Raw genomic sequence first — 224,093 nt, 5'->3', positions numbered from 1 at the left:
CGCGAAGGCCGGTGTCTTCCTGCAAAAGCGTTCGAACGCATCGATGAGTTCGTCTTCGCTCCGGTCTGCTGCAAGAGAGAAGGGCGCCTTCAACGTCGCGTGGAAACCGTAGCGTCGCGGCTCCGCGGTAAGGTTGACCAGTTCTTCGACATCGAATCCCTCGGCCTTCGTCGCCGGCAGAAGTTCTCCGCTGAACGGATCGCGGCCGAGCCAGCGCGCCGCCGCCAGCGTCAGCGGGTCGCGTTCGGGCGGTGTGAAATAGAGCGCGTAACGCAAAGACTGATTCCTTCGGATTGCTACTGCAGCGAGAGTAAACCGTGCGCCGTGGCATTTGCGAGGCACCGATGCCGGATGCACAGCAATTGCGAGGTGGCGAGCCTCATGAAGTCGACCGCCTGCCGATGAGACGCGAACGCAGGGCATTCGAGATCGAATCGAAGATGAAGACGACGATGAGGATGAGCAGGACCATGTAGCCGACGTTCTCCCAGTCCTGATTGGTCCGCATCGCCTCCCAGAGCTTCAGGCCGATACCGCCGGCACCGACGGCGCCGATGATCGTGGCTGACCGGGTGTTAGACTCCCAGAAGTAAAGCGCCTGGGAGGCGAAGACCGGCAGAACCTGCGGCAGCACTCCGAAGCGTTGAACAGCCAAGGGGCCTGCACCGACGGACTTCACACCTTCGCGCTGCTTGTCGTCGATGTTTTCGAGCGCTTCTGCGTAGAGTTTTCCGAGCGTTCCCGTATCGGTGAAGAAGATCGCGGAAATCCCCGCAAGCGGTCCGGGACCGAATGCACGCGTAAAGAACAGCGCCCAGATGAACATGTCGACCGAGCGCTGGAAATCGAAGAATCGCTTGGCTGCGTGGTTGACGATGCCGTTGCGCGTGATGTTGCGGGCGGCAACGAACGAGAGCGGAAAGGCAACGATCGTTGCGAAGAGAGTCCCGACAAAGGCCATGACAATTGTCTGCAGCAGCTTGGTCCAGACATCGAGATGCTGCCAGGAGGGATTGTAGAGGAAATTCTCCAGAGCGAGCGAGATGTTGCTGCGGTTCGGGTCGAGGCGCTCTCCGAACAGCAGCAGTTGGAAGACTTCTCCCGCCGATTTGCCGAAGAAAGGCGAGTCGATATCGAAGAAGAAGTTTTCCCATCCGAGAAAGCGCTTGTGGATCTTAACCGCATCGTCGCGAATTTCCGCCCAGCCCGAGAAACCGAAGGCGAGAACGATCTTTTCGCCAGGCGTGCGCTGCGTCGCCCAAGCGGGCAAGTCGCGATCAGCTCTCACACCGCCGTTGCTGCTGAGCGTGATGTCAAGCTTTTCATTTCCGCGATGGACCTCGACATGTTCTGGCACGACGTCGATCCAGTCGGTCGAGTTCATGGACACGACCGCATGGGTAACCACCTCTTCGGTACGTGTTTCTGTTCGAGCCTCGGCAATCTCCTGCTGCTTGCCTGCATTGCTTGGAGCGACGAAGCTGAATGAAGATTTCGGCTTGGCTTGCATCGCCGTCGCCGGAATTTCCACCGTGCGCGTAATCGTTTCGCGCTCAGCCTCGAGCCACTCGGGCTGGGGGTTGGGGCCGATCGGATCGTAGCGCGAGAACTCGATCTGCATTGTCCCGTCCGCACGGAGCACTATGTCCGGCCGGACCTCATAGGATATCCAGTCGGCGAGATAGGTGGTGGCGATACCCCAGTTGGCGGTGCCGAGCACCTGACCGATGGCGAAGAACCACCAGCAGAACACGAAGTAGAGGGCGATGGCTCCTCCGATCACTGCGAAGCGGAAACGTGACCAGAAAGACGGCAAGAGGAATTGTGGATGACGAGCAGCGACGGCTTCGAGTTCGGAGACATTCATCGTTTTCACGGTTTGCTCCTATATCACTGCCTGGAAGGCCTGATCGCCGACGAGCCTGCGGCGCAGCCAGGCCGACAGCTGGTCGACTGCAATAATCGTCGCGAAGAGCAGGAGAACGATTGCCAGTGTCTTCGCCTCGTGACCGCGGCTGATCGAAAGACGCAGCTGTTCCCCGATGCCGCCGCCGCCGACGGCGCCGATGATCGTGGAGGCGCGCACGTTGATTTCGAAGCGCAGCAGGAAGTAGCTGACGAAGTTCGGCATGACCTGTGGCACCATGCCGAACCAGGCGCGTTCCAGCCACGATGCACCGACCGCCCTCAGCCCCTCGTCCGGTTTCATGTCCGCGTTCTCGATCACTTCGAAGAAGAGCTTGCCGAGCGCGCCGACCGTGTGGATCGAAACCGCGATGATCGCCGGAATCGGACCGAGCGAGAGGATAGCCAGGAAGAAGCCGGCGAGAACGATCTCGGGAAAGGCGCGCAGCAGTTCCATGAAACGGCGCACGGGAACGCGGGCCCAAGCATTGGGCGTCATGTTCTTTGCCGCAAGAAACGACAACAGGAAGCCGAAGCCGAACCCGATGATCGTCGACAGCAACGCGATATTCAGCGTTTCCGTCATCTTGTAGACGTACTCGGGTATGTAGAGGCTGTCGGTGACGTAGAAACGGCCTTCAGGATAGTCGTATTTGAGGCTCCCGTCGAAATAGGGGGAGGGCAGGTCGAGGAGTGCGCGCCAGACTTCGACGCCGTCGCGAGGCATCAGGTCGCCGACGAAATCGAAGAGATGCGGCAGCCGGTCGAAGAACTTGCCCGAATTGGTTTCGTTGGCAAACCAAAGTGAACCGGTAAGCGCCAGGGAAAGCACCGTTAGCGAGAGCATCGTGTAGAAACGACGGCCTCTGGCAAGATCTCGCCAATGGTTCTCGATGAGCGCGCCCTTCTCGCTGAGCGCGGGTTTGTAGGTGAAGGAACTCATGGCAGGCGGTCCGCTTTTGATCACGTCGTCGCGGCGGCGACGTGCATTCAACAAGAGCCGCCGGATGCCCACGCACCCGGCGGCCTTTTCGGCATCAGGATGTCAGCCGCCGATGGTTGCCTTGCGGGCGTCAATGATCGGCTTGTAGAAGTCGACATTGACCTCCGCATAGCCCTTGAATTCGCCGCCTTCGATTGCGGCGAAGCAGGCCGGATCGGACTCCGGAAGCTTGGCGAAGAAGTTCTTCACCTTCGCCTTCATGCCATCCTCCATGGAGGTGCGCACAACGATCGGAGCGTTCGGGATCAGCGGCGATTTCCAGAGCTCGACGAGATCGTCCATGTTCAGGATACCCTTGTCGACCATCTTGCGCAGGTTGCCGGAGGTGTACCCGTCCTTGAACTCGCCGACGCCCGAGCCGTAGGTCGTGCCGGCGTCGAAGGTGCCTTTCAGGACTTCGAGGACGAGATTTTCATGGCCGCCGCCGAACCCGGTCGAAGCGACGTATTCCTTGACCGGCGCGCCGAGGACCTCGGGCAAGGTAACGGAGGGAACGAGGTAGCCGGAGGTGGAGTCCGGATCAGCAAAACCGAGCTTCTTGCCCTTGATGTCTTCGACCTTGGTCATGCCCGAATCCTTGCGGGCGACCATGATCGAATAATAGCCCATCGAACCGTCGGTCTGAACCGTGGTGAAGATCGGCTCGACGGCGTCGGCATTCGCGAGGTACGTCTTTGCATAGCCGGAAGCGCCGAGTTCGGCGAAGTCGAGCGTCCCACCCAGCAGTCCCTGAATGACACCGTCATAGTCTGCCGCCGGGAACAGCGCGACCTTCTCAACGCCGATGGCAGCGGGCAACTTGTCGACGAGGCACTGGAAATTGCGCAGGCGGTCGGCTTCGTTTTCGCCACCGAGGATACCGATTCGGAATTCCTTGAGGTCTTCCGCAGCAGCTGCACCGGCCATGGCGACGAGCGCGACGGCGGCAAGAAGGGTCTTCTTCAACATGGGTCTCTCCTGTTTCTCCGGTACTCGGATAGGGTGGTGGAAGTAACTCTTGTGCGGACGATCTGGGACCGCTCAGGCATCGGCGGCGGCAAGGGGGCGAAATCCTGCAGCCGGCAGGACATCGGTCATCGCCTTCGGACGCTTGATCTCGATGCTCGTCGACGTCACGCCCTCGTCGACACCGCTGCCGTCCCGGTTCGAACCATAGATCTGCCGTATGGTGTCCGCCGTCAGAGCCTCCGGCCGGCCGTCGAAGACCACCGATCCGTGTGCCATGCCGACGATCCTGTCGCAGTACGTACGGGCCGTATCGAGCGTATGCAGGTTCGTGATGACCGTAATGCCTTCCCGGACATTGATGTCGCGCAACGCGTCCATGACGATCTTGGCGTTCAGGGGGTCCAGCGAGGCGATCGGTTCGTCGGCGAGCACCATCTTCGGTCTTTGCATCAAAGCTCGCGCTATCGCGACGCGCTGCTGCTGGCCGCCGGAAAGCGTGCCGGCCGGCTGCAGTGCCGTCTGCTCGATGCCGAGCCTTTCGAGGGCGGCAATCGCCATGATCCGTTCCTCGCGTGTGAAATAGTTGAGAATGCTCAGCGCGGTGGAACGGTGGTTCAGCCGACCGAGCAGAACGTTGGTCAGGACGTCCAGCCGAGGCACAAGGTTGAACTGCTGGAAGATCATCGCACAGTCGCGCTGCCAGTTGCGCAGTGTCCGCCCCCGCAGTGACGAGACTTCCGCGTCACCGAAGTGGATGGACCCGGAGGAGGGGTCGACGAGGCGGTTGATCATCCGCAGCAGCGTCGATTTGCCGGCGCCCGAGCGACCGATTACCCCCACCATCTGTCCCTGCGGGATATCGAGACTGACGGCATTGACCGCAACATTATCCCCGAAGCGGCGGGTGAGGTTCTTCAGCTCAAATCTCATCTTGGCGCTTCCGATCTTCTGTGCGTGTGATTGGTAAAGCCTGTATCGGACGGGGATGAAGTGCGGATGTCAGATTTGTGTAGGTATTGTAAAATCTGATATCCTTTTGAAGGAACTTACGATTTCCCGTATTTTGCGACGAAGGCAGCACCATCCAGCCGCCGGAAATCCTCAAGAGCGATGTGCAGCCGGTCATGGCTCCAGTCCCACCAGGCGAGCGCTTCCATTCTGGTGGCGACATCTGCCGGAAAGCGCTCGCGGATGAGCCGGGCGGGAACGCCGCCGACGATCGCGTAGGGAGCAACGGACTTGGAGACGACGGCTCCAGCACCGATCACGGCACCGTTTCCGACGTGAACACCCGGAAGGATCGTCGCCCCATGTCCGATCCATACGTCATGGCCAATCACGACACGGTTCTCGCGGCGCCATGCGAAGAAATCGTCGTCATTCTCCGCACCGTCGAAATAGGATGTCGCCCGGTAGGTGAAGTGATGCAGTGTCGCCCGCCACGTCGGGTGATTGGGTGCGTTGATGCGCACTGCCGCGGCGATGTTGACGAACTTTCCGATGGTAGTGCACCAGGCGGAACTATCCTGCATCATGTAGGAATAATCGCCGAGTTCCACCTCATCGAGGCGGCAGCGCTCGGCGATCTCGGTATAGCCTCCGAGTACCGAGTTCACGACATGTGCGGTCTCGTGAACAAGCGGATCGTGCCCGAGCTTCTTGCTCATGCGGCTGCCTTTCTCGGCGAGAACGCGGTCACGTCGAGAATGCGGTCGGCCACCTCCTCGCGCACCTCCTCGTCATGGAAGATCCCGAGCAGGGCGACGCCGTCCGCCTTCTTCTGGCGGATCATGTCCACCACCACTGCCCGGTTCGTGGCATCGAGCGAGGCCGTCGGTTCATCGAGAAGGAGGATGCGATGATCGGTGATGAAGCCGCGGGCGATGTTCACGCGCTGCTGCTCGCCGCCGGAGAAGGTCGCAGGCGGCAGTTGCCAGAGGTCCTGCGGCAGATTGAGCCGTTCCAGCAGTTCGCCGGCACGGATGCGCGCGGTATCCACCCCGGTGCCGCGAACGACCAGGGGTTCGGCGACGACGTCGATTGCGGCGACACGTGGGACGGTCCGCAAGAACTGGCTCACATAGCCCACCGTGGTGCGGCGGATGTCCATGATCATGCGCGGATCGGCGGTCGCTATGTCGACAATGTGACCGCGGTGCTGCACGAGCACCTGTCCGGCATCCACGGCATAGTTGCCATAGAGCATCTTGAGGATCGAGCTCTTGCCGATGCCTGAAGGGCCGCCGAGGACGACGCATTCGGCTTCGGCAATCGAGAAGGAGACGTTCGCGACGACCGGCAGGCGGATGCCGTCGCGCAGGTGCATGGTGAAGCTCTTCGAGACTTCGGAGACGACGAGGGGCGTTGCCATGGCGCTTTCCGTTCAGACTTGCAGGATCGAGGAGACGAGCAATTGCGTGTAGGGCTCGCGGGGGTCATCGAGCACACGATCAGTGAGGCCCTGTTCGATCACCATGCCATCCTTCATCACCATCATGCGGTGGGAGAGGAGCCTCGCGACCGCCAGGTCGTGCGTGACGACAATCGCCGAAAGGCCAAGATCGTTGACGAGGCCGCGGACGAGGTCGAGAAGGCGCGCCTGCACCGAGACATCGAGGCCGCCTGTCGGTTCGTCCATGAAGACGAGGCGTGGGGCGGTGACAAGATTGCGGGCGATCTGCAGGCGCTGACGCATCCCGCCGGAAAAGGCGCGCGGCTGGTCGTCTATGCGGTCGTTGCTGATCTCGACGCGCTCGAGCCACGAACCGGCGGTTTCGCGAATGTTGCCGTAGTGTCGATTGCCGATCGCCATCAGCCGCTCGCTGACGTTGGCTCCGGCAGACACAGTCATGCGCAACCCATCGGCTGGGTTCTGGTGGACGAAGCCCCAGTCCGTGCGCATGAGGAAGCGCCGCTCGGCTTCGCTCATGTGGTACAGGTCGCGATAGCTGCCGTCGCGTGTATGGTACTCCACGGTGCCGGTGGTCGGCATCAGCCGTGTCGAAAGGCAGTTGAGGAGGGTGGTCTTGCCTGAACCGGACTCCCCGACGATTGCCAACACTTCCCCGGGCCAGAGGTCGAAGGCCACGTTGCTGCAACCGATCCGGTTGCCGTAGAATTTCGAGACGTCGCGGACTTTCAGGAGCGGTGTATCGGTCATTCCGCGGCCTCCTTCTGCGTGGCGAGCAAGCGTCCGACATGACCCTGTTCACGCCGTTCCTCGCAGTGATCGGTGTCCGAGCAAACGAACATGCGCCCGCCCCGGTCGTCGAGCACCACCTCATCGAGATAGACGCCTTCTGCGCCACAGAGTGCGCACGGCTGATGGAATTTCTGGATCTCGAATGGGTGATCCTCGAAGTCGAGACTCACCACCTCGGTGTAAGGCGGTACTGCATAGATGCGCTTTTCGCGTCCGGCGCCGAAGAGCTGGAGGGCGTCCGACATGTGCATCTTCGGATTGTCGAACTTGGGCGTCGGGGAGGGATCCATGACGTAGCGGCCGTTGACCTTCACCGGGTAGGCGTAGGTCGTCGCGATATGGCCGTTCCTGGCGATGTCTTCGTAGAGTTTCACGTGCATGAGCCCGTATTCCTCAAGCGCATGCATCTTGCGGGTCTCGGTCTCGCGCGGTTCGAGGAAGCGCAACGGTTCCGGGATCGGCACCTGGTAGACGAGCACCTGGTTCTCGTTGAGCGGCTTTTCCGGGATGCGGTGGCGTGTCTGGATAATGGTCGCCTCGTGCGTATGCGTGGTGACCGCGACATTGGCGACCTTCTGGAAGAAGGCACGAATCGACACTGCATTGGTGGTGTCGTCGGCGCCCTGGTCGATTACCTTGAGCACGTCGTTTGCGCCGATGATCGAGGCCGTGACCTGCACGCCCCCAGTCCCCCAACCGTAGGGCATCGGCATTTCACGCGACGCAAACGGGACCTGGTAGCCGGGGATCGCGATCGCCTTCAGGATCGCCCGCCGGATCATCCGCTTCGTCTGTTCGTCGAGATACGCGAAATTGTATTGGGCGAGCTCTGGAACGGCGCTCATTCCGCAGCCTCCTTGTCGGTGAAACGATTGGACCGGCCGGCCTCGTATTCTGCCCGCATGCGACGCACGAGTTCGAGTTCGGCCTGGAAGTCGACATAGTGCGGCAGCTTCAGATGTTCGACGAAGCCGGTCGCCTGGACGTTGTCGGAGTGTGAGATCACGAATTCCTCGTCCTGTGCCGGGGCGACGATGTCTTCGCCGAATTCGTCCGCGCGCAGGGCGCGGTCGACGAGAGACATGGCCATCGCCTTGCGTTCGCTGTGGCCGAACACGAGTCCGTATCCGCGTGTGAACTGCGGCGGTGCTTTCGCCGATCCCTTGAACTGGTTGATCATTTGACACTCGGTCACTTGAATGCGTCCGAGCGAGACGGCAAAGCCGAGCTCGGGAATGTCGATCTCCACCTCGACTTCGCCGATGCGAATCTCGCCGGCGAAGGGATGAGTCCGGCCGTAGCCACGCTGGGTGGAATAGCCGAGGGCAAGCAGGAAACCCTCGTCGCCACGGGCAAGTGCCTGAAGGCGCAGGTCACGCGGCATCGGAAAATCGATCGGCTCGCGGGTGATGTCGCCCGTCACGTGGTCCTCGGGCATGTCGCCGTCGGGCTCGACCAGCCCTTCTTCCGCCAGGATCTCCGAGACCCGCATTATTCTTTCGGACTCGCTTTCCTTGAGGGCCGGCTCTTCAACCGCCTCATCCCCCATCAGATCCGGATCGAGAAGGCGATGCGTGTAATCGAACGTCGGGCCCAGGAGTTGCCCGCCCGGAAGATCCTTGTACGTCGCAGAGATGCGGCGCTCGATCTTCATGTCCGCAGTGTCTATGGCAACCGAGTAGCCGTAGCGGGGCAACGTCGTGCGATAGGCGCGCAGAAGGAAGATCGCTTCGATGAGATCACCGCGCGATTGCTTGATGGCGAGCGCAGCGAGCGCGCGGTCGTAGAGCGAGGCTTCCGCCATGACACGATCGACGGCAAGGCCAAGCTGCTCGCTGATCTGGTCGATCGTGACCGACGGAAGGTCGCGGGTTCCGCGACGCCGGTCTGCCAGCAGGCGATGGGCATTCGCGATCGCGGTTTCTCCACCTTTGACGGCGACATACATTCGTCAGATCTCCCCGGTGCTGATGTTGCAGGTTCTCGGCAGGCAGAGAAACTGTCGCCCGGCCGTCAGGACGACATCGATCCCGCGCGGAAAGAGCGCTCGGTTGTCGGCCCATTGCCGGAGAAACATGTCTGGAAGGCCGACGGGTGCGATCTCCACGCTCTCGCGGATACCCGGCCCCGTCAGGGTAAGCCGAGGGCCTCTCTCGAGACCGGCGATTTCGATAATCACAGTCGTCGACCGGTCCGGATATTCCTGGCTGCCGAGCGCAAAGAGGCCGAAGGATGCGACAGGCGAGCCTGCCCCGAAGAAGGCGAAGCGTGCTTCCGATTTCTCGCGCGTTACCGGTGCACCCGTGTGAAAGCCGATCCACTCGGCGATCAGCGATTTCGCCATACTGGCGGAAAGCCAGACGGGCGTGTCGTTGTCGCAGAGTGCGAGCGCTATGGCGCCCGCCGCCGAACCCAAGGGGGCGGGTGGCTCGACGGGCGGAACGATGGTCTTTGTCGTTCCCGGCCTGGCCATGCCATCCATCAACATGCGAAACGTGCTTTGCGCATCGTGGACCGGGTCGATGTAGCCACCGGTCAGCGCTTCTGTTCTGAGAGTCATCAGTCCTCTCCTCTCACCATCGTGAAGAAATCGACGCGCGTGGCCGCGGTTTCCTCGGTCTTGCGCCGGTCTTCCGCAGCGATGCGGGCGGCGATCGGCGACAGCAGGTGCGCCTCCACGAAGTCACGCGTATCGGCCTGTTGCCAGAGGGCGTCGAAGATGGCCGCAAGTCTCGCCTTTTCGCGATCGGTGCCGAGCGAATGGCCGAAGCCGACGATGCCGTTTGCCAATCGTACCGTCGCACGGCTGACCGTCGCCTCTCCGAGGTTAAAGGGCGAGCCGCCGCCGCCGATGCGGCCCCGAACCATGACAAGTCCGGTCTCCGGTCCCCGCAGCATCTGGACGCTCGGTTGCAGCGAAAGCGCCGCCCAGGCGGCAGTCAGTTCTGCGCGGCTTGCACGGCTGAGCAGGTCGATTGCATGCTTGCGATCGCCACTTGCCTCGCCCCCTACACTTTGTTTGTTGACATCCATTGTCAGGCTCCAAAATGTCTATTAATATAGACAACCATACAACTGAGATTATGGATATCCAACGAGCGTGACAAGCGTGTGACATGACGGATTTGAAACGAGTGGAAAGACAGGCGGGCGTCGCGCTCTGGCGTCAGATTGCCGACAGAATTCGAGAGGCCATTTCGCGGGGAGAATTCGACGAAACCGGCATGGTGCCGCCGGAGATGGTGCTTGCCGGCCAGTTCGGCGTCAATCGCCATACGGTGCGCAGCGCCCTTGCATCGCTGGCGCAGGAGGGCATCGTGCAGGCGGTGCAGGGGCGCGGAACCCTGATCGTTCGCAAGGAACGTTTCAATTTTCCGATCTCGCGTAGGACTCGGTTCACGGAGGGTATAGGCGATCAGGCGCGCGATCTGCAGGGATTACTGCTGTCGTCGGAAATAGAGCCGGCTGACCCGGAGGTTGCCCGTTGGCTCGCGCTCGAGGCGGGGACGCCGGTTATCCGGCTGGAGGCGCTGCGCAAAGCCGACGGCCGCGCAGTATCGCGCTCGACCGCCTGGTTTCCCGCCGAGCGCTTCAAGGGTATCGGCGAGGTCTTCGCCCGCAGCGGTTCGATCACGGAAGCACTCGCGGCGCTGGGGCTGGGCGACTATTTGCGCTCCGTTACCGAGATTTCCGCGACCCATGCCGAAGCCGCCGACATTGCGGCTCTCGAGCTCACGCCGGGAGCGATCCTGCTTGTGACGAGGGCCGTCAATACGGATCTTTCGGGAGTCCCGATACAGTACGCGGTCACCCGGTTTCCGGCTGACCGTGTCCAGTTCACGATCGCAACTTGACCGGCGAAGCGGCGCCTCAGTGGGCGCCGGACATGTCGCCGAGCACTTCCTTGCTGGCGACGGTCGAGTCCGGATTGAGCTTGTAGACCATCGGCACGCCGGTCGCCAAGTTGAGCTTGAGGATCTGCTCTTTGGAGAGACGGTCGAGGACCATGACGAGCGCACGCAACGAGTTGCCGTGGGCTGCGACCAGGACTTTTCCGCCGCGCAGCACGCGCGGAAGGATGTCGGTCATGTAGTAAGGCCAGACGCGGGCGCCGGTGTCGCGAAGGCTCTCGCCGCCCGGAGGCGGCACGTCGTAGGACCGTCGCCAGACATGGACCTGTTCCTCGCCCCACTTAGCGCGGGCGTCGTCCTTGTTGAGACCTGAGAGGTCGCCGTAGTCGCGTTCGTTCAGCGCTTCGTCCCGAATGGTCTCGAGGCTGGGCTGGCCGATCTTGTTCAGGATGATTTCGCAAGTCTTCTGCGCCCGCGACAATGCGGAGGTGAACGCGATGTCGAACTTGATCCCGTAATCGGCGAGAGCCTGCCCCCCGGCTTCAGCCTCCTGGACGCCGAGTTCGGTCAGCCCCGGATCGCGCCAGCCGGTGAACAGGTTCTTGAGATTCCATTCGCTCTGGCCGTGACGAACCAGCACGAGAGTACCGCTCATGGGAAAATCCTCCGCAGGAAATATCTAGATGGACGAAGAAAGCCCGAGAACATCGAGCATGGAATAGAGGCCGGGCTTCTTGTCACGCGCCCAGAGCGCCGCCCTCAGCGCACCGCGCGCGAAAAGTGAACGATCGCCGGCGCTGTGGGAGAGCGTTATCGTCTCGCCCTCGCCGGCGAAGAGCACGGAGTGCTCGCCGATCACCGAGCCGCCCCGCAGTGTCGCAAAGCCGATGCTGCCATCCTCGCGCGGCCCCGTATGGCCATCGCGCACACGGACGGAATGAGTTGCAAGGTCTATACCGCGCCCTTCGGCGGCCGCCCGTCCGAGCAGAAGCGCCGTCCCGGACGGCGCGTCTACCTTGCGCTTGTGATGCATTTCCAGCACCTCGATATCCCAGCCCGCCGCGTCGAGCGCCTGTGCTGCCTGTTTCACCAGGACGGAGAGCAGATTGACCCCGAGGCTCATGTTCCCGGACTTGACGATGCGTGCGTGGCGCGCTGCCGCCGCGATTTTCGCATCGTCCTCCGCCGTGCAGCCGGTCGTGCCGACGACATGGACGATCCGCGCTTGCGCGGCGAGGCCGGCATATTCGACGCTGGCCGCTGGCGACGTGAAATCGATCACGCCATCGGCATGGACGAAGGCGGCGAGTGGATCGTCGCTCACCGGGACTCCGATGGACCCGAGCCCGGCCAGTTCCCCGGCGTCCTTGCCGATCGCCGGCGAGCCGGGACGCTCGACGGCGGCGTGAAGCACGGCACCTTCCGTCTCCTGGATGAGGCGCAGCACCGTCTGGCCCATGCGGCCACCGGCTCCGACGACGACGAGTTTCATGGCAGCACTCATGGGTGGTCCGACCTCAGAAGAATTCGTTGTTGCTGCTGCCCGGCTGCAGCTGGTTCAGCCGAGCGTAGAGCCCGTTGGGACGCTGTGCAAGCGACTGGTGGGTCCCTTCCTCGGCGATCGTCCCGCCCTGCATTACGATGATCTTGTCAGCCTTGATGATCGTCGAAAGCCGGTGGGCGATGACGATGACCGTGCGTCCGGTCATTGCCTCGTCCAGAGCCTTCTGGACGGCCGCTTCCGATTCTGTGTCGAGCGCCGATGTTGCCTCGTCGAGCAGCAGGATCGGTGCGTTGCGAACCAGCGCGCGGGCGATCGACAGCCGCTGTCGCTGACCGCCGGAAAGTGTGACGCCGTTTTCCCCGACAGGGGTGTCGTAACCCATTGGCTGAGCCATGATGAAGTCGTGGGCGTAGGCGAGGCGGGCGGCTTCCTCGATCTCCGCATCCGTCGCTTCAGGCCGGCCGTAGCGGATGTTGTCGCGGATCGTCCCTTCGAAGAGATAGGGCTGCTGCGATACGTAGGCGATGTGCCCGCGCAGCGATGCCTTGGTCACCGAAGCGATGTTCTGGCCGTCGATCAGAATCTCACCCTCTGCGGGATCGTAGAACCGCGGAACGAGCGTAATGACGGTCGACTTGCCCGCACCGGACGGGCCGACGAGCGCCGTCGTCCTTCCGCCTTCGGCGACGAAGTTGATGCCCTTCAGCACCGGCTCGTTGTTGCCGTAGGCGAACTTGACGTTACGAAATTCGATACGTGCCTCGCCGACCTTGAGTTCGGTTGCGTCCCGCTTGTCGCGTTGCGGGCTCTCCATGTCGAGGATTTCGTAGATCATCCGAGCATTGACGACGGCGCGCTCCATCTGCACCTGCAGCTTGGCGAGCCGCTTCGCCGGTTCGTAGGCCATCAGCAGCGCCGCGATGAAGGAGAAGAAGGCGCCGGGCAGCACGCCGCCATAGATCGAGCGGAACGCCGCATAGGCAAGTACGCTGGAAATGGCGACCCCCGCAAAGGTTTCCGTGAGCGGTGACGTTCGTTCGCTGAGCCGGGCGATGCGGTTCGCGCGGCGCTCGGCCGCGGCGATCGTGCCCTGGACCTTGCGGTCCAGCTCTTCTTCCATCGTGAAGGCCTTGACGATCGCGATGCCCTGGATCGTCTCCTGCATGGCGCCCAGCACGTGGCTGTTGAAGATGATCGACTCGCGCGTCGCCGCGCGCAGCCGCTTGGAGAGGTAGCGCAGCGCGTAGAGCAGGGGGGGCGCCACGACGAAGACGATCAATGTCAGCAGCCAGTCCTTGGCGAACATGACGCCGATCAGCGCAATCAGGGTGAGCAGGTCGCGCGCAGTCGACGTGACCGTAAGATTGAGGACATCACGGATGCCGTTGATGTTCTGGCTGATCTGCGCCGCAAGATGAGCCGAGCGGGACTCGCTAAAAAAGCCGAGTGACAGGGTCATCAGGTGCGAAAAAAGACGCCGCTGATAGCGGGCAACGATGTTGTTGCCGATCTTTGAAAGAGTGACCGCCTGCCCATAGCTTGCGAGGCCGCGCAGCATGAAGGCGCCGAGAATGGCGCCGCAGATGAGCCAGACGATGTCCGCTCTCTGGTTGGCGAACGCTTCGTTCACCACCGTCTCCATGATCCATGCGGTGAACGCGGTCGTGAGCGCCACTACCGCAAGGCAGAGGACGGCGAAGATGTAGCCCTTGACGTGATCGCGGCCGTTCTCGGCGATGATACGCTTCAGAACGGTTGTGATGCTGCTCGAGCTGACGGGCGTCTTGTGTGTCCTGCTGGCTTCCAAATAAAGGCATTCCCCGTGGAACTGCGCGTCCGGACCCGCGGACGCTGTGGCCTAGGCGCTCTATAGCCAGTCGCAACCCCGTTGGCCACAAAAAAGCGGACGCCCGCTTTGATCGTCAGCGGCGCCAGCGCCTGCCGTCGGTCGCCAAGCCGAAATTTGCAGGCGTGCGTGCGAAATTTGCGAGGCCTGACAGCGCGGCGAGCGGGTGAGTGACGACGAAGGTCGGGATCGTGCGCATCAGCCCGGTGTGCGGGGCCTTGTCTTCGAAGGCGGTGCGGAATTCCGGACGTTTGAGCGCCGGCAGTATTTTCTGGGGAATGCCACCGGCAAGGAACACGCCGCCCCGGGCCATGAAGATGAGGGCGAGATCCCCGGCAAGCCGACCCAGGTAAGTGACGAAGAGCGAGAGGGTCTCGGCAGCCTGTACGTCGCTGCCGGCCAGTCCGTGTGTCGAGACGTCGGCCGGGTCTGTCCATCGCGGCTTCACGCCATCGGCCGCACAGATCGCGTCATAGATGTTGACGACGCCACGACCGCAGAGGAGCATCTCTCCTGAGATGCGACCGTCGATCCGCGCCAGGTGCGGGAATATCTGGAAATCGCGGTCGCTGCGCGGGCCCACGTCCACGTGCCCACCTTCACCCGGGATCGGAAACCAGGTGTGCTGCGCATGCAGCAGTCCGGCCACGCCGAGACCCGTGCCGGGCCCCAGCACGACACGCGAGGCGATAGGACTTGCGGAGAGCGGGCCGATCGGCTCGCGATTCTCGTCGGAGAGTGAAGCGACGGCGAGCGCCTGCGCTTCGAAGTCGTTGACGATCAGCACGTCCTCGAACCCCATCTCTTCGATCATCGTCCTCGGACGGACGACCCAGTCGCAATTGGTCAGCGGGATCTCGTCGTCATTGATCGGGCCGGCGATCGCGAGGATCGCTGAGCGCGGCTGGATCGAGGTCCTGTCGAGCACGCCTTGCTGGATCGCTTCTTCGATCGTCGGGAAGGCGGCCGTGTGGACGATCGGAAACTGCCGAGGTTCGGCATAGGTGTCGATGAGGATCGAAAAGCGCGCATTGGTCCCCCCGATGTCGCCGATCAGGATGGGGAAAGTAAGCTGCTCGTTTTCGATGATCTTGGGCATAGGCCGGCTCCTGCGATCCAAATCGGGCGCTGCGTCAGTTTTTCTTTGCGCTCATCAATATCTCGGCGGTCGCGAGATTCAACGCCATCGGAATGTCGTAGACGGTGGCAAGCCGCATCAGTGCCTTCACATCCACGTCGTGTGGCATTGCGGTCAACGGATCGACGAAGAAAATGAGTATCTGCACCTCGCCGGTGGCGATCATCGCACCGATCTGCTGGTCGCCACCGAGAGGTCCGCTCTTCATGCGCGCGACGTCGAGTTCCGGACACGCCTCGGCCACTCTTCCGCCGGTGGTACCTGTCGCCACGATGCGGAACCTGGAAAGCGTCCGCGCATGGCGGCGTGCGAACTCGGCGAGTTCGTCCTTCTTCTGGTCATGCGCGATGAGGGCGATGCATTGGCGCTCGGGCATTGGTCGGTCCGGTTGGATTTAAATCGATTTGAGAGCCTTCTATAGCACGATTGCCGCCTTGAAAAGGTGGCGCCGGCCTGCCCGAGAAGACGTCACTGGCCGAGGGGGCGAGGCAGCGGAATCGGAACCTCTGCCGGAACGATGTCTGCCGGATCGCCCGCCACCATTGCGGCGGGTGTGTTCGCTACGGGTGCCGAGGCATAAGCGGCTACCGGAGTGGCGCCGCCGCTGTATGTCACCTCGCCTTCACTCGGGACAGAAGGGGCCTTCAGCACTGCGACGCAGGATTTCGGCAGGTCGGAAATACCGATCTCCCGCGGCTTCGGCGCGGGCTTCTTCGGATCCGTCTTCGGTTTCGCCCAGGGCTCGGGAGTAAACCACCAGGCAAGGGACTTGTCGCAGCCGTCTCCGGGCGGAGGTGCCGCCTGGGACTTGCATCCGCTCGCGCCGACCGGGCACTTGATGCGCACATGAAAATGCGCGTCGTGACCGTAGATCGGCCGCACCTTGCCGAGCAGCGAGCGATCACCGGTCCAGGTGTCGCAGAGCTTCTTCTTGATTGCGGGATTGACGAAGACGCGTTCGACTTGCGGATAGCTCGCCGCCAGCATGACGAGGCGCGCATGGGATGGCGTCCAAAGCCGGGAATCGACGGTCAGAAATTTGTCCTTGCGCAGCATGGAGGTGAAGGGAAGGTCTTCACGCTCCTGCGCGCTGAGCCGGCGGTCAGGCATTGGGGTGAGCCAGATATCGGCGTCGAGACCGATCTGGTGAGAGGCGTGGCCATTCATCATCGGCCCACCGCGCGGCTGCGAGACGTCCCCGACGAGCAGACCCGGCCAGCCGACCTTGGGCGCATCGTGCGCGAGCTGTTCAAGCAGCGAAATCATCAGCGGGTGCCCCCAGCGACGGTTTCGCGAGAGCCGCATGGCCTGCCATGTGGGGCCGTCGGTGGGAAGCGCAACAGCGCCGGAAATGCACCCCTTCGAATAGAACCCGTAAGGCGCCGGTGCTGCCCGGCTCGGAAGCTCGATGCCGCCGAAGATCTGCTTGGCCGGTACCTGCTCGGAGGCCTTTCCACTTTCCGGAAGCGTAAGAAGCGGTGCGGCTATCGCGATCACCGCCAGTCGGATCAGCCTCATTCTCGTCTGCAATCTCATGTCCTCAATCCGCCGAGAGCCAGTGTTGGCCGCCGCAGGTGATTTGCCGTCAAGTGTAGCGTGGATTCGGAGTTTGGTGAATCCGTGACCTGCCGCACTCTCTGCCGCCACGATTATCCGAGGCCTGTCTTTTGCCGCTGTTTTGCTTATGGTGGCTGAAACTCTAGAAAATTAAGGGGTGATTTGGCATGCGGTTGGCTCTTGTCGGAACGGGCATCCTCGCTCTCGTATCGGCGTTATTCGCCGCGCCGGAAGGCGTGACTGCCGAGGAGCTTGAATGGCGCCACGCGATCTCGGTGATCGAGCCGCCGAAATACGCGAAGGATTTCCCACACTTCTCCTACGTCAATCCCGACGCGCCGAAGGGCGGCGATCTCAATCTCTCCGCATCGGGTACGTTCGACAGCTTCAATCCGGTGCTCGACAAAGGGGAACTGGCTGCGGGGCTGGCGCCGCGTCTGTCGCTCGTCACGGAAACCCTGCTTAAACCTTCGATGGACGAAGTCGATGCAGTTTACGGGCTTCTTGCCGAGGCTGTCGCCTTTCCGGACGACTACTCCTTCGTGAAGTTCCGATTGCGCCCGGAGGCGAAATGGGCGGATGGCGTCCCCGTCACACCCGAGGACGTCGTCTTCAGCTTTGACAAGTTCAAGGAACTCAATCCGCTCTACACAAACTACTATCGCCACGTGCTGAAGGCGGAAAAAACGGGCGAGCGGGAAATCACCTTCACTTTCGACGAGAAGAACAACCGCGAGCTGCCGGTCATCATCGGTGAACTCGATATCGTTCCGAAGCACTGGTGGGAGGCCAAGGGGGCTGATGGCAAGCCTCGAGACATAGCCAAGACCACCCTCGAGCCGATCATGGGGTCCGGCCCATACCGCATCGCTGCTTTTTCGCCCGGTGCAAGAATCCGCTACGAGCTTCGCGACGACTATTGGGGCAAGGACCTCAACGTCAACATCGGCTACGACAATTTCCGCAGCCAGACCTACACCTACTTCGCGGATCTCGATGTCGAGTTCGAGGCCTTCCGTTCGGGTACCGTGGATTTCTGGGCTGAGAACTCAGCAATGCGTTGGGCGAGAGCCTACGATTTCCCGGCCGTTGCCGATGGGCGCGTCAAGCGGGAGGTGCTGGATAACGAATACAAGACTTCCGGCATTCTGATGGGCTTCATACCGAACATGCGTCGGGACAAATTCAAGGATATTCGCGTTCGCAAGGCGCTTAACTACGCCTTTGACTTCGAGGATTTGAATCGGACGGTCTTCTTCGGCCAGTACCAGCGGATCGATAGTTATTTCTACGGTTCGGAACTCGCGTCGAAAGGGCTGCCGGACGGCAAGGAGCTGGAAATCCTGCAGTCGCTCAAGGACGATGTGCCACCCGAGGTGTTTTCGACGGGATACAGCAATCCGGTCGGCGGAGATTCGGCGAAGCTGAGAGAAAATCTGCGCAAGGCGATCGGCCTTCTGAAGGAAGCGGGTTACGAGCTGCGCAACGGGCGGATGGTCCTCGCCTCTACCGGTGTTCCGCTCTCCTTCGAAATCCTGTTGAACGGGCCGACGATTGAAAAGGTCGCCCTGCCTTTTGCGGATAATCTGAGGAAGATCGGCGTGGAAGTGTCTGTTCGAACCGTCGACGCTTCGCAGTACACCAATCGTGTCCGCAGCTTCGACTACGATATGATCTATCTGGGCTGGGCGCAAAGTCTCAACCCTGGCAATGAGCAGAGCGAATATTGGGGGTCGAAGTCCGTCGACGTGCCCGGTTCCCGGAACTACGCAGGGATCAGCAATCCTGCGATTGACAAGCTCGTTGATGAGATCGCGTTCGTGAAGGACCGGAAGACGCTGGTTGCGACGGTGAAGGCGCTCGACCGGCTTCTGTTGACGGGAAACTATGTCGTGCCTTCCTACACCATGCGATCGTCCAGAATCGCCTACTGGGACAAGTTCGGGCGCCCGGAACCGCTCCCGGCCTATGGCATCGGCTTTCCCCAGATCTGGTGGGCCAAAGGTGCGGCGCAATGACGGGCAGGGCTTGCGCCGTTCCCCTGACCGGCTAGGAATGGATAGTGCGAATCGCCACTCGCCGAGTGAGGCCGTGGCGGGAAAGGACCAACGAGTTGATCGCAGGGCATGAGACGGATTTTGGCGTGAGAAGCCTCCGCCCGACCGGAGCATCGGTTCGATGAGCGGCTATATCCTGCGGCGCCTGCTTCTGATGATCCCGACCATCGTCGGTATCATGGGCATTTCCTTCCTGGTCATACAGTTCGCGCCCGGCGGGCCCGTCGAGCAGGTGATCGCACAACTGACGGGCCAGGGGGACAGCGCCGACCAGCGTCTGACGGGTGGCGGCGATCTCGCAGGCCAGCAGCAGTTCGGGGCCGACGAAACGAGTTCGAAATATCGCGGTGCGCAGGGTCTCGATCCCGAGCTCATTGCCAAGCTGGAGAAGCAGTTCGGTTTCGACAAGCCGCCGCTCACGCGCTTCGCCGAGATGATGTGGAACTATATTCGCTTCGATTTCGGTGAAAGTTTCTTCCGAAACACGTCTGTCGTCGACCTGATTGTCGAGAAGATGCCCGTCTCGATTTCTCTCGGTGTATGGATCCTGCTCATTTCCTACGCGATCTCGATCCCGCTCGGGATCAAGAAGGCGGTGGAGGACGGCTCGCCCTTCGATGTCTGGACGTCCGGGGTCATCGTCATCGGCTACGCGGTTCCGAGCTTTCTTTTCGGTATCCTGCTGATCGTGCTTTTTGCCGGCGGTTCCTTCTTCGACTGGTTTCCGCTGCGCGGACTCGTCTCGGACAATTTCGCCGAGCTTTCCTGGTGGGAGAAGATCGTCGACTATTTCTGGCACCTGACGCTGCCGCTGATTGCACTCTCGCTTTCGGCCTTCGCCACCACGACCCTGCTCACCAAGAATTCGTTCATCGACGAGATCAAGAAGCAGTACGTGATCACGGCACGGGCCAAGGGGCTCTCCGAGCGACAGGTGCTCTACGGCCACGTCTTCCGCAACGCCATGCTGATCGTTATCGCAGGCATTCCGGGCGCCTTCATCTCCGCCTTCTTCACCGGCTCTCTGCTGATCGAGAATATCTTCTCGCTCGATGGCCTCGGCCGTATGGGCTATCTGTCGGTGGTCAATCGCGACTATCCGATCGTCTTTGCCACGCTCTACATCTTCTCGCTGATGGGCCTTTTTGTCGGCCTCGTCTCGGACCTGATCTATACCTGGATCGATCCGCGCATCGATTTCGAACGGAGGGACGTCTGAGATGTCCGTTTCCGAACCGATCGCGGTCAAGGGTACCGTGGGGCCGGGCAGGAAGCCCTGGCTTTCTCCGACCAACCGCAGGCGCCTCGAAAATTTCAAGGCCAACCGGCGGGGCTTCTGGTCCTTCTGGATCTTCATGATCCTCTTCGTGCTCAGCCTCTTTGCCGAGTTCATCGCCAACGACCGCCCCCTCGTCGCGTTCTACAAAGGGGAACTCCTGCTTCCGGTTCTCATCGACTACCCGGAGGAGAAGTTCGGCGGCTTCCTGGCTGTCACCGATTACCGTTCACCCTTCGTCGCCGACGAGATCAATGCCAACGGCTGGATGGTCTGGCCACCGATCCGCTACTCCTATCGCACCGTCAATTCGGAAATTCCCCATTCGGCTCCGACGCCGCCGTTTTGGCTGATGAGCAAGGAGGAGCGCTGCAAAGGCTATCCGCTGGGCGCCGATGATCCGGGTTGCGTACTCGGGAACCTCAACTGGCTGGGCACCGACGATCAGGCCCGGGACGTCACCGCCCGCATGATCTATGGGTTCCGCATTTCGGTGCTGTTCGGTCTCGCGCTCACCCTCTGTTCGGCAGTCATCGGCGTCACCGCCGGTGCCGTGCAAGGGTATTTCGGCGGCTGGACGGACCTCCTGATGCAGCGCTTCATCGAGATCTGGTCGTCCATGCCGGTGCTCTACATCCTGCTCATCATCGCGGCGATCCTGCCGCCCGGCTTTTTCGTCCTGCTCGGCATCATGCTGCTCTTCTCGTGGGTGAGCTTCGTCGGGATCGTCCGCGCCGAGTTCTTGCGGGCCCGCAACTTCGAATATGTGAACGCTGCCCGCGCGCTAGGGGTGGGCAACTGGACGATCATGTTCCGCCACCTTCTTCCCAATGCGATGGTTGCGACGCTGACTTTCCTCCCGTTCATTCTGTCTGGCTCCATCACCACGCTCACCTCGCTCGATTTCCTCGGCTTCGGCATGCCGCCCGGCTCTCCGTCGCTCGGTGAACTCATCGCGCAGGGCAAGCGCAATCTGCAGGCGCCGTGGCTCGGCCTCACCGCCTTCTTCACCATGTCGATCATGCTTTCGCTGCTGATCTTCGTGGGCGAGGCCGTGCGTGATGCCTTCGATCCGAGAAAGGTCTTCAAATGACGGAGGCGCTTCTCTCGGTCCGGGACCTTTCGGTCGCCTTCCGCCAGGGCGACGGAGAGACGCTCGCGGTCGATCGCGTGAGCTTCGACGTCCGGCCGGGCGAGGTCGTCGCCTTGGTCGGCGAGTCGGGATCCGGCAAATCCGTAACGGCGAACTCTGTCCTGCGACTTTTGCCTTACCCGGCGGCAAGCCATCCGTCGGGCGAGATCCTCTTCGAGGGTCGTGACCTGCTGAAGCTTCCAGAGACTGATCTTCGTCGTGTGCGTGGCAACGATGTCACGATGATCTTCCAGGAGCCGATGACTTCGCTCAATCCGCTCCACACCATAGAGAAGCAAATCGGCGAAATACTCGCCCTGCATCAGGCGACGAGCGGATCGGCGGCGCGCGACCGGACGCTGGAATTGTTGCGTCAGGTCGGCATTCGTGATCCGGAGAAGCGACTTGCCGCCTATCCGCACGAGCTTTCGGGCGGGCAGCGCCAGCGCGTGATGATCGCCATGGCGCTCGCCAACCGTCCGAAGCTGCTGATCGCCGACGAGCCGACGACCGCGCTCGACGTTACCGTTCAGGCACAGATCCTCGAGCTCCTGCGCTCGCTGAAGGCGACCCACGGCATGTCGATGCTGTTCATCACCCATGACCTCGGCATTGTCCGCAAGTTCGCCGATCGCGTCTGCGTCATGACCGGAGGGCGTATTGTCGAAAGCGGCCCCGTTGAAGAAATCTTCTCGAACCCGCAGCATGCCTATACGCGTCATCTCCTCGCCTCCGAGCCGCGCGGCGAGCCACCGCCGACCGATCCCGGCAAGCCGATCGTGATGGAAGGCAAGGACATTCGTGTCTGGTTTCCGATCAAGGCGGGTTTCCTGCGCAAGGTCGTCGATCACGTCAAGGCGGTGGATGGTGTCGACATGGTGCTACGGGCCGGGCAGACGCTCGGCGTGGTCGGCGAATCCGGTTCCGGCAAGACGACGCTCGGACTGGCGCTCGCGCGCATGATTTCCTCGACGGGGCGCATCGGCTTCATCGGCCAGGAAATCGATGGCTATTCGCACAAGGACATGCGTCCGCTGCGCAACCGCCTGCAGATCGTCTTCCAGGATCCCTATGGTTCCCTGAGCCCCCGCATGTCGGTCGGCGAGATCATTGCCGAGGGACTGAAGGTTCACGAACGCGATCTTTCTGCGGATGAGCGCGATGCAAGGGTCTGCTGGGCACTCGAGGAAGTGGGGCTCGACACCGCGACCCGGTGGCGCTACCCGCACGAGTTCTCCGGCGGCCAGCGTCAACGCATAGCGATCGCCCGCGCCATGGTGCTGAAGCCGCGTTTCGTCATGCTCGACGAACCGACCTCTGCGCTCGACATGAGCGTACAGGCGCAAGTGGTCGACCTCTTGCGTGACCTGCAGAAGCGCCACGACCTCGCCTACCTCTTCATCAGTCACGATCTGCGCGTCGTGAAGGCGCTTGCAAACGACGTCATCGTCATGCGCGCAGGGCAGGTGGTGGAGCAGGGGCCGGCCGCGGACATCTTCGGCGCGCCAAAAAACGAATACACACGGGCTCTGCTCGCCGCGGCCTTCAATCTCGAGGCGGTCAGGACCGCCGCAATCAGTGAGTAGCAGGATAAGGTATCCCATGGCCGAGAAGAGCCCCGTCGTCATTGATCTTAAGTTCGGCCGTGCCAGCGTCATGGCTGCGCTCACGAACGCCTTCGCCGGCCGCGAAGTCATCGATATGGCGCTGCCCGAAAATGCCGGTCGCGATCTGAGCGGCATTCCCTATGCGGTGGTCTGGAAGCCGGACCCGCAGCTCTTCGTTCGCGCAGGCGGCCTGAAAGTGATCTTCTCCGGTGGAGCCGGTGTGGATCACATTCTCTCGGCCTATGACTTGCCGGACTTGCCCGTTGTGCGCTTCGTGGATCGCAGCCTGACCGACCGCATGAGCGAATGGGTCGTGCTGCAGGCGCTCGCCCATCTGCGCCGCGTTCCGGCCTATGCGATGCAGCAGCGAGCGCGGGTCTGGCGCGAAATCGATCCGCAGCCGGAGGCGCGCGATCTGACCGTCGGCGTCATGGGGCTCGGCGTTCTCGGCCAGGACGCTGTCCGGAAACTCAAGGTCATGGGCTTCAACGTCATCGGCTGGTCGCGAACCGCGAAGATGATCGATGGTGTCGAGACCTTCGATGCCGACGGCCTCGATGCATTCCTCGACCGGACCGACATCCTTGTCGGCCTGTTGCCGCTCACGCCCGATACGCGGGGCATTTACGAGGCGCGTCTGTTTGCCCGGCTGCGTCAGGGCGGTGCGCTCGGCAAGCCGGTCTTCATCAATGCCGGGCGGGGCGGCAGCCAGGTCGAGGCTGATGTTATTGCCGCGCTTGAAAACGGTGTCCTCGGGGGAGCCTCGCTCGACGTATTCGAACAGGAGCCGCTTTCCACGGAAAGCCCGCTGTGGGGCATGGAAAACGTGATTGTAACGCCGCACGCGGCCGCCGCCTCCGACGTCAAGGCCCTGTTTGCTCATGTCGAGGAACAGATCGAGCGGTTCGAATCGGGCATGCCGCTCCAGCATGTCGTTGACCGCAAGGCGGGCTACTGACCTCGGCCATGTGTTTGCGGGGAATATTGGCCCCGGCCGCGTAATGGCGGGCAGGCATAAGTCTCCGTTCTGCTATGGACTTTGGTAGAGGTTTTTTCGATAAGGTTGCGTCGGAAGCAGTCGACCCTCTGGCCGGCTCGTGAACTGGCGGCCTGACCCGGCCGTTTCTGGCAGGGCGGACATCCGATGACCAAGACCGATATCGCAACCCGTGTGTACAACCACACCTGGAAGCTCGATCCCATTGTCCGAAGCCTGATCGACACCGACTTCTACAAGCTTCTGATGCTGCAGATGATCTGGAAACGGTATCCGGACGTCGACGCCACCTTCAGCCTGATCAACCGGACGACGACCGTACGTCTCGCCGACGAGATCGACGAGGGAGAACTGCGCGAGCAACTCGATTATGCCCGCTCGCTGCGCCTCACGAAGAAGGAGGCGATCTGGCTCGCCGGCAACACGTTCTACGGCAAGTCGCAGATATTCGAGCCGGAGTTTCTGAGCTGGTTTGCCGACTTTCAACTCCCGGAATACGAGCTGTCCAAGAAGAACGGCCAGTACGTTTTGCACTTCCATGGACGCTGGAAGGAGACCACGATGTGGGAGATTCCGGCGCTTTCGATCATCAATGAGCTGCGCTCGCGTGCCGTCATGAAGTCGCTGGGTCTCTTTACGCTCGACGTACTCTATGCCCGTGCCAAGGCCAAGATGTGGGCGAAGGTTGAACGCTTGCGTGACCTCCCGGGATTGAGAATCTCCGATTTCGGTACGCGCCGCCGGCATAGTTTCCTCTGGCAACGCTGGTGCGTCGAAGCCCTGAAGGAGGGGATCGGCCCCGCCTTCACCGGCACCAGCAATGTCCTGCTCGCGATGGACTCCGACCTCGAGGCGGTCGGCACCAACGCCCACGAATTGCCCATGGTCCTGGCGGCGCTGGCACGGAACGACGCCGAACTCGCAGCCGCTCCCTATCAGGTGCTGCGCGACTGGAAGCAGCTCTACGGCGGCAACTTGCTGATCGTGCTGCCGGATACGTTCGGCACAGCGGCCTTCCTGCGTGATGCGCCCGACTGGGTTGCCGACTGGACCGGGTTTCGCCCTGACAGCGCACCGCCCATCGAGGGTGGCGAGGAAATCATCGAGTGGTGGCGGAAGATGGGCCGCGATCCACGCCAGAAGCTCTTGATCTTTTCGGATGCGCTCGACGTCGACGCGATCATCGACACGTACCGGCACTTCGAGGGCAGGGTCCGGATGAGCTTCGGCTGGGGGACCAATCTCACCAACGACTTTGCAGGCTGTGCGCCGCGCGAGATCGAGAGCCTGAAACCCATCTCGCTCGTCTGCAAGGTGAGCGAGGCCAACGGCCGACCGGCCGTCAAACTCTCCGACAATCCACGCAAGGCGACTGGCGATTCCGCGGAGATCGAACGGTACCTGAAATTCTTCGGCGGCGTGGGTCGGGTCGAACAGCCTGTCGTCGTCTGATCGCCGCCTTGCCAAGCGGATCGAGGCGCCTGTAAGCTGCCGGCGAGGAGCTTGCAAAACGGGAGGATCGGCCGATGGACATGAGCGGAACGGAACGTATCGAGGCGCCGATCGGCGCCGTCTGGCAGGCCCTGAACGACCCCGGAATTCTCCGGCAGGCCATCCCCGGCTGCGAGAGCCTCGACAAGACGAGCGATACCGACATGTCGGCGAAGGTCGTTTTGAAGATCGGTCCAATCAAGGCGAAGTTCGAGGGGGCTGTTGCACTTTCGAACCTTGACCCGCCACGCTCCTATACGATCAGCGGCGAGGGGAAAGGCGGAATCGCGGGCTTTGCCAAGGGCGGCGCCGACGTCGCGCTTGCGGCGGATGGAGAGGCGGTCACCATACTGACCTACAACGTCAAGGCGGAAGTCGGTGGCAAGATTGCCCAGCTCGGCAGCCGGCTCATCGACTCGACCGCCAAGAAGCTGGCAGGCGAGTTCTTCTCCCGCTTCTCCGAGCTTGTCGGCGGTCCGGCTACACAGGACCAGGCCTTGCCGTCCGCTTGAGAATGTCGAGGAAGAGATAAGGGGAAAATGGCGGGCCGCGACCGATAGTGATGATCACTACGTTCACGCTATAGCCCTACGATAGAATACAACACTGTCGCATCAACCTGCGCGACAGAGTAAAGCCACCTCTCACCTCTCACCTCTCACCTCGAACGCGGACGTTCAACCGCACGCGCGTACACGAAATTCGTGACAGGCCCCAAGAACCCGCTATTGCCCGCTGCTTGATCCGCATGTGCCGCAGGGAATCTAGCGCGAGGGTGTCTACGTAACTCTGGGGTATTCAGTGAATCAAAAGAGATAGCCCAGCATATCGATTGGACCCAATGGCCAGCTTTCGCCACGAACCGGCTTGACGAGGAAGCAATACGAGAGATCTCGCTCGATCAGACTGAAGCTTTCTACTTCTTCCACAGCTAGCCACTTTGTCATCGCCGAGCCCACGTGTTGAAAGCCATTCGCGATGTAGAGTGCGTCAACATCTCCCATCAAAACAAGAAAGTCGACATTGGACACGGCCGCCAGATTTTCGATCTGCTTCAGAAGGTTGCTGGCCAAACCGACGCCGCGATGCGTCGGCGTGACGCATAGGTCGACAATCCCGAAGATCCTGATGATCTTTCCCCCCGCCCTAATAACACGGTGATCAACACCTGCCTGGCCGATGACGGTTTCGCCGTCAAACGCCAGATAACGGAAGTGCGGTAGTTGCTTAAAATAGGTTCTACCGTCGAAGGTGTCGGGGAAATTTTCGTCCAGCAGTGCCACAATCTGCTTCGCGGTGGGCGCGTCGATCTCGTATTCTGGTACACGTTTCACACGGTAATCTCTTTTCATTTTCCTACCCACTCAAAGCCTCCAGAATGTCTTTGGCTATCACAGCCGAGGCTGTGCTCATTCCAGGTTCAACAAGCGAGACGCTATCTATGGTCTCGTTCACCAAAATGTCCCGAATAGTCGTCTTCAACGTTTGCACGGACCAACCTCCCGCAAGAGGGCTGGATACGTCAGGAATGATAGATGGATCGATAATATCAAGGTCTATCGAGAGATGGGTGTAGTGCTTCGCCCTTGTCGCTTTTGGGGCAGATGAATAGTCAGCGACAGAAGCCACACCAAACCCTCGCTCCAAAATCTGGTTGATCGGCACCGGGTCATCCCGGCAGCCTATCAAAACCGCTTCGTCGATAGTACCATTCGCGAGAAGCTTCAGCAGAAAGTTAGAATGAGCGACATTGCCGGCCCCGACATTGTCCATTGATCCATACAGGTCATGGTGCGCATCAATATGGATATACCTCATCTGAAGATCGGCCGGTGCCGAGCGGCGCACCGCTTCCAAGAGTGCCCACGCGACCCGGTGATCACCGCCGAGCGCTCCCAGACGCTTGCCTGCATCGCAGGCCAAGGTGTGAGTCCGATGCAGGTATTCAAGGCACTTTTCGGTCGGGTTCATGAATGGGAAGATTCCTAGGAGAGGAATAATGGATCCGTTCGATCCATCCAGCACGCTCGCGAGCCCCGTTGCTGTCGAATGTCGGATGTTCGTCAAATGGCAGAGCGGAAGCCCGATCCAGATTGTATTGATCGGCAACGGCCCTTCCAACCAATTCAACAAGGGGAATGCGGCAGCGTGAACTGGAAACTGGGTCTCGTAAAACGCTCTTGCTGCATGCGGAAAAGTCTCTCGGCCGATTCCAAAGGAAAGCACTCCCGTTCTGATCAACGCCTCGACACTTTCCGGGCACACTCCAGCCTGCCGCAGATCGTTGATCGAGCACCACTCGTGCGAGAGAAAAGCCAGAGGTTTCAGTACGCCCGGAAGAGGTTTGGAAGGCTTTCCAGCGAGCTTAAATTCTTCCGCGGATAGCCTCTCCATATCTGCACCCAACCGCACCTTAAACACGGTTATCCCCTTGCGACGAGATGATTGAACGGTACAAACTGGATTTCGCATCCAAATCAAAATGGCTTCCACGCGCGGCGATCGCGCCATCTGTAAGTAGAAGCACATACGAGCATCTTTCGAGCACATGTTTGTCGTGCGACGCCACCACGACGGCCCCTCGTCGGGCCGCTGCCCTCAAGGAATCAGCAACCGCTACGCTATTCGTGAAGTCCAACGCACTGGTAGGTTCATCGACCAACAGGATGGAAGACTCCCGGAAGAACGCTCTTGCGAGTGAAAGTCGTTGGGCTTCGCCTCCTGACAATCCAGACCGCTCCATATCAACATGATCGTCGAATCTGTCTACGAAGGCGGCTGCGGATGCTGCCGTCGCGGCCTCGCGCAGGTCGTCACTGTTTTGATCATCACGTTCGACCAGGGTAATGTTCTGTCTAAAATTCACAGGGAATAGCGCGGCGGATTGAGGCACATATGTGACTTTCTGCCGAAACTCGTCTTCTGGAAACGAGCAGATAGTGGTTCCGAAATAGGATATCTCGCCGCCGCTCGGTTCAGCTAATCTCCCCAAAGCCCGTAAGAGCGTCGATTTGCCACTTCCGGATTCGCCGGCCAGACCAATCATCTGACCGTGGGCAACGCTGAAGGACAGCCCGTTGAGGATGGGCTTTGTGGCGGCGTCGCTCACTCCCTCGCACTCCAGTCCCGATACTTCGATGACTGGCGTCTCCGGAGAGTTGGCTCGGGAGACCGACAGCCCAGAGGTTTGCGGTTGATCATTGGGTTCATGAGAGTGACGCAGAAATGAGGACAGACGTTCTATTGACACCATACCCTTCGTAATTGCCTTCGCCGATCCGCTTATGTTCTCCAAGGGGCTCATGATCATCGCGAAATACGCCAACACGGCAAGGAATTGCCCCAACGTAATTTCTACATAGGCTGGACCTTGTTGGAGCAGCGACGGCAGGCACAATAGCCAAACCAGAAGAAGTCCGCAGAGGTTTACAGTTGACGTGATGAAGGTGAAGGTCGTCGATCTCAGGTGCGCTCTATTCGCAAGCTCGGTGACATCCCGGCTTTTCCGAGTGATTAGCTCGTTCGCCCACCGCTGGGCGCGGAAGGACACGATGGTTTCATAGCCGCTAAGGGCCGAGTTGATGAAGCCGATCATACGATCAAATTTGGGCGAGGCCGCAGCAAAGTAAGTTCTGACCCGGTGCCCGTTCAAATAGAAGGCAATTGAAAACACCGCGGAGATCGCGATGATGATAATGCCCAAGACGTCGTTTATAGAGAATACGACGATACATAGAGTAAAGATCATGATAGATGACGCGATGATATCAAGGATGGCAAATCCAAATAGATCCCACAGGGATTCTATGTCCCGGCTAAACAATGATAACGTTTTGCCGCGATCTTCGTTTAGGATCGCCGAGTGATTGGCTCCTCTGTGGAAAATCCTCTCAGTTAGACTCGTCCGAAGATAATGTGAGATAGTCTCGCTACGAGAAGCTGCTACGTAGTTTGAAATCGCCTTCAATCCGGATGACGCGAGCTGGATCAATAGATATACAATGACTAGCAGAAGCACATCCGCTTGTGATCCATTATATCCCTGAGTTAATCCGTCGATAATCTTGCCGAAAAGCAATGGTGCAAGCGCCGAGAGGATCGTCGACGCGATCACCAGCGACAATGTTACTGAATAGGGTAGCCAAAATTCGCGACCGATAAGGGCAAGCAGGCTAAGCTTCCAAACAAGCTCGACATGAGTATGTTTCATTCAGATCAGCCAACCTGAGAATGCGAGGCGGGCGTAATCAGACGCCACGGTTTCGTCCGCACGGGGAATTCCATGGTTTGTTTCCGGCGAAGGAACAAACATTACGGCCCGATTTGGACTGGCCGGAATGATCGACCTTTTTCCAAGATAGTCGAAAACCAGACCGGCTTGCTGCGTCTCTTTCCCTGCGTCACCGAAGTAAAGTAGCAGGGTGATCTGGTACCGTGACACGCCGGGATCGTGATCCGTGTGCGAGTCCAGAAAACAAGACGGCGTGTATGCGGTTAGAGAAAAATTGGTGTGGCTCCATTCGCCAATCAAGTCGTTGATTAGCGGATTCCATCCTTCGATCACGGCCGCCGTGATTTTCCCGATAAGGCCAGACTCGTCATTTTCTTCATGAAGCGAGTGATACAGATAGCTGAATTCAGAACTGGCACTGTTCGCGTGCTCGTCCAGCAGGGAGCGAATTTTGGCGATTCTAGACGGTGGTTGGAGCGGCAACACTCTTGCCCCCCCAGGCCCCTTGACCCTCGTACGCCAACCGTTCCCGCCGTTCCATGACTGCAAAACCAGCTCGTTGAGTGCGCGAAAGGTGTCATCGGGAAGGAAATCGTCACGTGAGACAAAGCCGCTCGTATCGAGCGAGGTTCGAACGCTATCGGCACTAGGCAACATCAACTTTGCTCCTTTGTTCGGTCAAAAGAACAGCTTCCAATACGTGTGCATAGCGTGGTGCCTTCAATCTCATCGACTGCAGCACAGAATCCACCGAACGGCGCAGGATGAGGTTCTTCGAAAAGCATATGGACGCGTCCCTATAGCGGACGCTGTGCCACCAGTTTTCCGGAATCCAGACTAGTTCGCCGGGGCATTGCTCAAAGGTCGTGAATGGTGGGTGACCTCCAATCGCATGGAGATCAGGCGCCCAAAAAGACCACTCCTTGCGACCGGAATACAGGAGGTTCCAGCTCGCAGTACCGAACATGTCCTGGTGAGCATTCACCGGCACGGACTTCGGTCCGATGATTGCCCACGCGAAACGAGGAATTTGGGGAAAGTCATAAAGATCGAAAATGGATGACCGATCAGCATGACCATCGACAATATATCTCGTAACGTCATCGATGACGCCTTGGAGGCGCGCGGAATGGTTATCGTCTTCGCGGATCGGCCAGTGAACCACGGTGCCGCTCAGTGCTTCTTCAGCTGGCGCGGCAGACCGGTTTTGCCACCATGTCGCCAACGCGTAGAGTTGCGATCGTCTGACAGTGCAGCCTCTGCCGTCAGTCACGTCGACATGGGCATCGCCAAACTCGCAAAAGAAGTCCGATGCGCTGCGGTAAGGCAGCATGTCACAGATTGGAAGACTGAGGCAGGCAGGTCTCGTGTCGTCAAAGTCTACCTTGGCCATATTATTCGGGCGCGCCCGAGCGCACCGCTCCCTTGGTTGCGATTACCCAGCCTAGCAGCGCTGTGCCTCGGTCGCCTCGCCTGCGGGCATTCTGAAAATGCTGCATGCTGTACTCGAACCTACCGGCCTCAATGGCATCCCTAAATGTCTTGATGTCTACGGTGTTGTATAGCAGCGCGTAGTGGCCTCTCGAATACACATTGAGACTACCATCGTGCTCTATCACTTGCAGGTTCGATGGGTCTCTTATCTCAAACCAAGCTGCTTCATCGGGAAGGGGAGAGGCGTTAATCGGCGAGATTTCAATAAGATAGTTGTTGCTGCGATTGCGGGCCCGCGCGTGCTCAAGCAGATTTGCGAAACCGATTTCCTCAGCCTTTACCCACACGTTCGCGACCGCGTCCGGGTTGGGCCTGCTGCTAAAATCTCTGTAATAGTCGTCGGCTGACTCATCTACATGAGTAAAGAGATCCAGTGCGCCAACGGCGGACGCCAGCTGGTGTTTGCAGCTGTTTCGCGTCAAAGCCAATGAGACCACGATGCTGACACCGTGCGGGCTCCGTCCGACGTGATAGTAATCCGCAGGAAGAAAGAAGCATCCGCCAACCGGCATCGGGTAGGTCTGCGATCCGTTCATCGAGACCGATTTTAGTGGCCGCGCCACGTCTCCGTTGTAAGATGCGAGATAGTCCTCGCGTGGCCACAAAATCATCTCTTTTGCGCTTGGGCCGAGATTGAAGTGGAATACCCGGTCCGTTGCATCGTCAATATGCACGCCGAACGCTGTCTCGTCATATTTGCCGATAATCAGATGGTGCTCGATCGAAATCCCGTCTGGCTCAAACCGTTGACCGAAATCGCCGATGAACCGTCTCGACGCCTCGCCGAGTTCATGCGAGAGGAGTGCAGCAAAATTAACGAAGATCAAGAAAGGTTCGCCGGCCGTGATTTCTTCCCATGCGACGCTGGCCAAAGTCGGAAAGCGACTGACGTCGACGATGAATTCCTTTGCCTCAAACGGTCCCAGTTGACGTCCATTCCGATATATTCGGCATCTTTTACTAATCTTTGAATTGGGCTCGTTGGCGAGCCTATCGAGGCATTCCTTCACCATGGCTTCAGTGTAGGGGTGGCTTACGACCTTCTCGCCATACGGTCGGCGGAATCGCCCGGTGGCGTCGTAAAACTGATCAAATAGCGTTGTCATTGGGATGCCTCCAAAGTGCCCGTCTCAATGAGAAACTTTAGTAGTAGGAGCTTTGCACTGATTACCTCCTCCCCCCCGGGTAAGGCCGCGAGGAAGCAACCAACGTTCAATGTGTTGGCCTGCAGAAGTGAGCTGAAGGATGTGGGGACCAGAACCCCTTCGAAAATATGGTGATAACCGCGAGAATAGATGATGGAGTTCTGCCTTAGCGGAACCACTTCGACACCAGCCAGTTTGGATCGTCTCAGGATTGTCCCTTTGGAGACGCCGGACATATCAAACGGTCTTCGTGCACGCGAGTATCGGAGAAAGTTGTTAGACGAATTTCGCAGCCCACTGAGACGTGAAAGGTCCTCAAGAGTAATGAGCCTCAGGTCGGCTTTCTTGGATTCAGGCATTGCATCGAAAGAAGCGCCAAGGCTCTGCGCTTCTCTCGCAACAGCTTTCCCGTCACTAACAATATCTACGACGATGGCGGCGGTGGTCGATAAAGTATTATTCAGGCCCACATGATATCGTTCCGAGGGTAGAACGAACGCCTCACCCGTTTTGAAGAAGAATTGTTCCGGTGCCGCTTCAATTGAGGTCGGGTCTATGATGTTCCGAACTTTGCCAAATTGTTCCAGGATGTCCTGGTTGCGCCAGATGGCCATTCCCTTGTCGCCGGGTCCCAAATTGAAGAGGATTGTGCGATGGCTTGCGTCGTCGATGTGGACGCCGAATGGTGTAGATCCGTATGCACCAATAAAGAGCGTCACATCATAAGTGATCTGCTGACCGCTATAGATCCTAGCGATTTGATGAGCGTGTCCGCTGCTTACTTCTTGAAGCCGATCTGACCATTGGAGAGAACCATTAATGATGAGACCGGCGCTTTCACCAAGCTCAGGCCTCTCTCCACCGAAGGCGTCGGCGATCGATCGCTCAATAGTGTTGTATGCAAGGTCGTAACGTAGGAATTTCTCCGCGACGCTATAGTCTTCTCGACCGCCGACGTAGCCCCGGAAGTAATTGAGTTTCGAAGGACCAGTGTCGGTCCTCGCTCCATATAAAGCATCGGCGATATGCTCAAAGGAGAGCGGAAACGCGTCGAGGCCTCGAACCAAATGAGGGCCGAGAAACTCGTGAGAATCTTGGTACAATTCCCTCCACATTCCCGCTCTCCTTCCGATCAGACGGTCCGAGGACCGATGTCGCGACGCGGGCCGGCGTCAAAGCCGGTATAGTCGTCCCTGTCGCCGGAGATTTCCTTCAAGGCATCCAGAAATGCCTTGTCAACCTGGGGCGAGAGCTTCTTCTGTTCGGTTTGGATGGGAGGCTCTTTCAACTGGACATCGGACATTTTTCGTTCCTTCTTGGTTTTTCAGAGAACATCCATGAGCATGGATGTCATTAGACTACGCTTCGTTGCGCAACCACAGGCGTATGCCCGCCACAAAACGCTCGTGCAGGTATGTGGCATAACTTTGACGTTCATCAAGCTTGATCGCACGTTTTGCGTGTACATAACGTAACCCGCTGTTAACTCATGCGAAAAATGTCGCTTTCTCTGGCTCAGGGCGAGTGCCAGTCGCCACCAAGCGTAAATGCACTTACCGGAAAGGCATGGCTCTCCGGTATGCTGGTTCGGATCGATCGAGGTCGAGGTCAGCAACGGTGCGCCACAGCTCATCGTCACTGGCTGACGGTCGTGTCCTGCGGTTGGATGGTCGCGTCTTGTGCTCGCTCCTCCGCGAACGCCTGCTTTCCTTTCTCGACCCATAGCGAGCGTGCCTTTTCACCCTGATCGCTTTGGAGCTTTTCGGTCATCCAGATGAGCGCGCCGAGAATGACGGTGCGGTCGTCGTTCGTCAGGTCCACGATGCCCGCCTTGACGACGAGACCGCCGAGTTCGATTAGGTGCCGTGTACGCTTGCGGCGCTCGACCTGCCAGGTGCGCATGTCATGCCGCGCCTTCTGTGCCTGACGGCGGTTGCGCGCCACCCGGTTGCGTCTGAGTGCCGCTGTTGTCGCGATCAGTTGCCGGAGCAGGTCGCCGTGATTTGCTCCGAAACCACGCCGAGCCGCGCCGTGCCCAAGCCTCCCGTTTTACCGCGTCCTTCGTCTCTGCGATGGCGACCAGCGCGCCAACCAGTTCCTCGGGGTTGAGCGTATCGGCCCCGGTCGCGATCACCAGTTCGCCAAGCTGCTGCACCTTGCGTGCTTTGAGGTCTTTCGCCTTGTCTTCCAGCGCCTTCAGCTCCGCATCGAAGTCCCGTGGCTTGCGCAATGTCGCCTCCATCGTCATCGTTCATTGTCGATGTCGCGATGATAGTTGAGCACCTCGCGGAAGGCTTCCATGTTACCGGGACGGGCTGGCACGGCTTGGTCCATCCCGAGATTTTTTCGAGGGAGGGCGCGCTTATACGTCGTTCCGACGTGCGCTTTTCCGTGGCTATGTTCAGATCGCGATGGCGATCTATCATCTTCACGTCAAGGTCATTTCCCGCAAGGCCGGCTCCAGCGCGGTGGCGTCTGCCGCCTACCGCTCGGGGCTACGGCTGCACGACGAGCGCCTCGACCGTGCCCATGATTTCTCCGGCAAGCGCGGCGTCGTCCATTCCGAAGTGCTGTTGCCGGAGAACGCGCCCGAACACTGGAGTGACCGCGAGCGGCTGTGGAACGATGTCGAGGCGTTCGAAGCGCGCAAGGATGCGCAGCTTGCCCGCGAGGTGGAGTTCGCCATTCCGCGGGAACTGTCGCGGGCGCAGGGCATCGAGCTCGCCCGCGACTTTGTGCAATCCGAATTCGTCGATCAGGGCATGATCGCTGACCTCAATGTGCATTGGGATTTCGGCGAGGACGGAAGCCCCAAGCCCCACGCGCATGTGATGCTGACGATGCGTTCCGTGGACGAGAGCGGTTTCGGGCCAAAGGTGCGCGACTGGAACCGCACGGAGATGGTCGAGCGCTGGCGCGAACGCTGGGCGGATCTTGCCAACGAGCGGCTTGCCGAACTCGACATCGACGCCCGGATCGACCACCGCAGCCTTGAAGCACAGGGCATCGACCTGGAGCCGCAAACACAGATCGGCGCACCGGCACAGCGCATCGAGGGGGAGGGGCGAGACGCCGCCGCCAGTGTCAACGACACTGTCATCGACACCGTTGCGGATCGGGCCGAACTGCACCGGGTGATCGCCCGCAACAATGGCGCGCGCATCATCGCCGATCCTTCCATCGCCCTCGACGCGATCACCCACCAGCAATCGACGTTCACGCGCCGGGACATGGCGAGGTTCGCGCACCGCCATAGCGACGGCATCGAGCAGTTCAACAGGGTCATGGCGGCAATGGGCAATGCGCCCGATCTGGTCGAATTGGGAAAGGATTCTTCCGGCAACGACCGTTTCACCACCGTCGACATGATCGAGACGGAACAGCGCCTGCACCGCGCAGCGGAGATGATGGCGGAGCGCGCACGGCACGGTGTGGAGGACAGGGACCGGGACGCCGCCTTGCATCGCGCCGGACAGCATGGCCTTGTCCTGTCCTGCGAGCAGGCGGATGGGCTGGCGCATGTCACGGACGGACGCGATCTTGGCATCGTCGTCGGCTATGCCGGAACGGGAAAGAGCGCCATGCTCGGAGTTGCCCGCGAGGCATGGGAGGCGGCGGGCTACGAGGTTCGCGGTGCCGCCCTGTCCGGGATCGCGGCGGAGAACCTGGAAAGCGGATCGGGTATTTCCTCGCGCACCATCGCCAGCATGGAACACGGCTGGGGACAGGGCCGCGACATGCTCACGTCCCGGCAAATTCTGGTCATCGACGAGGCGGGCATGGTCGGCACGCGCCAGTTGGAGCGCGTGCTCTCCCATGCCGCGGAAGCTGGCGCAAAGGTGGTGCTGGTCGGCGATCCGCAGCAATTGCAGGCGATCGAGGCGGGTGCCGCCTTCCGGTCGATCCACGAACACCATGGCGGCGTGGAAATCGGCGAGGTGCGCCGCCAGCACGAGGACTGGCAACGCGACGCCACCCGCGATCTGGCAACCGGCAGGACCGGTGAAGCGATCCACGCCTATGAGCGCCACGGCATGGTACATGAGGTGCAGACGCGTGAGCAGGCTCGTGACGAACTGATAGACCGCTGGGATCGCGAACGGCTGGCAGAGCCGGACCAGAGCCGTATCATCCTCACCCATACCAATGCGGAGGTGCGGGAACTCAACGAGGCAGCGCGGGAGCGGATGCGGGAAGCCGGCGATCTCGGCGAGGATGTACGTGTTACGGTCGGGCGGAGTGACGGACAGCGGAACGACCGTTCCTTTGCCGCCGGGGATCGTGTCATGTTCCTGCAGAACGAACGCGGGCTTGGCGTGAAGAACGGCACGCTCGGCAGCATCGAACAGGTCAGCGAGATAGCCATGAGCGTCCGCACCGATGACGGGCGCACTGTCTCCTTCGACTTGAAGGACTACGACCGCATCGACCACGGCTATGCGGCGACCATCCACAAGGCGCAGGGCATGACCGTGGATCGCACCCATGTGCTGGCGACACCGGGAATGGATGCCCATTCGAGCTATGTCGCCCTGTCGCGTCACCGTGACGGAATGGACCTGCATTACGGCCGCGACGATTTCTCCAGTCAGGACCGGCTTCTCCGTGCCCTGTCGCGCGACCGCGCCAAGGACATGGCGTCCGATTACGATCAGATCGATCCGGCCCGGGACTACGCCGAGCGGCGCGGCATCATCTTCCGCGCCCGCGTCGCCGAGATCATCCACGGGCTTGTCCCGAAACGGCTACGCGATGCCGTCGACAATCTGCTGGACGGTCTGCGCTCGCCCGCCGACGCCGTGCCCGGCGCCGCCGCCGCTAAGCAGCCGGAAAGAGGAAGTGCAGGGGAGGTATCGGCAGAGAGGCCGGCCGGGGGAGACGCGGAGGACGCCCTGCGCCGAGCCCGCACGCGGGCGCTTGTGCGTCATGCCCGCGCGGTGGACGCGATCCTCACCGCACAGGGACAGGGCGAAGCCTTAACCCCGGAGCAGGTGCGGGAACTGCACGACGCCCGCAAGAGCTTCGATGCCGTGCGACCCCACGGCTGGCAGGATGCCGAAGCCGCCTATGGCAAGGACGCGGACCTTGCCCGCGAAGCGGGGACAGGCAAGGTCAACCGCGCCATTCGCGCGCTCCAGCTCGAAACTGAAATTCGTACCGACCCGCAGCGCCGGGCCGACCGCTTCGTGGAACGCTGGCAGAAGCTCGACCACGCCAGCCAGCGCCAGTACAGGGAAGGCGACATGTCCGGCTATCGCGCGAGCCGCGCGGCGATGGGCGACATGGCGAACAGCCTTCAACGTGACCCGCAACTTGAATCCATTCTCGCCAACCGCAAGCGGGAGCTCGGTATCAGCGGCGATTTCGGGTCAGGCCGCAGCCTCGGACGGGAACTCGCCTTGTATCACGGGCTCGGAAGAGGACGGGGGCTCGGGCTTTGATCCATGGTGGCGATTGACGCTTCAGCAGCGCCGCACTCACCTCGGGCGACGGGATCAGGCATCACCTGCTGTCAGCTGCGGCGGCGTGATCACCTCAACGACTTCCTGCACACGGATGAGGTCGTCGAGCTGACCGTGGAGATCGTCGAGAGCGAGACGAGAGCTTGAGATGTCACCGACACCGTCTCCAGGCGGACAAGGTTCACATCCGGCAGTAGATCGCGCCTGTCCTCTTCGACGAGCAATTCCTTGCGGAATGCCTCGATATCCGTTCGGTCCCTATCCTGTGTTTCATAAAAGCGGCGGCGGCCGGAATGGGACCGAGGACAGTCATGGCGGAGAAATGCCACGAGCAGTCATGTCGAGAGAAGACGCGGGGTGATGAAGTGAAAGGCTTCGTGAAAAATTGGATGCCAGTTGTGATCCAGCGGCGAACCTGAAGGGTGCCAGAAAAACGAGAATGTAAGACCATGATCATCTTCGACAGCATGACGCCACCTGTCCGGTGAATCGTATGAATGCCACACGAAGAAATGCCAGACGGCACGGTCTGGTCCTATCTCGCTGCTTCCTAAGGGCCTCATCGCCGACCGAGCGTCCAGTCCGCTCTCCTCGCGAAGTTCACGCTCGGCAGTATGTCGCGGATGCGTCCCAATACTGTCCACCGTGTTGGGGTAATATCGAACACCATACCCGAACTGATCATTCGGCCGCACCGGCGGTCAATCCAATGCGGCCGGCTTTTCACCCGCGTTCTGGCTGCGGCAACTACCGCGTCACCTCGGCAGCACCGAAGCCCGGCGGTTGGCGGAGCGACATGGAGAAGCGCCTATAACTCTCCGGCGAATAGCGCAGCGCCAACGCCACCATCGCCAATGATCCGACCGTCATGATCAGCCAGACACGGCTGAGATCGGACAGTGAATCGCGCACCGCGCCCGCGAATAGCGGGACGAAGCTCGCGAGGATATAACCTCCCCCTTGAACGAAGGAGGTGAAGTTCCCGGCCATCGTCGCGTCATCAATATGATCGATCGCCACGATGATCGACAATGGAAACAAAATGCCGATGCCAATTCCGAGCAAAGCCATCGCCCCGTAAGCGAGTTCCACCGGCCAGACATAGAGCACCACAAAGCCCAAAGCGGTGACCAGAAGGGAAAATACCAACGGGCCACGTCGATCCGGAAAATGATGGATGAATGCGGCCACTGCGAGAGCCGTCACCGCTTCGATCACGGTAAGCACGGAAAGAAGCAGGCCCGCTTTACTGCGTTCCACTCCTTGCTCGAGATAAAAGGGCGGTATCCAGGCCATGGCCAGCATGAAGGCGCCGGTGCCTACCCCGAAAAACACCATCAGCGACCAGCACCGGGCGCTGCGCCAGAATGGCGGCGAACGATCGCCACCCAGAGAGGAGCGCGCGGTCCTTTCACTGGCAGCGTGAGGGGAAGCCACCCCCCACAAAAATACGGCGATGATTGCAGGCGCACTCCATACGGCAAGCGTGCCGGTCCAGCCTATTACATCGCTAATTCCTGCTGCCGTCCCAGCCGCGATCGATGCGCCGACAACGATACCTGTCGAGTAAAGCCCGATCACCCGACTTGTGGACGCTGCAAAGTTGCGCTTGGCGAACCCCGGCATAAGCGATTGGACGAGGGCGATGCCAATGCCGGCGCCGACGGCGGTGGCAAGCAGCCCCGAGCCGGAGGGAAGCCAGTAGCGTGCAAGGCTGGAGAGGGCGACAATAACGACACCGAGCGCTATCCCACCGCGCTCGCCGAGTACAGCACGCATCTGGCGGACATAGACAGCGCCGACGCCCATCAAAAAGACAGGGATCATCGTCAGCAACCCAACCACGGTCGAGTTGATGCCCGTATCTCCCATCATCTGAGATACGAGCGGGCCAATGGCAGCAACCGCGGGGCGCAGGTTGATCGAAACCAAAAAGATCGCGATCACGAGCAAGACTGGTGACGCCTTCTTTAGCGGATCGGACATATGTCAGGACTCCTTTTCTTTCTGCGCCGGGGCGGCAAGCGCCGCGTAATCCGGCATTTTGATAAGTTCGGTGCCTCGCCTGCTGATGTCTGGAACGAAGACTTCCTCGTTCCAGTCGGCAGGTTGCACGGGTCGCAGCGCGATAGACACGGCGCCGGCAGTGCAGCCGAGCGTGGCGGTCAGGGTTTGAGTAAGCGACCGGGCTAGCGCCACCTTGTTCGCATCCGTCAGCGCGGTGTCGAAGAATTTGATGATGACATGGGGCACGGCTCAGACCCTTTCGGTTTCCAATCGTTCCGAATGAGGCGGCTGCCAGGCAGGGGCATGTCGCCGGATGCCCTGGACGAGCTCATCTACACCGTCCGGCTTCAGCAGTTCGTAGTGATCTGGCGCGAGCGGGACGATCATTGCGGTGTGCTCGGACGCGCCGGTCACAAGTTCCAGGAAGGAGACATTGTCGCCGCGCGCCTTGAACAACCGGACGGGCGCCCGAAGTACGTCTTGCCTGACCTGCAGGCCATATTCGGGGGTATAGGTCTGGGCTACCAGTCGCGTGATCCTGGTGATGACGCCAACATCGAGCTCGGGCTTTTCGGCGGCGATAAAATCTACGAACGTCTTTTCGTCGCGCACGACCGCTATCACCGGCGCGACACGCTCAGCGGCGATCGACTGAGCAAAGACGGAATAGAGGATGGTCAGGAACGAGGGATCACGGAATAGGCTTTCCAGATCACCGCGAATAGGATCGCCTGTCGGCAGTTGGGGCGAGCCGGGCGCGATGAGGATCACTTCTGCGACCTTTTCACCCGCCTGTTCAAGATGCCAGGCTGTTTCGTAGGCGACGCGAGCGCCGAAGGAATAGCCCCAGAGCGTATAGGGTCCTTCCGGCTGGAGCTCACGGATCAACAAGGCGTCGCGCAGGGACATCTCATGGATCGAGTGGCAGATGCTCTCGCCGGCGTTGACGCCGAGTGCCTGGATGCCAATGAAGGGACGCTCGGTCCCGAGCGCGTTCGCCAAGTGTCGCAAGTTCATCGGATAGCCACCCAGTCCTGGCCAGCAGAAAATGGGCTGGCCGCTGCCCTTCTTCAGCGTGATGGCACGCGAAACCGTTTTACGCCCCTCTCCATCCAGCCGTCGGGCGAGATCGGCGATCGTCGAGTCTTCAAACAGCACCTGGACCGGCAAGTCGACGCCAAGGGCCTCGTTGATGCCGAGCACCAGTTGTACCGCCTGAAGCGAATCTCCGCCGATTTCGAAAAAATCGTCGTGCACGGAAAGCTCTTCGACGCCGAGCTCCTTGCTCCAGATGGCAGCCAGCCTCTTTTCGGTCTCATTCCGCGGCACCACCACTTCACGCTCGGCCTCGCCATCCTGGAACTCAGGAAGAGCTTTGAGAGCGTTCACATCGACCTTGCCCGAAGCGCTATAGGGCATGTCGGCAATCAGCGCGACCTTACTCGGGATCATGTAGTCGGGCATCACCGCCTGCAGATCCTTGCGGATGAGTTCAGCCGGCCCCTGCATGTGAACGGTATCCTCGTGCATCCCCTCATGGGTCCGCTGGGCGGCGCTGATTTTTCCGAAGACCGCCGTATAGCAGGCTTCCGCCTTCACCCCCCTTTCGGCAAGGATGTCGCGAAGCCGCACAGCCGCGGCGAGGTCGTTGCCGGATTTCGAACTGTATCCCGACGACATGGCGCCGATACCGAGGTCGTTGTGCTGTATTCTCTGCAACGCTCGCCCGAGATCGATATAGGCGTTCCAACTGTCCGCGTTGCGGCTGACCATCGAAATCATTCCGCTGGCCCGCTCGTAAACGCGCTGGTTGATGGCAATAACATGCCTCGGTTCGAGGATATGCCGGGAGAACGGAACGAGGGCGCCACCACGATAGGCATATTGGCCCTGGGTCAGTCCCGGGATCCGGTCGCCGTGGGCCTGAAGGTAGAAATCCACCGGGATCTGCGTCTTGCGCTCCGCGTTGGCTACGATCTCGTAGGCCCCAAGGTAGATGTGGTCTTCTGCACAATCGAGGTTTCGCATCATGCCGGGATCGAAATGACCTTCGCCAACGCCAAGGCCGTAGGCAGGCAGAATATGATCCAGCAAGCCGAGAATATGGCCGGTTTCAAACTCCAGCACCTCTCGGATGTTGTTTTTGTACACGGGCTCGATCGCCGGGACCTTGCCGACGAAATGGAGACGCATGCGCTGCTCTCCAGCCGCGTTCAACGACGCTATACGAACAAGCTCGTGTTTGACCGGATGATAATAGTAGTATCCAGCCCCCACGCCCGCGATATCTGACAGCTCCAGATAGACCTGCGTTGCGTAAAGCGCGCCGGGCGACGCATAGGCCAGTTTCGGCAGCAGCCGTTCTGGGCTTGAAAACTGCCCGAGATATCGAAGCAGGTGACCGAGGGTCTGTTCGTCGAGATCGCCAAGCCCGCATGTACGGACGGCCTCCTGTTCCGGCAGGGAAAGCAGCGCCAGAAGCTCGCGAGCGCTGGTCTCACCGCCGTCAAAAAACCGGTAGGTCTTGCGCGCGAATGCAAGTGCCCGCTGAGCAGGCGTGGCCTCGGCGCCCGCGAGTTGGAGCGTCGGACGACCCTTAAGCTCGCTGATGCGGCGCAAACCGCCATCGGAAAGCTGGGCCCGGACCTGCAGGCGGCTCTTCTTGCTGCGGTGATGGGAGCCGGCGCTGCCTTGGTCCATCAGTTGCGCCTCGCGCGGATTAAGCTCTATGCCGGCTGCGAGCACCGGCTGTTGCGTACGTGGATGCGGCCTGATGAAAACGCCTGCGGACTTGACCCAGTCGTGATTCTCGATCGCAACCCTGATTTCGTCGAGTTCGATACGGTAGCCGCGAAACTTCACCTGATTGTCGGAGCGGCCGTGAAATACCAGCACACCTTGCTCGTTCCTGTGGACGAGATCACCGGTCCTGTAGAGACGCACCGGGATGCCCTTTGATTTGTCAAACCAGTGAACGAAGCGCTGGGCGGTAAGATCATCCTGCTGGTGATATCCTTCGGCCAGTTGCGGTCCGCCGATATAGAGTTCACCGACTTCACCGTCTGGCACCTCCGCCAGTACATCGTTCAAAACGTGGCAAGTCGTATTTGCAACGGGATGGCCGATCGGGATCATGTCCGGGCCGTCATCGAGGGTGATCGGATCTACGGTGTAGGCGGTGGCATTTATGGTGCACTCGGTCGGCCCGTAGAGATTGACCAGTCGGCAACCAGGACGCGCCTCGAAAATGCGCGCTGATAGCTTTCGGGTCAGGGCTTCACCACCGCTGAAAAGGCTGGTCAGCGTCGAGCAAGAACCAAATTCGGGTAAGTCGACGAGGGCCTGCAGGAGTGTCGGAACCCCTTGCAGCATCGTGACGCCGTGGCTGCGGATCCGTTCGACAATTGCCGGCGGATCCCGATAGATACCCGGGCGTCCCATCACGACCTGTGCTCCGCAGCATACCGCCAGCAATTCCCACTGGGCAGCATCGAAGCTTGCAGGCGTCTTTTGAAGGATGATTTCTCCGGGGCGCACACGCTGCTCGTCCTGCAACCAGGCGAGTTGATTGAGGATCGCAGCTTGCGAGATGCCGACACCCTTCGGCGCGCCCGTCGTACCGGACGTGTAGATCATGTAAGCCGGATCAGTGCTTCGCGCGTCTGGCGGATTGACGTCGTCCGCCCTTTCACCGGAGTCAACCGCCGGCAGATCGTCGAGTGGGATCGTGGTGACGCCCGGCAGGATCATGTCGGCAAGCTTGCCGCGCAGCTTTTCCTCCGTCACGATCACCCGGACTCCGGCATCGCGGATCATGTAAGTCAGTCGATCGACAGGGTAATCCGTTCCGAGCGGGAGGTAAGCTCCACCGGAAAAGAGAATGCCCCAGAGGCCGACCATCATGTCCGTGGACGGCTCCACGAAGAGGCCGACCGGGGCTCCCCTCTCTACCCCAGCGCGCTTCAGTTCGTTTCCCAGCCTGGCGGCATTTTTGACCAGATCGCGGTAGCGCAAAGCGTTCGTGTCGTCGCAGACGGCGATGTCGTCGCTTCTGTAGCGTTGCTGGAGCAGCAGTAGATCGACCAGGGAAGTGGGAGACCGTCGGGCAAACGAGCGGATCGTTTCATATTCCTGAGGCTGAGGTCGAGTGGAAAGGCTCTGAGACGTAGGCATTGGCGGCTCCTGACAGTAGTTATGGAACGATTGTTACAGATACCATGCAGCGGCAGCGGGCGATCGGAGTGCGATCACGCCTGAGTGGTCATTGAAGTTAGCGAAGGCCGGCTATGGAGAGTTGGGCGACTGGTCGCGAGGCGACGCTCAGCCGCTTTCGTGGAGCATTCCTCGGCCCGGAATCGGATCGGAAATGCCGCAACTGCGCAATGCGTGCCAGTAAAGCACCGCATTATTGGCAAGCACGGGTTTGCCGATCCAGGTTTCGGCCATCTGGGCAAACGCGGCCATAGGCACGTTCGTGCCGACCTGTACGATGGCCTCGACCTCGCGATGGTTCACCGCGAGCACGGCGTCACGCAGGTCTGCCAAGGTGACGTCAGAGATATTTGACGGAGTACGACCGCCTAGCCCGTGAGAGGCGATGACGTCGATGCCGCTGTCGGTAAAAAAGCGTGAGACCGGTTTGTCGCCGAGTTCCAGATAGGGCGAGATCAAGCCCACGCGGCGCAAGCCGCCCAGCGCATTCAGCGCGGCCGGGATGGCGTCGGCACTCATGATGATCTTGGCATCGCCGCCGAAAGCACTTAGCTCCCGATGCAGGGTTTCGTGTGCCTCCTGTCCTTCCCAGTACCCGTCTGGCGATACGGCTGCGATTATGGCGCCGAGGCCGCAATGACGAAGGCTGCGAATTGCGTCGGGGGTAGCGCGGCGAATGTCCTGGATTACCTTGTTAAATCCCGCCTCGTCGGCAAGCGAGTCATCCTCGATGACGATTCGGGCAATGTGGTTCGTCACATCGAACGGGCGCATATCGTCCATTTCCGGCTGTGCCGAGGTATTGGTGGAAGGAATGGCGATCCCGATCCGCAGGCGTTTTCCTAAGAGGTTGCTCATGCTCGTCTCCTGGCGACTCCACAAGATTGTTCTGATCGGGTGCTCCACCCCGACGCAGCTTGCTTCAAAGTGCATTGCTTTGGGACGTGAAACCCCTTTTGGGTAAACACGCGCAAAGGTTGATTTTCTGAGGCGTCAACTTGATGTTGCGTTGCGTTTATGGAATGCTCATTCAATAACTGTCAATAGGGTTCCTCTCACATCGCGGATAAATATTTCTGTCATCAATGTGGTGGATAATAGTAGAGAATCTCGTATGGCGTCCGACGCCGCGTAACAGCAATTTATTGATCTGCGCGCCTGCCGAATAGTTGCGTATTTCCATCGCGTGGAACGCAGACGTATGCGATATAATATCCATCATACGTTCTAAAAGAGCATGAATACTGTGGCTGTTTTTGGCGACTAGTTTACAAGCGCATGACGTTTTCAATGAAGATGGAGGCCGCTTTACAATCTTTCGCTGGCGGCGTCGTAATTTTTTCGCCTTTCATCCGACAATAATCAACTTCAGGTAGCGCCTCCCCGATAAGGGAGGAAGCGACAGCTATTGACACCGAGGCGTGCCGGATTATGGTACGCTCATTCTAAAATGAGATGACGCCGTGGCCCGCCCGCGAGAATTCGACGAGAACCGTGTACTGGACGCCGTGATGGAGGCATTCTGGCGCAATGGCTATGAAGGCACGTCGGCGCAGATCCTCGTCGACGCCACCGGGCTTGGCCGTGGTAGTCTCTATGCTGCCTATGCCAACAAAGATGGCCTTTTCGAACAGGCGCTCCTGCGATACCGGAAGCGTGCACAAGGCTATGTCGACCGACTCAGGGCAGGTGGCTCGCCGACGCAACGGCTTCGCTGTCTAATGATGGAAATCGTCGATGCTGATCTGACCGGACCGGAAAAGCGCGGTTGTCTTGCTACCAACAGCGCGGTTGAAATGGCCGGACGTGACCCGCGCGTAGCCGACCTCGTCCGTCAGAACTTCGCCATTCTGACGCGGGGAATTGAAGAGACGATCCGGCGGGGCCAATCAGCCCGAGAATTTCGGTCCGACACGGATGCCGCGGACTTGGCGCTTTTCCTGCTCAATGCGATTCAGGGCCTGCGTGTGCTGGCTAGAACCAGCCGGCCGCAGGATCGTGACAGGCTAATTGCCGTCATCGACCGGACGCTGGCGGCGCTGGGCTAGCGGTCAAGCTTTGTGTCCAATTATGGAATAATCATTACAGAAACTTTGAAACGGAGTATCTGATGGCACAAGACATCACCAATCAAACGCCGCGGACGGTCGCGGTTCTCGGCACTGGCATCATCGGCGCCGCTGTCGCGCGGAACCTGGTCCGCAAAGGTTTCAACGTTCGTGCCTGGAACAGGACCGCGGCCAAAGCGGAGGCGCTTGCGGCTGACGGTGTCGAACCCTACGGCGATATCGTAGAGGCTGTGCAGGGGGCGGCGATCCTCGTCACCGTCATGAAGGACGGTCCTGCCGTGAGTGAGGCGATCGTGAAGGCGACGGCGGGCCTCGCGAGGGGCACAATCTGGCTCCAGCTCAGCACGGTCGGCGTCCAGGCGATCGATTCCCTCGCCGGTTTCGCCGCCGAGAACGGGTTGATCTTCTACGACGCACCGGTGCAGGGAACCCGCCAGCCGGCCGAGCAGGGAAAGCTCGTCATCCTTGCGTCAGGACCGGAAAGCGAGCGCGACACCGCGCAGTCCATTTTTGACGCCATCGGGCAGCGCACACTTTGGGTATCCGATGTCCCGGGGGCCAGCAGCCGGCTCAAGCTGGCTCTCAATGCCTATGTCTTCGCACTCACCCACGGGACGGCGGAAACGCTTGCGATTGCCCGCGCGCTCGGCGTCGACCCAGCCCTCGTGATCGAGGCCCTGACAGGCGGTCCGCTTGACAGCGGCTATTTCCAGGCCAAGGGCGCAGCGATGCTGAAGGGAGATTTCAGCACCAGCTTCTCAGTCGACAACGGGGTGAAGGACGCAAGGTTGGTCGTCGATGCTCTGGCCGGAACAGGCATACGCGCCGACCTCGCCGAAGCGGGCCTTGGCCGTTTCCGGCGTGCGGCCCGAGCCGGCCATGGTGACAAGGACATTGCCGCCTCCTTCCTCGCTTGAAGAATTCTGAGCTGACGTCGGCAGCCTCGCGGGCCGTTCCGGTGACGGGTCGCGCCTGGGAAAGCCCGTAGGCTGCGTCGTCGACACCACGCGTGCGGATGACGGCGCGCGCCAGGTGGTCAGCGGGGCATCGCTCCGCTGGCCAATGCCTATTCGTCAGAACAGGTGGCGCCCGTAGCTCCTCGGATTGCTGTTCTGGGCGTCATGGGCGCTGGTGCTTTTGCTACGAAGGAGGGCCGACGGGCTATGGACTGTATCGCCAGCTTTCCGGTCTCGGCCATGAATGCATTGTGGTGGCGCCATCGCCGGTTCCGACCCGTCCAGGAGTCCAGGTCAAGACAGACCGCCGTGATGCAGTGGCGCTTGCCGCGCCGGGTGATGTTGAGAACTACGTCTACACCATAGCTCTCATTTTAGGGCGGACGCCTTTGACGTGATGATCCGCCTCCCTCACTCTGGTCTTGGCTGCGAGATGTGGCCCACCACATATAGTTGCACTGTCGCCGTAGCAACAGGTACCGCCCGCCAAAGGCAGAATTGCAGTTCCTGCCAAGTGGTCGGATCGAATGCGGCAATTGCCGCCAGCGCGCCAGCTTTCAACGAGGAACGCGCGTTGGCGACGGCCATTTCGCGCTGTTCGGCCAGATTGGAATAGGGTGGGATCGCCTTGATGTTTCGCGTAGCATATCGAGCGGCGCTGAGGTCGGCTGCAAGCAGCGCCTGCCAGACTTGCCAAGTCTTTATCGATGGCCAGCCGAAATCCCGTGTCAGGGCGGCAAAGCCAGGGCTTCCAAGAAAGCTGTCGATCCCTTCCGGCTCGTCCCAGAGATAGAAGGGCGCATAGAGGTTTTCAGTGCTGGCGAAGCCGACATCCTGTTTCTTCGCTGAGAGATAGGCCTTGAAGCGTAGACGCGGAAAACCGTCGAGCAGTGGTCCTTTCTCGCGGATGCGCCGATCGATGATCTCCATGTCGTAATCGGCCGGCAGGGTGAAACTGTATTGCATCGCGATCATCGCTGAAAACCTTCCTGCTCGACGGGGCCGAGCCATTCGACCGCCTTGCCTTTCATCACGGGCTGAACGCTGAGATAGCTGAAGGGACTGACGGGGGCCGCGCCGTGCCAATGGCGCTCGCCGGGTGCGAACCAGACGGCGTCGCCGGTGCGGATTTCGACCGGTTCGCCGCCCTCGCGCTGGACGAGGCCAACGCCGTCGAGAACGAAGAGAAGCTGGCCGCGCGGATGGCTATGCCAATGGGAGACGACACCCGGCGGAACAAAGGCGCGCATCGCCGTCATCTCGCCCTCCGTGCGGCTCGACAACAGCATCTGGACGAGAAACGCACCGCTTGCGACGCCTTCGGGCGCAGCCGTGATCCCTTCGCCGGCGCGAAAGAGGCGCATGGTCGCAGGGCAGCCCTCCTGCATGTCAAAGGCACTGCTCATCACGCGCACTCCCCGATGGGTGCCGCGGCGGAAACACCCGAGGCAAAAGACCAGTCCTCGACGGTCGAATTGACGATGGCGACCATGACGTCTTCCGGTCGGACACCTGGTGACGCCGCCAGGTTTTCGACCAGCCTGCGGTAGAAGCGCGCTCTGGTCTCAGTCGAGCGCGCCTTGCCGGTCGTGATGTGGAAGAAGATGTAATCGTCCGAACGCGGACCGCCGCCATAGGTCCGGTCAAAGATCAGTTCGCTCGGCTGGTGCTGATGGATCGCGACGAAGCGATCCTTTTCGGGCACTTCGAAACAATCGACAAGTGCCCGATCCAGGCTATCTGAAACAGCGGCGAGATAGTCTGCCGATTTGCCGGTCAGCAGGGAAATTCGTGTGAATGGCATGTCTGTGCTCCATCAAAGGCAATTGACAGGCACAGTATGACGCGGCACGATTATCCCGATAATCAGATTATTCAGGACAGAATGTTCTGTTTTTCGGGATAGAAGGCATGAGGGTGACCAATCTCGACATGTGCGCCCTGCGCAGTTTCGTGACCGGCATCGAAGCCGGCTCTTTCGCACAGGCCGCCGATCGACTGGGCCGCTCGACGTCTGCAATCAGCGCCCAGTTGAAGAAACTGGAAGATCAGACGGGGACAGAACTGGTGCGCAGATCAGGGCGTGGACTGGCGCTGACGGATGGTGGCGAGGTGCTTCTATCCTACGCCCGCCGGCTTCTGAACCTCAATGATGAGGCGGTCAGCGCCGTTCAAAGCCCGGACCTCGAGGGGTGGGTCCGGCTCGGCATTCAGGAGGATTTCGGTGAAACCGTCTTGCCGCAGGTGCTCGGTCGTTTTGCGCGCGCCCATCCAAAAGTTCGGATTGAAGGCCGCATTGGTCGAAATAACGAATTGAGGGAGAAGATCGCTTCGGGTCAACTTGATCTGGCTCTTGCTTGGGACGATTGCACTGCAACGGATGCTGAAAGGATCGCCTCGCTGCCGCTTTGCTGGCTTGGCCCTGCGGAAGAGGAGCCGCTCTGGCAGGCGGCCGGAGGCGAGCCGCTGCCACTTGTCGCACTGGAAGCGCCGTGCCTGCTTCGCAATCTCGCCTGCAATTGCCTCGATCAGGAAGGTGTTGCGTGGCGTATTGCCTTCGTGAGCCCAAGTCTAGGTGGGTTGTGGGCGGCAACGGCGGCAGGTCTCGGCATCGCACTTCGCACCCCGTTCGGCCTACCAGCTAGCGTGCGCGTGGTGGAATCCGTTGCTTATGGGCTGCCACCACTCCCGACGCTCGGCCTCACCCTCTTGCGCTCCGGCAAACCGGACAATCAGGTCAGCACACACCTCGCCGCGATCATTCGGCAGGCGTTGCAAGATAGGTTACCGGATGCATGGATGCCGCAAGCGTGACATACGCACGTTCAATTGCGTCGCGTAAAGATAAAAAATGTGCATTTTCAATGAAACAGGAAGAGGTGGCTTGCCGCGACAAATGTGGCGAATCCGGTTGTAGCGCTTACTTTAAACTCCGATTGTGAAACATTTCCAATGTTTGTTCACACTGCCGCAAATGGCTGCTTACCGGCCGTTCTGGTCGTTCGCGCAGTCTGCACCTGACGACCGCCTTTGAGATTCGTTCTCTACGAAGCGTACGACCGTCTTGCGGGCGCGAATCGACCGAACCATGTGTCGCTTACTGGCTGCGAAGAGGATGAGCTGAAACGCGTCCTCAACCATGGGCTCGGCAAGGCCGGGGCTCGGGCTTTGATCCATGGCTGCGGCGCAACTCAGTTTTCTACGTTCCTGCTCCTTCGAGACCATCGAGGTGCGCAGTGCAGATTGCGGCGGCGGTTTTCTGCAGCAGCGTCACACGCTCGACCAACCAGGCCAGTTCCTCGCCGGTGATTTCGAAGCGGTGGGAATAGCGGGCATCGACATAGGCCCGGTCGAGGCGGGAAAAGCACTGCTGAGCAAAACGGTTGTCTCCGGGCCAGACCGCGGCCAGCATGGGTGCTGCCCGCTCCGCATGCGTGCGCAGGTAGGCGAGCCGATGGGATTTCGGGCTGTGGCGCGTCAGGACGTGCAAGGTGCCATGATAGAGCCGTTCGACGGTCTGATGCAGGTCGAAGGCTGCTTCCCTGTGGTAGCCGCGTCCCATCGCCTCTTTCGCGAGTTCGAAGCGACATGTGGCAATCGGAAACCAATGTTCGAATTGCCGGCGCGCTTCGGCTTTGACGGCTTCTGGGTCCAGTGGCTTCGGTATGACGAGCGGAAAGCCCGACGTCTCGTAGAGCATGATGCCGTCGCGGACGATGTCCACGAAGAAGGGCCGTCCATGGGCGAGCTGGTCGTTGAGGTCCATGATCGAATGAACGATGAAGTCGACCGGCGTTTTGAGATGTCCGGTGACTGTCCGTTCCCGCAAGATGCGCTCTGTGGCCCGGTTCCAGAAACGTGAATCGGCAAAGGTCTTCGTGCTGACGACGACGAGAAGGTCAAAACCGCAATGATCGTTGCTCTTGCGGTCCTCGCCCCGATCGCCGCACGCGTGAGGGCCGAAGAGGATGAGCTTGAGGATGCGGCCGCCCTTCCTCTTCTCCGACAGCTTGCCCCTTTGCGCGTCCTCGAATTCTTCGAGGAGAATTCGTGCGACCCGAGCCAGTTCACGGCGCTCGTTCTCGGGGAGATGACCGAGCCGTTCGGCCAGCGTCAGATCCACGGCAGCCCCCGGAGCGAGCGCGCGGTGGAAGGCTTTGCTGCCCTGTTCTCAGGTGGGGAGCTCACGGCCGAAGCCGCCGGTCCCCCGATCGGGCAGTTCATGGCGCAACGCCATCGGCGCCATGCCGCCCTATGCGCGCGAGGTCATCAAGCGCCGATCGGACCTGCGGCCAGGGAAACTCGGAGCCGTCTTCCAGTACCTTGCCTTCACGCAGCACGGCGTCGAGCTTGGCCGCTATACCGGCCACCGATGTCGCGGGTGTAGCGGCCATGGCGTCGAGCAGGTCCGACGCCCGGTCGGCAGCTTCCCGCTCGGCCCGCACCGTGGCGGAATAGCCGATATCCCGGTCGGCCCTGTCCCATTGCGACTCCCGAGCCGCGAACTCCGCCTCGGCATTGGCACAGGCTGCCGCCTCCTCGGGCGCGAGACGGAGCACCTCACGGATCGCCTCGCGGGAATACGCAGCCACAGGTTCGCCGTCGGATAACCGGATGACTGCGAAAGGAAAGCCAACGGTCTCCACGAGTTGCCGTTCGAGACGTTGCTGCTCACGGCAAAGACGTTCGGTGAGACGGTGGGCATCCTGCCATTGACGCCAGACCGTAAGGACGGGGTCGGGTGATGCTTCTCCCGTAACCTTGTCGCCGGCGAAGGCGCCGGAGCCCCATGCTCCGATTGCGATGGAGGTTCCCGCCAGCACCTTCCTGCGGGTGACGAAAGGCAAAGTCGTGCTATTGTCAGAATCAGCCATGATCTGAGCTCCAAACAGCTTAGTTGTGGTCAGGCCGGGCGGGATGGCGCAAAACATCGCGCCCGGCTGCAAGCATTGCTGCCCGCAATGTTTGTTAAATTAGGAACCATTTGTCATTTTGTCAAACAATAGGACGAATATTTGCCTCCGAGTAAAATTTCAGCTGCTCAATGCAGGGGAGCAAGAGCCATGTTGGGCATGAGCCAAAGTCAGTTGGCTGATGCAGCGAAGGTATCCAGGCCTACTGTCGTTGATTTCGAACGGGGTGTCCGTTTGCCTCACCCCAACAACCTCGAAGCGATCCGTGCGGTGTTAGAAGCTGCGGGAATAGAGTTCATCCCGGAGAACGGTGGCGGACCAGGCGTCCGACTGGCAAAGAAGACCACGTGCTAGAGCCTATCCATTTTTCGCCGCTTCTACGCGGCAGTACGACGGCAGCTAAGCGCCTCTTGCAAAAGGATATTTTCCTGTTCTGACTGGTCCGGTGACGCCTAGATGACCAGCAGGAGGCCGCGCCGCCATGCCCGCGCCAGATCGTATTGTCCGCCTGAAGACCGTGCTCTCCCGCACGGGCCTGTCCCGCTCCACGATCTATCGCAAGATCGCTGAAGGCACGTTTCCCGCCCAGATCAAGATCAGCGTCAACGGCGCGGGATGGCATGAATCCGAAATCAATCGGTGGATCGAAAACCCGGTTGGCTGGCGGCCTCGCAAGGAGGTCCCATTCTCCAATGGCGACTGATCCCGGAGACAGCGACCGTTGCCCCACGGCGTCGGAGCAGCTTGAGGAACTCCTGGGCCATCCTTGGCCCTTCCCCGGCAGGTCGCCCAAACATGACCTCAGCACATGGAAGGTCACCGACGACTGGCCTGATCCCGTTCCCGTCGCTGAGGCCGAGATCGAGGTCTTCGAACGATGGTTCGGCGATCTGTTCGATGGACTCTTTGGCTCATCCGATCCTTGATGCATCCGGCAATGTGCCGTATATAATCTTGCCAAGGAGATAAGCCATGCCCAGACCCGCAAGTGAAATCGAAACCGCCCGCCTTGAGGCGCGCGTTCCCGTCCACATCTATGAGCAGATGCAGCGCGCGGCCAAGCTGCGCGGCATGACACTGACCGGCTATCTCATCGCCACGGCGGGCGAGGATGCCCGCCGCACGGTCGAGGAAGCCGACGTGCTTCGTCTGGCGACGGAGGATCAGGTGCGCTTTGCAAAGGCACTGATTGATTCGCCCGCGCCCAACGCCCGTCTGGCCCGCGCAGCGAAGCGTCATGCCGACCTGATCGCCCCCCGGTGAGTGCAAGGTTCGCGATAGAGGCGCTGACCAAGGCCCACCAGCGCAAGACGTTCTCGTGCGGCAACGAGCGGATAGACCGCTATTTCCGCGAGGCCGTCACGCAGGACATCAAGCGCCGATATGCGACCTGTTTCGTCGCCCGAGACCTTGAGGCCGACCGGGTCGCGGGCTTCTACACGCTCTCATCGAGCAACATTCCGCTGACGGCCGTGCCCGAACCGCTGGCAAGCCGATTGCCGCGCTACCCGACCGTCCCGGCCGTGATGATCGGCTGGCTTGGACGAGACAAGTCCTATGCCGGGCTCGGGCTCGGCGAGGCGCTGCTGTTCGACGCCATCAGGACGGTCGCCGAAGCTCCGATAGGCGCTCACGCAATATTCGCCGATGCCATCGACGCGAAGGCCGCCGCCTTCTACGCGGCCTTTGGATTCACGCCGCTGACTGATCGGCCACATACGCTGTATCTGCCCGTTGCGACGGCACAGCGCCTTTTGTCGGGAGAAACCCCATGACAACTTCCAACGACGGCAAATCTCAGCCTCGGGCGATGCAGCGCGCCGCGCTCTATCTCCGCGTCTCGACCGCGCGGCAGGCCGAGCATGATGTCTCTATTCCCGACCAGAAGCGGCAGGGCGAAGCCTATTGCGAGGCGAGGGGACTGGAACTGGTCGAGACCTTCATCGAACCCGGCGCCTCTGCGACCAACGACCGCCGTCCCGAGTTCCAGCGTATGATAGAGGCGGGAACATCGAAGCCCGCTGCGTTCGATGTCGTCGTGGTCCATTCGTTCAGCCGGTTCTTCCGCGATCACTTCGAGCTTGAGTTCTATGTCCGCAAGCTGGCGAAGAACGGCGTGAAGCTGGTCTCCATCACGCAGGAGATGGGGGATGACCCCATGCACGTCATGATGAGGCAGATCATGGCGCTGTTCGATGAATACCAGTCGAAGGAGAACGCCAAGCACGTTATGCGCGCCTTGAAGGAGAACGCCCGGCAAGGCTTCTGGAATGGCGCGCTGCCGCCGATCGGCTATCGTGTGGTTGCCGCCGAACAGCGGGGGAGCAAGACCAAGAAGAAGCTGGAGATCGATCCGCTACACGCTGGCACCGTGCGGCTGATCTACCGTCTTGCACTGGAAGGCGACGGAACGACCGGGCAGATGGGCGTGAAGAACATCGTGTCCTATCTCAACAAGCGCCGCATGTTCACCCGCGACGGCGGGCGATGGGGTATCGGGCAGGTTCACCGCATCCTCACCCGGCGCACCTATATGGGCGAGCACGAGTTCAACAAACGCACCAAGACCAAGCAACTAAAGCCCGTCAGCGAAGTCGTTACGGTCCCGGTCCCTCCGATCATCGACCAGGAGACCTTTGATGCCGTGCAGAACCTGCTCAAAGCCCGCAACCCGAAAGTCATGCCCGCGCGCGTCGTCAGTGGCCCGACCATGCTGACGGGGCTCATCTATTGCGCCAAGTGCGGCGGGGCCATGACCATACGCACCGGCAAGGGCGGGCGCTATCGCTACTATGCCTGCTCGACCAAGGCGCGGCAGGGGCCGACTGCCTGCGAGGGGATGACCGTGCCGATGGAAAAACTGGACGACCTGGTTGCCGACCACCTTGAGAAGCAGTTGCTGCGGCCCGAACGGCTGGAGACGATCCTTGCCGCCGTGCTTGACCGCCGAGAAGAACATGCCGAACGTCGCCGCGAGCATATCGCCGAACTGAACAAACGCTCTACCGAATCGGAACTGCGCCTCAAGCGCCTCTATGATGCCATCGAGGGAGGCGTCGCCGATCTGGACGACCCCGCGCTGAAAGATCGTATCGACGGCCTCAAGGCCATTCGCGACCAGGCAAAGGCTGATGCTGAGAGGGCACAGGCCATGCTCCAGAACTCGGGCCAGAAGGCCGTAACACCGCAGATGCTGCAGAAATTCGCCGCGACCGCCCGCCAGCGTATCCGGCTTGAAAGCGGAGGCTATCGCCGCGATCACCTGCGCGCACTGGCGCAGCGCGTCGAGGTCGCAGAAGGCGAGGTCCGTATCACGGGATCGAAGTCCCGGCTGCTTCAGACGCTGGTATCGGGAGGTGGCGTAAACTCCGTGCCCACTCAGGGACTGACATGGCGGACAGGGAGGGATTCGAACCCTCGGTACGCTTTCACGTACACACGCGTTCCAGGCGTGCGCCTTAAACCACTCGGCCACCTGTCCGTTTGACAGCCAGTATGCCGAAGAAGGCAATGCGGCCGGTCGGGCGCGATATATACCGAGGATTCGTCCGGGATCAACCTGAATCTGACAGAATTTTGACTTGCCCTTCCGAAACCTTATGTAATCATCGCAGTGCGCCCTAAAGTGTCGCGGTACGGACGCGCGGACCGGCGGAGAAGAGATTGATACGTTTTTTGTTCCGCTTCCTGAGCCTGGTCGCGCTCTGCATCGCCGTTGTGGCGGGTATCCTGGACTCGATCGCCTCCGTCTCCGCGTCGGAGGTGATGGTTACGCCGCTCGGTATCGCCTGGCTCGAGTTGAGCCCCTATACGCTGAGTGTCGTCAGCGACACGGTACAGCGCGAGTGGGGACCCAATGCCTGGGGCTTTGCCATACGCTGGCTTCTGCCGCTCCCGGCTTTCGCAGTCTTTCTCGCCCTCTCGCTGATGCTGTGGATGATCGGATACAAGAGGCGGTCGCCCGCGGGGCGTTTTGCCGCCTGAGCCACAGCGCTGTTCGCGGGCGCAGAATGGAGATTCAGATGTTCCTGATCGACATGTTCAACAAGAAGATGACGATGCCGACGCCGGAAGCAGCCTTGCCCGGTCGGTCGTCGCCCATTCCGACGGCAACGACCCATTTCGTCAATGGTCGACCTCTGAAGGGGCCCTACCCGGACGGCATGGCGACCATCTATCTCGGCATGGGTTGTTTCTGGGGGGCGGAGCGCCTCTTCTGGCAAACGCCGGGCGTGTGGGTGACGGCCGCGGGCTACCAGGGTGGCTTCACGCCCAACCCGACCTATCAGGAAACAGTGACGGGACTGACCGGCCATGCCGAGGTGGTCAAGGTTGTCTACGATCCCGATGCAGTTCCGCTCGAAAATCTTCTCAAGATCTTCTTCGAAAATCACGATCCCACCCAGGGCATGCGGCAGGGAAACGACATTGGAACTACCTATCGTTCGGTGATCTTTGTCGAGGCCGTCGAAGGCTTCGAGCGTGCGCAGAGGATGCGTGACGGGTTTCAGCAGGCGCTGATCGCGGCGGGCCGCAAGAACACCGTTACTACAATGGTCGCGCTTGCTCCCGAGTTTTACTACGCCGAAGACTACCATCAGCAGTATCTCGCCAAGAACCCAGGGGGCTATTGCGGCCTGAAGGGGATCGGTGTGACCTGTCCCGCCGCGTAGCAGGTGGCGTCACCGCTTTGATCTGGTTTGATTTTTCGCGTCCGTGGCGCCCGTCGCACGGCGCGTCGACGAATCTTTACCAACTGAAAAAAACCGGATGAATTTTTCCAAAAGCCATGCAAGGATGCTGGCCAGCCGGGACCCATTGGGCGGGTCGGTGGTTCCGCAGTCGTGGGTGTCGAAGCGCTTGCGGGAGGACCCAATATGTTAATTAGAAAGAAAGAATAGGGCTAAGCAATGAAGAAAACCCTTTTGAGTCTGATTGCCTTGGCGGGCATGTCGGCAACAGCGCTTGCAGCAGATGTCAAGCCGGCGCTGGTCTATGGTACGGGCGGCAAGTTCGACAAGTCTTTCAACGAGGCAGCTTATGCCGGCGCGGAAAAGTTCAAGGCCGAGACCGGCATTGACTACCGTGATTTTGAGCCGACGGGCGATACCCAGGGCGAACAGGCGATCCGCAACTTCGCTTCGAAGGGCTACAACCCCGTCGTTGCCGTCTCCTTCGCCTGGACTTCGGCGATCGAAAAGGTTGCTGCCGAGTTTCCCGATACGAAGTTCGTGATCGTCGACTCCGTCGTCGATCTGCCGAACGTTCGCTCGGTAGTCTACAAGGAAGAAGAAGGGTCTTACCTCGTCGGCATTCTGGCGGGTATGGCCTCCAAGACCGGCAAGGTCGGCTTCGTCGGCGGCATGGATATCCCGCTGATCCGCAAGTTCGAATGCGGATACGAGCAGGGGGCCCGCGCGGCCAACCCGTCCATTGAGGTCCTGCAGAACATGACCGGCACGACCGGTGCCGCGTGGAACGATCCGGTGCGTGGCGGTGAACTCACCAAGAACCAGATCGACCAGGGTGCGGACGTGATCTACGCGGCTGCGGGGGCGACGGGTCTCGGCGTGCTGCAGACGGCGGCGGACAACGGCAAGCTGTCGATCGGCGTCGATTCGAACCAGAACCACCTGCACCCGGGTTCGGTGCTGACCTCGATGGTTAAGCGCGTCGACCTCGCCGTCTACAACGCCTATGCCGATGCCAAGGCTGACAAGTTCGCCGCCGGCACCCAGGCCCTCGGCGTCAAGGAAGACGGCGTTGCCTACGCCTTGGATGACAACAACGCCAAGCTCGTCACCGAAGACATGAAGGCGGCTGTCGAGAAGGCGAAGGCCGACATCATCGCCGGAACCGTCAAGGTTCACGATTACATGTCGGACAATTCCTGCCCGAAGTGATCTGAACTGCGGGCGCAGGGCGGTCTCTTCGACCGCACTGCGCCCTTACTATGTCTAGGGGACCCGGAATGAACGCAACGAGTCAGGCGCCTGCGATCGAACTGATCGGAATCGACAAGAAGTTCGGCGCGGTGCATGCCAACAAGAATATCAACCTGACGGTTGCCAAGGGGTCGATCCACGGCATCATCGGCGAAAATGGCGCTGGCAAATCGACACTGATGTCGATTCTTTATGGCTTCTATCAGGCCGACAGCGGCGCGATCCACGTCAATGGAAGACCTGTCGCCATCCGTGATAGTCAGTCCGCGATCGCTGCCGGCATCGGCATGGTGCATCAGCATTTCATGCTGGTCGAGAATTTTACGGTCCTCGAGAACTTGATGCTCGGTGCGGAAGGGGGCGCGCTTCTCGGCAAGGGAACGGAGGCCGCGCGGGCTGCCTTGAAGAAGCTGGAAGAGGATTACGAGCTCGAAGTGGATCCGGACGCTGTCATCGAGGAATTGCCGGTCGGATTGCAGCAGCGCGTGGAAATCCTGAAAGCCATGTACCGCGGCGCCGAGATTCTGATCCTGGACGAGCCGACGGGCGTGTTGACGCCCTCCGAAGCCGACCACCTTTTCAAGATTCTCGGAGTGCTGCGCGATCAGGGAAAGACGGTCGTTCTCATCACGCACAAGCTGCGCGAGATCATGGCGATCACCGATACGGTTTCGGTCATGCGGCGTGGAGAAATGGTCGCGACCCGCAAGACGTCGGAAACGACGGTCGAGGAGCTCGCCGAACTGATGGTCGGCCGCCGCGTGCTCCTGCATGTCGAAAAGGGAGCCGCCAGGCCCGGCGAGGTATTCCTCTCGGTCAGAAACCTGACTGTCAAGGACGGCCGCGGCGTCACCATGGTTGATGACGTTTCCTTCGACGTCCGCGCCGGCGAGATCGTGGGCATCGCGGGTGTCGCAGGCAACGGACAGAGCGAGCTTCTTGAAGCTATAACCGGAATTCGCAAACCGGCCTCCGGCGAGATACTGATCAACGGCGAGCCGGTCACCGGCTTCGATCCGGCACGACTGCGCGGTCTCGGACTGGCCCATATTCCCGAGGACCGTCACCACATGGGCCTCGTACTTCCGTTCGAGGAGAGCCTGAACGCCATCCTCGGCTACCATCACGACGAGCGCTATGGCAAAGGCCTGTTCCTGGATCCCGACGCTGTGCGCCGTGCCGCTCTCGACGAGATCGAGAAATACGACATCCGGCCGCCGAACCCGCGACTGAAGACCGCCAATTTCTCCGGCGGCAACCAGCAGAAGATCGTCGTCGCTCGTGAGATCGAGCGCGACCCCAAACTGCTGATCGTCGGACAGCCGACGCGCGGCGTCGACATCGGCGCCATCGAGTTCATTCATCGTCGTATCGTCGAAACGCGCGATGCCGGCAAGGCCGTGCTGCTGGTCTCGGTGGAACTCGACGAAATCCGTTCGCTCTCCGACCGTATTCTGGTGATGTTCGCCGGCAAGATCGTCGGCGAGAAGACGCCGGATACCGGCGAACAGACGCTCGGCCTGATGATGGCCGGTATTGCCGCTTGAGGTTGAGATGAGCACCGCTTCCGTACCCCTTCCGAACTGGATCAACTACGCGCTGCTGCCGCTGATCAACCTCATTCTCGCCTTTCTGGTCTCCGGTCTCGTCGTCTGGATAATCGGTGAAAATCCCTACGATGCACTGGTTCTGATGCTGCAGGGTGCACTCGGCCGCGGCGAGGGTATCGGTTTTACCCTGTTTTACGCCACCAACTTCATCTTCACGGGCCTTTCCGTCGCGGTCGCCTATCATGCCGGCCTCTTCAACATCGGGTCGGAAGGTCAGGCCTATGTCGGTGGACTTGGTGCAGCTCTTGCGGCGCTTGCGCTCGATCGCTACGTGCCCTGGTATGTGACGATGCCGTTCGCAGTGGTCGCAGCCGCCGTCTTCGGCGCCGCCTGGGCCTTCATTCCTGCCTGGTTGCAGGCCAAGCGTGGCAGCCATATCGTCATCACCACGATCATGTTCAACTTCATCGGCGCGGCGCTGATGGTCTATCTGCTGGTCAACGTGCTGATCGTGCCCGGCAAGATGGCACCGGAAACGAGAACCTTTCTCCCGGGCGGACAGCTGCCGAAGCTTGACTGGCTGATGGCTCTGTTCGGGCTGAAGCTCGGTCCGGCGCCTTTCAACGTCTCGTTCCTGATTGCACTGGTGATGGGCGCGGTGGTCTGGGTGCTGATCTGGCGCACCAAGTTCGGCTACGAGATGCGAACCCTCGGAATCAGCCGATCAGCCGCCGCCTATGCCGGCATTCCGTACGTGAAGATCGTCGTCATCACCATGCTGATTTCCGGAGGCCTTGCAGGCATGATGGCGCTCAATCCGGTCATGGGGGCGTCGGCCCGTCTGCAGGTCGAATTTGTCGGCGGCGCCGGCTTCGTCGGGATCGCAGTTTCGCTGATGGGGCGCAACCATCCGGTCGGCATCGTGCTTGCAGCTATCCTGTTCGGTATTCTCTATCAGGGAGGAGCCGAACTCTCCTTCGATATGCCGAACATTACCCGCGACATGATCGTTGTCATCCAGGGTCTGGTAATCCTGTTTGCCGGTGCGCTCGAATACATGTTCCGGCCGGCGATCGTTCGCATCTATCAGCAACTGGCGAGAAGTTGAGGGCTGCTGTCATGGATTACTTCGATATTCTCGTCAGCATTCTCGGCTCGACAGTCCGTCTCTCCATCCCGCTGATCTTCACGGCCCTCGCCGGACTGTTCTCCGAACGCGCAGGCGTGTTCGACATCGGGCTCGAAGGCAAGATGCTCGCCGCGGCATTTGCCTCCGCGACAGCTGCCTATGCAACCGGTTCACCCTGGGTCGGCCTCGCTTGCGGGATCGCCGTATCGCTTGCCTTCTCGCTGGTGCATGGTTTTGCGTCGATAACCAATCGAGGCAACCAGATCGTCTCGGGCGTTGCGATCAACTTCGCGGCCGCCGGCCTGACTGCCGTCCTCGGCCAGGCCTGGTTCCGCCAGGGTGGTCGAACACCCGGCCTGCCCGCCGACGCCCGCTTCGGCCCGATCACGCTTCCGGGCGCCGATGCGCTCCGCGAGGTACCGTTCGCAGGGCCGCTCTATGCGAATGTGATTTCCGGTAACAACCTGCTCACCTATCTCGCCTTCCTGGCGGTTCCGCTCTCCTGGTGGGTACTCTACCGCACGCGCTTCGGTCTGCGTCTGCGCGCCGTCGGCGAGAACCCGGGCGCGGTTGACACGGCCGGTATTTCGGTGACGTGGCTGCGTTACCGTGCCGTGCTCGTTGCCGGCTTCCTCTGTGGCTTCTCGGGCACCTATCTGGCGATCGCGCAGTCGGCGGCCTTCATCAACAACATGTCGGCTGGAAAGGGCTATATCGCCCTTGCAGCGCTGATCTTCGCAAAGTGGCGGCCGGTGCCTGTCATGCTCGCCTGTCTCCTCTTCGGCTTCCTCGATGCGCTCGCGAACTTCATGCAGGGCAAGTCGGTTCCGGGGATTGGCGAGGTACCGGTTCAGATCTTCCAGGCACTGCCCTATATTCTGACCTGCGTGCTGCTCGCCGGCCTCATCGGCTCGGCAAATCCGCCGAAGGCCGGCGGCGTGCCCTATGTGAAGGAGCGTTGAGATGTCCAGGGATCTTTTCGAGGCAGCCCGCGATGCGATGAAATATGCCCACGCGCCCTATTCGAAGTTTCCAGTCGGCGCAGCGATCCGCGCCGACGACGGGAAGGTCTATGCCGGTGCGAATATCGAGAATCTCTCCTTTCCCCAAGGCTGGTGTGCCGAACCGACGGCAATCGGTTGCATGATCATGGGCGGCGGCAGGAAGATCGTCGAAATGGCGGTCATCGCCGAAAAGCTGGCGCTCTGCCCGCCTTGCGGCGGTTGCCGTCAGAAGATCGCCGAATTCGCCGGACCCGAAACCCGCATCTATCTCTGCGATGACGGCGGCGTACAGAAGACGCTGACGATGGACGAGCTTCTGCCTTTCGCGTTCAAGACGGAGAGCCTTGGATGAGGGATGTCATCGATCTCCTTGTCGAGAGACTGAATGGCCTGATGCCGCGTTATGGCATCGTTCTCGGCTCCGGTCTCGGCTCGCTGGTGGACGAGGTCACCGATCCGGTGCGCATTTCGTACAGTGATCTGCCGGGCTTTCCGCTGAGCGGCGTCTCGGGTCATGCCGGCGAACTGGTGGCAGGTTGGCTGGACCGTGTCCCTGTGATCATGCTCGCCGGACGCGTCCATTATTACGAGAAGGGTGATGCCGGTGCGATGCGCCTGCCGATCCAGGTCTTGAAGGGCTTGGGCGTTCAGTCGCTGATCCTCACCAACGCTGCTGGATCGCTGCGGGAGGATCTGCCGCCGGGATCGGTGATGCAGATCACAGATCACATCAATTTCTCCGGCCGAAATCCATTGATTGGCGAGACGAGCGACGAACGCTTCGTCGGAATGACATCCGCCTATGACGCCGAACTCGCCGCGGCGATGCGCAACGCGGCAGCCACCGTCGACGTCCCGCTCGCGAGTGGCGTCTACATGTGGTTTTCGGGCCCGAGTTTCGAAACGCCGGCGGAAATCCGCATGGCGCGGATACTTGGTGCCGACGCGGTCGGGATGTCCACCGTGCCGGAAGTGATCCTCGCCCGCTTTTTCGGCTTGCGTGTCGCTGCGGCGTCGGTGATCACCAACTACGGTGCCGGCATGACGGGTGCCGAACTCAGCCATGAAGAAACCAAGGACATGGCGCCGATCGGCGGCAGGCGACTGGCGGCAGTACTGAAGGCGATGATCGCGAGCGAAGGAGCTGATCTTGGAAATCCATGAACTGAGAGCGAATGCGGCCGTCGCGTTGTCCTTGCTGGACCTGACGAACCTCAAGGATGACTGCACGCCGCAGGCGATAGTCGAGCTCTGCGCCAAGGCGCAGACTGCGTATGGCCACACCGCAGCCATCTGCATTTGGCCGCGCTTCGTGGCCCAGGCGCGTGCGATTCTTGGTGCAGACAACCCGGTCAGGATCGCGACCGTCGTCAATTTTCCCTCGGGCGAGCTTTCGGTGGCCGAGGTGGTGGCCGAGACGGCGGACGCCATTGATGACGGCGCGGACGAGATCGACCTCGTCATCCCCTATCGCGCGTTGATCGCCGGCAACGAGGCTGCGGTGACGGAGATGGTCGAGGCCATTCGGGTTGCCTGCAGTGAGCGTGTGCTTCTCAAGGTGATCCTGGAAACGGGAGAGCTAAAGGAGGCGAGCCTCATTCGCCGTGCATCGGAGCTTGCGATTGCCGCAGGGGCTGATTTCATCAAGACATCAACGGGCAAGGTCGCCGTGAATGCCACACTGGAGGCCGCCGACATCATGTTGCTCGCTATCCGTGACAGCCGGCGCAAGGTAGGCTTCAAGCCAGCGGGCGGCGTCTCGAGCGTTGCCGATGCGGCGCTCTACCTGCGGCATGCGCGGACCATCATGGGGGACGACTGGGTCATGCCGTCGACCTTCCGGTTCGGTGCTTCGGGGCTGCTGGATGACATCCTCTCCATCCTCGGCGAGGGCCAGTCCCTAGTGGAAAGGACGGGGTACTGAGCGATGCTTCCTCAGGAAATTATTCGTCGCAAGCGTGACGGCGTCGCGCTGACGAGCGGAGAGATATCGGCTTTCATCGCCGCTCTCAGCAATGACACCTTGTCGGAAGGCCAGATTGCCGCTTTCGCCATGGCGGTCTTCTTCCGCGGTATGACGGCGGAAGAGATCGTTGCTCTAACGATCGCGATGCGCGACTCGGGTGAGGTCCTCGCCTGGCCCGAAGTGGGGCGACCGATCGCCGACAAGCATTCGACCGGTGGTGTCGGCGACAACGTATCGCTGATGCTTGCGCCGATCGCAGCCGCTTGTGGTCTTGCGGTCCCGATGATTTCCGGGCGTGGCCTTGGCCATACGGGCGGTACGCTCGACAAACTGCAGTCGATTCCCGGCTACCAGGTCATGCCGGATGCCGCCACGTTTCACCGTACGGTGGAAGAGGTCGGCTGTGCCATCATCGGCCAGACCGGCGACCTCGCCCCTGCGGACCGGCGGCTTTACGCCATACGCGACGTGACGGCGACGGTCGAATCCGTGCCGCTCATCACCGCGTCGATCCTGTCGAAGAAGCTGGCGGCGGGACTCCAGACGCTGGTGCTCGACGTCAAGGTCGGCAACGGCGCATTCATGACGAGTCTCGCCGAGGCCGAAGAGCTCGCAAGCTCCCTCGTTCGTGTGGCAAATGGCGCCGGCCTCAAGACATCGGCCTTGCTGACAGATATGAACGAGCCGCTCGCCGATTGTGCCGGCAACGCGATCGAGGTTCGAAACTGCGTCGATTTTCTGCTGGGACGGAAGGCGGGCACAAGGCTCGAGACGGTGACGCTGGCCCTGGCCGCGGAGATGCTGGTCAACGCAGGCCTGGCACCGGATGCTGCGGCGGCGGAGACGAGTTGCCGCGGCGCGCTTTATTCGGGAAGAGCCGCGGAGGTCTTTGGCAGGATGGTCCGCGCACTGGGCGGGCCTGCCGACTTCATCGAGCGGTCGGATGTCCATCTGCCTGCAGCAGCAATCGAAATCCCGGTCTTGGCCGCCCGGGAGGGTTGGATATCAACCTGCGACACCCGCGCACTCGGCCTTGCTGTCGTTGCACTCGGTGGTGGCCGCACCAAGCCCTCCGACTCGATTGATCCCCGCGTCGGGCTGAGCGGCTTGCTGCCGATCGGCACACGGGTGTCGAAGGGAGACATGATCGCGACCGTCCACGCCGCCGATCACGACAGCGGTGAACGTGCCGCCCAGACGGTGCAGGCAAGTTATGCCATTGCGCAGGAGGATCCGCCCACGAGGCCCGTCATTCTGAAAAGGATGGCATAGGCTTTCGGTGTCTCGACCGGCGGTCAACGAGCCATGGTCAATGATCGGCGCTCCGCCTTGTAGCTGCTCAGGCGACTGAGGAAACTCATCCCGATCAGCGTGTCGGAGAGTGCATCGTCGCGCAGCACGAGGGCTTCAACGTCCTCGACCTTGATTGAGCCGACCTCGACACGTCTCAGCTTGATGATTGCTGCCTCGCTCCGGCCGTTGGCCGTGTTCACCGAATAGCGGAAATCAAGGGAGGCGGCGCTGTAGCCGAGACGGCGCGCAGTGCTTTCGTTGATTGCGACAGCGGACGCGCCGGTGTCGACCATCCCCTCGACCGGTTTTCCGTTGAGCTTGAAGAGGCCGCGATAGTGACCCGCGGCATCTGCCTTCAGGACCGATGTGCCGGGCGAAAGGGCAGCGTTCTTGACGGAGGCCATTTCGCTCGCCGCGGGCTCGTTCTCGAGTTTGCTCTGCCAGCTCTCGAAGGAAGACGACATCTGCAGGGCAACGACACCCGAGAGAAACACGAACATCAGACTGCGCATCAGCATGCTTGTCACCACTCTCGTGATTCCACGATGGAACCGGAATGGCCACAAGTGTTCGTTAAGTCGCCTGAAGAACTGGCTAACACGCCGACGAAAAGCGGTCGCCGGAGAAGTCCAGGCGGCCGCTTTTCGATCCGATGGTTAAGTTTGGTCTAATTCTACTTCGTTCCGTACATCCGGTCGCCGGCATCGCCCAGTCCCGGTACGATATATCCCTTCTCGTTCAGGTGGCTGTCGATCGCCGCGGTGAAGACAGGTACGTCCGGATGCGCCTCACGAAAGTTCTTGATCCCTTCGGGCGCTGCGAGAAGGCAGAGGAAACGGATATTGTGGGCGCCGCGTTCCTTCAGCTTGTCGATAGCGGCGATCGAGGAATTTCCGGTGGCGAGCATGGGGTCGACGACGATGATCAGTCGCTCCGCGATGTCCTCGGGGGCCTTGAAGTAGTATTCCACCGGCTGCAGCGTCTCGTGGTCGCGGTAGACGCCGATATGCGAGACACGGGCGGACGGCACGAGTTCGAGCATCCCCTCCAGCAAGCCGTTGCCGGCGCGCAGGATGGAAGCGAACACAAGTTTCTTGCCTTCGAGAATAGGCGACTCCATTTCGGCCAGCGGCGTCTCGATCGTCTCCATCTTCAGTTCGAGGTCGCGGGTGACCTCATAGCAGAGCAGTGTAGAGATCTCCCGCAGCAGCCGGCGGAAGCTCCCCGTAGAAGTTTCCTTGCGGCGCATGATGGTCAGCTTGTGCTGCACGAGCGGGTGATCGATGACTTTGACGCCGTCCATGGTTGTGCCTTCTCTTATTGTCTTGCGCATCAGACTGTTTTCCACGTTCCAGGCACGCGCCGCAAGGGGAGTGCGACGTTTTGGAAGATCATCCCCAGCTGCAACCGGCCGATCGCGCGGAAATGCTCGCGGGGGGCGCGGCGCTGAGGTTTCGCAGGTGTTACTCGCGTGCCATCGGGGCGGGCTCGAGTTGTGCCAGGAGAACCTTGCGCGTTTCTTCGTCGACGAAGGCAGCCTCGATCGCGGTCCGCGTCATCGCGTTGATTTCCTCGTCCGTGAAGCCCATTGCGCGCGACGCCGTCTCGTATTCCTGCGCGAGCGACGTGTGGAAGAACGGTGGATCATCGGAATTCAGGGTGACGCGGACACCGGCGTTGACGAACTCCCGCAAGGGATGGCTGTCGTAGTCCGGGAAGACCTTGAGCGCGATGTTCGAGCCGGGACAGACCTCCAGGACTGTACCCAGATCGGCGAGCCTCTTCACGAGATCGGGCTCCTCGATCGCCCGGACGCCATGGCCGATGCGGGTCGGGCGAACGATCTCCAGAGCATCTGCGACGCTGAAGGCGCCGCAGAGTTCTCCGGCGTGGATGGTGATGCCGAGTCCGGCCTCGCGCACGATGTCAAAGGCAGGAGCGTAGTCGGCGACCCGGCCCATGCGTTCCTCGCCTGCCATATTGAAGCCCGTGACGAGCGGATGATCGAGCTTCGCGGCAAATTTCGCGCGGCTGACAACATTTTCAGGGCCGAGATGGCGCTCACCGACGATGATCATCCGGCATTCGATGCCGGTCTTCTCCTTGGCCAAGCGAATGCCGGCAGCCAAGCCTTCGATATAGTCCAATGCCGGCAGTCCGACCGCCTCGCCGTGATCCGGCGAAATGAAGAGCTCGCTGTAGATCGTGTTCGCCGCAGCAAGGTCCATCAGATAGGTTTCGGCGAGAAGAGCGTAGTCCTCCGCCGTGCGGAAGACGGAAGCAACCGCATCGTAGCAGGCGATGAAGCTCGTGAAATCGTTCCAGACATAGACACCTTCACGAATGAAGCCGTCCGTGTCGATGCCGTATTTTTCGGCCTGCGTAAGGGCAAGCGACGGCGGAGCCGCGCCTTCGATATGGCAGTGCAGCTCTGCCTTCTTAAGATGTAATGTCAAAGAAAACTCCGTCCGTGCCGTCCGGCAGGAATTCCGAGATGGGTGGCAACCGTTTCGCCGATGTCGCCGTAAGTATTGCGAATGCCGACCAGGCGCGACTTGATGCCCGGGCCGAAAGCCATGATCGGCACGCGTTCGCGAGTGTGGTCTGTTCCCCGCCAGGTGGGGTCACAGCCGTGGTCGGCGGTGAGCACCACCATGTCACCGGGGCGCAGTTTTCGATGAACCTCCGGCAGCCGCCGGTCAAACGCCTCGAGAGCGGCCGCATAGCCGGGTACATCCCGGCGATGCCCGTAGAGCATGTCGAAGTCGACGAAATTGGTGAAGACGAGATCGCCATCCTCGGCGCGATCGATGACGTCGAGCGTTGCGTCCATCAGCGCCATATTGCCGTTCGCCTTGGTAAGATCGCTGACACCCTGATGGGCGAAGATGTCGCCGATCTTGCCGACGGCGTGCACCTTTCCGCCCGCCTCCACGATCCGGTCAAGAAGCGTCGGCTCCGGCGGCGGCACCGCGAAGTCCCTGCGGTTGCCGGTTCGCACGAAGGTTGCCGATGTTTCGCCGACAAAAGGCCGCGCGATGACACGGCCGATATTCAGCGGGTCGACGAGCTTGCGGACGATGCGGCAGAGGTTCAGCAGCCGTTCGAGGCCGAAGTGGCTCTCATGGGCGGCGATCTGGAACACAGAATCCGTCGATGTGTAACAGATCGGCTTACCGGTCCGGATGTGCTCTTCCCCGAGGCGGGCAATAATCTCCGTTCCGGAGGCGTGGCAATTTCCGAGAATGCCGGGTAGCTCCGCCTCCCGGCAGATCGCTTCGACCAGCTCCGGCGGAAAGGCATCGCCCTCGGCCGGAAAGTAGCCCCAGTCGAACATCACCGGCGTGCCGGCGATTTCCCAGTGACCCGACGGCGTGTCCTTGCCGCGTGAAACTTCGCTGGCCGCGCCATGCAGCCCGAAGACGCGGTCCGGCATCGGCATCGCGGCCGGGGCCCGCCCGCTCGCCAGCTTCGCTATCGTCACCAAGCCCAGCGACGACATATTGGGAAGCGAGAGTGGCCCTGAGCGCAAGCCCTTGCGGTCGCCGGCTCCTGCCGCACAGAACTCAGCGATATGTCCGAGCGTATTCGCACCGTCGTCACCGTAGTCACGGGCGTCGGGTGCGCCTCCGACGCCGAAGGAATCGAGTACGAAAAGAAAAGCCCGTGCCATTGTCCACCCGAAGCTGCCGCGATCGACAGTCGAAATGCAGCAGAGAAAGCCTTGTATTCAAAGCGCATGCATAGCGCTTGAAGGGCGGCTTGGCAAATTGCCCGCGGCGCTGCGCTCAACAATCGGAGCAGGTGATCTCGGTGCCGACGCGCTGGCGATAGTAGAAGTCCTTGCCGAGCGTAATGCTCTTGATCTCGCTGCCGGACATGTTCGGCAGGTACATGAGAAGCTCATGGGGGATGGTAAGTTCGGAATGGACGAGAAAAGTATCGGCAGAAAGCATGCTGGACGGCACGGTGATGGCGTTGCCTGCGGCGTACGGAGTCGTTCCGTCGTTCGCCCATGACCACGCGACGGTCGCCTTGCTGCTGCCGTCGATCTTGATACCGGTGATCTTAAGACTGAGGCCGCTTGCTCCGTAGGGCACGAAGATCGCCTGCGCCACGTCGTCCATGGATGCAAGATAGGTCTTGTCGACGTTTGTCTGGCGGGTAACGAGATCGGCTACCGCGCTTGCGGCATTGGTGACCTTCTTGTTGACGCTGAGGCCGATCGTCAGTTCGAAGGAGACGAGGTACACGAAGATGAGAAGCGGCATGAGAAGGGCGAACTCGACTGCGCCCATGCCGCTCTCATCGGCGGAAAAGCGCCCGAATGCGTGGGTCAGACGCTGTGAGACCCTGCGGGTGAAGGAGGTGCACGCGTGTTCCTTGCTGCAGTGGCCGGGAGCTTTCACGGATAGTCCTCGTTCTGGAAGGCGGTCGTCGCGACGATCAGGAAGTAGCTCGAACCGTCGACAGGGCGGACGGTCGTGATGTAAGGACGGACGAGGTCGGTGAGAACGGTCCAGCGATAGTAGGCCCGCAGCATGTTGATCGATTTTGGTCCACCTGGACTGTATGCAAATGCGGACGTGTCGATATCGGCGAAGGCCGCCGTGGAAACCCGCGGGATCGTGGTCGGAATGTCGCTGAACTTGGTGAAGGTCCGGACATCGAGATAGAGCGAGGACGGCGTCGAAACCTCGGTTGCGGAGCACGCGATCATGATCGAGATCTCGTCGCAGAACGCTTGGCGAAACTCCACCGACGTCTTGTCCGTGGTTCGTCCGAGATTATAGGTGATCTTGCCGGTACGCAGCTCGCGGGCCAGCGTGTTCGCGGCGTTGGTGACCAGTTGCTCGGCCGTAAACGCGGCAAAGGTCTCCAGAATGGCGAAGATGATCATGAAGTAGGGAATGGCAAGGATCGCGAACTCGATCGCCGCCGCGCCGTCGCGCGATCGCCGAAACCGCCGCCATATCCCTTTCTTGCGCTGCCGCTCGGCCAAGCCGCCGCTCATGTCACTCGTGCCTGCATTCATCGCTTTCGACCAGTGTCTGGATGTCAAGCGGGCATCATCGCCGCGAAACCTTGATTTTTGGTTGCGCGAGCCTCGGAAAATTTAGTGAATTCTTCGGAATGCCGCCGGTCAGTGATCTACTGGGCAGCGGCGGAAGAGTCGCCAACCTGAGCATGGATCTCGCAGTTCGGTGTGCACGAGAGAACGGTACGTTCAGTTGCCTTGAAGACACGCACGGTATTGCCTTCGTCGATGGACACGAGGATGCGCTCGTCGACAATCGCGTTTCCGTCGGCATCGAGGAGAACGAGGTTGGTGGTTCCGAAGGCGCGGCCGGTCAGGACGATGGTCTTTGCATCGGCAACGGTGGCATCAGCAACTTCGGCATTCCCGACGATGACCTTGCTGACCGGACGATCGAGTTTGAGGACCCGCGCCTGATTCATATAGACACGCATCATCTCGTCTGCGGAAAGCGCCGGCGTGGCCAGACCGGCCGCCAGCATGCCGACGACAATCGAAAACAAACCGATACGGAGGATCATACCTGCGGGCCTTCTGTGCACTATGGGTAGCGAAACGCCTTCCTAAGGATGCTTCGGATTGGTGAATGAACGGTTAAATCGACGCATGCCGAATACCGCTGCCCGTAACCCCTGAAGATTTCGGGGTCCACCGGACGCGCAAAGCCGACATTGTTCACGAACGGGACAGGTGCCCACGGCTGCCGGTACCGTTGCTTGCCGGCGTGTAATCGCCTTGCCGAAACGCCTTTGCCCGCCCCCGCAGCGGTTGCGGGACATTTTCTCGAATGCGATGAAATACGGCAAGCCGTCGTTTACCAAACCGCGGGCTTCCGCGAATTCAGCCTTTGGTAACGTAGTTTTTTAAGTCGATGGCAATGGGCCGGCGTTAGTTTGCACTCATCCGAGCAACGGCGAACAGTTGCAGGAAGTGCTGAACAACCCTCTGTGGAGTTAGGAGAGACCCATGTCCAAGATTTTCGCTCGTTTCCTGAAAGACGAATCCGGCGCGACCGCCATCGAATATGGCTTGATCGCCGCCCTCATTTCCGTCGCCCTCATCACTGGTGCCACGACGCTCGGCAACTCGCTGAATCAGACCTTCCAGGGCATTTCTACGAAGATGAACACGGCGAAGGCTGCAAACTGATCCTTGTCTTCGAGGGCGAGCTTCACAGCTCTCGTCGCAAAGAAGCCGCTTCGACCAGAGGCGGCTTTCTCTTTTTTTGCGCGGCGCCCAGAGCGAAAATTTGCTCTTGCTTAACACGCGTCCGCTAGAGTTCTGGGGAAACGGCTGGGAGAGCAGGATGGTTGCGGGAGTCATATTCTTAGTCTTTCCGATCTGCCTTGCGCTGGCGGCGTTGACAGATCTCTTCGAGATGACGATCCCGAACCGGATCCCCGCTATCCTTCTCGGCGCATTCCTTGTCGTTGTGCCCTTCACCCACCTCGGTTGGTCCGGGTTCGGTCTGCATCTTGCTGCCGCAGCCGTTGTCTTTGCTGGAGGCTTCGCCCTCTTTGCCCTGAATGTCATGGGCGGCGGAGATGCCAAGCTGCTCACAGCCGCTGCGGTCTGGTTCGGACTGACGAAGTCGCTCCTCGTCTTCCTGATTTATGTCGGATATGCCGGCGGCGTCTTGACCGTGCTGATCCTTCTGTTGCGCGCCCGCGCCAACCTGGTCATCGCTATGGGGCTCCCGGTTCCCCACTCCATTCTCACGGCAAAGAAGATTCCTTACGGCATTGCGATCGCCGTCGGGGGGCTGGCCTCCTACGCGCAGTCGCCGCTTGTAATGCAGGCTTTGGAAAGCCTTCGTTAACCATCCGCGTAAGTCGGTCGTTAACCATAATTACACGAATTCCTGATCATTCTGAGGGGGCAATTCTCTGAGTCCCTCAAGGATCGATCATGAAGCCCGCCCGTGTCATCATTCTCTCAGTCGCCGTCGTGGCAGCCGGCGCCGCCGGCATGCTCGCCATGCGCATGTCGGGACCGAAGACGGTCATCATGCAGCAGACCGAGGCGGTGATGCAGAAGGAAGAGACCGTCAACGTCCTCGTGTCGGCGGCCAATTTGCCGGTCGGTTCCCGGCTGGACGAGAAGTCGATGCACTGGATGGCCTGGCCGTCATCGGGTGTCGTTGAAGGCTTCATAACGGAAAACAACCGCCCGCAGGCTCTGACGGAGCTCGCCGGCGTCATCGTGCGCATGCCGCTCTTCGAAGGCGAACCCATCCGGCGCGAAAAGATCGCCGACTCCTCCGCCCGTGTCATGTCGTCACTTCTGCCGTCCGGCAAGCGAGCCGTCTCGACGGAAATCTCGGTCGCTACCGGCGCCGGCGGTTTCATCCTCCCGAACGACCGCGTCGACGTGATCATGGTCCGCTCGGACAAGAGCGGCGGCAGTGGCAACTATCTCACCGAGACGGTGCTTGCCAATGTGCGTGTGCTCGCCATCGACCAGCAGGTCGAGGAAAAGGACGACGGCTCCAAATCAGTGATCGGCACCACCGCCACGCTCGAGCTGACACCCGACCAGGCCAAGGTCATAACAGTCGCACAGCAGATGGCTGATCGTCTGTCGCTGGCGCTGCGCTCCGTGGCCGACGCCCAGGAAGAAGATACGTCTGCTGCCGACTACCTGCTGAGCGGCAGCTCCGGAATGCCGGCGATCCAGGTGATCAAGAACGGCAATGTCGTGAAGGACGCCGAGGTAAAGATGCAATGAACGGGAACGCCAAGGTGACAGACTTCAGACACAGGATCCGGGCCTCGCTCGCCGGCGGCATCGCCTTCTCCATGGCGTTTTCCGGCATGCCGGGTAGTATTGCTTCAGGCCTTTTCGACCTGCCGGCAGCATCGGCCGCATCTGAGAGTGTCATATCGATATCCAGGGTCGGTGCCGGCGCGCGGCGTACCGTCAAGCTCGGCCTCAACAAGGCCCTCGTCGTCGATCTGCCGACCGACGCTCACGACATCCTGGTCGCTGACCCGTCGATGGCCGATGCCGTGACGCGTACGTCCCGGCGCATCTATCTGTTCGGCAAGGCGGTCGGTCAGACGAACATCTTCATTTTCGGACCGAATGGTGAGGAGATCGTCAGCCTCGACATCGAGATCGAGCGGGATATCGCAGGCCTCGAGAACAACCTTCGTCGGTTCATCCCGGAATCCGACATCAAGGTCGAGATCGTATCCGACAACATCGTCCTGACGGGCACTGTTCGCACTCCGCAAGACGCAGAGCGGGCAGAGGGGCTGGCTCGCGCCTTCCTGAAAGGCGGCGAGGCGACCACCCGCAACGAGACGGCGACAAGCGGAAGCAGTGGCGACGGGGCTGTTGCCATCTTCGCGGAAGATCGGCAGGTCTCGCAGATCGTCAACCTGCTGACCATCGAGGGTGAGGACCAGGTGACGCTCAAGGTCACGGTTGCCGAAGTCAGCCGGCAGGTTCTGAAGCAGCTCGGTTTCAACGGAAGTGTTTCCGACGGCAGCAGCGGAATATCTTTCCAGAACCCGGCCAATCTCGGCAACGCAGTCAACGTCTCCAACGCGATCGGAGGTGTTCTCCCGACCGCGTTCGGTTCAATCGGCAGCTATGCGGTCAGCAGCTATCTCAATGCCATGGAGCAGGCGGGCGTCATGCGCACGCTTGCCGAACCGAGCCTGACGGCGATTTCGGGCGAGCGCGCCAAGTTCTATGTCGGTGGCGAATTCCGCCTTCCGGCAGAACAAGAGGTCTCCACGGATGCAGATACGGGCCAAACCACCGTTTCCCGGACGACCGACACAGTAAACTACGGGATCGAGCTCAACTTCCGTCCTGTCGTGCTGGCGCCCGGCCGCATCAGCCTGCAGATCGAGACGAACGTTTCCGAACCGACATACGAAGCCTCGGTGGTGACCGGCAACACCTCCCGTGGTATCCCCGGTTCGACCTACCTGTCGATCCGACGCCGCGAGGCCTCGACCTCTGTGGAACTGCCGTCCGGCGGTTCGATCGTGATCGCTGGCCTCGTTCAGGACAATATCCGCCAGGCGATGTCCGGTCTTCCCGGGCTATCAAAGGTGCCGATCCTCGGCACTCTCTTCCGCAGCAAGGATTTCCAGCGCAACGAAACTGAACTGGTCATCATCGCGACGCCCTATCTCGTGCGGCCGGTTGCCCGTAACCAGCTCGCCCGCCCCGACGACAACTTCAACCCGGAAAACGACGGCGCGACCTTCTTCCTGAACCGCGTCAACAAGGTCTACGGCCGCAAGGAAGCGGATGTGACCGGCCGATATCACGGCACCGTCGGCTTCATCTACAAGTAATCGGAGATGCAGATGTCTGAGAACAGCGCTTCTTCCGCTTCGAAAGAAAGACACAAGACCATGCCTGCATCGACGCCAGCAAGGATCAGTCCCCGTCTCGGCAGGGTCGCATTGGCCGCCGTCATCGCCGGCGCGACGATGGTTCTTTCCGGGTGTGGCGCCAACCGCGACGGTATGACTACGGGCTCCATTCCGGATGATTACCGGACCCGCCATCCGATCACCGTCACCGAGGTGGAGCACACGCTCGACATCCCGATCGCCTCCGGAGACCGCAATCTCACGATCAACACGAAGGATACGATTGCGGGTTTCGCTCAGGACTACCTGAGCATGTCCACGGGAACGATCCAGATTATGGTCCCACAGGGCTCTCCGAACGCGGCGGCCGCATCGATCATGCGCAGGCAGATCCGCGCCGAACTGGTCGGCAAGGGAATCCCGGCGCCACGCATCATCGAAACGACGTACCAGGCTGCGGCCTCCGGCGATGCTGCCCCTGTTCGTCTGAGCTTCGTCGCCTCGACAGCCGTAACCGATGAGTGCGGCCAGTGGCCGGAAGATCTCGCCGACAACACCGTCATGAACCGCAACTGGCACAACTTCGGTTGCGCCACCCAGAACAATCTCGCAGCGCAAGTCGCCAATCCCATGGATCTGATCGCACCGCGCGGCGTGGCCCCGATCGACGCCGCTCGCCGCTCGAAGGTGATTGGTCTCTACCGGGAAGGCAAGGACACGGCGTCCAAGTAGGCGGCGTAGTGGATACGGGGGCAGGGGAAACGCATGAACGCGATTGAATACGATATCGAGACAGGCTCTCGTGGGAATCAGGACGCCGAGCCGACAGCAATTGCAGCTGATCTGGAGCACCTGCGTCCGCTGCCGCGCATCTCGGTTCACGCTTTCTGCATCGCGGAGAGCACGCGCGGCGTCATGGAAAAATGCGCTCAGGACCGGCGGATGGCAAAGGTGAGCCTCAGGATCACCAGCGGCAACATTGCCGCTGCCGCTGCGATGTTCGCCTCCTCTCCGACACCGAACTTGATCATTCTGGAGACGGACTCGCCGTCGTCCACGCTGCTGGCGGAGCTCGCCCCGCTCGCCGAGGTCTGCGATCCGACCACCCGGGTCGTCATTATTGGCCGCTACAACGATATCCCCCTCTATCGGGAGCTGATGCGCAACGGCATATCCGAATACATCGTCGGCCCGGTTTCCATGGCGGAGGTCATCTCCTCTATTGCCGCGATCTTCGTCGACCCGGATGCCGAGCCGCTCGGGCGCACCGTCGCCTTCATTGGCGCCAAGGGTGGCGTCGGCTCCTCGACCATCGCACACAATTGCGCCTTCGGCATATCGAACCTCTTCTCCACGGAGACGATCCTCGCCGACCTCGATCTGCCCTATGGTACGGCCAACATCGATTTCGACCAAGACCCGGCGCAGGGTATCGCCGAAGCTGTTTTCGCGCCGGAACGTCTCGACGAGGTGTTCCTGGATCGTCTGCTCACCACTTGCTCGCAGCATCTTTCGCTGCTTGCTGCCCCTTCGCTTCTCGACAGAGCCTACGACTATTCGCGCGACGCCTTTCAGCCGCTGCTGGAACTCCTGCAGCGGAGCGCGCCCGTCTCGGTACTCGATTTGCCGCATGCGTGGTCGGACTGGACCCGAACGGTCCTTTCCGAGGTCGATGAAGTGGTCATCACCTGCGCGCCGGACCTCGCCAACCTGCGCAACGCGAAGAACATGTTTGATGCACTGAAGAAGCTGCGTCCCAACGACAAGCCGCCTCACTTCATATTGAACCAGGTCGGCATGCCGAAGCGGCCCGAGATCGCGCCGAGCGATTTCTTCGAGCCGCTGGAGATCGAACCGATCGCGATCATTCCGTTCGATGCGCAGCTGTTCGGCAACGCGGCGAACAGTGGGCGGATGATTTCGGAGACGGACGCGAAGTCTCCGACGGCCGAGACGCTCTCGCAGATCGCGCACCTCGTGACGGGGCGTGCGACGATCAAGAAACCGAAGAAGGGGGGTCTCGGGAAGGTCCTGGGACTTCTCGGCAGAAAGTAAGTTCAAGCGTGGGGATGACGTAAAGTGGCTATGTTCGGCAGACGCGGCGACGGATTCGGAAAGGCCGGCCCTGGTGCAGGTATGGCTGCGACCCCTGTGGCGCCTGCCCCTGTTTCCGAGAGTACGTCGTCAGCCGGCGCGATCATCGCGGAAGTGCTGCCCGTCGCCCAGGACGCGACGCGCCGTCAGCAGGTGACGCCTCCACCGATGCAGGCGCCTGCCGCCGGCCGCAAGCGGCCGGCGCGCACCCAGGACTATTACGACACGAAGAGCCAGGTCTTTTCTGCCCTGATCGACACCATCGACCTGTCGCAGCTGGCAAAACTTGACGGCGAAAGCGCGCGTGAAGAAATCCGCGACATCGTCAACGACATCATCACGATCAAGAACTTCGCGATGTCGATCTCGGAGCAGGAGGAGCTGCTCGAGGACATCTGCAACGACGTGCTCGGCTACGGCCCGCTCGAACCGTTGCTTGCGAGAGACGACATCGCCGATATCATGGTGAACGGCGCCGGACAGACCTTCATCGAAGTCGGCGGCAAGACGATCGAGTCCGACATCCGGTTCCGGGACAATGCGCAGCTCCTCTCCATCTGCCAGCGCATCGTCAGCCAGGTCGGTCGACGCGTCGACGAATCCAGTCCGATCTGCGACGCGCGTCTGCCCGACGGCTCCCGTGTCAACGTCATCGCGCCGCCGCTCGCGATCGACGGCCCTGCGCTCACGATCCGCAAGTTCAAGAAGGACAAGCTCAATCTCGACCAGTTGGTGAAGTTTGGTGCGATCACGCCCGAAGGCGCGGACGTGTTGCAGATCATTGGACGTGTTCGCTGCAACGTCGTCATTTCCGGCGGTACCGGTTCGGGCAAGACCACGCTTCTCAATTGCCTCACCGGCTATATCGACACCGACGAGCGCGTCATCACCTGCGAAGATACCGCCGAACTCCAGCTCCAGCAGCCACATGTTGTCCGCCTCGAGACGCGCCCGCCGAACATCGAGGGTGAAGGCGAGATCACCATGCGTGATCTCGTGAAGAACTGCCTGCGCATGCGGCCCGAGCGTATCATCGTCGGCGAAGTGCGCGGATCGGAAGTGTTCGACCTGCTTCAGGCGATGAACACCGGCCACGACGGCTCCATGGGCACGATCCACGCCAATACGCCGCGCGAGTGTCTGAGCCGAATGGAGTCGATGATCGCCATGGGCGGCTTCAGCCTGCCGGCGAAGACGGTACGAGAGATCATCGCCGGCTCCATCGACGTCATCATCCAGGCCGCGCGTTTGCGCGATGGTTCACGCCGGATCACTCATATTACCGAGGTGATCGGCATGGAAGGCGACGTCATCGTCACCCAGGACCTCGTGCGCTACGAGATCGAGGGGGAGGATGCCAATGGCCGGATCATCGGGCGCCACGTCTCGACAGGCATAGGCAAGCCGCATTTTTGGGACCGCGCGCGCTACTACAACGAAGAGCGCAGGCTCGCCGCCGCTCTCGACGCCATGGAACAGAAGAGCAAGGGGGTCTGACGCTCATGTTCGGACTCGAGCCTACCATTTTGCTCATCATAGCCCTGGTGGCGGTTGCTGCCGGTGCACTTGCCTATGGCGTGCTTTATTCGCGGATCGAGGTCGAAAAGAAGACGGAAAGCCGTATCAGCCGTGTCAAGTCGGCTGAAACCGATCTGGCGAAGATCAAGGCGGCACGGGACCGCGTACAGGAAATTTCCAAACGCCGAAAGTCCGTTCAGGATTCGCTCAAGGATCTCGAGCGCAAACAGCAGGAGCAGAACAGGAAGATGGCGAAGGCCGACATCAAGTCGCGCCTCGTTCAGGCAGGGCTGTCCATCTCGCTCACGCAGTTCTACCTCTTGAGTGCAGCCTTCGGTGTTGCTGTGCTCGTCCTCACCTTCCTGTCCGGCATGCCGCTTCTCGTCACGCTCGGTTCGGCGTTCGTTGCCGCCCTCGGCCTGCCGCGGTGGGTCGTCGGCTTTCTCGTTCGCCGCCGCCAGAAGAAGTTTCTGGAAGAGTTTCCCAATTCGCTGGACGTCATGGTTCGCTCGATCCGTTCTGGTCTGCCCCTGAACGACGCATTGAGGTTGATCGCCTCCGACGGGCAGGAGCCGGTGAAGGGCGAATTCCGCCGCGTAGTCGAGTCCCAGCAGGTCGGCCTGAGCATCCCGGAAGCCTGCCAACGCATGATCATGACCATGCCGTTGCAGGAGATCAATTTCTTCTCGATTGTCATTGCCATTCAGTCCCAGGCCGGCGGCAATCTTTCCGAGGCACTCGCCAACCTCTCGCGCGTGCTGCGCGAGCGCAAGAAGATGAAGGCCAAGGTGAATGCGCTCTCCATGGAAGCGAAAGCTTCTGCCGTCATCATTGGCGCATTGCCGTTCATCGTCACACTTCTCGTGTATCTGACCTCGCCCCATTACATCATGATCCTGTTCACTGATCCCCGCGGCCACATGATTCTCGGCATTTCCGCGGTGTGGATGTCGATAGGTATCCTGGTGATGCGCAACATGATCAATTTCGACATCTAGGACGCACGCCATGACGCAGGATCTCGCCGCTCGATTGACCGACCCGGCGCTGGTTGTCGCCGTTCTGGTGGCCATCGCGGTCTTTGCGACGCTTTATACGATCGCCATTCCCTATCTCGAGCGCGGCGACCTCGAAAAGCGCATGAAGGCGGTGTCGACCGAACGGGATCAGATCCGAGCCCGCGAACGCGCCCGCATGAATGCAGACGGCGCGCGCGGCAAGACAAGCCTTCGTGCCGCCCATAACCATTCGGTCCGCCAGATCGTCGAGAAGTTCAACCTGCGGCAGGCGCTGGTCGACGATGCCACGATGGACAAGCTGAAAGCCGCGGGCTTCCGCTCGCAGAACGCTCTCAACATCTTTCTCGTTGCTCGGTTTCTTCTGCCTTTCCTGACACTGACGCTGACGGCCGTCTGGATCTTCGTGCTCGGCAATCTCGCAGAAAGGCCGTTTGCCATTCGTATGCTGGTGACGGTGGTCGGTGGTTATATCGGCTTCTATCTGCCCAACATCTACGTCTCCAACCGCATGGGCAAGCGGCAGCTCTCGATCAAGCGCGCTTGGCCGGATGCCCTTGATCTCATGCTGATCTGCGTCGAGTCAGGGATCTCCATCGAGGCTGCGATGCGCCGTGTTTCTGACGAAATGAGTACCCAGTCGCCGGAGCTCGCGGAGGAAATGGTTCTGACGACCGCCGAGCTTTCCTTCCTGCAGGACCGCCGAACGGCACTGGAAAATCTCGGCAACCGCACCCAGCTGGATGGCGTGAAGAGTGTTACCCAGGCCCTGATTCAGGCCGAGCGCTACGGGACGCCGGTCGCGCAGGCACTTCGCGTCCTCGCGCAGGAGGGCCGCGACGAGCGCATGAACGAAGCAGAAAAAAAGGCGGCCGCCTTGCCGCCCAAGCTTACGGTGCCGATGATCCTCTTCTTCTTGCCGGTGCTCGTCGCCGTCATTCTCGGACCGGCAGGCATTCAGGTGTCCGACCGCTTCTGAGGCACGCATATTGCGACTGGTGACGAAAGCCGCTATTTATTGTCACCCGCGCAACTGGCGACAGAGATGGATGACCATCGGGGAGCGCGGGCGAAACGAACGCCGCTCGCCTGGGCACAAACATCCAACTTCTGGAGTTGTCCCATGTCGTCTCAAGTGATTTTCCTCAGTATTCTCGGTACGATCCTGATCGGAGCGATAAGCCCCGGACCGAGTTTCATTCTGGTGAGCCGCACAGCGATAGCAAAGGGACGGGCGGCTGGTATTGCAGCAGCGCTCGGCATGGGTGCCGGGGGTGCGTGCCTCGGAGGACTGGCGCTGCTTGGTCTGAGCGCTCTCCTCCTGCGGGCCGAAGCAGTCTTCGTACTCGCGAAGATACTCGGTGGCATCTATCTCGTGTATCTCGGCTTGCGCATCTTTCGGCACGCGTCCGCCCCGCTCGTGTTTCAGGACGATGGACCGGTGCGGGCGACGTCGCTTGGCGGTGTTCTTGTGGCCAGCCTTCTCACCCAGCTCAGCAATCCCAAGACCGTTATCGTCTACGGCAGTATTTTCGCCGCACTTCTTCCCGCCCAGCCGGAGCGTTGGCTGATGCTTGCACTGGTGCCGATGCTCTTCGGTGTAGAAGCGGGATGGTATCTGCTCGTCGCGCTTGTCTTTTCCGCGAGTGGACCGCGCCGCGCCTATGCTCGTGCAAAGGTCTGGATCGACCGAAGTGCCGGTGCGGTCATGGCTGGCCTCGGCACACGGCTTGCCGCAGAGGGAATCTCCTCACGCGTCTGGTGAAGTCTCGGGTGGTCCCGTCATGACCGCGTCAGTTGGTCCGGGTGTCGGCGTCCTTCGCGGCAAGCTGTTTCCAGGAATTCTGTTGTGCGAGCATCGAGCGGAGGTAGGCGACGTTTGCCTCGGCCTGCTGCGGATCGAGTTCCTGGCGCGCAATACGCTCGGCTTCGTCGAAGCGTCCCTGAAGGCCTACCACCAGGGCGAGATTCTGGCGAACGCGGCTGTCGGCGGTCGGCTGCTGCGACGCCGACTTCAAATAGGTCTCTGCCGTTCTCAGGTCGCCGGACAGCACGTATGACATGCCGAGATTGGAAAGCACGGACGGTTCGTTCGGCTTGAGATCGAGAGCCATGCGATAGCGGCTGCGAGCTTCGGAGGAGCGGCCGAGCTGATCGAGCACCGCCCCTTCGGCGGAATAGAGCCGCCAATCCGGCCGGTCTGGCGTCTGTGCTCTCGATATGGTCGACAATGCCTGCTCCATCTGGCCGGCTGCCGCCTGCGCCTTGCCATAGGCGGCGAGTACGTCTCGGTCAGCGGGATGAGCGATTGCCACCTGCTGCATCACGGCCAGCGCCTGGGTATCGCGGCCGGTCATCATCAGGATGCTGGCGTAGGTGAGACCCGTTTGCCTGTCCTTGGGGTTACGATCATAGGCCGAGCCGATCCGCTCGGCGGCAGCGGCGAGTTCGCTCGCCGTCATCGTCTCGACCGGCTTGGTGAGCGTGGGGATTGACCCGGTGACGGTCGGGTCCTTCTTGGCGGTGGTCGCACAACCGGCCATGACTGTCGCGAGCGCAAGAATGCAGACTTTGGCGGTCATCGTCACGCGACGTGATGTGGTTCTCCTGGCCCCCATGATTCACTTCCCCCTGATGCGGCACTTCCGGCGTCGGCAGAGCCTGCAGGTGACATCCGACGCAACATGTGACCAGCAATAATCTGTTAACCCTAACGGAGCGTTAATGTCGGCACCCGCGACTGATTCCGCAGAAAGAGCATCCATGGCGCCCTACCAGTATATCGACCGAAAAAGCCCCTTCAGCAGGAAGAGCGGGAAGACCCTTCCGATCTTCGCCGTGACGCCCGCCCATGTCGAGACCGGCACGATCGATCCGATCGCGCTTGATTGGGCGCGCAAGGCGGGCTTCACCGCAGAGGCGGGGGCGCTGCTTCTCGTTCCGACGGCCGACGGCCATCTCGGAGGCGCGCTCTTCGGCCTCGGCACCAATCCTTCGGCGACGCCCTTTCTCGCCGGCAAGCTCGCCCGCCAGCTTCCTGCCGGCGACTGGCACATCGAGACCGCGCCCCTCACGGCCAATCGCCTGGCGCTCGGCTACGGCCTCGGCAGCTACAGCTACGACCGCTATCGCAAGGAGATTCAGTCCGGGCCGAAGCTGTTGATCCCGCAGGATGCCGACGCGACCGACATCAAACGGCAACTTGCCGGTGTCTTTCTCGCGCGAGACCTCATCAACACACCGACCAACGACATGGGGCCCGTCGAGCTCGAACGTGTGTTCCGGTCGGTTGCCGAACACTACAAGGCGGAGGTGTCGGTCGTTGTCGGCGATGACCTCCTGAAGGCGAATTTCCCGTTGGTTCATGCCGTGGGTCGGGCGAGTGCTGAGGCCCCGCGTCTGCTCGAGATGCGTTGGGGCAAGGACGGACATCGCCGCGTCACTCTCGTCGGCAAGGGAGTATGCTTCGACACCGGCGGTCTGGACATCAAGCCTGCTTCATCGATGCTGCTGATGAAGAAGGACATGGGCGGTGCAGCCAATGTCCTGGGCCTGGCGCTGATGATCATGGACGCCAAGCTGAAGGTCGACCTGCGCGTCATCATCCCCGTCGTCGAGAATTCCATCGGAGGGAATGCGTTCCGCCCCGGTGACGTCTATCGCAGCCGCAAGGGATTGACCGTACAGATCGACAACACGGACGCGGAGGGGCGACTGATCCTCGCCGATGCGCTCGCCTATGCGGACGAAGAGGAAACCGATCTCCTCATCGACATGGCGACCTTGACCGGCGCGGCGCGCGTGGCGCTCGGGCCGGACCTGCCGCCTGTCTTCACAGACGATGAGGAACTTGCCGCCGAACTCATCGACGCGAGCCTCGAAACCGACGATCCGCTGTGGCGGATGCCGCTCTACATGGGGTACGACAAGAGCCTCAAGGGCCAGATCGCCGACCTCACCAACGCGCCGGCCGGAGGCATGGCAGGAGCAATCACGGCAGCCCTGTTTCTCAAGCGGTTCGTGAGCCGCGCCAGGAGCTGGGCCCATTTCGACATCTTCGGCTGGGCGCCTTCGGAGCGTCCGCATTCGCCGGTCGGTGGCGAGGCCCAGACGATCCGCGCGCTCTACCGCTATCTGCGCTCCAGCGTTCGATGACGCGGCGGGCGCTTACCCAACAGCGAGCCTTGCCAACGACGGCCGATTGCCGGAAAAGAGGTGCGTCGTGAACCCGGATGACGTCGGATGAGTGTGGAACTGACCGCAACCGAGGCATTGAGTCTGTGGCACAGGGTGACGCTGCAGCAGGTGCGGCAGGACAATCGCGATCTCACGCTTCGGCAGATGGCGATTCTCCTGCACATTTACCTCGTACCGCCGCCTCACACGGTGCGCGGGCTTGCGGCGGCGCTCAGTGTGACCAAGCCGGTGATCACGCGTGCGCTCGACACCATGGGAGAGATGGGCCTTGTCGAGCGCGTGCGGGATGACCGTGATCGTCGCAACGTCGTTATCAAGCGTACCGTTGGTGGTGCACTCTACCTTGAACACTTCGGTGACCTCGTCATCGAAAAGGGGCGAGCGCTGGCGCTTTGAGAGGGTTTTATGGCACTGGACAGACGATTGAACGCCTATCGCGAGGATTTGGCTGAAAAGAGGCTGGAGGGGCAGGTCGCCGCCTGTCGCTTCGTTACGGGTGAGCCGGCCAGGATCGTCTCGCCGGTTTCAGGCCTTCGTCCCAAGCCGGATCCAGCATCAGGCATAGACACGGAGGTTCTCTTCGGAGAAGAGGTGACGGTCTTCGACCGTGCCGAGGGCTGGGCATGGGTGAAGGCAGCGAGTGACGGTTATGTCGGCTACCTGCCAGACGCAGCGCTTGCACCCCCGGACGCCTCACCGACCCATCATGTAGTCGTCCCCCGTACCTTTCTGTATCCCGGCGCGGATCTGCGCTTCCCCGCCTGTGCTGCCCTTTCGATGGGAAGTCGCGTCGCGGTCGTGGGGGAGGCCGAGACCCGGGGCACTCGCTACTTCCTGGTCGCGGACGGCCGGGCGATTGTGGCGGGGCACTGCTTGCCGATCGGCACCTATGCGAGCAACGACTACGTGGCCATCGCCACCCGCTTTCTTGAAACACCCTACCTGTGGGGCGGACGTTCCGGCTTTGGTATCGATTGTTCCGGTCTCGTCCAGCTGTCGTTGATGATGACGGGCCGTTCGGCGCCCCGCGACACCGACATGCAGGCCGCCGGACTCGGCGTCGAGATCGGACGCGGTGATCTGAAGCGCGGTGATCTCGTCTTCTGGAAAGGTCATGTGGCAATCATGGAAGACGAGAAGACGCTGCTTCACGCCAACGGTCATACCATGACCGTTGCACGCGAGGATTTCGAGGCCGCGGTGAAGCGTATCGCCTGGCTCTATGACGTTCCGACCGGTTATCGCAGGCCCGTCACATGATCGTGCGCCCCGGTGGCGGTCTTACGCTTGCCGGCTCCGGCTCCTATATGACACCTGACTGTCGATCTGTAGATCAGTCGTCGGCAGGAAACCGGAAGGGCAAGTCCATGAAGATTGTTTCGGCAGTGCTGAGTTTTGCCCTGGGTGTCATTGTCGCCGTACCGTCCTGTCTTGCAGACGAGAGACGGTTGGTCGACCCCTCCGGCTATTTCAAGGATCTGCCCGGCGTTACGGCCCCGGATGTGTTGCAGAAGGAGCCGGAATACAGATGCACGACGGCCACCCGCAGCTTTCGTAACCGGGACAATGTCGGTTTCTCCGATAGCCTGCCCGTGCTTGTCTACCGCTGCACCCGCGACGGTGTCACCTTCGAGAGCCGCAATCCACCGCTGACCGGCTCCTGGTATCCGGGCGTCAATCCGCGCAACATCGAGAAATAGTGCCTGCATCTGGGGTGCGAGCCTTGCGAGGAAAGCAAGGGTGCCTTTCCGTGCAGGCCTTTCCTCCGCCTCGGCATGGGTCTAGGTTGCCGGGATGTTCAAGTTTTCATCAGTATCAAGGGTGCTTGCCTGGTCCCTCCTTTTCGCCGTCTTCTTCGTCACGATAAGTCCGATTGGTCTCAGGCCACACACTCTGACGACGGTCAACCTCGATCGCGCCGCCGCCTTTGCCGCAGTCGCGATGCTCTTCGTGCTTGCTTACCCGGATCACTGGAAGCGAGTGGGCTTGCTGCTGATCGGCGGTGCCGTTCTCTTTGAAATTATGCAGATGATCTCGCCGACACGACACGCCCACGTCGAGGATGCACTCGTGAAGTCGTTCGGCGTTCTGGTCGGAGTGGCTGTGGGCTATGTGACGTCGTACGTCGTGGCCTTGGTGCGCCCACCGCTTGCCGCCCGCCCTGTGCCCGCTCGCAAGGACTGACACGAGGTTTCTCAGCCCGCGGTGAACGACTTTTCCCCGTGTGCGGGCGCCGTGTGGTCTCACTGGCGCCAGAAACGAGAAAAGCCCGGACGAACCGGGCTTTTCTCGTGTTTTCAACGCCGTAGCTACGGCTTGAAAGGGGAATTTGGTGCCCAGAAGAGGACTCGAACCTCCACGCCTCGCGGCACAGGTACCTGAAACCTGCGCGTCTACCAATTCCGCCATCTGGGCGACGGTCACGCATGTAAGGGGGTCGCCTCTTGCTGTCAACAGGCATTTTGAAGTTTTCGTGTCATCGGTCGAGAAAGCTGTGCGGCGGCTCCATGTGCCGTTGGTTCTCGGCGAAACGATGGGCGACCTGTGGTCGGTGCGCTGGCGTGGAACAGCGCTTCGGGGTCGTCTTCGAAAAGCCATGATCGCCCCCAAGATCGGGCAGGTGGAGAACAGATCGTTCGGATCGACCTGTCATTGCGCCCCCCGACCGGGTGGTGTCCAGACAGGCGGAGGACGGGGGAGACGCTCATGTACAGGATCCGGAATTTCTTGCTTGGCGGCCTGCTGGCTGTAGCAAGTGCGCTGCCTGCACCGGCCAGCGCCACGGTGCCTGCAATACCCGGCAGGCAGGAAGTGGCATCCACCGATGTCGTACAGGCGGCGGTCGTCTGTGATCGTTACGGTTGCTACGACACGTGGCGCCATCCGCCGCCGCCACCGCGTTGGCTGCCACCACCGCCGCCTCCGCCGATTTACCAGCCGGATCCACCCTATTACCGTCCGGTTCCGCCCCCGCCACCCTACTGGCACTATCGTCGTCCCCCTCCGCCGCCTCCGATCTACCGTGCGCCGCGCTCCTGGGATAATCACGTGCGGTGGTGCCTCGAGCGTTATCGCTCTTACAATCCGCGGACGAACCGCTATCTCGGCTACGACGGCTACTTCCACATCTGCCGCTCACCCTATCGGTGAGCGGGGCCGAGCCGCGAAGAAGGCCGGGTGTACATTCGGCCTTCTCTAGCCCGCGCTCTCCGGGCTCGGGCCAGCCCGATCGACATGGCCGAGATCGCGCTCCGGTTCGATAACGTCGCGTATTCGCTGCTTCAGTTCCTTCGGTCCGGGAAAGCCGCCGTCTCGCTTGCGCTCCCAGACAAGGGTTCCGTCGACCCGGATCTCGAAATTGCCGCCGGTGCCGGGAATGAGGGCGACCTCGCCGAGACTGTCGGGAAATGTCTGGAGCAGCTCCTGGGCCATCCAGCCGGCGCGCAGTAGCCAGTTGCACTGGGTGCAGTAGAGAATGGTGATGCGGGGTTTGGTCGACATGTCTCTCTCTTTTTTCGGCGATGATATCGGTCTGGTCGCGGGTGGTCCACTGCCCCATCGGCTCTGGTCCAAGGCTCTTGAACCTGCCGCGCCGTCATGGTCATCTGCTACCGGCTCTACGGGAATCGGATCGGAACGCAAGCATGCGCGTGGCTATTGTCGAGAACATGCCTTCAACCCAACACGGGCTGGTCGGGGTCGCGCTCCGCGAGGCGGGGGTCGGGCTTGACGTGATCCGTGCCTTTGCCGGCGAACCCCTGCCGGCCGACGTCCATGACCACGACGCTCTGGTGGTCTTCGGTGGCGAACAGAATGCCCGCGACGATCACACCCATCCATATCTGCCGGCGCTCGCCGGCGTGATGAGGAGTTTCGGCGAGGCAGGAAAGGCGGTCCTCGGCATCTGCCTCGGCAGCCAGGTACTGGCGCGTGCCTATGGCGGCGAGAACCTGATCGGTGCCGCGCCTGAATTCGGCTGGAGGGATATCACGCTCACAGACGGCGCGAGGAGCGATCCAGTCCTGGGGCATCTAGGCCGGCAATTCGTTTCGTTCCAGTGGCACGACGATACGTTCACGCTCCCGCAGGGTGCCACCCGTCTTGCTGAAAATGATATCACCAGGAACCAGGGCTTCCGCGTCGGCCGGGCCGCCTACGGCATGCAGTTCCACTTCGAGGCGAACCAGCTGGTTGTCGAGGAATGGATCCGGCTCTTTCCGGCTCACGTCGAGCGCAAGGAGCCGGGATGGCTTGCCCGCCATCCCGAGCATGCTGCCATGCATGGCGCCCAGGCGGATGCTGCCGGCCTCGAGATCGCCCGCGCCTGGGTGCGCCAGATCTGAAGCTGGAGCGACTTGACGCCGGCACTGCCGAAGGGGCGCAATCCGCGCCTTCCGCCACGGCATATCCAAATGGCCAAGGTGCCGCCTAACGTTGCCGCGCCCTGAGCACCTTGCGGGCATGGTCGTCGCCGACGATCGCCGTGTGGCGGCGGTCCGGCAAGACGCCGCCCGATGCAGGGTCTTTGATCCGCGTCGCCGCAGGGTCGGCCGGTATCTGTTCCGTGCTGCCGGCGCTCGAAGACATGGTAGTGGCAGCGGCGCCCTGGCGGTAGGTGTAGCTGTTGGCGCGGCGCCAGGCCTCGACGCGATCCGCGCATTCGACGGGATCCAGATCCTTGAGCAGCGCTTGCGCGCGAGTCCGCTCGTCCGCGGTTTCGCGAAGGTGAGGGTAGAGGTGTTCAAGCACGAAGACCGCTTCGCGGGATGGCATGGCGACGCCCGCCAATGTCACGGCGAGCTGGCGGCCGGAAATGTCGAGCATGATGCGTTCGGCGAGCCACCGGCTTGCGGAAAGTACCTCGGAAAGCGTCGAACAAAAGTGATCCGCCTCGCCGTTGCGGGCGAAGCGCACCAGCAACGCCTCCTGCATCGACGTGATGGTACGCATACCCAGCCGATCGGAAGCAGGGGCGTTGAGGTGATTTGCAAGCCGCTTGATGCGCTCGCGCAGTGCTTCGCTGTGGTCCGGTCGAGCTTGCTGCGAGACAGCTTCGTCACCGTCGGATCGGTCCGGCCCCATGCTGTGACGAAGTCCGACAAGTGCATCAATGACGGTGGGCGACAGCGACTGCCGGCGCACGATGGCGCGGGCATGCGCCGCCCCCTGTGTCCGCGCGATCATGATCAGGAGATCGTCTGAAAGGCACGGTGACGAAGCGAGAAAGGGGGCTGCGACCGCGATCGGCTGCGATGCGATGAAAAGCGCCACGGTAGGCGGGATGTTCGGGTTCTGCGACAGTGCGGCGACCGCCTGACGCCGGGCGTCTTCGGAGGAGGCCTGGAAGAGCGGCGCAAAGAGTTCAGCGAATTGTCTCAACTCGCTCTTCCTCGGATGCCGGACGTTCTCGAAGCTGGTGACGGTCGCCATCAGAACAACGTCCTTCTTCCGCAACCCCTGGGGCTTCTCGAGTTCCCGAAAGCGATCGACCACGACAAGACCTTAACCTTACGCAAAACAGATGTGAGTCAAACTAGAACAAATTTGTTAGCAAGCTGTTAACTAAGCTGTGCGTGAATTGGGCCATAGTCGTGAAGCTGCACGCCGATTCGCTTGCAGGCACACGTGTTAGGCGTGCCCCGTCTGGTGGGCAGTGAGTATCGTCCCATCGTCGGTTCGCGCTTGAGAACGGCGCAAATGACCCGGCTTTGACCCAACAGGGAAGCGCTGCCGGGCTGTGCCGGCCCTCGGACCGAGGGCGGGGTGAAATCGATTTCTTCATCCTTCTCGGCCTGGAAATGGAGACGAGCATGGCGGAGATCGTAAAATTGGAAGAAAGGCTGGCACGCCAGCCGAAGCGGCGGGTGGAGCATCACGAAGCGGTGATCCTGCTCTTTACAGGTGTGCGTTACGAGTACCGCGACGGACATCTCATTCGCACCAACGACCTGTTCACCGATGGGCAGCGCGCACCTCAGCCGAAGGGGAAGGACCCGCTGCCCCACTGATCGCTCCGATCGGTGGAGAGAAAATCGCCGCTCTCAGTAGTCGGAGAATGGCGTACATACCGCGCCCGCGAGAAATTCTCTCGCGCTTTCCTCGAAACTCGCCTGAGGAGCCATGGTTCGCAGGACCGCATAGCCGAGCGGGTCCTTGAGCTCGACCGTGATCGTCTGCGAAAGAGAGTCCGGCAGGGCCTTTCGTATCCGCCCGAGTTGGACGGTCGAAGCGGCGAGTACATCGACGCCACCGTCTACAGACGTTCGGTCGTTGATGCTGAAGACCTCGTCGGACCGGCTGTCGTAGATGGCGAGTGACCAGAAGCCGGGGCCCTTGCCCGCAAGAAGCCTGACCGGCTGGGTTGTGACGTCGAAATGGCAGACCGCTATCTTCACATAGGGATCGAGATTGGCAAGCCTCTCGCCCTCGGCGGTATCCGGGAGGCTGTAGAAGGTGTCTTCCGGCCCTTCCGCTTGCACCCGCGTGTAGGCGTCCTTGCCGGTAAAGCTCGGAAGCGCGAGGATAATGAGAATGTGCAGCAGTGCCGCTCCGACGAGCCCCGTCGCGGCTGCAAAGAGAAGCTTCCTAGCCATTGTCGCACCCGATCCGTTCCAGCTCCGGCATGTCGAGGCCGATCAGGCCGGAGCTTCCGGCCGCCGGCGTATCGAGAAGAGTGAGCACCAGCGAGAAGGAGCCTGTTTGTGGTAGCGCCAACCAATTGCCGGGCTGAGGCTCGGGCGAGACCAGAATCTCGAAGCCGCCGTCCTGGTGCCGCAACACCGTTCTGGCATTGAAGGAGGAGGGCAATGCAGCGGGAGTCGGCAGCGGCCGGCCGGCCGCATTTGCCGCGTAGAGCGTCCAGGTGCGTGCGGTCGGCGTACGGCCGTGCAGGCGATAAGTGCACCCGGTGTTGAGCCGTCGTCCCTGCGGGTCTTCCGTCGCGGTAAACACCAGGCCTTCGGCCGAACCGTAGAGAAGTCGTCCGGCTCTTGCCCGATGTGATCGGGCATAGGGATCGGCCGACGCTGTCTGGGCTTCCGGAAATGCGTGCCACACACCCAATCGGATCGCCCCGAAGCCGGCCGATGCTTGCAGTGCCCAGATCGCCGAGAGGATGCCTCCGCCGAAAGCGATGGCCAGCGCGACGGCAATGAGGAAAGGAACCCGGAACACCTTGTCGACCAATTCCATGTTATCTGGCTGCAAGCGGTACCATTCAAACCCTTGAAGTTCAAACGCCACCAACGTTCCCGGGCTACTTTCTTCGTGCTTATCACGGATCGCGGCTGGCGGCGGATGCGACCTTGCGGGGAGGGCTGACAGGATCAGCATCTTTCAGCATCCGGCCGATCTCGCGGATAAGTTTTGTCGATTCCGCCGACAGGGACCGGGGTCTCGTGAGGGGGGGAAGGCCCGCGGGATCGCCCTCCTTCGGCTTTGCGGCAACCTTGGTGGAGGAGGAGTCCGGTGTCGGATTCTCGACACCGGGAATGGCACGCAGTTCGATGCCCTGGTGTGCATAGTCCATCAGCTTCTTGAAGGTCATGGCGGGGACCGAACCGCCGGTCATGTTGTTGGTGGAGGTATAGTCGTCATTGCCGAACCATACGACAGCCGTGTAGTTCCCCGTGAAGCCGCAGAACCAGGCGTCTCGATAGGCCTGCGTCGTGCCGGTCTTGCCGCCGGTCAACACGCCGTCGACCGCAGCCCGGCGCGCCGTCCCGACATAGGGAACGCGTGTCAGCATCTGGTTCATGTAGGTGGCCGCGATTTCGGAGAGCACCCGCTGCGGAGGCGGCTCGTCCCGCGAGAAATCGTAGAGCACGTCGCCGTCATAGTTCATGATCTGCGCGATGCCGTGACGGCGCGACTGATAACCCCCGGTGGGAAACACGGCGTAGGCCGTTGCCTGGTCGAGTACGGTGACTTCCGAGGTGCCGATCGGGATCGTCACGTCCTTGCGGATGGGTGTCTCGATACCGAACTTCTTGGCCTCCGCCATGATGTTGTCGATCGCCTTCGGCCCGAGCTTTTCCTTGGCGAGCCGGACGGGAATGGTGTTGATCGACTTCGCGAGAGCGGTCTTGATGTCGATCCGTCCCGCATAGCTGTTGCCGTAGTTGTGCGGGCTCCAGTTGCCCCACGAGATCGGCGCATCGACGATCGGTGAATCGGGGGTCAGGCCGGATTCCATCGCCAGCGAATAGGTGTAGACCTTGAAGGACGAACCGGGTTGCCGCAGTGCCTTGGTGGCGCGGTTGAACTGGCTTTCTCCGTAGTCGCGGCCGCCGACCATCGCGCGAACCTCCCCGCCGTTCTCGATCAGCACCAGGGCTGCCTGCTTGGCATTGTAAGTCTCGCCGTATTCGCGCAAGCTGGAGGCGACGGAGGCTTCGGCCGCCTTTTGCAGCCCCATGTCGATCGTCGTTCGCACCACCAGCGAATGCTCCGGAAAACGTGCGGCGATCCGCTGTACCTCATCGAAAGCCCAGTCGAGGAAGTAATCCGGTGCTTCGGCATCATCGCGGTCGACGACGGTTGCCGGATTGCGTCGCGCACCGATCACCTGCCCCTCGGTCATAATGCCGCTCTGCACCATGTTGGACAGAACCTCGTTGGCACGCGCCCGTGCCGCCGGAAGGTTTACATGCGGCGCGTATTTCGCCGGCGCCTTGAAGAGCCCTGCGAGCATGGCGGATTCGGCGAGATTGACCTCGGTGATGTTCTTTCCGAAATAGAACTGTGCTGCCGCCGCCGTACCGAATGTTCCGCCGCCCATGTAGGCGCGGTCGAGATAGAGCGACAGGATTTCCTTCTTGGTCAGATTGGCTTCGAGCCATAGCGCCAGGAAGGCTTCCTTGATCTTGCGTTCGAGCGAGCGCTCGTTCGTCAGGAAGAGGTTCTTGGCGAGCTGTTGCGTGAGCGTCGATCCACCCTGGACCACCGTTCCGGCGCGCGCGTTCTCGTTCATGGCGCGGACGAGGCCCAGGAAGTCGATGCCGAAATGGTCGAAGAAGCGGCGGTCCTCAGTTGCCAGCACCGCCTTGATCAGGTGATCGGGCAGATCATCGATCGGCACCGAGTTCTCGTGGATGATGCCGCGATGGCCGATCTGGTTGCCGTAGCGGTCTAGGAAGGTGACGGCGAAATTGCCGCGGTTGCGCCAGTCCTTCTTGGTTTCTTCGAAGGCCGGCATCGCGAGTGCCAGCAGCAGCACGCTGCCCGCGGTGCCGAGAGTCATGGCTTCGCCCAACACCTCGAAAACCGCCCGTTTCCATCCGTGCACGCGGAAACGGCGGAAGAAGATGGTAATCTCCTCCCAGGCCTCGCCGGCGGCGAAACCGGCATTCCACACGGTCGAGTCGATCCAGGAATCGATCCGCAGCAGGATATGGCTCTTCCTGCGCGGCCTCCTTTTCGGCGGTTCTGGCTCCTGCACCTTAGAACTTTCCCCGTTGACGACGCGTTGAAAGCTTGACGAGGCCGCCGCCGCACGCCACAGGAGGGCGTCGAGGCATGGAGCCGTCGGCATAGACTTGATACATGGTCCATTCGGACCCAAAGAACAAGAAGAAAGCGGCGTCACGCGGCCGCTCCCGCAAGGTACGATGATGAACGAGATCCCTTACTGGAAACGCAAGACGCTTGCGGAGATGACGGCAGAGGAATGGGAAGGCCTCTGCGACGGCTGCGGGATTTGCTGTCTCAACAAGCTTGAAGACTGGGATACCGGGGAAGTCGCGTTCACCTCGGTTGCCTGCCGGTTGCTGGACGCCCACAGCTGCCGATGCAAGGACTACGAGAACCGTCAGGCCACGGTGCCCGATTGCATTCGTCTCACCCTCGACGAGGTGGAGACGATTTCGTGGCTGCCGCCCACTTGCGCCTACCGGCTGATCTCCGAGGGTGAGGATCTCTACTGGTGGCACTATCTGGTGTCCGGCGATCGCGAGACGGTTCACCAGGCCGGAATCTCGGTCCGTGGTCGCACCGTGAGCGAGGAGGTCGTGCCGGTCGAGGATTTCGAGGACTACATTGTCGACTGGCCCCTCAGGGTCAGAGAATCCTGAACCGGTAGCGAGGCGCAGCCGGCAACGAGCGTGCGGAAGGACATAGCGCCTTCTCCTCTGTCGGACCTGGTTATCGAATATTCGGAAAATTTCGCTTTTGCCTCTTGACCCTCCCATGATGGGAAGGTCCATCTAGGATGGCAGAGGTGAAAATCATGAACGAACTGCCGACAAGACGGAACCAGATGTCAACGCGCGCCGCTCCAATCGAGGTGCCTATCGAAGGCATGACTTGCGCGTCCTGCGTCAAACGCGTCGAGAAGGCGGTCGCCGCTGTGCCCGGTGTGGCCGAGAGCGTCGTCAACTTCGCGACCGAGACCCTGACGGTGAAGCCGCGGGACGGCTTCTCGGCGGAGAAGCTTCTCACGGCGATACATGCTGCCGGCTACGAGGCGAAGGCGGAGACGGTCGAACTCGAAATCGAGGATATGACCTGTGCTTCCTGTGTCGGTCGGGTCGAGAAGGCGCTCAAGGCCGTGCCGGCCGTCGAGGGCGCCGCGGTCAATCTCGCAACGGGGCAAGCCACCGTCTCCGTGCTTGGAGGCAAGACCCAGGTTCCGGCCTTGCTAGACGCGGTCCGAAAGGCAGGCTATGGCGCCAAGCTTGTCGCCGACACTGACAAGGGTGATGCCGCGCAGGCGGCGCGCGCCCGCGAGATCGGCACGTTGACCCGTGATTTCGTTGTTGCGTTCATCCTGACCCTGCCACTTTTCGTCATGGAGATGGGAAGCCATCTCTATCCGCCGCTGCATCACACGCTGATGGAGATATTTCCTGGAAATCTCCTGAACTACATCCAGTTCGCCCTGGCGACGGCCGTTCTGCTTGGACCGGGTCTCCGCTTCTATCTGAAAGGTTTTCCTGCGCTCCTGCGTGGCGGACCGGACATGAATTCACTCGTGGCCATCGGAACGTCGGCGGCCTATGGCTATTCGCTCGTGACGACGTTCGCGCCTGAATTGTTGCCTTACGAAGCGCGCAACATCTATTACGAAGCGGCGACGGTGATCGTCACGCTCATTCTGCTCGGCCGATTGCTGGAGGCGCGCGCCAAGGGTCGCACCGGCGAGGCGATCCGCAAACTTGCTGGCCTTCAGACGAAGACGGCTCGTGTCGAACGCGACGGCGTCACGGTCGATGTCGCGACGGAGGCCGTCATTGTGGGCGATGTGGTGGTGATCCGCCCCGGCGAGCGTATTCCGGTTGACGGCACCGTGATCGACGGCGGCTCCTATATCGACGAGTCCATGATTTCCGGCGAACCCGTGCCCGTCGAGAAAAGTGCGGGTGCTACTGTCATCGGTGGCACGATCAACACGAGTGGGAGCTTCCGCTTCCGCGCGGAAAAGGTCGGCGCCGATACCATGCTCTCGCAGATCATTCGTATGGTCGGCGAAGCGCAGGGATCGAAACTGCCGATCCAGATGTTGGTCGACCGGGTGACGGGCTGGTTCGTGCCGGTGGTCATGGCGATCGCCGCACTTACCTTCGCGGTCTGGTTGTTCCTCGGGCCCGAACCCGCCTACACCTACGGTCTGGTGGCGGCTGTCGCGGTGCTGATCATCGCCTGCCCCTGTGCGATGGGGCTTGCAACACCGACATCGATCATGGTCGGCACGGGGCGGGCGGCGGAGCTGGGCGTTCTGTTCCGCAAGGGCGAGGCGCTGCAGAAGCTGCGCGAGGCTGATGTCGTCGTCATGGACAAGACCGGTACCATCACAAAAGGCCGGCCGGAGCTCACGGATCTCGTTGTGGCGAACGGCTTCGCCGAGGACGAGGTCCTGATGCTCGCGGCGAGCCTGGAAGCGCGATCGGAACATCCGCTCGCCGAGGCGATCGTCAAGGCGGCAGAGGCCCGCAAGCTCGCGCCGGCTGCCGTTGAGAAGGCTGATGCAGTGCCGGGCTTCGGCATCACCGGCGTCGTGGCCGGACGTGAGGTAGCGGCCGGTGCCGACCGGCTCATGGCCAAACTCGGACTTTCGGTCGAACTCTTTTCAGATACCGCTCGTCGGCTTGCCGCCGAGGGTAAGACCCCGCTCTATGTGGCCATAGACGGCGTACTCGCCGGCGCGATCGCCGTTGCCGATCCCCTGAAGGAGACAAGTCCGGCTGCGGTTTCAGCGCTCAAAGCAATGGGGCTGAAGGTGGTGATGGTCACCGGCGACAACCGTGGAACGGCGGAAGCGATTGCCCACGCCGCCGGCATCGACGACGTGATCGCCGAGGTGTTGCCGGAAGGCAAGGTGAACGTCATCCGGGACCTGAAGGCCAAGGGGCTCACGGTCGCCTTCGTCGGCGATGGTATCAACGACGCGCCGGCGCTGGCGAGCGCGGATACAGGCCTCGCCATCGGAACTGGGACGGATGTGGCCATCGAAAGCGCGGACGTCGTGCTCGTCGGTGGCGATCTCGGCTCGGTCGTTCACGCGATCGAACTGAGCCGCATGGTCATGCGGAACATTCAGCAGAACCTCTTCTGGGCCTTCGGCTACAACGTTCTTCTGATTCCGGTTGCCGCGGGTCTGCTCTACCCCGCCTTCGGCCTTCTGCTGTCGCCGATGATCGGGGCCGGTGCGATGGGCCTGTCGAGTGTCTTCGTGGTCACCAATGCGCTCCGCTTGAAGCGAGCGCAGGTGACCCGGCTTTCCTGACGAGGAGGACGAGACGTGAATATTGGTGAAGCCTCCGAGGCCTCCGGCGTTTCCGCCAAGATGATCCGGTACTACGAAGAGATTGGCCTCATGCGGCCGGCGAGCCGGACGGCCTCGAACTACCGTCTTTACGGCGAAGAGGAAGTGCATCGCCTGCGGTTCATTCGCCGCGCCCGTTCCCTCGGCTTTTCGCTCGAGGAGACGGAGCGATTGCTGCGGCTCTGGGACGACAAGAGTCGCGCGAGTGCGGAGGTTAAGACGGTGGCACTTGCCCACATCGCCGACCTCGAGGAGAAGATCGCGGCCATGAAGTCCATGGTCGCCACGCTTACCGAACTGGCCGATTGCTGCCAGGGCGACCATCGGCCCAACTGCCCGATTCTTGCTGATCTTGCCGGTCCGGACGCGCAACGCAGGGGGCACTAGCCCGGCCGGACAACGTCGAGAAAGATCCTGCAGGACAGTCGCGATTTTCGCTTGACCTTCCCATGGTGGAAGGGTGCATCACTGATGGTAACCGTGCCGAAATGGCATCAGAGAAAGGACAGACAGCATGAGCGAACCCAATCTCTTCCGTGTCGAGGACATGACCTGCGGCCACTGCGCCAAGTCCGTGAAGGCCGCGCTCGCCGACGCCTTGCCGGGGGTGGAGGTTTCCGTCGACGTGGTCTCCCACGAGGTTCGTGTCGCCGGAGACGCCGCGAAAGCCGAGGCGGCAATCCGCGAGGCCGGCTATACACCGGAACGAATCGGAGCCTGAGTGGGCTCACGGCTCCTGCAATCTCGTCGGGACTTGATCTTCATCAAGGCTGAGGCGTTGACCTCCGGTTAAGGCATAGTCATATCGCTATGTGTTAACAGGAAAGGCTCCCCCGATGGTCACGAAATACTATCCCGACATCACCAAGGACATCTCCGCCCAGACCAAGACGCTACGGAAGGATATTCCCGACGTCATGGCCGGTTTTTCCGCCATGGCGTCGGCCGCGACCCGCGACGGGGCGCTCGACAAGAAGACCAAGGAGTTCGTGGCATTGGCGATCGCGATTGCCACGCGTTGTGACGGCTGCATCGGCTTTCATACCGATGCGCTGGTGAAGCTCGGTGCCACCAAGGCGGAGTTCGAAGAAACGCTCGGTATGGCCATCTATATGGGCGGCGGACCGTCGCTGATGTATGCGGCGCATGCGATGAGCGCCTGGGAGCAGTTCGGCGGCGCGGTCGAGTAAGCGGTTGGACGACAGACTTAGGCCATGCCGCGAGGAACGCTGACCTGCGCGCTCGCTCCGCGAAGTGCGGTGCGCCGGCCTGTTGGAACCATCCGCGCCGATCTGCATTTCCTCCCAGGACTGAGAGGAGGAAGTGCCATGACCCATGATCCAGACCTCAATCGTGACCCGCCGGGCGTCAGGAACCCGCCGCCACGGACCTCGCGCGGCGGCACCTGGACCTGGGCTGTCATCGGTGCGGCCATTGTCCTTGGCCTCGTCGTGTGGTCGCTGATGAGCGGCGGGCCCGGCGTCGACCAGTCGACGACGTCCTCGATGCCGCCGTCTGCGACCGACACCGCACCGGTCGTTCAGCCGACGACACCCGCGGCTCCGGCAACCGTGCCGACCAACCCGCCTGCAGGTAGCTCGCAGCCCTGAGTCGGGCCGGTAGAAACAACAAGCCGCCCGTCTCGAAAGAGGCGGGCGGCAGAATCATGTCTCGGCGAGGGCGGCTGCCCTTATTCGTCGTTCATCTTCAGCGCTGCAATGAATGCTTCCTGCGGGATTTCCACCTTGCCGAACTGCCGCATGCGCTTCTTGCCTTCCTTCTGCTTGTCGAGCAGCTTGCGCTTGCGGGTGGCGTCGCCGCCGTAGCACTTCGCCGTCACGTCCTTGCGGAGTGCGCGCACCGTTTCGCGGGCGATCACCTTGCCGCCGATCGCAGCCTGGATCGGGATCTGGAACATGTGCGGCGGAATGAGCTCCTTCAGCTTCTCGCACATGCCGCGGCCGCGCCGGTCAGCGGCCGAGCGATGGACAAGCATCGACAGCGCGTCGACCGGGTCGCCGTTGACGAGGATCGACATCTTGACGAGGTCGCCCTCGCGATAGTCGAGGATGTGGTAGTCGAAGGAGGCATAGCCCTTGGAGATCGACTTCAGCCGGTCGTAGAAGTCGAAGACCACTTCGTTGAGCGGCAGCTCGTAGGTGATCATCGCGCGGTTGCCGACATAGGTGAGTTCGGTCTGGATGCCGCGGCGGTCCTGGCAGAGCTTCAGGATACCACCGAGATATTCGTCCGGCGTCATGATCGTCGCCTTGATCCACGGCTCACGGATTTCCGAGATCTTCACGACGTCCGGCATGTCGGCCGGGTTGTGCAATTCCTTCTCGGTGCCGTCCGTCAGGGTCATCTGGTAGACAACCGAAGGGGCGGTGGCGACGAGGTCGAGGTTGAATTCGCGCTCCAGGCGCTCCTGGATGATTTCGAGATGCAAGAGGCCGAGGAAGCCGCAACGGAAGCCGAAGCCGAGGGCAGCGGAGCTCTCCATTTCGAAGGAGAAGGACGCATCGTTGAGACGCAACTTGCCCATGGCTGCGCGCAGGTCCTCGAAATCGGCGGCGTCGACCGGGAACAGGCCGCAGAACACGACAGGCTGGGCGGGCTTGAAGCCAGGCAAGGCCTGTGCCGTCGGGCGCTTATCGTCGGTGATCGTGTCGCCGACGCGGGTATCGGCGACTTCCTTGATCGAGGCGGTGATGAAGCCGATCTCGCCCGGACCGAGGCTGTCGACATTGACCATCTTCGGGGTGAGCACGCCGACGCGCTCGACCGTGTACTTCGCGCCTGTGCCCATCATGCGGATCTGCTGGCCCTTCACCAGCACGCCGTCGAGGATGCGCACCAGAACCATGACGCCGAGATAGGTGTCGTACCACGAGTCGACGAGCAGGGCCTTGAGCGGCGCCTTCTCGCCGCCTTCGCTCTTCGGCGGCGGCAGTTTGTGGACGATCGCTTCTAGCACGTCGGGGATGCCGAGGCCGGTCTTGGCCGAGATCAGCACCGCTTCCGAAGCATCGATGCCTATGACTTCCTCGATCTGCTCCTTGATCCGCTCGGGCTCGGCGGCGGGCAGGTCCACCTTGTTGAGTACGGTGACCAGTTCGTGATTGTTGTCGATCGCCTGATAGACGTTGGCGAGCGTCTGGGCCTCGACCCCTTGAGAGGCGTCGACGACGAGCAACGATCCCTCGCAAGCCGAGAGCGAGCGCGACACCTCGTAGGCGAAGTCGACGTGGCCGGGGGTGTCGATGAGGTTCAGCACATAGGTCTCACCGTCGTTCGCCTTGTAGTGCAGGCGCACGGTCTGCGCCTTGATGGTGATCCCGCGCTCGCGCTCGATATCCATCGAGTCGAGAACCTGTTCCGACATCTCGCGCTCGGCGAGGCCGCCGCAGGTCTGGATCAGCCGGTCGGCCAGCGTCGACTTGCCGTGGTCGATGTGGGCCACGATCGAGAAGTTGCGGATATGGTCAAGGGGCGTACGGGACGATGTGCTCATGGGCAGCGCATATAGCAGTGACGGATGGGGCCGACTAGCAGGAAGTTCGGCGAGACGCCCACAAATGCTCGATCAAACGGCAAATTGTTCGGGCCAATCGCGTCGCGTGGCGACCTGGCCCTCGGTTCGCAGTCGCAACACCTCTGCAAGATCGATCTCGGCTATCAGCCACCGGCTTTCGTTGACATCGTCGCTCTCGCTCTCCGCAAAGACACCCGAAGGCGGCATGCCGTAGTCCGGCGGAACGTAAAGGGCCGCACGTCCCCTGTTCTCGTCGAGGGCGGGGGACCATGGCGCATTGCCTGCTGTCGGTGAGACGAGCACCGCGATCTGGTTTTCCAATGCTCGCGCCTGCGCGCCGATACGAACGCGATAGGCCCCGGCCAGTGTGTCGGTGCAGCTCGGCGAGAGAACAAGCTCGACACCCATGTCCGCGAGCTTGCGGCCCAGCATCGGGAATTCGTTGTCGTAGCAGATGAGGATGCCGAGCGTGCCGAGAGGCGTTTCGAAACTGCGGAGCCCTTCCTCACCTGCCGCAATTCCCCACTGTTCCCGCTCGAAGCGGGTCATGATGATCTTGTCCTGGTGGCCGATCAGCCCGTCGGGACCGAAGAGCCAGGCCCGGTTGCGGTATTCTCCATCGGGGTCGCGCACAGGCGCCGAGCCCGGTTGCAGGACGATGCCGTGGGTGCGGGCGAGTTTCTCGCACAGTTCGAGCCAGTCCGGGATCATCGGCTGGATGCCGGCGATGGAGCCGTGCAGGTGCGACCGTGTCTGCGGGTCGAGCTGGCCGGCGAGCACGAGGCCCGAATATTCGGGCAGCAGCAAGAGCTTTGCCCCGCTGTCGACCGCTGCGCGGACAAGATGGGTGAGGTGGAGGACGTAATCCTCCCATGTCTCGATCAGGTCGATCTTGTACTGGCAACTGGCAAGCGTGATCTTGGTCATGAACGGAGGTCCCGTATCCAGAAAGAGAGGGGCTTCGGGCTTTCCTCGGCCTCGTCGAGGTCGCGCCAGGAGAAGGTCGTTCGAAGTTCAGGATGATGGGTGTACCCGCGCTTCGTCCAGAAAGAATCGAGAGGCACGTAGTCAGCGGGCCTTCGCGGATGGTCTGCAGCGCGCTCGACGGCGCAGAAGGTGGTATAGCGCAGGCCGAGTTTTTTCGCCTGCGCTTCGCGGCCTTCGAAGAATTTCACGCCGATGCCTCGGCCGCGATAGTCGGAGAGGAGCACGCTTTCGCCGAAGTAGAAGTGCTCGGCGGGGTCACGTCCGGCAGCCAGGAACGGTGCCTTCACCTCGTCCGTTTCTCCGACCATCGGGGTTCCTGTGGCCGCACCGACGACCTGACCGTCATCGATTGCAAGTACGAAGACTGAGCCTTCGGATCGCGAATACGTGGCCAAATAGTTGCGCTCGTAGGCGAGGTCGCCGTCATACAGGTAGGGGAAATCCCGGAACACGGTGATCCGCAGCCGCGCAAGGTCGTCGACGAAGGCGGCCACGTCGCCGCCGGAAAAGGATTGGATCGTGAGGGCCATGAAGTGTTTTCAGTCCGTTTGCGAGCGGTTATACCGTCCCGGAACCTTCGATCCAAGTCCCGCTTCTCCACGAGGAATGCCCATGACCGCTGCCGACACGATCCGCGCCTACTATGAAGCCTTCAACGCCGGCGACATGGAAGCCTTTCTGGCACTGCTGACCGACGACGTCGTTCATGACATCAATCAGGGTGAGCGCCAGGTCGGCAAGGCCGCTTTCGCACGCTTCATGGAACACATGAACCGCTGCTACAGGGAAGAACTCACCGACATGGTGGTCATGACGAGCGCGGACGGACGGCGCGGCGCCGCCGAATTCATCGTCAATGGCGAATACCTCATGACCGACGAGGGGTTGCCCGAAGCGAACGGCCAGAAATACATTCTTCCGGCCGGCGCCTTCTTCGAACTGCGGGACGGCAAGGTCATGCGGATATCCAACTACTACAACCTTCCTGACTGGATCCGTCAGGTCGGGGGCTGACGCGGTCAGCGCAAAAAGGGCAAGGCCGCCCGTATGGCCGGCATGCGTAGCCACAGTCCGCCCCACATGAAGGCGGCGATGTAGAAGCTGAAGAACACGTGGGTGAAGAGCGGGTTCTGGACGCGTAACTGTGTCGCGATCGCGCCTCCGAGGAGACCGGTCATCAGCACCGCGCCGAGCAGGCTGGTACGTGGAAACAGGTAGAGCACCACGCAGGTCAGTTCGATGACGCCGATCATCTTGGCATAGCCGTGTGGCCAGCCGAGGGCCGCGAGTGTCTCTTCCGCAACCGGCATGCCGAGTAACTTGGGCGCTACGGAAGCCCCGAGCATGAACAGCACGAAAATCAGCGACAGGCCGCGCCCGGCCCAAAGGGCGATCATTTCCTCTTTCATCGGTCGTTCTCCTCTCTCGGTTCCAGGTCCGAAGTGCCTTCGCGGTGTATCTTTCTCTTGAGAAGAGCCTCACGCCGCTTTATCTTTCTGGAAAGATAATGAGGAAATACCTTTATGGCAAGACAATTTGCTTCGGAGCAAGATCTGCAGCATGATCACGTTGGCGTGCGCAGGCGCCAGTGGTCAAAGGAGCTCCCGGACCTGGACACGGTCGGCATGGCGATTCTCGGTCGCGCGCGGTGGATAACGCTGAAGGTTCGGCCGCCCATCGAGGCGGTGTTTGCCGAGCATGGCCTCGATACAGGTGAGTTCGACGTGCTCGCCACGCTGCTGCGGTCGGGTCCTCCCTATCGTCTTCGTCCGACAGAGCTTTTTCAGCAATTGATGATCACGTCGGGTGGCCTGACCCCGAGGCTCGCGCGTCTCGAGAGGGCCGGCCTCGTCGAGCGCCCCCCGAGCGCCGAGGACGGGCGCAGCCTTCCCGTGCAGCTGACGACTCTCGGTCGCGAGCGGGCTGAGGCAGCCTTTCGCGCCGACATGGCGGTCGAGGCCGATCTGCTGAAGTGCCTCGACGAGCAAGAGAAGGCAGACTTGGGGCGCCTTCTGGCGAAACTGGCGATAGCGCTCGACACCTGAATGCGCCGACGAGCTCCCTTGACTCCAATATGAGATCATATAAATCTTACATAATGGAAAACACTGAGGAAGAGCTCGCCCGGTCGATTGGAACGCGCGTCAGAACGCTGCGCAGCGAGCGCGGGCTGACGCTCGACCAGCTTGCAGAAATGTCCGGCGTCAGTCGGGCGATGATCTCGCGGATCGAGCGCGCGGAGGCGAGTCCGACGGCCGTGTTGCTGGCGAGGCTCTGTTCGGCGCTTGGCCTTTCGCTGTCGGTCTTCTTCGATACCGCCGGCGACGCGTCCGAGCCTCTGGCGCGCCGTGTCGACCAGCCGATCTGGCGCGATCCGGAAAGCGGCTATCTGCGCAGGACGGTGGCGCCGACAGGGACCGGCGCACGGGTGGATGTCGTCGAGGTCGAGTTTCCGCCCGCGGCGGAGGTCCGTTTCGGCAGCCAGCCGGCAAGCCGCACCCAATGGCAGCATGTGTGGCTGTTCGAGGGCGAAATGGAATTGACGGTCGGCGAACGGACCTATCGCCTGGCTGCCGGCGATTGTCTGCACATGAACGTCGGTGAGGTGCATGCTTTTCGCAACCCGACCGACAAACCCGCCCGCTATGCCGTGGTCATCGACCTCGGCCCACGTTGACGCAAACCTCTCCCGGAGCCTTTCATGTCCACCCTCATTCGCCTGCTGAACGAAGAAGAAGCGCTTGCCCGTGTCCCCGACCTTTGTGACGTGCTCTGCGACTGTGTCGACGGCGGCGCCTCGGTCGGTTTCATGGCGCCGTTGGCGGATGCCGACGCGGTGGCGTATTGGCGGGGAGTTGCCTCCGCTGTCGGTCGGAATGAGGTGCTGCTTCTCGTTGCCGAGGACGCAGTCGGGCGTGTCATCGGGACTGTGCAGGTCGGTTTCGCGCTGAAGCCGAACCAGCCTCATCGGGCGGACCTGATGAAGCTTCTCGTGCACCGCGCCGCCCGCGGCGGCGGTCTGTCGCGGCTGCTTATGATGGCTGCCGAGCGGGAGGCGAGGGCGCGCGGACGCTGGCTGCTCGTCCTCGACACGGCGACCGGCGAACCCGCGGAGGCGATCTACGAACGCTTCGGCTGGGTACGTTCCGGTGTTATCCCGGACTACGCGCTGTTCCCGGATGGCCGCTATTGCGCGACCACGGTCTTCTACAAACGCCTCGCCCCGGCTGCAGACGTGTGATCGGCCCAGACTGCTTTGGCTCCGAAGGCTGAACCAGAGTCACGGGTTGTGCCAAAAAAGGGCGCACTCCGCGCTGTTTCAGCTCTCCCGTAAGGCCGGATCGTCATGCTAGCGATTCGCTGACAGAAAACACTCGGGAACTGGGGGATATCCCATGACGCTTTTCGTTTCGGCAATATGCAGGCCTGCGGGTCTTCTTCTGACGGCTAGTATATTTTTCTCCGCGGCTGTGCCTGCGCTTGCCGCCGATGTCACATTTGTCATGCGCAACGAACATTCGAACGCAGTGGAAGTCGAACTCTACAGCCAGGACCGCGATTACGTCTGGCCGGGAAACAATCAGGTCTTCTATCTCGATGACGGCGAGACGAAACAGATTCCGCTTTCCTGCGACGAGGGGGAATCGATCTGCTACGGCGCCTGGGTTTCCGGTGACCGCGGCACCTACTGGGGAACGGGACCGGACAACGCCGAGACCTGCAGCGACTGCTGCTACGTTTGCTCCGGCGGCGAGACCGAGGAAATCAATCTCGTCGAGTAAGTCGACGCGCGACGGCGACGGGCGCGATCGGCGCCCGCGCCTTTTCGCCATTGCCGGGTCAACGGGTCTTGAGTGTGCGCTCGAAGGCCATTTTCACGCGTTCGATCAGTTCCAGGTGAATGTCGGCGCGCGACCGCCGAGGATTTTCGGCACAGATCGGATCCGGGTCGCCCAGCGACTTCAGAAAGTCCGTCGCTGCGGGTTTGCAGACTGGCAGGAAGCTGAAGTGATCTGCCTCGTCCACCTGCTCGTAGGTGGCGTTCGGGAGCTGAGCAGCAAGCGCGTCGGACCGTACGGCGACCGGTATCGTCCCGGCGCTGCCGAGATTGATGAAGGTCAGCGGAATGTCGACGGCCTTGAGGCTGTCAGGGGTGAACGCTGTGGCTAGTCCGGGGTCGACGAGCACGGCCGACGTGATACGAGGATCACGGTTCGACTGCTCGAAACGAACCCTGTCGATGCTGCGCAGGTCGAGAACGTCAACCTTGACCGGTTCGCCGTCCACAAAACCGCGCCCGCCGCGGAACCAGCGGCAATCCATCATGGCGGGGTAGCTGTCACAGTAGCGCACGAACGCGTCGAGGTCGGCGCGGGCGCCGGCAAGCTCCATTGCCGTGCTGCCGCCAAGCGAAAAGCCAAGCACGCCGATGCGATGCGGGTCGATCGATGATGCCAAATCCGGGTCCACGGTGAGTGCTGTCGTGATCGCCGAAAGGTCGCCCGTGCGCTCCCATATCCTCGGCGTGGCAGCCGGTGTCGAGTCGCCGCTCGTGGTGCCGGGGTGGTTCGGGCCGGCGACGACAAAGCCCGCCTCTGCGAGTTTCGTCGCGATCCACGCCATCCCCTCCACGCGCGAACCGGAGCCGTGCGAGAGCAAGACGAGCGGAAAGCGCTGTTTGCGGATGGCGGCGTCCTTCAAGGCGGGGGTGCCTTCGAAGATCCTGTTTTCGCCGACAGCTACAGGTTCGCCGCCGTCTTCTGCAGGATACCAGATCGTCACGGAAAGGGGACGATCCCGTTCCGGCGCAGCGATGCTCACCTGCCGGACACCGACACCGTCGCGTGCCGGTACGGAGGAACCGGCAAGGAGGAACACGAGAAGGCTGAAAAGACCGATGGATGGTCGCATGGGAAAACCTCGTTCTGATTGAAGAAACGGGATTCAGTCTGGTTGGGCGGCGGAGCGCTTTTCGCCCTCGATCATGTTTGAGGTCGTCCACGAACGCGATCCCGTTCCAGCGATGGCTCATGGGGTAACTTGACCGATCCCCGCCTTGCCAGCCCTCGGCCGCGAGGCTAGCGTGCGTCCCATATCGACAACGGGGCGCGAGTATGCGGGTTTTCTATTCGGAGAAGCATAAGCTACGGGATGCGAAGACGGAGTTGCATGGCGGCCTGCTGGTCAAGCCCTTCGAGGGCCCGTTCCGTGCAGAATGGATCCTGGCTGCGGTGAAGGAGGCGGGATTTGCCGATGTCGCCGCGCCCGAAGAACATGGACTTGAGACAGCCCTCAAGGTCCACGACGCCGGTTATCTGGAGTTCCTGCGCACCTGCTGGGAACGTTGGCAGGCACAAGGCGTCGAAGGCGAGGCAATAGCCACGTCCTTCCCTTGCCGCCGCAGCCAGACCGGGCGGGTTCCGAAGAACATAGACGGTGCCGTCGGCTATTATGCCAACTCCGCCGAAACGGCGATTTCCGGCGGCACCTATGAGGCGGCCATCGCCTCGATGGACGTGGCTTTGTCCGGCGCCGACTGGCTTGCCCAAGGCAACCGCTTCGCCTTCTCGCTTTGCCGCCCACCCGGCCATCATGCCGGTATTGATCTCTTTGGCGGCTACTGCTTCATCAACAATGCCGCCGTTGCCGCCCAGCGCCTGATCGATAGTGGTGCGGGAAAAGTCGCGATCCTCGACGTCGATTTTCACCACGGCAACGGCACGCAGGACATAACCTATCGCCGCGGTGACATCTTCTTCGCCTCGCTCCACGGGGAGCCGCAGGACGCCTTCCCGTTCTTCATGGGATATGCCGACGAGACAGGCGAGGGACCCGGTGAAGGACTGAACGCCAACTATCCGATGCCCTCCGGCACGGCATGGGATGTCTGGTCGTCCGCTCTTGCGGATTCGCTAACGCGCATCCGCTCTTGCGGTGCTGAGGCGATCGTCCTTTCACTTGGCGTCGATACCTTCGAGGAGGATCCGATCAGTTTCTTCAAACTGAAGAGCGACGACTATCTTCGCATGGGTGAGATGATCGCCGCCGCCGGTCTGCCGGTCTTGACGGTCATGGAAGGAGGATACGGCGTTCCGCAGATCGGGCACAACGTCGCCAACGTGCTCAAGGGGCTGGAAAACTGACGATTTCTGCCATCCGAAGGGAGGTCACGGGAAATACGCTCTCTTCGGCGGTTGCTGGCAAGAGTGATGTCTCTTTTGAATGCCGGACAGACCCGAAGCCGGCGAGGGCCTTCCTCCTCCCTTCGTTCCTGTCTCGAATAGAGACAGTCTCAGCCCGATCGTTAGACTGCCTTTAATGAGCTCCGTTGAAATAGCGGTGCATTCGCGAGGAAGGGCTAAACGCCACGCGTGCAACTGATATGGTCCGCCCAGCCACCCCCTGAGGTGGTTAGGAGCCCGCGTCCAACCCCCACCCCCCAGCCGGTCGTGGGCTCCGCCTCGGCTGGGTCTGTCGGGCAGCACATTCCGCCGCCGCCGTGCGTCGGTGAGACGAGAAAGGCCCCGGACGCGCGTCAGGAGCCTTCGCTTCGCAGTGAATTGGCGCCGCCGGCTAGAGTGTGCCGGCGCGTTGCTGCAGCATCATGTAGGTGTCGAAGCTGTACTCCGCGATCTGCGCCCAAAGATAGGCATCCTGCTTGAAGGCCTGCTGGCTGTCGTAGAGCGTCTTGAAGTTCTCGTTCTTGGCGCTTAGCTCGGCGTAGGTTTCCTTGGCGGCCTTGTGGCAGACGTCGAGGATATCGGAGCTGAAGGCGCGCAACTGGGCGCCCTCGGCGACCAGCTTGCGCAGGGCCGCGGCATTCGATGCGTCATAGCGAGCAAGCATGTTTGCGTTGGCGCTTGCGCAGGCATCCGAGAGAATGCGCTGGTAGTTCTTCGGTAGTTCGTTGAACTTCTCGCGGTTGAAGAAGGCATGAACCGCCGGCCCGCCTTCCCACCACGCCGGATAATAGTAATACTTGGCGACCTTGTAGAAGCCGAGCTTGAGATCGTCGTAAGGCCCGACGAACTCCGTGGCGTCGATCGTCCCCTTCTCGAGCGCAGGATAGACGTCTGAACCGGCGATCTGCTGAGGCGTGACACCAACCTTGCTCATCACCTCCCCGGCTAGACCGGCGATACGCATCTTTAGGCCCTTCAGGTCCTCGATGCTTTTGATTTCCTTCCGATACCAGCCACCCATCTGTGCGCCGGTATTGCCGGCAGGCAATGCATAGAGGTTATAGCCAGCGAGGAAGGCGTTGAGAAGGTCATTGCCGCCGCCGGCGGTGAACCATGCATTGGTCATGCGGGCATTCAAGCCGAAGGGGATCGCCGTGCCGAGGGCGAACGCCGGATCCTTGCCGATGTAGTAGTAACAGCAGGTATGTGCCATCTCCACGGTGCCGGCGGCCACCGCATCAGCGGCCTGCAGCGGCGGTATGATCTCGCCGGCGGCGAAGCTTTGTATGGTGAAGTTGCCGTCGGTTGCTTCCGCGACGCTTCGTGCAATGTCCTCCGCGGCACCGAAGATGATGTCGAGGCTTTTCGGGAAGGACGAGGCGAGGCGCCAGGTGAGTTTTGGGTTCTGCTGCGCAATCGCGGGTGCGGCAAGTGCCACGGCCGAGGCGGCACCCAGTCCGGCGGTGCCGGCCTGCTTGAAGAACGTGCGACGGTTCATGATGGGAAGCCTTATAGTCGTTATAGGGTAAAATCTTCCTCTCTCCCGGCGCGGGATAAATCACCTCATCGCCGTGGGTGCAAGGCCGTTCGCGCAAATTTCGGTCGTCGACGGCGACGTTTTTTTATGAAGATTTCGCAAGCGGGCCGCCGTGCGTTTGAAATCGACTGGTGGCCGTTCTTCACTGCGTCAATGTGAGTCGCCTGTTCGCAGGGTCATCGAGCGCGGGATTGTAGAACATCGCCAATACGAGGCTTCGGGCGATGCGTTCGGCGGTCGCCATGAACCATTGCGCGGCTTCTTCGCTCGGCGCGATATCGTCGAGTGTCGCACGAAAGAGTGTCAGCCACTCGGCGAACAAGCCCTCATAGACGCCCTCGACGCCGAGATGAGCCTGGACCGGCTTGCCGCCATAGGTTCCCGTCTTGAATGCGACCGACGACCAGAAGCTCTTCATCTTTGCCAGGTGATCCGGCCAACGGCCGGCAAGCCGGTGCTCGAAGACCGGTCCCAGATGCTCATGGGCGCGGATGCGGCCGTAAAAGGTCTCGACCAGCAGGTCGATGAATGCCGCGTTCACACCGAGGCGCTCCATCTCGGCCTGGGCGCGCTCGCGTATGCCGGCAACATGCGCTGCGCGGGCGGTCAGTTCGATGGTCATGGATTAACCTCCCCCGGTTTGTCTCTTCTGAATCATTTTGATACCTGTCAAATGTAAGGCGCTCCACGAGAAGTAACATGGGCGCGAATCTACTCCGCGTATCTAGAGCGTGAGACGCTCAGCGCAATGCGGCGATATGCCCCTTGAACGACGGCGCTCGACCCTTGACCCCGTTGCCGGAATAGGTAAGTTAGAATTATTCTAAATGGAGATATTCATGCTCGGTCGATTCTTCCCATCCTCTTCCAAACGCTCGTTCGCGAGCCTGAGCGAGCAGGAGATGCTGGCCCTTGCGATCTCCTCCGAGGAAGACGACGCGCGGATCTATCTTGCATACGCCGATCAGTTGCGAGCCCAGTACCCGCAGTCTGCCAAGGTGTTCGAGGATATGGCGGAGGTCGAACATTCCCACCGGAACATGCTGATCGAGATGCACCGTCAGCGGTTCGGCGAGCGCATTCCCCTGATCCGCCGCGAACATGTCAGCGACTTTTACACCCGCAAGCCCGACTGGCTGCGGGCAAATCAAACACTCGAGCAAATCCGCGACGAGGCGGAGGCGATGGAGCAATCGGCTTATCGCTTCTACACCGAGGCCGCGAAACGGACGAGCGATGCCGCAACGCGCCGTCTCCTCGGCGATCTGGCGCTGGCGGAGCAAGGACATGAAGAAACCGCCCGCATGCTCGGCGAAAAACATGTTCCGGCCGAGGTCGCTCATGAAGAGGCTCAGACCGCCCGACGGCAGTTTATCCTGACATATGTTCAGCCGGGTCTTGCGGGCCTTATGGACGGCTCCGTCTCCACACTGGCGCCGATTTTCGCGGCGGCATTCGCGACCGGTGATACCTGGCAGACCTTTCTTGTCGGCCTGTCGGCCTCCGTCGGCGCCGGCATCTCGATGGGTTTCACCGAAGCCGCGCACGACGACGGCAAGCTTTCCGGACGCGGTTCGCCGCTGAAGCGCGGTCTCGCTTCCGGCATCATGACGGCCCTCGGGGGCCTCGGCCACGCACTGCCCTATCTGATCCCGCACTTCTGGACGGCGACGATCACGGCGGCGGTGATCGTTTTCATCGAACTCTGGGCGATTGCCTTCATCCAGAACAAGTACATGGAAACGCCGTTCCTGCGCGCAGCCATGCAGGTCGTGCTCGGCGGCTCGCTCGTGCTCGCCGCAGGTATCCTGATCGGCAACAGTTAACCCGCCATCCGGACGGCGCCCGACAGGCGGCGTCCGGCGGAATGCCGTTTTGCTCTACGGTCCGGCGGCCGTTGCCAACTTGCGACGACGCAGCTAGCCTGGCCGCCTGCCATGAAACCGTCTCCCCTGACCATCGGTCTGGGCGTTTCCATGACCGTCGGCTATGGAACGCTCCACTATTCCTTTTCAGTCCTCGCTCCTGCGATCGCGCGCGATTTCGGGTGGGAAACGAGCTTTGTTTTCGGGGTGTTTTCAGCCGGGTTGCTCGCTGGGGCGGTTTCGGCGCCGATCTTCGGACGCTCGATCGACCGCTTCGGGGCGCGGCCGGTCATGATACTTGGAACGTTGGCTGCGACACTCGCGCTTGTACTTTATGCCGTGATGCAGAACGCGTGGCAGTTTGCGGCCATTACCTTTCTCGCGGAGTTCGTCGCCTTCGCCGTACAGTATGATGCCGGCTTTGCCGCGCTCGCCCAGCGCTACGGCCAGGAGGCGAGGAGCCACGTTACGGTGGTTACGCTGATTGCCGGCTTTGCGTCGACTGTATTCTGGCCGCTCGATCAGTGGCTGTTGACCCTGATGGACTGGCGGGACGTTTATCTGGTTCTCGCCGCCATCAATCTCTTCTTCGCGCTGCCGGTACATCTGGCGGTTCCTGCCTATCGCCCGCCGCGGAAAGCGCGAACGACCGTGGAGGGGAAAGAGAGTACAAAGGACGGCGGCGCGGGGCTGCAGATGGCGCTGATGGCGATCAGCCTTGCCTCCGGCGGCTTCCTGATCTCGGCGGTGAGTGTCTCGCTGCTCGTGGTGCTTGGCGCCGCCGGATTCTCTCCGGCCGTCGCGACGCTCGCCGGCAGCCTGATAGGGCCGTCACAGGTGCTCGCACGACTCATCGAGTATTCGCAACGTCGGCTCTTCACCCCTGTAACGACGGCGCTCGTCGCGTCTGGTGCACTCTTCTTTTCCTTCGCGCTCCTGTCGTCGTCGCTCGCACTGCCGCTCGTGGCAATTCCGATCGCCTTTGCCGTCGTCTACGGTGCGGGTCAGGGGCTGACGTCCATCGTCCGTGGCGTGCTGCCGCTGTATTATTTCGGCACCGCGGGCTACGGACGAACGATGGGAGTTCTCTCGGGGGTGCGCATGGTGCTTTCCGCCGCCGCACCGGTTTCGATCGTGTTCGTCAGCGAACGAGCCGGGGCGGGTGCCGCGATCCTGTCTCTGCTCTGCGTCGCCGGCATTTCCGCCGGGACGATGGTGCTGCTTTCGCGTCTCCGCCCGCTTCAGGCGTCGAGCGACTGAGAAGGTGCGATTTGGCGTTGCCTACTTCAGCGCGCCGACCATCAGATCGGTCGTGCCGTTCTCGATCGTCACCCATCGGCCGCTGTCGAAGCTCGCCTGTCTCTTCAGATAGGTGTACGGCGTCGCGGTCCAGAGCTTGACGTCGTCATTCAGGTTGTCGAGGACGTAGTCGCCCTGGGCTGCGCGCACCGTCAGGACCGCGTGACCCTCGCCGTCCGGCTTGCGCACGACGGTGATGAGAAGGTCGGAAGGATCGAAACCCGCTTCGATCAGCTTCTTGCGTTTCAGCAGGACGAAATCCTCGCAGTCGCCGACGTCGGTCGGGTAGGCCCACACCTCCTCGCGACCATAGATGTCGGAATCCGTCATCGGCGTGATCGAGGCGTTCACCGAACTATTGATGTTACGCAGGACGCTCCAGCCACGGTCCGTAATCCGGGGCGCCGGCGCGTTCGCGCGGCCATGAAAATTGCATTCGTCGCGGTGGCTGCGGCAGAATTCATAGTGACCGATCGGCTGCGAGGTGAGGGCTCCGGTGAGCATGGCCTTCGGCGCCGCCGGCGCGGAAAAGCCGCTGTCGATGGGCGCAAAAAATGCCGTCGCCGCCAATGCCGCGGCAAGCACGCGCGAACCGTTCCTCATGAACCCGTCCCTTTATATCGTTAACGAAGAGTTAATGCGGGACGGGCGTGTTAGTCAATCATTAGCAACGCTGAAGACGGGCATTTCGCAGCTATGGTTAAAATGCATCACCTTCCTTCGGAAACACCGAGGATCGCAGCGTTCATCCGCTCGATATCCTGAGGGCGGGAGAGCCGGTGGTCGCCATCGCGGATCAGCGTTAGCACGACGTCGTCGGCGGGCAGGAATTCGATGAGCTTTAGCGCGTGGGTGTAAGGCACGTCGGGATCCTTCATCCCCTGCAGGATGTGCACCGGACAGCCGGTCTCGATGATGCCGGTGAGTACCCGGTTGTTGCGCCCGTCGTCGATCAGAGCTCGGGTAAAGATGTTCGGTTCGGGGCTATATTGCGACGGCTCTTCGAAATAGCCGCACTCCTCCAGTGATCGGCGCTCTGCGGTGCTGAGATTGGGCTCCACGAGCTCGACGGTGAAATCGGGCGCCGGTGCGATCAGCACCATGCCTTCGAGCCTCGTTTCTTTCCCGCGGCGCTTGAGTTCGTGGGCGAGACGCAGGGCAATCCATCCACCCATGGAAGAGCCGACGAGCACCACACTTTCCGGTGCTGCGTGGTCGAGGACGGCGAGCGCTTCCTCGAGCCATCGCGAGATCGTGCCGAGCTTGAAATCGCCGCCCGAGGCGCCGTGCCCGGAATAGTCGAAGCGGATCGCCTGGCGTCCCGTGCGGGCTGCGAGGCGGTCGAGTTCCTCTGCCTTGGTCCCGCTCATGTCGGAGCGATAGCCGCCGAGCCACATCAGCGCGGGGTCGGCGGTCCGATCGGAAGCCGGTCGGATCAGCATCGCGATCTCACGGCTTGCCTCGCCCGAGCCCACAACAAGATGCTGCAGTCGGGGCTCGGTCTTGATGTCTGTCATGAGGAACTCCAAATCTCGCCACGCATTCATAAAACTGATTCGTTCTTGCGAGCACACTAGGTGATTTTCTTTCCGAAGCGTGTTATTAGCCTTGCCGCGGTAACTGCGAGAGCGACGGAAAGACGAGATTTCGCTCCGGCCGGCAGTGCCGCATTCGGAAACCAATGAGGAGAATACGACCATTCGCAGACCTTTCAAAGCCGACGCCCCCGTAAAGGAAGGGCCGCGCTCAAACCGGGAGATCAGGATCCCCAGAATTCAGCTTATCAATGAAGAAGGTCAGAACCTCGGCGTCGTGCCGACGGACGAAGCCCTTCGAATGGCCGAAGAGGCCGGTCTTGATCTCGTCGAGATCTCGCCGAATGCTGAACCTCCGGTATGCAAGATCCTGGACCTCGGCAAGCTGAAATACGCCAACCAGAAGAAGGCGGCCGAAGCGCGCAAGAAGCAGAAGATTGTCGAGGTCAAGGAAATCAAGATGCGGCCGAACATCGACACCCATGACTATGAGGTGAAGATGAAGGCGATGAGCCGCTTCTTTGAGGAAGGCGACAAGGTCAAGGTGACGCTGAAGTTCCGCGGTCGCGAAATGGCCCACCAGGAACTCGGCATGAAGCTTCTGCAGCAGGTGAAGGAAGATACCCAGGCGATCGCCAAGGTGGAGGCTGAACCGAAGCTCGAAGGTCGCCAGATGATGATGGTGCTGGCGCCGAGGTAAGGTGAAAGTCCGCGCTTAGCAATAGAGGCCGCCGCCTGCCGGCGGCTTTTCACGTCTTTCGGCCGATTCCTCCGGCTGAACCCGTTGCGCTTTTGACCGAGTGCGGTTATAAGCGCGCGTCCGAACGGTCCGGCAGGGCATGCCGTGGCCGTTTCTAATGCTTGAAAGGGGCGTCGTCTGTTCCTTTCGATACAAAAACAATGGAGTAGCAAAATGCCCAAGATGAAGACGAAGTCTGCTGCCAAGAAGCGGTTCAAAGTCACCGCCACCGGCAAGGTGCTGGCAGCTGCTGCTGGCAAGCGCCACGGCATGATCAAGCGGTCCAACAAGTTCATTCGCGATGCGCGCGGAACCATGGTTCTCGCCGACGCTGACGGCAAGAAGGTCGTCAAGAACTACCTGCCGAACGGTCTCTGAGACCCGGCTCTACTGGATTACTAAGGAGATCATGACATGGCACGCGTAAAACGCGGCGTTACCGCCCACGCCAAGCACAAGAAGGTTTTGAAGGCAGCCAAGGGTTTCTACGGCCGCCGCAAGAACACCATCCGCGCCGCAAAGGCCGCGGTTGACCGTTCCAAGCAGTACGCTTACCGCGACCGCAAGGTGAACAAGCGCAACTTCCGCGCTCTGTGGATCCAGCGCATCAATGCTGCCGTCCGCGAATTCGGCCTCACCTACGGCCGCTTCATCGATGGCCTCAACAAGGCCGGCATCGAAGTTGACCGCAAGGTTCTTTCCGACCTCGCCATCCGCGAGCCGGAAGCTTTCGGTGCGCTCGTTGCCGCCTCCAAGAAGGCCCTCGAGTACCTCAAGGAAGACGGCTCGGCCAACGAGTTTGAAAGCGCGGTTCGTTAAGACCAGCGCTTCCCAAGCTTTCTAAAAATTCGATTGGGAAACCCGCGCTGGCAGGGCTGGCGCGGGTTTTTTCTTTCTCGGTGTCATGCCGGCCGCGGGGCGGTGTCGGCAATCAGGGGCAGGAACAAGGGACATGTCCGATCTCGACAGTTTGAAAACGGCGCTTCTGGCCGATATTGCCGCCGCAGACGGTGAAGCGGAAATCGAGGCGCTACGCGTCGCAGCTCTTGGAAAGAAGGGTTCGATTTCCGAGCTGCTGAAGACGCTCGGCTCGATGACGCCGGAGGAACGCCAGACTCGGGGCGCGGCAATCAACGCGCTGAAGAATGAGGTGACCGAGCAGATCACCGCGCGCAAGGCCGAACTTCGCGACGCGGCGATTGCGGCCCGCCTTGCTGCCGAAACGGTGGACGTTTCGCTGCCTGTCCGCTCCTCGCCGGCGGAGCGCGGCCGCATTCATCCGATCAGCCAGATCGTCGACGAGATCACGGCGATTTTCGCGGACATGGGCTTCTCGATCGCGGAAGGCCCGGACATCGAGACGGACTATTACAATTTCACGGCGCTCAACTTCCCCGAAGGTCATCCGGCCCGCGAAATGCACGACACCTTCTTCCTGAAGCCGGATGCAAACGGTGAGCGCAAGGTGCTGCGCACCCACACTTCGCCGGTGCAGGTCCGCACCATGGAAGCGCAGAAGCCGCCGATCCGCATCGTCATTCCCGGCAAGACCTACCGTCAGGACTCCGACGCTACCCATTCGCCGATGTTCCACCAGGTGGAAGGCCTCGTCATCGACAAGACCGCGAACGTCGCCAATATGCGTTGGGTGCTCGAGGAGTTCTGTAAGGCGTTCTTCGAGGTGGACAATGTCGTGATGCGCTTCCGGCCGTCCTTCTTCCCCTTCACCGAGCCTTCTTTCGAGGTCGATATCCAGTGTGACCGTTCCTCGGGGCCGATCGTCAAGTTCGGCGAGGGCAAGGACTGGATGGAGATTCTCGGCTGCGGGATGGTGCATCCGAACGTCCTGCGCTCCGGCGGGCTCGATCCCGACGAATATCAGGGCTTCGCCTGGGGCATGGGTCTCGATCGCATCGCCATGCTGAAATACGGCATGCCGGACCTGCGCGACTTCTTCAATGCCGATGTCCGCTGGATGAACCACTACGGTTTCCGCCCGCTCGACGTGCCGACGCTGTTCGGCGGCCTGAGCGCGTGAGGAGGATAGAACGATGAAATTCACACTCTCCTGGCTGAAGGAACACCTGGAAACCGATGCCACGCTCGACGAGATCTGCGAGCGTCTGACGGCGATCGGCCTTGAGGTCGAGGATGTTGATGACAAGGCGGCCTACAAGCCCTTCGTCATCGCCAAGGTGTTGACGGCTGAAAAGCATCCGGAAGCCGATCGTCTGAAGGTGCTGACCGTGGATGCCGGCGACGGCAAGCCGGTGCAGATCGTCTGCGGCGCGCCGAATGCCCGCGCCGGTCTCGTCGGTGCGCTTGCCCGCCCCGGGACTTATGTCCCCGGCATCGACGTGACGCTCGCCGTCGGCAAGATCCGCGGCGTGGAAAGCCACGGCATGATGTGCTCCGAAAAGGAGCTCAACATCTCCGACAATCATGACGGCATCATCGATCTGCCGGCGGATGCGCCCGTCGGCACCTCGTTCGCGTCCTATGCCGGCCTCGACGATCCGGTCATCGAGATCAATCTCACGCCGAACCGTCCCGACTGCACTTCCATCTTCGGCATTGCCCGCGACCTCGCCGCCTCCGGTCTCGGCAAGCTGAAACTGCCGAAGGCGCCGGATTTCAAGGTCGAAGGCGAGACGCCTGTCGAGGTCAGGATCGTGCTCGACGATGAGCGGCTCTGCCCCGGCTTCGCCTACCGTCTGGTTCGCGGCGTGAAGAATGGCCCGAGCCCCAAATGGATGCAGCAGCGGCTTCTCGCCATCGGGCTTCGTCCGATTTCCGCACTGGTCGACGTGACCAACTACATGACCTTCGACCAGGGCCGGCCGATGCACGTCTTCGATGCCGACAAGGTCAAGGGCGATCTCGTGGTTCGCCGTGCCCGCGAGGGCGAGGAAATCCTCGCGCTCGACACCCGCACCTACAAGCTCAATCCGGCCAACGTCATCATCGCCGACGACAACGGTCCGGAATCGATCGGCGGCATCATGGGGGGCGAGCATTCCGGCTGTGACGAAAACACGGTCAACGTGCTGATCGAGTCGGCGCTTTGGGACCCGATCAACATCGCCAAGACCGGCCGCAGCCACGGCATCATCACCGATGCGCGCTACCGTTTCGAACGCGGTGTCGATCCGGAATACATGGTCCCCGGCCTCGAACGCACCACCGAACTGGTGCTCGAGATGTGCGGCGGTACGGCGGCGGCTGCCAAGGTCACCGGCTACAAGGGCCATGTGAAGACGGTGGTCGAGTTCCCGTTCTCCGAAGTAAAGCGCCTGACGGGGTTGACCGTCTCGAACGAGGAAGGTCGCGAAATCCTCACCGGTCTCGGCTTCGAAGTCCAAGGCGCGGGCGAGGTGGTCACGGTTGCCGCTCCTTCGTGGCGGCCGGACATCGACGGCAAGGCCGATCTTGTCGAAGAGATCATGCGCATACACGGTGTCGACAATATCAAGCCCGCGCCGTTGCCGAGCGCCGGGGCGGTGAACGGCCGAATTCTGACGCCGTTGCAGATCCGCACCCGCACGGCCAAACGCGCGCTGGCCGCTCGCGGCATGCTGGAGGCCGTCACATGGTCCTTCATCTCGCATGAGCAGGCGACGCTCTTCGGCGGTGGGAGCCATGAACTGCGGCTTGCAAACCCGATCGCTGCCGACATGTCCGACATGCGGCCGTCGCTGTTGCCGGGCCTGCTCTCTGCGGCCCAGCGCAATGCCGACCGCGGTTTCGGGGATGTGGCGATCTTCGAGGTTTCAGGCACGTACGAGAACGATACGCCGGAAGGGCAGCGCCGCGTCGCTGCCGGTGTCCGCCGCGGCACGGCCTCGCTTGCCGGCGCCGGCCGCATGTGGTCGAACGCCGCCAAGGGCGGTGGAAAGCCGGTCGACGTCTACGATGCAAAGGCCGATGCGCTCTCCGTGCTGGAGGCCTGCGGGCTGCCGATGGCGAACGTCCAGATCGAGCCCGGCGCGCCGTCGTGGTATCATCCGGGACGCTCCGGGACGATCAAGATGGGGCCGAAGGTGATCCTCGGATACTTCGGAGAATTCCATCCGAAGACATTGGAGGCCCTCGATGTCACCGGCGCCCTCACGGGCTTCGAGGTCTATGTCGACGCGATACCGGAACCGAAGAAGAAGGCGACCCGCACAAAGCCGGCGCTGGAGCTTTCACCCTTCCAGATGGTCAAGCGCGACTTCGCCTTCGTGGTCGACAAGACCGTCGAGGCCGGCGCGATCATCAAGGCCGCCGGCAGCGCCGACCGCAAGCTGATCACCGGCGTCAACGTCTTCGACATCTTCGAGGGGGCATCTCTCGGCGAGGGCCGCAAGTCGGTTGCGATCGAGGTGCTGATCCAGCCGGTCGAGAAGACGCTGACTGACGAGGACTTCGAGGCGCTGACCAAGAAGATCATCGCCAACGTCGAAAAGACGACCGGGGGCGCCTTGCGCGCCTGATCGGATGGGGACGAGCGAAAAGGGCGGGTCGACCGCCCTTTTCTTGCTCAGGCTCTGCCCGGCTCTGCCCCGATCGCTTTCGCCCGTATCGGCAGACGCACGAACATCACGACGTTGCCGGCAAGGGTCAGAAGAAGGCCGGCGACGCTGATCGCGGTCCAGCGATAGTCCTCGTAGATGCTCGACAGCGTGAGCGCGACGACAGGAAAGAGAACGGTCGCATAGGCAGCCTTCTGCGAGCCGATCCGTGAGACCAGCATCAGATAGGTCGTGAAGCCGACGACGGAGCCGACAACCGAGAGATAGAGCAGCGCGCCGAGATAGGTGATATCCGGCGGCATCACAACGGGGGTTGCGGTGATGAGGACAAGGCCGAGGAGCGTGAGGGCACCGTAGCTCATGCCCCAGGCATTGGCCGTTACCGGACTGATGCCGGCTGCGCTATTGCGACGCGAGGCCATGTTGCCGAACGAAAAGAAGAGGGTACCGAGCGCCGAGAGCCCGACGCCCTTCCAGCTATCGGGATTGAAGGCGACGAATATGTCCGGCCCGAAGAGCAGCACGAGGCCGGTCGCGCCCAACATTGCCGCGAGAAGCGTGCGCGGGCTGACCCGATCACCGAAAAAGATCCGCGCATTGACGGCGTTGAAAATGGTCGCAAGCGAAAAGACGACCGATATCAGGCCGGACGGGACATAGGCCGCAGCGTAATAGAAGCAGAGGAAGTTGCAGCAGAACAGGCAGAGCGCCTGTGCCAGAATGAACGGCTGCTGTCTCAGCGGCGGAACCTTCATCCGGCGGGTCAAGATCAAGGCGCCGACGAGGATCAGCGCGGCGGCGGCGAAACGATAGAAGACGGATACCAGCACCGGAACAGGCCCGATCTGGAGGGCGATGGCGATCCAGGTCGTGCCCCAGATCAGAACGGTGGAGGAAAAGAGCAGATAATTGGTCATGGTGGTTCCCTGAATTTCGGGTCACACCTAGGACCATTCCGGTGTCCGGGCTTGCACGATCTTGCTGCGAACTGCATCGAAAGGGAGCCGCAGTCATGACTTCCGTGTGGTCGTCCGTCGAACTTGCTGTAAAATGGGCTCGTTTCTACAACAGGCTTTCCATGCAGCAACGCCCGTCAGTCTACAGCATGCTTTCTTCCTCACCCCGCACCCAGCGGCTCGGTGGGCTGAATCTCGGCGCCGGAAAGTCGACGGCGATCTGGCGCAACAGCTTCGATCGCATGCATTACGAACGGCCGGACGGTCACACGTTCAGTCTCTACCTCCGGGGCGGCGAAAGAACATGGCGGCTTGATGCCGGTCGTGCGCATGGCTGGCCGGGCGCGCTTTGCCTGATGCCGCAGGGCGCGTCTTCGGACTGGGAAATCAATGACACCTTCGAATTCGTCCATCTCTATGTCACGGACGACGAATTGCGCCGGCAATTCTCCGAGACGCTCGACCGCGACGCGCGGCTGATGACCGTTCCCGAGGCGACGTTCGACGATGCGCCCCGGCTTGCCGAAAGCCTGCAGCATCTGGCGGCGGCGACGCAGACAGGGGACGTCCTCAGGGCGGAGGAGGCGATCACCGCAGCGATCGCCTGCCTGTTTTCTGACCCGCGTTACGGCGGAGCGCAACCGGTCTCTCTGCGCGGTGGCCTCTCTCCGGTGGTCCGGCGGCGGCTGATCGACTACATAGAGGCCCGCCTTGAACACGCGATCACCCTTCGGGAACTCGCAGGCGTCGCCGGGCTGAGCGAATTCCACCTGCAGCGCATGTTCCGCCAGAGCTGCGGCGTCTCGCCTTACGGCTTCATCCTCAACCGGCGTATCGATCGGGCAAGAAGGATGCTTGCGGACGGTGATCCTCTTGCCGAGATCGCTTCGGCCTGCGGCTTCAGCAGCCAGAGCCACCTGACACGGATGTTCAAGGCGGTGACCGGAACGACACCCTCCGCCTACCGCCGCGGTGTCGCCTAAGCCGGCATCTCATCGTCCGAACATCTTCGTCATTTTCTCCGAATAGCGCGCGCCGGCGACCTTTCTGGGTGCCAGGAGCTCGCCCAGAGCGGCCACGTCCTGTTCCGAGAGCGGCACATCTGCAGCCGCAATGTTCTGCTCCAGATGCGGGATCCTGCTGGCTCCGGGGATCGGCACGATGAAGTCCCCTTGGGCCAGGACCCAGGCGAGGGCGAGTTGCGCCGGCGTGACGCCCTTCTCTTCGGCCATCCGCTCGAGCAGTCTCACCAGGGAGAGATTGGCGTCGAAGTTTTCCGCCTGGAAGCGGGGCAGCGAGCGACGGAAGTCGTCGGACGCAAGCCCGTCGAGCGTCTTCAATGCGCCGGTCAGTACGCCGCGGCCGAGTGGCGAGAAGGGTACGAAGCCGATGCCGAGTTCCCGGCATATCTCGAGGACGCCGTTCTCCTCCGGATCACGTGTCCAGAGCGAGTATTCGCTCTGGACCGCTGCAATCGGATGGACCGCATGGGCACGGCGGATCGTCGCGGCACTCGCTTCCGACAGTCCCAGAGCCTTGACCTTGCCCTGCCGCACCAGATCGGCCATGGCGCCGACCGTGTCTTCGATCGGAACGTCCGGATCGACGCGATGCTGATAGTAGAGGTCGATCACGTCCGTGCCGAGCCGCTTCAGCGAGGCCTCGGCGACGGCGCGAACGTTCTCCGGCCGGCTGTCGGTACCCGTGATCATCTGGTCGGATGGTTTCGCTGGATCGATGCGGAACCCGAACTTCGTGGCGATCACGACCCGGTCGCGATGGGGTCGCAGGGCCTTTCCGACGAGCACCTCGTTCTTGTAGGGTCCATAGACTTCGGCAGTGTCGAAGAGCGTGACGCCGAGCTCGACGGCACGATGCAGGGTGGCGATCGCCGAGGTCTCGTCGGCCGAGGGTCCGTAGGCATGGCTCATGCCCATGCAGCCGAGCCCGAGGGCGGAAACGGAAAGACTTCCGAGTTTGCGCGTCTTCATCTGTTGCTCCTTCGTGTCGTCGGATGACGTTGGTGCCGCAGAGCCTTCGGTCTCTGGGCACGACTTCAATCTAGTTCGCGTGGATCGCTCTGATAATTACTGCAAAATGCAACAGCTTGTTCTATCTGTTGTAACAATGAACCGGACCCAGCTTTCTCAACTCGCTGTTCTTGCCGCCGTCGCCGCGCATGGGAGCTTCCGCGCCGCTGCGAAGGAGCTGAAGATCGCGCCTTCGGCGGTGAGCCATGCCGTGGCACGTCTGGAGGAAAGCCTCGGGGTTCGCCTTCTTGGCCGGACGACCCGAAGTGTGCGCCCGACCGAGGAAGGGCGGCGCCTGCTCGACAGCCTGGCACCGGCGCTCGGCGAGATCGACGCGGCCATGGCCGCCCTTGCCGACGTACGTGAACGACCGGCCGGCAACCTGCGTATCACCCTTCCGCGACTTGCGGCCGACCACGTGATCGTTCCCCGGCTGGGTGCGTTTTTGCAGCGCTACCCGGATATTACCGTCGAGCTCGTCACCGAGGATCGGTACGATGACCTCGTCGCGAAGGGTTACGACGCCGGACTGAGACTCGGCGAGAGCCTGGAGCAGGACATGATCGCGGTAAAGGCGAGCGGATCGCTTTCAGGCGCGGTCGTCGCAACGCCGGATTATTTCCGCACTCACCCGATGCCGGTGCATCCGCGTGACCTGCTGCGACATCCCTGTATCCGGCGTCGCTTTTCGAGCGGTGCGATCTACCGCTGGGAGTTCGAGAAGGAAGGGCGATCACTGGTCGTTGACGTCGAGGGGCCCGTGATCCTCTCGGACGACCGGCTCATGCTGCAGGCATGTCTCGGCGGAGCCGGGATAGCCTATCTCTTCGACCAGCGGATTGCCGAGGAATTGACGCAGGGTCATCTGGTGCGCGTTCTCGAGGACTGGTGTCCGCCTTTCGACGGCTTTTACATCTACTATCCCTCGCGCTGGCAGATGCGGCCGGCGCTCAGGGCTTTCGTGGATTTCTACCGCTTCGGCGCGTAGGCTGGCTGCTTTCGCTCACAGACGGACGCGGTATCGCACATGTCCGTCTTCCTCGGCGTAAGTGTCGTAGAGCTTACGTGCCGTCGCGTTATCTCGGTCAGTATGCCAATAGAGCCGTGACCAGCCCTTTGCCTTGGCGAGCGCGATCAGGTCGTTGATCAATGCCCGTCCGATGCCGCGTCCGCGGAAGCGCTCGTCGACATAGAGATCTTCGAGATAGCAGTCCGGCGTCATCGACCATGTCGAGTCGTGAAAGTGGTGGATGGCAAAGCCCGCCATTTCGCCGTCCACGAAGGCAAGTCGCATTGCGACGCGGGACGACGGATCGAGGATGCGCGTCCAGGTGTGCCTGGTAACCTCGTCCGGCAAGTCAACCTTGTAGAAGGTCAGATAGTCGTGCCAGAGGTGCTGCCAGGCGGCTTCGTCCCCAGGTTGTGCGTCACGTATCTCCATGGGCATGAACATCTTATGCTCCGGCTTCGGTGAGGAGTGCCATCTGCGCGGCAGAAAGCTGAAGCTTTCCGGCGGCAATCAGGCTTTCGAGTTGCTTCAGGCTGGTTGCGGAAGCAATCGGTGCGGTGATGCCCGGTCGCGCGGCGATCCAGGCGATGGCGACGGTGGCCGGGCTGGTGCCGGTTTCTGCCGCTACCTTGTCGAGCGCAGCCAGAATTCTGAACCCCTTCTCGTTCAGGTAATCGCCGACACGATAGCTTCGTGATGAACCTTCGACGTCCTCCGGCTTGCGGTACTTGCCGGTGAGAAAGCCGGCGGCGAGCGCGTAATAGCTGATCACGCCGATTTCTTGCGCAATGCAGAGGTCGGCAAGCGGCCCCTCGAAGGCCTGGCGGGTGTAGAGATTGTATTCCGGCTGCACGACATCGTAGCGCGGCAGGCCTTGGTCGGCCGCGACATCGAATGAGGCCTGCAGCTGCGTGGCATCGAAGTTCGAACAGCCGATCGCCCGGACCTTCCCCTGCTGCTTCAGTTTCGCGAAGGCTTCGAGCGTTTCCTCGTGCGGCACGTCGGGGTCCGGCTTGTGGGCAAGATAGAGGTCGATGTAATCGGTACCAAGCCGTTTGAGCGAGGCCTCCGCTGCTTCGGCGATCCACTTTGCGCTGAGGCCCGTTTTCCTGCCGTTGTTGTCGAAACCGACCTTTGTGACGATCACCGCGCGGTCTCGTGGAACGTGGCCGCGCTTCAGCCACTTGCCGATAATCGTCTCGCTTTCTCCGCCGACATGGCCGTCGACCCAGGCCGAGTAGACATCCGCCGTATCGATCGTGTTGTACCCGGCATCGAAAAAGGCATCGAGCAGCGCGAACGAAGTCTTCTCATTCGCAGTCCAGCCGAAGACATTGCCACCGAAGACGACGGGGGCGATGGAAAGGCCGGTGCGGCCGAGCGGACGCTTCTGCATGGGAAAACTCCGTGGTTCCTGGGGAGGGCCTCTTGCGGCCCGGTCGGAGAAGGAAGGTTAGCAATGGTGGCTGTGATCGACCATCGAATTTCTTTGATGGGAGGACAACCGTCCGGGCACCATTGCCTCGTTCAGTGGCAATCGATAGGTTGCCGCAGCATCGTTTCAGGAGGGATCCCCATGCTGCGCTTTGGAATTCTATCGACCGCAAAGATCGCCCGGGAACTGGTGATTCCCGCGATCCAGGACGCCGAGAACTGTGTCGTTTCCGCGATCGCGAGCCGTGACCTCGTGAAGGCGCGCGCCGTGGCCGATCGCTTTTCCGTGCCCCATGCCTTCGGATCCTACGACGAGATGCTCGCCTCCGATCTCATCGACGCCGTATACATTCCGCTGCCGACGTCGCAGCATGTCGAGTGGGCGATCAAGGCCGCCAATGCCGGCAAGCACGTGCTGTGCGAAAAGCCGATCGCGCTGAAGGCGGAGGAGATCGACCAGGTGATCGCCGCCCGCGACCGCAACAAGGTCATTGTTTCCGAGGCCTTCATGGTGACCTATGCACCGGTCTGGCGGAAGGTGAGGGCACTGCTTTCGGAAGGGGCGATCGGCCGGCTGCGCCACGTGCAGGGCGCGTTTACGTATTTCAATCGTGATCCGGCAAACATGCGCAACGTACCCGAGCTCGGCGGCGGCGGGCTTCCGGACATCGGCGTCTATCCGACGATCACCACACGGTTTGCAACCGGCAAGGAGCCGTTGCGCGTCCAGGCGGTCACCGAGCGCGACCCGGTCTTCGGCACCGATATCTATTCGAGCGTGAAGGCCGAGTTCGACGGCTTCGAGCTCAGTTTCTACATCTCGACGCAGATGGCAAACCGCCAGCTCATGGTCTTCCACGGCACCGACGGCTTTATCGAGGTGCGCTCGCCCTTCAACGCCGACCGCTGGGGTCCAGAAGAAGTCGAGTTGACGAACCAATCGCATAATCTCTCGCAGGTCTTCCGTTTCCAGGACAGCCGCCAGTACCGTTGCGAGGCAGAGGCTTTCGCTCGTGCCGCGGCGGGCGAGCCGGAGGAGATCGTGACCTTGGAGAACTCGCGCGCCAACCAGCGCTTCATCGACGCGATCTATCGTGCGAGCGAAAAGGATGGCTGGGAGGCGGTATAAGGGAAGCTAGCAGAAGCGTCCCTTGCCGCTATCGCCGGAAGACGAAGCGGGAATAGCCGAAGAAGCTGAAGGCCATTGCCGCGAGCGAGGCGAGCACCAGCGCGGCGACCGGTTTCAGCAGCGGCGTGGCGATCAGCAGGGCTGAATAGAGAACGTAGTTCAGGACGGCGGTGGTGATGCCGACCGACCCGTACCGGAAACCCTCCACTGCCAGCGAATGGCGCGATGCGCCGAAGGTGAAGCTGCGATTGAGAAGCCAGGTGGCGGCGAGTGCGATTACGATCGCGAACGCCCGCGCGACGAAGGGACCGAGCGGAGTCGTGTTGAGCAGAAGCATCAACACGGCTGCATCGATAGCGAAGCCGACGGTGCCGACGATGCCGAAGCGCAGGAGCTTCTTCATGCGGCATCCGCCTTGGCCGGAACCGATATCGCCTCGGCGGAGCGCCGCTTCTCGGCGCTCGTGCCACGAAGGATATTTGCCGAAGCAAGGCCCGGGAGCGTCATGTAGTGGATACGCAACTGCTCGGCGCGCGAGCGGGCGACGGAATCGAGGATCGTGCCGGCGGTGAGGAAGAGTAGCGACATCATCATCAGTGCGAGCGAGAACACCCAGGTTGGCATGCGCTCCACCAGCCCGGTCTGGAAATAGGCGTAAAGGACCGGTGTCATGAAGACGATGCTTGCTGTCATCAGCGTCGCGGAGAAGGTGCCGAAGAAGGCGAAGGGGCGCGTCTCCTTCATCAGCATGGCGAACATCCAGAGGATTTTCGCGCCGTCGCGGAAGGTGGACAGCTTCGAGTGGGAGCCTTCCGGCCGCCGACCGTAATCGAGTTCGAGCTCGCAGACGGGAAGCTTCAGGCGTGAGGCATGGACCGACATTTCGGTCTCGATCTCGAAGCCGCCGGAAACGGCAGGGAAGCTTTTGACGTAGCGCCGCGAGAAGGCGCGGTAGCCCGAGAGGATATCAGTGAAATCCTGCCCGAAAAGAAAACGATAGAGGCGGTTGAAAAGCCGGTTTCCGAAGGCGTGACCGTTGCGACCGGCATCCTGGTGCACGCCGCGGCGTATGCCGACCACCATGTCGGCGCGCTCGGTGATGAGTGTGCGGACGAGTTCTTCGGCGTCCTCCGGGGCATAGGTGCCGTCGCCGTCTGCCATGACGTAGACATCCGCATCGATGTCGGAGAACATGCGGCGCACGACGTGCCCCTTGCCCTGGCGGCGCTCGCGGAAGACGGTCGCGCCGGCAAGCACCGCGTGCAGCGCCGTCCCGTCCGTGGAGTTGTTGTCATAGACGTAGATGCGCGCGTCGGGCAGGGCCTGCCGGAAGTTGCGGACGACGGTTCCGATCGTTGCCGCCTCGTTGTAGCAGGGCAGCAGAACAGCGATGTCGAGATTTTCCGACCCGGATACGTGCATACTCGTTACTCGCAAAACACAGCCGGCGCTCCGGGTTATCCGAGGCCCGGTTTTACTATTTCTTGAGAAGGTTAAGGCTAGGTTTCGCCCGCATGTGACATCTGAAATTTCCGCCGTCCGGCCCCGCCGGTGCGACGGCGAGGGAGCAGTTCCGGCATGGCAGCCATCGACATCACGAAAGACGAGCGCGGGCCGTTCTGGTCGCGCTATGGCTTGTCGCTCCTCTTTTACGCGGTGCTGACGATCGCCGCACTCGCCCTTCTCAATCTGCCGGGCGCGAAGGACTACGTCGGAACGGACAACGACGATGTGATGCGCCTCGTCGTGGTTCGCGATCTCCTTGCGGGGCAGGGTTGGTTCGACAATGTGCAGCATCGCCTTGGCCTCGGCGGAGGCACGTCGATGCACTGGTCGCGACTGATCGACCTGCCGATCGCTGCGCTCATTACGTCTTTCCGGCAGTTCCTGCCGGAGACTGCGGCCGAGGCTGCGGCATTGCTGGTCTGGCCGTTGTCGCTCGCCATCCCGTTGCTGGCGATGATGGGGCTCGCCGGTCGAAGAATAGGCGGGCCGCAGGTGATGCAGATCGCCTTTGCGATGACGGCCATTCTGATCGTTACGTCGAACCGGTTTCTGCCGGGGGCGATCGACCACCACAACGTCCAGTTCGTCCTCATCGCCTCAATGGCCGCCATGCTGGTCGATGCCGACTACAAGCCGTGGAGCTTCGCATTGGCCGGAACGGCTGCCGCCCTGGCGATCGCCATCGGCGCGGAGACAACGCCCATTGTCGCCGTCGTCTGTCTGCTGGTGGCGGTGCTGTGGGTCTGGCACGGACGCGAGTTCGCAGCCGCGGCACGCGCATTCGCCCTGGCGATTACGATCGGTGTAACGGTCTTCTTCTTCGCTACCGTCCCGCCGAGCCGTTATGGCGAGGTCACTTGCGACAGCCTCTCGGTCGGCTATTACGGGATTGCCGCAGCCGGCGGTGCATTGCTGTTCCTTTCGGCGTTGCTCGCGAGCGGAGCTCGCCGTGAGTTGCGTTTCGCCGTGCTTGCAGGCAACGGCGTGATCGTGGCTGCGACGGCGCTCGTCCTCGCACCGCAGTGCCTGCGCAATCCCCTTGCCGATCTCGATCCGTTGCTGGTCAAGCTCTGGCTGTCCAATGTGATCGAAGCACAATCCGTGCTCAGCGAGCTGAGCAGCGAGCCTGGGACCTTCGGTGGCTTCTATGCAGTCGGCTTCTTCGCCCTGATGGTTTGCCTTTCGCGCATCATGCTGCGCGACCGCGTCGAACTGCACGCCATCCTTCTCGCCCTGGTAGCCGCGGCCTGGGGGATCGCCCTGATCCAGGTACGCGGCGCCGTCTTCGCCAACCTTCTGGCAATCCTGCCGCTGGCCGTGCTTGTCTCGGAGCTCCGCCGTCATGCCCATGCCGATCCCGAGAATATGAGCGCCGGCTTCTTCTTTCTCGGCGGCGCCCTGATGGCGGTGCCGAGCGTGTGGGCCTTTCTCGGTGTGCTCACCGTCGAGGGGACGGATGGTGTCGCCAACCGGTTTCGAAGCGGAGGAAGCGTACAGGGGGCGCAGATATCAGCGGATTGCGAAAGCCGTGCCGCTATCGCGCCGATGACGGAAGTGCCGCCGACCACCGTGGCGGCACCCTCGGACAGCGGCTCCGATATCCTGCGGTTCACTGCCCACCGCGTGCTTTCGGCTCCCTACCACCGCAATCAGGGAGGCATGCTGACGGAACTGCATATCGGGCTCGCGACTCCGAGCGAGGCCGTCGCCTTCCTTCGCGGGGCAAAGGTCGGCATGATCGCTTACTGTCCCGGTAACGCACAGACCAAACGTTTGGCGGCGATGAAACCGGACGGCCTCTATGCGGCCCTTGGCCGTGGTGAAATTCCGCCCTACCTCGTAGCCTTGCCGCATGCGGAGGGATCAGGATTTCAGCTCTACAGGGTCGATCTGCCGGCTGAATGACGCAGCCGTGGTTGGATAAACACTCTTCGACCGTCGAAGCCTCGCTTCGAGGCTGATCTTTGCCGTCAATTGGGCTAGTAAGCCTGCATGGCCAATTTTTTCAGTGATGATTCGCCCACCAATCTCACAGAATTCACCGTGTCGGAGCTTTCGGGTTCGATCAAGCGGACGATCGAGAGCGCGTTCGATCATGTCCGGGTACGCGGCGAAATCTCTGGCTATCGCGGGCCCCATTCCTCGGGTCATGCCTATTTCTCCCTGAAGGACGACAAATCCCGCATCGATGCGGTGATCTGGAAGGGCACGTTTTCGAAACTGAAGTACCGCCCGGAAGAGGGCATGGAAGTCATTGCGACCGGCCGCGTCACCACCTTCCCCGGCTCTTCGAAATACCAGATCGTCATCGAGGCACTGGAACCGGCCGGCGCTGGCGCGCTGATGGCGCTGATCGAGGAGCGCAAGCGGCGCCTTGCTGCGGAAGGTCTGTTCGATGCCGCCCGCAAGCAGTTGCTTCCCTACATGCCGAAGGTAATCGGCGTCGTCACCTCGCCGACCGGTGCGGTCATCCGCGATATCCTGCACCGCATCTCCGACCGTTTCCCGGTCCACGTGCTGGTATGGCCGGTGAAGGTGCAGGGCGAAGGCTGCGGTGAGGAGGTCGCAAACGCGATCCACGGCTTCAACGCGATCGACCCGGGCGGGTCCATACCGCGGCCCGATGTTCTGATCGTGGCGCGGGGCGGCGGCAGCCTAGAGGACCTCTGGGGGTTCAACGACGAGATCGTCGTGCGCGCTGCAGCCGAAAGTGCGATCCCGCTGATTTCCGCAGTGGGCCACGAGACGGACTGGACGTTGATCGACTATGCCGCGGATGTGCGGGCGCCGACGCCGACAGGTGCTGCCGAAATGGCAGTACCTGTAAAGGCCGACTTGGAGGCGCAGGTGGCGAATCTTGGCGCAAGGCTCTCCGGCGCCTGCAGCCGCCAGATGGATAATCGGCGACAGGGTCTGCGTTCGCTCGCTCGCGCTCTCCCGTCACTCGACCAGTTGCTGGCACTGCCGCGCCGCCGCTTCGATGAAGCCGCAGGTGGTCTCGGGCGCAGTCTCGAACTCAACACGATGAACAAGCGCCGCAGCTTCGAGCGTACCGCCTCGCGGCTCAGCGCCGACGTGCTGGCAAGACGGATCGTCGAGCGGCGTCAACGTCTCAACGAACGCGCCTCGCTCGCGGAGCGGATTGTCGAGCGCATGGTCGATCGGTTGAGATCCCGGCTCGGGCGCTGCGATGCCGCGCTCACGGCCATGCCCTCGCGGCTGCAGTCGCAGACGGGGCGCGCCCGCGACCGGCTGGCGGGACTGGTCGCCCGCGCCGATGCCGCCGTGACGACGGAGACCCGGCAGCGCCGGCATGCGATCACAGCGCATGACCGCATGCTGCAGTCACTTTCCTACAAGAATGTTCTGATGCGCGGCTACGCCGTCATTCGAGACGCCCGTGATCGTCCGGTGTCCCGAGCCGCCGCACTGACGACGGGGACCGCGATCGCCATCGAATTCGCCGACGGCCGCGTGTCGGCTGTCACCGGAGAACCGGGGGAAGCCGCTGCCGCCTCAGTCAGCGAGGCGAGGACCGCACCTCCGTCGACTAGGTCTCCGAAGAAGAGCGAGCCGCCGACCGGCCAGGGAAACCTTTTCTGACCAGCACGAGGCATTTGTCCCGCCGAGTGGGGGTGACCAGATGTAGCGTGACGCGCGTTCGACCCTTCTCTGTCCACCATCACAACTGCGTGAATATATCTTGCTATAAAGATAAATCGGCGTAAGCATGCCGTTCCCTAAACAGGAGGGCAGAGCCGATGGCGAGATCCACCGACATCACGACAGTTGCCGTTACCGCAATTGCGCCGGCGATATGGGGGAGCACCTATATCGTGACGACGACCATGCTCCCCGCCGGCTACCCCCTGACGGTGGCCATGTTGCGGGCGTTACCGGCGGGGCTCGTCCTGCTTATGCTCGTGCGTCAATTTCCAAGCGGGCTTTGGTGGTGGCGGATGCTGGTGCTCGGCGCGCTCAACTTTACGATCTTTTGGGCTATGCTTTTCGTCTCCGCATACCGGCTCCCCGGTGGTGTCGCTGCGACCGTGGGTGCGGTCCAGCCGTTGATCGTCATAGGGCTCGCTCGTCTCGTGCTGACGACACCGGTGCGCTCGGCCGCCATCATCGCGGGACTTGCGGGGCTTGTCGGTGTCGGCCTTCTGGTGTTGACGCCCAAGGCGGCGCTTGACCCGATCGGTATTGCCGCGGGACTGGGTGGTGCCGTTTCCATGGCGACGGGCACGGTGCTGACGCGTCACTGGCGCCCGCCGGTATCGAGCCTGACGGCGACGGCCTGGCAATTGACGGCGGGCGGTTTGCTTCTGGTGCCCCTTGCCTTCGCGCTGGAGCCGTCTTTGCCCGCACTCTCCTTCACGAATATCGCCGGCATCGCCTATCTCGGACTGATCGGCGCTGCGCTCACCTACATATTGTGGTTTCGGGGTCTCGTGCGGCTGGAGCCGTCGGCGGTCGCCTCTCTGGGCTTTTTGTCGCCGATGGTCGCCACCCTGCTTGGCTGGCTGATTCTCGACCAGGGCCTGTCGCCGATGCAATTCCTCGGGTTCTTAGTCGTGCTGGCAAGCGTCTGGCTCGCTCAACGGGCGACGGCGTCGCCGCTACCGGCGACGAAGTCCGTACCGGCGTCTTGAGGTGACAGCGGAGCGAGTGATGCCGGTCTGCATCAGCGACGGACTTTTCCTCGGTTGATGGGAAGGCCCGCATCGCCGCCATTTAAACGCCCTTCGGACTTCCTATGTGTATCCGTATCGTCAGCAAACACGGAGGCGTTGGCTGCGTTTATGCCGACCATCGCGCGAGGAGTATGAGATCATGAAGCGGATAGCGGGAATAATTCTCACGGGTCTTTCGCTGGCCGTCGGTACGCCTGCACTTGCGGGCGATGCCGAACTCGCGTCGATCCTGTTCGGAAAGGTATACAACGACGGTGTCACGGCGGTGCAGGTCGGTGCGGGCTATCGCTGGAGGAACGGGGATGTTCCGCTCTTCGTGCGACATCCCTCTGCGGCACTCATGCGCGCCGCTCAGGCGGAAGCGGCAAGCGACCCGATCCTCGGCGAGGCGTTGTCGCGGCGTGGCATCGCCCTGCACAATGTCATCTGGGTCCAGACCGCGATGAACGGCGGCCGGATCATCTATCACTACTGACGCTCGAGCTCTCGAGGCGGCGAAGTGCGCGCTTCTGCCGCCTGCCGAAAGCGATTGCAGCCTCAGGCCCACTCGCCTCTGCGCATCACCGGCACGCGGCTTCCGTCAATCCTGACGCCATCGATGTCGACCTTGTCCGAGCCGATCATCCAGTCGATGTGGATCAGCGAGGAATTGCCACCCTGTGCCGCGATCTGATCTTGTGTCAGTGAGGCGCCATCGAGGAAGCACTTGGAGTAGCACTGGCCAAGCGCGATGTGGCAGGAGGCATTCTCGTCGAACAGCGTGTTGTAGAACAGGATGCCGGAGGCCGAGATCGGCGAGGAATGCGGCACCAGCGCCACTTCGCCGAGTCGGCGGGCGCCTTCGTCGGTGTCGAGCACCTTCAGCAGGACCTCCTCGCCCTTCGAGGCCTTCGCCTCGACGACACGGCCGCCCTCGAACCGAACCTGAATTTCGTCGATCAGCGTGCCCTGGTGCGACAGCGGCTTGGTGCTTGACACATGGCCTTCTACCTTCAGCGCGTGCGGCGTGGTGAAGACCTCTTCAGTCGGAATGTTCGGGTTGCAGGTGACGCCGTTCTTGGCGACCGACGCGCCGCCGTGCCACTCATGGCCATCTGCGAGCCCGACCGTCAGGTCGGTGCCGGGACCGGTGAAATGCAGTGCTGCGAAGCGTTCGCCGTTCAGCCAGGTGGAGCGTTTGTGCAGTTCGGCATTGTGTTCCGCCCACGCGGCCACGGGATCGTCACGATCGACGCGAGAGGCGGCGAAGATCGCATCGGCAAGCCTGCGGACGGCCTCATCGACCGGAAGCCCGGGGAATACGAGCGTCGCCCAGGACGGATTCGGATAGGAGCAGATGTTCCAGTTGATGTCGAAGTTGGAGATGTGCTCCAGCGCCGGCTTGTAGGCGATCGAGTTCGCCTTGTTGGCGCGTGCCACCTTTGCCGGATCCTGGCCGGAGAGCAGCATGGGGTTGTCACCGGCGATCGCCAGCCGTGCGGCGCCGCTGGCGTAGGCTTTCGCCATGCCGTCATAGAGCCAGCCGGCGGCCCGGTCGAAGCTCGCGTCGGGAGCGTGCCGATAACGGGAAAGGGTCGTCTCCTCGTCGGAGTAGAAGGTGGAGACGAGGCTCGCGCCCGCCATGTAGGCGTGCTTGGTGATGAGCCGGACGAGCGGCATGGCAGCGAGCGGTGCAGTCATGACCAGTTCTTGGTCCTTCTGCAGGTTCAAGCCAACTTTGACGGCCACTTCGGCCAGCTTTTCGAGCTTTGCCGGATCGACTGTGCTGTTGAAATCGGGCGCGATTGTCATGGGAACCTGCCATTCTGTTGGAACATGTCACACGAAGACTTAGAGGTCTTTGCGGCGAAATTGAAGTGTGCGTAAGGCCCCGGAACGACTCATCGCCTGTCTCGGCCAGACAAGAGGGTCCTCGTCACGCGATCACGGCGGCGGCGATCGCCTTGAGTGCTCGCTGGGCGTCCTTCGGATCGAGGCGGAGCTGCACGCCGCGCTGGCCACCATTGATGTAGACATGCGGCTCGGCGAGTGCACTCTCCTCGATGGCGGTCGGCACGACCCTCTTCTGGCCGAAGGGACTGATCCCGCCGACGTGATAGCCGGTGAGTCGCTCGGCATCTGCCGGCTTCATCATCGCCGCCGACTTGCCGCCGAAGGCAGCGGCGAGCTTCTTCATGCTGACCTCACGGTCAGAGGGCACGACGACGCAGGCCGGTTTTCCGTCGACCTCGGCCATCAGCGTCTTCAGCACGCGACGCGGCTCCTCGCCGATCGCCTCAGCCGCCTGGAGACCGATGCGTTCGGCGTCCGGATCGTAGTCATAGAGGTGAACGGAAAAGGCGATGCCCGCTCTTGCCAGTGCCTGAGTTGCGCGCGTGGTTTTCGACATCGAGAACCTCAGCCGGCGAAGAAATTGTCATAGAGGTCCGGCTTGAAGCCGACGAGCACACGTCCCTCGGTCTCCAGGACCGGCCGCTTGATCATCGATGGTTGCTCAAGCATCAACGCGATCGCCCGCTCTCGGTCAATATTGCCCTTTTCCGCCTCCGGCAACTTGCGGAACGTCGTTCCGGCACGGTTCAGCACGGTTTCCCAGCCGGCGGCGTCGCACCACCGCTCGACACTGCCGCGGTCAATCCCGGACGATTTGTAATCGTGAAAGGCGTAGTCGATGCCCTGTTCATCCAGCCAGGTCCGCGCCTTCTTCATGGTGTCGCAGTTCTTGATGCCGTAGAGCGTAACTCGCATGTGCCGTCCTGCTGCGCCTTCGGGCCGGTCGCCGTCCCGATTCTGATGGCCAAGGCATAGCAAAACGTCGCGGCCTTTCAAATGACCGGAACGACAGGAAACGGCTTTGACAGTGTTGCCCGTTTGCGCCTCAATACTCGACGACGTGGGTGAAGGGAGGATTGCCGACCATGGCAAAGATCATGCTGAAGCGCGTCTATGAGCCCGCGGCCGATACGGACGGAACGCGCATTCTTGTCGACCGGCTCTGGCCCCGCGGGATCGCCAAGGAAAAGGCAGGCATCGATCTCTGGCTGAAGGACATTGCCCCGAGTGACGCGTTGCGCAAGCGGTTCCACGGCAAACCGGAAGACTGGGAGGAGTTCCGCGCCGCCTATTTCGCCGAGCTGAAGGCGCCTGCGGCAAAGTCCGCCGCGGATGTCCTCCGCAATCATCAGGACGAGGGACCGATCACGCTGCTCTACGCCGCGCGCGACGAGGTGCACAACAACGCCGTCGCCCTGAGGGACTGGCTTGCCGGGAACACCTGACGAACTTTGTCCGCGCTGATGCTGGAAAGTTGGCGTAAAATGTCCCATCTTCGTCAGGAAAGGCGATTTTTCTTTTTGCGAATGTCGGTAGGCTTTCTTTATGTTCAACACATGGAGATGCATGAAATGTCCGCACATGAAGTCGCCCTGATCGTGATCGACGTCCAGGAGTCCTTTCGGCACCGGCCGTATTTCCGGGAAGACGGCCTCGCCGGCTATATTGCCCGCCAGCAGGCGCTGATCGATGGCGCCAAGGCTGCGGGCGTTCCGGTGGTGCAGATCTTCCACGTCGAGGACGAAGGGCCGTTCTCGGAGGCATCCGGCAACGTCACGACGTTGAAGCCGCTGACAATCCAGCCGGATGCGGTCTTTCGCAAGCGGCGGCACAGCGCGCTCGTCGGCAGCGGTCTTGATGTCTGGCTCGTTCGGAACGGCATCCGCAAGGTGATCATATCCGGTATCCGCACCGAGCAGTGCTGCGAAACCACGACGCGCCACGCCTCCGACCTCGGCTACGCTGTCGATTATGTCAGCGAGGCGACGCTCACCTTCCCGATGACGGACGCCGGCGGCCGCGAGTGGAGCGCCGAAGAGATCCGCGCCCGCACCGAGCTCGTGCTTGCGGGCCGCTTCGCCCGCATCGCCACCGTCCAGGAAGCCCTTTCCGGTCTTGCCGAGAAGGTTGCCGCATGACAATCGACACGCAGCATCGCAGGGATGTTCCGGTCTATATGGTCGTGCCACCCCGCGCGCTGCTCCTCGATGTCGCCGGTCCGATGGAAGTGCTGCGCAAGGCCAACCTCGTCCAGGACAAGGTACATTTCTCCGTTCACTATATCGGCCCGGCGCCGGCGGTCGGGAGCTCGATCGGTCTGCATCTTGCGGCGATCGAGCCTCTGCCGGACAATCTGCCAGAAGGTTCGCTGGTGGTTGTCTCGGGTGCTGCCGACAAGCCGCTCGGCCAAGCCTTCAACAGCCGCGACGAAGACGCTCGGCTCGAAGCGGCAATCGTCGCCTGGCTGAAACGTGCCGTTGGTCCCGGCCGGAGGCTTGTCTCGATCTGTTCGGGCGCGTTGCTCGCTGCCCGCGCCGGGCTTCTCGATGGTTACGACTGCACCACCCACCACGAGACCACGTCCGAGTTGATCCGGCTCGCGCCGACGGCGCGGGTGAAGGAGAACCGCTTGTATGTCGAGGACGGAGAGCGGCTGACGAGTGCCGGGATCACCGCCGGCATCGACCTCATGCTGCACATCGTGGCCAAGGAGGCGGGGCACGCGACGGCGCTCGCCGTCGCCCGTTATCTCGTCGTCTACTTGCGGCGCGGTGGTGCCGATCCTCAGATCTCGCCCTGGCTCGAGGGGCGCAATCACATTCATCCGGCGATCCATCGCGCGCAGGACGCCGTGGCGACCGATCCCGCGCGGGACTGGTCGGTCGACGAACTCGCCCGCGTGGCGGCTACGAGTCCTCGGAATCTCTCGCGCCTGTTCAATGAGCATACGGGGATGAGCGTCAGCGATTATGTCAACCGCATGCGTATCGCCCTGGCGCACGAGCTCGTGGTAGGCACGCGGCTCGACATGGAAAGCGTGGCGGAGCGGGCGGGCTTCGCGTCGACGCGACAGTTCCGTCGCGCCTGGAACCGCCTGCATTCTGCACCTCCGAGCCGCGCCAGGAAATTGCCGCGCGAGCGTGACCGCGCGTAACGCAGAGAAAATGCCTCCGCAGTTACTGTCCGGCCGCCGCGCTTCATATTCGCCAGACAAGGGATCCGCCGGTCATGCCGGCGCCCGCGGCACTCAAGAGCAGGGTTTCTCCGCGCGCGAGGGGATGATTCCGATGGCTGATCGAGAGCGAAAGCGGGATCGTTGCCGCCGACGAATTGCCGAATTCGGCGATCGTCTCGACGGTCCTGTCCTTTCCGATCGCGAGCTTTTCGCAAAGCGCGTCCGTCATGCGGGCATTCGCCTGATGGGGAATGAAGCGGGTCACGTCGGTCATTTGCAGCCTCGCATGTGCGACGGCCGCCGTGGCCGTTTCCGACATCATCCTGACGGCGGAAGCGAAAACGGCTTTTCCGTCGCGAATGCTCATCCGGCACTGGTCGTCCGGAAGGTCCGGCCGGAAAGGTAGCGAGCTGCCTCCCGCCGGGATTCCGATCAGGCCGTACTGGCTGCCGTCGCTGGCAAGATCGAGGGAGAGCAATCCTCGGTCGGTGTCATCCGAAGGCGCAAGTACGACGGCACCGGCCGCGTCGGCGAAGAGGACGGCTGATGCCCGTTCATCGGGGTTGATCCGGCGGCTCAGGATATTCGCCGCGACCACCAGCACCGGTCTGCCATGGCGCACCACGTGGCTGTCGGCCAGTGCCAGCGCCTGCAGGAACCCGGTGCAGGCCCCGGCAAGATCCACCGCGCCGCAACGGGTAAGCCCGAGGTTGTAAGCGAGCAACGGAGCAGACGGCGGCAGCAGATGATCGGGTGTGGAGGTGGCAAGCAGCGTCAGGCCGATGTCGCGCCGGTCCACGTCGGCGCTCAAGAGTGCATCCTCAGCCGCCCGGGCCGCAAGCGCGGTCAGGCTATCCTGCGGCTCCGCCCAACGGCGGCGCCTTATGCCGGTTCGCCTCGCGATCCAGCCGGCCTCCAGGCCGAGCCGATGTTCGATCTCGCAATTCTCGACGATGCGTTCGGGAACGCTGTGGCCGAAACCGGCCATCCGGCTCGACCGCATCATCGGTCGGCGCTCCGGATCAGGTCGACGCACTCGTCGATTGCGGCATAGGCACGGTCGAGTTCTTCGGCGGACGAGCAGTAGGGTGGCATCAGGTAGATGACATTGCCGAGCGGGCGGATGAGCAGTCCTCTTTCGCGAAACAGCCGACGCAATCTCGGCCCGACGTCGGAGAGGTAGCCGGTCGTCTCCGTTGCGAAATTCAGAGCCGTAATGGTGCCGATCTGCCGCACGTCCGAGAAACGCGGATCGTTTTGGAAACGTGCGAGCTTCTTGCTCTGCCTCTCGGCCAATGCGGCTATACGCGCCTGCACAGGCTTTTGCCGCCAGATGTCGACATTGGCCGATGCCGCCGCGCAGGCGATCGGATTGGCGGTATAGGAGCTGGAATGAAAGAATGTCCGGCTTCGATCCGTCGAGCGGTGCGCGTCGAAGATCTCCGGTTTGCTGAGCGTGGCGGCAAGCGGCAGTGCGCCGCCCGTGAGCCCCTTCGACGTGCAGAGAATGTCCGGCGTGATACCGGCCTGTTCGCAGGCGAACAACGTGCCGGTGCGGCCCCAGCCGGTCATGACCTCGTCCGCGATCAGGAGCGCGCCGGAACGGCTGGCGATGGCGGCGATCTCGGTCAGAACCGACGGGGCATAGAGCTTCATCCCGCCGGCACCGAGAACCAGGGGCTCGACGAGTACGGCAGCCACGTCGCCACCGCGACAGAGCTGCTCCAGCGCGTCGAGCGTCTGCTGTTCGTGACCGGCCGCGGGAAAGGGGAGTCGGCCGACATCGAACAGCAGGGGCTGGTAGGGGGCGTTGAACACGCCGCGCTCACCGACCGACATCGCGCCGACCGTGTCGCCGTGGTAGCTGTGTTCCATGACGACGATCCTGGCCTTTCGCTCGCCGCGGTGATGGAAATAACCAAGCGCCATCTTGATGGCGACCTCCACCGCGGTGGAGCCGCTGTCGGAGTAGAAGACATGGGTGAGCCCGTCGGGCGCCAATTCGATCAGGCCGGCCGCAAGTTTCTCGGCCGGTTCGTGGCTGTACTCGGCGAAGATGATCTGGTCGAACTTGTCGGTCGCTTCGCGGATTGCCGCCATGATTGCCGGGTGGCGATGGCCATGGGTAATCACCCACCAGGAGGAAATCCCGTCGAAAATTCGCTGCCCATCCTCGTCGATCAGGCTGGAGCCCTCGGTCCTTGCGATCCGCTTGAAGGGTTGCTCCAGACCGTGCTGGGTAAAGGGGTGCCAGACAGGCGACGATTTCGCAGCGTTCATGGTCTGCTCTCCGGCTCGAAGATCGAAAGGTCGAAGTGGTCGTGAAAGGCGCGGGCGAGCGTCGACGGATTCGGATCAGTAAGGAACGGCATTCGCCCGAGGCGCCGAACCCGTCCGAGGTGAACGATTGTTTCTTCCACGTGCTCCTCCGGCTCGCCGATAAACGCGACGCCGAGAACCGGAATCTGCCGCGACCGCAGAGCCTCGATCGAAAGGAGGGTGTGATTGATTGTCCCGAGACGCGTCCGGGCACAGAGGATGACGCGATGCCCCCAACGCGCGAAGACTTCGATGAAGAGCCGGTCCGGGGTCAGCGGAACCATCAGGCCACCTGCGCCCTCGATCACCAGTGGGCCATCGACCGCCGGAGGATCGATCGCGTCCGGATGGATACTGGCGCCATCGATTTCAGCTGCGATGTGCGGCGAAGCCGGCGTGCGAAGCCGCCAGAGCTCCGGCAGGATGCGGTTCTGCGCGAGTCCCCCGAGTCGGGCGACGGTTTGACTGTCCGTTTCATCATCGAGGCCGGATTGGATGGGCTTCCAGTAAAAGCCGTCGAGTGCGGCCGTCAGCGCGGCGGAGAAGACCGTCTTGCCGATCCCGGTGTCGGTGCCGGTGACGACGTAGCGCGCGCTCACGACGATATCTCCGCAAGTGCGGCGGCAAGATGATCGAAGAGCGCGCGGACGTCATCCTCTTTGACATTGCAGGTGATCGAGATGCGCAGTCGCGCCGTTCCGGCCGGGACGGTTGGCGGTCGAATTGCCCGCACGTCGAAGCCATCCCGCCTCAGTCGCTCGGCAAGAGCGACAGCCCGGCCGTTCGAGCCGACGACAACCGGCTGGATCTGGGAACCACTCGATGCGCCGAGGAGACCGGCGCTGAGCCCGTCGGCAAGACGAACGAGGCGGTGGAGGCGCTGTCGTCTTTCCGGTTCCTCGCGGAGTATTCTGAGAGCCTCGCGGAGAGAGGCCGCCTGAAGCGGCGATGGCGCGGTCGAATAGATGAAGGGCTTGGCATGGTTGACGAGATAATCGATCAGAATGCCGCTTCCGGCGACAAGAGCGCCGGATCCGCCGAGGGCCTTGCCGCAGGTATGAAGGACAAGGACATTCTCCCGTCCCTCGAAATCTGTGGCAAAGCCGCGGCCATCCGGTCCCCATACGCCGCTCGCATGGGCCTCATCAACGAAGAGAAATCCGTCGTGACGATCGGCGACTGCCATCAAGTCCTGAAGTGGCGCGCGGTCGCCGTCCATCGAATAGAGGCTCTCGACCACGATCCAGGGAGTGCCGATGCCGCCGCCCTGTCGCCAGCGACGGATCGCCTCCTCGCAGGCCTCGGCATCATTGTGCCGAACGGCCACGCCTTCTGCCCGTCCCGCCTTGAGCCCCGCATGTGCGCTCGCATGAATGAGGGCGTCGTACAGCACGAGATCGCCGCGCTGCGGCAATGTGGAGAGGACAGCAAGATTGGCGGCGTAACCGCTCCCGAAATAGAGCGCTCGTTCGCTGCCGAAGAAGGCTGCTGCCTCGGCCTCCAGTGCCTCATGTTCCTCGTGATTGCCGCGCAGCAGCCGTGACCCGCCGGCGCCGAGCGGTACGCCACGCTCCAAGGCTGCCATCGTTGCGGCCGCCAGCCTCGGACAGGCGGCGAGGCCGAGATAGTCATTGGACGAGAAGTCGACGCCGGCCTCGGCGCAGAGCCGGCGGCGGCGATCCTTCTGTTCGAGCTGCCTGAGCTTGGTGTCGTAGCGAGCCAGCTGCTCGAGCATCAGCGGTTGTCCTCGGCCGTCAGGCCCAGCCGGCGGAAGAGGCTTCGGTCCTTGTCCTCCCCGGGATTGGCCGCCGTCAGCAGGGTGTCCCCGACGAAGATCGAATTCGCACCAGCGAAAAAGCAGAGAGCCTGCAGCTCGTCCGACATGTCGCTACGCCCGGCCGACAGGCGCACATGAGACCGGGGCATTAGCAACCGGGCAAGGGCGACGATGCGGACGAATGCGATCGGATCGACCGGCGCCGCATCGGCCATTTTTGTGCCCGGTACCGGAATGAGCATGTTGATCGGCACGCTCTCCGGCGGAGACGGCAGGTTCGCGAGCGTGACCAACATGTCGATGCGGTCGTCCTCGCTTTCACCGAGCCCCATGATCCCGCCGCTGCAGACCTTGATGCCTGCCTCTCGGACATGGGCGAGCGTTTCCAGCCGCTCTTCGAATCGACGGGTCGCGATGACTTCGGGGTAGAAGCGTTCGGAGGTGTCGACGTTGTGGTTGTAGTAGTCGAGGCCTGCTTCGGCGAAGGTCTGCGCCTGTTCGGGCGACAACATTCCGAGCGTCATGCAGGTTTCGAGGCCGAGTGCTTTGACCCCTTTCACCATGGCGACGATCGCCGCCTCGTCGCGGGCCTTCGGGCTACGCCAGGCGGCTCCCATGCAGTAGCGCGTCGCTCCGGCGTCCTTCGCCTCTTGCGCCTCGGAGAGCACCTGCTCGCAAGAGAGCAGTTTCGAGGCCTTCAGGCCGGCCTCGTGATGCGACGACTGGCTGCAGTAGCCGCAATCTTCGGGACAGCCACCCGTCTTGATGTTGATGAGCTTGCTGAACTGCAGCCGGTTGGGATCGAAATTTTCACGGTGAAGGCTGTGCGCCTGAAAGAGCAGATCGTTGAATGGCTGCAGGTAGAGGGCGCGGGCGTCCTCGAACGTCCAGGCCGGACCTGAGCCATCGATGGCTGTGTTCTGTTGCCGGTTCAGATCGTGCATGGCTGCATCTCCGCGTATTTTCCAACGTCGAGGCTTGGCAAATAATAGATTATCTATTAAATCTCCTCATGGAGTCAGGCTGTCTGCAAAATCGCGGACCGTCAACGACAATTAATATAGATTATCTATGAGGCAACGATGGCGGAGACGGTCGCGGAACGCATCGCGAGAGTGTTGGGCGAGCGGATCGTTGCCGGGGAACTGCTTCCGGGCTCGCCTCTGCGTCAGGATAGGATTGCGGAGGAATTCGAGGCGAGCCATGTACCGGCGAGGGAGGCTTTCCAGCTGCTGAGGTCACGCGGGCTAGTCGTCGCCGAGCCTCGCCGAGGGGTCCGGGTCGCGCCGCTGGATCCTGCTGCGATCCAGGAGACGGTCGAGATCAGGGCGGCACTGGAAAGTCTTGCACTCACCTTTGCGGGGCCCCGCATGAACGCGGCCTGCCTCGAGCGGATTGAGAAGGCGCTCATCGCGGCCGATCAGGCGCAGACCATGGTGGAGTGGGAGCAAGCCAATCGCGTATTCCACCGCGAACTCGTCGCGCCGTGCCGGATGCCGAAGCTCCTTTCGATGCTCGACGATCTTCAGCTTGCCAATTCGCGGATCATATTCTCGGCAACCCGCTCGGCCGGCTGGCAGCCGGGCTCCAGCCTTGCGCATCGTCAGATCGTGAATGCCCTGAAGAAGAAGGAGTTCGACCGCGCGGCGACCATGCTGCGCAACCATATCCGCGGGCTCGAACGCGCGACGTGAGACGTCGCGCGACAGCGGCGAGGTTTGCTCAGGCGCCTTGTGCGGCTAGCCGCCCGCGCCGTCGACAGCTTTCTTCGCTCTCTCCGCAGCGGCCTCCGCATCGATGATGGCCTGAACGGCTTCCTCGCGACCGGCTGCCGCATGGCTTCGGGCCATCTGGGCAAAACTTGCGGACATTTGAGCAGAAGACTGCGCAGTGGCACGGAACTTCAACGCCGCAGGCAAGTCACCCTTTGCCTCCGCCTCCTGTGCCCCTCGAGCCATCTCTTCAGCGCTGATTGCCAACTGGTTGGCAGTCGCCGCGAGATGCATGGCCAGCTGGGCTTCGTTCAGGGTGGCGACAGTCGACGTTTCAGCTGTATTCATAAAGGTCTTTTTCCAGTCCAATGCGGCAATAAGGTCACCGCAATGCTCCTGTACGAATGCCTGGAACCGGGCCGTCATTTGGCCCATTGTCTCGGCATCGGACTCAGCGGTGCGCGCCGCCCTTCCAAGTTCCACGCCGTAGCTGACACCGAGCTTGAAGCCCTCCTTGAGGCCCTCGCCGTATCCGAGGCGTTCGTCGGCCGACGTAAGCTCTTCCGGAGTGGGAACCATCTGCAGGACGCTTGAGGGGTCCTTCACGGAGCTCAGGGACAAATCGTGGTATCCGTCGACCACGCCGCGCAGCCATCCAGGGTAGGACCCCTCGCATGCACCCCGGTGGAATTGTGGGCTGTCTCGATCGGCGAAGGCGGCGGCCGCTCCCAGAATGTTCGCGCAGAGGATGACAAGGACCGCAAGAGAAGCGGCGCTTATGCCGCGAATGATTGTCACCTTTCGCTCGATCTGCCGCGCCATGCCGGCCGCCCTCGCTCGATGCGCACCTACTCGAAGAACGGCTGAACTGTACACGCTGACATTGCGGCCTGCGTTGACATGCGTCAACTTTGGCGATCGAAGGCTGATCGTCTCACGCAGACGGTGTGACGTACGGGCAAGCGTTCACGAAGACCGGGTTCGGCAGGAATATCCTTCCCGCCGACTACCCGGGATCTGTGTTATTTCATTCCCACTCGATTGTGCCCGGCGGCTTCGAGGTCACGTCGTAGACGACGCGGTTGATGCCGCGGACTTCGTTGATGATGCGGGTTGCCGCACGGCCCAGGAATTCCATGTCGTAGTGGTAGAAATCGGCGGTCATGCCATCGACCGAGGTCACGGCCCGAAGCGCGCAGACGAATTCGTAGGTGCGGCCGTCGCCCATGACGCCGACGGTCTGCACCGGCAGCAGCACGGCGAAGGCCTGCCAGATCGCGTCATAGAGACCAGCCTTGCGGATTTCGTCGAGATAGATCGCATCGGCTTCGCGCAGGATGTCGAGCTTCTCGCGGGTGACGCCGCCGGGGCAGCGGATGGCGAGGCCCGGACCCGGGAAAGGATGACGGCCGATGAAGGAGTCGGGCAGGCCGAGCTCCTTGCCGAGTACGCGGACTTCGTCCTTGAAGAGTTCGCGCAGCGGCTCCACCAGTTGCATCTTCATGCGCTCCGGCAGGCCGCCGACATTGTGGTGCGATTTGATCGTCACCGACGGTCCGCCGGTGAAGGAAACGCTTTCGATGACGTCAGGGTAGAGCGTGCCCTGGCCCAGGAAGTCGGCGCCGCCAAGCTTCTTGGCCTCTTCCTCGAAGGTTTCGATGAAGAGCCGGCCGATGATCTTGCGTTTGGTTTCCGGGTCGGAAACGCCTTCCAGCTCGCCGACGAACCTGTCGACGGCATCGACGTGAATGAGGTGCAGGTTATAGTGCTCGCGGAACATGGCGACCACGTCGGCCGCCTCGTTCTTGCGCATCAGCCCGTGGTCGACCAGGATGCAGGTGAGCTGGTCGCCGACCGCTTCGTGGATCAGCAGTGCCGCGACGGAGCTGTCGACGCCGCCCGAGAGGGCGCAGATGACCCGCTTGTCGCCGACCTGGTCGCGGATGGCCTGAACGGCTTTGGCGCGATAGGCCGACATCGTCCAGTCGCCCTTGATGCCGGCGACGTTGTGGATGAAGTTGGCGATCAGCTTGGCACCGTCAGGCGTGTGCACGACTTCCGGATGGAACTGCACGGCGTAATACTTACGCTTCTCGTCGGCGATGAAGGCGAAGGGAGCGTTGGCGGAGGTCGCGACCACTTCGAAGCCGGGGGGCAATGCGGTTACGCGGTCGCCATGGGACATCCAGACCTGGTGGCGAGAGCCGGTGGGCCAGAGACCCTCGAAGAGTGCGCAGTCCTTCTCGATATCGAGAAACGCGCGGCCGAACTCCCGGTGATGTCCGCCCTCGACCTTGCCGCCGAGCTGCACGCAGATCGTCTGTTGCCCATAGCAAATGCCGAAGATTGGAACGCCGCTGTCGAAGACGACCTGCGGTACGCGAGGGCTTCCCTCTTCAAGCGTCGAGGCCGGGCTCCCCGAGAGGATCACCGCCTTCGGCTTCAGCCGCGCAAAGCCTTCGTCTGCAGATTGGAACGGAACGATCTCGCAATAGACGCCCGCCTCGCGGACGCGCCGGGCGATGAGCTGCGTCACCTGGCTGCCGAAATCGATGATGAGAACGCTGTCGGGATGAGCTGTCTGGGTCATGTCGAGCCTTTAATGAAAACCGCCCGTTCTGGCAATTGCTGATTTGCCGCAGATCCGGAAAATTTCGCAGTACGCCGCGTCGACTTCAGAACCAGAAGAGGCCGTCCTCGAGTGTCGCAAGCAGCGTGTCGACGCTGCCGGCGAGCTTCTGGTCGATGACGTGCAGGTATTCCGTCCAGTCGCCGACGTGGCGAAGCTCATCCTTCCCGTCGGAAATCCCCCGAAGGCCGATCAGTGGCAGGCCGAACGTGCTGCACACGCGAAAGACCGCAAAGGTTTCCATGTCGACCATGTCGGCACCGATGGCGTGATAGGCGTCTCCCGAAACGATGTTGGCGCCGGTCGAAAGGCTGGCTGTCGGAATGCCGGGAATGCGCAATGGGAGGTCGATGACCGCGGGAAGGTCGAGAAATGGCGTGCGGCCCTTCTCGAAGCCGAGCGGCGAGGCATCCATGTCGCGATAGGAGACCGACCCGACCTGATAAATCCCCGTCTGCTCGAGAGTGTTCGAACCGGCGGAGCCGAGCGAGACGACGAGATCCGGAAGCGTCTTTGCCGCCTCCAGCGCGGAGACGGCTCGGGTCAGCGCGAGCGTGGCCTCAACCGGGCCGACGCCTGTCATCAGGGGGTCGAAGCGCGACCGCAGGAAAGGACCATACTCCGCCTCCGCGGCCATCACGAAGAGGATCGACTTGCCGCTAACCGTTTTCAGCTCGAACGTCACCCGGTGATCCCCTCCCGTCCACGCACGACCATCAGCGTGCTGGTCATGGACGCGATCAGCTTGGCCGGGCCGTCGCCGACCGCGTAACCGCGACCGTCTGCAACAATGATCGTGCTGCCCGGCTTGGTGATTTCGCCGCGGAACAGGAACCGGTCGCCGCGTCCCGGCGACATCAGGTTGACCTTGAACTCTATCGTGAGCAGTGAGGCGTCCGGGGCAATGACGGTGTAGGCGGCATAGCTGCAGGCGCTGTCAAGCGCGGCCGAGATGACGCCCGCATGCAGGATGCCGTGTTGCTGCGTGAGTTTTATGTCGAACGGCAGCTCGATTTCGACCACTCCCTGCGAGATGCGGGTGAGCTCGGCACCGAGCGTCTCCATCGCGCCTTGCCGCGCGAAGCTTTGCCGGATGCGTTCGTGCACGTCCTCGCTGTCTATGTCACTCATTTGTCGCCATTCCCCTTGAGAGGCGCGAAATTGGCACGCTCTCAACAGGCAGGCAAGCCGCCGGCAACGAGAAAATCAGTTGAGCACGAAGAGCGAAAGATTGAGAAGCGAGGCAAAGCCGACCCAGGCCGCATACGGTATGAAAAGCAGGCCCGAAGGTCGGTCGACATCCCAGGTCTTGGCGATGAAAGCGAGAATCAGGGTGAGAAGTGGCAGGATAACGACGAGGCCGAGAGCCGGGCTTTGCAGACCGAAGAAGGAGGGGGACCACAAGAGGTTGAATATCATCTGGCCGAACCAGAGCTGCATTGCCGCGGAAGCGGGGGCTCTTAGCCACATTCGGGCACCGGCGATCGCGATCAGCACGTAAAGCGTGGTCCAGACCGGACCGAAGACGTAGGCGGGCGGATTGAACGGCGGCTTGTCGAGCGACTGATACCACTCGTCCGGAAGGTTCGCGAGACCGGAGAGCAGGCCGAAACCGAGCGTAACGACGATGAAGACGAGATGGATCAGAAGCGAGCGCATGATGAAGATGTAGGGCGCGATCGGCTTCATCCAAGGTCAAAGCGTGCTGAGACGGACGATATGCTGGTCCCAGGCGACGGCGCTCTGTGTTCGCCCAAAATGCCCATTGTAAGACGATACGGCAAAGCCGCCCGCGCCGGGCGCGATGCCCGCCGCGTCGGCGATCCGCATCTGTCGCAGGATCGTGCCCTTGGTGCCGTCGAGCGTCACCGCGACGCCGCCTTTTGGTGAGGTGAGGCCGACGACGTTGTCGCGACGGTTAACCGCGATCGCGCCGACGTAATTTGCGAGCCCTTCTGTCGTCTCCTCCGGCAGATCGACGAATCGAAGTTCCTCGCCGTGGCCGAAATAGCCTACGAGCGGTGGAAGGTCGTTGCGCGGGCCTTCGTATTGGCAGGCAAACCAGATGCGGCCGTTGTCCGCGAGCGCAAGATGGCGGGTCGAAAGTTGGCGAAGGTTCTCCGGCAATACGTGCTTTTCGACGAGCGCCCCGGTTCTCGCGTCGCTGATGACGAGGCTCGGCAACATATGATCGAGATTGAGCTTCGTTCGTCCGAAATCGGGGTGGGTCTCGATGCCGCCATTGGCGATGATGAGCAGTCGACCGTCGCCACTCACCGTCATATCGTGTGTTCCGACGCCATGGGCCGGAACTTCGCCGAGACGGGAAAAGCCGTTCGTCGCGTCATAAACGCCGATGACGCCGCGATTGTTGTCGAAGTCGTTCTCGCAGGCATAGAGGACGCGCCCGTCCGGCGAGAAACCGCCATGGCCGAAAAAGTGCCGGTTATCCCCACAAGCGAAGACAGTCGGCTCCATGTCCGTCTTCGGATCGACGGCCATCGCGAAGGTGCCGGGCCGTCTCGCGAAGGCGACCACCCTGCCGGATGCCGCGCAAGAGGTCAGTCCATGCACGCGTCCGGGAAGATCCATCTGCGTGATGATCTCGCCTTTCTCGCTCAGGAGAGCCAGACAGTATGTACTGTCGGGCGCGCGGAAACCCGACGCGAAGACGGCGTCGGTGCGATCGAGCGCGAGGGCTGCCCTGGAGGACAGTCCTGCCAGGAACGCAGCTCCTGCAGCCTTGACGAAGCTGCGACGGTCGATGAGCGCACTTTTCCGCACGATCAGTCTCCGTCCGAGAAGGAGAAGCCTGCGCCGAGACCGAGTGCGCCGCCAAAATCGTCGTTGAGCCGCAGGATCAGGTCTTTGCTGTTCAGCAGCAGGAAATCGAGTTTGGAGCGCTGTTCCGGTGATGTGACGGACACCTCGACATCGGCATCGACGGCTCCGGCAGCGCGACTCAGCGATTTGAGCACGAAATCAATGGAGTTGACGATCGAACGGGAATCGGGATCGAGGAGTTTGTCCATGTCCGACTGGTCGATCAACGCGCTGATGCCTTCGAAATTGCCGCGGATGGACGCGAAGGTGAGGCCGGAGCGCCAGAAGATCGCCTGCCGAGGCGACGTCCTGGCATCCTCTCCCTTGTAGAATGTCTCGATGCGCTGGTCGCGCACGGCCTCGGCACCGTGGACGAGGATGCCGAGAAGGGTGGTCACCGCCTCGCGGTCGTCCCGGAAGTACGGATTGTCGGCGCCCGGATGTTTCCAGGCATTCTGAATGCCGGTCGGCTCGTCCCATTCCTGGGCAAGCTCGCTGCCGAGATGCGCGAGATTTCCGGCGATCGCCGCTCCGTAGCGGCAACGAAAGCCGTTCGCCTCCTGCAAAAGGAGTTCGGAACCGGTGCCGTAGAGCACGAATTCCGCTGCCCCGAGGCCCTGCATGGCGACGCTCTTCTCCCTAAGTGTTTCGACTCTGGTCGCGCGCTCATCCGGCTTGGCAAGCACTGCCTGCACCTGCTTGAGGCCGGTGCCCTTGCGATCGGGATAGAATAGAATGCGCTCGAAGCGGTTGGCCTCGATCGCCGGCCCGACACGGACGATCTCGATTTTCGACCAGGCCTCGACGCTCTTGCCGAAGGCGCCTCGGGCGGCGTCCAATCGCTCCTGCGACGGAGCGGTGCAGAGCACCTGCATCGCCTCTTCGAAGTCTCCAGCCCTGTCCCGAAAGTCCCGGTATCCCGGGCGGATGAAACGATCGACCGCCTTTTCGAGCACGGAGGGTATCGCGTCCGCCTGGAGTGTCGGTATGGACGTCTCCTGCGCGGTCACCGGAAGGCTCAGGGCGAAGAGGGCGGCAATCGAGCGGAACAGGAATTTGATCACAGCGACTCCAGAAATCTGATCAGGTGTTGACGTGCTTCGGGCGTCATTGATGCGAATGCGTTGCGCGCGCTTTCGGCCTCTCCGCCATGCCAGAGGATCGCCTCGGTGAGGTTACGTGCGCGACCATCATGAAGGAAGAAGGTGTGCCCGTTGACCTCGTCGGTCAACCCGATGCCCCATAACGGAGGAGTGCGCCACTCCCGACCTGTGGCATCTCCCACCTGCTGGCCGTCGGCAAGTCCTTCGCCCATGTCATGCAGCAGGAAGTCCGAGTAGGGCCAGATCAACTGGAAGGCTTGGGCCTTGTTGGCAGCGTTGCGCCGTGTCACGTATTTCGGCGTGTGACAGGCGATGCAGCCGGCGCCATAAAACAGAGACTTGCCCTTCAGCACCTCCGGGGCGTCGACGTCACGGCGTGCGGGAACGGCGAGATTTTCCGAATAGAACGTGACGAGATCGAGCACCGGATCGGGCGCTTCGGTATTGCCAAGCCGTGTCTGTACGCCGTTCTGCATGGAGCGGCACTCCTCCTGTGCCTCGGTGCAGTCACCCCAATGGCGCGGGGTGTCCGGCGTGGAGATGCCGAGGTCGCCGGCGAAGGCACTGGAGCTCTGGTCGCGAACCGAGGCGTTCTGCGCCTTCCAGCCGAAGCGTCCGAGTTTCAGCTCGCCGGTGCGATGGTCGCGCGCGCGCGCCGCGCGACCGGAGATGCCGTCACCGTCGCGGTCATCCGGGTCGGCCTTCGCCAAAATGTCGGCGGCGGCGATCGCTTCTATGAGACCCATGCCGATCATCGGATTGGCGATGCGCGGTGAGAGCGTTGTGTCGATGCCGAGCGGCCCGTAGTTGAGGTCCGCGACGCTGTATTGCGGCTTGCGCAGCGTGATGATCTCACCGCCTGCCAGCGTTACCGGCTCCTCGGTGTAGGTGATGACCACCCGGCCCTCCGCGGCGACGCCGGGCACGGCCATGTCCTGAAGCTGGGCGCCGTAGGTAGCATCGGGAAAGTTGACCACCTTGAGATCGGTGACAGCCTGCCGCTCCTCGCTCGTGCGGGCTGGGCGGGCAAGCCTCAGGAACATCGATGTCGCGTCGGCATTGCCTTCCGGTGGCCTGCCGCGCCCGTCCTTCAGGTGGCAGTTCTGGCAGGCGCGCGCGTTGAACAGCGGGCCGAGCCCGTCGGACGCCTGGGTGGAGGAGGGGGAAGAGACCCAGAGCTTTCGAAACAACGCATTGCCGAGCTTGAAGTTCTCTTCTTCCGAAAAGGCGAGGTTGGCGGAGGCGTGGGAGAACGCATCGGGATTGACGGGATTTCGCGACGTTGCCGCGCCACCCGGCATTGCTTCATATCGTTCCGGCTTGGAGAAGTCGGTGGTCGGCCGCGTAATATGCTCGACGCGGGTGATGTCCTCCGCCGAAAGATCGTTGCGCTTCACTTCCGCAGCACCGGCGGGCGGCGCAAACAGCAGTGAGGCGGCGGCGAGAAAAGCCAACCGGTGCCGGGATCGGAGCGAGAAGACGCAGGTTGCTTGCATATGCATGTCGGGCTGCCGGAAAGTCCGGCAGCCCGCCTTCGTCTCATTGGAACACGGCTTCGGGATTGTCGAGGCTGTCGGAGCCTTCGAGCTCGATCGCGCCGAGATCCAGCGAAGCAATGACGCGCTCGATGGTTTTGGTCTGGTCGATCAAGCCGTCGATGGCGGCCTGCACGGTGGCATTGCCTTCTGCATTGCCTTCGCTGATCATCTGATCGTAGACCTCTACCGTCTCGGCGCGTTTGGCCATTGCATTCATGGCCGCGAGTGTCTTCTCGAGCTTTGCCTTCATTTCGGCATCGAGTGCCGGGTCCCTGGCGGCAACCAGTTCGGAAAGCGACGGGCCGGTCATCTTGGTGCCGTCGACGCGGGCGTATTCGCCGGTATAGGCGGATGCGATGCCGATCGCGTCGTTCAGATGCGAGTTGTGGGTGTTGTCGGAGAAGCAATCATGCTCCTCTTCGGGGTCATGCAGCAGCACGCCGAGCTTCATGCGCTCGCCGGCGAGCTCGCCATAGGAAAGCGAACCCATGCCGGTGAGGATAGCGGTAATCCCCGCCTTTGGGTCGGCCTCGACCGCCTTCGTGGCTTCACCATCTGGCTGCCATGCGGCGACCATGTCCTGCAGGTCTGACACGAGCAGGGTCGACGCCGCCTTGAGGTAGGCGGCCCGACGGTCGCAATGACCGTTGGTGCAGTTCTTGGCGTCGTAGTCGGTATAGGGCCGGTTGCCGGCGCCAGGGCCGGTGCCGTTGAGATCCTGCCCCCAGAGGAGGAACTCGATCGCGTGGTAGCCGGTGGCCACATTTGCCTCGATCTCGCCGGCCTCGTGCAGTGTTTCAGCGAGGAACTCAGGCGTGATCTCCGAGGCATCGACCTCCTTGCCGCCAATCTTGATCTGCGGATTGGCAATGACGTTGGCTACATAGAGCGCGTTTTCGTCGCTCTCCGTGCCGTAGGCCGCGTCGACATAGTCGATGAGGCCCTCGTCAAGCGGCCAGGCATTCACCTTGCCTTCCCAGGCGTCGACAATCGGATTGCCGAAGCGATAGACTTCCGACTGCTGGTAGGGGACGCGGGCCTTGATCCAGGCTGCGCGCGCTGCCTTCAGCGTTTCCTCGCCAGGGTTGTCGATCAAAGCGTCGATTGCTGCGTCGAGGACTTTGGCCGTGGACAGTGAGTCCTCATACTTCGCCTGCGCGAGGACGGCGTAGTGTTTCAGCACCTGCACCGCGTCGGGTGCGGCAAGGGCGGGTGCGGCAATCATGGCCGTCGACGCGACCATCAATGCGATGGTGGCACCAAAAATGGATTTCCGGGTCATGAATATCTCCTGAGGCGGATTGGGCGCCTATGAGTGAAATGGACCCGAACGTCTTGGAGTAAAAATAAACTGGTGTCAAATAGTCTAGAATAAATTTCCGTCGCTTCGCTGGAGGTCCGGGCGCGTATCGACGCGCCGCGGTTAGCTGCGGCGGCGCATGCGACAGAAGAAGAAGCCGTCCGTATCGGTGGCGGCGGGGCTGAGTGTCAGCGTCAGGCCGTCACGGCTGCGCGGACGCGCGTTCGACGAAGCAAAAAGCCGGTTCCAGACGTCGAAACCCGAAGCTATCTCGAAATCCGCATGGCTCTCGCAGAAGCCACGGACCTGGTCGTCGTTTTCTTCCGGGAGCAGCGAACAGGTCACATAAAGGAGCTCGCCACCCGGCTTCACGTAGACCGCGGCTTCGGCAAGCGCTTCCCGCTGCTGTTCGACGCGTTCCTGCAGATTGCGCGGCGTCAGCCGCCACTTGGTATCCGGACGCCGCCGCCAGGTGCCGGTTCCGGTACAGGGGGCATCCACCAGCACGCGGTCAAAGCGACCGGTCAGGGGGGCTATCGCGGAAACAGCGTCGTGGACCTGGACATTGTGCGTGCCGGCGCGTTTGAGGCGTTCGATGATCGGGGCGAGCCGCTTGCGGTCGGCGTCATAGGCGTGGACCTGACCCTTGTTGTGCATGGCCGCCGCCATGGCGAGCGTCTTGCCGCCGCCGCCGGCGCAGAAATCGAGAACCTGATCGCCTTCACGAGGATCGACGAGATCGGCGACGATCTGTGATCCCTCGTCCTGGACTTCAAACCAGCCCTTCTGGAAGGAAAGCTCGGCCGTCACGTTGGGGAGCCGCGAGGGGCCTTCGCCGGCGGGAATGCGGATGCCGTTGCGGGCGATCTGGGCAGCCTGGGCGCCGACGCGATCGAGCGCCTTCAGTACCTTGTCGCGCGAGGCCTTGAGCGTGTTGGCGCGCAAGTCGAGCGTGGGACGTTTGGTGAGCGCCTTGGCTTCCACGAGCCAGTCTTCTCCGAATACGGTTTCGAAAGACGGCTGGATCCATTCGGGGATGTCGGCCTGCACATGCAGCGGGGCATCCTCGATCCGACGTGAGGCGAACGCAGCAAGCTGTGCCGGGCCGAGCGCTGCCGGAGCGAAGCTGTCTCCGTCCAGTTCGTTTGTCAGGCTCTCCGGCGTAAAGCCCCATTGGCGCAGGAGCACCGCATAGCCGATCGCTGCCGCGCTCTCGTCATCCATCAGCCAGGCATGAGAGAGCCTCATGCGCAGCGCGTCGTAGACGATGTTGCCGATCGCCGCGCGGTCACCCGAACCAGCAAAGCGATGGGACAGTCCCCAGTCCTTCAGCGCGTCCGCGACCGGTCGGCGACGGGTCTCGATATCGTCCAGAATTTCGATCGCGCCGGCAAGGCGGCCGCCCAAACGCATGTCATGTCTCCTGCAACAGAAGACTGCGTGGTAGCGGCGAACGACGCCGAGGGCAAGCACCCGCGCCTTACGAAGAACGGAACGGAGCCCCTTTTGGGTAGCCTCTCGTCAGCCGATGACCTCATAGCAAACCTTGGCGTGGCCGCTCTGAACCATGCCGATGTTCTGTGCGGCTGCCTTGGAAAGGTCCAGCACGCGACCCCGGACGAAGGGTCCGCGGTCGTTGATCCGCACCACGACGCTCCGACCGTTTCTCGCGTTGGTCACCTTGAGTTTGGTGCCGAAGCGGAACGACTTGTGAGCCGCCGTAAGGAGGGAAGGATTCATTCGCTCACCGGAAGCAGTGCGCGAGTGAAGGGCATACCAGGAAGCGCCACCGCAGGACGAGTTTGCAGAAGCCTGCGCAGGGGCGAAAGCACCGAATGCAGCTATAGCTGCAATGGTGGCAATAGAGCGCCGGATATTCTTCAAGTTCGATTTCCCTAGTCGTTCGTTGTAGCTGGAATTTGCGTGGGAACGCTAAGGCGGGGTCAAAAGTGGCAAAAACGTGCCTTTATGAACTCACGAAGTGTTACATACTGTAACATTTGTGATTTCAATCATGGTGAACAAATTATGAAGAGCGTGCGGCAAAAAGAGAAAACGTGTTCAAAATCAGCGGAAAATTGGAACGCGGTTCCAGTTCAGCCTACGTTCGTCGCGTTCACAAAAAATATTTCGGAAAATTTTTGCCGAATGCCCCATTTCCTGCCCGAGATGTGAAGATTCCGGGGCATTGCGAGACGTCCGGGTCCTGAGATGGGCGATGAGCGACGGAAACGCGGCGAGGCTTCTACTTGTTCCAGTGGCCGCTGGCCCACAGCTCCGCGAGCGACACCCGGTAGTCCGGGTACTGGAAACGGAACCCCAGGCTGGCGATCTTCGCATTCGAAACGCGCTTGTTCTCGCCGTAGAACGAACGCGCCATTGGCGTGAGCTTGGCCGTCTCGAAATCCTGCTCTGGAGGAGGCTCGACATCCATCAGGCGTGCCGCCTCGGCAACAACGTCCTGCGGCGGGCACGGCTCGTTGTCCGTTACATTGAAGATGCCGGACGTGCGCGCCTCGGCAAGGAAAAGTATGGCTGCGGCGATGTCCTCGACGCGGATACGGTTGAACACCTGAGCCTTCTTGACGAGCCTGCGGGCGCTGCCGTTGACAAGATTGACGAAGGGATTTCTGCCAGGCCCGTAAATGCCCGACAGACGCAGGATCGCCAGCGGCACGCCGCTTGCGGCAACGAGCGACTGCCACGCCACCTCCGCCTGCAGGCGTTCGACCGAACGCTGCGAGACTGGCCGGCACGGCGTCTCTTCGTCAACCCAGGCTCCGGCGTGGTCGCCGTAGACGCCGACCGTTGACAGATAGCCGATCCACTCGAGCCGCGGCAGATGCGTTCGCACCTCGTCGCCGAGAAGCGGAAGCAGGGGGTCACCGCCCGGGCCGGGGGCAATCGACTGGACGAGGTGGGTGACGTTCCGCAAGGTCTCGGTGAGTTCTCCGGAAAACGATGCTCCGTCGAACTCGAAGGGAGTGATGCCGGCTTCGTCGAGCGCCGCCATCTTGTCGATACTCCGCGTCGTGCCGGCAACCTGATGTCCCTTGGCGGCGGCAAGCGCGCCGATCGCCTTGCCCGAGTACCCGGCTCCGAAGATCATCATCCGCATCGTGTCATCTCCCGAAATCCCACTCGGCCTGTACGTCCGGATCCTGCTCCTGCGGTCGGTGACCGAGCCGCAGGGCCTCGAAGGCTTCGCCGTCAAGCAACCGCGACAACGCCCAGACGGCCATCCCGCGGACTTCGGGCGCGTCGTCGTCCAGCAATCGCCGGCACGGCTCCGCGAGTTCTGGTCGAGCGGAATTGCCGGCGGCAATCAAGAGGTTGCGGACGAAGCGGTTCCTCCCGATCCTCTTCACCGGCGATCCGCTGAAGAGGCCTCGGAAGGCTGCATCATCAAGCGACAACAGAGTAGCGATCTCTGGCTCCCGCAGGTCGTCGCGGGCCTTCAACTTCATTTCACGGGCGGCTTCGGCAAACTTGTTCCAGGGGCAGGCGGCCAGACAATCGTCGCAGCCGTAGACCCGGTTGCCGATCGCCGGCCGCAAGTCACGATCGATCAGTCCCTTATGCTCGATCGTGAGATACGAAATGCAACGCCGTGCGTCGATGCGGTACGGCGCGGGAAAGGCCGAGGTCGGACAGGCATCGAGACAGGCGCGACAGGAGCCGCAATGGTCGGCTTCGGGCGCGTCGAAGTCGAGTTCCGCAGTGGTGAAGAGGCTTCCCAGGAAGAGCCAGGAGCCGTATTGGCGGCTCACCAGATTGGTGTGTTTGCCCTGCCAGCCGAGGCCGGCGGCGGCGGCCAGCGGCTTTTCCATGACAGGGGCCGTATCGACGAAGACCTTCACGTCCGCACCCGCGCGGGCGGCGAAGCGCCCGGCAATCTCCTTCAGACGGCCTTTCATGACGTCGTGATAGTCCCGGTTGCGGGCGTAGACGGAGATCGCCGCCCTGTCCTTTTTTTCGAGAACGCGCTGCGGGTCCTCGTCCGGACCGTAATTCATGCCGACCATGACGATCGAGCGCACGTCGCCCCAGAGCACTTTCGGGTTGGCGCGACGCTCGCGTGTCTCCTCCATCCACTCCATGGTGCCGTGATAGCCAGCCTTGATATAGGCGGCCAGGCGCGCCGGGGCCTCGGGGATGACGTCAGGTCCGGTAATGTGACAGAGTTCGAAGCCCTGTGCCGTAGCCTCCTCGCGGACGAAGGCGGTCAGGCGGCGACGCAGGCGCGCGGCCTTGTCGTCGCTCGGTCGTTCCGGTGCTCCGTCGGCGGGCATGGCCGCTCCTCGTCAGAAATCCAGATCCGCGTAGTGCGAAACCGGCGTCAGGCCGCGCACGCGCTCGGCGAGCAGCGGACGGAAGGACGGGCGGGACTTGAGCCGCTGATACCACTCCTTGACGACGGGCGCTTCCGACCAGTCGATCTCACCGAGATAGTCGAGAACGGAGATGGCCGCCGCCGCGGCGAGATCGGCGTAGCTCAGGCGGTCTCCGGCAAGCCAGGGCCGCGATCCGGAGAGCCAGGCGAGATATTTCATGTGCTGGCGGATGTTGTTGCGGGCTGTCCGCAGCACCTTGCTGTCCGGCGCTCCACCGCCGAGCCCGTTCGGGATCTGCAGTTTGTGGACCCGCTCGCGCACAAGCGGCCGGGTGACGTCCTGCTCCATCTTTTGCAGGAACCATTCAGTGAGGCGACGGATCTCGGCCCTTTGGAACGGATCCTCGGCGAGCAGTCGCCGGTCGCGCTTCAGCACGCCGTGGGTCTCGTCCAGGAATTCGGAGATGACGGTCGGCCCGCACAACGCGCGCATATTATCGTCAACATAGACGGGTAGCGTTCCTGCCGGATTGAGGGCCAGGAATTCCCTTCGTTTTTCCCAGGTCTGCTCCTCCACCAGGTCGGCCGGGAAGCCGTATTCAGAAAGGACCAACCGGATGAACCGGGACGCGGTCGACATGGGATGATGATACAGTGTTGGCATTTTGTCCGCATTCTCTACTGCTGAGACGCCATGGTGACTGGACGCTTCTGCCCCGCCTCGTACGGCTGGCCATAGCCACGGTCTCCAAGCTATAGGTTCTCGGCCCCCTCAATACAAGCGAATCAGCCCTTTCGCCAGCGGCACCACAAGGACTTTTCATGGAAGACCAATCGATTGTCAGCGCGCTCCTTCTCGGCCTCATCGAGGGGCTGACGGAGTTCATTCCCGTTTCCTCAACCGCTCATGTGCTCCTCGCCGGGCATTTTCTCGGCTTCCGTTCGCCCGGCAACACCTTTGCTGTGCTGATCCAGCTCGGCGCCATCCTGGCGATCCTCAGCGTTTATGCACAGAAGCTCGTCGGTATTGCGTTGACGCTGCCCTCCAGCGCTCGCAGCCGTCATTTTGTCCTTTCGATTTTGATTGCCTTCCTGCCGGCGGCGGTCATCGGAGCGCTCGCTCACGATTTCATCAAATCCGTGCTCTTCGAAACGCCCGCGCTGATGTGCGTCGTGCTCATCCTCGGCGGATTCGTGCTGCTCTGGATTGACCGGCAGGTACTCACGTCTCGCTACACCGACGCCATGCAATATTCCCTGCCGCTCGCCTTCAAGATCGGCCTTTGCCAATGCGTGGCGATGATTCCCGGCGTTTCCCGGTCGGGTGCAACGATTGTCGGCGCTCTGCTCCTCGGCGCGGACAAGCGATCAGCAGCGGAGTTTTCCTTCTTTCTGGCCATGCCGACCATGGTCGGCGCCTTCACCCTCGATCTCTACAAGAACCGCAACGCGCTGAACTTCGACGACAGCGCCCTCATCGCGATCGGCTTCGTCGCGGCTTTCATATCGGCTTTGTTGGTGGTGAGGAGCCTGCTCAACTACGTTTCGAGGCGCGGATACGCCTTTTTCGCGTGGTGGCGGATTGCCGTCGGTGGTCTCGGCCTCGTGGCGCTGACTCTCGGGTTCTGAGGCGCCGAACCGGGCGCCCTCAGGGGCGCCCGAGAATACAGGTGAAGATCAGCGGGTAGTCGGGATCGACGCCGTGCTGCAGGGGTCGACGCCGTAGGCCGGTGCGCAATTCGACTTTCCCGCTACGCCCGTCGAGGGCGCCATGAATGAGCCTGCCATGATGACCAGTGCCGCACACGCAAAAAAGAGTGCGATAGACTTACCCATAAAATCTGCCTCTCGGAATGATGGTATGCGTTCCGTCAACGCAACAACGTAGCGCCCGAACGCGGTGGACGATCTACGCATTGCTGGTCACTTCTTCAATAGAAGATCTTGCTGAATTGACGGTTAACAAAGGTACTTTGCCACTGCGTCATTTGTGCAACGCCAACGCCGTGGCAGAGTCTCAAAGAAGGCGTCACGCCTCCTTGCCGGCCCCGGTGAATTGCCCGTGCGGACGGTACTGCACCAAGTAGGACGGCAGGACCGATTCCAGGGTAACCGGAGTGATCCCCATCGCTTCGAGTGTGCGACCTTCGGCTCTCGCCGCCTCGGAGACGACGTTGTCCTTCTTCAGGAGTTTCACCTGATCGCCGGTGAGCGGCGGCTTCACGAAGGGCACGAGCGACATGAGGCCGGCGAGCAATGAAGCCACCCCGAACGGCAGACTCAGGAAACCGCGGCGGCGTTCGACCGTCGCAAGCATGATCTCCATGCATTCGCGGAAGGAGAGGATCTCGCGTCCGCCGAGTTCGTAGATCTTGCCTCGGTTGAGCTTGCCGTCGACGGAGCGGGCGACCGCTTCTGCGACATCACCGACGTGCACCGGCTGGAACCTGGTCTTGCCGCCGCCGATCAGCGGCAGGAACGGCGCCTTGCGGGCCATGGCTGCGAACTTGTTGAAGAAGCTGTCCTCGGGTCCGAAGATGATCGAGGGGCGCATGATCACGGCATCCGGCTTGGTCGAGAGGATTGCGGCCTCTGCCTTGCCCTTGGTAACCGCGTACTGCGATTCGGAGTTCACGTCGGCGCCGATCGCGGAAATGTGGGTGAGGCTCGCGCCGGCATTGCGGGCAGCTTCCGCCACCGCGCGGGCGCCGAAGTCCTGGACGGCGTCGAAGCGGTTGCGTCCGCTCTCGAACAGGATACCCACGCAGTTGACGACATGGTCGGCACCCTCGACGGCCTTGTCGACCGAGGCGCGGTAGCGCAGGTTGGCCTGGACGAGCGAGATCTGGCCGACATTGCCGAGCGGCAGCAGGAAGCCTGCGAGATCCGGCCGGCGGACCGCGACGCGGATGCGGTAGCCGCGGCGGGCGAGCGCGCGCACGATGTGCCGCCCGACGAAACCCGATCCACCAAACACGGTCACGAGCGGCGGAAGATTGGACAGGGTCATTGGCAGGCTCCCTCGGAGAGAATTGGGCAGTTTGACTTCAGGGTGTCTATTAGACGAATCGTCCCGCGACGTGAAGTGCCATCGCGCCGCAGAGAGGCCGTCTGGATCGGCGTTTCAGACGCCTTCCACGACGACCATCTCGGCATCCGCGACTTCCTGGCGGATCTTTGCGGCGATCTGGTACTCCGGCGAATTGTAGCAGTCGACGGCGGCCTGATGGGAGGGGAATTCAATGACCACGTTGCGTGCGCGGGCCTTCCCCTCGAGCTCGGTGAACGCGCCGCCGCGGGCGAGGAACGTGGCGCCATACTTCTCGAAGGCCGGTTTGGCTGCCGCGACATAATCCTTGTAACGCTCCGGATCGCGGATATCGACGCGGGCAATCCAGTAACCTTTGGGCATCCTGTCCTCCTGTCTGGTCTGTCCAGCGGTTTTGAGTGAATTCGACGGAGGGGTCAAGTTTGTTCATTTCGGGCTAACGTGCGGGCCCGTATGTTCCGGAATCACATCGCATTCGCAAAGGGAGACGACATTGAAGCCATGGTCCCGGTGGGAAGCGTCCGGTCGGACGGCCGTGCCTGAATCCATTATGATCGCCGTCACGGCGATGATTTTCAGTTTGGGATGGTCGACGGACGCCCGGGCGAAGATGTGTGATGCGGCCTTCTACGAAAAGTTGAGAAGTGCGCCCAACGGCAAGGATGATCGGATCAATGTGGACTGCGACCTTCAACTGAGACCGGACGACGTGATTACCCGGAAGCTGGTGTTTGCCGGCGAGGCCGCTTCGGGGGTAAGCCTCGATTGTCAAGGAGCAACGCTCGGCAGTTCCAAGATGAAATACAGCGTAGGAGCGCCGACAGTCCTCGTCAGGTCTCAGAAGCTGCCCGGCGATTCCGGCTGGAGTGTTCCTCGAGACATACGCATCACGAACTGCAAAATCGTCGGAAACATACGTCTGACCGGTCTCGGCCCGAACGGCGAAGCAGAGGACGTACGAAAATCTTCCCTCAATCGCGATCACACCGCCAACGCGCAGCGGAACGCTCCCTCCGGCATCGAACTGACGAATATCTCCGTTGAAGCAGTCGGCACGATCCCCCTCTACTTCGGTCCCGGGGTGACGAAGTCGTCGCTGACGAACTCCACCATACGCGGGAAATCAGCGAAGACCGTGATCTACCTGGATGCGGAATCGGCCGAAAACGTCATTTCCGGCAATCGCTTCTCCATCAAGGCCGACCGCGAGATGATCGCCGTCGATGGCTCGGCGCGAAACGTCATCTCAGGCAACGTTTTTCGGAATCCCATGAAGGGCGGCATTTTCGTCTATCGCAACTGTGGAGAAGGGGGAACCATCCGACACCAGGAACCCAGATCCAACCGGATCAGCGACAATCGCTTCGTCTACCGTTCGAGCATCGTTGCCTATCCGGCAATCTGGCTCAATCACCGCGACGTCGGGAAATGGTACTGCAAGGTCGATCCGAGGTATCCCTTCGGCAGCAGCCTCGATCCCCGTGATCGGGCGATCGATAACGTCCTCGCCGGAAACCGCTTTGAAGGCGCCATATCCCCCATGGTGCTCAACACCGAGCGAAAATAGCGGCGTCCGGATTGGTACTGAGGTCAGAGGACCTCGGCCATTTCGGCAAGGATGGCACGTGCGGCCTCCTTCGGATCCGGCGCCTTGACGATCGGGCGGGCGACGACGAGATGGCTGGAACCCGCCTTCAGGGCGTCGGCGGGTGTCATGACCCGCTTCTGGTCACCGCGATCTGCACCGGCCGGCCGGATGCCCGGTGTGACGAGTGCCATGTCGGGACCAATGACCTTGCGAACGGCGCGCGCCTCTTCTGCCGAGCAGACGATGCCGCCCATGCCGGCCGCACGTGCCTGCTCGGCCCTGCGCAGGACGAGCGTGTGCGGATCGTATTCGTAGCCGGCCTCGATAAGATCGCCTTCGTCCATGGACGTCAGCACCGTGACCCCGAGCAGGCAGAGGCCGGAGCCCTTGGCGGCCTCGACCGCCGCACGCATCGCCTTCGGATAGGCGTGGAGCGTCAGCATCGACATGCCCATCTTCGCAATGTTCTCGACACCAGACGCGACCGTGTTGTCGATGTCGAGCAGCTTCATGTCGAGAAAGATCTTCTTGCCCGATGCGGCGAGATCGCGGGCAAATTCGAGTCCGCCGGCAAAGGCAAGCTGGTAACCGATCTTGTAGAAGAGAATGTCGTCCGAAAGCTTGTCGACGATCGTTTCGGCTTCACGCAGCGTCGGTACGTCCAGTCCGACGATGAGGCGTTCTCGTGCGGTCAAGGGCTCACTCCCGGCCAGTTTTCCATTGCCGTCCAGTCGCACGTGACGCGGCGATCCGCAAGGGAGAAGGCGAAAAGACCGCCCCCACCCGGTGGTTGGTCCTTGTTGCGAGCAATGGGTGTGCCGTCCAAATGGCATTTCAGCAGGGTGCCGACGCCGCCGTGGCCGACAAAGGCGATTGGGCTTTCCGGATCATGGCCGGCGAGCGTGGCCTCTACAGCGTTCACGATCCGCCGCTGGGCGTCAACTGCCTTTTCCCATCCTCGGAAGCTTTCGGTCGGGTGGGCGAAGAACCAGTCGGCTGCCTTTTCGAATTCCCGCGGGGGGAGAAAGCCAGTGGCCGACCGATCGTTTTCGTGCATCGCCTCGACCGTTTCATAACGGATGCCCGCGGCCTCCGCGAGGATCGCTGCCGTCTCCACAGCCTTCACCTCTGCGCTCGAAACGATGCGTTTGAGCTGTCGCGCCCAAGCGAGAGCCGAAGCGGCTCGCGCTCGCTGGACGCCGATGTCGGAAAGTCCCCAATGCGGGACGGGGATATCGGGAGCGATCCGCACCTGGGGGTGGGTGATGTAGAGTCCGAACATTGCCGGCTACGCCCGGCGATAAATCCAGAGCTGCGCCGGCGGGATGTTGCGGACGATGAAGTCGAAGTGCTGGATGTGATAGCTATGGGGCTTCGCAATGATCGGCGACACCGGTCCATAGGAAATCTGCACCACCGGGCGCCCGGGCGGCAGCCGGTCGAGAAGCGATTCCAGAAGGCGGATTCGATCCTGCATCGGGAAGTTCAGAAGCGGAACGGCAGAGACCACGGAATCGAACTTCTGACCCGCGAGCGCGCCGAGCGTGCGGTCGAGATCGAAGGCATCGCCGTGGATGAAGTTCACTGCCGGATAAGTGTCCTTGAGGTGATTGTAGAAGTCTTCGGAATATTCGACGGAGACGAGCCTTTCCGCCGGTACGCCGCGGGCGAGGATCGCCTTGGTGATGACCCCGGTGCCAGGGCCGAGTTCCAGGACCGGCAACCCGGAGTTCGGATTGACGATGCTCGCCATTTTCTTTGCAGTGATCGAGGAGGTCGGGACAATGGCGCCAACCAGTTTCGGCCCTTGCATCATGCCCTTGAAGAACCGGATCTCCTCGTCGAATTTCTTTTCGAACCGTTCCTTCAAACGTCGTACCATGGCCTAATCCTCACCAGCGACCGGATGCGTGCGGCGGCAGTTACGCAGCCGCTTCGGCTATGTTGCGCTGCTTTGTCGCAAAAACAAGACTAAATGGCGCACACAGAGCAGAAATCCAGTGGAATCGCCCAGACCCCTAGACGCGCATCGGCATCAGCACGTAGAGGGCGTCGTCGCCGGCCGTGTCGCGAACGAGCGTCGGCGATCCGGCGTCGGCGAGCATGAAGATCGCATCGTCGCCGGAAAGCTGCGCGGTGATGTCGAGCAAGTACTTGGCGTTGAAGCCGATCTCCATCGGGTCGTTTTCGTATCCGACCGCGACCTCTTCGGTCGCGCTGCCGGAGTCGGGATTGTTGACCGTCAGCATCAGGTGACCGTCGGAGAGCGCGAGTTTCACGGCACGCCCGCGTTCCGACGAGATGGTCGATACGCGGTCGACCGCCTGCGCAAAGGTCTGACAGTCGACGCGCATTTCCTTGTCGTTCGCTGTCGGAATGACGCGCTGATAATCGGGAAAGGTGCCGTCGATCAGCTTCGAGGTCATGACGATCGAGCCGATGGTGAAGCGAATCTTCGCATCCGAGACTTCAATCGTGACGACGAGATCGGGATTGTCGACCAGCTTCTGCAGTTCGCCGACGGTCTTGCGCGGGATGATGATCCCCGGCATGCCCTCCGAGCCGGCCGGTGCTTCCACGTCGGCACGCGCCAGCCGGTGTCCGTCAGTCGCCACCGCCCGGAGCTTCAACGCACCCGCACTCTCGATCGTGTGCAGGAAAATGCCGTTCAGGTAGTAGCGGGTCTCTTCCGTCGAGATCGCGAACTGCGTGCGATCGATCAGCATCTTGAGATCGGAGGCCTTCAGTTTGAAGGCGTGGCTGAAAGTGCCGGCGGTGAGGTCCGGGAAGTCGGATTCCGGCAGGCACTGCAGCGAAAACTTGGAGCGACCGGAGGCGACCGTCATCGAGGCGCCGTCCGGCGTCGTGGCCAGCAAGACCTCGGCCCCGTCCGGCAGCTTGCGGACGATTTCATAAAGGAGGTGGGCCGGCACGGTCGTCGCGCCTGCCTGCTCGACCATGGCAGGGGTTGCCTCGGTGATCTCGAGGTCCAGGTCGGTGGCCTTCATGTCGAGGCTGGCGCCCTCCGCCCGCAGCAACACATTCGACAGGATCGGGATGGTGTTGCGACGTTCGACCACGCGATGGACATGGTTCAGCGATTTGAGGAGGTTGGACCGTTCAAGAGTGATACGCATAGACTTTACCGCTTTCGACCTGTCGCCATCCGGGGAGCTGGGATGGCCGCAATATGACGCCGCGCTGTTCGTCGGCCCGAGAATGTGGACGCGCAAAATGGCAGCAAAAGGCGGTCGATTGCAAGAGGCATCGCGCGTGAGCGCGTGGATTGCGCACGACGGCCTTGTCGGAAGGCGGACGCTGAACCATAAAGGCCCTTGCCATCCCCGAAAGGACGCCCATCGTGACTGACATCCGGAAGAACGCCGAGGCGTCCCCGAAGACCTACCGCCTCTATGATACGGTGATCGCTGCGCGGCCGCTCGAACCTGCGCTCTATCTGGTCGCAACGCCGATCGGCAACCTCGGTGACATTACTCTGCGGGCGCTTGAGGTGCTTGCCGGCGCGGACGTGCTCGCTTGCGAAGACACGCGTGTGACCCGCGTTCTGCTGGATCGATACGGCATCCATAACCGGCCGATCGCCTACCACGAACACAATGCCGAGGTGGCGGGCCCGAAGCTGCTCGCCGCCCTGATGGAAGGAAGATCCGTAGCGCTGGTTTCCGATGCCGGCACGCCGCTGGTTTCAGATCCCGGCTACCGACTTGGGCGCATGGCGATCGAAGCCGGTTGCCGCGTAGTGCCGATTCCTGGTCCGTCGGCGCCGCTCGCCGCTCTCGTCGGTTCCGGCCTGCCGAATGACGCCTTCTTCTTCGCGGGGTTCCTGCCGACGAAGGACAAGGCGCGACGGAACCGGCTGGAGGAAGTGCGGCGGGTTCCCGGCACGCTGCTGTTCTTCGAGTCGCCGCATCGCATCGGAGACACGCTGGCCGCCGCCGCCGATGTACTCGGTGCTGCGCGTCCAGCTTGCGTATGCCGCGAATTGACCAAGACCTTCGAGGAATTCCGGCGCGGCACGCTCGCAGAGCTCGCGGCCTACTACGACGGCGACCGGGTCGTGAAGGGCGAAATCGTCTTGGTGATTGGCCCGCCCGCTCCCCCGGAGGCGCCGGCGCAGGACGACGTCGACACGCTCCTGAAGCGCCTTGCCGTCGATCTCCCCGCCGGCAAGGCGGCAACCGAGGCGGCAAGGCAGACGGGCCTGCTCCGCAAGGAGCTCTACCAGCGGATTCTCGAACTCAAGGATGAGAAATGAGTGACGGCCGGCCGGAGGAGAGAAAACCCGACGGTCGGCGGCTCAAGGCAGAACGACGCGGGCGCTTTTCCGAGTACGTTGCGGCGCTTTTTCTTCTTATCAAGGGGTACCGCATCGTCGCCTTGCGCTTTCGTACCCGCGCCGGAGAGATCGACATCATCGCGCGCAAGGGCGCACTTGCGGTCTTCGTGGAGGTGAAAGCCCGGCGACTGGAACGTAGCGCAGTCGATGCCGTAAGCTTCCATACCCAGAAGCGCATACGCGCGGCGAGCGCGATCTGGCTCTCGCGGCAACGGGACGCGGCGGAGTTGTCGCTCCGATATGACATTATCGCTGTCCGTCCCGCGCGCATTCCGCGACACTTCGAGGATGCTTTCTAATCATGCGTTGCCTGGAGCAAATCCTCCAAATTGTCACGGGAATGACATGGAAGTTTTAAGGTGGCGTCACAGAAGCCGAATATGCACTCCTCACCCCAATATTGGCGGAGAGGATCATTTCCATGTTCAAAAAGCTTTCACTGGCGACCGTCGCCCTGTCGATGACCGCCTCGACCTCGCTTGCCGCGACCAACATCACCTGGTGGCACGGTATGGGTGGCCGCAACGGCGAAGTCATCAACGAGGTGGCCCAGAAGTTCAACGAGGCTCAGAGCGAATGCGCGCTGACGCCGGTCTCCAAGGGTACCTACGAAGAAGCCCTGTCCGCCGGCATCGCGGCCTTCCGTTCCGGTGAGCAGCCGAACATCCTGCAGGTTTTCGATGCAGGCGCTGCCACCATCATCAACGCCAAGGGCGCTGTCGTTCCGGCCGAAGATCTGATCAAGAATGCCGGCTATGATTTCAATCGCGACGACTTCATCGAAGGCGTCCGCTATTTCTACGCCGACTCCACCGGCAAGTTCGTCGGCATGCCGTTCAACTCTTCGGCGCCGATCATGTACGTGAACACCGACGCCCTGACGAAGGTCGGTGTCGAAGCTCCGAAGACCTGGGAAGAGTTCGAAGCCATTGCTCCGAAGCTGAAAGAGGCCGGCTACATCCCGCTCGTCCAGTCGCAGCTCACCTGGGAATTCACTGAGAATTTCTTCTCACGCCATAACCTGCAATTCGCCTCGAACAACAACGGCTATGACAGCGTCACGGACACGACGATCAACGTCACCGATCCGAACCACGTCATGATGTATGAAAAGCTGAAGGCCTGGTACGACCAGGGACTGTTCGGCTATTACGGCGCCGGCTGGTCGGACAACCAGAAACCCTTCGAAGAAGGCAAGGTTGCGCTGTGGATCGGTTCCTCGGGTTCGTTCGGTGGCCTGCAGAAGACTGCGACCATGCCTTTCTCTGCAACCTTCCTGCCCTACTGGAAGTCGATCATTCCGGAAGGCGTTCACACCTTCATCGGCGGCGCCTCGCTGTTCGCCATGGCCGGCAAGCCGGAAGCCGAAAACAAGTGTGTCGCATCTTTCTTCCACTTCCTGACCTCGCCCGAGATTCAGAAGTTCTATCACCAGTCGACCGGCTACGTCGCCATCACCAAGGCAGCTTACGAGCTCGCCAAGAAGGAAGGCTACTACAACGAGAAGCCGGCCGCCGAAGTCGGTATTCAGCAGCTCTCGCTGCCGGGTGCCGAATGGGACAAGGGCTATCGCATGGGCTTCTATCCGCAGATCCGTACCGTGATGGAGCGCGAGTACAACCGCATCTTCTCCGGCGAAACCACGCCGAAGGACGCGATGGACGCCATCAAGAAGGAAGCCGACGAGCTGCTCGCCCGCTTCGCCAAGACCGCCGGCTGATTTCCGGAACCTGATGTGTTGAGCTCCCGGGGGTTTTCGCCCCCGGGGGTTGCTTTGAAAGGCACCCGATGAAGCGCGTCCAGTTTTCTTCGCGATTTCTGCCCTATCTGTTCCTGCTGCCGCAGTTCGCGATCATCGTGATTTTCTTCTACTGGCCGTCGGTCCAGGCAATCCGTTCTTCGTTCTTCATCGAGGATCCGTTCGGCTTCGGTGAGAGCTTCGTTGGCTTGAGCAACTACACCGACGCCCTGAGCTCGCCGGAATATCTCAAGATCGCCCGCTTCACGATCGCCTTCAGCCTGATCGTGACGTTCCTGACGTTGTCGCTCGGCTTGCTGCTGGCGCTGAAGGCCGATGCCGTCATCCGCGGCCAGTCTGCCTACAAGACGCTGCTGATTGTCGTCTACGCCATTGCCCCGCCGGTCGCGGGCCTGATCGGCATGATGTTCTTCGACCAGCATATCGGCCCCTTCGTGCACTTCGTCGCACTGTTCGGGTGGGACATGAAGGTCGGCATCAACTACTTCGACACGGCATTCGCCATGGTGGCGGTCGCCGTCTGGAACCAGATCCCCTACAATTTCATCTTCTTCCTGTCCGGCCTGCAGGGCATTCCCGCTTCCATCCGTGAGGCGGCGGCGATCGACTGCAAGTCCGGTACGCGGCGATTCTGGACGGTCATCCTGCCGCTGCTGACCCCGACGGCCTTCTTCCTACTGGTCATCGACATGACCTATTCGCTGTTCGACACCTTCGGCGTGATCGACGTGATCGTGAAGGACAAGGCGGCCAACAACCCGATCACGCTGGTCTACAAGGTCTATCTCGACGGCTTCCGCGGCAATGACCTCGGTTCGTCCTCGGCCCAGTCGGTGATCCTGATGGTGGTAGTGCTGGTGCTGACTTTGATCCAGTTCCGCTTCATCGAACGCCGCGTTCACTACGGTTGAGGAGGGGCGCATGTACCGAACCAAGTTCTTCGACCACCTGATCCTGATCGTCGGGGTCGTCCTGATGCTGGGGCCGCTGGCGGTCGCCTTCACCACCTCCACGCACAGCGCTGCGGAAATTCACTCCAAGGGTCTGATGTTGGCGATCGGCGACCAGTTCGACGAAACCTATAGCAAGGTGCTGTTCCATGGCGGCGGCTTTACAGGCCAGGTCACCGGCCTGACCATGGCGTGGAACTCGCTGATCCTCGGCGTCGGCTTTGCCGTCGGCAAGATCGTGCTCTCGATGATGGCGGCCTATGCCATCGTCTATTTTCGCTTCCGTCTCGCGACCCTGGCCTTCTGGCTGATCTTCACGACGCTGCTCCTGCCGCTCGAGGTGCGCATCATGCCGTCCTACCAGGTCATGAGCGAGCTCGGGCTGTTGAACACCCATACCGGGCTCATCCTGCCGCTGCTCGCGTCGGCGACCGGAACCTTCTTCTTCCGGCAGTTCTTCAAGTCCGTGCCGGAGGAGTTGCTCGAGGCTGCGCGCATAGATGGCGCGGGACCGATCAAGTTCTTCATCGACGTTCTGGTGCCGTTGTCGCGCACCATGATCGCGGCGGTCTTCATCATCATGTTCGTTTACGGTTGGAACCAGTATCTCTGGCCGTTGCTGATGACGACGGACGAGAGCTTCTACACCCTGATGCGCGGCATCAAGCAGATCCTTCAGGTCTGGGTCGGCTCGCAGATTCCCGATTACAACGAGGCATTCGCCATGGCCGTTCTCGCCATGCTGCCGCCCGTGATCGTCGTCGTGATCTTCCAGAGCTGGTTCATCAAGGGCCTGACGGAAACCGACAAGTAGGAAAGGCTGAGCTCATGGCTTCCATTCACATCGACCAGGTTTCGAAGATTTATGACGGCGGCGTGCATGCCGTGAAGGCGATCGACATCGAGATCGGCGACGGCGAGTTCATCGTGCTGGTCGGGCCTTCCGGTTGCGGCAAGTCCACCTTGCTGCGCATGGTCGCGGGACTGGAAACCATCTCGGAAGGCACAGTCCGCATCGATGACCACATCGTCAATCAGATGGAGCCTGCGGACCGCGACATCGCCATGGTATTCCAGAACTACGCGCTCTATCCGCACATGACGGTCTACGACAATCTCGCCTATGGCCTGAAGAACCGCAAGACGCCGAAGGCGGAGATCGAGGCGCGTGTCGCGGAAGCCGCCCGCATGCTGGAGATCGAGCCCTATCTCAAGCGCAAGCCCAGGGCGCTCTCGGGCGGCCAGCGCCAGCGTGTCGCCATGGGCCGCGCCATCGTCCGCAAGCCGGCAGCCTTTCTCTTCGATGAGCCGCTTTCGAATCTCGATGCGAAACTGCGCGTGACCATGCGCGGCGAGATTCGCCGACTGCAGCGGCGTCTCGGCACCACGGCGCTCTACGTGACGCACGACCAGTTGGAAGCGATGACACTTGCCGATCGCCTCGTGGTCCTGAACGCCGGCCGGATCGAGCAGATCGGCACGCCGCTGGAGGTCTATCGCAATCCCGCCTCAACCTTCGTCGCGAGCTTCATAGGTTCGCCTGCGATGAACCTCGTCAAGGGCGTGCTCGATGGCGACCGCCTGCGGATCGGCGAAACAAGCATTGCGACTGGGCGACATGCAGCCGCTTCCGGGCCGGTGACCGTCGGCGTGCGTGCCGAGGACCTTGTCGTCGCCGCGGAAGGTACGCCATCGTTGCCGTTCACCGTCGATTACATCGAGGAGCTCGGCGCACACCGCCTTGTTCACGGGTTTGTCGCCGGCCAGCCGTTGACGGTCACCCTCGATCTCGAAACAGAGATCGCATCGGACATGCGGGTGACGGCACCTGCCGAACGGCTGCATTTCTTCGCGGCCGATACAGGCCGACGGATCGAGCCTTTCGCAGAGGTGCCGCCGGTCGCGTCCACCAATGCAGTGCGGCACGGCGTCCTTTCAGCTTGATTAGACGCTTCCGACCGGGAGACCAGTCTCCGGGAAAGGTCGAAATCGCCGGTTGCAGACAATTTTAGCGAGCGCGCTAATCGTGCTCTTACGCCTGCCTGCTACTTCCTCACGAAACCAACGTTTTCGAGGGATGGAACATGGCTCTGAAGCTTCTTCTCGTCAGCATGTCAGGTGCGCTCGCCACACTGCCGAAGGAACAGCAGCTCGGAGAGAAGCCGCCTGTGGTTGCGGCGAACAGTGGCATGTTGGCGCTGAGGCCTGCTCCGATCAATCCGGACTGGATCATTCGCGGAACGCCCGTCGCGCGCGTCGGGGATCACTCGACGAGTACGGACGAGGCGAGCTCGACGGCCGTCTGGGATTGCACCGCCGGCGAGTTCCGCTGGTACTTCGGCTGGGACGAGACTGTGGTGATCCAGGAGGGCGAGGTTCATGTCACGGCGGAAGACGGCAGCGAAAGAGTACTGAAGGCCGGTGACATTGCCTATTTCCGCGGCGGCACCTGGGCGACCTGGCGGATCGACAATTACGTCCGCAAGATCGCCTTCCTGCGCAAGCCGTTTCCGGAACCGCTCGCGACCCTCTACAGGATTCGCAACGCACTGCGCTCTCCGTCTGGTCGGGGCTTTTTCGGCTGAACCGAGGTTCAGAAAATTAGGACGCCGCGACGTTGCCATCGCGGCGGCGGCGACCTACATCTGACCTGCTTTCAACGAGGGGCAGGCAATGGCGAAGATCACCAATATCGCGGTCCAGATGGACCATGTGTCCGGCATCGGAATTGCAGGCGACTCCACCTTCGCGATGAGCCTCGAGGCGCAGGCGCGTGGCTATCGTCTGTTTCATTACACGCCCGACCGGCTGACCATGCGTGACGGGCGGGTTTTTGCGACCGTCGAGCCGATGGAACTGCGTGACGTCAAGGGCGACCACTTCACGCTTGGAGCGCCCGAGCGCGTCGACCTCGCCACGATGGATGTCGTCCTGCTGCGGCAGGACCCGCCGTTCGACATGGCCTACATCACCTCGACCCATCTTCTCGAACGGATTCATCCGAAGACGTTGGTCGTGAACGATCCGGCCTGGGTCCGTAATTCGCCGGAGAAGATATTCGTCACCGAGTTTGCCGACCTGATGCCGCCGACGCTGATCACCCGTGACAACGACGAGATCGCGCGCTTCCGTGAGGAAATGGGCGATATCATCTTGAAGCCGCTCTATGGCAATGGTGGCGCCGGTGTCTTCCATACCGCCCGCGATGACCGAAACTTCTCCTCGCTGCTGGAAATGTTCCATCAGGTCTTCCGTGAGCCATTTATCGCGCAGGCTTATCTGCCGGACGTCCGCAAGGGCGACAAGCGCATCATCCTCGTCGACGGAGAGCCGGTGGGCGCGATCAACCGCGTGCCGGCCGAGACCGATAGCCGCTCCAACATGCATGTCGGTGGACGTGCCGAGGCGACGGAACTGACGGCGCGGGAGAAGGAAATCTGCGCCCGTATCGGTCCGGCGTTGAGAGAGCGCGGTTTCCTCCTCGTCGGCATCGACGTGATCGGCGACTACATGACGGAGATCAACGTCACGTCGCCGACCGGCCTCCGTGAAGTGAAGCGTTTCGGTGGCGCTGACATTGCCGCCCTGCTGTGGGACGCAATCGAGAGAAGGCGCGCCTGAGACTGCCGGGCGGCGTTGCTGCCCACGGCGTACGATATATGTTCTCGGATACAACCAGAACAAAACCTATGCGGGAATATTGCGCACATCTGTTCCGCAAATGTTCTTGTCATTGCCCGAAATCCGTGTCAGTGTTCGATCGGCAGCGCGCGGAAGATGTATTTTCCCGCCATGCCAGGGGGCAGATCGAGGGGGCGGGCGATGGTTGCGCGTGTCAGTACGGTTGCATTTCAGGGCATCGAAGGGGTTCCTGTCGACGTTCAGGTGATGGTCGCGCCGGGCAAGATCGGCATGCAGATCGTCGGCCTGCCGGACAAGGCGGTTGCCGAGAGCCGCGAACGGGTGCAAGCGGCCTTGCATGCCTCGGGGCTCGCCTTGCCGCCCAAGCGGGTAACCGTCAATCTTGCACCGGCCGACCTGCCTAAGGAAGGTTCGCATTTCGATCTTCCCATTGCGCTCGGCCTTATGGCGGCACTCGGCGCCATTCCCGGTGATGCGCTTTCGGATTACGTGGTCATCGGCGAACTCAATCTCGACGGAACAATTGCCCCGATTGCCGGTGCGCTGCCGGCGGCGATCGGCGCCAATGCGCTTGGCAAAGGCCTCATCTGCCCCGCCGACAGCGGACCCGAGGCGGCTTGGGCTGGGGCGGAGATTGACATTCTGGCGCCGCGTAGCCTGATTGCGCTCGCCAATCACTTTCGGGGAACCCAGGTGCTCTCGCGACCCGAGCCGGCCGTTCGTGCGCTTTCCGCCAATCTGCCAGATCTCGCCGACATTCGCGGTCAGGAGAGCGCGAAGCGTGCTCTCGAAGTGGCGGCAGCCGGCGGCCACAACCTCCTCATGTTGTGCTACATTAATCGAACAAATGCCACCTCCCGAAGCGGACACCAATAGAGCCCAACGGTGGCAAGCCGATTGATCCTCAAGCGGTCCCGGGAAGTGTGAATTGCCTCACGTCACGAAGACAAGAAACCCATCGATCTCAACTCATCCTCGAGCTTTGCGAAAGCAATACGGGCTTGTATAAACTGATCATTGGTAATCTCGCCTGAATGCGCCTCCTGAGTGCGTACAACCCGAATCGCTTCCATATAGAAGTCAAACTCGATCTGCTTAATGTTGAATAAATTATCAAAGATCGACCATTTTTCTGATACCAGCTTCGCAAGGTCGCTGAGGTTAAGATCGATTGAGTTTGGCTGAAGTGCGGCAGAGAAGCCGCGCTCGGCAAGACGCTTCTGGCTGATTCCGCTGAGAATTGAGGAGGCCTCCTGTTGCGCCTTCTTTCCATAGTTCGCCATGAAAATTGCTAGAATGAGCCGCCTCATAGCGGGCTCCACGATCGCTCGGCGAGCTGCGACCTCCACCAGCCTCTCTTCATTCGTTTTCACGAGCTTTGTGAACTTCGATTTCTTCTGCAGATGATCGCGGACCGACTCGATCCTAAAGTAAAAACCATCGCTACCCTTGGAGATGAGGCCGTAACCGACGAGGTGGCTCGTCAAGGAGTTGTAAGCAGCAAATGTATTGAACAAGTCGAGATCATTGTTCGCAAGGGCATTGAGCATAACATACTCGTCAGGAAAGTCCCTCACGAGAACATCGAGGATCATCTCTGTGTAGTTGGCGTAATTAACGTAGAAATCAGACTTGGCTTTTGAGTAAACGGATTTGTCTATGCGTACTGGTCTGTTCGATGGCGAGTTCTTGTTTATCAATGAGCAAACGTGGCGGATAAGGTACGGATGCCCGCCGAAGTCCTCGTGCAGCTTCGAACAGACCAAGTCGTCGAATATCAACCCCATGTACAAGCCGAGCTTCTTAACCATCTCGGATGTCTGGTTGTGGTCGAAGCTCGGGATGTATTCGATCGGAACGCTATTGAAGATTGGGTTGTCGTGGCCTTGGATAAACGCGGTCTCGATGCACTGTGGATTCGTTCCGATCAGGAAGAAAGAGAAGACGCCTGTATGGCGCTGAAATGCGGACCGAATTGCCTGCCAGAAGAAAATGAAATCCATACCCTCTGACCAATGAGGAGATGAAGCCGTTTTCGGTGATATCCGCTCGATCTCGTCAAAAGCCATGATGATTGGAGACTTCTTTAAGGCTCCGTGGATCGTTTTGACGTCTGCGTAAAACTGATCAGATGCGTTGAGTTCAGTATAGGCTGCGTCGTTGACTAGATTCTGCTTGAGGCTATACTTGTTTATCGTCTGCCGCAAAAGGTAGGGGAGAAGCTGGTACCAGCGTCTTTGATGCACAGAGGGGCTTTGGCAATCAATAGAAACGAACGATTGTCCATTCAATCTGCTCGCGCGCTCTAGCCCGAATACGATCGACGTCTTTCCGCTGCGACGTAATCCGAACAGGGCTGAGTTCTCATTTGATCGGTGTCGGGACAATATATTGTTTATCAAGTCCGCGCGACCGAAGAAATACGTATCTCGCTTCAGCGGGCTTTCAAAAGCAAAAAGGTCACGAGAGAAAAAGTGCTGTCTGAATCTATTTAATATCAGCGCCGGGTCTCGATTGTTGATAAGTTCATCATACGTGAATGGAATTATTATCGGCAATTCAGGGTCGTTTTTGAGGATGTCTTTTATCCTCTCTACTATGTTCCCGTCCCGGCTAATGAGAACTCGACAGATTGGGTCGATTCTCAGAGGGGTAAATCGGTTGGATGCAGCTTCAAATGCATCGATCGTTCGGACCTCGAACTCCTCGTAGTTGCTGAAAACTGCAACTATCTCGCGCTCCAGATTGAACATCTTCGCAGATGGATCGCACGGCTTGCCGAGAAAAGCACGGTATGTGCTCTTCTCAGACAGCATCAGAGGCTGAGTACCAGATGTTATGAACCACTCCGAAGAAAAGCGTTTTATGATTGTTTGTTCTTCTCCGGTGTAAATGTCGTAAGCGAAATTCGGATGGATGCCAGGCGTCGCCATGCTAACATGAAACCTCAGATGCGCTGAACTGTGCTGTCTTGGAGCACGTGGCAGTTCGAAAGTCTACTAACAATCTTACGTTGTCCTGCAGCAATTATCGGGGGATGGCAGTACGAAGTCGACGGAAACCGGGTGGCTTCGGTCGATGGTTCGAGGTCGCCATAGCCGGCTGACGTTATACTACAATAATCAAAACGACGTGCTTAAGCGCCGTCGCCCTATGCGGACATGGGAGTCAGCATAAACTAGGGTCTGTTCAGCCGCCTTAAAGTAGTGGGAAGCATGTCGTCGATTTCTTTGTCGGAGAACATAAGCTCCTCATTGTCCTTCAAAGATTCTTGCGCCTTCTTGTAGGCCTTCCCGTCCGTGAATGGTGCCGCCCGATATATTTCGTGAAGGTTGGCCTGCAGTTCGTCGCGTTTCGCGCGAAGGTCATCAATTTGAACCGCCGAGTTGAGTGCGTCGGTTATCAGACTGAGGTAAGATTCTCGCACATTCCAGATGTCGGACGCGGTTTCCCTGTGTCGTTGTGCTAGCGCACCGGGGTCTAAGTCTTTCTGATACGCGTTGTAGATGAGGCTAAGAATGGCAAGCACGACGGTCGCGTATTCCGCATATTGTAGAAGCCCTGTCTCCGCCTTGAAAATGGCCGCCACCGCGCCGCTGGCGATGAGCGCGGACAGGATGATGTTGAACCACTTCGCATACCATTGATGATCGGCAAGCCGTTCGGCCATCTTCTCGTGAATCTTGTGGGTGTAGGCGCAACGGCCATAACACTCGCGTACTTGGCTCTCGAGTTGGTATCGTGGATCAGATTGGGAAAGTTGTGCCAAAGACGGTTCTCCATTTCGCGCGGCGCTGTGCGGCCCTATCGTCGGCCTGCATGCTGCAGGCCTCGACGGCGATATTGTAGTCCGTGAGCGCTTTCGTCCAGAACACCCCCGACTTGTAGACGTAGGAGCCGCTCCCAGGCATACGCCAATAAGTCTTCTCTCGATCGAGGTCGTAGAGGTACTTCAAAAAATCCCGAGCCAGGAAGTCATGATAGGCGTAAGATTTATCTTGGTACTCCCAATTTTCAATGAATTGGTAGGCGAGTGCGTCGATCAAGGCTCCGCTCATCGGGACGCTATTGTGGTCCTTCCATACCCGCATCATCCGACAAAGTGCTTTGAGGTTGCCGTTGACGGCCTTATTTCGAGTCTGAACGGCATCCATCTCTGCCCGAGGATTGCATTTCCTCCAAGAGCCTCCACCGTTCGAATCGGCAAAGGTCCAGGAACCATCCGTATTGGTGAAGTACGGAAGAATTTCGAACGTGATCCCGTCCGTGAACGAGATGACGACAACCTGACCATCACCGCCGACCTTGCTAGAATTGTAGGTATTGAGGAGGGAGTTTTTCACCGCCTGAAGTAGCGCTGACTGACCGTTGGACTGATACCCGCTATACTTGACGTAATGCACGTAAGGGAGCTGAAAGCCGATATCGAGGTCGCTTATTCCTCTCGCTGCCGTGTCCCGACCGTAGGAGCCGACATAGAGGCTGTGAGCGGAACTCGAATCGGTGTTCCAAAAGTCGGTGTTGAGGCGCGTAGTAATGCGTCGATAGCGTTGACCGATCGAGCTGATTAGCTCGGGGCCGATATTGTAGTTGTTCCGGAAGTTGTAGAATTCGTTTGCAACACCCATCCCGGCCCCTATCGGTGCAAATGACAAGAGATGAGAGTATCATGCCTTTAATGCAATACATCAGGCGAGAGTTCAACAAGAAATATTTACGTGTGGTTGTGTCTTGGCACCAGCGGTCTGCGGCGAGGGCTGGAGGCCCTGAGCCCTTGTGATCGTGAATTGCGCGTCCCTTACACCTATCCCGCTGAGCAATCGGTTTGCCTCAAAGCGAACTCTCAATGGCATGGTTCGTCCGCATCTGGCGCAATGGTCGCCAGAACATACTGACGTTGTGCTATATTAATTGAAGGGATCACGGTAAGTCAGTTACCGAACGGTTGCTCCCCTTTCCCGGTACTGTCGCCCTCAACACATATCGAAATAAGCAGTTGAGAAAATGCAGGTCCTCTGTAATCTCTGCTTGCATCAGCGGGGCGACAACGTGGCGACGTTTATCAGCGACTACTTTGGTATAGATCAGGCTGTATTCGAGAATTACGGGGCGGTGAACATATCGGTGGTCAATGACCTTCCGTTGTTTATTGATCCATTCCTGCTCTTCCATAGCGAAAAGCCTGAGTACGTGGCTCTTCACGAGAAGATCATTGAATATCTCGTATTCCTGCGGGACCGTGCCGCCGAAGGGCGTGTGAACGAGGGGCAGTTGCGGAATTGGTACTGCTTTCCGGAGGTCAAGCAGAATTGGCTGGGCTTCTCGGAGACGGGCAATGATGGTGCTGGCCTCGGCATCGATTTCGCTAGAAATCTGCACGCCAATCTGCATGTCATCTTTTCCGATTTCGGAGCAGAGAGAATCACCGAAAGCAGCCATCTCGAAAAGGTTTGCCTAGTGTCAGATGGAGTAGGCCGCGACAATATCAGCGACTTCACCACTAATCTGATCAAAGATTTCCTATGCCGATATACCGAGAAATTTGCCGCTGACCATCTGCCAGTCGGAGCGGTGCGAGAAGTATGGGTAGATCGCGCGAAATTCAGTTACGAGACGCAGAGTTGGTCTAGGGGCCGCTACAAGCTGCCTTGGGTCAATGGTGACTATGTAATCCTGACACCGAAGGACGTGTTGACCCGTGACGAAAACTGGATCAATCGCGGCGACCTGATTAGCGGCTTCGAAGATATTCCCGAGGCGATACCTGATGCCCAGCTTAGGGCCTCGGTGTTCAATTACTTTGAACTGGAGTTGCATCGTAGGACAAAAGCCGAATCTCCAGGTGTGACAAAAGGGAAGCGGCGGAGACGGGAAAAGGAGAGGAAACCCACTCGGAAAGAGCGCTCGGCCGCTGTCGTCGCAACCATGCAGAAATTCCCTCAGATCATTGATTACTACATTCGCTTAAAGGAGATGCGCGGCGACGAGGCGAAAGACGCCAGTGAGGAAAAAGTCCTTGCAATCGAATATCTGTTCATCGAGCAATTGCAGGCGCTTCAATCGGTCCTGTTGGCGGAAACAGAATTCTATAGGATCGGCAAGACGACCTATGAAGAAGCACACGCCCGCCTCGCGTATCTGAAGGATGTCATAGAAAATAAGGGTGGCCACCGGTTTTTCTACGACGACAAAGGCGAACCGATCGAGCGCGAAAAGGACTTGCATGTCCTCTATCGCTTGGTGTGGTTTGGTACGCCTTCCGACGCTGGCGCTGAGGCCAATGATGGACGCGGACCGGTCGACTTCAAGATCAGCCGGGGGCGGGATAAGACCTTGGTCGAAATGAAGCTCGCCAAAAATACCAAGCTCGAGCAGAATCTGGCTAAACAGGCGGAGATTTACCAAGCGGCGAGCGATGCGAAGCATGCGATCAAGGCTATCATCTATTTCACTGCGTCCGAGTTAGAAAGGGTGAAGGCCATCCTGAAAAGGCTCCACCTGGAAAACAACAAGGATGTGGTTTTGATCGATGCGCGGCGTGACAATAAGCCGTCGGCTTCCAAGGCCGCGTGACGAATGCCATGGCCAACATTTGTTAGAAACTGACGTCGGGGCCTATCCAGATCATGTTGAAATCTACTGAAGCGGAAATCGAGGAAGTCCGGGAATACTTTGAATGGCAGGCTCCCGACCTCGAAGTGACCTTCATGCAGAAGGTCTACTCGGAGGCCGTCCTGAACACCCGTCACGACGTGTGGGATGTCCACACCAATAAGGATCGTTGGTGGGTCATCACGGGCGGCACAAATCTCTATTCCCAGGAGCAGTTCCCAAGTATGGACCTTGCTCTGACATTCCATATCGGTCTGATGCTCCGCATCCCGCGAACGGAAAAACAACAAGAGGGTGATCTTCGCCTCCTCCCATTCGGACCAGTATTCGAAAGGATGGAAGAAGCTGGGGCAGCCGTGACGCAGGCGCACAAGCTTTCTGACTATCAGACCGTCGGCGTCCGCTGTCGTGAAGTGCTGCTTGAACTGATCGCCGTAGCGCAGGACGCAGCAGTGTGGAAGACCGACGCTCCGCCGCAGCGCGCCAACTTCCGCGCATGGACAGAAATCATCTGCAACGATCTTCTGCCGAGTGACACCAACAAGGAGCGTCGTGGAGCCCTCAAGGACGTGCTCGAGACCGCATGGACATTCTCCAACTGGCTGACGCATTCAAAGTCGGCGACCTGGATTGACGCCGACATGGCGCACTCGTTAACTCAGCATGCCATCGGGATGGCGACCTCATTGATCCTTCGCGAGTTGCGTGGTGTGCCTGAGGAATGCCCGAATTGCGGGTCGCCGCATCTCGAACCCGAGCATGGCGAAAACACCGCCGCGCCCGGCGTGCTTTGGGAGCGACCACGCTGTGCCGACTGCGGATGGTCCGGCAGGCCCATACCCATCCTCGACCTTGAAGATGGACAGCCCATCATTACTCGCGAAGGCGAAGAGACTGACGAGTGCAGCATAATGACAGTACCGCTACGCTCGATCCTGAAGCCGGGAGACCCGACAATCGAGCCGTTGAAGAATACAGAGACCGGCCCCCCAGAGCATGTTGTATATTTTGCTTATGGGTCGAACATGTCGACCCCCCGGCAGCGCGAACGAATACCGAGCTGCAAGCCGCTCGGTATCGCGACCTTACCGGGTCATGCGCTTCGTTTTCATAAGCGCAGTACGGACGGGTCCGGGAAATGCAATGCAGTTGCCACTGGCGACGAGAATAGCGTGATCGGAGTTCTATTCAGCTTCGATCCCGCCGAGCGCGCCAAGCTAGATAAGGCTGAAGGCGTCGGAAGCGGTTACGAGCACGCGACGGTAACGGTCATAAACGACAAAGGTCGCAGGCGGAAGGTCCTCACCTATCTCGCTACTCCCGACTACATCGACAGCAACCTCAAACCGTATGCTTGGTACAAGGACTTTGTCCTAGCAGGTGGCAGGGAGCACGACCTGCCGCCAGGTTATATCGCCGAATACATCGAGGCGGTTGAGGCAATCGACGATCCCAATGAGGCGCGTGACAAGAAGCAGCGGGCCGCGCTCGGGCGTCTTAGGTGGTAAGACGACGTCCCCGAGGTCAACCACGTGTGTTGCCTCGTCGTCCAAAGGGACGATGACAAGGGCGCTGCCAGGCCTCCATGGAATGGCCGATGCTTAGAACGTAGTGATAAGCTATATTCGGTCCATATAACTCACTTTTCTGTTGTCCTGTTCTTCGCCGGTAGGCACCCTGTGGTATTCCTTTGAGTGCCTGCCATGCCACGTTCTCCGATTTACTTCATGCTCGTCCGCCTTGACGATGGCGACCTGGCGTCCCTAACGGTCATCCGCGAACCGACGCAGTTTTTCGCGCAATTGCGGTCCTACGGCTTCACGGAACACGCGAGCGCATCGTCTCCGGCATTGACGGAAATGCAGACGGGTGCGTTTCTGGACACTGTCGCGAGCGTCTTCAGCATCTTCCGCGATCGGCCATTCGCGTACATCATTGCCGACGGGATGAGCCGCGCCGACTGGTTGGCCGCTATGGAGGAGAAAGCTCACGATCCGCGCTTTGGCCTCATGGAGCGCGACGGCGAAATCTCCTACTGCATGACCGTGCCTGTGAACTGATGGAGGCGTGTCATGGCCTACCAGTTCGCCCGCATCGAGATTTTCAGCCGGTCCGGCAAGGCCGGTCGAACCACGGACTTCATTTTTGATGAGGTTTCGCGGGTTCCCTCGGCGTCGGTGCATGTCCAATCACCGACGCCCCCGGAAGTCGTGTACGGTCTCGACGTCGGCGCGCTGCGCACCCTCCACGACGAACGGGCGGCGGCGGCAAAGACGCCGCGGACGGACAAGAACGGCAAGGTGTCGCTCAAGGCAATCCGCAAGGATCAGAACACGCTTGCGACGGTGATCTTTTCGCACCCGGCGACGATGGAGGATTACCGCGCCAGCGCCGATGTCCGCCGCGACGTCGGGGCATGGGAGCGGGCCTCGATCGATTGGCTTCGGGAACAGTATGGCGACCAGCTCGTGTCCGTCGTCCGGCACACAGACGAAAGCCACCCGCATCTCCACGCCTATGTGCTTCCCGATGATACGGAAATGCGGGCGGGGCGGCTGCACCCCGGTTATGTCGAAAAGAACGCCATCGTAGCCGCCGGGATGCTCCCGGGCGAGGACAAGAAGGCGCTGGATAAGCGAGCGAATCGCTCCTACGTCGCGGGCCTTCGGGCGTGGCTGGATGACTATCACGAGAAGGTGGCTGTCCCCGCGGGACTGACGCGCCTCGGTGCCGGGAAACGGAGACTGACGCGGGCGCAGTGGCATGCGGAGAAAGCTCAGGCTGCGGCCCTCAAGCATGCCGTCGAAAGGGCGGCCGCCGTCGATGCCGCGGGGCGCGCCTACGTCGAGCGGACGAAGAAGGCGGCGGCGGCGATCAAAGCCGACGCCGCAAAAGTCCAGGCCGACGCCGATCGTCTCAAGGGCGTCGGGAGAGCCGTCCGCGCCGTCCTCGACGGTGCCCGCGAATCCTCTCTGCGTGAGAGTGTCCGGCAGGAGTACGCGGCCGACATCGAAGCGGCGACGGCAGCCGTCGCGAAAGCCCAGGCGGAGGCGTCGAAGGCGAATGCTTCGCGACGTCAGGCAAAGGCCGAGGCACTTGAGGCACGCCGATTGATGCGCCAGCACGCCGCGAATGCCGCCGCCTTGAGACAAGAAGTCCGGCAACTGTCCGACGCGCTGAAAGCCGCGCTGGATGAGCCGCAACCAACGCCCGGAGGGATGACGCCATGATGACCACAGGCGAAGAGATTTTCTGGAAGAACGCCCACGGCGTGTTGCGCGATATCGGAATGTCCCACCTCGATCCGGCACACGGGGCGGCGGTGGACGTCGTGCGGTGGTGCCTGCTTGTGCGTGGGCGACCGACACACCACCTACAGACGTTCCTAGAAATCGAGTCTCCAGCTCTCCTTGCGTACCTAGAGCGGCTTGCAACGTCGGGAGACGCGGCGGGATGGCGCACGCTGTTCCAGCGTATCCGGCATTATGCGGAACTGCTCCACGAGACGGACATGCAGCCTTGCGCCCGCCCCTGGTTGGCCGCGATTTGGCATTGCCTGCCCGAACTCGTGGGAATTGGCCAGACGATCATCGATGAACAGACAGAACCAGAAAGCGTTGCCGCCTTCGAACTCGCGCCCGACGTCGTCCCCGCTGGCGACGACAAAGGCGGCGACAGCGACAAGGGTAGCGCCGGGAAGGCGGGATCGGCCGGAACCACGGCAAAGCCCCGGCCGTCGGCGCGGCTCGTGCTGCCTGTGGTGTCTGTGATGCTCACCGATGCCGAGCGGAAGATGTTCGAGCGAAAGGCCGCCGAAAGTGGTGACAAAGAAGGTCCCGAAACCGATCCCGACGTCACTGTCGGCACGGATGGCCCAAGCGGCATGAAGGGAGGTCCGAAATGATCGATTTGCTCGCGGAACCACCGTCAACCGACATCGCCTGGCAAATTGTGAATGCCGTCTTGCCGTCTAAAGACACGACCATGTGGGGCCATGTCCTTCAAGTCTTTGCGTCCGTGCTCTTCTTCCTCGGCGGTCTGTTCGTAGCGTACCAGACTGTGGTCGGCATCGTGGCCACGGCGCACACGGGACAGGTGCTCGGCAACAGGTGGCATCAAATCTGGGTCCCTCTCCGGATCGTCGTTGGACTCGGACTGTTGGCCCCGTTGCCGAGCACCGGGTTTTCCAGCGTGCACTACATCCTTCGCGATGTCGTCGCGCGGGCGGGCATCAACCTGGCGAACGGGTTGTCCGGCACGGGAATCAAGACCGTGGCGGAAGACGGCACGACGATCCTTCCGGTGTCGGTAGACGGGTCGACGGTCGCGATGACGGTGCTGCAGCACGAGATTTGCGCCGCAGTCTACAACCAGGCGGGCGATCTGTGGGGGTGGTCCGCACGGCTCGCGGAGCCGGAAGGCGTCGTTACCGAGGCAGCCCCCGAAGCGGGGTTCGGCAAGGTCGTCACCTGGAGCTACGGGGGGACGTGCGGCCGATTCTCGTACACCGTGCCTGAAAACCGAGAAGCGTTCACGGCCGTGCGGCGCGAGGCCGTGAAGGCCCTCGTGCTGAAATTACGGGAAGAGGCGCAGCGGTACGCGAAGCTTGCGGCGGAGACGTCAGGTCTTTCCTCGGCAGCGGCGGCGACGAATGCCGTGTCGTTGGACATCCTATCGCCGAGGCTCGTGCAGGACATCCGCGCCGCCGGTGCCGCTTTCGACGAAGCAATTGCCGCGGCGGCCAAGGCAGAAGCCGCGGCAATTGACACCGCGGGAAGGTCTGGGCTCGTCAAGGCCGCTGAGCAGCAGGGCTTTTTGACTACAGGTATGTACTGGCTCAACCTCAGCCAAGTCTCGTCGCTGACGACGTCGCTCAGTAACGAGCGCATCGAAAATGTGCAGCCGCGCGTCGACGGTGATTTCAGTGAGGCACTCGATCGGGCGTTCGCAGCCTTGCGGCTGCAGCTGTCGGGCGAGGCGGAGAGAGTGAGCCTGAGCGCCAACGACTTTTCGGCAGCGGGGGACGAAACCGCGGACGCCACGACCAAGCTCCTCGCGCCCGTCGCCAGATCGATTATCGAATGGGCTGCCACGCCGTCCGACGACAAGGACAAGGATGCGATGGGCGCTTTGGTCTCCTCCGGGCATGCGATGCTTGCCGCCGCTTGGGCGGCCATCGTCGCGGGCGGCACCATAGCGGCCGTCTCGAAGAACGCCGTCGCCGAATTTTTCGGCTCAGGCGGCGTGAACTACCTGCTCGACTGGTCGAAATGGATAACCGGTCCAGTGTTTCTCATAGGCGGACTGCGCGCCTACGTCATTCCGATCATGCCGCACGTCTTCATGATCATGAGTGGGGTTGCCCTGCTTGCTGCGCTGATGGAAGCGATGATCGCTTTGCCCTTGTGGTGCCTCCGATGGCTGAAGATGGATTCCGGGGACGATTTTGCAGGGGATAGCGTCCGATTGGGCATCCTCTTTACCGTCAACATTTTTCTCAGGCCCGCCCTGGCGGTTTTGGCGCTCTTCGGCGCGTATGGATTCTTCGATGTCGTCCTCGGCGCGCTCGATAGCCTTTGGCCGACTGCGTTCCTGGCCCAAACGGGCGGACATGTCGTCGGTTTGCTCGGCTTCCTCTTCCTGACGGCGATCCAGACATACATGATCTGGTACTCCTGCATCAAAGGTTTCGGGCAGATTTGGGCTTTGCCCGATCGGGTTTTGACTTGGTTCGGCCTTCCAGGCACCGCGGGCGAGAGTGGCCTGGTTTCTGGAGCCTTCGGCGGAATGCTGGCTTTGGCCGGCAGAGGAGGTCTGCCTAAAATACTACCGCAGGCACCGAGCAAGCACGAAAAGCTCAAAGAAGAAGGGAGCCCGAAATGAAGAAAACGCTTCTCTGGACCGTTGGGGGGCTGGCGATGGCAACGGCCTGCGGGCTCGTGGGACTGGCGCACCTGTCGGCCACGCTCATCACCCTGACTACGTTCTTCGCCGTGCCGGCATTCCTCGTCGTTGCGTTCGATGCCCTGCCACTTCGGCAGGGCAGGCAAATGAAAAGTGAGAGGGTACAGAGATGAAACGGGCGGTGATCATAGCAGGCGCGCTGGCGGCACTCTGGGCGACGTCGGCGGCGGCCGAAAGTGTGATCCTCTGGCGTCCGGAACACGGGCAGTTCGGAGCGCAGATCATACCTGACGACGCCTTCGGTTCGATGCCAGGAGAAAGCGGCGGCAGCTCGGGATACGATTTCGAATCCAGGGAGTTTGGTGACTTCTCGAAGTACTACCCCATCAAATCGTACACGATGCGCACAGGCGAGGTTCTGACATTCACTACTCCCAAGTCACTCAAAGTGGCGTGTTACCTTATTAGCGACCTCAGCTGGACGTACCCGACGCGCTGGCTAGAACTCGTACAGGAGGAGAACCAAGTAACCGTCCAGGCGCTATCACCTGGACGCCTTGCAGCCGAGGTGAGGTGCGCGGAAACCGTTCCCGTCGACGGGCAGTCATATCTGCAGATCGAATATCTCGATCTATCGATTATATAAGAGGGCGTGCGGATGAAGTCTTCTATCGCCGCCGCCGTACTGGCGACATCGATCGCGGGGAGTGCGTCGACGGAAACCTTCAAGTTTCCCACCTACGCGCTCAAGGTCGAGTTCACCAGTCCCGACACGTCGCCAGTTGACCGTCTCAAAGCAGGTCAGCCGTTGACCGTGAGTGTCGTCGTTTCGCGTTCGACGGGGGCCGTGAAGGTCGTGCCAACGTCAACGCCGGACTGGATGACTTACGACCCGAAAACACGGGAGTTTACGGGGGTGCCCGTGCCGGGACAACATGAGCTCGCGGTGTCCGTCACCGATGCCGGGACAGGTCAACAGACCAGCGGCGTCTTGACGATGAACATTGAATCGAGGTGAGACATGGAAAAGCCCGACGACATCGACGCCGACTTTCACCGGATGGTCATTACTCCATTCGACATGGTGTTGTGGAGCCGTGAGAGGATGCTGCAACACGTAGATGTTGCCGTGCGGCTCATGGGACATCTTCACGACTGCGAACCCGAGCTTGCCGAAAGGTGGCGTTCCCAGCTTAACCGGGAACGGGTTGAGACTGGCCGTCCCGGTCTTGTCGTCTATCTCCGCGGGGAGTTCTTGGAGGAGCTGCGTCAGCATCCCCGCTATGGCTATCTAGCTGAATGGATGGCCGAGTGGACGGACGAGGCGGATAGGTACAGGGTGGCGGCTTTGGAGGACCTGGGCGGCGACCAGGCGGCACTCGCCAAACTGGATGAAGAAGTACGCTGCCGACACTGAAACGCGCACAGAGTTAAGACATGGTTCCCAGTGTTCCGATACGGAACAAGTTTTAAAATACAATTTACAACTTACTGTTTTTATTGAGGTGACCTTATTTTCTTGTTGACGGATGCTGTGGCATCGGACATCATTAAAACATCGAAGGGACGCAAGAAACTTCGGTGATTAATTTTCCCCTTGAGGGCTTAGAAGAGCCGTAACGGCAAGAAATTGCCTTTACATCTTACGTTTCCCCTAGAGGGATTAGGATAGATCAGGTCTTTGGACTTGAATTGTCCGGTTATCGATCCCCGCGAGTGGTTTCCCTGCAAACGCGGGGGTGTACCGTTCTAAATAGAGATGCTTCATCGCTATTAGAATTTGCTCTGCAACCGCAGAGATGACTTCCTCTCTTCACGGGAGGGTTTCGACCGCCGAAAGGCGGCTCTGAAATATATAGTGTTATCGTTGACCGCCATGAGGCGGATACAAAAGGGTGGCAGAAATGCCGCCCTTTTCACCGTTTGGGTGTCAAGGATGCCAGCTTGTCCTTGATCTGGCCGAGATCATAGCCCTTGTCGAGAAGGACCAGGACCGCGACGGATCGCACCAGTTCCACAGCGTCCCGTGTTCGGGCGTCCACGTCGCAGTCCGGCGCGAGCTTTCCGATGTAGACGCGCATCATCCGTTCCAACCCGCCTCCCTCGACGGCGACCATGTAGGCGTCTGCGATCGCGCGGGCGTCGGGGCGGCGGAGGGCTTTCGCCTTCCGCCGGTGCATCGCCGCATACGCTGCCTGACGCTTCTTGTGGTCCAGGGCGACGTCGGCCATCGTTCTACTGCCGCAGGATGGCGAGGGCAACGGCGGTCGCGTTGTCGCCGTGGGTGTAGTCAAGACGCCTCCACGTCCGTTCCTCGGAAATCTCGTCGGCCTGACGCGAGAAGTCGGCGGCATGAAGCATCGCTTGCAGGACGGGGAGTTCGCCTGTCGAAAGGACGCCGGCGAGCTCCTTGGCTCGCTTGACCAGATGGCCCACGTCCCTGTCGTTGGCGGCTTGGAAGCGGCTGCTGTAGTCGTCCCAGCTTCGGCAACTGCCAATGTTGAAGCCTAGTTTGCGGGCAACGTCCTCGACGGGATCGAGGTTCTTCCAGGTGTCGAAGTTCATTGTCGGTATCTCCTTATGTTTCCACGTTCGCGGCTTCGCGTTCGCACTGGGCGCGTAGCGGCGTGTAATCCCCAGCAAGGAATCGGTCGCGGATGGCCACGGCCTCGTTCACAGCCCGAGAAATGTCGGTTTCGTCATGGAAGTCGCACCGGATATCGACCGTGTAATCTTCTTCAAGAAGATCGCGTAGCGCCTGGCGGGCATCATCATCGCCTTCGCCGTCATCGGTGACCAGTTCGAGGCGGATACAGGCTTCCGAAGGAATGGAGGAGATTTGCGGCTCAATCCATTCATAGTTGCCATCGGGATCGACAATCGCCAGATTGCCGTCGAAACCGAAGTCGTCGAATTTGAATTCCGTGTTCATGAGTGCGTTCCTTGGTTGATGATTTCCCGTTCGATGAGGTTGGTAACGACCTCTCGGATCGTCGTTTTGTGTTGCGCAACGTGGACTTTGAGCGCCGTGAGCGTTCCTGCAGGCAGGTTCACGGTCAGTCTGTCTGCATGGCCTCTGCGCGATGGACGGACGCGGTGGGTGAAGGGTGCCTGAGCCATGTCATGCATCCTCGATCACGAAGAAGCGGGCAACCATGTCCTCGTCGGCGTACTGCTCGGCGAACTCGCGGGCTTCCGCGGTGCTGACGGGATGCAGTCCTTTACCACCAGCCTGTCCGCCTTGGACAGGCTGAGCCCACCGGGTCATCGCTCCACCGTGCCCTGCGACGAAGAAACGTCCGCGCGGTGTTCGGTAAAGGGAAGTGACCTCGTACCGGAAATCCCCCCTGTCGGAATCATTCTCAAAAGAGCAGATTTCCTCTGCCGTCGCCGTGTTGTAGCGGAGACCGTCGATGATTTTACTGATGTACATTCCATTCCCTTTCAGTTGACCTGCGGGCACGGCTTCGCCGCCGCGCAAAGGCACGTTATCCATTGATTTTGTTTCCATTTTTCAGGAGATCATGTGATGTGGAGAAGTGCGTTTGTGACTGTCCACATACAAAGTGTTGGAGCATTCCGATGTCGGCGCAAGAGGGAAAATGCGCCGGCGGTGAAGTTTTTTACGGCGATGATTGCGGCCTCACGGCGTGAGATCGGCGGCAAATAGAAAATCACGCCGTTAGATATTTTTCAGGCAGCGCGAATGAACGCGCGGCGTACGGCGGTTTCGGCAGCGCGGCGCGCCTCGGCGGCGCTGGTGACTGTGCCGAACGCGATACGCGCGTCGGTGAGGTCATCGTCTACGACTTCCCAGAAGAATGACCCGTCGCCGCAATAAGTGACGACGAGGTCGAGGACGCGCTTGCCGAACGCCATACCGGCGGCTTCCCCGCAGACGTCAGCGTCAGGCTTCCAGCCCATGAATTGCAGTTTCAGGTTCATTTCAGTTCTCCTTTTTGGGTGTGGTCATGGCCAGCCAGAGTTTCGCCGCGTCCGAGTCATTGAGGCCGTGCGCCTTGTCGGCGTAAGCGATCATGCCGAAGATGACATGGCGGAGGTCCAACACCTCCAACTGGTCGATGACACGCGACGGTAGGTGTTCTACGGCGACGTTGAAGGAAGCTTCCGGGATTGAGGGGATAATGTCGGCCACTTCCGACCGCACTTCCTCGATCTTCTGCAGTCGGCGCTTCGCCTCCTGCTCGCTAAATGTACGGTGCATCGCCCCTTGATGAATTCTCAACCGCTTCGCTGAAATCATCGTCTACGCTCCTGTTTTCCTATTCGTGAGTATGAGTGTTACTGTCCGTCCCTCAGTCGTGAGGACGGGAATGAGGATACAGAATAATGGAAAATCTCCAATAGGGGGATGAGCTAAGATATTGAAATAATTTATTAAAGAACTCGTTTGCCTAAACGTGGATCGAGTTCTTTGATTTCGGTGAAATCGAAGACGCCGCCACTCTCTGAGGTCTTAGATTACGTCGACGTGGACGTGAAAGCGGTTCCGAACTGGCGAACTCTTGGAAAAATATTTCACTTCCAAATGCGTCTCGCGCTCTTCGCAATGACTACCGCGGGCAGCAAGAGCCAAAGGATGATATTCGTCATCTCGACCGCCTCGGGTGCCTTGGTGGCGATGACGTAGAGGACGGCGAAGGCTGCCATTGCGATCGGGAAGCCGAGGATGCGAAGTGCGAGCATTGGAGTGTTCTCCTGGTTCTCAGGCTGAGGCTTCGAGGCGACGGAACGCCTTGATGCCGCCCTGTTGAAACTCGCGGCGCATGTCGTCGGCGGCTCCGGGGATGCGAGAACGCCGGACAAGGTGTCGGGCCTTCGTCTTGGGATCGAGCCGGTAGAGCGAGGCGAGGTAGCAGATGAGGCCGCCCGAATGGTCCCTGTGGTTAACCTCCTCGACCTCTACGGCGAAGGTCAGGCCCGGAATGGTTGTTCTCTTGATCTCCATCAGGATCGCCTTCCGTCTCTGATTTCTCTACCCTTTCTTTCTATCACGGCGCGAGAATCGAGCCCAGGAGATAACGCGGCATGGTTGCGTTGTGCCGGAGGGGCGGTTAACGGGATCGGTAGGATTTTAGGGATTCTGAAACGAAGGGCCTGTTCCCTGTTCGATGCCCCCAGAGGGAATCGGACCCGCCCTACGGGCGGAACTCTTGATGTTCCCCGTCCCGATGCTTCCAATCCGACCGGCACGCACAGCGGCAGTCACCCGCAGGGCTGGAACGGAGTGGAGGACGGCAATGTCGTTGACAGAGCGAGCATGTCGGTAGGCTTGGCGGTGAGGGTGGGAAAACGGATTGAAACGTAGTTCAGATCATCCGTAAAGGAATCGGTGCTGTACGGATTTGCATATGGCCACGTAGAGCACGGTCGCTTCAAAATAGCCACCAGGAACCATTCCCGCGCGAGAACCGCGCCTGTGGGAGAAAAAGAGCGCATCGGAGCGGCAAGCATAGCGATCCCCGTCACGGGGGATGTCGCGGGAATTCGCGCATGCCGAGACCGGTTCTCGGGGTAGCCGTAGGAGGGTCAGCATAGCGCCGCCGGCACGGCGGGACCCGGGATCGACTGCCCCCGGGGAGGCATTCCGGTTTGGTCTGGATTACCAACCCACCGCAACCTAGAAGGTGGGCTAGGTGTTATGAACTCCATCCCCGTACCATCAGGCGGCTCGTCGCGGATGCCTCGAAGTGTGTGTGAGAATTCCCCCAACCTAGAAAGCGCCAGAATGCTGTTTTGGTGCCTCCCCTTCATCAGGCGTTAAGACTGATGAAATTTGGGAACCCCTGAATGTCGAAGTAGGGTATTTCTACCCAGCGTGATTTTAGAAAACACAAGGAAACTCTCGGATTTTGGTTCCGAGGGTGAGTGAAGCCCTTTGCTATATTAACGTAGGGGCTGATTGTGGCAAATCTTCAGGGAAATTGTCTTCCTTCGGTGGGTAAAGGCGGAGTCATTCTGGCGACGGGCCTTGCCGTTCTCTCGGTAGCGTCTGTCGCGCTCCCGGTCATCAATATCAAGGTCATGGGGTTCGGTGGCGGATTGGCGCTTGCTTCACCGCATTTTCTGGGTGGCGTCGCCTACCTGCTTCCGCTGGCTTTCCTGGCTGGGCTTGTCGCGCGGTTCGCCCCTCAGGCGCAGACGTATGTCCGCGTCCTTGAAATTGCGGGACTGGTCATCGCTGTCGGAATTGCTCTCTACGCTACCATGACGCTTTTGAACGGCATGAACGAAATGAGCAACGCGGACCGACAGATGGCGCAGATGCTTGGATCGGCGAATGCCCGGCAGCTCTCATCAATGCGCGGCCTGTCCCTGGCGGGCGGCACCCTCGCGCTCGTCCTGCTGCTGCTCGGCAGCGCCTGGCAAGTTTGGTCTGGCCGTCGCCGCTGATTTCAGCCACGCCGAAATCTTCATCTCCCGGAGTCTCAATTGAAAATGAAAAACCTTCTTGCGACCGTTTGCGCCGCAGCCCTGCTTGTTTGTTCGAATTCCGCCCATGCCGAGGAATCCGAAGACCTCTACTACACCGGCAGCTTCGTTTGCTCTGGTCAGGAATATGCGACGGATTGGAACATATCGAAAGGACTGTCGGGCGAAGTTGCCACAACGGTCTATTACCAACAGCTCGACTCGAACCAGGTGGAATGGCTTGAGTTGACTGAACGCAAAGGCCCGAATGGCCATCAACTCTACGATGCCAACGGCAACCCGCGTATTGGCCTCATTGCTGATGGCCAGACAATCCGGGCGATCTGGATGGCGGGATCGCCGATGTCTGATTGTTCGCCATTCGCGGTCAGCCGTTCTCAAAGTGCCAAGGACCGATTCGACGAACTCTTCGCGCTGATGGAGACACCCGAACCCAGTGACGATATCGCCGCGAAGGTGGCGGATAGGACGCGGCTCCCGCCCATCATCTACGCGCTGCCTGAACTCGACCGACAGAGCTACATGCAGCGCTACAGCGAACTGGAGGAGGCGTTCTGGACCCGTTATCGAGAAACCGTGGTCAAGGATATCGCTTCGCGCCCGCTCGCTACGGATGAGGACAAGAAGGCTTTCGCCGAGCGTCTTTTTACAGCCCTTTCCGATACATCGCGGTTCATGCGTCGTCGGGATGGGTTGGAGGCGACGTCCACGATGATGCAACAGGCGGCCGACCGATACGCGGCAAGCGGCGGAGCGCCCGCGGAAGCGCTGTATGTCGGGAAGGAAATCGCTTGCCAGCGCCTGCAGGGGATTCTGAAAGCGGACCCGTATTTCAACTTCGCCAAACTGGAATTGGCGGTCGGCCTACCTTCCGACTACTGGACGCGCGCCCTTGCTGAAAACCTCCTCTCGGGCATGCGTAACTGCGATGAGGTGTCCGAGGATTATGCGCATCAACTGCTGAGTAAATGGCCAGAGATACAAGAGAAGCAAAAACTCGTCCTCTCCTTGCTGAAAGAACAGTCGCGCCTTCTGGCCTTGCCTGTGACAATGGACACGCTGGTTGAAACGAAGAACCTACAGCCGGACGAGATGCTGGTTCAATCCATCTCCAGGCATTCGAGCGACTACCAGCGCTTTTTCGGCGTGCCGTTGGATGCCCGGCGCGAGGAATTGCTGAACGTCAGCCTGGCTTCGATCGGAGAACGGTCGGCGCGCTATTCCATCGACCAGCCGGAGATGGCGACGGCGGTTTCGGAGGCCTGCGAGATACTGGACGATCTTTCGGACATGGCTGGCGACAGGCGGGACATGATCCGCCAGACCTGTGAGTCTGCAAACGAGACGATTGCCGCCAAGCAGTCCGAACAGGCGGTCGCCCAAGTCAATGCGGCCTTTGCCGATGCCGCGCCGGACACCGCTGCGGCGGAGGCCGCGGACAAGCTCTGCAATACGCTCCCATCGACGCTTTCGAATCGCGCGGCTTCGAAGGTCTACGACGTATGTTCCGACGCTAAAAAGGTGATGGCCGAGAAGAAGGATGCGTTGAAGTGCGAGCAGGCTATTGCGTCCTCGGGTGCGTCTTCGGAATTGCTTGAAAGCTCGGTCTCCGTGCGGGAATCCGGGGGTAGTTCGAACGCCGCCGTGAAGGACCTGATCTGCAACGCCACCAAAATGGGGGCGCAGCTCTCGTTTGCTACCAGCGGATACCTGGCGTGGAAAACGCACTCGATGGACATGAAGATGGAGCGTGCACGCGAAGGAGAAGGGCTTCTGCACTTCGTTCTTACCCCATCGGAAGGCGATGCCGATTGGGTTGTCGGCACCGAGGATGAGAATACGAAGGCGATCCTGGCGAAGCAGGGCGCAAAGGTGGAGATCGTGACCGCCTGCATCATGCGCACAACCGCCTGCCATCCATAACCAACGAAATACGAATGCCGACCGCCGTGGGAATGGCGGCCGGCGCGATTGAACATCAGTGGGGCTTAATTCATGAAATTGATCGTTGCCGCGTCCATCGCGTTGGTCTCCGTTGCAACCTCGGTGAGCACCGTGTCAGCAGCAGCCAGCCGAGAGGATTTCCGGGGGCGTTGGTCGCGTGTCTGCGGCGAAGGCCAGACCTGTCATCTCGATATCGACGACACGAAATCACGGAAGACGGTCGAGATTGCCTTTTCCATCGAGGGGAAAGGCGAGACATGCAAGTGGTCGGTCGATGCGGTGTATGACAAGGGGTTCGGCGGGCCCGTCGCATATGACCCTTACGGCAACTATTACTTTTACCTGACAATCCAGAGCGATGGCAGACTGTATTCGTCTGGTACGATGTCGCCAAACTGCGGTCCGCAGCCGCTGGACCAGTATTTCGTGAACGACCCGGTCATTGGCACTCCAGCGAACGAGACAGTGGCATCTGCTCTCAGTGACGACGATGCACAAGCGATGATCGACGATCGCAGCATCTTCGATCACAACGGTTCGGCTATGGTCATCAGCCCTAGCGCAGGGACTATCGTGTATCGCGACCCCAAGAAATCGATCGCGGGGACCGTCAAGCCAGGCGCGCTACTCTTCAAAGCCAGCGCACCATGGGACCCCTACAACGACAATGCGATCGTCAAGGGAACGGCGTATGTATTCAAGAAGGGTTGCGAACCAGCCCCATACGAGGTCTCTGGCCGACAGAAGGGATGGCACACCCTGGTTCTCAAAGGTCCCGCGCCTGTCCGCGCGAAGAACGGGTGCAAGGTCATCGGCTACAAGAACAATGGAAACTCGACGCTGAAATTCGTCAGTTGGGGCGACTAACGGTCGGTGGAACGAATGCACCATATGCCGTCGTGTAGCACGATTCTTCTTCAGAAATGGACCTTGGGCCGTGCTGACGCGGCACCTATTTCCCTGCGGGAGATATGCCGCTTGAGCGTTCACGCGGTTTAGCCTGTGGACGTCTCCGACCGGGCATCTCTACCCTGTTGCCCTTCGCCTCTTCTTTAGATTGTACTCTGCGCAGCAATATCACCGACATGCAGGGCAATGGCAAAAGAAACACCCTTCAGCGCGATCACGCGCAAGATGCTCGACAACTGGCTCCAGACGGACCCCGCTCAACCGGCCGCGCCGGACGTGGTGTATCGCGACATACTAGACATGCTGTCGATCAAGATGCGCCTGACGGTGTTTGCGGTTGAAGGTGACGATCCGAAAAGATGGTTTATGAAGGCCATCCGCCATTCCGGTTTCACCACCCGCATTCTCAACATCAACAAGATATTCGCCGACTGCTATATCGGCGATTTCAAAGACCAAAGCTACATGGAAGAGGCGGTGATCCCGCGGCTTCTGCAGGTGCTGGACAGTCAGCAGCCGTCGATGGAGCTGATCAAGACGAGGCTGTTCGGCGTCAACCTCAGCTACGACCGCATTCTACTGCCGCAGCGCAACGCCGGCCGCCCGCAATGGATCATCTCGTCATCATACGCGCAGTTCCTGCTCAGTCCGCCACAACGGCGCGAAAAGCTGGATGTCGATGACGAGGCCATCGTCCAGCTTCTTATCGAGGGAGCGACCGCGAAGGAAATTGCGACAATCCTTGGCATCTCGCACCGCACTGTAGAGCACCGGCTGGAACGGATGAAGCAGCGCTACGGGGCACGAAACACGGTTCACCTGGTGGCGATGCTGATCGCCACTCATCTCGAACGTTCGCGGTCGGCTTCCGCGTAACACCTCCAGCCGTGAGCGAGGTCGATACGGACGACTAGCGGAACAGCTGTATGATGTTCTCTGCGTTCGAATTGGCGATCTGGAGCGACTGGATCGCCAACTGCTGCTGCGTCTGCAACGCCTTGAGTCTGGTAGATTCCTCATTCATGTCGGCGTCGACCAGACGGCCGATGCCCTTGTCGATCGTGTGCATGAGCTTGTTGGCGAATTCGGACTGCATGTCGATTCGCTTTCCGATCGAACCGAGAACCGCAGCTGCATCGACGAGCCTTCCCGCCGCCGCATCGATGTAGGCGATGTAGTTGTCAAGCTCGTTGGGGCTCTGCTCGATGTCTATGTCCAGGAAATTCATCTTGGGGAGCGGCTCGATGTTGACGTTGATCCCCGAGAAGCCAATGTGGCTCTTGGAACCCGACTTTCGATCAATGGCAGGATCGGTACGCACACTTACCGTGCTGCCGTCGATGGCCTCGATGATGACCTCGGGGCGATTGATGAGCGAGTTCAGGAGCGTCGCCATGTCATCCGAAGTGGCGACCATTCCGTCTTCGACACCAAGAAGAGAATTGACGTATGCCTTGTCGAACGAGAAGGTACCCGTACTCTCTCGGTCGATACGGAAACCGAAAGTGACGATGACGTTCTCGTAGACCCTGAACGGTTCGAAATCGAGCGTCATGGAAGAGCGGCGGACGCCGTAGTCTATCGCGGTATCCCCCAGCCCGCCACTGCCGACGGAACTCGTGAAACCCGATATCTGGATGGAAGAGCCATCCAGAGAAGAGTTGCCCAAGTAGACGATCCCGATAAGGTCGGGGACATCGACCTTGGTTGTCGTTTGGCCAGGAGGGTCGTACTCCCAGTAGGTTTGCACCATTGCTCCGGCCCCGGAAAGTACGTGGTTCAGGACCGCCGCATACTCCTTGTAGGTCGAGATGACCCCGCTGGCGCTTGGAAGAACCGCATCGACGGTCGCCCGATCGATTACTATGTGTGTGGTCTGCCCAGGAAAATACGGTGGGTCTATGCCATCTGCCGGATTGTCTGCATCCACCGTCAGGTCGAACGAGATCGCGTCGCCGACAGCGAATGTCAGCGGACCGCTGAACGTGATGCCAATGGGGCCAGGGGCCGTCCCGCTTGTGTTGTCGGCGCTATAGGTACTCATTGAACCCGTGGAAACCAGAGGAAAGCGTAGTCCTCCAAGCGTTCCGAGATCGCGGGGATCGGCCTGAAGCAGCCCGCCCCCGGTGCTGTTGAAGAGCGAGATTCGCGACAGGTCGACGTCCATTCTCTTGACCGAAACCCCGTCGGACTCGTCCCTCGTGAAGGAGGAGACGACCGATGTCCGGTTGAGAGTGTTGTCGTAAATGTCATCTATCTCGGTGTTCAGCCAATTGACTCCGCTGAAGCTTGCCGATGTCGCGATGCTCTGGACCTGCTCTTTCAACTGATCGAGTTCGACCTGGATCATAGCCTTGTCGACCCCATCTTCTTCGGCAGCGACCAGCCTTGCCTTGAACTCCGAGAGGACGTCGATAACGTCCGTCATGCCTGCGTAGGCCACGTCCACCTTCGCCGCACCGAGCCCCAGGGCATCGGAGACAGCCGAGACAGCCATGTTGTCCGAGCGCATGGTTGTGGAGATGGACCAGTATGCGGCGTTGTCGGCGGCGACGGCAACACGCATTCCGGAGCCGACCCGGGCCTGGATGTTGGCCAAGCTGGAGTTGAGCGACCGCAGTGTCTGGAGCGCCGCCAGCGCGGACGAATTGATACGAATGCTCGCCATGATAAACGCCGAAGAGAGGATTCTTAACAGTCGGTGTCGTCATGACGCCAGCGTGGGTCTTATGTCCCGAGCGGATTATGGTTCACGAAGTGTTAACGGAAATGGCGAAGCGGCAGGGTGAAAATACCCATCCGGAGACCGGCTCGACGGGGCGCACGGAGACGAGAAGCGGATTGGGATGCGGGAATGACAACGCTTGTTGGGGCGATCAAGGCAAGCGTATCGGAGCGGCAAGCATCACGGTCCTCGTTCACGAAGATGACGCGGGAATTCGCGCATGTGGTTTCGGAATCTACGTCAGCCGCAGGAGCGCCAGCATAGCGCGGCCGGTTACGGCGGGAACCGGGACCGACTGCACCCGGGGAGGCATTCCGTGTCCGGTTTTTGGGGCTTAGTGCCTGGGGCAGGCATCGAGATCGATAAAGAGCAGGATTATTTATAGGAACGGGCGGGGGTGCAAGCACCCCCAGGCCTTCGGCCTCCCCCAGGCGTTGGTAAACACCATACACCGCGACGAATCGTGACGGGGCCGAATTGCCGCGGAATTCCATCTATTTTGCGAATACCTTCGCTTCCGCCATTGCCTTGGAAATCTGGCCCGTCGACACGCCGAAGTGCGTGGCGAGTTCGGCGCGGTTCATGCCGTTTTTTGCCGCCAGATAGAGGCACTTCTGTCCGAGATCGAGGCGGGCCGTCTGTTGGGTGGATCGATCGGCAGCGCCGCGGCGGTGCCGGCTCTGCCGGGTTCTCTCGGTATTGAGTTCTCTGCGGCGGTCCTCGTCCACGAGAGCCCGAAGCCCAGCCGCTCGCTGTTCGGCCGGCTCGATACCCAGCCATTCGACGATCGTTGATGCCTTGAACTTGTATCGTGCATCAGCTTCGCGATCGCGGAAGTCCATCTTGAGGCCAGCCGCGGCTCGTTTCGCTCGCTTGATGACCGCGCTGAGGCGGGCGTCAGTCTCCGCATCTGTCCAGTTCGTCACCTGTCTCGCGAGGATCGTAATTTCGCGGCTCATGACGTCCGGAACGTCAGTCCAAGACAAAGCATTGGCGGCAAGGAATATCCAGACGTCGCGGTGACCAGGTGGAAGCGCGCCGGTCTCAGGGCTTCGGTGTTTACGAAGACGCTGAAGGTCCTCGAATGCAGTTGCCCACCAACTCGTCTGTGTGAGGCGCTGCGCGGGCTTGACGTGGCTATCCAGCCCTTCGGCCTTCCGGGTGGCGCGCGCGGCGCGCAGCGACACCAATTCGGCTTGGGTGAAGGGTAGAACCTCGTCAGCCAGCGTTGCGAACTGGTGGCGGCTCGGCGCTTCGGGCGTTCCCTGGCACCAGACCATACCTACCTGACGCCGATCCCACTCAGCGCGCGAATTGGTGCTTCCGGAAAGCCGGAACACTCTGGCGGCATCGAGCGCCCGCTTGTCAGCTCCAAATTCCGTCAGGACCTCCGCAAAGACCTTCTGCACTAGGTTCCAGCGGGGGAGTACGGCGAACGGCAGAAGCTCGGTAAGCCAGACACATACCAGGCCGCGACCAGTCGACAGGATGTAGGATGGAAGGGGCAAGCCGCCCTCTTCGAGTTTGTACAATACCGCGGCGGCTACATCGGCTGCTGGGCGTCCCTGCCACCGTTTCCGGTTGTGGTAGTCCAGATCGACGTAGTTCGAACCGATGGCCGTGAGGTCGGCGATACCGCGCCAGCGGCCAAAGGCCTGTTGACTGACATAGATATCCTCGCCGCTGGTGCGGCGGAGCATGTCCTCGGCATGAAGAATTGCGTCTCCACCGATCGGGACCGTCCATTCTTTCCAGTTCTTGCCGCCGTCAGCCACGCGCTGGGCGAAGGAGACGACACCTTTACGAACACCGTTTCTGTTGTGGTTTTCTGGATGAAGAACCCGGAGATGTTGACCGGGGCCGAAGGCGTCGTACTGGAACGTTGCGGGGCGCGCCGAAAATACGTGCGCGTCCGAGTTGTCAACACTGAAACTTTTATAGTTGGGCTCTGGGTCGGCTGGGATATGTCCCAGCCTTGCGGTCACCGTTCGAAGACGGGGGGCTTTACAGCAATCGCGCCAACGGCAATGATCATCTTGCTACTCCAAAAAGCACCACTGAGGGTTCCCGCCCTGTGACGTGGTGTTTTTTTATGGTCATGCGCGACGGCGCACGGGTCAAGCGCCGAAAATTAGTTCCGCATCCCTAACGATGTGACGCTGCCATCACGTACAAATACGTGATGCTTTCCATCCCCCCACCCCGTCCTAAGGACGGTGCTGCGGCCCTCCCCCTGGGAAGGGCCTCACGCCCCTCGCGGGGCGACTGGGTTTCATCGCCCTCGCGCTAGCGCTCGGGCGATGCCCTCAATCCATTCCGGATGCGCCGCCGAGCCCGACGAAGAATTGATCCAAGGCGTCCTTGTTGGGTGAGGACTCAAGCAGCATTGAGACGATACCGAGGTCCATGCGAAATGCGAACGGCATGACCCCTTTCATCTGCACTTCCAGGCGTGGCTTGAGGATCATGACTGGCCCGATGGGCCGGCAATCGACGCGCTCCACCAGCCCACGCAACAAGGATGACAGTTTGATGCGGAGTTCCCGTCGCTTCTCGAGGTCTGCTTCTTCTAGCTGTCCGGACAGTTCATTTGCCGTCGTCAAGCGCACGATGATGCCTGGATCGGCTTGCCTGCTGGCCGCTGCCTTTTCTTGCTCTTTCAGTCGTTTCGTAAGTTCCTTCACCTCAGCGGCTACCTGAACAAACTGCTCCTGAACCTCTTCATCTTCGGTCACAAGAACCGATAGCAAGCGAGTGCGTCGAGCCTTCGCGTCGGCGAGTTTTGCTTTCAGCGCTTCGATCTGTCGAAGCATCTGAGGGGTCTCATCATCCAGAGATGCCAGAGCAGCAACGTCGACGTGAAGCAGCGCCGTCAACAAGTCCCTCTCAAGGAGGTCAACCCGAATGCGCCGGTCATTGTCGCACCCCGCTTTCCGAACGTTCCTCGAACACGCGAAATAGATGCCACCTTTCGGTGGTTTCCCCTTGTTCTGGATATGCATGGGGCCATCGCAGGAAGCGCAGCGGGCCAGACCTTGAAGGATGTGAGCCCCGTTTTTCCCCTTTCGCCCCGCCGCCGATTGCCGCCGTCCCGCAGTAGCGTTTTGAGCTCGCCAGAAAGTCTCATCATCGATGATGCGGGGGTAATAATTTAGGATGGAGTCGCCGTCCGGTTTTCGATTGCGATTCTTGTGAGTCCCGCTGTGAGGCTGGTACTCTCCGAGAACTGCCCGACTCTGGATAACCTTGGCGATGCTTGACGTCTGCCAACCTTTTCCGCCTCGGAAAGTAGGTACACCCTCCACATTCAATCGACGCATGATTTCGCGACGGCCGAATCCCTCGATCGTCTCTTGAAAGATACGTCGGACCAGAGTGACCCTTTCCGGGCGTTCCACAAATGCGCCGTCCCGAACCTCAAGCCATTCTGGGCATCGAGGCGTCAATGGACGGCCTTCCGCCCGCGCGGCTGCCTTTTTCTGCCGCCATGCTTCTCCGACTCGCTCGCTCTTCACGCGGCTCTCATCGTGTGCGCGGGCCATGACGGCCAAGGAAATGATAAGGGGAGTCCAGTCCTGCCGCAGGCGATCGGAGGAGTACTCTTGGCCGTCGCTGAGCGTGACTACGACTATGCCAGCCTGAATGAGGGCAAAGAGTTGAGTGGCAGCATCGATCACCGTTTCTCTCGAAAGGCGATCCAGGCTTTCGACGATGAGATACGAGCCGCGGGCGATTTGCCCTTTCTCGACCATGTCAAGGAAGGATCGGAGTGCACCCGTTATCCGGTTGGCACCTTGATATGCACTGATCCCAAGGTCGCGCAGCGAGTCATCCAATTCGACGCCGCGTTCGGCGCACCAGGCTTCCGCCTTCATCGTCTGGCGTCGAAGGGAATCGCCGCGGGCTTGCTCAGGAGTGGAAAAACGGATGTATGAGTAGGCTTTCGGTGTCATTGCCATCACTTAGCAGATTGAGGTGCATTAATGTAGCACAATTTGCTGATGGTTGGTCCTCCCGGTTCCGGCAAATCCATGCTGGCCTCGCGCCTGCCGTCGATCCTGCCCGCGCTCTCTGCGCCCGAGCTCCTCGAAGTCTCGATGATCCATTCGATCGCCGGGCAATTGTCCGGCGGCAAGCTCTCCGACCGGCGACCGTTTCGCACGCCGCATCATTCCGCCACGATGGCGGCTCTCGTCGGCGGCGGGTTGCGGGCGAAGCCCGGAGAGGCGTCACTCGCCCACAAAGGCGTGCTTTTTCTCGACGAGCTGCCGGAATTCGCGCCGCAGGTGCTCGATGCATTGCGGCAGCCACTGGAAACGGGTGAATGCGTGATCGCCCGTGCCAACCATCGTGTCACCTATCCCGCCGATTTCCAGCTGATAGCGGCCATGAATCCGTGCCGCTGCGGGCTGGCGGGCGAGCCCGGGCACAGCTGTGCCAGAGGGCCGCGCTGTCTCACCGAGTATCAGGGGCGGATTTCCGGTCCACTGATGGACCGGATCGATATCCGGATCGACGTTCCGGCCGTGGCGGCAACTGATCTCATCCGCCCGATGGCGGCCGAGCCGAGCGCGGAGGTCGCGCGACGTGTCCGGCGGGCACGGGATCGGCAGCGGGAGCGTTTCGCGTTGGCCGGGCTGCCGGAGGTCATGACCAATGCCCGCTGCTCGACGGCGTTGATCGAAACGCTCGCAGAGCCTGACCCGTCCGGCCTGCAACTCCTGCGTGATGCGGCGGAGAAGTTCCGATTCTCGGCCCGCGGCTACCACCGTGTCCTGAAAGTCGCCCGTACGCTTGCCGACCTCGACGGCGCCGACCGGCTGGGGCGTATCCATGTCGCCGAGGCGATTTCCTATCGTATTCCCTCCGAGCGTTTGTCGGCGGCGGCGTAAACAATCAAGATCCGGCCGCCCGAAGGGACGGCCGGATCAGCGGCAGATGATTCTTGATGGCGGATCGCGAAGGCGCGTGCCTCAGCCTCCGAGTCCTTCGAAGAGTGCGGTCGAAAGATAGCGCTCGGCAAAGGAGGGAATCACGACGACGATGGTTTTGCCGGCGTTTTCTTCGCGTTGGCCGATCTTGATTGCCGCCGCGAGGGCAGCACCGGAAGAGATGCCGACCGGCACGCCTTCGAGACGGGCGACGAGACGTGCATTCTCGAAGGCCTCGTCGTTGGTTACGGTGACGATCTCGTCATAGATCGTCGTATCGAGGATCTTCGGAGCGAAGCCGGCACCAATGCCCTGGATTTTGTGAGGACCGGGGTTGCCGCCGGACAGGACCGGGCTGTCCGCGGGTTCGACGGCAACGACCTTGAGCGAAGGCTTGCGGGCCTTCAGCACCTGGCCGACGCCGGTGATGGTGCCGCCGGTACCGATGCCGGAGACGAAGATGTCGACGGCGCCGGCGGTGTCGTTCCAGATCTCCTCGGCGGTCGTCTTGCGGTGAATTTCAGGGTTGGCCGGATTCTCAAACTGCTGCGGGATGACGGCGTCGGGCAGCGCGGAAACGAGCTCCTCTGCCTTGGCGATCGCGCCCTTCATGCCCTTGGGCCCCTCCGTCAGCACCAGTTCGGCCCCGAGCAGTGCGAGCATCTTGCGGCGTTCGATCGACATGGTTTCCGGCATGGTGAGGATCAGCCGGTAACCCTTGGCGGCGGCCGCAAAGGCAAGCGCGATCCCGGTATTGCCGGAGGTCGGTTCCACCAGCACCGTCTTGCCGGGGTTGATCTTGCCTTGCTGTTCGAGCGACTCGATCATGGCGAGACCTATGCGGTCCTTGACCGAGGCGAGCGGGTTGAAGAATTCGAGCTTGGCGAGCAGGTTCGCCTTGACACCCTTTTCCTTTGCCAGCTTGTCGAGCCGGACGATCGGCGTGTCGCCGATGGTTTCGAGAATGGAGCTGTAAACACGGCCGCGGCCGGGTTTCTTCGTGTCGGACATGGTGCTCTCCCTGCAGTACGGTTTTGGTGAGCGCACAATAGGATCAAAGTCCCCACCCGGCTAGAACCCTTTGCCTACGGCAAGCCGTCGGGGGAGAAAAATCACGCCGGTTGGGCGAAGGTCTCAAATATTTATTTCAGGCGGATCGGACGGCGATATAGGCGGCGGTGCTCGCCAGAATGCTGCCGGCCACGCGGTTCAGGAGCTTGAGCGCAGAAGGCTGCTTGAGCAGGGTGCGTGCGCGTGCCGCAAGCACGATATAGGGGATGAGCACGGCCAGCAGAACGACGAAAGTGATTCCGGCAAGTGCGGCATAGTCCGCCGGTCTGATCGACTGGAGCGGGATCAGCGTCGGCACCAGAGCGACGTAGAAGAGCATCGTTTTCGGATTGCCGAGCGTCACGAAAAGGCCCGAGAGGAAGGAGGCACCAAGGCCGCCGCCCTTGCGCGCCTGGACCTCCTGCGGCAGCAGGCCGGCGGTCCAGAGCTTGTAGGCGATGTAGCCGAGATAGACGGCGCCGGCATATTTGATGACGAGGAAGGGCGTCACAAATGTCTGGGCCAAATAGGAGAGGCCGAGGACGACCGCCGTCAGGTAGCAGAGATCGCCGAGGATCAGCCCGAGCCCCATGAAGAAGGTCGGACGGAAGCCCGAGCCGAGCGCCCGCGCCACGATTGCCGTCATACCGGGGCCGGGAATGGCTGCCGCGATGAAGAGTGCGCCGGCATAGGCGAGCAGCGTGGCGGCGGTCATGACGGGCTCCCCGGTCGGATGAACGAATGTTCGCACGGCTAACCGATCAGCGGCAAACTTGCAACGGTGACACGATCATGGTTGCTGGTGTCGTTTCCTTCTGCTTTCCACTTGTGCAGCCTTTCATTGAAGAGACACGCCATGCCGTCCACCGCCTCGCTTCTCGCCTTTGATCTCATCTGTCTCGGTATGGTGCTCACTCCGGGACCGAACATGGTCTACCTCGTGTCGCGATCGATCTGCCAGGGGCCGGCAGCGGGTCTCGTCTCTCTCGGCGGCGTGGCGCTCGGTTTCGTCTTCTACATGCTGTCGGCGGCGCTCGGCATCACCGTTCTGGTGCTGGCGGTACCTTATGCCTATGACGCCCTGCGCCTTGCAGGTGCCGCCTATCTCGCATGGCTTGCGTGGCAGGCATTGCGACCGGGCGGGCGCTCACCCTTTCAGGTTCGCGAGCTGCCGAAGGATTCGTCCCGGCGCCTGTTCACGATGGGGTTCGTCACGAGCCTGCTTAATCCGAAGGTGGCGGTGCTGTACCTGTCGCTGCTGCCGCAGTTCATCGATCCGTCTTCCGGCAGCGTGTTTGTTCAATCGGTGGTTCTCGGGTTCACCCAGATCACGATCAGCGTCACCGTCAACGCCATGATCGCGGTGAGTGCCGGCGCGATCGCGCTCTTTCTCGCCGGGCGACCCTTCTGGATGACCATTCAGCGCTGGCTGATGGGAACGGTTCTCGCCGGGCTTGCAGTGCGCATGGCAACGGAAGCCCAGCGCTGACGGCTCAGAACAGCGGTCGCATGAAGCTCCGCTCGTAGCTGAGGATGCAACGGGTCTCGTCCGCATAGGCGAAAGCCGATTGGCATTCGATGTCGTCGGCCATCTTCTGCCGGTACGCCTCGTAGTCGGCGAGCGAAGGAAAGCTGAACAGCGCCAGCGCGATGTTGTTTGCGCCCTCATGTGGCAGGAAATAGCCGTGGTGCGTGCCACCGAGCCGCTCGACCAGCGGTATCCAGAGCCGCGCATAGTGCTCGAATTCCCTGACCTTGTAGGGATCGATCACATAGCGGAGATAGCAGGTTATCATCGTTGGGAGACCCTTCTCTTCGGCAGGAGAAGCGCTCTTGGCGCGAGATTGAGCGTGGTCGCGATGGCCGCGAACAAAATGGCAGCACCACCGAGCGCCTGCACGGGCGTCAATACATGTCCGAACGCGGACATGTCCACGATCACTGCCACGACCGGATAGAGAAAGGACAGCGTGCCGGTCAGGACGACCGGCAGCTTCTGGATCGCCGAATAGAGAAACGCATACATCACTCCGGTGTGGACGATGCCAAGCGTCGCCACCATGGCCCAGTCTTGGGGCGCCGACGGCAGGGCTTGCCAGTCGGCGAGGGGCGCCAGCATGACAATGCCGGTGAGCACCTGGACGAGCGCGATCAGATAGGGGGACGTGCCCTTGAGCCGCTTGGTCACAAAGGCCGCGACGGCATAGCAGAAGGCAGCGGCGACCGCGAGCAGGATGCCCAGCAGATAATTGCCCTGCGCGTTCCCTTCCACCGGTGGGCCGGACAGGGTCATGGCCAGCATGCCGACAAAGGCAAGCCCGAGCCAGACCAGCTTGCTGGCGGAGACCTTTTCTCCGAGGAAGAGCACGCCGAGGCCGACGAGCATAAACGGCTGGACATTGTAGACGATCGTTGCCGCCGAGATGGAAGCGAGCGGATAGGCCGAGAAGAGGGCGAGCCAGTTGAGGACGAGCGCGACGCCACCGAGCATGGCCAAGAGCAGGCGGCGCCAGTCGAGCAGGGTGAGCATGCCCGCCCGGCGCGCAAGCAGCGCGAGAACCGGAGCACCGATCAGGCAGCGCAGGAAGACAACATTGACGGGCGACTGCCCCGACTTCAGGACGAACCAGCCGATGGTGCCGGACAGCACCATGGCAACGGTCATATCGAGGATTCCGCTCTTGATTGTGGGTGACATGGCAACCTCCTTGGGATGGTTGCAGTCTAGTCAAGACGAATGCGGATTTGCTTTCTCGAAATGAGGCATATAATGATTTAGGCAGAATAAAGTTAGGAGAAACGCCGGTGAATACGCATTTCCTTCAGTTTCTGGATGGCGCCGACCGGAAGATTGTCGAAGCGCTTGCCGAAGACGCTCGCCTTTCGCTCAAGGAACTTGCCGCCCGCGCCGGGCTCTCCTCCCCGGCCTGCTCGGAGCGGCTGCGACGACTCGAAGAGCGCGGCGTACTCACCGGCTACAGTGCGGATGTGGAGCTGGAAGCGCTCGGCTATCCCTTGCAGGCGATTGTCCGCGTGCGGCCACTGCCCGGCATGCTGCATGTCGTCGAGCGGATCATTCAGGAGACGCCGGAGATTACGGAGGCCGACAAGGTGACAGGTGATGACTGCTTCATCTGCCGTATGGCCGTGCGCAGCATGACCGATCTGGATCGCATCCTCGAACGTGTGGTGGAGCGGGCGCAGACGAACACGTCGATGATCAAGTCGACGACCGTCAAGCGGCGTCTGCCGCCGGTTATTTAGACGCCGGTCGAGCCGAAACCGCCGGCACCGCGCACGGTCGTAGAAGTCTCCGTGACCTCCGTGATGCGCGCCTGCGTGACCGGCGCTATCACCATCTGGGCGATCCGCATGCCCCGACCGATCTCGAATGGTTCGCCGCCGAGATTGACGAGAAGCACCTTGACCTCGCCGCGATAGTCGCTGTCGATGGTGCCTGGCGTGTTGAGGCAGGTGACGCCGTGCTTGAAGGCGAGCCCGGAACGCGGACGTATCTGCGCCTCGAAGCCTTCGGGGATCTCCATGACGAAGCCGGTCGGAACCAGAGCCCGCTGGCCGGGCACAAGCGTCATCGGAGCGCCCTCGGCAACGGCCGCGCGCAGGTCCATGCCGGCGGCCCCCGCCGTCTCATAGGAGGGCAGGGGGATGTCCTCTCCATGGGGAAGACGGAGAAGCTTGACGGTCGGGCGAATGTCGTTGTGGATGTTCATGCTTCCATTACTTTGCGCGCGATCTCCCGAGGTCAATTGCAATGCCGGCCTTTAATCGCTAGATACGCGGCAATTCACAGGATTCACACTCATGGCTGAAACGCTTGCAGAGGCGGTATCCCGCCGCCGCACCTTCGCGATTATCGCGCACCCGGATGCCGGTAAGACGACGCTCACCGAAAAGCTGTTGCTGTTCGGCGGGGCGATCCAGCTCGCCGGCGAGGTGAAGGCGAAGAAGGATCGCATCCAGACCCGTTCGGACTGGATGAAGATCGAGCGCGAGCGCGGCATCTCGGTCGTGACGTCGGTCATGACGTTCGAATACGATGGCAAGGTCTTCAATATTCTCGATACGCCCGGTCACGAAGACTTCGCCGACGACACCTATCGCACGCTGACGGCGGTCGATGCCGCCGTGATGGTCATCGACGCCGCCAAGGGTATCGAGCCGCGGACGCTGAAGCTCTTCGAAGTCTGCCGCATGCGTGACATTCCGATCATCACGTTCGTCAACAAGATGGACCGTGAAAGCCGCGATCCCTTCGAGATCCTCGACGAAGTGGAGGAGAAGCTTGCTCTCGACACCGCGCCGGTCACCTGGCCGGTCGGCCGCTCGAAGACCTTCTGCGGTTCCTACAATCTGGCAGACAACACGTTCCGCGGCTCCGACACCCAGGTCGAACCGTTGAAGGTCAATGGCCCGCAGAGCGTCGCCGAACACCTGCCGGAGAATGAACGGCAAGCCTTCATCGAGGAACTGGAGCTTGCCCGCGAGGCCTGCCGGCCGTTCGACCGCAAGGCATTTCTCGAAGGCCACATGACGCCGGTCTTCTTCGGCTCTGCGCTGCGCAACTTTGGTGTTCGTGACCTCATCAACGCGCTCGGCGCATTCGCGCCGCCGCCGCGCGACCAGGTGGCAGACATCCGCACGGTGCACGCTGCCGAAGACCGGATGACGGCCTTCGTCTTCAAGATTCAGGCCAACATGGATCCGAACCATCGCGACCGCATCGCCTTTGCCCGCATCTGCTCGGGCAAGCTGGAGCGCGGCATGAAGGCGCGGCTGTCGCGCACCGGCAAGCAGATGGGTCTTACGGCACCCCAGTTCTTCTTCGCCTCCCAGCGGCAACTTGCCGACACGGCCTATGCGGGCGATGTCGTCGGCATTCCGAACCACGGCACGCTGCGGATCGGCGACACGCTGACGGAAGGCGAATCGCTGGTCTTCCAGGGCGTGCCGAACTTCTCGCCGGAGATCCTGCGCCGCGTGCGGCTTGAGGACGCGATGAAGGCGAAGAAGCTGAAGGAGGCCCTGCAGCAGATGGCGGAAGAGGGCGTGGTGCAGCTCTTCCAGCCGGAGGACGGGTCGCCGGCGATCGTCGGCGTCGTCGGCGCGCTGCAGCTCGATGTCCTGAAGGAGCGGCTTTCTGCGGAATACGGCTTGCCGGTTTCCTTCGACATGCCGCGCTTCTCCGTCTGCCGCTGGATCTCCGCTGATCAGCCGGCCGAACTCGAAAAGTTCATGACCCAGCAGCGGGGCAATATGTGCCGCGACCTCGACGGCGATCCGGTGTTCATGGCGCAGGACGCATTCTCGCTCCGCTACGAGGCGGAGCGGTACCCTGCCATCAAGATGGTCGCCATCAAGGAATATCACGTCGCCAAGGCGGCGTGAGTTCCTATCGGTCGGCGAGCGCCAGACGTAACCCGAGGACCGCGAAAGCGCCGGCAAACGATCGCCGCAGCCACAGCTGCAGCCGAGGCCGGCTGATGACGTGGCGCCGCGTGGCCGTGGCGAAGACGCCATAGCCCATGAAGACCACGAAGGTCAGCCCCATGAAGATGCCGGCCAGCACCAGCATGTGCAGGGATGCGTTCGGCGTGTTCGCCGGAACGAATTGCGGCAGGAAGGCGAGAAAGAAAAGCGACAGCTTCGGATTGAGGATGTTGAGGAGCAGGCCGTCGAGGATGATCTTGCTTGCTCCCGATGATGCGCGGGCCGAGGTGACCTGAAGCACACCCTCGTCCCGCCATATGCCCCATGCCATGAAGAGCAGATAGGCGACCCCGAGATACTTGACGGCCTGGAACGCGAGGGCGCTTGCGTGAAGGAGCGCGGCAAGGCCGGTGACGCTCGCCGCGACATGGGGAATGATGCCGAGCGTGCAGCCGAAGGCGGCGATCATGCTCGCCCTCCGGCCGGCGCCGAGGCCGTGGGCAATCGTGTAGATGACGCCCGTGCCGGGCAGAAGAATGATGATCAGCGACGTCATAAGGTATTCAGGGGTCATTGCAGCTCTCCTTGCATGGGAGGGCAAAGCAAACACTGGAACACGGCCGCTGGTCTTGAACAGAATTGCAGCAGGCTCTCAGTGGATGGCCGCGGCATAGGCGCCGGGTGTCACCCCGTATCGCTGCACGAAGGCGCGGGTCATATGACTCTGATCGGCGAAGCCGCTTGTCGCTGCCGCCTCCGCAAGCGGAGAGCCAGCGTCGATGAGGCGTCGTGCCATGTCGATCCGCCGCTGGATCTGGTAGGCGTGCGGCGTGAACCCGGTCTGCCTCACGAATGCTCGCAGCAGCTGAAATTTGCTGACGCCGGCTTCCTGCGCCAGTCTTCCGAGAGTTGCCGGGCGCGCTGGATCGTCATCCAGCAGTCTTGCAGCGCGCCGGATGCCGGCACTCTTCGTCGCGACCGCCGTCGCGCGCGGCCGCAACACGGAGGCGACGAGTGCCAGAAGTCCTGTTTCGCCCTCGAGAAACGCCCCGTCGTCTGCCGTCGTCGTGGCAAACAACTGTCGAAAGCGCCCCGCGAGGCGGGCGTCACGGATGACCGGATGTTCGAACTCGAACGTCCCACTGCCGCCGTCGGTGATGTCCAGTGTCGCGGCCGCTATTGTCTCGGGCAGGAGGTAGAGCATCTGCCAGAAACGACCGTGGTCTCCGATCGGTGCGCCGTCGTGCACTTCGCCGGGATTGACGGTGATGATGTCGCCCGGGCCCGCCTCCACCACGCCGCGCCCGCTCAGGGATTTCTGCGCACCCCGGCGGATGATCCCGACACCGAAGGCGTCGTGGGTGTGGCGCGGGAAGCTGTGTCGCGTGTCAGCAGTGACCGCGGTCACGCCGAAAAGCGCAGTGTTCGCAATTTTGAATCGGCCCTTACTCATGCACGTGACGGCTCCGAAATGCTGCCTGGGTGGGCTCTGCCAGCATCATGTAGAGTGCCCGTTTCGTCCCTCGCGGGCAACCAGCCCTGAAAGAGCTCGCGTGACAGCCGCGGCGTTCTGTGCGAGAGGAAGGCGAGACAGGGGCGTCCGCCGGCAGGCGGGCTGAGAAGGACCCTTTGAACCTGAACCAGATCATGCTGGCGGAGGGAGTCGTTTCGGGGCGAGGGCTGCAGTGCCGACGTCCCGTGGCCTCTCCGCCCAGGAGAGACGACGATGACCGACGCTTACGACATGGCAGGACGAAGCGCGCCGATGCCGGCGATCGCCAACGCCTTGTCGATCGCCGGTTCCGATCCGTCCGGCGGTGCCGGCATTCAGGCCGATCTCAAGACCTTCTCCGCGCGCGGTGTCTACGGCATGGCGGTCGTGACCGCCCTGACGGCGCAGAACACCCAAGGCGTGAGCGGCATACACGTCGTGCCGCCGGATTTCGTCGCGGAGCAGATCCGGACGGTCTTCGCCGATATCCGCGTGGACGCCGTCAAGATCGGCATGATCGCCGACGTGGCGATTGCGGGAGCCGTGGCCGATGTCCTTGCTCGTCATCGCGAGGTGCCGGTGGTTCTCGATCCGGTGATGATCGCCAAGGGCGGCGCGTCGCTGCTCACGGATGACGCGGTAGCGGCTCTCACCGGCCGGCTTCTGCCCATCGCGACAGTCATCACCCCCAATCTGCCGGAGGCGGCGGCCCTTCTCGGAGAGCCCGAGGCATGCAATCGGGACGAAATGGCCGGTCAGGCGCTCCGCCTCATGCGGTTTGGCGCGAAAGCGGTGCTGGTCAAGGGGGGACACCTTCCGGGAGCCGACAGTCCCGATGTGCTCGCGTCTGCCGCGGGTCTTACCTGGTTCGAGGCGCCACGCGTTGCGACCCGCAACACGCACGGTACCGGCTGCACGCTGTCGAGCGCGATCGCCGCCGAGCTTGCCAAGGGAGCGTTGCCGGAAGAGGCCGTCGCTGTCGCGAAGGCCTACGTCGCCGGAGCGATCAATGCCGCGGACGCCCTGAACGTCGGCTCCGGGCACGGGCCGGTGCACCACTTTCACGCGCTCTGGAGAGACGAAGGCGCAGCGTAACCAGTTAGCCCGTCAGGGCATCTGCGAGTCGAGCGTGATTTCCTCGCCGTCGACGGCGAATGTGCCGTAGCCGCGATGATGAATGGTCCGCGGTGCCGTTTGGGCGGGATCATACCAGGCCTTCACCACCTCCAGCACGAAGAGATTGTAGCGTGGCACGAAGCTCTGGTCGACTACGCGGCATTCGAGATTGACGAAGCACTCGCTTATGAGTGGTGCGCGCACCTCCTCGGCGGGCAGGGGCGTCAGACCGATCGTCGCAAACTTGTCGGTGTCCCGGCCGGAGCAGTTGCCGACCGCCACAACCTTTTCGGCGAGTTCGACGGTCGGGATGGCGATCACGCATTCGCCGGTTTGCTGGAGCGCATGAAAGCTGTGATCGGCAGCACTGACGATGCAGGCGATCATCGGCGGAGTGAATTCCATCATCATGTGCCACGACATGGTCATGACGTTGGGCCGGCCGCCTTCCGAGGTCGTCAAGAGGACGACCGGGCCGGGTTCGATGAGCTGGTAGACCTTGGAAAGCGGAAATTCCTTCATGACCGCGGTCCTTCCTTCGATGACTGTTGTCCCTTTCTCTGAGCGTCGAGCCAGGCGCGATAGGATTGCGCGTCACCATAGTCGAAGAAGCGGTTGAAGTGTTCGTGCGGATCGACGGCCCGGCGGGCGTGCTTGACAGGGCACCAGAAGGCCTCGGTACGGCCAGCGATCTCGCGGGCGTAGGCGATTACCCCATTTGCATAGCCGCAATAGATGCAGTTGAGTTTCTCGATGCCGTTGAGATAGGCGAGGTGGTGTCGGTCGATGATGACATGGGCGCTCCTCCTGACCCGCGGAATGCCGTAGGCGCGGAAGCAGATGTGCTGGTAGATCGTCACCGAGAGATCAAGAAAGACGAGCGGCACGATGAGTGCGTAGATCATCGGCGCCGTCAGGACATAGGCGACATGGGCGCGGGTGATGTAGGGCCAGAGGCTGATGCGATAGCGGGACTGGAACTCGCGGACATCCCGTTCGAAGCGTACCTTGCCGCGCTGCAGGCGGTAGCGGAAGTGCTCGCGCTGGGCCTTGAGCTGGCGTTCGATCTCCGCCTCGAACTCGAGCCGTGTTGCCCTCAGGCGCTCTTCGATCTCTTCAAGGACATTCCTCTCCACGCGCCTGTTCCTTTCCCTGTCCGGGCTCCGCGGACTTCAGAGGATAGCGGTTGCATTTCGGGCGGAAGGAACGGCACGCCGGTTTCCGCACGCGCTTCTGACGAGCAGCCGAGAGGAGACTAGGCCTTGCCGGAGGGGCTGTCGATGGCGAACGATAAGAACGCCGGACCCGGCTGCTCCGGCGTTCTCGTTCCGATCGTTTGGTTGCCTTCAGTGATCGGCTTTGATGAAAGTGCCGTTCTGCAGGTCGCGCATCGCCTGCATCAGTTCTTCGCGGGTGTTCATGACGATCGGTCCGTGCCAGGCGACCGGCTCGCGGATCGGCTTGCCCGTGACGAGAAGGAAGCGGATACCCTCCTCGCCGGCCTGCACCGTGACTTCGTCGCCGGTGTCGAAGACGACGAGCGTGCGGTTGCCGGAAAGATCCCGGATGTTGAGTTCCTGGCCCTGGTACTCCTTCTCCACCTTCACGCCGAAGGGCTTCGAGGCATCGCGGAAGGTGCCCGAGCCGGCGAAGATATAGGCGAAGGCCGAGCGGTAGGTATCGACCGGGAAGCTCTTCCGTTTGCCCGGCGGAACCGAGATGTCGAGATAGACGGGCTCGGCGGCAATGCCGTCGACGGGACCGGTCTTGCCCCAGAAGTCTCCGGTGATGACGCGGACTGCGGTGCCGTCATCGTCGACGATCACGGGAATGTCCGCGCTCTTGACGTCCTGATAGCGCGGTGCCGTCATCTTCAGCGACGACGGCAGGTTCGCCCAGAGCTGGAAACCGTGCATTCTGCCGGCGAAGTCGCCTTTCGGCATTTCCTGGTGCATGATGCCGCTTCCCGCCGTCATCCACTGCACGTCACCGGCACCGAGCAGGCCCTGATTGCCGAGGCTGTCGCCGTGTTCGACGGTGCCGGCCAGGACGTAGGTGATGGTCTCGATGCCGCGATGGGGATGCCACGGAAAGCCGCGGAGGTAATCCGACGGATTGTCGTTGCGGAAATCATCCATCATCAGGAAGGGATCGGTCATCGACGGATCGCCGAAGCCGAAGACCCGATGCAATTTGACACCGGCCCCTTCCATCGTCGGCGTGGCGCGACTTTCATGTTTCACAGGTCGAATGGACATGGAATTGCTCCTTTCGAGCGGAATTTCAGTTGCCCCCAATATAGGGAAATCCGGCGGGTGGCGAAGACCGTTCCCCGGAACGCAGTGTTCACAGAACGCAATCCTCCGGCGCAAAATGTGATCGCGCCAGCCAGTCAAAATTCGGCCGCGAATGGGCTATTTAGCTTTCGTTATCCAATTCAGGCAAAAATAGTTAATCCCTTGCCGCCATTGGCGGAACGCATCCGGAGTCTATTGCAACATGTGTCGTTGGGCAGCCTACCGTGGTCAACCGATCTATCTCGAAGAACTGGTGAGCTCTCCCGCCCATTCCCTGATCGAGCAGTCCCATTGCGCCACCCGCGCGAAGACGGCGACCAACGCCGACGGTTTCGGCATCGCTTGGTATGGGGATCGCCCGGAACCCGGACGCTTCCGCGATGTTCTGCCCGCCTGGTCCGACTGCAATCTCAAGAGCATGGCACGGCAGATCCGTTCGCGGCTCTTTCTGGCGCATGTCCGCGCGGCGACGCACGGTTCCACGCGTCGGGACAACTGCCATCCCTTCGTCTGCGACACCTGGTCCTTTATGCACAACGGCCAGATCGACCACTTCGATCGCCTGCGCCGGTCGATGGAATCGATGCTCGACGACGAGCATTTCAATGCTCGCGTCGGCACGACCGACTCTGAACTCCTGTTCCTGCTCGCGCTGCAGTTCGGCATGCGCGAGCGGCCGCTCGCCGCCATGGCCGAGGCGATAGGCTTTGTCGAGCAGCTGAGCCTCAATCTGACCGGCAGCGCAAAGGTACGGTTCACCGCCGCCTTCTCCGACGGGCACTCGCTTCATGCGGTGCGCTACGCGACTGACGCCTATGCGCCGACCCTCTTCGCCGCGCCGATGGGAGAGGGCGGGCACTGCCTCGTTTCCGAGCCGCTCAACGATGATACCGATGCGTGGATGGAGATTCCGGCCGGTAGTGCGGTGACACTCTCGGAAAAAGGGATCGAAGTCGTCCGTTTCCAACCGGCGGTCGACGGTGCGGCCGTGCTGCAGCCGGCCATGGCCGGCTGAGCCGCCATTCTCGTCTCAGAATGGAATACCGAGCTCCGCCCTGAGTTTCTTCGTAAGACCGGCGGCGACAAGCTCGTAAGAGCGGTGGAGATAATGGCGCAGTTCATCATCTGACAGCGGCGCCGTCGGCGAGACGGCGACCCACTTGCGCTTGGCGAAATAGGGCGCCTGACCGACGCCGTCGAGCGCGGTCAGGATCTCGAAGCTCTCCTCGCTGACCTTGAATGCGATCTTGGCGCCGTCGTCGTTCAAGACCGCAAAAACCTTGTCGCCGACCTTGGCGACGCGCGACTCCCATTGGTCCACGAGGGTCACTCCAGCCAAGCCGGTGACGAAGGCGTCGAAGCCTGCGCGTTCGAAGAGGCTCATCGAAGTGCTCCCTGGTTCAGGTGCTCGGCGATCCAGTGCGCCAGACGCTCGGCGACGGCATCCTTGTCGAGTTCAGGCCACTCTTCGACGCCGGTTTCGGTGATCAGTTTCACGCGGTTGCGCGTGCCGCCCATCACGCCGGTTCCCGGTGAGACGTCGTTGGCGACAATCAGGTCGGCACCCTTCTTTTCGAGTTTGATACGGCCGTTCTGCTCGACATCCTGGGTTTCGGCGGCGAAGCCGACCACGATCGTCGGGCGCTTCTCATGGTGCCCTATCGTTCTGAGAATATCGGGATTCTCGGTAAGCTGCAGCGGCGCAGGAGCCTCCCCTGGCGTCTTCTTGATCTTCTGGCCGGCGGAGGTCGCCACGCGCCAGTCGGCGACAGCCGCGACCATGACTGCGATATCTGCCGGCAGGCGCGAAATAACCGCGTCCCGCATCTCTTCTGCCCTCTCCACATGAAGCGTGGCGACACCGGCGGGATCTGGAATGGTCACGGGGCCGGATATGAGGGTGACCTCTGCGCCGAGCTTCGCCAGCGCCGCTGCGATCGCATGGCCCTGCCGTCCGGACGAGCGATTGGCGATGTAGCGGACCGGATCGATCGGTTCATGCGTCGGCCCCGACGTCACGACCGCCGTCTTGCCGGCAAGCGGTTTCGGGCCACCATCCAGAAGGGCTTCTACGGCCGCAACGATATCGAGCGGCTCCGCCATGCGACCGACACCCCGCTCGCCGGCCTCCGCCATTTCACCTTCCGCAGGGCCGACGAAGGTCATGCCGTCCGCCTTCAGCAGCGAAACATTGCGCTGGGTCGCCGGGTTCGACCACATCGTCGGGTTCATGGCCGGCGCCATCAGGACGGGACGCGAGCGCGCAAGCAGCACGGTCGAGGCAAGATCGTCGGCAAGACCGTTGGCCGCCTTCGCCATCAGGTCGGCGGTGGCAGGGGCCACGACGATCAGGTCACACTCCCGCGCAAGGCGGATATGGCCGACGTCCTGCTCGTCTTCCCGGGAGAAGAGGTCGGTATAAACACGGCTCGCGGAAAGCGCGCCGACTGCAAGCGGGGTGACGAATTCCTGTGCGGCCCGCGTCATGACCGGCCGGACCGTCGCGCCGCGCTCGCGCAGTCGGCGGATGAGGTCGAGGCTCTTGTAGGCGGCGATGCCGCCGGAAATGACAAGGAGGATGCGTTTGGCGGATAAGCTCATCTGATGGTCCGGTCGCTCGTTTGCGCGAACCTACCGCAAGGCACGGCAAATCGAAATCGATTTTCGTCGGGGGCGTGGAAGCCGGATGGTCTCCGCACTCTCTCAGCAAGGCTTGAGAGTGACCTTGACGTCGCACGGCTTGCCGAAGAACGGTGCGGAGGTGACGATGAGCCGGCATCCTGTCTCCACGAACGCGCCGACATTGTCCTCCGTGACGCCGCCGGCGACTGCTACGACCGGGCTTGGACGCTGCCGTCGGGCGAGATCCACTACCACTGCCGTTTCCTGAGGCGAGAATTTTTCCAATTGTATCACGTCGGCGCCGCAGGCGATCAGCTGCTCGGCGGCCTCGACCGTTGCCGCCTCGACGACGATCTTTTTCTCCGGAGCCTGTGCCCGAAGCTTAGTCATCCAGATATCCGGCGGTTCGTCGACGAAGGCCAGGTGCTCGGGAAAGACGAGAATGGTTTCAGACAGGCCGAGACGATGCATGATACCGCCACCTGCCCGTATTGCCCGGATGCTGACTTCCTTCGTGCCGGGAAAATTCTTGCGGGTGCATGCAATCACTGTCTCCGGCGCCACGTTGCGGGCCGCATCGACGATCCGGCGCGTACGTGTTGCAATTCCTGAAAGGTATTCGACAAGGGTTTGTGAGATTTTCCACACGGCGTGCAGGCTCTGCGCGCTGCCCTGGGCCGACAGGAATATCTCCCCCGCTGCCAGCATGCGACCGCTCGGCAGCAGGTGATCGATGCGGACACCCCGCATTTCGAGCATGCGGCCCGCCTCCTCGCTGCCGCAGAGCACCATTGGGTTGCGGGCGCAGTAAGTGATTTCTGCTGATCGTGCGCCGATTCCCAGGCCTTCGGTGGTCAGATCGCCGAGCGGTACGTCCTGTAGCAGGAGTTGATCGAGAAGGCTGTCAGATAGTCTGGACATGGCAATCTCCGAACATGAGGTCGAACCCGTGACATCGGGTTCGGTTGTCATGCCAGATGCAATGCAAGATGCATGCCGTCCGGTCCTGCGATTGCGTGCCGGCGCCGGATCAGCTGATCTGGACCGCGATGTAGACGAGTGATGCCGCGATGACCCAGAGCGCCAGGCGGCCGAGCCTGCCATGGCGCGCTTCGGCACGCCCGATCGCATCCGTCGTCGCCCGATCGAGGCGCAGACCGTTTTCGCTCATCGCCATAAGTTCGGTATGGAACTTTTCGGTCTTTACCGCGATCTCGGGGATCGCCTCTGCGAGACGGATGGCCGCGTGCAATCCGTCTTTCAGGTCGGTGACGATCCGCTTGGGGCCGAGATTGTCGCGAATCCAGCCGGAAACGACGGGTTCGGAGGCCTTCCACATATTGAATTGCGGATTGAGCATGCGCGCCACGCCCTCGACCACAACCATGGTCTTCTGCAGCATGACGAGCTCGGGACGCGTTGCCATGTCGAAGAGTTCGGTCACCTCGAAAAGCAGCGTCAGCAGCCGCCCCATCGATATGGTTTCTGCCGGCTGGCCGTGGATCGGCTCGCCGATCGCGCGGATCGCCTGCGCGAAACTCGCGACGTTGTGGTGGGAGGGTACGTAGCCGGCCTCGAAGTGCACCTCCGCGACGCGCAGATAGTCGCGGGTGATGAACCCGTAGAGGATCTCCGCCAGGAAGCGCCGCTCCTTCTTGCCGAGCCGACCCGCAATCCCGAGATCGACGGCGACGATCATGCCTTTCTCGTCGACGAAGAGATTTCCGGGGTGCATGTCGGCATGGAAGAAGCCGTCCCGTAACGTATGACGCAGGAAGGAATGGATCAGCGTATCGGCAAGTGCATTGAGATCGTACCCCGCCGCCTTGAGCGCCTCGACGTCCGACATCTTGATGCCGTCGATCCATTCCATGGTGACGACGTCACGCCCGGTGCGTTCCCAGTCGACGGCGGGGACCCGGAATCCCGGATCGTTCTTCGTATTCTCGGCGAGTTCGGACAGTGCCGCGGCCTCGAGCCGGAGGTCCATCTCGAGCTTGGTCGTCTGCTCGAGCGTGCGCGTCACTTCTACCGGCTTCAGCCGCCGCATATGCGGCAAGAAGCGTTCCTGCAGGCGCGAGACGATGTACATCGCCTCGAGGTCGGCGGCGAAACGCCGGCGAACACCGGGACGGATGACCTTGATCGCGACCTTCCTGCGGCCCTGACCGGTCTCGACCTCACCGAGGTGGACCTGTGCGATCGAGGCGGCAGCGATCGGTTCATCGAAGGAGGCGTAGAGTTCGCCGACGGGACGTCCGAGCGACTCGCGGATGGAAATCTTGGCGGCTTCGGTCGGGAAGAAGTCCATCCGATCCTGCAGGCCGGAAAGGTCTTCCGCGATCTCCGCGCCGACGACGTCGGGGCGGGTGGCGAGGAACTGGCCGATCTTCACGTAGGATGGGCCGAGGCGGGCCACCGCCTTCGACAGACGATCCGAGCGTCGTTCGCGCATCGCGCGCTTGCGGGCGAGCAGCCCGGCGGCCGACTGGGCAAAGACGAGCATCGGCGGCAGGCCTTCGGAGGGCAGGGCGGATATCACACCCTCGCGCACCAGAACCCAGCCGACCCGCGCCAGGCGGAAATATGCGCCGATCGTGCTCATCGTGCGTTGTCAGCCTTGAGGGCCCGGCCGCGGAGGGTCTTCATGCAGAATGCCCTCATAGGTCAGAGCTTCCAGCCGGAATGCAGCGCTGCAATGCCACCGGTGTAGTTGGTGAAGGTGACACGCGAAAATCCGGTTTTTGAAATCATCGCTGCGAAGTCGCGTTGATTGGGGAACTTGCGGATGGACTCCACGAGATACTGGTAGGGCTCGGCGTCGCCTGTGATCATTTTGCCGAATTGCGGGATCGCCTTGAACGACCACTCGTCGTAGAACCGGTCGAGCAGCGGCATGTCGACCTCCGAAAACTCGAGCACGAGGAGACGCCCGCCTCGTTTCAGCACACGATACGCTTCCTTCAGCGCAACCTCGATATGCGGCACGTTCCGGATGCCGAAAGCGATGGTATAGGCGTCGAAGCTATTGTCCTCAAAGGGCAGCTCTTCGGCATTCGCCTCGACGAAGGTGATATTGTCGGAGAGCCCTTTCTTTGCAGCCCTTTCGGCGCCGACGGCGAGCATGGAGCCGTTGATGTCGAGAACGGTCGCGAGTGCGAGGCGATCGGAGGCTTCGATGATGCGGAAGGCGATGTCACCGGTTCCTCCGGCGACGTCGAGTACCTTGTATGCCGGATCCTTGCGGGGGTTGAGTGCTGCGACCATGGCGTTCTTCCAGACCCGGTGAAGGCCTGCGGACATGACGTCGTTCATGATGTCGTAGCGCTTGGCCACCTTGTGGAAGACGTCGTTGACGAGACCCTGTTTCTCGCCTTCCTGCACATCGCGGAAGCCGTACGATGTCGCCATGCCGCCTTCGGCGGTCGTGCGGGTTTCAGCCATGTGCTCGCTCCATTGTCCTTTATGGCCGGGTGACCATAGCGAAATCGTCCAAGGCACGCTATCTGTCTCGCCGGTACCGGCTGCGACACCTTCGCGCTGGTCTATAGACCACAAGAAGCGTGGTTGAAACAGAAAGATGGGCCAGCAATGCCGGAATTGCCAGAGGTAGAGACGGTCAGGAGAGGGCTTGCTCCGGCGATGGAGGGTGCGCGCATCGGGCGCCTGGAATTGCGCCGGGCCGATCTCCGTTTTCCGTTTCCGACGGCCTTCTCCGATCGTGTTTCCGGCACCCGTATCGTCGGGCTCGGTCGGCGGGCGAAGTACTTGCTGATCGATCTCGACAGCGGCGAGACGGTGATCGCCCATCTCGGCATGTCCGGTTCGTTCAGGGTTGAGCATGAGGCGGAGAACGAACTGTCTGGAGCCTTCCACCACGCCCGCTCGAAGGACGAGAAGCACGATCACGTCGTCTTTCATATCGAAGGGGCGCAAGGTGCCGTGCGCGTCATATATAATGACCCGCGGCGCTTCGGCTTCATGGATCTCCTGCCGCGCGTCGATCTCGACAATTATCCTGCGTTCCGTCAGCTCGGCCCCGAACCGGTCGGCAATGCTCTCGACGCGGCAGGTCTAGCCGCGCGTTTTGCCGGGCGCAGCCAGCCGCTCAAGGCGGCACTGCTCGACCAGAGCAATATAGCGGGGCTCGGCAATATCTATGTTTGCGAGGCGCTCTGGCGCGCCGGGCTTTCGCCGGTGCGGGCAGCGGGGACGACGGTAACGCCGACCGGCAAGCCGAAGAAGGAGCTTGTCCGCCTTGTCGAGGCCATCCGCGCCGTCATCGCCGATGCCATCGCCGTCGGGGGCTCCTCGCTGCGCGATCATATCCGCACGGACGGCACGCTCGGCTATTTTCAGCACACTTTCCGAGTCTATGACCGCGAAGGTCATGCTTGCGCGAACCCGGAATGCGACGGTACCGTGGCGCGCATCGTCCAGGCCGGCCGCTCGACATTCTATTGCAGCCGCTGCCAGGAATAGCCACCGACCAGGGGAGAGATTGGAATGACCTATGAGACGCTGCTTGTGGAGGTTCGCGGCCGTGTGGCGATCGTCACGCTCAACCGGCCGCAGGCGCTGAATGCGCTCAATTCGACCGTGATGGCGGAATTGCGCCAGGTGCTCGCGGGCGTCCAGAAGGACGGTGACATTGGCGCGGTCGTGCTTACAGGTTCGGAAAAGGCTTTCGCGGCCGGTGCCGATATCAAGGAGATGCAGTCCCTCGACTTCGTCGACGCCTATCTCGGCGATTTCATCAGCGGGTGGGAGGAAGTCGCAGGCTTTCGCAAGCCGATGATCGCCGCCGTTTCCGGCTTTGCGCTCGGCGGTGGCTGCGAGCTTGCAATGATGTGCGACTTCATCATCGCCTCGACCACGGCCAAGTTCGGCCAGCCCGAAATCACGCTCGGCGTCATACCGGGCATGGGTGGCTCGCAGCGCCTGACCCGCGCTGTGGGTAAGGCGAAGGCAATGGATCTCTGCCTGACCGGCCGCATGATGGACGCCGCGGAAGCCGAGCGCTCGGGGCTCGTGGCGCGCATCGTCGAGCCTGAACGACTGCTCGAGGAGGCGATCGCTGCGGCCGAAAAGATCGCGGCCTTTTCCGCCCCCGCCGTGCTGATGGCGAAGGAGAGCGTCAATCGCGCCTTCGAGCTGACGCTGGCCGAGGGGTTGCGTTTCGAACGGCGTCTTTTCCATTCGCTCTTTGCGACGGAGGATCAGAAGGAGGGCATGGCGGCCTTCGTGCAGAAGCGCAAGGCGGCATTCAGGAACCGTTGAGGGCAAAAGCGGCCGGCGCAGCGCGGTCCTCGCGAAATTGCGCGTTGACGGCGGTCCGCTTTCCCGCTATATGCCCGCCCACAGTTAGGAAAGCTTCTGGCTTTTCCGCGATTGCTCCCGAATTGCTGAATGCGTAGGTCGCAAGGACCCGATGCGGCGATGGCGGAGTTTGGTTAGAATTCGAAGAGAGGCATCCATGGCCAATACCACTTCGGCGAAGAAGGCGACCCGCAAGATCGCTCGCCGCACTGCAGTCAACAAGGCTCGCCGTTCGCGGGTTCGTGGTTTCATTCGCAAGGTCGAAGAGGCCATCGCTACCGGCGACGTTGCCGTAGCGCGTGAAGCTCTCAAGGCCGCCCAGCCCGAGCTGCATCGTGCGGCGACCAAGGGTGTCCTGCACGCCAATACCGCATCGCGCAAGATTTCGCGTCTTGCCCAGCGCGTTAAGGCACTGGCCGTCTAATTTAAGACACAATATCGCCACTTTTCGTGAAGCTCGGCTGTCCAGCCGGGCTTTTCGTGTTTTCTTTCATATCGTTGTCATTGGTCTGTCACGTTGACACTAGGATGTCATTACGGTGACAAGAAAAATCAAATAAAAACAAAAGCTTATCAGAGGTGATGTGGAGGACCTCCTCTTCACTTAACGGCAGGCGCCACCAGTTTCGAGTCAAGCGAATTTATTTTTTTTTTGTCGCAAAGGACCTTCGCGTCCCCTCATTTTTGAATCCCCTTGATTCAACAGCGATTCTTTTTTCCTCGATTGTGGCGGACAAAATTCGGGTCGGGAGTCAATGGTTCGAACTTAATTTTGGGTAAAATTCACTGTTGATCTTGGCTTTTGATCCTGCCTAAATGGCTTCCAACGAGAGGCACGGAGTTGACCTCGGGGGGCGATCTGCAACTGCTGGTCAGGTGCTGAAATGTCCCGGTGGCTCTCGTAGCGGAATGGTTCTGATTCCGTTTTTTCATCCAGTGTTTGACCTTGCATCGTAATCTGCTCGGATTGCGACGGGGTGAGTTTGCGCACAGTTTCAGGGGCTGGCGAAAGTAGTAGGGAGTAGGCGAGGGCGCGGCCGAATGTCCGTTTCGAGGGTGGGCGATCGGCGAGTTTGATGAATGAAAAGGGGGACTGGCCTTGGGCCGTCACGACAGGGTGCCTGATCCGCTTGGCATGGGATCTGGCCTCGTTTTCGTGAGGTGTGCTGTTTTCTTGTGAGAGGCACCACGGGCAGTCAAAGGCAGCTGGGCGGGAAGATTGCACTGTTCGGCGAAGGTAATTTTTGGAAGGCGGCAAAATGCAAATTAATTCACTGACGGCCGGTGCAGCGGTTGACGGGAACCATGCACGGGAGACGACGGGTATTGTTCGTTCTGAAGCGGCGGAGGACTCGTCTGTGGCAACGCAAGATGTGTTGTTCGAGCGCTTCAGTGCCAGGCTGAAGGCTCAGGTCGGGCCGGATGTCTATGCGAGTTGGTTCGGCCGCCTGAAGCTGCATTCGGCTTCGAAGAGCGTTCTGCGACTGTCGGTCCCCACGACCTTCCTCAAGTCCTGGATCAACAATCGCTACCTGGACCTGATCACGAATATCCTCCAGCAGGAGGACGCGAGCATCCTGAAGGTGGAGATCGTCGTGCGCAGCGCAAGCCGCGGCGTGCGCCCACAGGCGCCGGACGAACATCACAAGCCAGTTTCCGAAACCGTTCCGTCGTCCACCGTGCGCAAGCCCTCCGCGCCCCAGCAGATCGGGCAGGTTTCCGCCCACCAGGGCGCAGCTCCCCGCTCGGCGCCGCCCGGACCGCTGTTCGGTTCGCCGCTGGACTCTCGTTTTACCTTCGACGGTTTCATCGAAGGCGCCTCGAACCGTGTCGCGCTCGCGGCGGCCAAGACCATTGCCGAGGCTGGCGCCGGTGCCGTTCGCTTCAATCCGCTCTTCATTCATTCGTCGGTCGGCCTCGGCAAGACCCATCTGCTACAGGCCATTGCCAACGCTGCGATCCAGAGCCCGCGGGCGCCGCGTGTCGTTTATCTGACGGCCGAATATTTCATGTGGCGCTTCGCGACTGCCATCCGCGACAACGACGCGCTGACGCTGAAGGACTCTCTGCGCAACATCGACCTGCTCATCATCGACGACATGCAGTTCTTGCAGGGCAAGATGATCCAGCATGAGTTCTGCCACCTCCTGAACACGCTGCTCGACAGCGCCAAGCAGGTGGTCGTGGCCGCCGATCGTGCGCCCTGGGAGCTGGAGTCACTCGACCCGCGGGTTCGCTCGCGCCTGCAGGGCGGCGTTGCGATCGAGATGGAGGCGCCCGATTTCGAGATGCGCTTCTCCATGCTGAAGAAGCGGCTCGAAGCCGCGCAGAAGGACGACGGCTCGCTCGATATTCCCGTCGAGATCCTCGCGCATGTGGCGCGCAGTGTCGCAAGCAGCGGCCGTGATCTCGAAGGTGCCTTCAACCAGCTGATCTTCCGTCGATCGTTCGAGCCGAACCTTTCGGTCGACCGGGTGGACGAACTGCTCGCCCACCTGGTGGGTGCGGGAGAACAGAAGCGCGTCCGCATCGAGGACATCCAGCGGGTCGTGGCGCGCCATTACAACGTTTCGCGCCAGGAACTGGTCTCCAACCGTCGCACCCGGGTTATTGTAAAGCCGCGGCAGATCGCGATGTACTTGTCGAAGACGCTGACCCCTCGCTCCTTCCCGGAGATCGGCCGCCGTTTCGGCGGACGCGACCACACCACCGTGCTGCACGCGGTCCGGAAGATCGAAGAGATGATCGGCGCCGATACCAAGCTCAGCCACGAGATCGAGCTTCTCAAGCGGCTGATCAACGAGAACAACGCTTGAGGCAAGGCCGGCGGAGACGCCGGCCTTTTGCTTTCTGAGACAGCCGTAGGAGACACGATGCCGCACGATCCGTCGCTTGCCTTCTACGAAGCGAATGCGGGCTCCTATGCCGTGCGTCGCCGATCTTTGCCGCATGACAGGCTCGAGGCCTTTCTTGGCGCGCTGGTGCCCGGCTCGCGGATTCTCGAGCTCGGCTGCGGTGCCGGCGACGACAGCGCCGCCATGCTTGCGCGAGGGTTCGACGTCGTACCGACCGACGGCTCGGCGGCTATGGCGCAGCAGGCCGAAATACGGCTTCGCCGTCCGGTGCGGGTCATGCTCTTCTCCGAGCTCGACGCCAGCGCTGCCTATGATGGCGTCTGGGCCAACGCCTGTCTCTTGCACGTGCCGTTGGCGGAACTTCCGTCGATACTTGGGAGAATCCGCCGCGCCCTGCGCCCGTCCGGACTGTTCTATGCGAGCTTCAAGGCAGGGCAGCAGGAGGGTTGCGACCGGTTCGGCCGCTATTACAATCGGCCGGCGCCGGAATGGCTCATCCATCAGTACCGCACGCAGGGATTTGCCGAACCGGTCGTCGAATGCGCACATGGTGGCGGCTACGACGGTGTGGCGACGGAATGGCTTCACGTAGTCGCAAGGCCGGCCTGAACCGGCGTTGAGGCCGCGCCCTTCGTGCCTTGTCGTTTCCCGCTCGCCGGATCCGCGTTTCGCCAGCGGCGGAAATCGGGTGGTGGACCATCCTGAGATTTGCGATCTTTCCGGAAAAGGAGAGATGTTATGGCTCACAAGGAAATGGCAGCCGCGGAATGGCTGATGCTTCTCGGGCTCTCGCTGCTTTGGGGCGGATCCTTTCTCTTCAACGGAATTCTGGTCAAGGTCTGGCCACCGCTCACCATCGTGACGGCTCGGGTCCTGCTGGCTGCGATTACACTCTGGATCGTTGTCCGGCTTTCGGGGATCGCCGTGCCGAAAAGCCGTGACGCCTGGCTTTCCTTCTTCGGCATGGGGCTTCTCAACAACGCCGTTCCCTTCACGCTGATCGTCTGGGGGCAGACCCATATCGCAAGCGGGCTCGCGGCGATCCTCAATGCCACCACGCCACTTTTCGGGGTTCTCGTCGCACATCTGTTGACCGAAGACGAGAAGCTGACAGTGAACCGCGTGGCGGGATTGTTGATCGGCCTCGCCGGGGTTGTGATCATGATCGGGCCAGCCGTGCTCGGCGACCTCGGTGGTGATGCCTGGGGCGAACTTGCCGTCCTCGGTGCGGCGCTGAGCTACGCCTTTGCCAGCGTCTACGGCCGCCGTTTCCGCCGCATGGGGTTGCCGCCACTCCTGCCCGCCGCCGGCCAGGTGACGGCCTCGTCCTTGCTGCTGCTGCCGGTAGCGCTCTTCATCGATCGCCCCTTCGCCCTGCCGCTCCCTGGGCCTGAGGCCTGGGCGGCGCTGTTCGGGCTCGCCGTTCTCTCGACCGCGCTCGCCTACATCCTCTTTTTCAGGATTCTCGCGACGGCGGGTGCGACGAATATCATGCTGGTCACAATCCTCATCCCGCCGAGCGCGATCCTCTTGAGCGCGGTGGTTCTTGGCGAGCGGCTCGCCCCGCGACACTTCGTCGGAATGCTGGCGATCGGGCTCGGCCTTCTCGCCATCGATGGCAGGCTGTGGCGCCTGTCAATGCCGCGTGAATTTTCCCCAGAAGTGCCGCAGTAAAATTCCCCAGTTATGCCGACGTCGACGACATGGCGAATTGAGGATTTTTCGGCG

Annotated in this window: 233 protein-coding genes, 2 tRNA genes, 6 pseudogenes and 2 riboswitches (1 of these 243 running past the window's edge); of the genes and pseudogenes, 115 read left to right on the top strand and 126 right to left on the bottom strand. The window is 61.3% G+C overall.

Annotated elements, in window-relative coordinates; all coding sequences use genetic code 11:
• The 12 genes from DFR48_RS14155 to phnG all read right to left on the bottom strand — a co-directional run.
• A protein-coding gene (locus tag DFR48_RS14155) for a DUF1045 domain-containing protein (protein ID WP_114363782.1) crosses the window boundary here: on the bottom strand, positions 1–276 show its 5' portion. It extends 414 nt beyond the left edge of the window; only the first 276 of its 690 coding nucleotides appear in the window; it begins with the start codon at positions 274–276; its stop codon lies off the left edge, out of view.
• A 103-nt stretch (positions 277–379) separates the two neighbouring features.
• Positions 380–1,867: a phosphonate ABC transporter, permease protein PhnE gene (gene phnE / locus DFR48_RS14150; RefSeq protein WP_114363781.1), complete on the bottom strand. Its 1,488-nt coding sequence runs from the start codon at positions 1,865–1,867 to the stop codon at positions 380–382.
• An 18-nt stretch (positions 1,868–1,885) separates the two neighbouring features.
• Positions 1,886–2,848, bottom strand: a complete 963-nt coding sequence (gene phnE / locus DFR48_RS14145) for a phosphonate ABC transporter, permease protein PhnE (RefSeq protein WP_114363870.1) — start codon at positions 2,846–2,848, stop codon at positions 1,886–1,888.
• Positions 2,849–2,950: 102 nt separating this feature from the next.
• Positions 2,951–3,856, bottom strand: a complete 906-nt coding sequence (gene phnD, locus DFR48_RS14140; RefSeq protein ID WP_114363780.1) for a phosphonate ABC transporter substrate-binding protein — start codon at positions 3,854–3,856, stop codon at positions 2,951–2,953.
• A 72-nt stretch (positions 3,857–3,928) separates the two neighbouring features.
• Positions 3,929–4,786, bottom strand: a complete 858-nt coding sequence (gene phnC / locus DFR48_RS14135) for a phosphonate ABC transporter ATP-binding protein (RefSeq protein ID WP_114363779.1) — start codon at positions 4,784–4,786, stop codon at positions 3,929–3,931.
• 116 nt (positions 4,787–4,902) lie between these two features.
• A complete protein-coding gene (locus tag DFR48_RS14130; protein ID WP_114363778.1) occupies positions 4,903–5,523 on the bottom strand; it encodes a DapH/DapD/GlmU-related protein in 621 nt (206 codons plus the stop codon).
• Positions 5,520–6,227 (bottom strand): phosphonate C-P lyase system protein PhnL, encoded by a 708-nt coding sequence (gene phnL / locus DFR48_RS14125; RefSeq protein WP_114363777.1) that lies wholly within the window; start codon positions 6,225–6,227, stop codon positions 5,520–5,522. Before phnL ends, DFR48_RS14130 begins: the two co-directional genes overlap by 4 nt.
• 12 nt (positions 6,228–6,239) lie before the next feature.
• Positions 6,240–7,016, bottom strand: a complete 777-nt coding sequence (gene phnK, locus DFR48_RS14120) for a phosphonate C-P lyase system protein PhnK (RefSeq protein WP_114363776.1) — start codon at positions 7,014–7,016, stop codon at positions 6,240–6,242.
• Positions 7,013–7,903 (bottom strand): alpha-D-ribose 1-methylphosphonate 5-phosphate C-P-lyase PhnJ, encoded by an 891-nt coding sequence (locus tag DFR48_RS14115; RefSeq protein ID WP_114363775.1) that lies wholly within the window; start codon positions 7,901–7,903, stop codon positions 7,013–7,015. Before DFR48_RS14115 ends, phnK begins: the two co-directional genes overlap by 4 nt.
• Positions 7,900–9,006: a carbon-phosphorus lyase complex subunit gene (locus DFR48_RS14110; protein WP_114363774.1), complete on the bottom strand. Its 1,107-nt coding sequence runs from the start codon at positions 9,004–9,006 to the stop codon at positions 7,900–7,902. Before DFR48_RS14110 ends, DFR48_RS14115 begins: the two co-directional genes overlap by 4 nt.
• Positions 9,007–9,009: 3 nt before the next feature.
• Positions 9,010–9,618: a phosphonate C-P lyase system protein PhnH gene (phnH, locus tag DFR48_RS14105; RefSeq protein WP_114363773.1), complete on the bottom strand. Its 609-nt coding sequence runs from the start codon at positions 9,616–9,618 to the stop codon at positions 9,010–9,012.
• Positions 9,618–10,091 (bottom strand): phosphonate C-P lyase system protein PhnG, encoded by a 474-nt coding sequence (gene phnG, locus DFR48_RS14100; RefSeq protein WP_114363772.1) that lies wholly within the window; start codon positions 10,089–10,091, stop codon positions 9,618–9,620. Before phnG ends, phnH begins: the two co-directional genes overlap by 1 nt.
• Positions 10,092–10,174: 83 nt before the next feature.
• Here phnG and phnF point away from each other — a divergent pair, with 83 nt between their 5' ends.
• A complete protein-coding gene (gene phnF, locus DFR48_RS14095; protein ID WP_114363771.1) occupies positions 10,175–10,912 on the top strand; it encodes a phosphonate metabolism transcriptional regulator PhnF in 738 nt (245 codons plus the stop codon).
• A 16-nt stretch (positions 10,913–10,928) separates the two neighbouring features.
• On the opposite strand, the gene DFR48_RS14090 is transcribed toward phnF, so the two are convergent.
• From DFR48_RS14090 to mepA, 6 genes are all read right to left on the bottom strand, one after another.
• Positions 10,929–11,564, bottom strand: a complete 636-nt coding sequence (locus DFR48_RS14090) for a 2,3-bisphosphoglycerate-dependent phosphoglycerate mutase (protein WP_114363770.1) — start codon at positions 11,562–11,564, stop codon at positions 10,929–10,931.
• Positions 11,565–11,588: 24 nt separating this feature from the next.
• Positions 11,589–12,401: a 4-hydroxy-tetrahydrodipicolinate reductase gene (gene dapB / locus DFR48_RS14085; RefSeq protein ID WP_425359256.1), complete on the bottom strand. Its 813-nt coding sequence runs from the start codon at positions 12,399–12,401 to the stop codon at positions 11,589–11,591.
• A gap of 25 nt (positions 12,402–12,426) precedes the next feature.
• Positions 12,427–14,220 carry an ABC transporter ATP-binding protein gene (locus DFR48_RS14080; RefSeq protein ID WP_114363768.1) on the bottom strand — a complete coding sequence of 598 codons (1,794 nt, stop codon included), beginning with the start codon at positions 14,218–14,220 and terminating at the stop codon, positions 12,427–12,429.
• A 115-nt stretch (positions 14,221–14,335) separates the two neighbouring features.
• Positions 14,336–15,358 (bottom strand): glucokinase, encoded by a 1,023-nt coding sequence (locus DFR48_RS14075; RefSeq protein ID WP_114363767.1) that lies wholly within the window; start codon positions 15,356–15,358, stop codon positions 14,336–14,338.
• A 34-nt stretch (positions 15,359–15,392) separates the two neighbouring features.
• Positions 15,393–15,773 (bottom strand): methylglyoxal synthase, encoded by a 381-nt coding sequence (locus DFR48_RS14070; protein ID WP_114363766.1) that lies wholly within the window; start codon positions 15,771–15,773, stop codon positions 15,393–15,395.
• A gap of 92 nt (positions 15,774–15,865) precedes the next feature.
• Positions 15,866–16,933 (bottom strand): penicillin-insensitive murein endopeptidase, encoded by a 1,068-nt coding sequence (mepA, locus tag DFR48_RS14065; protein ID WP_114363765.1) that lies wholly within the window; start codon positions 16,931–16,933, stop codon positions 15,866–15,868.
• 188 nt (positions 16,934–17,121) lie between these two features.
• On the opposite strand from mepA, the gene DFR48_RS14060 reads away from it, so the two are divergent.
• The 7 genes from DFR48_RS14060 to DFR48_RS14030 all read left to right on the top strand — a co-directional run bounded on the left by DFR48_RS14060 (position 17,122) and on the right by DFR48_RS14030 (position 26,026).
• Positions 17,122–18,972, top strand: coding sequence for an extracellular solute-binding protein (locus DFR48_RS14060; RefSeq protein ID WP_114363764.1), 1,851 nt, complete (start codon positions 17,122–17,124; stop codon positions 18,970–18,972).
• 160 nt (positions 18,973–19,132) lie between these two features.
• Entirely contained in the window at positions 19,133–20,230 is a 1,098-nt protein-coding gene (locus tag DFR48_RS14055; protein WP_114363763.1) for a microcin C ABC transporter permease YejB, read from the top strand.
• 1 nt (position 20,231) lies between these two features.
• Positions 20,232–21,380 (top strand): ABC transporter permease, encoded by a 1,149-nt coding sequence (locus DFR48_RS14050; RefSeq protein ID WP_114363762.1) that lies wholly within the window; start codon positions 20,232–20,234, stop codon positions 21,378–21,380.
• Entirely contained in the window at positions 21,377–23,005 is a 1,629-nt protein-coding gene (locus tag DFR48_RS14045; RefSeq protein ID WP_114363761.1) for an ABC transporter ATP-binding protein, read from the top strand. The genes DFR48_RS14050 and DFR48_RS14045 overlap by 4 nt, the downstream gene beginning before the upstream one ends.
• A gap of 16 nt (positions 23,006–23,021) precedes the next feature.
• Positions 23,022–23,984, top strand: coding sequence for a 2-hydroxyacid dehydrogenase (locus tag DFR48_RS14040; RefSeq protein ID WP_114363760.1), 963 nt, complete (start codon positions 23,022–23,024; stop codon positions 23,982–23,984).
• Positions 23,985–24,170: 186 nt separating this feature from the next.
• Positions 24,171–25,475 (top strand): nicotinate phosphoribosyltransferase, encoded by a 1,305-nt coding sequence (pncB, locus tag DFR48_RS14035; RefSeq protein ID WP_114363759.1) that lies wholly within the window; start codon positions 24,171–24,173, stop codon positions 25,473–25,475.
• Between the two features lie 74 nt (positions 25,476–25,549).
• Positions 25,550–26,026 (top strand): SRPBCC family protein, encoded by a 477-nt coding sequence (locus DFR48_RS14030; RefSeq protein WP_114363758.1) that lies wholly within the window; start codon positions 25,550–25,552, stop codon positions 26,024–26,026.
• 294 nt (positions 26,027–26,320) lie between these two features.
• Here the strand turns inward: DFR48_RS14030 and DFR48_RS14025 are convergent, their stop codons facing one another.
• The 10 genes from DFR48_RS14025 to DFR48_RS13985 all read right to left on the bottom strand — a co-directional run bounded on the left by DFR48_RS14025 (position 26,321) and on the right by DFR48_RS13985 (position 34,614).
• A complete protein-coding gene (locus tag DFR48_RS14025; protein ID WP_147273543.1) occupies positions 26,321–26,866 on the bottom strand; it encodes a GNAT family N-acetyltransferase in 546 nt (181 codons plus the stop codon).
• A gap of 4 nt (positions 26,867–26,870) precedes the next feature.
• Positions 26,871–27,935: an arginase family protein gene (locus DFR48_RS14020; RefSeq protein WP_170141884.1), complete on the bottom strand. Its 1,065-nt coding sequence runs from the start codon at positions 27,933–27,935 to the stop codon at positions 26,871–26,873.
• A complete protein-coding gene (locus DFR48_RS14015) occupies positions 27,928–29,724 on the bottom strand; it encodes an ATP-binding cassette domain-containing protein (RefSeq protein WP_114363755.1) in 1,797 nt (598 codons plus the stop codon). Before DFR48_RS14015 ends, DFR48_RS14020 begins: the two co-directional genes overlap by 8 nt.
• A complete protein-coding gene (locus DFR48_RS14010; RefSeq protein WP_114363754.1) occupies positions 29,725–30,402 on the bottom strand; it encodes a 2OG-Fe(II) oxygenase in 678 nt (225 codons plus the stop codon).
• Positions 30,392–31,138 (bottom strand): cupin domain-containing protein, encoded by a 747-nt coding sequence (locus tag DFR48_RS14005; protein ID WP_114363753.1) that lies wholly within the window; start codon positions 31,136–31,138, stop codon positions 30,392–30,394. The genes DFR48_RS14010 and DFR48_RS14005 overlap by 11 nt, the downstream gene beginning before the upstream one ends.
• A gap of 1 nt (position 31,139) precedes the next feature.
• Positions 31,140–32,345 (bottom strand): hypothetical protein, encoded by a 1,206-nt coding sequence (locus DFR48_RS14000; RefSeq protein WP_114363752.1) that lies wholly within the window; start codon positions 32,343–32,345, stop codon positions 31,140–31,142.
• Positions 32,342–33,499, bottom strand: a complete 1,158-nt coding sequence (locus DFR48_RS13995; RefSeq protein WP_114363751.1) for a hypothetical protein — start codon at positions 33,497–33,499, stop codon at positions 32,342–32,344. The genes DFR48_RS14000 and DFR48_RS13995 overlap by 4 nt, the downstream gene beginning before the upstream one ends.
• A 17-nt stretch (positions 33,500–33,516) precedes the next feature.
• Positions 33,517–33,687 carry a hypothetical protein gene (locus DFR48_RS21980; protein WP_170141883.1) on the bottom strand — a complete coding sequence of 57 codons (171 nt, stop codon included), beginning with the start codon at positions 33,685–33,687 and terminating at the stop codon, positions 33,517–33,519.
• A 332-nt stretch (positions 33,688–34,019) separates the two neighbouring features.
• Positions 34,020–34,286 (bottom strand): conjugal transfer protein TraD, encoded by a 267-nt coding sequence (locus DFR48_RS13990; RefSeq protein WP_114363750.1) that lies wholly within the window; start codon positions 34,284–34,286, stop codon positions 34,020–34,022.
• A 1-nt stretch (position 34,287) separates the two neighbouring features.
• Complete coding sequence (locus DFR48_RS13985) at positions 34,288–34,614, bottom strand: conjugal transfer protein TraD (protein WP_210205998.1); 327 nt, start codon at positions 34,612–34,614, stop codon at positions 34,288–34,290.
• A 181-nt stretch (positions 34,615–34,795) separates the two neighbouring features.
• On the opposite strand from DFR48_RS13985, the gene traA reads away from it, so the two are divergent.
• On the top strand, positions 34,796–37,825 hold the full coding sequence (gene traA, locus DFR48_RS13980; RefSeq protein WP_114363749.1) for a Ti-type conjugative transfer relaxase TraA: 3,030 nt from the start codon (positions 34,796–34,798) through the stop codon (positions 37,823–37,825).
• A gap of 3 nt (positions 37,826–37,828) precedes the next feature.
• Positions 37,829–37,993, top strand: a complete 165-nt coding sequence (locus DFR48_RS21975; RefSeq protein WP_170141882.1) for a hypothetical protein — start codon at positions 37,829–37,831, stop codon at positions 37,991–37,993.
• A gap of 600 nt (positions 37,994–38,593) precedes the next feature.
• Here DFR48_RS21975 and DFR48_RS13975 read toward each other — a convergent pair.
• From DFR48_RS13975 to DFR48_RS13960, 4 genes are all read right to left on the bottom strand, one after another.
• A complete protein-coding gene (locus DFR48_RS13975) occupies positions 38,594–39,832 on the bottom strand; it encodes an MFS transporter (protein ID WP_114363748.1) in 1,239 nt (412 codons plus the stop codon).
• A gap of 3 nt (positions 39,833–39,835) precedes the next feature.
• Positions 39,836–40,099, bottom strand: coding sequence for a tautomerase family protein (locus DFR48_RS13970; RefSeq protein ID WP_114363747.1), 264 nt, complete (start codon positions 40,097–40,099; stop codon positions 39,836–39,838).
• Between the two features lie 3 nt (positions 40,100–40,102).
• A complete protein-coding gene (locus DFR48_RS13965) occupies positions 40,103–44,026 on the bottom strand; it encodes a non-ribosomal peptide synthetase family protein (RefSeq protein ID WP_114363746.1) in 3,924 nt (1,307 codons plus the stop codon).
• Positions 44,027–44,173: 147 nt separating this feature from the next.
• The gene (locus DFR48_RS13960; protein WP_114363745.1) at positions 44,174–44,923 is read right to left on the bottom strand and encodes a maleate cis-trans isomerase family protein; all 750 of its coding nucleotides are present in this window, start codon (positions 44,921–44,923) and stop codon (positions 44,174–44,176) included.
• 605 nt (positions 44,924–45,528) lie between these two features.
• Here DFR48_RS13960 and DFR48_RS13955 point away from each other — a divergent pair.
• The 3 genes and pseudogenes from DFR48_RS13955 to DFR48_RS22255 form a co-directional block, all read left to right on the top strand.
• On the top strand, positions 45,529–46,113 hold the full coding sequence (locus tag DFR48_RS13955; protein ID WP_147273542.1) for a TetR/AcrR family transcriptional regulator: 585 nt from the start codon (positions 45,529–45,531) through the stop codon (positions 46,111–46,113).
• A gap of 62 nt (positions 46,114–46,175) precedes the next feature.
• Positions 46,176–47,051, top strand: a complete 876-nt coding sequence (locus DFR48_RS13950; protein ID WP_114363743.1) for an NAD(P)-dependent oxidoreductase — start codon at positions 46,176–46,178, stop codon at positions 47,049–47,051.
• A 194-nt stretch (positions 47,052–47,245) separates the two neighbouring features.
• Positions 47,246–47,419 (top strand): annotated as a pseudogene (locus DFR48_RS22255) (IS110 family transposase); the annotation flags it as partial.
• Between the two features lie 82 nt (positions 47,420–47,501).
• Here DFR48_RS22255 and DFR48_RS13940 read toward each other — a convergent pair.
• From DFR48_RS13940 to DFR48_RS13930, 3 genes are read right to left on the bottom strand one after another with little or no spacing between them, the layout of a single operon-like run.
• On the bottom strand, positions 47,502–48,065 hold the full coding sequence (locus DFR48_RS13940; RefSeq protein WP_114363742.1) for a DUF4865 family protein: 564 nt from the start codon (positions 48,063–48,065) through the stop codon (positions 47,502–47,504).
• On the bottom strand, positions 48,062–48,496 hold the full coding sequence (locus DFR48_RS13935) for a cupin domain-containing protein (RefSeq protein WP_114363741.1): 435 nt from the start codon (positions 48,494–48,496) through the stop codon (positions 48,062–48,064). The genes DFR48_RS13940 and DFR48_RS13935 overlap by 4 nt, the downstream gene beginning before the upstream one ends.
• Complete coding sequence (locus DFR48_RS13930; protein ID WP_114363740.1) at positions 48,496–48,894, bottom strand: tautomerase family protein; 399 nt, start codon at positions 48,892–48,894, stop codon at positions 48,496–48,498. Before DFR48_RS13930 ends, DFR48_RS13935 begins: the two co-directional genes overlap by 1 nt.
• Positions 48,895–49,001: 107 nt before the next feature.
• On the opposite strand from DFR48_RS13930, the gene DFR48_RS13925 reads away from it, so the two are divergent.
• On the top strand, positions 49,002–49,904 hold the full coding sequence (locus tag DFR48_RS13925; RefSeq protein WP_114363739.1) for a LysR substrate-binding domain-containing protein: 903 nt from the start codon (positions 49,002–49,004) through the stop codon (positions 49,902–49,904).
• Positions 49,905–50,289: 385 nt separating this feature from the next.
• Here DFR48_RS13925 and DFR48_RS13915 read toward each other — a convergent pair whose 3' ends face one another.
• Positions 50,290–51,213: a HEPN domain-containing protein gene (locus DFR48_RS13915; RefSeq protein WP_342634918.1), complete on the bottom strand. Its 924-nt coding sequence runs from the start codon at positions 51,211–51,213 to the stop codon at positions 50,290–50,292.
• Between the two features lie 97 nt (positions 51,214–51,310).
• The gene (locus DFR48_RS13910) at positions 51,311–51,964 is read right to left on the bottom strand and encodes a hypothetical protein (RefSeq protein WP_114363867.1); all 654 of its coding nucleotides are present in this window, start codon (positions 51,962–51,964) and stop codon (positions 51,311–51,313) included.
• 141 nt (positions 51,965–52,105) lie between these two features.
• Between DFR48_RS13910 and DFR48_RS13905 the strand changes: the two genes are divergently transcribed.
• The 6 genes and pseudogenes from DFR48_RS13905 to DFR48_RS22250 all read left to right on the top strand — a co-directional run.
• Entirely contained in the window at positions 52,106–52,357 is a 252-nt protein-coding gene (locus tag DFR48_RS13905) for a helix-turn-helix transcriptional regulator (protein ID WP_280956431.1), read from the top strand.
• A 127-nt stretch (positions 52,358–52,484) separates the two neighbouring features.
• Positions 52,485–52,706 (top strand): helix-turn-helix transcriptional regulator, encoded by a 222-nt coding sequence (locus tag DFR48_RS13900; protein ID WP_114363736.1) that lies wholly within the window; start codon positions 52,485–52,487, stop codon positions 52,704–52,706.
• Positions 52,696–52,929, top strand: a complete 234-nt coding sequence (locus tag DFR48_RS13895) for a hypothetical protein (protein ID WP_114363735.1) — start codon at positions 52,696–52,698, stop codon at positions 52,927–52,929. The genes DFR48_RS13900 and DFR48_RS13895 overlap by 11 nt, the downstream gene beginning before the upstream one ends.
• Before the next feature lie 46 nt (positions 52,930–52,975).
• A complete protein-coding gene (locus DFR48_RS13890; protein WP_114363734.1) occupies positions 52,976–53,266 on the top strand; it encodes a type II toxin-antitoxin system TacA family antitoxin in 291 nt (96 codons plus the stop codon).
• Positions 53,263–53,778: a GNAT family N-acetyltransferase gene (locus DFR48_RS13885; RefSeq protein ID WP_114363733.1), complete on the top strand. Its 516-nt coding sequence runs from the start codon at positions 53,263–53,265 to the stop codon at positions 53,776–53,778. Before DFR48_RS13890 ends, DFR48_RS13885 begins: the two co-directional genes overlap by 4 nt.
• Positions 53,775–54,830, top strand: a pseudogene (locus tag DFR48_RS22250) (recombinase family protein); the annotation flags it as partial. The gene DFR48_RS13885 and the pseudogene DFR48_RS22250, both read left to right, overlap by 4 nt.
• Positions 54,831–55,394: 564 nt before the next feature.
• Here the strand turns inward: DFR48_RS22250 and DFR48_RS13875 are convergent.
• Positions 55,395–55,484: transfer RNA gene (locus DFR48_RS13875), tRNA-Ser, on the bottom strand.
• A gap of 185 nt (positions 55,485–55,669) precedes the next feature.
• On the opposite strand from DFR48_RS13875, the gene DFR48_RS13870 reads away from it, so the two are divergent.
• The 10 genes from DFR48_RS13870 (at position 55,670) to deoA (ending at position 64,869) form a co-directional block, all read left to right on the top strand.
• On the top strand, positions 55,670–55,987 hold the full coding sequence (locus tag DFR48_RS13870; RefSeq protein ID WP_114363866.1) for a hypothetical protein: 318 nt from the start codon (positions 55,670–55,672) through the stop codon (positions 55,985–55,987).
• A 38-nt stretch (positions 55,988–56,025) separates the two neighbouring features.
• The gene (gene msrA, locus DFR48_RS13865) at positions 56,026–56,676 is read left to right on the top strand and encodes a peptide-methionine (S)-S-oxide reductase MsrA (protein WP_114363732.1); all 651 of its coding nucleotides are present in this window, start codon (positions 56,026–56,028) and stop codon (positions 56,674–56,676) included.
• Between the two features lie 237 nt (positions 56,677–56,913).
• Positions 56,914–57,906 carry a BMP family lipoprotein gene (locus DFR48_RS13860; RefSeq protein ID WP_114363731.1) on the top strand — a complete coding sequence of 331 codons (993 nt, stop codon included), beginning with the start codon at positions 56,914–56,916 and terminating at the stop codon, positions 57,904–57,906.
• Between the two features lie 68 nt (positions 57,907–57,974).
• A complete protein-coding gene (locus tag DFR48_RS13855; protein WP_114363730.1) occupies positions 57,975–59,495 on the top strand; it encodes an ABC transporter ATP-binding protein in 1,521 nt (506 codons plus the stop codon).
• Positions 59,496–59,502: 7 nt separating this feature from the next.
• Entirely contained in the window at positions 59,503–60,606 is a 1,104-nt protein-coding gene (locus DFR48_RS13850) for an ABC transporter permease (RefSeq protein ID WP_114363865.1), read from the top strand.
• Between the two features lie 11 nt (positions 60,607–60,617).
• The gene (locus tag DFR48_RS13845; RefSeq protein WP_114363729.1) at positions 60,618–61,589 is read left to right on the top strand and encodes an ABC transporter permease; all 972 of its coding nucleotides are present in this window, start codon (positions 60,618–60,620) and stop codon (positions 61,587–61,589) included.
• Position 61,590: 1 nt separating this feature from the next.
• Positions 61,591–61,983 carry a cytidine deaminase gene (locus DFR48_RS13840; RefSeq protein WP_114363728.1) on the top strand — a complete coding sequence of 131 codons (393 nt, stop codon included), beginning with the start codon at positions 61,591–61,593 and terminating at the stop codon, positions 61,981–61,983.
• Positions 61,980–62,795 carry a purine-nucleoside phosphorylase gene (locus tag DFR48_RS13835; RefSeq protein ID WP_114363727.1) on the top strand — a complete coding sequence of 272 codons (816 nt, stop codon included), beginning with the start codon at positions 61,980–61,982 and terminating at the stop codon, positions 62,793–62,795. The genes DFR48_RS13840 and DFR48_RS13835 overlap by 4 nt, the downstream gene beginning before the upstream one ends.
• Positions 62,782–63,555 (top strand): deoxyribose-phosphate aldolase, encoded by a 774-nt coding sequence (gene deoC / locus DFR48_RS13830; RefSeq protein ID WP_114363726.1) that lies wholly within the window; start codon positions 62,782–62,784, stop codon positions 63,553–63,555. Before DFR48_RS13835 ends, deoC begins: the two co-directional genes overlap by 14 nt.
• 3 nt (positions 63,556–63,558) lie before the next feature.
• Positions 63,559–64,869 carry a thymidine phosphorylase gene (gene deoA, locus DFR48_RS13825; RefSeq protein ID WP_114363725.1) on the top strand — a complete coding sequence of 437 codons (1,311 nt, stop codon included), beginning with the start codon at positions 63,559–63,561 and terminating at the stop codon, positions 64,867–64,869.
• 23 nt (positions 64,870–64,892) lie between these two features.
• On the opposite strand, the gene DFR48_RS13820 is transcribed toward deoA, so the two are convergent.
• From DFR48_RS13820 to DFR48_RS13790, 7 genes are all read right to left on the bottom strand, one after another.
• The gene (locus tag DFR48_RS13820; protein ID WP_114363724.1) at positions 64,893–65,408 is read right to left on the bottom strand and encodes a retropepsin-like aspartic protease family protein; all 516 of its coding nucleotides are present in this window, start codon (positions 65,406–65,408) and stop codon (positions 64,893–64,895) included.
• A gap of 155 nt (positions 65,409–65,563) precedes the next feature.
• Positions 65,564–66,193, bottom strand: a complete 630-nt coding sequence (gene upp, locus DFR48_RS13815) for a uracil phosphoribosyltransferase (RefSeq protein ID WP_112686250.1) — start codon at positions 66,191–66,193, stop codon at positions 65,564–65,566.
• 160 nt (positions 66,194–66,353) lie between these two features.
• On the bottom strand, positions 66,354–67,346 hold the full coding sequence (locus DFR48_RS13810) for an adenosine deaminase (RefSeq protein ID WP_114363723.1): 993 nt from the start codon (positions 67,344–67,346) through the stop codon (positions 66,354–66,356).
• Positions 67,343–68,563: a phosphopentomutase gene (locus DFR48_RS13805; RefSeq protein WP_114363722.1), complete on the bottom strand. Its 1,221-nt coding sequence runs from the start codon at positions 68,561–68,563 to the stop codon at positions 67,343–67,345. Before DFR48_RS13805 ends, DFR48_RS13810 begins: the two co-directional genes overlap by 4 nt.
• Positions 68,564–68,678: 115 nt before the next feature.
• Positions 68,679–69,299, bottom strand: a complete 621-nt coding sequence (locus DFR48_RS13800) for a TadE/TadG family type IV pilus assembly protein (protein WP_245415611.1) — start codon at positions 69,297–69,299, stop codon at positions 68,679–68,681.
• Positions 69,296–69,904, bottom strand: coding sequence for a TadE/TadG family type IV pilus assembly protein (locus DFR48_RS13795; RefSeq protein ID WP_114363863.1), 609 nt, complete (start codon positions 69,902–69,904; stop codon positions 69,296–69,298). Before DFR48_RS13795 ends, DFR48_RS13800 begins: the two co-directional genes overlap by 4 nt.
• 137 nt (positions 69,905–70,041) lie before the next feature.
• On the bottom strand, positions 70,042–70,410 hold the full coding sequence (locus DFR48_RS13790) for a pilus assembly protein N-terminal domain-containing protein (RefSeq protein WP_244658798.1): 369 nt from the start codon (positions 70,408–70,410) through the stop codon (positions 70,042–70,044).
• A 484-nt stretch (positions 70,411–70,894) separates the two neighbouring features.
• Between DFR48_RS13790 and DFR48_RS13785 the strand changes: the two genes are divergently transcribed.
• From DFR48_RS13785 to DFR48_RS13740, 10 genes are all read left to right on the top strand, one after another.
• Complete coding sequence (locus DFR48_RS13785; protein ID WP_114363720.1) at positions 70,895–71,077, top strand: Flp family type IVb pilin; 183 nt, start codon at positions 70,895–70,897, stop codon at positions 71,075–71,077.
• Positions 71,078–71,234: 157 nt separating this feature from the next.
• Positions 71,235–71,747: an A24 family peptidase gene (locus DFR48_RS13780; RefSeq protein WP_114363719.1), complete on the top strand. Its 513-nt coding sequence runs from the start codon at positions 71,235–71,237 to the stop codon at positions 71,745–71,747.
• 89 nt (positions 71,748–71,836) lie between these two features.
• Positions 71,837–72,655, top strand: a complete 819-nt coding sequence (cpaB, locus tag DFR48_RS13775; protein ID WP_114363718.1) for a Flp pilus assembly protein CpaB — start codon at positions 71,837–71,839, stop codon at positions 72,653–72,655.
• Positions 72,652–74,244, top strand: coding sequence for a type II and III secretion system protein family protein (locus tag DFR48_RS13770; protein WP_114363717.1), 1,593 nt, complete (start codon positions 72,652–72,654; stop codon positions 74,242–74,244). Before cpaB ends, DFR48_RS13770 begins: the two co-directional genes overlap by 4 nt.
• A gap of 12 nt (positions 74,245–74,256) precedes the next feature.
• Entirely contained in the window at positions 74,257–74,997 is a 741-nt protein-coding gene (locus DFR48_RS13765; RefSeq protein WP_170141881.1) for a CpaD family pilus assembly protein, read from the top strand.
• A 33-nt stretch (positions 74,998–75,030) separates the two neighbouring features.
• Positions 75,031–76,320 carry a CpaE/TadZ family protein gene (locus DFR48_RS13760; RefSeq protein WP_114363716.1) on the top strand — a complete coding sequence of 430 codons (1,290 nt, stop codon included), beginning with the start codon at positions 75,031–75,033 and terminating at the stop codon, positions 76,318–76,320.
• A 30-nt stretch (positions 76,321–76,350) separates the two neighbouring features.
• On the top strand, positions 76,351–77,856 hold the full coding sequence (locus DFR48_RS13755; protein ID WP_114363715.1) for a TadA family conjugal transfer-associated ATPase: 1,506 nt from the start codon (positions 76,351–76,353) through the stop codon (positions 77,854–77,856).
• A 5-nt stretch (positions 77,857–77,861) separates the two neighbouring features.
• Positions 77,862–78,875, top strand: coding sequence for a type II secretion system F family protein (locus DFR48_RS13750; protein WP_114363714.1), 1,014 nt, complete (start codon positions 77,862–77,864; stop codon positions 78,873–78,875).
• Between the two features lie 10 nt (positions 78,876–78,885).
• Complete coding sequence (locus DFR48_RS13745) at positions 78,886–79,872, top strand: type II secretion system F family protein (protein WP_114363713.1); 987 nt, start codon at positions 78,886–78,888, stop codon at positions 79,870–79,872.
• A 40-nt stretch (positions 79,873–79,912) separates the two neighbouring features.
• Positions 79,913–79,995, top strand: a riboswitch (ZMP/ZTP riboswitch).
• Positions 79,996–80,016: 21 nt separating this feature from the next.
• Complete coding sequence (locus tag DFR48_RS13740) at positions 80,017–80,658, top strand: LysE family translocator (protein ID WP_114363712.1); 642 nt, start codon at positions 80,017–80,019, stop codon at positions 80,656–80,658.
• Between the two features lie 28 nt (positions 80,659–80,686).
• Here DFR48_RS13740 and DFR48_RS13735 read toward each other — a convergent pair whose 3' ends face one another.
• Entirely contained in the window at positions 80,687–81,511 is an 825-nt protein-coding gene (locus DFR48_RS13735; protein ID WP_114363711.1) for a tetratricopeptide repeat protein, read from the bottom strand.
• 145 nt (positions 81,512–81,656) lie between these two features.
• On the opposite strand from DFR48_RS13735, the gene DFR48_RS13730 reads away from it, so the two are divergent.
• The 5 genes from DFR48_RS13730 (at position 81,657) to DFR48_RS13710 (ending at position 85,274) form a co-directional block, all read left to right on the top strand.
• The gene (locus DFR48_RS13730; protein WP_114363710.1) at positions 81,657–83,048 is read left to right on the top strand and encodes a leucyl aminopeptidase family protein; all 1,392 of its coding nucleotides are present in this window, start codon (positions 81,657–81,659) and stop codon (positions 83,046–83,048) included.
• 87 nt (positions 83,049–83,135) lie between these two features.
• Positions 83,136–83,486, top strand: a complete 351-nt coding sequence (locus DFR48_RS13725; protein ID WP_112685940.1) for a MarR family transcriptional regulator — start codon at positions 83,136–83,138, stop codon at positions 83,484–83,486.
• Between the two features lie 9 nt (positions 83,487–83,495).
• Positions 83,496–84,350, top strand: a complete 855-nt coding sequence (locus tag DFR48_RS13720) for a C40 family peptidase (protein WP_114363709.1) — start codon at positions 83,496–83,498, stop codon at positions 84,348–84,350.
• Positions 84,351–84,457: 107 nt separating this feature from the next.
• Entirely contained in the window at positions 84,458–84,790 is a 333-nt protein-coding gene (locus DFR48_RS13715) for a hypothetical protein (protein ID WP_114363708.1), read from the top strand.
• A gap of 94 nt (positions 84,791–84,884) precedes the next feature.
• Entirely contained in the window at positions 84,885–85,274 is a 390-nt protein-coding gene (locus tag DFR48_RS13710) for a VanZ family protein (protein WP_114363707.1), read from the top strand.
• Between the two features lie 146 nt (positions 85,275–85,420).
• Here the strand turns inward: DFR48_RS13710 and DFR48_RS13705 are convergent.
• A tRNA-Leu gene (locus DFR48_RS13705) sits at positions 85,421–85,505 on the bottom strand.
• A 291-nt stretch (positions 85,506–85,796) separates the two neighbouring features.
• Here DFR48_RS13705 and DFR48_RS13700 point away from each other — a divergent pair.
• The gene (locus DFR48_RS13700) at positions 85,797–86,240 is read left to right on the top strand and encodes a BA14K family protein (RefSeq protein ID WP_114363706.1); all 444 of its coding nucleotides are present in this window, start codon (positions 85,797–85,799) and stop codon (positions 86,238–86,240) included.
• A 45-nt stretch (positions 86,241–86,285) separates the two neighbouring features.
• Here the strand turns inward: DFR48_RS13700 and DFR48_RS13695 are convergent, their stop codons facing one another.
• Entirely contained in the window at positions 86,286–86,591 is a 306-nt protein-coding gene (locus DFR48_RS13695) for an Rdx family protein (RefSeq protein WP_114363705.1), read from the bottom strand.
• A 143-nt stretch (positions 86,592–86,734) separates the two neighbouring features.
• Here DFR48_RS13695 and DFR48_RS13690 point away from each other — a divergent pair, with 143 nt between their 5' ends.
• The gene (locus tag DFR48_RS13690; RefSeq protein WP_114363704.1) at positions 86,735–87,433 is read left to right on the top strand and encodes a type 1 glutamine amidotransferase; all 699 of its coding nucleotides are present in this window, start codon (positions 86,735–86,737) and stop codon (positions 87,431–87,433) included.
• Between the two features lie 85 nt (positions 87,434–87,518).
• On the opposite strand, the gene DFR48_RS13685 is transcribed toward DFR48_RS13690, so the two are convergent.
• Positions 87,519–88,520, bottom strand: coding sequence for a DUF2336 domain-containing protein (locus DFR48_RS13685; protein WP_425359255.1), 1,002 nt, complete (start codon positions 88,518–88,520; stop codon positions 87,519–87,521).
• A 380-nt stretch (positions 88,521–88,900) separates the two neighbouring features.
• On the opposite strand from DFR48_RS13685, the gene DFR48_RS13680 reads away from it, so the two are divergent.
• Positions 88,901–89,098, top strand: coding sequence for a hypothetical protein (locus tag DFR48_RS13680; protein WP_170141876.1), 198 nt, complete (start codon positions 88,901–88,903; stop codon positions 89,096–89,098).
• Between the two features lie 33 nt (positions 89,099–89,131).
• Here the strand turns inward: DFR48_RS13680 and DFR48_RS13675 are convergent, their stop codons facing one another.
• The 3 genes from DFR48_RS13675 to DFR48_RS13665 form a co-directional block, all read right to left on the bottom strand.
• Positions 89,132–89,683, bottom strand: coding sequence for a DUF1254 domain-containing protein (locus tag DFR48_RS13675; protein ID WP_114363701.1), 552 nt, complete (start codon positions 89,681–89,683; stop codon positions 89,132–89,134).
• The gene (locus DFR48_RS13670; protein WP_114363861.1) at positions 89,676–90,263 is read right to left on the bottom strand and encodes a DUF1214 domain-containing protein; all 588 of its coding nucleotides are present in this window, start codon (positions 90,261–90,263) and stop codon (positions 89,676–89,678) included. Before DFR48_RS13670 ends, DFR48_RS13675 begins: the two co-directional genes overlap by 8 nt.
• A gap of 100 nt (positions 90,264–90,363) precedes the next feature.
• Positions 90,364–92,529 (bottom strand): transglycosylase domain-containing protein, encoded by a 2,166-nt coding sequence (locus tag DFR48_RS13665; protein WP_245415610.1) that lies wholly within the window; start codon positions 92,527–92,529, stop codon positions 90,364–90,366.
• A 172-nt stretch (positions 92,530–92,701) separates the two neighbouring features.
• On the opposite strand from DFR48_RS13665, the gene DFR48_RS13660 reads away from it, so the two are divergent.
• From DFR48_RS13660 to DFR48_RS13635, 6 genes are all read left to right on the top strand, one after another.
• A complete protein-coding gene (locus tag DFR48_RS13660) occupies positions 92,702–93,160 on the top strand; it encodes a YcgN family cysteine cluster protein (RefSeq protein ID WP_114363860.1) in 459 nt (152 codons plus the stop codon).
• A gap of 155 nt (positions 93,161–93,315) precedes the next feature.
• Positions 93,316–95,811, top strand: coding sequence for a heavy metal translocating P-type ATPase (locus tag DFR48_RS13655; protein ID WP_114363859.1), 2,496 nt, complete (start codon positions 93,316–93,318; stop codon positions 95,809–95,811).
• Positions 95,812–95,826: 15 nt separating this feature from the next.
• On the top strand, positions 95,827–96,237 hold the full coding sequence (gene cueR, locus DFR48_RS13650; protein WP_114363699.1) for a Cu(I)-responsive transcriptional regulator: 411 nt from the start codon (positions 95,827–95,829) through the stop codon (positions 96,235–96,237).
• Positions 96,238–96,364: 127 nt separating this feature from the next.
• Entirely contained in the window at positions 96,365–96,571 is a 207-nt protein-coding gene (locus tag DFR48_RS13645; RefSeq protein WP_114363698.1) for a heavy-metal-associated domain-containing protein, read from the top strand.
• 115 nt (positions 96,572–96,686) lie between these two features.
• Positions 96,687–97,040, top strand: a complete 354-nt coding sequence (locus tag DFR48_RS13640; RefSeq protein ID WP_114363697.1) for a carboxymuconolactone decarboxylase family protein — start codon at positions 96,687–96,689, stop codon at positions 97,038–97,040.
• 138 nt (positions 97,041–97,178) lie between these two features.
• The gene (locus tag DFR48_RS13635; protein WP_114363696.1) at positions 97,179–97,460 is read left to right on the top strand and encodes a hypothetical protein; all 282 of its coding nucleotides are present in this window, start codon (positions 97,179–97,181) and stop codon (positions 97,458–97,460) included.
• Between the two features lie 80 nt (positions 97,461–97,540).
• Here DFR48_RS13635 and lepA read toward each other — a convergent pair whose 3' ends face one another.
• The 3 genes from lepA to DFR48_RS13620 form a co-directional block, all read right to left on the bottom strand.
• Positions 97,541–99,364, bottom strand: coding sequence for a translation elongation factor 4 (lepA, locus tag DFR48_RS13630; RefSeq protein ID WP_114363695.1), 1,824 nt, complete (start codon positions 99,362–99,364; stop codon positions 97,541–97,543).
• A gap of 72 nt (positions 99,365–99,436) precedes the next feature.
• Positions 99,437–100,312 (bottom strand): carbon-nitrogen hydrolase family protein, encoded by an 876-nt coding sequence (locus tag DFR48_RS13625; protein ID WP_114363694.1) that lies wholly within the window; start codon positions 100,310–100,312, stop codon positions 99,437–99,439.
• The gene (locus tag DFR48_RS13620) at positions 100,309–100,902 is read right to left on the bottom strand and encodes a GNAT family N-acetyltransferase (protein WP_114363693.1); all 594 of its coding nucleotides are present in this window, start codon (positions 100,900–100,902) and stop codon (positions 100,309–100,311) included. Before DFR48_RS13620 ends, DFR48_RS13625 begins: the two co-directional genes overlap by 4 nt.
• An 82-nt stretch (positions 100,903–100,984) precedes the next feature.
• Between DFR48_RS13620 and DFR48_RS13615 the strand changes: the two genes are divergently transcribed.
• Positions 100,985–101,386 carry a ketosteroid isomerase-related protein gene (locus tag DFR48_RS13615; protein WP_114363692.1) on the top strand — a complete coding sequence of 134 codons (402 nt, stop codon included), beginning with the start codon at positions 100,985–100,987 and terminating at the stop codon, positions 101,384–101,386.
• Between the two features lie 5 nt (positions 101,387–101,391).
• On the opposite strand, the gene DFR48_RS13610 is transcribed toward DFR48_RS13615, so the two are convergent.
• Positions 101,392–101,781 (bottom strand): DoxX family protein, encoded by a 390-nt coding sequence (locus DFR48_RS13610; protein WP_114363691.1) that lies wholly within the window; start codon positions 101,779–101,781, stop codon positions 101,392–101,394.
• 114 nt (positions 101,782–101,895) lie between these two features.
• On the opposite strand from DFR48_RS13610, the gene DFR48_RS13605 reads away from it, so the two are divergent.
• The 4 genes from DFR48_RS13605 to DFR48_RS13590 all read left to right on the top strand — a co-directional run bounded on the left by DFR48_RS13605 (position 101,896) and on the right by DFR48_RS13590 (position 104,154).
• Complete coding sequence (locus tag DFR48_RS13605; RefSeq protein WP_114363690.1) at positions 101,896–102,417, top strand: MarR family winged helix-turn-helix transcriptional regulator; 522 nt, start codon at positions 101,896–101,898, stop codon at positions 102,415–102,417.
• 53 nt (positions 102,418–102,470) lie between these two features.
• Positions 102,471–103,049 carry a helix-turn-helix domain-containing protein gene (locus DFR48_RS13600; protein WP_114363689.1) on the top strand — a complete coding sequence of 193 codons (579 nt, stop codon included), beginning with the start codon at positions 102,471–102,473 and terminating at the stop codon, positions 103,047–103,049.
• A 24-nt stretch (positions 103,050–103,073) separates the two neighbouring features.
• Complete coding sequence (locus DFR48_RS13595) at positions 103,074–103,613, top strand: GNAT family N-acetyltransferase (RefSeq protein WP_114363688.1); 540 nt, start codon at positions 103,074–103,076, stop codon at positions 103,611–103,613.
• 154 nt (positions 103,614–103,767) lie between these two features.
• On the top strand, positions 103,768–104,154 hold the full coding sequence (locus tag DFR48_RS13590) for a hypothetical protein (protein ID WP_170141880.1): 387 nt from the start codon (positions 103,768–103,770) through the stop codon (positions 104,152–104,154).
• A gap of 58 nt (positions 104,155–104,212) precedes the next feature.
• Here DFR48_RS13590 and DFR48_RS13585 read toward each other — a convergent pair whose 3' ends face one another.
• On the bottom strand, positions 104,213–105,283 hold the full coding sequence (locus tag DFR48_RS13585; protein ID WP_114363687.1) for an alpha/beta hydrolase family protein: 1,071 nt from the start codon (positions 105,281–105,283) through the stop codon (positions 104,213–104,215).
• Between the two features lie 203 nt (positions 105,284–105,486).
• Between DFR48_RS13585 and DFR48_RS13580 the strand changes: the two genes are divergently transcribed.
• A complete protein-coding gene (locus tag DFR48_RS13580) occupies positions 105,487–106,515 on the top strand; it encodes a histone deacetylase family protein (protein WP_114363686.1) in 1,029 nt (342 codons plus the stop codon).
• Between the two features lie 430 nt (positions 106,516–106,945).
• Here the strand turns inward: DFR48_RS13580 and DFR48_RS13575 are convergent, their stop codons facing one another.
• Both DFR48_RS13575 and DFR48_RS13570 read right to left on the bottom strand, forming a co-directional pair.
• Entirely contained in the window at positions 106,946–108,052 is a 1,107-nt protein-coding gene (locus DFR48_RS13575; RefSeq protein ID WP_114363685.1) for a TRAP transporter substrate-binding protein, read from the bottom strand.
• A 181-nt stretch (positions 108,053–108,233) separates the two neighbouring features.
• A complete protein-coding gene (locus DFR48_RS13570) occupies positions 108,234–108,713 on the bottom strand; it encodes a group III truncated hemoglobin (protein ID WP_114363684.1) in 480 nt (159 codons plus the stop codon).
• A 217-nt stretch (positions 108,714–108,930) separates the two neighbouring features.
• Between DFR48_RS13570 and mbfA the strand changes: the two genes are divergently transcribed.
• Both mbfA and DFR48_RS13560 read left to right on the top strand, forming a co-directional pair.
• On the top strand, positions 108,931–109,917 hold the full coding sequence (gene mbfA / locus DFR48_RS13565; protein ID WP_114363857.1) for an iron exporter MbfA: 987 nt from the start codon (positions 108,931–108,933) through the stop codon (positions 109,915–109,917).
• A 111-nt stretch (positions 109,918–110,028) separates the two neighbouring features.
• Positions 110,029–111,216 carry an MFS transporter gene (locus DFR48_RS13560; protein ID WP_114363683.1) on the top strand — a complete coding sequence of 396 codons (1,188 nt, stop codon included), beginning with the start codon at positions 110,029–110,031 and terminating at the stop codon, positions 111,214–111,216.
• A gap of 21 nt (positions 111,217–111,237) precedes the next feature.
• Here the strand turns inward: DFR48_RS13560 and DFR48_RS13555 are convergent, their stop codons facing one another.
• Together DFR48_RS13555 and DFR48_RS13550 are read right to left on the bottom strand one after the other, a co-directional pair.
• On the bottom strand, positions 111,238–111,858 hold the full coding sequence (locus DFR48_RS13555; protein WP_114363682.1) for a transglutaminase-like cysteine peptidase: 621 nt from the start codon (positions 111,856–111,858) through the stop codon (positions 111,238–111,240).
• Positions 111,859–111,965: 107 nt separating this feature from the next.
• Positions 111,966–112,772 carry an alpha/beta hydrolase gene (locus DFR48_RS13550; RefSeq protein ID WP_114363681.1) on the bottom strand — a complete coding sequence of 269 codons (807 nt, stop codon included), beginning with the start codon at positions 112,770–112,772 and terminating at the stop codon, positions 111,966–111,968.
• 181 nt (positions 112,773–112,953) lie between these two features.
• Here DFR48_RS13550 and infC point away from each other — a divergent pair, with 181 nt between their 5' ends.
• The 5 genes from infC (at position 112,954) to pheT (ending at position 118,004) form a co-directional block, all read left to right on the top strand.
• Positions 112,954–113,490, top strand: coding sequence for a translation initiation factor IF-3 (gene infC / locus DFR48_RS13545; protein ID WP_114363856.1), 537 nt, complete (start codon positions 112,954–112,956; stop codon positions 113,488–113,490).
• Between the two features lie 213 nt (positions 113,491–113,703).
• Positions 113,704–113,907, top strand: coding sequence for a 50S ribosomal protein L35 (gene rpmI / locus DFR48_RS13540; protein WP_112685884.1), 204 nt, complete (start codon positions 113,704–113,706; stop codon positions 113,905–113,907).
• 36 nt (positions 113,908–113,943) lie between these two features.
• Positions 113,944–114,348, top strand: a complete 405-nt coding sequence (gene rplT, locus DFR48_RS13535) for a 50S ribosomal protein L20 (RefSeq protein WP_112685882.1) — start codon at positions 113,944–113,946, stop codon at positions 114,346–114,348.
• A 133-nt stretch (positions 114,349–114,481) separates the two neighbouring features.
• Entirely contained in the window at positions 114,482–115,567 is a 1,086-nt protein-coding gene (gene pheS / locus DFR48_RS13530) for a phenylalanine--tRNA ligase subunit alpha (RefSeq protein WP_114363680.1), read from the top strand.
• A 13-nt stretch (positions 115,568–115,580) separates the two neighbouring features.
• On the top strand, positions 115,581–118,004 hold the full coding sequence (pheT, locus tag DFR48_RS13525; protein ID WP_114363679.1) for a phenylalanine--tRNA ligase subunit beta: 2,424 nt from the start codon (positions 115,581–115,583) through the stop codon (positions 118,002–118,004).
• Positions 118,005–118,051: 47 nt separating this feature from the next.
• Here the strand turns inward: pheT and DFR48_RS13520 are convergent, their stop codons facing one another.
• Positions 118,052–118,960, bottom strand: coding sequence for a DMT family transporter (locus tag DFR48_RS13520; protein ID WP_114363678.1), 909 nt, complete (start codon positions 118,958–118,960; stop codon positions 118,052–118,054).
• 95 nt (positions 118,961–119,055) lie between these two features.
• Here DFR48_RS13520 and DFR48_RS13515 point away from each other — a divergent pair, with 95 nt between their 5' ends.
• Positions 119,056–119,982 carry a helix-turn-helix domain-containing protein gene (locus DFR48_RS13515; RefSeq protein WP_483458457.1) on the top strand — a complete coding sequence of 309 codons (927 nt, stop codon included), beginning with the start codon at positions 119,056–119,058 and terminating at the stop codon, positions 119,980–119,982.
• A 9-nt stretch (positions 119,983–119,991) separates the two neighbouring features.
• Here the strand turns inward: DFR48_RS13515 and DFR48_RS13510 are convergent, their stop codons facing one another.
• Positions 119,992–120,990: an aldo/keto reductase gene (locus DFR48_RS13510; RefSeq protein ID WP_114363677.1), complete on the bottom strand. Its 999-nt coding sequence runs from the start codon at positions 120,988–120,990 to the stop codon at positions 119,992–119,994.
• 136 nt (positions 120,991–121,126) lie between these two features.
• Between DFR48_RS13510 and DFR48_RS13505 the strand changes: the two genes are divergently transcribed.
• A complete protein-coding gene (locus tag DFR48_RS13505; RefSeq protein ID WP_114363676.1) occupies positions 121,127–122,017 on the top strand; it encodes a LysR family transcriptional regulator in 891 nt (296 codons plus the stop codon).
• A gap of 15 nt (positions 122,018–122,032) precedes the next feature.
• On the opposite strand, the gene DFR48_RS13500 is transcribed toward DFR48_RS13505, so the two are convergent.
• Together DFR48_RS13500 and DFR48_RS13495 are read right to left on the bottom strand one after the other, a co-directional pair.
• Entirely contained in the window at positions 122,033–122,476 is a 444-nt protein-coding gene (locus tag DFR48_RS13500; RefSeq protein ID WP_114363854.1) for a GNAT family N-acetyltransferase, read from the bottom strand.
• Between the two features lie 7 nt (positions 122,477–122,483).
• Complete coding sequence (locus DFR48_RS13495; protein ID WP_114363675.1) at positions 122,484–123,434, bottom strand: aldo/keto reductase; 951 nt, start codon at positions 123,432–123,434, stop codon at positions 122,484–122,486.
• Positions 123,435–123,614: 180 nt separating this feature from the next.
• Here DFR48_RS13495 and DFR48_RS13490 point away from each other — a divergent pair, with 180 nt between their 5' ends.
• The gene (locus tag DFR48_RS13490) at positions 123,615–124,601 is read left to right on the top strand and encodes a Gfo/Idh/MocA family protein (protein WP_114363674.1); all 987 of its coding nucleotides are present in this window, start codon (positions 123,615–123,617) and stop codon (positions 124,599–124,601) included.
• 28 nt (positions 124,602–124,629) lie between these two features.
• Here DFR48_RS13490 and DFR48_RS13485 read toward each other — a convergent pair whose 3' ends face one another.
• Together DFR48_RS13485 and DFR48_RS13480 are read right to left on the bottom strand one after the other, a co-directional pair.
• Positions 124,630–125,004 (bottom strand): GtrA family protein, encoded by a 375-nt coding sequence (locus DFR48_RS13485; protein WP_114363673.1) that lies wholly within the window; start codon positions 125,002–125,004, stop codon positions 124,630–124,632.
• Positions 125,001–126,023 carry a glycosyltransferase gene (locus tag DFR48_RS13480; RefSeq protein WP_114363672.1) on the bottom strand — a complete coding sequence of 341 codons (1,023 nt, stop codon included), beginning with the start codon at positions 126,021–126,023 and terminating at the stop codon, positions 125,001–125,003. The genes DFR48_RS13485 and DFR48_RS13480 overlap by 4 nt, the downstream gene beginning before the upstream one ends.
• Before the next feature lie 156 nt (positions 126,024–126,179).
• Between DFR48_RS13480 and DFR48_RS13475 the strand changes: the two genes are divergently transcribed.
• The 4 genes from DFR48_RS13475 (at position 126,180) to DFR48_RS13460 (ending at position 131,276) form a co-directional block, all read left to right on the top strand.
• Positions 126,180–128,012, top strand: coding sequence for a hypothetical protein (locus tag DFR48_RS13475; RefSeq protein WP_114363671.1), 1,833 nt, complete (start codon positions 126,180–126,182; stop codon positions 128,010–128,012).
• An 87-nt stretch (positions 128,013–128,099) separates the two neighbouring features.
• A complete protein-coding gene (gene xseA, locus DFR48_RS13470; RefSeq protein ID WP_114363670.1) occupies positions 128,100–129,710 on the top strand; it encodes an exodeoxyribonuclease VII large subunit in 1,611 nt (536 codons plus the stop codon).
• A 158-nt stretch (positions 129,711–129,868) separates the two neighbouring features.
• Positions 129,869–130,759, top strand: a complete 891-nt coding sequence (locus DFR48_RS13465) for an EamA family transporter (protein WP_114363669.1) — start codon at positions 129,869–129,871, stop codon at positions 130,757–130,759.
• Positions 130,760–130,940: 181 nt separating this feature from the next.
• Positions 130,941–131,276 (top strand): hypothetical protein, encoded by a 336-nt coding sequence (locus DFR48_RS13460; RefSeq protein WP_114363668.1) that lies wholly within the window; start codon positions 130,941–130,943, stop codon positions 131,274–131,276.
• A gap of 62 nt (positions 131,277–131,338) precedes the next feature.
• Here the strand turns inward: DFR48_RS13460 and DFR48_RS13455 are convergent, their stop codons facing one another.
• The 3 genes from DFR48_RS13455 to DFR48_RS13445 all read right to left on the bottom strand — a co-directional run bounded on the left by DFR48_RS13455 (position 131,339) and on the right by DFR48_RS13445 (position 133,549).
• The gene (locus tag DFR48_RS13455) at positions 131,339–132,592 is read right to left on the bottom strand and encodes an aminopeptidase (protein WP_114363667.1); all 1,254 of its coding nucleotides are present in this window, start codon (positions 132,590–132,592) and stop codon (positions 131,339–131,341) included.
• A 124-nt stretch (positions 132,593–132,716) separates the two neighbouring features.
• Positions 132,717–133,190, bottom strand: coding sequence for a Cys-tRNA(Pro) deacylase (ybaK, locus tag DFR48_RS13450; protein WP_114363666.1), 474 nt, complete (start codon positions 133,188–133,190; stop codon positions 132,717–132,719).
• 8 nt (positions 133,191–133,198) lie between these two features.
• The gene (locus DFR48_RS13445; RefSeq protein ID WP_114363665.1) at positions 133,199–133,549 is read right to left on the bottom strand and encodes an ArsC family reductase; all 351 of its coding nucleotides are present in this window, start codon (positions 133,547–133,549) and stop codon (positions 133,199–133,201) included.
• Positions 133,550–133,719: 170 nt separating this feature from the next.
• On the opposite strand from DFR48_RS13445, the gene DFR48_RS13440 reads away from it, so the two are divergent.
• From DFR48_RS13440 to DFR48_RS13430, 3 genes are all read left to right on the top strand, one after another.
• Positions 133,720–134,079, top strand: coding sequence for a DUF488 domain-containing protein (locus DFR48_RS13440; protein WP_114363664.1), 360 nt, complete (start codon positions 133,720–133,722; stop codon positions 134,077–134,079).
• 126 nt (positions 134,080–134,205) lie between these two features.
• Positions 134,206–134,772, top strand: coding sequence for an isochorismatase family protein (locus tag DFR48_RS13435; protein ID WP_114363853.1), 567 nt, complete (start codon positions 134,206–134,208; stop codon positions 134,770–134,772).
• A complete protein-coding gene (locus DFR48_RS13430; RefSeq protein ID WP_114363663.1) occupies positions 134,769–135,788 on the top strand; it encodes a GlxA family transcriptional regulator in 1,020 nt (339 codons plus the stop codon). The genes DFR48_RS13435 and DFR48_RS13430 overlap by 4 nt, the downstream gene beginning before the upstream one ends.
• 43 nt (positions 135,789–135,831) lie before the next feature.
• Here the strand turns inward: DFR48_RS13430 and DFR48_RS13425 are convergent, their stop codons facing one another.
• Genes DFR48_RS13425 through bioB form a run of 5 tightly spaced genes read right to left on the bottom strand, consistent with a single transcriptional unit; the run spans position 135,832 to position 140,849 of the window.
• Entirely contained in the window at positions 135,832–136,815 is a 984-nt protein-coding gene (locus DFR48_RS13425) for a beta-ketoacyl-ACP synthase III (RefSeq protein ID WP_114363662.1), read from the bottom strand.
• A complete protein-coding gene (locus tag DFR48_RS13420) occupies positions 136,812–138,089 on the bottom strand; it encodes an adenosylmethionine--8-amino-7-oxononanoate transaminase (protein WP_114363661.1) in 1,278 nt (425 codons plus the stop codon). The genes DFR48_RS13425 and DFR48_RS13420 overlap by 4 nt, the downstream gene beginning before the upstream one ends.
• Positions 138,086–138,727, bottom strand: a complete 642-nt coding sequence (gene bioD, locus DFR48_RS13415) for a dethiobiotin synthase (protein ID WP_114363660.1) — start codon at positions 138,725–138,727, stop codon at positions 138,086–138,088. Before bioD ends, DFR48_RS13420 begins: the two co-directional genes overlap by 4 nt.
• Positions 138,724–139,863, bottom strand: a complete 1,140-nt coding sequence (locus DFR48_RS13410; RefSeq protein WP_114363659.1) for an 8-amino-7-oxononanoate synthase — start codon at positions 139,861–139,863, stop codon at positions 138,724–138,726. Before DFR48_RS13410 ends, bioD begins: the two co-directional genes overlap by 4 nt.
• Entirely contained in the window at positions 139,863–140,849 is a 987-nt protein-coding gene (bioB, locus tag DFR48_RS13405; protein ID WP_114363658.1) for a biotin synthase BioB, read from the bottom strand. The genes DFR48_RS13410 and bioB overlap by 1 nt, the downstream gene beginning before the upstream one ends.
• A gap of 138 nt (positions 140,850–140,987) precedes the next feature.
• Between bioB and DFR48_RS13400 the strand changes: the two genes are divergently transcribed.
• On the top strand, positions 140,988–141,599 hold the full coding sequence (locus DFR48_RS13400) for a GntR family transcriptional regulator (protein WP_114363657.1): 612 nt from the start codon (positions 140,988–140,990) through the stop codon (positions 141,597–141,599).
• A gap of 45 nt (positions 141,600–141,644) precedes the next feature.
• Here the strand turns inward: DFR48_RS13400 and DFR48_RS13395 are convergent, their stop codons facing one another.
• From DFR48_RS13395 to DFR48_RS13330, 14 genes are all read right to left on the bottom strand, one after another.
• The gene (locus tag DFR48_RS13395) at positions 141,645–142,439 is read right to left on the bottom strand and encodes a hypothetical protein (protein WP_114363656.1); all 795 of its coding nucleotides are present in this window, start codon (positions 142,437–142,439) and stop codon (positions 141,645–141,647) included.
• Positions 142,440–142,644: 205 nt separating this feature from the next.
• On the bottom strand, positions 142,645–144,207 hold the full coding sequence (gene guaA / locus DFR48_RS13390; protein WP_114363655.1) for a glutamine-hydrolyzing GMP synthase: 1,563 nt from the start codon (positions 144,205–144,207) through the stop codon (positions 142,645–142,647).
• Between the two features lie 85 nt (positions 144,208–144,292).
• Positions 144,293–144,931, bottom strand: coding sequence for a 5'-methylthioadenosine/S-adenosylhomocysteine nucleosidase (locus DFR48_RS13385; RefSeq protein ID WP_114363654.1), 639 nt, complete (start codon positions 144,929–144,931; stop codon positions 144,293–144,295).
• The gene (locus tag DFR48_RS13380; RefSeq protein WP_114363653.1) at positions 144,928–145,377 is read right to left on the bottom strand and encodes a PaaI family thioesterase; all 450 of its coding nucleotides are present in this window, start codon (positions 145,375–145,377) and stop codon (positions 144,928–144,930) included. The genes DFR48_RS13385 and DFR48_RS13380 overlap by 4 nt, the downstream gene beginning before the upstream one ends.
• A 75-nt stretch (positions 145,378–145,452) precedes the next feature.
• A complete protein-coding gene (locus DFR48_RS13375) occupies positions 145,453–145,905 on the bottom strand; it encodes a TspO/MBR family protein (protein WP_114363852.1) in 453 nt (150 codons plus the stop codon).
• A 36-nt stretch (positions 145,906–145,941) separates the two neighbouring features.
• Positions 145,942–147,030, bottom strand: coding sequence for a DUF1513 domain-containing protein (locus DFR48_RS13370; RefSeq protein ID WP_114363652.1), 1,089 nt, complete (start codon positions 147,028–147,030; stop codon positions 145,942–145,944).
• Between the two features lie 2 nt (positions 147,031–147,032).
• Positions 147,033–148,130, bottom strand: a complete 1,098-nt coding sequence (locus tag DFR48_RS13365) for an imelysin family protein (RefSeq protein ID WP_114363851.1) — start codon at positions 148,128–148,130, stop codon at positions 147,033–147,035.
• Positions 148,130–149,668, bottom strand: a complete 1,539-nt coding sequence (locus DFR48_RS13360) for a di-heme oxidoreductase family protein (protein WP_114363850.1) — start codon at positions 149,666–149,668, stop codon at positions 148,130–148,132. The genes DFR48_RS13365 and DFR48_RS13360 overlap by 1 nt, the downstream gene beginning before the upstream one ends.
• A 43-nt stretch (positions 149,669–149,711) precedes the next feature.
• A complete protein-coding gene (locus DFR48_RS13355; protein WP_114363651.1) occupies positions 149,712–150,992 on the bottom strand; it encodes an imelysin family protein in 1,281 nt (426 codons plus the stop codon).
• 141 nt (positions 150,993–151,133) lie between these two features.
• Positions 151,134–152,423 carry an RsmB/NOP family class I SAM-dependent RNA methyltransferase gene (locus tag DFR48_RS13350; protein ID WP_114363650.1) on the bottom strand — a complete coding sequence of 430 codons (1,290 nt, stop codon included), beginning with the start codon at positions 152,421–152,423 and terminating at the stop codon, positions 151,134–151,136.
• A 108-nt stretch (positions 152,424–152,531) separates the two neighbouring features.
• A complete protein-coding gene (locus DFR48_RS13345) occupies positions 152,532–152,894 on the bottom strand; it encodes a septal ring lytic transglycosylase RlpA family protein (RefSeq protein ID WP_114363649.1) in 363 nt (120 codons plus the stop codon).
• 361 nt (positions 152,895–153,255) lie between these two features.
• Complete coding sequence (locus DFR48_RS13340) at positions 153,256–154,128, bottom strand: SDR family oxidoreductase (RefSeq protein WP_114363648.1); 873 nt, start codon at positions 154,126–154,128, stop codon at positions 153,256–153,258.
• A 4-nt stretch (positions 154,129–154,132) separates the two neighbouring features.
• Positions 154,133–155,302: a tRNA epoxyqueuosine(34) reductase QueG gene (gene queG / locus DFR48_RS13335; protein WP_114363647.1), complete on the bottom strand. Its 1,170-nt coding sequence runs from the start codon at positions 155,300–155,302 to the stop codon at positions 154,133–154,135.
• A gap of 12 nt (positions 155,303–155,314) precedes the next feature.
• Positions 155,315–156,007 carry a glutathione S-transferase family protein gene (locus tag DFR48_RS13330; RefSeq protein ID WP_112685805.1) on the bottom strand — a complete coding sequence of 231 codons (693 nt, stop codon included), beginning with the start codon at positions 156,005–156,007 and terminating at the stop codon, positions 155,315–155,317.
• Positions 156,008–156,165: 158 nt separating this feature from the next.
• Here DFR48_RS13330 and DFR48_RS13325 point away from each other — a divergent pair, with 158 nt between their 5' ends.
• Complete coding sequence (locus DFR48_RS13325) at positions 156,166–156,972, top strand: undecaprenyl-diphosphate phosphatase (RefSeq protein ID WP_114363646.1); 807 nt, start codon at positions 156,166–156,168, stop codon at positions 156,970–156,972.
• Positions 156,973–157,372: 400 nt separating this feature from the next.
• Here the strand turns inward: DFR48_RS13325 and DFR48_RS13315 are convergent, their stop codons facing one another.
• Together DFR48_RS13315 and DFR48_RS13310 are read right to left on the bottom strand one after the other, a co-directional pair.
• Entirely contained in the window at positions 157,373–158,353 is a 981-nt protein-coding gene (locus tag DFR48_RS13315) for a complex I NDUFA9 subunit family protein (RefSeq protein WP_114363644.1), read from the bottom strand.
• A 114-nt stretch (positions 158,354–158,467) separates the two neighbouring features.
• On the bottom strand, positions 158,468–158,755 hold the full coding sequence (locus DFR48_RS13310; protein ID WP_112685799.1) for a DUF1330 domain-containing protein: 288 nt from the start codon (positions 158,753–158,755) through the stop codon (positions 158,468–158,470).
• A gap of 187 nt (positions 158,756–158,942) precedes the next feature.
• Here DFR48_RS13310 and DFR48_RS13305 point away from each other — a divergent pair, with 187 nt between their 5' ends.
• Positions 158,943–159,959: a right-handed parallel beta-helix repeat-containing protein gene (locus tag DFR48_RS13305; RefSeq protein ID WP_114363643.1), complete on the top strand. Its 1,017-nt coding sequence runs from the start codon at positions 158,943–158,945 to the stop codon at positions 159,957–159,959.
• Between the two features lie 23 nt (positions 159,960–159,982).
• On the opposite strand, the gene pyrF is transcribed toward DFR48_RS13305, so the two are convergent.
• The 4 genes from pyrF to dnaN form a co-directional block, all read right to left on the bottom strand.
• The gene (gene pyrF / locus DFR48_RS13300) at positions 159,983–160,675 is read right to left on the bottom strand and encodes an orotidine-5'-phosphate decarboxylase (protein ID WP_114363642.1); all 693 of its coding nucleotides are present in this window, start codon (positions 160,673–160,675) and stop codon (positions 159,983–159,985) included.
• A complete protein-coding gene (locus tag DFR48_RS13295; protein ID WP_114363641.1) occupies positions 160,672–161,262 on the bottom strand; it encodes a histidine phosphatase family protein in 591 nt (196 codons plus the stop codon). Before DFR48_RS13295 ends, pyrF begins: the two co-directional genes overlap by 4 nt.
• Positions 161,263–161,268: 6 nt before the next feature.
• Positions 161,269–161,862 (bottom strand): phospholipid N-methyltransferase PmtA, encoded by a 594-nt coding sequence (gene pmtA, locus DFR48_RS13290; protein ID WP_114363640.1) that lies wholly within the window; start codon positions 161,860–161,862, stop codon positions 161,269–161,271.
• 136 nt (positions 161,863–161,998) lie between these two features.
• The gene (gene dnaN, locus DFR48_RS13285) at positions 161,999–163,117 is read right to left on the bottom strand and encodes a DNA polymerase III subunit beta (protein WP_114363639.1); all 1,119 of its coding nucleotides are present in this window, start codon (positions 163,115–163,117) and stop codon (positions 161,999–162,001) included.
• Positions 163,118–163,350: 233 nt separating this feature from the next.
• Here dnaN and rsmI point away from each other — a divergent pair, with 233 nt between their 5' ends.
• From rsmI to DFR48_RS13240, 9 genes and pseudogenes are all read left to right on the top strand, one after another.
• Positions 163,351–164,256 carry a 16S rRNA (cytidine(1402)-2'-O)-methyltransferase gene (rsmI, locus tag DFR48_RS13280; RefSeq protein ID WP_114363849.1) on the top strand — a complete coding sequence of 302 codons (906 nt, stop codon included), beginning with the start codon at positions 163,351–163,353 and terminating at the stop codon, positions 164,254–164,256.
• A complete protein-coding gene (locus tag DFR48_RS13275) occupies positions 164,253–164,636 on the top strand; it encodes a YraN family protein (protein WP_114363638.1) in 384 nt (127 codons plus the stop codon). Before rsmI ends, DFR48_RS13275 begins: the two co-directional genes overlap by 4 nt.
• A gap of 122 nt (positions 164,637–164,758) precedes the next feature.
• Positions 164,759–166,057 (top strand): extracellular solute-binding protein, encoded by a 1,299-nt coding sequence (locus DFR48_RS13270; protein WP_114363637.1) that lies wholly within the window; start codon positions 164,759–164,761, stop codon positions 166,055–166,057.
• 68 nt (positions 166,058–166,125) lie between these two features.
• Positions 166,126–167,007, top strand: coding sequence for an ABC transporter permease subunit (locus tag DFR48_RS13265; RefSeq protein WP_114363636.1), 882 nt, complete (start codon positions 166,126–166,128; stop codon positions 167,005–167,007).
• A gap of 10 nt (positions 167,008–167,017) precedes the next feature.
• The gene (gene ugpE, locus DFR48_RS13260; RefSeq protein ID WP_114363635.1) at positions 167,018–167,860 is read left to right on the top strand and encodes a sn-glycerol-3-phosphate ABC transporter permease UgpE; all 843 of its coding nucleotides are present in this window, start codon (positions 167,018–167,020) and stop codon (positions 167,858–167,860) included.
• A 14-nt stretch (positions 167,861–167,874) separates the two neighbouring features.
• Complete coding sequence (locus DFR48_RS13255) at positions 167,875–168,990, top strand: sn-glycerol-3-phosphate import ATP-binding protein UgpC (RefSeq protein ID WP_114363634.1); 1,116 nt, start codon at positions 167,875–167,877, stop codon at positions 168,988–168,990.
• Between the two features lie 140 nt (positions 168,991–169,130).
• The gene (locus tag DFR48_RS13250; protein ID WP_114363633.1) at positions 169,131–169,631 is read left to right on the top strand and encodes a cupin domain-containing protein; all 501 of its coding nucleotides are present in this window, start codon (positions 169,131–169,133) and stop codon (positions 169,629–169,631) included.
• 88 nt (positions 169,632–169,719) lie between these two features.
• The gene (gshB, locus tag DFR48_RS13245) at positions 169,720–170,667 is read left to right on the top strand and encodes a glutathione synthase (RefSeq protein ID WP_114363632.1); all 948 of its coding nucleotides are present in this window, start codon (positions 169,720–169,722) and stop codon (positions 170,665–170,667) included.
• Positions 170,668–170,868: 201 nt separating this feature from the next.
• Positions 170,869–171,516, top strand: a pseudogene (locus tag DFR48_RS13240) (magnesium chelatase domain-containing protein); the annotation flags it as partial.
• A gap of 110 nt (positions 171,517–171,626) precedes the next feature.
• Here the strand turns inward: DFR48_RS13240 and DFR48_RS13235 are convergent.
• The 3 genes from DFR48_RS13235 to DFR48_RS13225 form a co-directional block, all read right to left on the bottom strand.
• Complete coding sequence (locus tag DFR48_RS13235) at positions 171,627–173,621, bottom strand: ATP-binding protein (protein WP_147273541.1); 1,995 nt, start codon at positions 173,619–173,621, stop codon at positions 171,627–171,629.
• 245 nt (positions 173,622–173,866) lie between these two features.
• Positions 173,867–174,457, bottom strand: a complete 591-nt coding sequence (locus tag DFR48_RS13230; protein WP_114363630.1) for an SLATT domain-containing protein — start codon at positions 174,455–174,457, stop codon at positions 173,867–173,869.
• Positions 174,435–175,316 (bottom strand): SMODS domain-containing nucleotidyltransferase, encoded by an 882-nt coding sequence (locus tag DFR48_RS13225; RefSeq protein WP_114363629.1) that lies wholly within the window; start codon positions 175,314–175,316, stop codon positions 174,435–174,437. Before DFR48_RS13225 ends, DFR48_RS13230 begins: the two co-directional genes overlap by 23 nt.
• A gap of 421 nt (positions 175,317–175,737) precedes the next feature.
• Between DFR48_RS13225 and DFR48_RS13220 the strand changes: the two genes are divergently transcribed.
• The 10 genes from DFR48_RS13220 to DFR48_RS13175 all read left to right on the top strand — a co-directional run bounded on the left by DFR48_RS13220 (position 175,738) and on the right by DFR48_RS13175 (position 184,621).
• The gene (locus tag DFR48_RS13220; RefSeq protein WP_114363848.1) at positions 175,738–177,261 is read left to right on the top strand and encodes a hypothetical protein; all 1,524 of its coding nucleotides are present in this window, start codon (positions 175,738–175,740) and stop codon (positions 177,259–177,261) included.
• A gap of 53 nt (positions 177,262–177,314) precedes the next feature.
• Entirely contained in the window at positions 177,315–178,808 is a 1,494-nt protein-coding gene (locus tag DFR48_RS13215; protein ID WP_114363628.1) for a gamma-glutamylcyclotransferase family protein, read from the top strand.
• Between the two features lie 219 nt (positions 178,809–179,027).
• Positions 179,028–179,360 carry a hypothetical protein gene (locus tag DFR48_RS13210; RefSeq protein ID WP_114363627.1) on the top strand — a complete coding sequence of 111 codons (333 nt, stop codon included), beginning with the start codon at positions 179,028–179,030 and terminating at the stop codon, positions 179,358–179,360.
• Between the two features lie 12 nt (positions 179,361–179,372).
• Positions 179,373–180,530, top strand: coding sequence for a plasmid recombination protein (locus tag DFR48_RS13205; RefSeq protein WP_114363626.1), 1,158 nt, complete (start codon positions 179,373–179,375; stop codon positions 180,528–180,530).
• A complete protein-coding gene (locus tag DFR48_RS13200; protein ID WP_114363625.1) occupies positions 180,527–181,204 on the top strand; it encodes a hypothetical protein in 678 nt (225 codons plus the stop codon). The genes DFR48_RS13205 and DFR48_RS13200 overlap by 4 nt, the downstream gene beginning before the upstream one ends.
• Positions 181,201–183,183 (top strand): DotA/TraY family protein, encoded by a 1,983-nt coding sequence (locus DFR48_RS13195; protein ID WP_114363624.1) that lies wholly within the window; start codon positions 181,201–181,203, stop codon positions 183,181–183,183. The genes DFR48_RS13200 and DFR48_RS13195 overlap by 4 nt, the downstream gene beginning before the upstream one ends.
• Positions 183,180–183,377, top strand: coding sequence for a hypothetical protein (locus DFR48_RS13190; protein ID WP_114363623.1), 198 nt, complete (start codon positions 183,180–183,182; stop codon positions 183,375–183,377). The genes DFR48_RS13195 and DFR48_RS13190 overlap by 4 nt, the downstream gene beginning before the upstream one ends.
• Positions 183,374–183,850: a hypothetical protein gene (locus tag DFR48_RS13185; protein ID WP_114363622.1), complete on the top strand. Its 477-nt coding sequence runs from the start codon at positions 183,374–183,376 to the stop codon at positions 183,848–183,850. Before DFR48_RS13190 ends, DFR48_RS13185 begins: the two co-directional genes overlap by 4 nt.
• 12 nt (positions 183,851–183,862) lie before the next feature.
• Entirely contained in the window at positions 183,863–184,222 is a 360-nt protein-coding gene (locus tag DFR48_RS13180) for a putative Ig domain-containing protein (RefSeq protein WP_114363621.1), read from the top strand.
• 3 nt (positions 184,223–184,225) lie between these two features.
• Positions 184,226–184,621, top strand: coding sequence for a hypothetical protein (locus tag DFR48_RS13175; protein ID WP_114363620.1), 396 nt, complete (start codon positions 184,226–184,228; stop codon positions 184,619–184,621).
• Positions 184,622–185,120: 499 nt separating this feature from the next.
• On the opposite strand, the gene DFR48_RS13170 is transcribed toward DFR48_RS13175, so the two are convergent.
• The 9 genes from DFR48_RS13170 to DFR48_RS13135 all read right to left on the bottom strand — a co-directional run bounded on the left by DFR48_RS13170 (position 185,121) and on the right by DFR48_RS13135 (position 188,173).
• Positions 185,121–185,435 (bottom strand): hypothetical protein, encoded by a 315-nt coding sequence (locus tag DFR48_RS13170; protein WP_114363619.1) that lies wholly within the window; start codon positions 185,433–185,435, stop codon positions 185,121–185,123.
• A 4-nt stretch (positions 185,436–185,439) separates the two neighbouring features.
• Positions 185,440–185,769, bottom strand: a complete 330-nt coding sequence (locus DFR48_RS13165; protein ID WP_114363618.1) for a hypothetical protein — start codon at positions 185,767–185,769, stop codon at positions 185,440–185,442.
• A gap of 13 nt (positions 185,770–185,782) precedes the next feature.
• Positions 185,783–186,136, bottom strand: a complete 354-nt coding sequence (locus DFR48_RS13160) for a hypothetical protein (RefSeq protein WP_114363617.1) — start codon at positions 186,134–186,136, stop codon at positions 185,783–185,785.
• The gene (locus DFR48_RS13155) at positions 186,133–186,324 is read right to left on the bottom strand and encodes a hypothetical protein (protein WP_114363616.1); all 192 of its coding nucleotides are present in this window, start codon (positions 186,322–186,324) and stop codon (positions 186,133–186,135) included. The genes DFR48_RS13160 and DFR48_RS13155 overlap by 4 nt, the downstream gene beginning before the upstream one ends.
• Before the next feature lies 1 nt (position 186,325).
• On the bottom strand, positions 186,326–186,700 hold the full coding sequence (locus DFR48_RS13150) for a hypothetical protein (protein ID WP_114363615.1): 375 nt from the start codon (positions 186,698–186,700) through the stop codon (positions 186,326–186,328).
• Positions 186,701–186,897: 197 nt separating this feature from the next.
• Positions 186,898–187,149 (bottom strand): hypothetical protein, encoded by a 252-nt coding sequence (locus DFR48_RS13145; protein WP_114363614.1) that lies wholly within the window; start codon positions 187,147–187,149, stop codon positions 186,898–186,900.
• Position 187,150: 1 nt separating this feature from the next.
• Entirely contained in the window at positions 187,151–187,468 is a 318-nt protein-coding gene (locus DFR48_RS13140; RefSeq protein ID WP_114363613.1) for a hypothetical protein, read from the bottom strand.
• A gap of 275 nt (positions 187,469–187,743) precedes the next feature.
• On the bottom strand, positions 187,744–187,911 hold the full coding sequence (locus DFR48_RS21970; RefSeq protein WP_170141879.1) for a hypothetical protein: 168 nt from the start codon (positions 187,909–187,911) through the stop codon (positions 187,744–187,746).
• A 19-nt stretch (positions 187,912–187,930) separates the two neighbouring features.
• Positions 187,931–188,173, bottom strand: coding sequence for a hypothetical protein (locus tag DFR48_RS13135; protein WP_114363612.1), 243 nt, complete (start codon positions 188,171–188,173; stop codon positions 187,931–187,933).
• 956 nt (positions 188,174–189,129) lie between these two features.
• On the opposite strand from DFR48_RS13135, the gene DFR48_RS13130 reads away from it, so the two are divergent.
• The 4 genes from DFR48_RS13130 (at position 189,130) to DFR48_RS13115 (ending at position 193,386) form a co-directional block, all read left to right on the top strand.
• Entirely contained in the window at positions 189,130–189,618 is a 489-nt protein-coding gene (locus DFR48_RS13130) for a hypothetical protein (protein WP_147273540.1), read from the top strand.
• 45 nt (positions 189,619–189,663) lie between these two features.
• Positions 189,664–191,580 carry a hypothetical protein gene (locus DFR48_RS13125; RefSeq protein WP_114363610.1) on the top strand — a complete coding sequence of 639 codons (1,917 nt, stop codon included), beginning with the start codon at positions 189,664–189,666 and terminating at the stop codon, positions 191,578–191,580.
• Between the two features lie 72 nt (positions 191,581–191,652).
• A complete protein-coding gene (locus tag DFR48_RS13120) occupies positions 191,653–192,468 on the top strand; it encodes a hypothetical protein (protein ID WP_114363609.1) in 816 nt (271 codons plus the stop codon).
• 228 nt (positions 192,469–192,696) lie between these two features.
• On the top strand, positions 192,697–193,386 hold the full coding sequence (locus DFR48_RS13115) for a response regulator transcription factor (protein ID WP_114363608.1): 690 nt from the start codon (positions 192,697–192,699) through the stop codon (positions 193,384–193,386).
• 34 nt (positions 193,387–193,420) lie between these two features.
• Here the strand turns inward: DFR48_RS13115 and DFR48_RS22415 are convergent.
• From DFR48_RS22415 to DFR48_RS13095, 4 genes and pseudogenes are all read right to left on the bottom strand, one after another.
• Positions 193,421–193,675 (bottom strand): annotated as a pseudogene (locus tag DFR48_RS22415) (flagellin); the annotation flags it as partial.
• Between the two features lie 810 nt (positions 193,676–194,485).
• Positions 194,486–195,178: pseudogene (locus DFR48_RS22410) on the bottom strand (flagellin N-terminal helical domain-containing protein); the annotation flags it as partial.
• 551 nt (positions 195,179–195,729) lie between these two features.
• Positions 195,730–197,220 carry a hypothetical protein gene (locus DFR48_RS13105; RefSeq protein WP_147273539.1) on the bottom strand — a complete coding sequence of 497 codons (1,491 nt, stop codon included), beginning with the start codon at positions 197,218–197,220 and terminating at the stop codon, positions 195,730–195,732.
• A 321-nt stretch (positions 197,221–197,541) separates the two neighbouring features.
• Complete coding sequence (locus DFR48_RS13095) at positions 197,542–199,188, bottom strand: recombinase family protein (RefSeq protein WP_170141878.1); 1,647 nt, start codon at positions 199,186–199,188, stop codon at positions 197,542–197,544.
• 36 nt (positions 199,189–199,224) lie between these two features.
• Between DFR48_RS13095 and DFR48_RS13090 the strand changes: the two are divergent.
• Positions 199,225–200,127: pseudogene (locus tag DFR48_RS13090) on the top strand (YifB family Mg chelatase-like AAA ATPase); the annotation flags it as partial.
• Between the two features lie 81 nt (positions 200,128–200,208).
• Here the strand turns inward: DFR48_RS13090 and cysK are convergent.
• Both cysK and DFR48_RS13080 read right to left on the bottom strand, forming a co-directional pair.
• A complete protein-coding gene (gene cysK / locus DFR48_RS13085) occupies positions 200,209–201,177 on the bottom strand; it encodes a cysteine synthase A (RefSeq protein ID WP_114363603.1) in 969 nt (322 codons plus the stop codon).
• 136 nt (positions 201,178–201,313) lie between these two features.
• Positions 201,314–201,931: a LysE family translocator gene (locus DFR48_RS13080; protein ID WP_114363602.1), complete on the bottom strand. Its 618-nt coding sequence runs from the start codon at positions 201,929–201,931 to the stop codon at positions 201,314–201,316.
• Positions 201,932–202,072: 141 nt separating this feature from the next.
• Here DFR48_RS13080 and DFR48_RS13075 point away from each other — a divergent pair, with 141 nt between their 5' ends.
• A complete protein-coding gene (locus DFR48_RS13075; protein WP_114363601.1) occupies positions 202,073–202,705 on the top strand; it encodes a LysE family translocator in 633 nt (210 codons plus the stop codon).
• A 4-nt stretch (positions 202,706–202,709) separates the two neighbouring features.
• Here DFR48_RS13075 and DFR48_RS13070 read toward each other — a convergent pair whose 3' ends face one another.
• Together DFR48_RS13070 and DFR48_RS13065 are read right to left on the bottom strand one after the other, a co-directional pair.
• Positions 202,710–203,012: an NIPSNAP family protein gene (locus tag DFR48_RS13070; RefSeq protein WP_114363600.1), complete on the bottom strand. Its 303-nt coding sequence runs from the start codon at positions 203,010–203,012 to the stop codon at positions 202,710–202,712.
• Positions 203,009–203,914, bottom strand: a complete 906-nt coding sequence (locus tag DFR48_RS13065) for a DMT family transporter (protein WP_114363599.1) — start codon at positions 203,912–203,914, stop codon at positions 203,009–203,011. The genes DFR48_RS13070 and DFR48_RS13065 overlap by 4 nt, the downstream gene beginning before the upstream one ends.
• Positions 203,915–204,021: 107 nt before the next feature.
• On the opposite strand from DFR48_RS13065, the gene DFR48_RS13060 reads away from it, so the two are divergent.
• Positions 204,022–204,480, top strand: a complete 459-nt coding sequence (locus DFR48_RS13060; RefSeq protein WP_114363598.1) for an Lrp/AsnC family transcriptional regulator — start codon at positions 204,022–204,024, stop codon at positions 204,478–204,480.
• On the opposite strand, the gene dut is transcribed toward DFR48_RS13060, so the two are convergent.
• Complete coding sequence (dut, locus tag DFR48_RS13055; RefSeq protein WP_114363597.1) at positions 204,477–204,947, bottom strand: dUTP diphosphatase; 471 nt, start codon at positions 204,945–204,947, stop codon at positions 204,477–204,479. The two genes, DFR48_RS13060 and dut, sit on opposite strands and share 4 nt — an antisense overlap.
• A 91-nt stretch (positions 204,948–205,038) precedes the next feature.
• On the opposite strand from dut, the gene DFR48_RS13050 reads away from it, so the two are divergent.
• Positions 205,039–206,622, top strand: coding sequence for a peptide chain release factor 3 (locus DFR48_RS13050; protein WP_114363596.1), 1,584 nt, complete (start codon positions 205,039–205,041; stop codon positions 206,620–206,622).
• Between the two features lie 4 nt (positions 206,623–206,626).
• Here DFR48_RS13050 and DFR48_RS13045 read toward each other — a convergent pair whose 3' ends face one another.
• Together DFR48_RS13045 and DFR48_RS13040 are read right to left on the bottom strand one after the other, a co-directional pair.
• On the bottom strand, positions 206,627–207,238 hold the full coding sequence (locus tag DFR48_RS13045; RefSeq protein WP_114363595.1) for a LysE family translocator: 612 nt from the start codon (positions 207,236–207,238) through the stop codon (positions 206,627–206,629).
• Positions 207,239–207,316: 78 nt separating this feature from the next.
• A complete protein-coding gene (locus DFR48_RS13040) occupies positions 207,317–208,117 on the bottom strand; it encodes an AraC family transcriptional regulator (protein WP_114363594.1) in 801 nt (266 codons plus the stop codon).
• A gap of 129 nt (positions 208,118–208,246) precedes the next feature.
• Positions 208,247–208,343: riboswitch (TPP riboswitch) on the top strand.
• A gap of 47 nt (positions 208,344–208,390) precedes the next feature.
• Here DFR48_RS13040 and thiD point away from each other — a divergent pair.
• Complete coding sequence (gene thiD, locus DFR48_RS13035) at positions 208,391–209,251, top strand: bifunctional hydroxymethylpyrimidine kinase/phosphomethylpyrimidine kinase (RefSeq protein WP_280956430.1); 861 nt, start codon at positions 208,391–208,393, stop codon at positions 209,249–209,251.
• A gap of 12 nt (positions 209,252–209,263) precedes the next feature.
• Here thiD and DFR48_RS13030 read toward each other — a convergent pair whose 3' ends face one another.
• From DFR48_RS13030 to DFR48_RS13020, 3 genes are all read right to left on the bottom strand, one after another.
• Entirely contained in the window at positions 209,264–209,794 is a 531-nt protein-coding gene (locus tag DFR48_RS13030; protein ID WP_114363593.1) for a flavin reductase family protein, read from the bottom strand.
• A complete protein-coding gene (locus DFR48_RS13025) occupies positions 209,791–210,408 on the bottom strand; it encodes a hypothetical protein (RefSeq protein ID WP_114363592.1) in 618 nt (205 codons plus the stop codon). The genes DFR48_RS13030 and DFR48_RS13025 overlap by 4 nt, the downstream gene beginning before the upstream one ends.
• A gap of 210 nt (positions 210,409–210,618) precedes the next feature.
• A complete protein-coding gene (locus DFR48_RS13020) occupies positions 210,619–211,530 on the bottom strand; it encodes a pirin family protein (protein WP_114363591.1) in 912 nt (303 codons plus the stop codon).
• A 241-nt stretch (positions 211,531–211,771) separates the two neighbouring features.
• Between DFR48_RS13020 and DFR48_RS13015 the strand changes: the two genes are divergently transcribed.
• On the top strand, positions 211,772–212,584 hold the full coding sequence (locus DFR48_RS13015) for a class II glutamine amidotransferase (protein WP_114363590.1): 813 nt from the start codon (positions 211,772–211,774) through the stop codon (positions 212,582–212,584).
• A gap of 15 nt (positions 212,585–212,599) precedes the next feature.
• Here the strand turns inward: DFR48_RS13015 and DFR48_RS13010 are convergent, their stop codons facing one another.
• From DFR48_RS13010 to ubiE, 5 genes are all read right to left on the bottom strand, one after another.
• Positions 212,600–212,953: an MmcQ/YjbR family DNA-binding protein gene (locus tag DFR48_RS13010; RefSeq protein ID WP_114363589.1), complete on the bottom strand. Its 354-nt coding sequence runs from the start codon at positions 212,951–212,953 to the stop codon at positions 212,600–212,602.
• Positions 212,950–214,170, bottom strand: a complete 1,221-nt coding sequence (gene coaBC, locus DFR48_RS13005) for a bifunctional phosphopantothenoylcysteine decarboxylase/phosphopantothenate--cysteine ligase CoaBC (RefSeq protein ID WP_114363588.1) — start codon at positions 214,168–214,170, stop codon at positions 212,950–212,952. Before coaBC ends, DFR48_RS13010 begins: the two co-directional genes overlap by 4 nt.
• A 102-nt stretch (positions 214,171–214,272) precedes the next feature.
• Positions 214,273–215,112, bottom strand: coding sequence for a ModD protein (gene modD, locus DFR48_RS13000; RefSeq protein WP_114363587.1), 840 nt, complete (start codon positions 215,110–215,112; stop codon positions 214,273–214,275).
• A 109-nt stretch (positions 215,113–215,221) separates the two neighbouring features.
• Positions 215,222–216,796: a 2-polyprenylphenol 6-hydroxylase gene (ubiB, locus tag DFR48_RS12995; protein ID WP_114363586.1), complete on the bottom strand. Its 1,575-nt coding sequence runs from the start codon at positions 216,794–216,796 to the stop codon at positions 215,222–215,224.
• Positions 216,797–216,858: 62 nt separating this feature from the next.
• Complete coding sequence (ubiE, locus tag DFR48_RS12990) at positions 216,859–217,635, bottom strand: bifunctional demethylmenaquinone methyltransferase/2-methoxy-6-polyprenyl-1,4-benzoquinol methylase UbiE (RefSeq protein ID WP_114363585.1); 777 nt, start codon at positions 217,633–217,635, stop codon at positions 216,859–216,861.
• A gap of 147 nt (positions 217,636–217,782) precedes the next feature.
• On the opposite strand from ubiE, the gene mutM reads away from it, so the two are divergent.
• The 6 genes from mutM (at position 217,783) to DFR48_RS12960 (ending at position 224,039) form a co-directional block, all read left to right on the top strand.
• The gene (mutM, locus tag DFR48_RS12985; protein ID WP_114363584.1) at positions 217,783–218,673 is read left to right on the top strand and encodes a bifunctional DNA-formamidopyrimidine glycosylase/DNA-(apurinic or apyrimidinic site) lyase; all 891 of its coding nucleotides are present in this window, start codon (positions 217,783–217,785) and stop codon (positions 218,671–218,673) included.
• A 24-nt stretch (positions 218,674–218,697) separates the two neighbouring features.
• Complete coding sequence (locus DFR48_RS12980; RefSeq protein WP_114363583.1) at positions 218,698–219,471, top strand: enoyl-CoA hydratase; 774 nt, start codon at positions 218,698–218,700, stop codon at positions 219,469–219,471.
• Between the two features lie 196 nt (positions 219,472–219,667).
• Positions 219,668–219,934 carry a 30S ribosomal protein S20 gene (rpsT, locus tag DFR48_RS12975; protein ID WP_112685733.1) on the top strand — a complete coding sequence of 89 codons (267 nt, stop codon included), beginning with the start codon at positions 219,668–219,670 and terminating at the stop codon, positions 219,932–219,934.
• An 835-nt stretch (positions 219,935–220,769) separates the two neighbouring features.
• The gene (gene dnaA, locus DFR48_RS12970; protein ID WP_114363846.1) at positions 220,770–222,326 is read left to right on the top strand and encodes a chromosomal replication initiator protein DnaA; all 1,557 of its coding nucleotides are present in this window, start codon (positions 220,770–220,772) and stop codon (positions 222,324–222,326) included.
• A 57-nt stretch (positions 222,327–222,383) separates the two neighbouring features.
• Positions 222,384–222,974, top strand: a complete 591-nt coding sequence (locus tag DFR48_RS12965) for a class I SAM-dependent methyltransferase (protein ID WP_114363582.1) — start codon at positions 222,384–222,386, stop codon at positions 222,972–222,974.
• A 129-nt stretch (positions 222,975–223,103) separates the two neighbouring features.
• Positions 223,104–224,039, top strand: a complete 936-nt coding sequence (locus DFR48_RS12960; protein ID WP_114363581.1) for a DMT family transporter — start codon at positions 223,104–223,106, stop codon at positions 224,037–224,039.
• The last annotated feature ends 54 nt before the right edge of the window (positions 224,040–224,093 follow it).

The organism is Ciceribacter lividus (assembly GCF_003337715.1).
Classification (GTDB): domain Bacteria; phylum Pseudomonadota; class Alphaproteobacteria; order Rhizobiales; family Rhizobiaceae; genus Allorhizobium; species Allorhizobium lividum.
This window is presented reverse-complemented; position numbering and strand designations above follow the sequence as displayed.

Coding starts and splice junctions, on each gene's coding strand:
- DFR48_RS13590 (WP_170141880.1), top strand. CDS start 103,768: ATGACGCTTTTCGTTTCGGCAATATGCAGGCCTGCGGGTCTTCTTCTG.
- DFR48_RS13655 (WP_114363859.1), top strand. CDS start 93,316: ATGAACGAACTGCCGACAAGACGGAACCAGATGTCAACGCGCGCCGCT.
- DFR48_RS13010 (WP_114363589.1), bottom strand. CDS start 212,953: ATGAGCCTCTTCGAACGCGCAGGCTTCGACGCCTTCGTCACCGGCTTG.
- DFR48_RS13395 (WP_114363656.1), bottom strand. CDS start 142,439: ATGGCGCGGCAGATCGAGCGAAAGGTGACAATCATTCGCGGCATAAGC.
- DFR48_RS13460 (WP_114363668.1), top strand. CDS start 130,941: ATGAAGCGGATAGCGGGAATAATTCTCACGGGTCTTTCGCTGGCCGTC.
- DFR48_RS13400 (WP_114363657.1), top strand. CDS start 140,988: ATGGCGGAGACGGTCGCGGAACGCATCGCGAGAGTGTTGGGCGAGCGG.
- DFR48_RS13975 (WP_114363748.1), bottom strand. CDS start 39,832: ATGTCCGATCCGCTAAAGAAGGCGTCACCAGTCTTGCTCGTGATCGCG.
- DFR48_RS21970 (WP_170141879.1), bottom strand. CDS start 187,911: ATGCTCGCACTTCGCATCCTCGGCTTCCCGATCGCAATGGCAGCCTTC.
- phnE (WP_114363870.1), bottom strand. CDS start 2,848: ATGAGTTCCTTCACCTACAAACCCGCGCTCAGCGAGAAGGGCGCGCTC.
- dut (WP_114363597.1), bottom strand. CDS start 204,947: ATGAACATCCACAACGACATTCGCCCGACCGTCAAGCTTCTCCGTCTT.
- DFR48_RS13475 (WP_114363671.1), top strand. CDS start 126,180: ATGGCAGCCATCGACATCACGAAAGACGAGCGCGGGCCGTTCTGGTCG.
- mbfA (WP_114363857.1), top strand. CDS start 108,931: ATGCTCGGTCGATTCTTCCCATCCTCTTCCAAACGCTCGTTCGCGAGC.
- DFR48_RS13960 (WP_114363745.1), bottom strand. CDS start 44,923: ATGAGCAACCTCTTAGGAAAACGCCTGCGGATCGGGATCGCCATTCCT.
- DFR48_RS13425 (WP_114363662.1), bottom strand. CDS start 136,815: ATGATGCGGTCGAGCCGGATGGCCGGTTTCGGCCACAGCGTTCCCGAA.
- DFR48_RS13505 (WP_114363676.1), top strand. CDS start 121,127: ATGAACCGGACCCAGCTTTCTCAACTCGCTGTTCTTGCCGCCGTCGCC.
- DFR48_RS13745 (WP_114363713.1), top strand. CDS start 78,886: ATGACGCAGGATCTCGCCGCTCGATTGACCGACCCGGCGCTGGTTGTC.
- DFR48_RS13255 (WP_114363634.1), top strand. CDS start 167,875: ATGGCTTCCATTCACATCGACCAGGTTTCGAAGATTTATGACGGCGGC.
- DFR48_RS13770 (WP_114363717.1), top strand. CDS start 72,652: ATGAACGGGAACGCCAAGGTGACAGACTTCAGACACAGGATCCGGGCC.
- DFR48_RS13465 (WP_114363669.1), top strand. CDS start 129,869: ATGGCGAGATCCACCGACATCACGACAGTTGCCGTTACCGCAATTGCG.
- DFR48_RS13080 (WP_114363602.1), bottom strand. CDS start 201,931: ATGACCGCCGCCACGCTGCTCGCCTATGCCGGCGCACTCTTCATCGCG.
- DFR48_RS13310 (WP_112685799.1), bottom strand. CDS start 158,755: ATGCCCAAAGGTTACTGGATTGCCCGCGTCGATATCCGCGATCCGGAG.
- DFR48_RS14010 (WP_114363754.1), bottom strand. CDS start 30,402: ATGTTGCCTAGTGCCGATAGCGTTCGAACCTCGCTCGATACGAGCGGC.
- DFR48_RS13135 (WP_114363612.1), bottom strand. CDS start 188,173: ATGGAGATCAAGAGAACAACCATTCCGGGCCTGACCTTCGCCGTAGAG.
- DFR48_RS13350 (WP_114363650.1), bottom strand. CDS start 152,423: ATGCGTTTGGGCGGCCGCCTTGCCGGCGCGATCGAAATTCTGGACGAT.
- DFR48_RS13555 (WP_114363682.1), bottom strand. CDS start 111,858: ATGAGGAACGGTTCGCGCGTGCTTGCCGCGGCATTGGCGGCGACGGCA.
- DFR48_RS13215 (WP_114363628.1), top strand. CDS start 177,315: ATGTTGAAATCTACTGAAGCGGAAATCGAGGAAGTCCGGGAATACTTT.
- coaBC (WP_114363588.1), bottom strand. CDS start 214,170: ATGAGCTTATCCGCCAAACGCATCCTCCTTGTCATTTCCGGCGGCATC.
- DFR48_RS13855 (WP_114363730.1), top strand. CDS start 57,975: ATGAACGCAACGAGTCAGGCGCCTGCGATCGAACTGATCGGAATCGAC.
- DFR48_RS13485 (WP_114363673.1), bottom strand. CDS start 125,004: ATGAAGAAGCTCCTGCGCTTCGGCATCGTCGGCACCGTCGGCTTCGCT.
- DFR48_RS13125 (WP_114363610.1), top strand. CDS start 189,664: ATGAAAAACCTTCTTGCGACCGTTTGCGCCGCAGCCCTGCTTGTTTGT.
- DFR48_RS13430 (WP_114363663.1), top strand. CDS start 134,769: ATGACAATCGACACGCAGCATCGCAGGGATGTTCCGGTCTATATGGTC.
- DFR48_RS13355 (WP_114363651.1), bottom strand. CDS start 150,992: ATGACCCGGAAATCCATTTTTGGTGCCACCATCGCATTGATGGTCGCG.
- DFR48_RS13805 (WP_114363722.1), bottom strand. CDS start 68,563: ATGGCACGGGCTTTTCTTTTCGTACTCGATTCCTTCGGCGTCGGAGGC.
- DFR48_RS13185 (WP_114363622.1), top strand. CDS start 183,374: ATGAAACGGGCGGTGATCATAGCAGGCGCGCTGGCGGCACTCTGGGCG.
- DFR48_RS14015 (WP_114363755.1), bottom strand. CDS start 29,724: ATGAAACATACTCATGTCGAGCTTGTTTGGAAGCTTAGCCTGCTTGCC.
- DFR48_RS13070 (WP_114363600.1), bottom strand. CDS start 203,012: ATGATAACCTGCTATCTCCGCTATGTGATCGATCCCTACAAGGTCAGG.
- DFR48_RS13560 (WP_114363683.1), top strand. CDS start 110,029: ATGAAACCGTCTCCCCTGACCATCGGTCTGGGCGTTTCCATGACCGTC.
- DFR48_RS14025 (WP_147273543.1), bottom strand. CDS start 26,866: ATGAAAAGAGATTACCGTGTGAAACGTGTACCAGAATACGAGATCGAC.
- DFR48_RS13065 (WP_114363599.1), bottom strand. CDS start 203,914: ATGTCACCCACAATCAAGAGCGGAATCCTCGATATGACCGTTGCCATG.
- DFR48_RS13175 (WP_114363620.1), top strand. CDS start 184,226: ATGGAAAAGCCCGACGACATCGACGCCGACTTTCACCGGATGGTCATT.
- DFR48_RS13660 (WP_114363860.1), top strand. CDS start 92,702: ATGAACGAGATCCCTTACTGGAAACGCAAGACGCTTGCGGAGATGACG.
- DFR48_RS13735 (WP_114363711.1), bottom strand. CDS start 81,511: ATGGGGGCCAGGAGAACCACATCACGTCGCGTGACGATGACCGCCAAA.
- ugpE (WP_114363635.1), top strand. CDS start 167,018: ATGTACCGAACCAAGTTCTTCGACCACCTGATCCTGATCGTCGGGGTC.
- DFR48_RS14040 (WP_114363760.1), top strand. CDS start 23,022: ATGGCCGAGAAGAGCCCCGTCGTCATTGATCTTAAGTTCGGCCGTGCC.
- DFR48_RS13750 (WP_114363714.1), top strand. CDS start 77,862: ATGTTCGGACTCGAGCCTACCATTTTGCTCATCATAGCCCTGGTGGCG.
- DFR48_RS13625 (WP_114363694.1), bottom strand. CDS start 100,312: ATGACCAAGATCACGCTTGCCAGTTGCCAGTACAAGATCGACCTGATC.
- pheT (WP_114363679.1), top strand. CDS start 115,581: ATGAAATTCACACTCTCCTGGCTGAAGGAACACCTGGAAACCGATGCC.
- DFR48_RS13520 (WP_114363678.1), bottom strand. CDS start 118,960: ATGACCAATTATCTGCTCTTTTCCTCCACCGTTCTGATCTGGGGCACG.
- DFR48_RS13925 (WP_114363739.1), top strand. CDS start 49,002: ATGAGGGTGACCAATCTCGACATGTGCGCCCTGCGCAGTTTCGTGACC.
- mepA (WP_114363765.1), bottom strand. CDS start 16,933: ATGAGATTGCAGACGAGAATGAGGCTGATCCGACTGGCGGTGATCGCG.
- DFR48_RS13095 (WP_170141878.1), bottom strand. CDS start 199,188: ATGACACCGAAAGCCTACTCATACATCCGTTTTTCCACTCCTGAGCAA.
- DFR48_RS14050 (WP_114363762.1), top strand. CDS start 20,232: ATGTCCGTTTCCGAACCGATCGCGGTCAAGGGTACCGTGGGGCCGGGC.
- DFR48_RS13615 (WP_114363692.1), top strand. CDS start 100,985: ATGACCGCTGCCGACACGATCCGCGCCTACTATGAAGCCTTCAACGCC.
- DFR48_RS13515 (WP_483458457.1), top strand. CDS start 119,056: ATGACTTCCGTGTGGTCGTCCGTCGAACTTGCTGTAAAATGGGCTCGT.
- DFR48_RS21975 (WP_170141882.1), top strand. CDS start 37,829: ATGGTGGCGATTGACGCTTCAGCAGCGCCGCACTCACCTCGGGCGACG.
- DFR48_RS13360 (WP_114363850.1), bottom strand. CDS start 149,668: ATGCAAGCAACCTGCGTCTTCTCGCTCCGATCCCGGCACCGGTTGGCT.
- DFR48_RS13265 (WP_114363636.1), top strand. CDS start 166,126: ATGAAGCGCGTCCAGTTTTCTTCGCGATTTCTGCCCTATCTGTTCCTG.
- DFR48_RS13990 (WP_114363750.1), bottom strand. CDS start 34,286: ATGCGCACCTGGCAGGTCGAGCGCCGCAAGCGTACACGGCACCTAATC.
- pmtA (WP_114363640.1), bottom strand. CDS start 161,862: ATGGTACGACGTTTGAAGGAACGGTTCGAAAAGAAATTCGACGAGGAG.
- traA (WP_114363749.1), top strand. CDS start 34,796: ATGGCGATCTATCATCTTCACGTCAAGGTCATTTCCCGCAAGGCCGGC.
- DFR48_RS13045 (WP_114363595.1), bottom strand. CDS start 207,238: ATGACCCCTGAATACCTTATGACGTCGCTGATCATCATTCTTCTGCCC.
- DFR48_RS13200 (WP_114363625.1), top strand. CDS start 180,527: ATGATGACCACAGGCGAAGAGATTTTCTGGAAGAACGCCCACGGCGTG.
- DFR48_RS13050 (WP_114363596.1), top strand. CDS start 205,039: ATGGCTGAAACGCTTGCAGAGGCGGTATCCCGCCGCCGCACCTTCGCG.
- modD (WP_114363587.1), bottom strand. CDS start 215,112: ATGTCCAGACTATCTGACAGCCTTCTCGATCAACTCCTGCTACAGGAC.
- DFR48_RS13760 (WP_114363716.1), top strand. CDS start 75,031: ATGAACGCGATTGAATACGATATCGAGACAGGCTCTCGTGGGAATCAG.
- DFR48_RS14075 (WP_114363767.1), bottom strand. CDS start 15,358: ATGCCCAAGATCATCGAAAACGAGCAGCTTACTTTCCCCATCCTGATC.
- DFR48_RS13440 (WP_114363664.1), top strand. CDS start 133,720: ATGGCAAAGATCATGCTGAAGCGCGTCTATGAGCCCGCGGCCGATACG.
- DFR48_RS13180 (WP_114363621.1), top strand. CDS start 183,863: ATGAAGTCTTCTATCGCCGCCGCCGTACTGGCGACATCGATCGCGGGG.
- DFR48_RS13795 (WP_114363863.1), bottom strand. CDS start 69,904: ATGAGCGGCGGCTTGGCCGAGCGGCAGCGCAAGAAAGGGATATGGCGG.
- phnE (WP_114363781.1), bottom strand. CDS start 1,867: ATGAATGTCTCCGAACTCGAAGCCGTCGCTGCTCGTCATCCACAATTC.
- DFR48_RS13910 (WP_114363867.1), bottom strand. CDS start 51,964: ATGGCTGATTCTGACAATAGCACGACTTTGCCTTTCGTCACCCGCAGG.
- DFR48_RS13275 (WP_114363638.1), top strand. CDS start 164,253: ATGAGTGACGGCCGGCCGGAGGAGAGAAAACCCGACGGTCGGCGGCTC.
- DFR48_RS13170 (WP_114363619.1), bottom strand. CDS start 185,435: ATGGCCGACGTCGCCCTGGACCACAAGAAGCGTCAGGCAGCGTATGCG.
- DFR48_RS13685 (WP_425359255.1), bottom strand. CDS start 88,520: ATGGCGACCGTCACCAGCTTCGAGAACGTCCGGCATCCGAGGAAGAGC.
- DFR48_RS14090 (WP_114363770.1), bottom strand. CDS start 11,564: ATGAGCGGTACTCTCGTGCTGGTTCGTCACGGCCAGAGCGAATGGAAT.
- DFR48_RS13210 (WP_114363627.1), top strand. CDS start 179,028: ATGCTCGTCCGCCTTGACGATGGCGACCTGGCGTCCCTAACGGTCATC.
- DFR48_RS13595 (WP_114363688.1), top strand. CDS start 103,074: ATGTCCACCCTCATTCGCCTGCTGAACGAAGAAGAAGCGCTTGCCCGT.
- DFR48_RS13585 (WP_114363687.1), bottom strand. CDS start 105,283: ATGCGACCATCCATCGGTCTTTTCAGCCTTCTCGTGTTCCTCCTTGCC.
- guaA (WP_114363655.1), bottom strand. CDS start 144,207: ATGACCCAGACAGCTCATCCCGACAGCGTTCTCATCATCGATTTCGGC.
- xseA (WP_114363670.1), top strand. CDS start 128,100: ATGGCCAATTTTTTCAGTGATGATTCGCCCACCAATCTCACAGAATTC.
- DFR48_RS14005 (WP_114363753.1), bottom strand. CDS start 31,138: ATGGCCAAGGTAGACTTTGACGACACGAGACCTGCCTGCCTCAGTCTT.
- msrA (WP_114363732.1), top strand. CDS start 56,026: ATGTTCCTGATCGACATGTTCAACAAGAAGATGACGATGCCGACGCCG.
- DFR48_RS13950 (WP_114363743.1), top strand. CDS start 46,176: ATGGCACAAGACATCACCAATCAAACGCCGCGGACGGTCGCGGTTCTC.
- DFR48_RS13610 (WP_114363691.1), bottom strand. CDS start 101,781: ATGAAAGAGGAAATGATCGCCCTTTGGGCCGGGCGCGGCCTGTCGCTG.
- DFR48_RS13940 (WP_114363742.1), bottom strand. CDS start 48,065: ATGATCGCGATGCAATACAGTTTCACCCTGCCGGCCGATTACGACATG.
- DFR48_RS13890 (WP_114363734.1), top strand. CDS start 52,976: ATGCCCAGACCCGCAAGTGAAATCGAAACCGCCCGCCTTGAGGCGCGC.
- DFR48_RS13700 (WP_114363706.1), top strand. CDS start 85,797: ATGTACAGGATCCGGAATTTCTTGCTTGGCGGCCTGCTGGCTGTAGCA.
- phnH (WP_114363773.1), bottom strand. CDS start 9,618: ATGACTCTCAGAACAGAAGCGCTGACCGGTGGCTACATCGACCCGGTC.
- dnaN (WP_114363639.1), bottom strand. CDS start 163,117: ATGCGTATCACTCTTGAACGGTCCAACCTCCTCAAATCGCTGAACCAT.
- DFR48_RS13510 (WP_114363677.1), bottom strand. CDS start 120,990: ATGAAGACGCGCAAACTCGGAAGTCTTTCCGTTTCCGCCCTCGGGCTC.
- DFR48_RS13235 (WP_147273541.1), bottom strand. CDS start 173,621: ATGGCGACGCCTGGCATCCATCCGAATTTCGCTTACGACATTTACACC.
- DFR48_RS12960 (WP_114363581.1), top strand. CDS start 223,104: ATGGCTCACAAGGAAATGGCAGCCGCGGAATGGCTGATGCTTCTCGGG.
- pncB (WP_114363759.1), top strand. CDS start 24,171: ATGACCAAGACCGATATCGCAACCCGTGTGTACAACCACACCTGGAAG.
- DFR48_RS13930 (WP_114363740.1), bottom strand. CDS start 48,894: ATGCCATTCACACGAATTTCCCTGCTGACCGGCAAATCGGCAGACTAT.
- cpaB (WP_114363718.1), top strand. CDS start 71,837: ATGAAGCCCGCCCGTGTCATCATTCTCTCAGTCGCCGTCGTGGCAGCC.
- DFR48_RS13225 (WP_114363629.1), bottom strand. CDS start 175,316: ATGGGTGTTGCAAACGAATTCTACAACTTCCGGAACAACTACAATATC.
- ybaK (WP_114363666.1), bottom strand. CDS start 133,190: ATGTCGAAAACCACGCGCGCAACTCAGGCACTGGCAAGAGCGGGCATC.
- DFR48_RS13695 (WP_114363705.1), bottom strand. CDS start 86,591: ATGTCGACCAAACCCCGCATCACCATTCTCTACTGCACCCAGTGCAAC.
- DFR48_RS13120 (WP_114363609.1), top strand. CDS start 191,653: ATGAAATTGATCGTTGCCGCGTCCATCGCGTTGGTCTCCGTTGCAACC.
- DFR48_RS13250 (WP_114363633.1), top strand. CDS start 169,131: ATGGCTCTGAAGCTTCTTCTCGTCAGCATGTCAGGTGCGCTCGCCACA.
- thiD (WP_280956430.1), top strand. CDS start 208,391: ATGACCGACGCTTACGACATGGCAGGACGAAGCGCGCCGATGCCGGCG.
- DFR48_RS13195 (WP_114363624.1), top strand. CDS start 181,201: ATGATCGATTTGCTCGCGGAACCACCGTCAACCGACATCGCCTGGCAA.
- DFR48_RS13490 (WP_114363674.1), top strand. CDS start 123,615: ATGCTGCGCTTTGGAATTCTATCGACCGCAAAGATCGCCCGGGAACTG.
- DFR48_RS13605 (WP_114363690.1), top strand. CDS start 101,896: ATGGCAAGACAATTTGCTTCGGAGCAAGATCTGCAGCATGATCACGTT.
- DFR48_RS13780 (WP_114363719.1), top strand. CDS start 71,235: ATGGTTGCGGGAGTCATATTCTTAGTCTTTCCGATCTGCCTTGCGCTG.
- pheS (WP_114363680.1), top strand. CDS start 114,482: ATGTCCGATCTCGACAGTTTGAAAACGGCGCTTCTGGCCGATATTGCC.
- DFR48_RS14045 (WP_114363761.1), top strand. CDS start 21,377: ATGACGGAGGCGCTTCTCTCGGTCCGGGACCTTTCGGTCGCCTTCCGC.
- DFR48_RS13840 (WP_114363728.1), top strand. CDS start 61,591: ATGTCCAGGGATCTTTTCGAGGCAGCCCGCGATGCGATGAAATATGCC.
- DFR48_RS13140 (WP_114363613.1), bottom strand. CDS start 187,468: ATGATTTCAGCGAAGCGGTTGAGAATTCATCAAGGGGCGATGCACCGT.
- DFR48_RS13850 (WP_114363865.1), top strand. CDS start 59,503: ATGAGCACCGCTTCCGTACCCCTTCCGAACTGGATCAACTACGCGCTG.
- DFR48_RS13785 (WP_114363720.1), top strand. CDS start 70,895: ATGTCCAAGATTTTCGCTCGTTTCCTGAAAGACGAATCCGGCGCGACC.
- DFR48_RS13860 (WP_114363731.1), top strand. CDS start 56,914: ATGAAGAAAACCCTTTTGAGTCTGATTGCCTTGGCGGGCATGTCGGCA.
- DFR48_RS13500 (WP_114363854.1), bottom strand. CDS start 122,476: ATGCCCATGGAGATACGTGACGCACAACCTGGGGACGAAGCCGCCTGG.
- DFR48_RS13635 (WP_114363696.1), top strand. CDS start 97,179: ATGACCCATGATCCAGACCTCAATCGTGACCCGCCGGGCGTCAGGAAC.
- DFR48_RS14110 (WP_114363774.1), bottom strand. CDS start 9,006: ATGTATGTCGCCGTCAAAGGTGGAGAAACCGCGATCGCGAATGCCCAT.
- ubiE (WP_114363585.1), bottom strand. CDS start 217,635: ATGGCTGAAACCCGCACGACCGCCGAAGGCGGCATGGCGACATCGTAC.
- DFR48_RS13645 (WP_114363698.1), top strand. CDS start 96,365: ATGAGCGAACCCAATCTCTTCCGTGTCGAGGACATGACCTGCGGCCAC.
- rpmI (WP_112685884.1), top strand. CDS start 113,704: ATGCCCAAGATGAAGACGAAGTCTGCTGCCAAGAAGCGGTTCAAAGTC.
- DFR48_RS13725 (WP_112685940.1), top strand. CDS start 83,136: ATGAGTGTGGAACTGACCGCAACCGAGGCATTGAGTCTGTGGCACAGG.
- DFR48_RS13205 (WP_114363626.1), top strand. CDS start 179,373: ATGGCCTACCAGTTCGCCCGCATCGAGATTTTCAGCCGGTCCGGCAAG.
- DFR48_RS13020 (WP_114363591.1), bottom strand. CDS start 211,530: ATGTCCATTCGACCTGTGAAACATGAAAGTCGCGCCACGCCGACGATG.
- dapB (WP_425359256.1), bottom strand. CDS start 12,401: ATGAAACTCGTCGTCGTCGGAGCCGGTGGCCGCATGGGCCAGACGGTG.
- DFR48_RS13165 (WP_114363618.1), bottom strand. CDS start 185,769: ATGAACTTCGACACCTGGAAGAACCTCGATCCCGTCGAGGACGTTGCC.
- DFR48_RS13315 (WP_114363644.1), bottom strand. CDS start 158,353: ATGACCCTGTCCAATCTTCCGCCGCTCGTGACCGTGTTTGGTGGATCG.
- DFR48_RS13895 (WP_114363735.1), top strand. CDS start 52,696: ATGGCGACTGATCCCGGAGACAGCGACCGTTGCCCCACGGCGTCGGAG.
- DFR48_RS13600 (WP_114363689.1), top strand. CDS start 102,471: ATGGAAAACACTGAGGAAGAGCTCGCCCGGTCGATTGGAACGCGCGTC.
- mutM (WP_114363584.1), top strand. CDS start 217,783: ATGCCGGAATTGCCAGAGGTAGAGACGGTCAGGAGAGGGCTTGCTCCG.
- DFR48_RS13755 (WP_114363715.1), top strand. CDS start 76,351: ATGTTCGGCAGACGCGGCGACGGATTCGGAAAGGCCGGCCCTGGTGCA.
- phnD (WP_114363780.1), bottom strand. CDS start 3,856: ATGTTGAAGAAGACCCTTCTTGCCGCCGTCGCGCTCGTCGCCATGGCC.
- DFR48_RS13790 (WP_244658798.1), bottom strand. CDS start 70,410: ATGCTGGCGGCCGGTCTGGCCACGCCGGCGCTTTCCGCAGACGAGATG.
- bioB (WP_114363658.1), bottom strand. CDS start 140,849: ATGCACGATCTGAACCGGCAACAGAACACAGCCATCGATGGCTCAGGT.
- DFR48_RS13445 (WP_114363665.1), bottom strand. CDS start 133,549: ATGCGAGTTACGCTCTACGGCATCAAGAACTGCGACACCATGAAGAAG.
- DFR48_RS13935 (WP_114363741.1), bottom strand. CDS start 48,496: ATGAGCAGTGCCTTTGACATGCAGGAGGGCTGCCCTGCGACCATGCGC.
- deoA (WP_114363725.1), top strand. CDS start 63,559: ATGCTTCCTCAGGAAATTATTCGTCGCAAGCGTGACGGCGTCGCGCTG.
- DFR48_RS13730 (WP_114363710.1), top strand. CDS start 81,657: ATGGCGCCCTACCAGTATATCGACCGAAAAAGCCCCTTCAGCAGGAAG.
- DFR48_RS13270 (WP_114363637.1), top strand. CDS start 164,759: ATGTTCAAAAAGCTTTCACTGGCGACCGTCGCCCTGTCGATGACCGCC.
- upp (WP_112686250.1), bottom strand. CDS start 66,193: ATGGACGGCGTCAAAGTCATCGATCACCCGCTCGTGCAGCACAAGCTG.
- DFR48_RS13720 (WP_114363709.1), top strand. CDS start 83,496: ATGGCACTGGACAGACGATTGAACGCCTATCGCGAGGATTTGGCTGAA.
- DFR48_RS14060 (WP_114363764.1), top strand. CDS start 17,122: ATGCGGTTGGCTCTTGTCGGAACGGGCATCCTCGCTCTCGTATCGGCG.
- phnC (WP_114363779.1), bottom strand. CDS start 4,786: ATGAGATTTGAGCTGAAGAACCTCACCCGCCGCTTCGGGGATAATGTT.
- DFR48_RS13015 (WP_114363590.1), top strand. CDS start 211,772: ATGTGTCGTTGGGCAGCCTACCGTGGTCAACCGATCTATCTCGAAGAA.
- DFR48_RS13575 (WP_114363685.1), bottom strand. CDS start 108,052: ATGAACCGTCGCACGTTCTTCAAGCAGGCCGGCACCGCCGGACTGGGT.
- DFR48_RS13330 (WP_112685805.1), bottom strand. CDS start 156,007: ATGCCAACACTGTATCATCATCCCATGTCGACCGCGTCCCGGTTCATC.
- DFR48_RS13340 (WP_114363648.1), bottom strand. CDS start 154,128: ATGCGGATGATGATCTTCGGAGCCGGGTACTCGGGCAAGGCGATCGGC.
- DFR48_RS13675 (WP_114363701.1), bottom strand. CDS start 89,683: ATGGCTAGGAAGCTTCTCTTTGCAGCCGCGACGGGGCTCGTCGGAGCG.
- DFR48_RS13570 (WP_114363684.1), bottom strand. CDS start 108,713: ATGACCATCGAACTGACCGCCCGCGCAGCGCATGTTGCCGGCATACGC.
- DFR48_RS13420 (WP_114363661.1), bottom strand. CDS start 138,089: ATGAACGCTGCGAAATCGTCGCCTGTCTGGCACCCCTTTACCCAGCAC.
- phnF (WP_114363771.1), top strand. CDS start 10,175: ATGACGGATTTGAAACGAGTGGAAAGACAGGCGGGCGTCGCGCTCTGG.
- DFR48_RS13295 (WP_114363641.1), bottom strand. CDS start 161,262: ATGTTCGGACTCTACATCACCCACCCCCAGGTGCGGATCGCTCCCGAT.
- DFR48_RS13845 (WP_114363729.1), top strand. CDS start 60,618: ATGGATTACTTCGATATTCTCGTCAGCATTCTCGGCTCGACAGTCCGT.
- DFR48_RS14055 (WP_114363763.1), top strand. CDS start 19,133: ATGAGCGGCTATATCCTGCGGCGCCTGCTTCTGATGATCCCGACCATC.
- DFR48_RS13160 (WP_114363617.1), bottom strand. CDS start 186,136: ATGAACACGGAATTCAAATTCGACGACTTCGGTTTCGACGGCAATCTG.
- DFR48_RS13145 (WP_114363614.1), bottom strand. CDS start 187,149: ATGAACCTGAAACTGCAATTCATGGGCTGGAAGCCTGACGCTGACGTC.
- DFR48_RS13325 (WP_114363646.1), top strand. CDS start 156,166: ATGGAAGACCAATCGATTGTCAGCGCGCTCCTTCTCGGCCTCATCGAG.
- DFR48_RS13680 (WP_170141876.1), top strand. CDS start 88,901: ATGGCGGAGATCGTAAAATTGGAAGAAAGGCTGGCACGCCAGCCGAAG.
- DFR48_RS14000 (WP_114363752.1), bottom strand. CDS start 32,345: ATGACAACGCTATTTGATCAGTTTTACGACGCCACCGGGCGATTCCGC.
- phnG (WP_114363772.1), bottom strand. CDS start 10,091: ATGGATGTCAACAAACAAAGTGTAGGGGGCGAGGCAAGTGGCGATCGC.
- DFR48_RS13995 (WP_114363751.1), bottom strand. CDS start 33,499: ATGTGGAGGGAATTGTACCAAGATTCTCACGAGTTTCTCGGCCCTCAT.
- DFR48_RS13765 (WP_170141881.1), top strand. CDS start 74,257: ATGTCTGAGAACAGCGCTTCTTCCGCTTCGAAAGAAAGACACAAGACC.
- phnL (WP_114363777.1), bottom strand. CDS start 6,227: ATGGCAACGCCCCTCGTCGTCTCCGAAGTCTCGAAGAGCTTCACCATG.
- DFR48_RS13075 (WP_114363601.1), top strand. CDS start 202,073: ATGCCGTCCACCGCCTCGCTTCTCGCCTTTGATCTCATCTGTCTCGGT.
- DFR48_RS13030 (WP_114363593.1), bottom strand. CDS start 209,794: ATGAAGGAATTTCCGCTTTCCAAGGTCTACCAGCTCATCGAACCCGGC.
- DFR48_RS14030 (WP_114363758.1), top strand. CDS start 25,550: ATGGACATGAGCGGAACGGAACGTATCGAGGCGCCGATCGGCGCCGTC.
- lepA (WP_114363695.1), bottom strand. CDS start 99,364: ATGAGCACATCGTCCCGTACGCCCCTTGACCATATCCGCAACTTCTCG.
- DFR48_RS13155 (WP_114363616.1), bottom strand. CDS start 186,324: ATGGCTCAGGCACCCTTCACCCACCGCGTCCGTCCATCGCGCAGAGGC.
- DFR48_RS13305 (WP_114363643.1), top strand. CDS start 158,943: ATGATCGCCGTCACGGCGATGATTTTCAGTTTGGGATGGTCGACGGAC.
- rpsT (WP_112685733.1), top strand. CDS start 219,668: ATGGCCAATACCACTTCGGCGAAGAAGGCGACCCGCAAGATCGCTCGC.
- queG (WP_114363647.1), bottom strand. CDS start 155,302: ATGCCCGCCGACGGAGCACCGGAACGACCGAGCGACGACAAGGCCGCG.
- DFR48_RS14130 (WP_114363778.1), bottom strand. CDS start 5,523: ATGAGCAAGAAGCTCGGGCACGATCCGCTTGTTCACGAGACCGCACAT.
- DFR48_RS13835 (WP_114363727.1), top strand. CDS start 61,980: ATGAGGGATGTCATCGATCTCCTTGTCGAGAGACTGAATGGCCTGATG.
- DFR48_RS13640 (WP_114363697.1), top strand. CDS start 96,687: ATGGTCACGAAATACTATCCCGACATCACCAAGGACATCTCCGCCCAG.
- DFR48_RS13495 (WP_114363675.1), bottom strand. CDS start 123,434: ATGCAGAAGCGTCCGCTCGGCCGCACCGGCCTTTCCATCGCCCCCGTC.
- DFR48_RS13820 (WP_114363724.1), bottom strand. CDS start 65,408: ATGCTGATGCGCAGTCTGATGTTCGTGTTTCTCTCGGGTGTCGTTGCC.
- DFR48_RS14070 (WP_114363766.1), bottom strand. CDS start 15,773: ATGCCCGAGCGCCAATGCATCGCCCTCATCGCGCATGACCAGAAGAAG.
- DFR48_RS12965 (WP_114363582.1), top strand. CDS start 222,384: ATGCCGCACGATCCGTCGCTTGCCTTCTACGAAGCGAATGCGGGCTCC.
- DFR48_RS13620 (WP_114363693.1), bottom strand. CDS start 100,902: ATGGCCCTCACGATCCAATCCTTTTCCGGCGGCGACGTGGCCGCCTTC.
- DFR48_RS13550 (WP_114363681.1), bottom strand. CDS start 112,772: ATGACAGACATCAAGACCGAGCCCCGACTGCAGCATCTTGTTGTGGGC.
- DFR48_RS13965 (WP_114363746.1), bottom strand. CDS start 44,026: ATGCCTACGTCTCAGAGCCTTTCCACTCGACCTCAGCCTCAGGAATAT.
- DFR48_RS13040 (WP_114363594.1), bottom strand. CDS start 208,117: ATGAGTAAGGGCCGATTCAAAATTGCGAACACTGCGCTTTTCGGCGTG.
- cysK (WP_114363603.1), bottom strand. CDS start 201,177: ATGTCCGACACGAAGAAACCCGGCCGCGGCCGTGTTTACAGCTCCATT.
- phnK (WP_114363776.1), bottom strand. CDS start 7,016: ATGACCGATACACCGCTCCTGAAAGTCCGCGACGTCTCGAAATTCTAC.
- DFR48_RS21980 (WP_170141883.1), bottom strand. CDS start 33,687: ATGTCCGATGTCCAGTTGAAAGAGCCTCCCATCCAAACCGAACAGAAG.
- DFR48_RS12980 (WP_114363583.1), top strand. CDS start 218,698: ATGACCTATGAGACGCTGCTTGTGGAGGTTCGCGGCCGTGTGGCGATC.
- dnaA (WP_114363846.1), top strand. CDS start 220,770: ATGCAAATTAATTCACTGACGGCCGGTGCAGCGGTTGACGGGAACCAT.
- DFR48_RS13690 (WP_114363704.1), top strand. CDS start 86,735: ATGCGCGTGGCTATTGTCGAGAACATGCCTTCAACCCAACACGGGCTG.
- rplT (WP_112685882.1), top strand. CDS start 113,944: ATGGCACGCGTAAAACGCGGCGTTACCGCCCACGCCAAGCACAAGAAG.
- DFR48_RS13480 (WP_114363672.1), bottom strand. CDS start 126,023: ATGCACGTATCCGGGTCGGAAAATCTCGACATCGCTGTTCTGCTGCCC.
- DFR48_RS13410 (WP_114363659.1), bottom strand. CDS start 139,863: ATGCTCGAGCAGCTGGCTCGCTACGACACCAAGCTCAGGCAGCTCGAA.
- ubiB (WP_114363586.1), bottom strand. CDS start 216,796: ATGAGCACGATCGGCGCATATTTCCGCCTGGCGCGGGTCGGCTGGGTT.
- DFR48_RS13740 (WP_114363712.1), top strand. CDS start 80,017: ATGTCGTCTCAAGTGATTTTCCTCAGTATTCTCGGTACGATCCTGATC.
- DFR48_RS13150 (WP_114363615.1), bottom strand. CDS start 186,700: ATGGATAACGTGCCTTTGCGCGGCGGCGAAGCCGTGCCCGCAGGTCAA.
- DFR48_RS14115 (WP_114363775.1), bottom strand. CDS start 7,903: ATGAGCGCCGTTCCAGAGCTCGCCCAATACAATTTCGCGTATCTCGAC.
- DFR48_RS13375 (WP_114363852.1), bottom strand. CDS start 145,905: ATGCGCTCGCTTCTGATCCATCTCGTCTTCATCGTCGTTACGCTCGGT.
- gshB (WP_114363632.1), top strand. CDS start 169,720: ATGGCGAAGATCACCAATATCGCGGTCCAGATGGACCATGTGTCCGGC.
- DFR48_RS13715 (WP_114363708.1), top strand. CDS start 84,458: ATGAAGATTGTTTCGGCAGTGCTGAGTTTTGCCCTGGGTGTCATTGTC.
- DFR48_RS13710 (WP_114363707.1), top strand. CDS start 84,885: ATGTTCAAGTTTTCATCAGTATCAAGGGTGCTTGCCTGGTCCCTCCTT.
- DFR48_RS13435 (WP_114363853.1), top strand. CDS start 134,206: ATGTCCGCACATGAAGTCGCCCTGATCGTGATCGACGTCCAGGAGTCC.
- DFR48_RS13900 (WP_114363736.1), top strand. CDS start 52,485: ATGCCCGCGCCAGATCGTATTGTCCGCCTGAAGACCGTGCTCTCCCGC.
- DFR48_RS13115 (WP_114363608.1), top strand. CDS start 192,697: ATGGCAAAAGAAACACCCTTCAGCGCGATCACGCGCAAGATGCTCGAC.
- DFR48_RS13455 (WP_114363667.1), bottom strand. CDS start 132,592: ATGACAATCGCGCCCGATTTCAACAGCACAGTCGATCCGGCAAAGCTC.
- DFR48_RS13580 (WP_114363686.1), top strand. CDS start 105,487: ATGCGGGTTTTCTATTCGGAGAAGCATAAGCTACGGGATGCGAAGACG.
- DFR48_RS13190 (WP_114363623.1), top strand. CDS start 183,180: ATGAAGAAAACGCTTCTCTGGACCGTTGGGGGGCTGGCGATGGCAACG.
- DFR48_RS13380 (WP_114363653.1), bottom strand. CDS start 145,377: ATGAGTGACATAGACAGCGAGGACGTGCACGAACGCATCCGGCAAAGC.